This is a genomic window from Pedobacter boryungensis, from assembly GCF_013204825.1.
GTDB classification, from domain to species: domain Bacteria; phylum Bacteroidota; class Bacteroidia; order Sphingobacteriales; family Sphingobacteriaceae; genus Pedobacter; species Pedobacter boryungensis.
Genome location: NZ_JABMKV010000002.1, coordinates 1 through 230686 on the forward strand (window position 1 = coordinate 1; position 230686 = coordinate 230686).

The following is a 230686-nucleotide window of genomic DNA, read 5'->3' on the forward strand; positions in this document are numbered from 1 at the left end:
GTTCCTTAGCAAGGTAGGTTGGTGGTGGTACTTCCTTAGGATACGCTCAGGATGATGCCTCTCGTCATTGCGAGGTACGAAGCAATCTTAAAGCGATAGATTATATTTTCTCACGTTGTAGTATTGCTTCGTACCTCGCAATGACGTGTTTTAAGACTTTGCTATTTTACCTACCCATCATTCCCGCAAAGGCGGGAACCACGAAGGCGGGAACCGTAAAGCTTATTATATTATGCATTAAGATACCCAATCGAGTTGGGTATGACGCGATACGTTCCTTAGCAAGGTAGGTTGGTGGTGGTACTTCCTTAGGATACGCTCAGGATGATGCCTCTCGTCATTGCGAGGTACGAAGCAATCTTAAAGCGATAGATTATATTTTCTCACGTTGTAGGATTGCTTCGTACCTCGCAATGACGTGTTTTAAGATTTTACTATTTTACCTACCCATCATTCCCGCAAAGGCGGGAACCACGAAGGCGGGAACCGTAAAGCTTATTATATTATGCATTAAGATACCCAATCGAGTTGGGTGTGAAGCGGAATGTGTTAGTTCCCTTCGCAAAGCCGAGTAGGTGCGCTCTGAATACAAATCATAGTCAACAAAAAAATCCTCTAAGAAAACTTAGAGGATTTTAATTATGAATGAGATCCCTCGCTGCGCTCAGGATAACAAAATTATATTATTTATTAACGTACATTACTTCTTTAACTGCTTTCACTACTCTTTCTGCATTAGGTAAGCTAGCAGCAATAAGTGTTGGCGCATACGGAAGAGGCACATCGGCACAAGTAATACGTAAAATTGGCGCATCTAAATGATCGAATGCATTTTTTTGAACGTTAAATGTAATTTCAGAAGAAATTGAAGCTAATGGCCAAGCTTCTTCTACAATTACCAAACGATTAGTTTTCTTAACAGATTCGATAATAGTTGCATAATCAATAGGGCGAACGGTTAATAAATCAATCACTTCTACATTAATACCATCTTTAGCTAACTCTTCTACAGCAGGGTTTACTACACGAGTTAACATTTTACCAAAAGTTACGATAGTTACATCAGTACCTTCTTTAACAACTTGTGCTTTACCAATTTCTAAAGTGTATTCACCTTCTGGCACATCGCCTTTATCGCCATACATTACTTCAGATTCCATAAAAATAACTGGATCTGGATCGTTAATAGCTGCTTTTAATAATCCTTTAGCGTTATATGGAGTTGATGGAACTACTACTTTTAAGCCTGGGCAGTTTGCAAACCAATTCTCAAAATTTTGAGAGTGCTGTGCACCTAATTGACCAGCGTTACCTGTTGGACCACGAAATACGATTGGCACAGAAAACTGACCACCACTCATGGAAAGAATTTTTGCCGCAGCATTTATAATCTGATCTATTGCTACCAATGAGAAGTTAAAAGTCATGAACTCTACTACAGGAATTAAACCATTCATCGCTGCACCGATACCTATACCTGCAAAACCCAACTCTGCAATTGGAGTGTCGATAACACGTTTGTCGCCAAACTCATCTAACATTCCCTGGCTAACTTTATATGCACCGTTGTATTGCGCAACTTCTTCGCCCATTAAAAAAATGTTCTCGTTTTTACGCATTTCTTCGCTTAATGCTTCGCGTAGTGCTTCTCTAAATTGAATCTCTCTCATTGTTTATTCAAAAATTACCAAGCGCAAATATAACTATTGTATCGTAATTATAAAGTCTGTTTTAATTACGCTGGCTAATTATTTTGTGACACAAAATTATGTTCTCCGTTCATATGAATTCGTATTCTTTTATTCCTCATCTTTCGAAATATCCTCGCCAAAATGAATGATATTTCCGTTATTATCCAAAATAGAAAACTGACGCATTCCCCACGGCATATTTTTTAATTTCCCATTGGGATGAACAACGCCTTGCTTTTCGTATTCTGTATAGAGTTTATCTACTTCTGTTACGTAAATATAACAGCCTGTGTTTTTTGGAATACTTTCATCGCTTGTTGGCCATAAATGAATTGATATTTCATCTTTAGAAAAGATAACGTATCCATCCCAGTTGTTATGAAATGTGAAGCCAAGTTTTTCCGTATAGAATTTGATCGTTTCGTTGGCGTCTAACGAAGCTAGTATTGGTGTTGCAGTTTTTAACATAATAGTATTATTTGTTTAGTAACGAGTAAATCTCGCTGTCTAAAAATTCCCCATTAAAATAATGATCTTCTTTAAAGTAAGCTTCCTTTTTAAAACCATGTTTTAATAATATTTCTCTGGATGCTTGATTAGCTGGACTTATATTAGCTTGAATAGAGTGTAGTTTAATTTCATTAAAGCCAAAGGCTATAGTTTTAACTAGTGCTTCGGAAATAATACCTTTTCTCCAATAATCTGGTTGTAACATGTATCCAATTTCTGCTCTATAATTTGGCAAATCTGTTCTCCAATATCCTATTGAGCCGATCATTTGTGCTGGATTTTCTTTTAACGCTATTACCCATGCTAGGTGTTGTCCTTGTTTAAAACCATTGTTAAATGTTGTTATGAATGTTTCTATTTCTTGAACAGTTTTTTGTCTTTCTCTGTGTATATACCTCATCACATCATCATTGTTTCGCATTTCAAATAGCGTATTGGCATCGGTTAACGCGTGTTCTCTAAGAATTAATCTGTCGGTTTGTAACGTTGGGAACGAGGTGAAGTTTAAGGATAGCATTTTTGTATACGTTTATTATTTTCCGAACAAAGTCTTGTAAATTGAATATTTATAATTATCAGGAATGGCACTTGCTACAAAATAAGGCGCTTCAAAAAGTTCTGTTAGCTTTTTTCTGAGTTCGGCTAAAAACTCGGGCTTAATTTCTTCCAGATAATCTCCTGATAAATTTTGCCTCCCAGATTTAAACCAAATTCCATCCTTGTTCATTGTTTTAACGATATACAAATTTGGTTCTACACAAGTTTTACCTGCATATTGCTCATAAGCGTAGGTGTAAAGCAAAGTCTGAATTAAGGCTTTATTAATGTGCTTCCCATCAGTATTAAAAAGTTCGGGAATGTCCTTAAATGTTAATTTATCACTTCCAGTTTTGTAATCGATAATTTTTGTAACTCCATCTTTAACATCAACTCTATCTATGTAACCAAAAATCTTAATACTAGCTTCTTTACCGTTAAGTGGGAAAGCAATTTCAGCTTCTACTTTTTGCTCTAAACTTATAATATTAAAAGGTGTTTGCCTAACATCTTGATCTAAAATTATGGTAACATAAGCATCAACAATGGCTAAGACTACTTTTTGCATTCCCCTATACTCCATCACCTTATCAGGGTTTTTAAACATTACAAAGTTGAATGCTTTTTGGATGAATGATGGAACTAATTTTCTACGTTCATTTATCCGATCTGCTGTAATTTCTGCAACCCTTAAATCCTGATAAAAATATTCCATCACCTTGTGCAAAACAGATCCAATTTCATTCGCTTCTACCACCGCACTCACCTCTTTAGGTTCTTTAATGCCTGCAATGTAATTGAAGAAAAAATCTATTGGATTGGATATATATTGCGTTAAAGCGGATGGTGAAATTGCTTTCTTTTTATCTAGATAAAGTTGTAATGCTTTTTGAATAAATTCATTGCCAGTTTTTTCTATCCTAACTTCTTTAAACGGCTCTGTTTTTACATCGAGATTGAGCTCATTATATTTGAAATCAAATCCACTTTCAAACTCTAATTGTTTTAAAATTCTGCTGGCTTCTCCAGAGGTAGATTCATCTGTTAAACTGTTATAAACAAAGTTGATATTTTTTGCTCTCTGCAATAAACGATACACCATATATGATGAAATTGCATCTAAGTTTTCTAGCACCGGCAAGCCATAAACTCTACGGATACTATCTGGAATAAAGCTATTCCCTATGGATGATTTAGGAATAATTCCTTCATTAAATCCTAAAAAAACAACTTTATCAAAATTTAAGTTTCTAGTTTCTAACAAACCCATTACCTGAATACCATTTAACGGATCGCCAGCTAAAGGTACAGCGATTGCCTGCAACGATTTTTGAACCAAATAGATTACAAAAGAAATATCTTCATTATTGATATGTTTACCAAAAGTATCGTGTAACCTATTTAGTTCCTGGATCGTTTTAACAAATAATTCTGCGTCAATTTTCTTTAATGTTTTTGCATTTGATAGTCGGGTTAAAACATAATCTAAAACTGCTAATAAATACGTAACAACATTTTCTGGTTTATCGATCTTTTTATAGAAAACTTCAAACAAACCGCTTTGCTTTAACAAACGTGAATGGTCTATCTCTACAATATTTTCGTTCAGTAAAGCTGTCTGAATTTTATCTCGCATTTTTTGGCTTAAACCAGTTAATGGATGAGTAATAAATGCTTCTACGTTTTTATAAGAAACTTTATCGCCCTGTAAAATTTCTAGTTGACTTGTTAACCACAAATCTGCCAAACCAAATATACTCGATGTAGCTAGGGCAAAACCCATCGTTACGTTTAAATCAATGGAATTACCGTTATGAGTTGTTGGTATGGTTTGTAAGGTTGGAATGAGTAAACTTTCATCGGCCAAAACCACAACTGTAGAACCAACATCTTCATTTGGGATATAATCCTCACTTAAAATAATATTAAGAATTTTTGCCTGAGCAGATTGTCCTTGCACTTTAAAAACATTAACCGAGTGCTCAGCAGTTTTCATCAAACTAGCTTGATCTTCGAATACGTTTTTTAAGCCCAACTGATTAATATTTTTTCTCAAAAACAAACCAGCTTCTTGTAGTGGGTCATTCAGATAATACTCATCTGCATCAAAGTAAAACAATGCTTTTTCCGCTTCCTGTAATTTCGTAAATATTTTAGCTTCAGCACTACTTAATGCATTAAAACCAACGAAAACAATTTTGCCTTTTTCAAATGCTTTTAAAAATTCCAGTCCGTTAATATTTTCTTCTGCCAATTGGCGATATGCTTGTCCATTGGTGATATAATCCTGTGCTTTTAATGTTTCATGAAATTTGTGATAAAGTTTTGGCATTCTACGCCACATCTTTATAAATAGCTCTTGTTGTTTTTTATGTTTTCCTTCAGAATAAGAAGTCCAAAATTGAGCTAAAAACTCATATTGTTCCGGGCTTAAATAATCAAACTCTTTATTGATGATAGAAATATCTTCTAAATCTTGATATAACTTTTCCGCATCAACCAAATCACTATCTATCTGATTAAAATCACTCAGTATTATTTTAGCCAGTGGAAAAAATTTATGGCTAGAAATGGTTTCCAATTTTTCCTCTACCAATAACTGATTATAGATTTTATGTAAAGTGAAAAACTGCAGATAGAAATCGGCGATTTTGTATTTAGTTGCGTTTGCAAAAAACTCTTGTATAGTATAAAAGGAAGGACTAAAAAACGGTTTCTGAATAATATCCGCTAAGTGTTTTTGCAAATATGCAGATGGTCGTTTATTGTTAAAAATGATGGCACAATTTTGCAATTGAGAACCAAATTTTGTAATCAAATCTTCAGCAACTTCCTGTAAAAATGGTTTCATTCTATTTTCCATATTAAACCAATTTTAACTTTCCGCTAACTGCATAAAACAGATAGGTCTTCACGTTCTGATATCCCATCGCTACCAGTAAATTTTTATAATTATCTATTTGTTCAATATGTTTATCACTTTCTTCTAATGTAAATTTGTAATCCAAAATAATTACTTCATCATTTGTAATTAAAACCCGATCTGGCCGATGCAATTTTCCTTTAACATCGATAATATTTTTCTCGGTGATACTTTCTGTGGTCTTACTTAAAATTGCTTTTAAATCGGCATTATTTAAAACTTCTAGCACAGCCGACTTTAAATCTGATTGTTCTTCTGCTTGCACAATTCCTTGCAATACTAATCCAATAATATAATCTTCAACTTCTTTCTCGGTACTAGCATTTGCTAAAATATCATGAAGCAAAGAACCTTTTCGTCCTGATTTTTCGATGTTCACCAAATGTTTTAAGTGTTTTTCTTCTGATGGAACATACAATTCTGATAACCGGGTAGTTGTAGGATAAGTAGTTAACCTAATGAAATTAGAGTCTTCATTTTTGTTTTCTATTTTCACATAATCCTCAATGGCGTACAGATTATTTTCATCAAACTCTGTATCAAAGGTTAAATTAATTACATCACCCATGGTAGAAAGTTTGGGCTCCTTTTTAGCCATCGTGGCAATATATAAATAATCTTTCGACCTTGTGGTGGCTACATAAAGCATATTCAACGCATCCATAGTATTGTACAACAATTCTTCATAATACGCTTTAGAAATAGAGGAATTCGATAGGTCTTCAGTGTATTTTAATGGAATACCACGTAATTCTTTGTAAACTGTGTCTTCTGATGAAACCCAAAAGGTAGAGTTTGCTTTCCCTTTCATTTCCCAATTACAAAACGGTACAAAAACAGCTCTAAAAGCCAAACCTTTAGATTTATGGATAGTGATAATTTGTATTGCATCTACTCCTTCTGGTGAAGGCAAAGATTTCTTCACTCCGTCTTCATCCCACCAAGTTAAAAATGTTATAATTCCTTTTTCTCCCATTCGACTGGCATTAGCTGTTAAATCTCTAAATGCTAATAAATATGGAAGATGTTCTTGTCTATTTTTTAAACCATAACTTTCAATTAAAATCTCTACCAATTCTGGCAAGGGCAATTGCAACCAACTTTGCCAATTTTCGCACAATGTGGATGGAAGAACGGCAGACAAATTGCTTAACGAAATTCCGTTTAGGTTTAAATACTGATTTGCATCTGCCTCTTTTCCTTGTAGTGAGTGATATAGTGCAATACAATTTGCCTTGTACAATGCTGTTTGCGAATCAATGCCTATAAGTACTTTTAAGGTGTTAATAATTAATTGTATGGCAGAATTATTTGAGATTAATAAAGCATCTCCAGATAAGACCGGTAAATTTTGCTCCATTAAATGCTGAACAGTTAGCATGGCTTCGCTGTTAGAACGAACTAAAATAGCAATGTCCTTCAACGAATAATTCTGTTCATTTTTTAAATAATTGATTTCGTTAACTACATCCGCTAAGGCTAAATCTCTAAAAGTAGTTTCAGTAAATCTTGCTTCGTTTGGCGCATCATCTTTTCCAAACTTCTTAATTTTAATTGTGCCACCTTTTAAAGTGTTCGGTGCAAAATTCTGTGTGGAAGCACCATAAATATCGGTTATTATTTGTTGGTAATTTTCTGCTTGCCACCATGTAGAAATACTTTCTGGTTTAACTAAAATATTCTCATTTAATTCGTTTTGCAAAGTCAACGGAATTTGACGATAAAGAAAGTTATTAAACGTAATGATGTTCTCTGTACTTCTGTAATTTTCAGCTAAACTATCTTCTAAAACATTATGTTCGCCAACATCTAATTTTGCGTGTTTATGTAAGATATTCCAATCGCCATTGCGCCAACGATAGATAGATTGTTTAGTATCACCTACAATTAAATGGTCAATAACCTCTGGATTTGGTGTAGCAATTGCATTTGTTAAAAGCGATTTAAAGCTTCCCCACTGACTAGTTGAGGTGTCTTGAAATTCATCGAACAAAAAGTTGCGATATCGGTTACCTACTTTTTCCCAAATAAATGAAGGGTTATCTCCAGCGTCTTCCGTAATTCCAGAGATTAGTTTTTGCGCATCACTAATTAATAAATTATCATTTTCTGCTCTATATTGTTTTAGTAGTACCGCTATCTCTTGCATTAACCTTAAATAATATAGGTTTTTATTAAAAGCAATGGCTAAACTGTAATTTGGTAAATGTGCTAAGTAATGGTTTTTTAACTTAACTAAAATAGGATTAACAGTATCGTAAACTTCTGGTAAGTTTACATTTTTTTGAAACCATTCTTCGGGTTCATCGATATATTTAAATAAGGTTTCTAGATGAGAAAAATCTCCTCTAGCAACTAAGATAATTTTCTTTAATCCGTTTCTAGATTTTCCTTTTAGATGATCATTTTCAACGCCTAAAACATCCATTGCTGCATTAGCTTCTGTAGCAAGAGCAACTATTTCTTCTTCAAAATTTTTAATTTCCGACTTAGTAACGCTGATATATTTCTTGAAAAGTTCATCGATATTTTCTAGCCCAAGTTCTTCTACAGCAGTTTCGAAAATTTGGAAGCGTTCTGAGAAAATTTCACCGATTAAATTATACAGTTCGATCTTATAATTCCAGCTTTTATTGTCCCCGATTCGCTCAATGGCCAAATCGATAATCCATTGTAAAAGTTGTTTGTTATGATCTAACGCTTCATCTAACTTGTTTACCAAATCATCTTTTACTTTATCATAATTCATTTCTAAATTATAATCTGCATTTAGACCTAGTTCAAAGGCAAAACCACGAATTACTTTTTGAACAAAACCATCAATAGTGCTTACAGAAAAACGGCTGTAATCGTGCAAAATTTTACGATAAACTTTCTCAGCTTTAAACTGTAATTCTTGGGCATTAAAATTTGGATAGGCAGCAAGAATCAACTTCCTATAATCTTCAATCTTTTTATTAGGATCTCCTTTTGCCAAGCCGACTAAAACCTCTAAAATTCTGGTTTTCATTTCTTCAGTTGCCTTATTAGTGAAGGTTACCGCTAATATTTCGCGGTATTTGTTTTCTCCACTAAAGAGTAAAGTCAAGTAATGTGCTGTTAAACTGAATGTTTTACCAGAACCTGCAGAGGCTTGAAGAATTTTGAGTGGTTTGTTAGCCATATTAAATTACTTATTCCCAAAGTACGTTTAAATCTTTAGAGTTGAAAAGCAGATTTTCCACAATAATTTTACTCTACTAAAACACTAGTCTTTATTTTATTCTTTAATTTTGGGGCAAATATTTATACTTTTAATTATGAAAAGATTAATCCCAATATTATTCACTTTATTTGTTGCAAGTGCAGGTTTTGCACAAACTGCAACAAAAACAGCTGTTCATCTTTACAATCCACAAGCTAATGCCCAAGCAGATATTGACGCAGCGGTTGCAAAAGCTAAAGCTGCAAAAAAACATGTATTTGTTCAGGTTGGAGGGAACTGGTGCATTTGGTGTATTCGTTTTCACGATTTAGTTGATTCTACACCTGAATTAAAAGATCTTTTAAACAAAAATTACGAGACCGTATTATTAAACTGGAGCCCTGAGAATAAAAATGAAGCTATCCTTAAAAAATTCAATTATCCCGGTCGTTTTGGTTTCCCAGTATTTTTAATTTTAGATGGTGATGGAAAACTAATTCACACACAAAATTCTGCCTATTTAGAAGAAGGGAATGGTCACAGTGTTAAGAAAATTACTGAGTTTTTGAAAAACTGGAATTACGCTGCGCTACAACCCGAAAATAATAAATATTAATAAGTCGGAAAGTCAGAAGTCAGAAAGATAATACGTTATAACTTTCTGACTTCCGGACTATTTTAACTTCTGACTACTTATAATCCATCACCATATTTAAAGAAGCTGTTTACCGAAACTGGTAATTTACCAGTTGGCATTAATTCATTTTTAAATACAGATGCCGCAGCTTTTTGCATAAAATCTTCTTTTTGATATGCTACTAAAAGTGCCTTTGCATTTTCCAATCCTGGCATAGCAGCTAAATTATATGGATTAGCTAATATTACAAATGCCGCATCTTTCTTAGCCATATCTGCCATAAACATTTTTAAATCAGAACTTAAAACCATACCATTCCCTGGTCTTAAACGTGTATCTACAACATCTATAATTACTTGGTCATCTGGTTTAATTTCTGCTAATACTTTAGAAATCGCGTTAGCATTAGCAGTTTTCTCTAAACTAAAAGCAATTGAGTTTTTATACCTACTAGCCATTTCTTTTTGAAAAACCGTTGCATCTGGTGTTCCGACATTTATAATTACTGTTCTTTTATTTGGAGTTAATTGTTGTATAAAGTCTCTTCCTTTTAGCAAGGTCATACTCGCATCAGCTAATTGCTGTAATAGCGCTAAGCTTCCTGGGCGATTTACATCTTCAACTACATTTTCTTCATTAATGGTTTGTTTAACATTTAAACCCGCCCAATATTTTGCAGTAAGAATTTTCTTTACACTTTCATCAATGCGCTCCATGGTCAATCGCTGATCTTTTATTGCCTGACGAACCATTTTCACCGCTCTTTTACTGTTTTCAGATAACTCTAAAATATCGTTACCTGCAATTATACCCATCACATCCGCTTCGCCATCTTTAAAGTATTTAACTACTCCCTTCATTCCCATCGCATCAGAAATAATAATGCCTTTAAAGCCAATTTCTTCTTTTAAAATACCAGTAACTATTGGTTTAGATAAAGTTGAAGGCATATTAGGTGTTGCATCTAACGATGGAATATTCATGTGTGCAATCATTACTCCAGCTGCGCCTTGTTTCACCAATTCTTTAAATGGGTACATTTCTAATGTGTCTAATCGTTCTTTGGTAAATTTAAGTTGAGGTAAATCGAAATGCGAATCTACATCGGTATCACCATGTCCAGGAAAATGTTTAATACTTACTAAGAGACCTCCATCTTGCATTCCTTTCAGATAAGCGGCACCCTTTTCAGCTACATTATATTTATTTTCACCAAAGGAACGGTAATTAATCACTGGATTTTTTGCATTATTATTTACATCTACATCAGGAGCTAAATTCATGTGCATACCAACTCTTTTAAAGTCTTTGGCTACTTCTAAACCCATTTTATAGATCAATTCCTTATTTTGGATAGCGCCTAAAGCCATTTGATAAGGATATGCAATTGTACTATCTAAACGCATACCTAAACCCCATTCACCATCTGAAGCAATTAGTAAAGGTACACGGGCTAACTTTTGATATTTATTTGTTAAAGCTGCTTGTCTACCAGGACCTCCTTGAAAGAAAACTAATCCACCAACTCGTTCCCTTTTAATTACTTTACCTATTGAATCTGTAAATGCTTTACTTTTATTTGTATAGGCAGCAACAAAGAACATTTGTGCAATTTTTTGCTTTTTATTCAGCTTTTTAAATACAGAATCTACCCATTTTGGTTCCTGCTTTAATAATTCGATATAAGGTGTTTGTTGGGCTTTTGCTTGTGTAGTGGCAATGCCGATGGCAATACTTAATGTATAAAATAGTACTTTTCTCATTTCTTTCCGATTGTAGATTGGCTATAAAATTAGGTAAAATATTAAAGTTTTAGGCTGTAAATACGCAAACATCGTAATTGCCAATATTAAATATTTAATAGATAACTCAAGTTATAGAGTGGTTATTGTATTATATTTAATACACTTTAGTGGGTATTTTTAAAAGTTGTGCCTTCTTATTTTTAAATGTTTAAACACTGTTTAAATGGCTAATATTCAATCCGTATTACATTAATTATAGCGTTACAGAAAATAATTTAATCGTTTTGGCACATTTATTCCTTAGGGATAGGAAATTAAAATTGTAAAAAAATGAAAAAAATATTTATTCTAGCAATTGGCTTGTTTATAACGGGCGTTGCAAATGCACAATCAACTGATAAGGCTATTCGACTAGGTGTTAAAGCGGGTGCTAACTATTCTAATATTATTAAAGATGATGGAAACAATGATTTTAAAACTGATTATTTAGTGGGTTACCATGCAGGTATTACCTTAGATATTCCGTTGTTACCTAATTTAGCATTTACACCGGAGGCTTTGTACTCTACTAAAGGTTACAAATCGAGTTCTACTTTTGGCGATTTCACTCAAACCACTCATTTTATTGATATTCCTATTTTAGCTAGTATTAAATTAGCTGAAGGATTAAATGTTGTAGCTGGTCCACAAGTATCATTCTTATTGTCTACTACTAATAAATTTGAGAATGGTTTTGGTACAGCTGAGCAAAAAATTGTAGAAGATGATTCTGATCGTTTTAAAAAGAGCTTAGTAGGTGGTGTAATAGGATTTAGATATGACTTTAGCAATAAAGTTGGTATTAATGGTCGTTATGCCTTAGACTTCCAAAAAAATAATGAAAATGGAAGTACACAAACTCCAGAGTATAAAAACCAAGTATTCCAATTAGGTTTAGGTATTAAATTTTAAGTTAACAAAGCACAATTGCACAAGTTAATTAAGGGAGACCGCTTTATTAAAGGCGGTCTTTTTTGTTTCGACGATTATATTTCTTAAAACAATACGATAATTAAAAAGTTATATTAACAACGCTCTGCAATAGTATTAACCTAAAATTATATGTTATGAAAAATGTAAGCACACCAAAAAATAACCCAACTGTACAAGGTGGTTCAAAAGCAGATAGAGCAACTCACAACGTTAAATTGGATAAAAAAGAAAATGGTATCAGCAATGCTGGTGGACAACGATCAGATCAAACCTCAAATAAAGATAATCAAAGAAAAAGAGGAGAATAATTAGTAAAGCATCAGTTAACGCTGGTGCTTTTTATTGTTTTGCCAATTCTATAATATCTCTTACTTCTAAAATTCTTCTTTCTTTATCAGATTTTGTAGCATTTATCATTGCTAAACTTATCTCTTGTAGGCTTACAAAGCTATTTTGATTAATTGCTTTTAAAACAGGGAATAACCACATAAAAAACTTATAAAAGTTATGCGTGTTTTTTAACCCCTTAATGGGTTTTATTATTCCCGGCCGGAAATTGAATACTTGCTTAAATGGCAATTTCATTAAATCATTTTCCGTTTTACCTTTTACAATTGCCCAATTTATACTACCCTTTTCGCTGCTATTTGTACCAGCGCCAGAAACATAGCAGAAAGTCATATCAGGATTTAATTTACTTAAGGTTTGAGCTACATGTAAGGTAAGTGTGTGGGTAAGTTTGAAATACTGATCTTTATCCATTCCCACAGAGGAAACGCCTAAACAAAAAAAACAGGCATTATATCCTTTTAATTCATTTTCTATGGAAGAGAAATCGAAAAAATCTTGATGAATAATCTCTTTTAATTTAGGATGATGATATCCGCAGGATTTACGGTTAATTACCAAAATCGCTTCAACATTTGGATTTTGAAGACATTCGTATAACACGCCTTCGCCAACCATGCCAGTTGTACCCGTAATTATAGCTTTTACTTTTGCATCCATTTTATTTAAATATGAAACTAATTTAACTATTATTTAGATTTTTATATGATAAGCGAGTATTATATTTGTCATGTAAAATATGCATTTATGCCCGAATTACTTTTATTATGTGTAATGCTAATTCCGCAAATTGTTGCTGGCGTTTTTGCAAAAAGCATGGGCAGAAATTTTTGGTTCTGGTTTTTTATTTCTTTCCTTATTCCAATAATTTCCTTAGTTGTTTTACTCTTTTTGGATGATAAAACTGAAGGGGCAAAAGGATATGAATTAGCGGATCATGTTAATCCACGTGATAAAGAGGATAAAGTATAATAACTAAACAGCTATTACTTTATAAATTCTGAATAACTCTTTTTAATATAAAGGATCATTTCGTATTCATTTAAGCGCTTTGCCTCTTGAATTGTTGGTCGATATCGTTGCATAAAATTTTGTAGCGAATCTGCTTTTAGGTGTGTAATTAATTCGACTTTTCCTTTTGAAAATACATGATCAACGTAATTCATGTCTTCATCTTTTAACAAGGTTTGTTTCAGTTTAGAAACAGGAGTTTTATTTTTTCCTAATAAGTTAAAGACTTGTAAAACATTTAAACTGATAATCGATGCCGTAGAATTTGGATTCGTATTGGCAAATGGTGATTTATAGGATGGTGACTTTTGGATAAAAATATCGCTAATTCTCGGAGCTTTATAGTCAAAGACTTTTGCATATTCTTTTCTTAGGTTTAAAGAATCGAGTTTATAGTTTCTAGCACCTTTAATAATTACTGCATTTAAGTTGATTGGACTTGATTTAAGACTAATTCTGAGCGTATCTTTGAGCATTTCCTTAGTAATTGATACTTCATAAGTTTCATAGCCCACATTTCTAAAACTTATTTTTGCTCCATTTTTAAGTATACCAAGATTAAATTTCCCCGTTGCACTAGTAAATGTTGTTGAATTTTCAGTAATCACCTGCACATTTTCTATAGGTAATTTTGTGATATCATCTATCACATATCCATTTACATTTTGTGCAAAAACTTGATTTGAAAAAAGTAGTAATGTTAAAATAAAAAAGGATTTCATCGTTTTAATTCTTTAGCTAAATTAAAACTTAATGATTTGGCTGTTAAAACTTTAACAGACGTTAACATTTTAAGAATTGCATTAAACGACAAAGCACCACTTCTTTTTAGAAGTGGTGCTTTATTTTTATATACTGCTATATCTTGAGTTTATTAATTTCTAGGTCTTTGTGCTCCACCCATTAAATAATCTTTAGGTGGTTCCATACCTAATAGATTTTGCACAAAATAATCCCAACGTCTACGCATCATGTACGATGAGTACGGTCCATAACCATGTGCACTATTAGGGAATAATACCAAATCAAAGCTTTTATTCGCTTTTTCTAAAGCCTCAACTACTAACATTGTATTAGATGGTGGAACATTATTATCCATCATACCGTGAGCTAACATTAATTTTCCTTTTAGGTTTTTAGCATAGTTCTGGTTTGCTTGGGCTTCATAATTAGAATTTTCAACTAAGCCATTGTAGCGTTCGCCCCAATCATCCTCATAGTTACGGTTATCGTGGTTTCCTGATTCGGCTATACCTACTTTAAAGAAATCTGGATAACGGAACATCGCTGCAGCAGTTGCAAAACCACCACCTGAGTGACCCCAAATACCTACTTTATTGGTATCTATTGGATATGTTTTTGATAGTTGTCTAATTGCAGCAATCTGATCTGGCAAAGTATTTTCTGCCATATTTCCATAACTCATATCATGGAAGCTTTTTGAACGGAAAGGATTGCTTGTACCCTCTATAACAACAACAATAAAGCCTAATTCAGCTAATGCCTGATGATCACCTCTTGATGCTGAAAACGACCAGCTACCTACGCTTCCGCCTTGCGGACCCGGATAAATATAATCGATAACGGGATATTTTTTATTCACATCCATTTTAGTTGGCGTAAATACCAAGCCATAAATATCTGTTGTACCATCATTCGCTTTTACATTCACTGAAATTGGTGCTTTCCAACCTGTAGCGGCTAATCTCGAAACACTTGTTTTTTCTAAACTAGTAACCAATTTCCCTTTCAAATCCCTATAAGCCATTGTTGCAGGTATTTCTGGAGTAGAATAGGTATCTACAAAATAATTGTTTGATGGAGAGAAGGTGATCGTATGATTTCCTTGATCTGGAGTTAATAGAGTAAGATTTTTACCATCAAAGCCAATTTTATAGAAATAGCTAAAGTATGGATTTCCAGGTTCACGGCCGTTACCCATAAAATATAGCACCCTATTTTTCTCATCTACTCTAAGTAATTTCGAAACTAACCAATCGCCTTTTGTAATTTGATTTTTTAATTTTCCAGTAGTTGAATCATATAAATAAAGATGTCCCCAATTATCGCGTTCAGAATACCAGATAATTTCTTTAGAACCCGGTAAATAACGCCAGTTGATTGCTCCACGGCCCGATTCGAATTGTGTTTTTACTGTTTCTTCAAACACTTCCCTAACAGCTCCTGTATTCGCATCTGCAATGCGAAATTTCTCTTGTTTGTGATCTCTTGATGTAGATAAAAATGCCATTTCAGAGCCATCGGCTTTCCAATCAATATCATCAAAAGTGCCGCTACTTGCAATATCATCGCTCAATGTAGCTCTATGCGGATCTGCAGGAATATTTAAGCTAACTACTTTTGCATTTTCTACATCGATAATTACTCTTCTAATAGTAGCAATTACTTTATCCCCTGGTAAAGGATATTTCCAAGCTTTTAAAACTGGCGCACCAACATTAGTTGTTACCAAATACATATCGCTCACATTTCTTTGATCTTGCTGAAACGTAGCTACTTTTTTTGAATCCGGAGACCAACGTACAATTGGCCCATCACTCATTGTCCAACCAGCATTATCAGTTGCGTAACCGTAATTTTTAATGCCGTCTGTAGTTAGTTGCGTTTCTTTTTTGCTCTCAACATCTCTAACCCACAAATTCCAGTCTTTTATGAAAACAGTTTTTTTGCCATCAGGCGAAGTAACACCACTACCACCTCTTGCGCCACGGCCTCCAAAACCTTGACCAGCGTCAGCTGTGTATTCTGTAGTTAATGTTTTAGTTTTCTTAACTGGATCTACCACAAAAGTTTGATTTCCACCTTGATTCCTTACCGTATACCAAAATTTATCATTGTCTAACCAATTTAATCTTCCTGGCACTCCATCAATAAACTTCTCGGTATTGTAACTCATAAAGCTCTCGGCTCTTTCATAGTCTTTTGCGGTAAGACTACCTTGTTGGGCATTTGCAGCAAATGTTAATGCTATTGCTGATGCCGTAAGTAAATATTTTTTCATAATTTATTTTCTTATGGGATAAAAATAAGATGTTTTCTATCTATTGATTTCAACGTATTAGGAATAATACATTTAGTAGTTATATGGCTTTATGTATTAAACGCAATTTAACACATTAAGTATTTCCTCGGATTTACCTTGCACTTTATTCGGGGTTTAGTCGGATTCAATTGTCACAAGTCCGACCAAACCCCGACCGAACTCCGACCAAAGTCCGACTAAGGCCCGATCCAAGAATGTTTAAATTGTGGCAATTTACACTGTTTTCAGAGAGTCGCACAAGCCAAAGATGGATGCATTAACTTTTTATTTTGTAGTCTTTCGGGTCTTTTGAAAACAAAAAATGCCCAAGCTTTCGCAAGGGCATCTCCTTATTATATTTGATCAGATTTAGTCTATAACAGTAATTTTAAGCATGTTTGTTTTGCCTTTAACTTCCATTGGAATAGCAGCTGTATTGATAATTACATCACCTTTTTTAATTAATTTTTTCTTTTTCAAGAAATCGTTAACCTCGGTAATGGTATTATCGGTACTCTCAAATTTATCGTAATAAAACCCTCTTACACCCCACACTAAACTTAATGTATTTAACAAAGCCTCATTACTTGTAAAAATAAATATTGGAGATTCTGGGCGATGACTAGCAATTTCAAAAGCTGTATAACCACTTAATGTCATTGAAACGATACCGACAGCATTAGTCTGTTTAGAAAGAAAACAAGCAGAATCGCAAACTGCATCACTTAAGAAACTATCTGAATTTGGTATTAAAAATTTCTCTGGGTGGAAAGGATAATTGTTATCTTCAATATTAGAAATAATTTTCTGCATCGTTTCTATTACAATTAACGGAAACTCACCTACCGATGTCTCTCCGCTTAACATTACAGCATCTGCACCATCTAAAACTGAATTCGCTACATCATTTACTTCAGCACGTGTTGGACGAGGTGTAGTAATCATGCTTTCTAGCATTTGGGTAGCAATAATTACTGGTTTAGAAGCTGCTCTACACTTTCTTACAATCATTTTTTGCAATAATGGCACTTCTTCCATTGGCATTTCTACTCCCAAATCTCCACGGGCAACCATAATTGCATCAGAAACAGCAATAATTTCATCGATATTAGCAATTGCCTCTGGTTTTTCAATTTTAGCAACAACCCTAGCGGTTTTTCCTCTTGCTTTAATAATATCTTTTAGCTCGATAATATCCTCTGCATTACGCACAAAAGATAAACCGATCCATTCTACATCATTTTCTAAAACAAATTCTAAGTTTTTACGATCTTCTATAGTTAATGAAGGGATAGAAACTTTAGTATTTGGAAGATTTACACCTTTTCTAGAAGTTAAAATACCACCATGAACGATTTCGCAAACTACTTCATCCTTATAATTTGTTTCAATCACTCGCATCTGTAATTTCCCATCATCTAAAAGGATAATTTCACCTGCTTTTACATCTTGTGGGAAGTTTTCATAGGTGATATAAATCCGTTCTTCATTACCCACACATTCTTGAGTAGTAATAACTGTACGGTTACCATTAACTAAGTGAATACCACCATCTTTAACAGTTCCAATTCGGATTTTCGGTCCTTGCAAATCGGCTAAGATGCCAACATTATATTTATATTTTTTATTGATGCTACGTATGGTATCTAAAACTTCTTGATGATCAGCCTGAGAACCATGAGAAAAATTAAGACGGCAAACATCTAATCCTGCATTAAACATGCTATACAAAACATCTGGTTTGGCTGATGCCGGACCTAAAGTGGCCACTATTTTAGTTCTGGAATGAAATGGTTTCATTTATTATTATTTTATTGATGATAAAACAAAAAAGTAGAAATTATTAAAAATAACGTTGTTTTATCTAATTGTTTATGTTGCGTTTCAGTTTTATTAAGATTCAAATATAGTGTATTTAATACACGAACAATATAAAATTTACATTACTAAATTTTCTTTCGACTTTAATTTTAGCGGATCTATCTGCGCAGCTACCTGAATATCAGATAGTTTATTTAATCGCGTTAAAATAAAATTGAGGTCTTCTTTATCAATATATTGATGAATAATCATAAAAAAATCTACTTTATTCATTTCAGGAATTAAAAACCCTTCGCTATTTCGATTGTTAACTAAATAATACTCTATTTCGCCTTGTTCTACAAAATAATAAAACTTAGAAAATGAAAGTGGGGCTTCATCAATATTATAATAAACCTCATGATCATCAACCTTTTCGAAGTCAAATTCTAAGCTATTATTTATTTTGTGACATAGAATATAATCTTTTAAAGATGCCGTTATAGCGATTAAAACAAAATCAAGGTCTAAAGAGAGTTTTAAATAAGTTTTGTTCAAAACAGAATATTTTTTTTAGAATTACGAAATTATAAAACTAATTTTACATTAAGTTTGAAATAAAAACATTAAAATTGATTGAGAAATAAAAACATTTGAAAAGTGTTAGAATTTTATTTTTCTTTGCACAGAATTATTTAACCATTAAATTATAAAATTATGTCTGATATTGCTTCAAGAGTTAAGGCTATCATTGTAGAAAAACTAGGTGTTGATGAAAGCGAAGTTACGCCAGAAGCGTCTTTCACAAACGACTTAGGTGCGGATTCTTTAGATACCGTTGAGTTGATTATGGAATTTGAAAAAGAATTCAATGTTGCGATTCCTGATGATCAGGCTGAAACTATCGGTACTGTTGGTCAAGCAGTTGCTTATTTAGAAAAAAACGTTAAGTAATAAAATACGCTTTCCGTACAATACGTATAAATGGAATTAAAAAGAGTAGTAGTTACAGGTTTAGGTGCGCTCACTCCAATTGGTAACACCACCCAAGAATTTTGGGATGGACTAATCAATGGTGTGAGCGGCGCTGGGCCAATTACAGGTTTTGATACTGAAAAGTTCAAGACGAAATTTGCATGTGAGCTTAAAAACTTTAACCCAGAAGATCATTTGGATAAAAAAGAAGCTCGCAAATTAGACCCATTTGTGCAGTATGCTTTAGTAGCTACAGCAGAAGCCGTAAAAGATGGTGGTTATGATTGGGAAAAAATCGACACCAACCGTGTAGGCGTAATTTGGGGCTCAGGCATAGGTGGATTTAAAACGTTTCAAGAAGAAATGAAAACTTTCTTTTTGGGCGATGGAACTCCACGTATTAATCCTTTCTTTATTCCAAAAGTAATTATCGACATTGCTCCCGGCCACATTTCTATGAAATATGGTTTACGCGGACCAAATTTTTCTACTGTTTCGGCATGTGCCTCAGCTACCAATGCCATGATTGATGCATTCAATTATATCCGTTTGGATATTGCTGACATCATTATTTCTGGTGGTTCTGAAGCAATAATTAACGAGGCAGGTATTGGCGGTTTCAACGCCATGCATGCACTTTCTACTAGAAATGATGATCCAAAAACTGCATCAAGACCTTTTGATAAAGACCGTGAAGGCTTTGTAGCTGGCGAAGGTGCTGGAACCATCATTTTAGAAGAATTAGAACATGCTAAAGCTCGTGGCGCTAAAATCTACGCTGAAATTGTAGGTGGTGGTATGAGTGCCGACGCAAATCACATTACTGCACCACACCCACAAGGTTTAGGAGCAAAACTGGTAATGGCAAATGCGTTAAGAGATGCTAAATTAACAACTGCTGATATTGATTATATTAATGTTCATGGTACTTCTACTCCACTTGGAGATGTAAGTGAAAGCAGAGCGATTGTAGATTTATTTGGCGAAGACGCCTATAAATTGAACATCAGTTCTACTAAATCTATGACAGGACATTTATTAGGTGCGGCGGGTGCTATTGAGGCAATTGCAACTATTTTAGCTGTAAAAAATGATATTGTTCCTCCAACAATCAACCATTTTACAGATGACCCAGAGTTTGATCCGAAATTAAACTTTACGTTTAACAAGGCTCAAAAACGTACTATTCGTGCTGCGCAAAGTAATACGTTTGGTTTCGGCGGTCATAATGCATCTGTTATTTTCAAAAAATACGAAGGTTAACCTACTAAAATATCTTTGTTGATTATTTGTATTGTACATTTATACTTTACACAGCTAACTTTTAATTTTTTGTTATCAGATTAATGCCGTTTTTCAATTTATATAAACTTTATTTATCGCCAGACAAAGAGTTTGTAAAAAAACTTAAAAACATTTTAGGGTTTATCCCTGGAAATGTGACTTTGTATAAAATGGCTTTCAGACATCGTTCTGTTGCTAAAGTTTTAAAAAATGGAAGTAGAAGTAGTAATGAACGATTAGAGTTTTTGGGTGATGCTATTCTAGGTGCTGTTATTGCAGAATTGCTATTCAAAATTTATCCCTATAAAGAAGAAGGATTTTTAACTGAAATGCGCTCTAAAATTGTAAATAGAGCTAATTTAAATCAACTTGCTCGTAAAATGGGCTTTGATCAACTCATCGTTTTTGATCAGAAAACAGTAAATGTACAATCCAAACATCATTCTATGTTAGGCGATGCTTTCGAGGCATTAGTTGGTGCGGTATATTTAGATAAAGGTTACAATTTCACTAAAAATTTATTGCTTAAGCGTATTGTTAAGCCGTATATTGATGTGCATACTTTAGAAATGACTGAAACTAATTTCAAGAGTAAATTAATTGAATGGTGTCAGCGTCATGGAAAAGATATTTCATTTGATATGGTAGAAAATGGTGAAGGTGAAAGCGCTAAACTATTTACCATTCATGCCATTATCGACAGTGAAAATCATGGTATTGGAAGAGATTACAATAAGAAGAATGCAGAAAAATTGGCTGCAGAAAAAGCTTGTGAGTCACTGGCTATTTAGTTAGCAATTCCAATTCTCAGTTAACAGTTTTAGGTTCAGAACTGTAAATCGCCAACAGAGAACTGCTTACTTTTTCTTTAACGTATCTGTATAGTTCTTGTAAGAATCTTTAATCCACTTTGTTGCATCATACACTGTCCAGTTTTTTGCTTTTTCATAATCTGGACGATAATTAACCATGAAGTTTTCTAATTCTTTCCCTTCTAAACCTGTATTTTTATTAATTGTTGACTTATTAAAAAGTTGATCTACTTGATTATTTTGAAGTTCAGAGACATACATGTTGTTAAATCGGCGAGCATTCTTAGGTGTCCGGCCAAAAAGCTCATAAATTGCTGTTAATGGCGTAAATAAGTAGGAAAGAAACGGTGGCTTACCGCCATAAAAAGAACCCTTATTTTTAAAATCCCTTTTAATATCATCTAATATTTGTTTTTTACTTTGCCCATTAATTACTACTTCGTTTAACGTATTTCCTCTATTAAGTGTAATTACCAGATCTTTTGTAGAAGCAACTACAACCTGTACATCATTAAACCCTCTTTTAATAATTTCTAAAGTGTCCCCAACAACAGCTCTAATTTGAAATAGCCCCATGTCATTGCTGCCAACACTATAATGATTACGTTTATTGTTAATTTCTCCTAATGCAATCCTAATTTTTGTTCCGTTCTCAAGCAACACGCCGTTCAACATAAATTCTTGTTGCGCAAAAACGTGTACCGAAGAAAATAGAAATAGTATGCTAAAAAATGATAAACGAGCCAATCTCATTACAGAGTTAATTTTATTTTGTAAACTTAAGGGTTATTTGTTAATCCCTTAAGTTAAAAAACGTTAATAAATGGGTAAAGTTTTATCTGCTTTGTATTTGTGCTATGCTGGGTTAATATTTATTCTATTGATGTTCATCGCATTACCTTTTGTTTTATTAGCTACTACACTCATGGCTCCGCCAACTGGAAAAAGAGTCGGTATGTTTTTTTTACGCTGCTGGGCATGGGGATTTAGTTTAATTACTTTCTTTTGGGTAAAAACTATTAACAAACATTTAATTAATCGCAAAGTACCTCATATATATGTTGGCAACCATGGCTCATATTTAGATGCAATTGCGGTTTGTATAAGTATTCCTCAATATTTTAGTCCATTAGGGAAAATAGAAATGGCAAAAATTCCAATTTTTGGATGGATTTACAAGCGTATAGTCGTTATGATAGACCGAAGTAGTAAAGAAAGTAGGGAGCAATCTGTGGCGTCACTAAAGCGCGATATTGCAAACGGCCAATCTATCCTTATATTTCCAGAAGGGACAATGAATAAAAGCGAAGCTCCACTCAGTGAATTTTACGATGGCGCTTTTAAAATTGCGATCGAAACACAAACACCCTTGATGCCTTTTGTGATGATTAACAATAAAAAATTATTACCAAGAACTCATCCACTAAAAGCACATCCTGGTTTGCTTACAACTATTTTTATCACACCTGTGGATGTAAAAGGCTTAAAATTAGGAGATTTACCTCTATTAAAGCAAAAAGTTCACACCTTAATGCAAGAAACTATTTTAAAACATAGCTAACTATTTAGATTGTTCAATTACTATTGTTGAAAGTCAATAATTTATACTTTTTACTATCTTTGCACATGATAAAATCAATGACAGGCTTTGGCTTGGCCTCTACAGATCATGAAAACGTAAAGTTTGCAGTAGAGATAAAATCTTTAAACTCTAAGTTTTTAGAATTAAATTTAAAATTACCCAGAGCATATTCAGATAAAGAACTTTTGTTGCGTAATACTTGCAGCAAAGATATAGAACGTGGAAAAGTAAATGTTTCTATAAATATTGAACGTACTGATGATAATCAAAAGGGTGCTAGTATTAATACAGCTTTATTAACCAGATATTATAAACAATTAGAAGAGATTAATTCCTCTTTAGGTGCTAATTCGGCTAATCTTTTGCAAACAGCTTTAAATTTTCCAGAAGTAATAACTTATACTGAAGAAGAAGTAGGCGAAAACGATTGGGAAGTTTTACATCAAACTTTTTTAAAAGCTTTAGCAAACTTTAACCAGTTTAGAGAAGATGAAGGATCTGTTTTGAGAACTGATTTAGAACTTCGCATTCAAAATATATTAGATTTTTTTGCAGAAATAGATAAACTAGCGCCACTAAGAGTGCCTCAGGTTAAAGCTAGATTAACTCAATTTTTAGAAGAAACAGTTGGCAAGGTTAATTACGATCAGAACCGTTTAGAGCAAGAATTGATTTATTACATTGATAAATTAGATATTACCGAAGAAAAAACTCGTTTAAAAAGTCATTGCGATTATTTTATGGCGACTTTAAAAAGTAAAGATGCTAATGGTAAAAAGCTTGGGTTTATTTCTCAAGAAATAGGCAGAGAAATTAATACCATGGGAGCAAAAGCTAATGATGCACATATACAGCAGTTAGTAGTGGGCATGAAGGAAGAATTAGAAAAAATTAAAGAACAGTTATTAAACGTATTGTAAAGTTGTAAGGTTGAAATGTTTTAACGTTCCAACTTTTTAACTTTTCAACTTTCCAATTAAAATGAAACAAGGCAAACTCATTATATTTTCTGCACCATCTGGAGCTGGTAAAACCACCATTGTTAGACACTTACTAAAGAAATTCCCACAATTAAGTTTCTCTATCTCCGCTACTACACGTGATTCTAGAGGCAGTGAAAAGCACAAAGACGATTATTATTTCATTAGTAAAGAAGACTTTTTACATAAAGTTGCTCGTCAGGAATTTGTAGAATTTGAGGAAGTATATAATGGTACTTTTTATGGCACACTTCGTTCGGAAATTGAACGAATTTGGGATGAAGGTAAACATGTAATTTTTGATATTGATGTTGAAGGTGGTTTGCGTTTAAAAAGAAAATATGAAGAAGATGCTTTGGCAATTTTTGTTCAACCACCATCTTTAGAAGTGTTAAAAGAACGTTTAACTGGTCGCGGAACGGATAGTGAAGAAAAATTGCAAGAACGTTTTGTTAAAGCTGAAAAAGAATTATTGTATGCAGATAAATTTGATGTTATTCTTAAAAATCACAATCTAGAAGTTGCATGCAAAGAAGCCGAAAAATTAGTTGGTGATTTTTTGAAAATTAATAATTAAGCGTTTACTGTTAAATGAAAACCGGTCTATTCTTTGGCTCATTTAATCCAATTCATATTGGGCACTTAGTGATTGCTAATTATATGGCAACATTTAGTGGTTTAAAAGAGGTTTGGCTAGTCGTTTCTCCACACAATCCATTAAAACAAAAAAGCGGCTTAGCAAACATGTACGACCGTTTAGAGATGGCAAAGCTAGCCACAGAAAATGCTCCTCAAATTAAAGTAAGCGACATTGAATTCAAATTACCACAACCTTCTTACACTATAGATACACTTACACATTTGCATGAGCGTTATCCTGAAAAAGAGTTTGTGCTTATAATGGGTGCTGATAATCTAAGTTCTCTAAAAAAATGGAAAAATTTTGAAATTCTATTAAAAGACTATCATATTTATGTTTATCCTAGACCTGGAGTAGACGTAAGTGAGTGGGAAAATCATCCCGCTATCACCTTTACTGATACTCCAGAAATGGAAATCTCTTCTACTTTTATTCGTAAAGCATTAAAAGAAAATAAAAATGTTCAGTTTTTTGTTCCAGATAATGTGTTAGAATTTATTGAGCAGAAAAGTATGTATCGATAATTTATCCCTTGTAAATCAAAAATACAGTTGGTTTTTTATGTAAATCTATTTTCTCACCTCGCCAAGCGCCAACTGTCATCGTTTTAATAAATTCATTTTCTCCATTAATATTACAAGCAATACAAAGCTGAGTGCTTCCATGGCAATTTTTCAACACATCTTCAAGCAAGTGATTATTTCTAAAAGGTGTTTCCATGAACAATTGTGTTTGCTTATTTTTTTCTGAAAGGGTTTCCAATTCTTTTATACGCTTGGCTCTATCTACCTTATCAATTGGTAAATACCCATGAAATGTAAAGCTTTGTCCACTAAAGCCAGAAGCCATTAACGCTTGTAACATTGAATTTGGGCCTACTAATGGCACAACTTTTATCCCACGTTTGTGAGCTTCAGAAACAATTTCTGCACCTGGATCTGCTACACCTGGACATCCTGCTTCGCTCATTAAACCTACATCAATTCCAGACATTAATTGAGTAAAATAAGGCACTAAGGAATTTCCTCTTTTATGTTTTCCGAAATCGTGGATAAGTAATTCACTTTGTGGTGTTTTTATTCCTGCTTCTTTCAAAAATTTACGAGCTGTTTTCTCATTTTCTACAATGTAGGTTTTAATTGAATTTATGGTATCAATTAAATAGGGAGTGAAAGATTTTTGCGTTGCATTTTCTGCTAACGGAACTGGAACTAAAAATAAGATGCCTTTTTGCATAAAAATTAATATATCACAAAAGTACGGTTTTAAGACAATAACTATTTTGACTAAAATTCCGCAAAGGTTTGGCTAAACAATATATTCACCTAATTGTTTGACAGCAATTAACAAATTGTAGCAAATTTAGTTCTGCCCGCCTTATTTTTTACACATACTAGGAGTTGTTTTTGTCCTGCCTTGAAACACTTAATTGTAAAGAAAAGCGTTAAAATGAGATAATTGAGAAGATTGTTAACTTTCGATTAATCCTTTATTAAAAATGGTGTTCAAATTGATATACAATAAGAGTTAGGTTAATTATAAATTTTAAAACACACAAAAAATGAAAAACATGATCAAATTACCGGCAATTGTGCTGGGGCTCATGCTCCTACTTGCTGGAACCACACAAAAAGTCATGGCGCAACAAGAGGATGTTTCCTTGCAATCGTTTTACGATGAATTGTCGCCTTATGGCACCTGGATCCAAGATCCACAATACGGCTATGTATGGCGCCCTGATGTAGATCAGGAAGATTTTAGGCCTTACTATAGCAATGGTCGTTGGGCAATGACTGAGTATGGAAATACTTGGGTTTCTAATTACGATTGGGGCTGGGCTCCGTTTCACTATGGCCGTTGGATATATAACAGGTACAACCAATGGGTTTGGATACCAGATACCGTTTGGGGTCCGGCTTGGGTGAGTTGGAGAAGTGGTGGTGGTTATTATGGATGGGCTCCTTTAGGTCCAAGCATTAGTATAGGCATCAATATTGGCAGAGGTGGATATAGAATACCAGATATGTGCTGGAATTTTATCCCATACAGCAATATTTATTACAATAGCTATCCTCGTTATTATGGTGGTAGAAATAGAATTTATATTCAGAATACCGTGATTATTAATAACACTTATGTTCGTAATAACAGGACTTATTACACTGGCCCTAGAGCAGAAGAGGTTAGACGTGCTACAAATCAGAATGTAACTGTTTACAATGTAAATAGAAGCAGCAGGCCTGGAGCAAGCAGAATTGATAATAATACTGTTAATATCTATAATCCAAGACCTAGTAGAGGAAATTCGAACGTGAATGCTGCTCCAAGAAATGCTGTACAAGGTAGTATTAATCGTGGTCCTATTGGAAGAGATAATGCTACTGTAAGTACTCGCCCTGAAAGAGGAAATAGTAATGGTAGTTTTGGACAAGGTGATCGTAACGGAAATGAGAATAGAGGAAATGGTGGCATGTCTACTCGCCCTGGAAGAGGTGAAGTAAACGGTACACCAAGTAGAGGTAATGATAACCGTGTTAGTACACCAAGAAATGATGAAGGTATAAGTTCTAGACCAAGTGTATTCGGAAGAAATCGTGAAGGCGGTGATAACCAACCACAAAGAGTTGAACGTAGTAGAGAAATGCCTCAGCAACAAGCGCAACCTCAACGTGTAGAGCGTCAGGAAACAATGCAGCAAGCACCTCAACAAAGAGAAAGTAGACCTCAACCGCAACAAGCCCAACCACAAAGAGTTGAACGCCCACAACCGGTGCAACAAGCACCTCAACGAATGGAAAGGCCACAGCCACAACGTGTTGAACGTTCACAACCAGCACCTCAACAAAGAAGTTCTGGTGGTTCAGAAAGTCGTGGTGAAAGAGGTGGCGGTCGTCCAGGAAGAGGATAAAAAATAAGTATGAATAGTGAAAAAGTCGATTGAGAAATCGGCTTTTTTTGTACGTTATTATTTCGTTCCTATTGCTTAGCTAAGTTTTTTATACTAGAAAAAAAATATGCTTACCTTTGTAATGCAATGAAACAAGCTACAGCCATATTATTTCCACTTCGCTTTTTATAAAGCTTTGCTGTATTCGCTATTTTATTAAATTTTGCACTCATTCTCAATACAAATCCATGGTTAATCCTGAAATAGAAAAAAGAAAAACATTTGCCATTATTAGTCACCCCGATGCTGGAAAAACTACTTTAACTGAAAAGTTTTTGTTGTTTGGTGGCGCAATTAATACTGCTGGCGCCGTAAAACGGAATAAAGCAAACCAAAGCAATACATCGGATTTCATGGAAATTGAACGCCAGCGTGGTATTTCGGTTGCAACTTCAGTAATGGGTTTTGAATATAAAGGCAAACGAATTAATATTTTAGACACGCCGGGCCACAAGGATTTTGCCGAGGATACTTACAGAACCTTATCGGCAGTAGACAGTGTGATTTTGGTGGTAGATTGTGTGAAAGGTGTAGAAGAGCAGACTGAAAAATTAATGTCGGTTTGTAGAATGCGAAATACGCCTGTAATTATTTTTGTTAATAAAATGGATAGAGAGGGTAAAGAACCATTCGATCTATTAGATGAAATTGAAACTAAATTGAATATCAGCCTTTGCCCCCTTTCTTGGCCAATTGGACAAGGACATACTTTTAAAGGCGTTTATAGTATCTATAATAATCACTTAAATTTATTCAATTCAGATAAAACTAAAGTTACTGAATCGGTTGTTGCAGTTAACGACTTAAATGATGAGGCATTGCTTGATTATTTAAAAGAGACAGAGGTACAAGGCTTAAAAGATGATACGGAATTAGTTGATGGTGTTTATGGCAAGCTCGACAAAACCTTATATACTGATGGTTTATTAGCCCCTGTATTTTTTGGTTCGGCAATTAATAATTTCGGAATTAAAGAGATTTTGGACACTTTTATAGAGATTGCACCTAGTCCGAAACACCGCGAAGCAGAAGAAAGGGATGTGTTGGTTGAAGAGAAAAACTTTAGTGGTTTTGTATTTAAAATACACGCCAACTTAGATCCGAAACACCGCGATAGAATTGCGTTTTTAAGAATTTGCTCAGGTAAGTTTGAGCGTAATAAATTTTACTTCCATACTCGTCAAAACAAAAAGCTAAAATTTAGCAATCCGATGGATTTTATGGCTAACGAAAAAAGTATTGTTGAAGAGGCTTGGCCAGGCGATGTTGTTGGTTTATACGATAGTGGTAACTTTAAAATAGGCGATACACTAACCGAGGGTGAGAAATTACAATTTAAGGGCATTCCGAGCTTCTCTCCTGCAATTTTTAAGGAAGTGGAGAATATGGATCCAATGCGCACTAAACAATTGGAAAAAGGAATTGAGCAGTTAACTGATGAAGGAGTTGCACAACTTTTTGTAATGCAACCTGGAAATAGGAAAGTAATTGGTGCAGTTGGCGAATTACAGTTTGAGGTTATTAGCTTTAGATTAGAACATGAGTATGGCGCAAAATGTAGGTTCCGTACGTTAACTTATAGCAGATCGAGGTGGGTAACGTCTACAGATAATAAAAAACTAGAAGAGTTTGTAAAACGTAAACAGCAACATATTGGGGTTGACAAGGAAGATAATCCAGTTTATTTAGCAGACAACGATTTTATGATTGATATGACTAAAAGAGATTACCCAGATATCGAGTTCCATACAACTAGTGAGTTTAAATAGTCCAGTTGTTCATTAGTTCATTGGCCTAGCTCTAGTGTTAAGATAAAACCCCTCATCAAATTAATTTGATGAGGGGTTTACTACGACTTGTGTCTTGCAATGATGTATGTTTCTTACTTCAACTTGCTTAGCGCTTCTTTAATTCTAGGCATCATATCTTTTATATCCTGTAAAGAACAACCACCTATTGATGCTCTAAACCATGGCATATCTTCTTTATTTCCGAAGGCAGAAAATGGCACTAATGCCGTTTGTGCTTCTTTAATTAAATAGAAATTTACATCAGCACTGTTTTTTAATATTTCGCCAGTTGGTGTAGTTTTTCCAATATAGTCGATTTTTAAAGTCAAGTAAATTGCTCCCATCGGGATAACCGCATCAACCGCAAAACCTTCATTTTTTAATTCCTGAAAACCGTTGTATAGTTCATCTAAACTGGCTTGAACCTGCGCTTTAAAACTGGCTAAAAATTCATTAACCAAAGTTTTATTTTTGAAATAATCTGCTACAGCTACTTGTTCTGCTTTAGGTGCCCAAGCCCCAATGTGGCCTAATAAAGATTTCATTTTACTGATTACATTTTCTGGTCCGAAAGCCCAACCTACACGAACTCCCGTAGCAGCTAAACATTTAGAAATCCCATCGATATAAATTACATACTCTTTTAATTCGGGACGTAAACTAACTGGATTTACGTGTTCTTTATCAAACGTTAGCAATGAATAAATCTGATCGTACATAATGTACAAAGGCTTTTCATCCGCTTTGCGTGATTTATTTTCTTCGATTACGATATCGCAAATCTCTTCCAACTGTTGTTGTGTAAACATGGTACCAGTTGGGTTTAATGGAGAACATAAGGCCAATAAAGTTGCTCCTTTTAAATGTGGTTTTAGCTGTGAAGCTGTTGGCATAAAATTATTGTCTACAGTAGTTTCCACAGCTATACCATTGGCAGAAGAAAGATGGCAATAATGATTATTATTCCAAGATGGCGCTGGATAAATTACTGTATCTCCCGCATCAACTAAAGCTAAATATACTGCATAGATTAACGGGCGTGAACCACCAGCAATTAAAATTTCATTTAGTGCGTAATCCAACTCATAACGGTCCTTTAAAATTTCGACAACTGTTTCGCGTAATGGCAAAATGCCATCGGCTGGTGGATAATTGGTATGACCTTCACGATAGGCTGTTACAATTGCTTCTTCTAATGGCTTAGGTATAGGGAAAATGGATGAGTCAAAATCACCAATGGTTAGGTTTGCAATTTGCGCACCCTTACGCTTCATATCATTTACTTCGTTACCGATTTTAATGATTTCTGAGCCAATAAGTGTGTTTGCTAATACTGATACATTCATTTCTTTAGATTTAATTATACTAAGCTAATAAGTCGGCAATAGCCTGATTTGTTTTCTCAAACTTGAATTGATCCAGAACTTCATTCATCATTGCCCTAATTTCTGAATTACATAAATTTCCAATGCTTCCTTCATGAGTATGCTTAAGGGTTTTATTTGGTGCAAATGTTCCGTTATCAATAGTTTCACCTACAATTTTATAGGCTTCTCTAAATGGAGTTCCGTTTAACGCTAACTCATTTACTACATCCACACTAAACAAATAATCGTACTTTTTATCGTCTAGGATATTGTCTTTAACACTGATGTTTTGCAACATAAAAGTTGTCATCTCTAAGCACTCGTTTAATGAAGTAATTGCTGGGAAAAGATTTTCTTTTAATAACTGCAAATCTCTATGATAACCTGAAGGTAAGTTTGTAGTCATCATCGCAATTTCATTTGGTAAAGCCTGAATTTTATTGCAACGTGAACGAATTAACTCAAAAACATCTGGGTTTTTTTTATGTGGCATAATGCTCGAACCCGTTGTTAATTCGTCTGGGAAACTAATAAATCCAAAATTTTGGTTAATGAACAAACACACATCCATCGCCATTTTAGCTAAAGTTGCTGCTACAGATGACATTGCCTGACCCAAAATCCTTTCGGTTTTTCCTCTTCCCATTTGGGCATAAACTACATTGTAATTTAGTTTATCAAAACCTAATAATTTGGTTGTCATTGTTCTATTTAGAGGAAAAGAAGAGCCATAACCTGCAGCAGAACCTAATGGATTTTTATTACAAACTTTGTAAGCCGCCAACATTAATTCCATATCATCAGCTAAACTTTCTGCATACGCACCAAACCACAAACCAAAAGATGATGGCATTGCTATTTGTAAGTGTGTGTAACCTGGTAAAAGTTTGTCTTTATGAGTATTGCTAAGGGTAATTAATTGGTTAAACAGTGTTGAGGTATTTTCTACCATTTCTTGAATACAAGATCTGAAATACAGTTTTAAATCCACCAAAACTTGGTCGTTACGAGATCGGCCACTGTGAATTTTTTTTCCTGCTTCGCCAATGCGTTGCGTTAATAACCACTCTACTTGTGAATGTACATCTTCTACGCTATCCTCAATTGTAAATTTACCTTCAGCTATTTCTGCATAAATAACTTTTAATGCCGCTTGAATTTCGGCCAATTCGGTTGTTGTTAGCAAATTAATGCTTGCCAACATTTCTACATGTGCCAAAGAACCCAAAACATCAAAAGCTGCCATTTGTAAATCCAGTTCTCTGTCTTTACCAACTGTAAATGTTTCGATGCCTTTATTTACTTCAATATTTTTTTGCCAGATTTTCATCAGAATATCTAATTATTTTTATTTGTGATGAAGCTTGCTATGCAGGTTTCATTATTGGATTCGACTTATACTTTAAGTGCGTTACAAAAGTACTAAAATCGCTTCGTTTATTTATTTTCCGCCCACAACAGGTTTTAACATATTGATATATCCATTTATACCTTCGGCGATTTCATGAACATATAAAAATTCATCCGCCATATGCGAACGGCCAGAAAAACCTGGCCCACATTTTAAAGATGGAATATCTAATAATGCTTGATCTGATGTAGTTGGTGAGCCATATGTATTTTTGCCTAAGGCGATTCCTGATTGTACAATCGGATGATTTTTATCAATTTTTGATGGTTTTAACCGAACCGAACGTGGTTTAACTTCGCAGTTTACGTGTTGTTTAATAATTTCAACCACTTCTTCATTCGTATATGAATCGGTAACGCGGACGTCAACGGTAAATGTACAACTTGCAGGTACGACATTGTGTTGTGAACCTGAATTAATGATAGTAACCGTCATTTTTACAGGCCCAAAAACTTCTGATACTTTAGGAAATTCGTATGTTTTAAACCATTCTATATCTTGCAAAGCTTTATAAATTGCATTCTCTCCTTCGTCTCTTGCTGCATGACCAGCTTTTCCATGAGCGATACAATCTATCACCAGCAACCCTTTTTCGGCAATTGCTAAATGCATTTCTGTTGGTTCGCCAACTATTGCAAATTCTAATGGCCCAAGATCTGGAATAACTAATTCTAAGCCATCATTACCAGAAATTTCTTCTTCCGCAGTTGCGGCTAAACAGAAATTATAGGTTAGGTTTTCTTGGGGATAAAAATATAAGAAAGTAGCGATTAAGGATACTAAACAACCTCCAGCATCATTACTACCTAAACCATATAATTTATCGTCGACAATATCTGGAGAAAATGGATTACGTGTATAACCTGAATTTGGCTTTACGGTATCATGATGTGAATTTAATAAAACGGTAGGTTTTGATGGGTCAAAGTATTTATTGTAAGCCCAAACGTTGTTTAGTTTACGAATAGTTTTTACGCCGTGTTGCTGCAAAAAAAGTTCGATTTTATTGCCAGTTTGCTGTTCTTCTTTACTAAAAGATGGTGTTTTAATCAATTCACGCAGCAGTTCCGTACTTTCTTCTATGAGTTTGTTAATCATAATTTTGATTTAAGATTTCGAAATTCCTCATTTCAAATTAATCATTATATAGTCCAGCTGCTTTTTTAGCCGAGAGCTTAATTCCTTTAATAAATGCCGAGCTAAAACCGTTATGTTCCATCTCATTTAAACCTGCAATTGTACATCCTTTTGGTGAGGTTACTTTATCAATTTCTCCCTCTGGGTGACTTTGGGTTAATAGCAATAAATCAGCTGCTCCCTTTGCTGTTTGAACGGCCATCTTTAAAGCGTCATGTGCATGAAATCCAATCTCAACTCCACCTTGTGATGCAGCTCTGATGCTACGTAAAAAGAAAGCAATACCACATGCACAAAGTGCTGTTGCCGAAGTCATTAAATCTTCATTAATAGTAACTACCGAACCTACTGTTTCAAAAAGTGTGGTAACTTCATGCATATTTTTATCTATCGCATTATCGCTAGCAATACATGTCATACTTTGCCCAATGGCAATTGCGGTATTTGGCATTGCTCTAATTACCTGAACATTATTGCCTAATTCTTTACGCACATCCTCGCAAGTTACACCAGAAACCACCGAAATAACCAACTGTTTTTCTGGTTGTATTGACGACGCAATTTCTTCTAAAACTTTTTTAAGTTGTTGAGGCAATACTGCTAGAACAACAATATCTGCATTATAAATTGCGACAATATTATTGTCACTCACGTTAAAACCAGCAGCAACTTCATTGGTCATGAGCTTTAGATTGCGTCTGGTTAATGTAATGTCATCTGGTTTACAGTAGGCTTTATTTACAAGGCCTTTTGCAAGCGAGAGGCCAATGTTTCCACTACCGATAATGGTTATTTTTTTCATGATTCTAGTTTATGGTTGATTGCTGTATTTATGCTAACATCTTAGTCCCAAATAATCCATCACTTAACTCAGAAAGTTCATCTGCTTTGCCAATATAAACTGCCGAAACTCCTTTTTTTATCGCTTCAAAAGCATTATGTAATTTAGGAATCATTCCACCTTGAACTGTTCCATTTGCTTTTAATCCTTCAAATTCACCAGTTCTGATTTCTCTCACTACCGAATTATCATCATTTACATCTTTCAATACTCCTTTTTTCTCAAAACAATATATCAAACGGGTTTCATATAATGATGCCATAGCAATTGCCAGAGCTGAAGCAATTGTATCTGCATTGGTATTTAGTAATTGCGAATCTCCATCGTGTGTAATTGCACATAAAACAGGTGTTAGACCTGCTTTTAGTAAATTATCCAACATAGTTGATGATACAGAATTTTCATCCAAATCGCCGACATAACCATAATCTATTTCTTTTACAGGGCGTTTTTTGGCTTTGATAATATTTCCATCAGCTCCTGTTAAGCCTATCGAATTACAACCTTTTGCTTGCAATTGAGCAACCATATTTTTATTGATTAACCCAGCATAAACCATAGTTACAATGCGTAAAGTTTCAATATCAGTAATTCGCCTTCCATCAACCATTTTTGCTTCAATACCTAATGATTCACTAAGTTCAGTTGCAATTTTACCACCCCCATGAACCAAAATTTTATCTCCAGGCAGAGCTGTAAAATCTAACAAAAACTGATGTAGATTTTGAGAGTTATCAATTACATTTCCGCCTATTTTGATGATGGTGAGTTGTTTCATATTTATAGTTTTTCTAGCATTGTTTTTAAAACTGCTTGCGCTGCCCAAAGACGATTTCCTGCCTCGTGAATAACTAAAGAGTTCGGTCCGTCCAAAATTTCTGATGATAACTCTAAATCCCTACGAACAGGTAAACAATGCATTACTTTCGCATCGTTTGTTAGCCCTAGCTTTTCGTTGTTCATCATCCAACCATCTGGATACGTTAAAACCTTACCATACTCTTTATAGCTGCTCCAATTTTTTACATAGATGTAATCTGCTCCATTTAATGCAGATTCCAAATCGTACACTATTTTTGCACCTGTTGTAAAATCATCTGAAAGTTCATAACCCTCTGGTTGAGCAATCGTAAAATCTAACATATTTTCTTGCTGAGCTTTGCACATCCATTCGGCAAAAGAATTTGGAACAGCTTGCGGTAATGCTTTTACATGTGGAGCCCAAGCTAAAACAACTTTAGGTTTTGCATTAGCTCCAACTCTTAATGGATTCCAGGTTTCGTGAATGGTTATTAAATCTGCAAAGCTTTGCAAAGGATGACGAGTTGCGCTTTCCAAACTTACTACAGGAACGCCGCAATATTTTACAAATTTATTAAAGAAATCTTCGTTATAATCTTCATCGCGGTTGTTCAATTTAGGGAAAGAACGTAATCCTAAAATATCGCAATATTGACCCATAACTGCTGCTGCTTCGCGAATATGCTCAACTGTTGAACCATTCATCACCACTCCATCTTGCGTTTCTAAAGCCCAACCCTCTTTGTCCATGTTCATTACCATCACATTCATGCCTAAATTAAGCGCAGCTTTTTGTGTACTTAACCGTGTACGTAAACTCGGATTCATAAAAACTAACCCTAAGGTTTTGTTTTTGCCTAAATCTTGCTTCGCATAAGGATTTGCTTTCAATGTCAATGCATCGTTTACAAATTGTTTGATGTTTGGAACATCATGTACTGAAGTGAAAAGTTTCATGCTTTTGAGCTTATCTTATCGTCATTGAGAGATATGAAGCAATGACGCAATGTTTAATTATTTTACTAGTTTACCAAACGCAGTCAAAAATTCATCTGCATTTGCTTTTGTTAAGTTAAGTGCTGGCAATAAACGAATTACATTTGGTTTTGCTTCTCCTGTAAAAATGAAATGTTTAAATAACAATTCTTTTTTTACGTGTGCTAATTCTTCAGAAAGTTCAATACCAATCATTAAACCTCTCCCACGAACTTCGATTACTTGTTCAAATTTCTTTAATTCTGCGATGAGATAATTTCCAACCTCTTCAGCATTTTTCATCAAGCCATCTTGTTCCATCACTTCTAAAACAGCCAATGCCGCAGCACAAGCCAAGTGATTTCCGCCAAAGGTTGTTCCTAATTCACCATGCCAAGGTTTAAATTTTGGAGCGATAGAAATCCCTGCTACTGGAAATCCATTTCCCATTCCTTTCGCCATTGTATATACATCAGCTTCTACGCCTGCGCAATCGTGCGAGTAAAACAATCCTGTTCTACCATAACCGCATTGAACACTATCTGCAATGTAAACTGCATTATATTCATCACATAGTGAACGGATTTTTTGCAGAAAACTTTTTGAGGCTTCTTTAATTCCGCCAACACCTTGAATTCCTTCTATGATGACTGCGCAAATCTCATCGCCCTGCGCCTTAAATGTTTCTTCTAACGCTAATTCATTATTATGAGGTAAGAAAATTACATTTTCAGTCTGATTAACGGGCGCTACAATTTTAGGATTATCTGTAACCGCAACAGCTAAAGAAGTACGACCGTGAAATGCACCAGAAAAAGCAATTACCTTTTTCTTACCATTGTAAAACGATGCCAATTTTAATGCATTTTCATTGGCTTCAGCACCAGAATTGCATAAGAATAATTGAAAATCTTTCTTCCCAGAAACTTCACCTAATTTTTCTGCCAACTGAACTTGCAAAGGAATTTTAACAGAGTTAGAATAAAAGCCAACTTTGTTTAATTGATCAGTTAAGCGTTTAACATAATGAGGGTGGGTATGACCGATAGATATTACAGCATGACCACCGTATAAATCCAAATATTTTTGTTCATTAGCGTCCCAAACATTGCTGCCAGCTGCTTTAGTTATTTCTATATCGTTAAGAGGGTATACGTCGAATAATTGCATTGTTATTTAAGTTATAAGTTGAGATTACTTCTCAATTAAAAATTAGCCGCTTTTAAACGCAAACCAGCTGTTTCTTCCAAGCCAAACATTAAGTTCACATTTTGAACTGCTTGTCCACTTGCTCCTTTTAATAGGTTATCAATAATGCTGATAATAAACAATTTCTTTCCATGTTTTTCTACATGAACCAGCGCTTTATTTGTATTTACAACCTGCTTTAAATCGATGTTTTTCCGACTAACGTGAGTAAAAGGATGTGCATTATAGTAATCTTCATACAGCTTTTGCGCTTCTTCCAAAGTTAAATCACTTTCTACATACATTGACGCCAAAATGCCTCTTGTAAACGCACCCCGTTGTGGGATGAAATTTAAAGTTTCTGTTATAGATGGCTGAAGTTGTACTAAACTTTCTCCTATTTCATTTAAATGTTGATGTTCAAATGCCTTATAAATTGAAAGATTGTTATTTCTCCAGCTAAAATGTGAGGTTGTTGATAAGCTTTGTCCAGCGCCAGTAGAACCTGTTGTGGCGTTTATATGAACTTCACCTTTAAGCAGCTCTTTTGCTGCTAATGGTAATAGACCTAACTGTATACAAGTTGCGAAACATCCTGGATTTGCTACATTTTTAGCACTTTTTATCGCATCACGATTTAATTCTGGTAAGCCGTAAATAAAGTTACGATCTTCAAATTTAGCATTTGCAGCTAACCTAAAATCTTGCGATAAATCAATAATTTTGATGTTTTCCTTAATTGGATTTGCAGCTAAAAACTTTTTTGCATCTCCATGCCCCACACATAAAAATAGTACATCAATATCTTGTGGAATATTGCTTACAAAACGTAAATCAGTATCGCCAAATAAATCTGTGTGTACATCTGAAATTAAATTCCCTGCATTACTGCTGCTATTTACAAATGCAACTTTTACATTCGGGTGATTAATCAAAATGCGCAGCATTTCGCCACCAGTATATCCAGCACCGCCAATTATTCCTGCTTTAATTTTTTTATTATTCACAATCTGTTCTGTCATTTTGTGTAGATGGATAAGAAAAAAGTATAAATTCTAAATCATCAAACGTAGTGTTCATGATTTTATGTTTATTGCCTACTTTTATTTGTAAGCCATTATTGGCATTAACTAAAATGGTTTCTCCCTCAATTAAAAATGTCGCCTGTCCTTTCAATATGAAGAAAAACTGTTCTGCATATTGATGGAAATGTAATTTCTCAGCAGTCTGAGCAGGCATTAATTCTTGCTTAATAGCTACCTCTGGGTTGCTTATAAAATTCCAACCATCACAGTTTTCTCCCCATTTGTAATGGCTCAAACAATTATCTTTTGAAAGGATTTCTATCATTATTTTATCTATGTTCCTTCGACAAGCTCAGGATGACAACACTTTATGAATATATTTCTTTGGGACTTTCCGACTTTTCCGTCTTTCGGTCTCTCTTTATGCTTCTTCTTCGTTAACTTTATGCCAAATCATTACTTGGTTACCAAATATTTTAGAGAAACCTTTCACGTCATCTCCGCTCCAAGTGTTATTCATTTCTCCATAGCTACCAAATTTATTACTCATTAAATCGTACTTAGACTCAATCCCAATAATTTGGAAACGATAGGGTAATAACTCTACAAACACTTTTCCGCTTACTACTTTCTGCGTATCGGTTAAAAATGCTTCGATATTTCGCATAATTGGATCATGAAATTGACCTTCGTGTAACCAGTTTCCGTAAAACGATGACAATTGCTCTTTCCAGCTTAATTGCCATTTGGTTAAGGTATGTTTTTCTAAGGTATGGTGTGCTTTGATAATGATGATTGGTGCCGCAGCCTCAAAACCAACACGTCCTTTAATGCCTATAATGGTATCGCCAACATGGATATCTCTACCAATTCCAAAAGGTTGAGCAATTGCTTGTAGTTTTTGAATTGCTGCAACTGGATGTAATTTTTCTCCATCAATTGCAACCAATTCTCCTTTTTCAAAAGTTAACTCGATTTTTTTTGCTTCTGTCTCTGAAACTTGAGTTGGCCAAGCGCTTTCTGGTAACGTTTCATTAGAAGTTAATGTTTCTTTTCCTCCAACAGATGTTCCCCATAAACCTTTATTAATCGAATATCTTGCTTTTTCTGCACTATACTCAACACCATGCTTTGCCAAATATTCTATTTCCGCTTCGCGAGATAATTTTAAATCTCTTATCGGTGTAATGATTTCTACTTCTGGAATAAGGATATTGAAAATCATGTCAAAACGAACCTGATCATTACCAGCTCCAGTACTTCCGTGAGCAACATAATCTGCTCCAATTTTTTTAACGTAATTCGCAATTGCAGTAGCCTGACTTACACGCTCTGCACTTACAGAAAGTGGATATGTTGCATTTTTCAATACATTGCCAAACACTAAATATTTAATGCAACCATTGTAATAATTTTCAGTTTCATCTACTACTGCGTGAGATGCAACACCTAAAGCATAAGCACGTTTTTCAATTTCTTGCAATTCATCAGCTGAGAAACCACCTGTATTTACAATTACCGAGTGAACTTCTAAGTTACGATCTTCTGCTAAATGAATGCTGCAAAATGAGGTGTCTAATCCTCCGCTAAATGCTAAAACAACTTTCTTCTTCATCTATTTATTAAGTAAAAGGGTAAACAATATTAAAATGGATTTTAATCCTGATTTGGGCTTTACAACTAAACGCTGCTTAATGCGCATAAAACGTTCGTATAATGTTGGATTTTTTTGTAATTCTTCGGCAAAATTCTTTGCTGCTTCATGTTTCTTTTCTGCCGGATCATACAACATAGCTGTACACATGCAGATTTTACGATCTTTGCTTTTTAGAATTTCAAAGTTCACACAGCTTTGGCAACCTTTCCAAAAATCTTCATCTTGTGTTAATTCAGAATATGTAACAGGCTCATAGCCTAAATCAGAATTAATTTTCATTACCGCCAAACCAGTAGTTAATCCAAATATTTTTGCTTTTGGATATAATGTTCTTGATAGCCCGAAAATTTCCTTTTTAATCGCATTTGCTAATCCTGCTTTTCTAAATTGTGGACTAACAATTAAGCCAGAGTTCGCTACAAACTGTCCGTGGCTCCAAGTCTCGATATAACAAAAACCAGCCCAAGTGCCATCTTTGTGAAAAGCAATTACCGCTTTGCCTTCTGCCATTTTGCCCGAAACATATTCTGGCGAACGCTTAGCGATACCTGTACCACGTGCTTTAGCAGATTCTGCCATTTCATTACAGATTTCTTCTGCAAAGACACGATGTTCAGGAAGTGCAACTTGCACTATAAAATCGTTTATATTCATTAATTTATTTAACGAAAAATTAAGGTATTCTTGTTAATTGGGTTTTTAGAGAGGATCAATTCCTCATTGGTATTAGTAAGATGTACTAAATACGCGGCGTATAATTTTGCCGATTTGTGGTGATAAAAAATACGGGTCGTAAGCGCTCAATAAACAAGCTTTTAGATGCAATATTCTTTGCCTCTAAAATAGAAAGTTTATGGATGATATGTTTGCTCATTATTTCGTGTACTGACCTGTATTAAATTCCTTGAGCCGCAAAGGTTTAAATAAAATTTGAGTTGTGCAATAAGAATCTGATTTTTTTGCACTTTTCTCATGTTTTATTAAACTAACTTGACTAAAATAAATACTAGAGAAATTAAGTTTCAATAAACTTATCGATTGAACCTCCTTGCGCTCCTATTTTCTTATTAATTGATATAGAGGATATCAATTTCATATTGTAGCGTAGTAGTTGTTACTGAAGTACTTCCATTGGTTATTCCTCTTTTTCTGAAATTATGTTTGATAATAGTTTCTTATTTAGAATTGTTCAAAATAATTTGGATAACATTTTTTTTCATTGTTAATTTGCAGCTGTTTAGAATTAATCCAAATAAAAATAATCATGCGAATACAATTACGATTTACAATTATCTTGCTCTTAACTTTCTTTTCTTCATTTGCCTTTGCACAACAACATGGTAGTATTAAAGGTAAAATTACAAGTACCGATGGCAAACCTGCCGCTTATGTAAGCATTAGCTTGAAAAACAATTCGATAAATGCAGTTACTAATGATAACGGAGAATATACGCTTCCAAGAATTAAACCGGGTTCATATACTATAAAAGTTAGTGCCGTTGGTATTAATTCTCAAGAAAAAAATATAACGATTATAGCCCAAGAAACATTAACTGTTGATTTCATTTTAACAGAAAATAGTCAAGTTTTGGAAGCTGTTACCATTGCAGGCAAAAACAATCGGTATAAAGTTAGCTTACCATCAGCTTCGCTGAGATTAAATGAACCTCTTATAGAAGCTCCTCAAAATATACAAACTGTAAGTAATTCCACATTAAAAGATCAGCAGATTATTAGTATGAGCGATGGTTTAATTAAAAATGTAAGTGGCGCTACAAGATTAGAGCATTGGGGAGATTTATATACCAATATTACTATGCGTGGTTCTCAAATCCAAGCCATGCGCAATGGTTTCAATTTTGTTTCTTCGTACTGGGGGCCATTAACTGAGGATATGAGTATTGTTGAACATATCGAATTTGTAAAGGGGCCTGCTGGCTTTATGTTGGGCAATGGCGATCCGAGTGGAATGTATAATGTTGTAACTAAAAAACCTACTGGATTTAATAAGGGGGAAGTTTCTTTCACTGTTGGAAGTTTTGATCTATACCGAACAACTTTAGATTTTGACCATAAAATAACGAACGATGGTAAATTACTCTTTAGATTAAATGGGGCAGTTCAAACAAAAGGTTCTTTTAGACCTTTTGAAAAAAATGACAGATATACATTTGCTCCGTCCTTAAGTTACCAATTATCAAACAACACTAAAATTACTGCAGAATACACTTTACAAAATGCAAAAATGACGGAAGTCGGATCGTATTACATCTTTAAACCTGATGGAGGTTATGCTTCACTTCCAAGAAATTTTACCCTTACACAACCTGGCGTACAACCTACAAGAATTAATGATCATAGTGTTTTTTTAAACTTACAACATAAATTCAGTTCAGATTGGAAGTTGACAGCTCAAGTGGCTTACTCTAAATATCTACAAAATGGAACAAGTTCTTGGCCATCTGTAATCAACGCAAATAATACTGTAATTAGAAATGTTGCGATTTGGGATGCTGAAAGTACGATGAAATTAGCTCAATTATTTATCAATGGACAAGCGAAAACAGGTGGAATAAATCACAGAATTATTGCTGGTTTTGATGGTGGAAAGAAAAATTATTTAGCTGATTGGGGTCAATCACATGATTTGGATTTGCCATCTTCTCCATTTGACTTAAACAATCCTAACTATGGTTTCCCATCTAATGGTTACCCTAATTTTGATAGAGAAACTCCTTTATTACAAAGAGCAATTACTGCTGGTGGCTTAATGGATCAGAAATACCTTAGTGGTTACGTACAAGATGAACTTGGTTTCTTTAATAACAAAGCTCGTTTAACTTTAGCAGGAAGATATACATATGTAAGTCAATCTGCTTGGGGAGGTACTCCTGATAAAGCAAAACATTTTACACCAAGAGTTGGGTTAAGCGTATCTATTGATAAAAACACAGCCATTTATGCTGTTTATGATGAGGCTTTTACTCCACAAAGTGGATTATTACGCAGTGGAGAAACACCGGATCCAATTACTGGAACAAATCATGAAATTGGGTTGAAAAAAGATTGGTTTGATGGCAAATGGAATACAACTATTTCTGCGTACAGGATAATTAAACAGAATGAGCTCACAGGCGATCCAAAAAATAAAGCAGGTGAAACATTCAGTATTATAGTTGGAGAAAAAAGAGCACAAGGAATTGAATTTGATATAAGAGGTGAAATCACCGACGGATTAAGATTAATTGCCAACTATGCTTATACAGATGGCAAGGTTACAAAGGTTGCTGAAGGAGTTACCAGCATTGTAGTTGGAGAAATTGTTCCTGGATTCTCAAAACACACAACTAATGCTTGGTTAACTTACACTTTACAAAATGGAATACTTAAAGGAACTGGTATTTCGGGCGGTTTTACTTATTTGGCAGGCAGAGCAACTGGAACTTATGATGGTTCTAATGCGAACAAGAACTTACCTAATTATTTCAAATTAGATGGTGGCTTATTCTGGGAAAACAAAAAGGTAAAGATCACAGCTAATGCCTTTAACATTTTAGATAAATATTTATTTTCTGGCGCTTATTATACTGATTATTGGAATGCGCCAGATTACACACAGCCTGCTTATTCATGGCAAGCAGAGGCGCCAAGGAATTATCGTTTAAGTATTGCTTATAAATTTTAAATCATTTTATGTCCGAAAAGAAAAAAACTAAAAGTTTTAAATATTGGATAGGTAAAATGCACTTATGGCTTGGATTAATATCCGGGCTATTTGTGTTTTTCTTAGGTATAACTGGTTGCATTTTAGCATTTGAACGAGAAATAGAAGACGCAGTACAAACTTATCGTTTTACAGCAGTTCAAAATAAGTCCTTACTATCCCCTACAAAATTAAAACAAATTGCAGATAAAGCTCTGCCTAACAAAAAAGCGCATAGTATTACTTATCAGCTTGGAAGAACAACACAAGTAGTTTACTACAATGAAGAACCTACATATTATTATATCGTTTTTGTAGACCAATATACTGGGCAAGTCATAAAAGTTAAAGACATGAGCGAAGATTTCTTCAGGATTGTAATTAACGGACATTATTATTTATGGCTGCCTCCAGAAATAGGTCAACCGATATTAACAACAGCCACTATGATTTTTGTGCTATTATTAATATCAGGATTAGTTTTATGGTGGCCAAAAAGTAGAGCAGCAAGAAAACAACGCTTTAGTGTAAAGCTAAAATCAAAATGGCGTAGGCTAAACTATGATTTGCATAACGTTTTAGGCTTTTACATGACTTTCATCGTTATTTTTATTGCTTTATCTGGAATGGTAATTGGTTTTCAATGGTTTGCTAAATCTGTTTATTGGGTAAGTTCTGGTGGTGAAACTATGACTCTTTATGAAGAATCATTTTCTGATACCACTAGAACAGGTTCTTTAAATTTAAATGCGGCTGCAGCCGATCAACTTTGGGCTCGTTTTATAAATGAAGACCCATCATTTAAAGGGATTTTAGATGTTCATGTTCCAGAGAATGAAAAAGCTGCAATTGAGATTGCTAAAAACCCAGATCCAGAAACATATTGGAAAGCAGACTATCAATATTTTGATCAACATACATTAAAAGAAATTGATGTAAAACACATGTTTGGCAAATTTGCTAATGCTAGCACAGCTGATAAAATTTCCCGAATGAATTATGACATCCATGTAGGTGCGATTATGGGTTTGCCTGGAAAAATATTGGTTTTTTTTGCAAGTCTAATTGCAGCAAGTATGCCTGTTACGGGAATAATTATTTGGTTAGGCAGAAAAAAGAAGCTAAAAAAAATAAACTCGATATAACATTAAATCTAGGTCACAGATGTGCAGATTACTTGAAGTCAAGAAAATTTCAAGAAACAATCTGCACATCTGTGGCTTTTACTATATTGCTAACTAATTATTGCGATTATCATTTTATGAGAAAAACCATATTACTTTTAATCTTTTCTATTAGTTTAACTTGTTTTGCGCAGGATATAAATTATACTCGTAAAACTTTAAATACACTAACCTCTAAAGAGTTTTGGGGTAGAGGTTATACCAAAAATGGGATGAGTAAAGCGGCAGATTTTATAGAATCTCAGTTTAAAACTTTTGGATTACAGCCCATGAACGGAAAAGATTTTAAACAACCATTTTCATTTTCTGTAAATACATTTCCAGGAGGGATAGAGTTGAAAATTAATGGTAAAAAGCTAATTCCAGGTAAAGAATTTATAGTTGGACAAGCAAGTGCTGGTGTAAAAGCCAAAGCAGATTTAATAGAAAAAGATAGTTTGAACTTTATAGATGATGGCGATAGAATAGTGGTTAGTTTAAAAGATAAATTGACTTGGTCTGTTTCACAAAAAGTAAATGATTATACTGAAATTTCAGTCATAAAATCAGCTATCAATGAGAAGCCAAAAAACATAGAAACCACTATTGAGAATGTTTTTGTGCCAGAATTTAGAGCATCAAATATTTGCGCTGTTGTTAAAGGAACTCTAAAACCTGACTCAGTTATTTTAATTACCGGACATTATGACCATTTAGGTGGTATGGGAAAAGACACTTATTTTCCTGGGGCAAATGATAATGCAAGTGGGGTTTCATTTTTATTAAGTTTAGCAAAATATTATGCAGCAAATCCTCAAAAATATTCCATTGCATTTATTTGCTTTGCAGGAGAAGAAGCCGGAATTCTAGGTTCAAAATACTTCACAGAAAACCCATTAATTGATTTACAAAAAATTAGATTTTTAATTAATGTAGATATGGTTGGTACCGGAGAAACTGGTGCAACAGTAGTAAATGCAACACAATACCCTAAAGAATTTGCTCTTTTAAATCAGGTAAATGATGCGAGTAAACTATTAGTCAAAATTAATCCACGGGGAAAAGCTGCAAATAGCGATCATTATTTCTTTACAGAAAAAGGTGTTCCTGCTTTTTTTCTATATACTCAAGGTGGAATTTCTGCTTATCATGATGTTTTCGATAAACCTGAAACTCTACCTTTTACCATTTACGAAAACTTATTTAAATTATTTTTAGGTTTTAATAAAGGACTGATGAATTAAAATTCATTGCTTGTCATTAAATTGTTTGGATATGTAATCCTTATAAACAAATCCAATTTCATATTGTTAATTTGCCCAAAATTATAGAAGATGTCATTACTTTTCACACCTATTAACATAAAAAATATTACCCTAAAAAACAGAATTGTGGTTTCTCCAATGTGCGAGTATTCTGCAACAGAAGGTTTTCCAAATAATTGGCACTTAGTTCATTTAGGCAGTAGAGCAGTTGGAGGTGCAGCCTTAATTATAGCTGAAGCAACTGCAGTTTCTCCAGAAGGAAGAATTTCTATAGGCGATTTAGGAATTTGGAAAGATGAACACATCGAAAAATTCAAAGAAATTACTGATTTTATTCATGCTAACGGCTCTGTTGCTGGTATTCAATTAGCTCATGCTGGGAGAAAAGCTAGTTTTGATATCCCTTGGGAAAACCCATTACAATTAGATAAAGAAAACGGTGGTTGGGATACTGTTTCAGCTAGTGCTATTCCATTTAATCCGACAGATAAAACTCCAATTGCATTAACTATCGATGGAATCGAAAAGGTAAAATCAGATTTTAAAACCGCAACCCAAAGAGCTATAAAAGCAGGTTTTAAAGTAATTGAAATCCATGCTGCACATGGTTATTTGTTACATCAATTTTTATCGCCATTAAACAATCAAAGAGATGATAAATATGGTGGTAGTTTTGAAAACAGAATACGTTTATTGCTTGAAGTTATAGAAAGTGTTCAAGAAGTTTGGCCTACCGAAAATCCACTATTCGTTCGTATTTCGGCAACAGATTGGGCCGAAGGAGGATGGACCGCAAATGAATCGGTTCGTTTATCTGCTTTGCTAAAAACTAAAGGTATTGATTTGGTTGACACTTCTTCTGGAGGACTAACTTTAGCACAAGATATTCCATTATCTCCTGGATACCAAGTTCAGTTTGCTGAAGATATTAAAAAGCAAACTGGAATTTTAACTGGTGCTGTTGGTTTAATTACGGAAGCAAAACAAGCTGAAACAATCTTGCAAAACGGGCAAGCAGATTTAATTTTTATTGCGAGAGAGTTTTTAAGAAACCCATATTTCCCTTTACATGCTGCTTTCGAATTAGGGGACGATGTAAAATGGCCGTCGCAATATGAGCGTGCTAAGCCTAGAAAAAAACGCAGCTAATTTTAAAACAATTTCTCTTATTTTCCACTTATATTAAAAATTAAAATCATGTTTGATAAATTAATGGCTGCTCAGCAAAAAGCAGACGAAATTAAAAAAAGATTAGATACAATTTCTGTATTTGGCGAGGTTGAAGGTGGTGCAATTCGGGTAACAGCAACAGCAAATAAAGCCATCACTGCGATAGAAATTGATGAAGAATTTTACAAAGGTGCCGATAAAGAAGAGGTTGAAGAACTTTTATTAACGGCTGTTAACAAAGCATTATCTCAAGCAGATCAGGTTAGCGCAACTGAAATGCAAGCTGCCACAAAAGATATGTTAGGTGGACTAGGCGGTATGTTTGGCGGATAAAAAGCAATCGATATGAAATATACATACTACGGACAATCTTGTTTCTTGTTAGAAACAGATACCAAAAAACTCTTATTCGATCCTTTTATTAGCTCAAATCCTTTAGCTAGTAAAATTGATATTTCAAAAATTGAAGCCGATTACATTTTGGTCAGTCATGGGCATGGCGACCATGTAGGCGATTTGATCGAACTTGCAAAACAAACAAAAGCACAAGTTATTGCTATACCAGAAGTAATTGGATGGGTAATGAAACAAGGAATTGAAAATGTGCATCCAATGAATTTTGGCAAACATACTTTTGATTTTGGAATAGTACGCATGGTTTGGGCGACACATTCTGCTGGCTTACCAGATGGAAGTTATGGAGGAAATCCGGCTGGTTTTGTTCTAGAATTAGATCATAAACAAATTTATTTTGCTGGTGATACTGGCTTAACTATAGAAATGAAATTATTAGCTGATCTCTACAAATTAGATTATGCTATTTTACCTATTGGAGGTAATTACACAATGGATGTTGATGACGCTGTTATTGCCTCTAATTATATCAATTGTAATAAAATTATTGGAGTGCATTATGATACTTTTCCAGTAATAGAAATCGATTCTAAAGCTGCTGTTGAAAGTTTCAAACGAGCGCAAAAATTATTATTTCTTCCAGCTATTGGAGAAACAATAGATTTATAAAAAAAGCCTTCCAGAAACTGGAAGGCTTTTTACTTTACAACTAGTTATGACTTAGTTTTTCTTTGCTGCTTCTTTGTTTACTTTGTAACGCATATCAGCAGTGCCATCTTTTTTCTTAGGACCAGCAACTTTAGCTGCTTTATTAGCTTTCAAACGCATATCTGGCGTGCCATCTTTTTTAAGGCCTGCACTTGGAGCAACCGTTACTTTTTTAACTTCTTTTTTAACCGCCACAGGAGCAGTAGCTTTTACAACTGTTGTTTTTGTTTCAACTTTAGCTACAGGAGCTGCAACTTTAACTTGAGCTTTGGCTGTAGTTTTTTTAGTTGCTGCTTTTGCTGCTGGAGCAGCTGTTTGTGCAAAAGTAGTACTGATACCCAATACTGCAATCGCAATAAGACCTAATAATTTTTTCATGTTTTCTTTGTTTTTATTGATCTAAAGTCCTCATTATAAATGAAGATTAAATGAAGTTAATAACCTAATTTCCAAGTTGAAATGTAATCGGAACAGTATTGTGCATATTGATAGGCTCGCCTAACTCTTTAGCAGGAATCCAATTCATTGAAGCATTCAAAACTCTTATAGCTTCTCTGCTCAATTCTGGATCTGGGCTTTCCTTCACCTTAACATCCTCAATTTTTCCATCGTCCATTACCATAAACTCTAATATTACAGTACCCTGAGTTTTATTTTTTACAGCATTTGCTGGATATCTAATTGCCTTAACTAAAAAACGATTAAAGGCTTGCGCTCCACCAGGAAAACTTGGTGGCTGTATAATTAAAGTGCTAGCCACATTCTTTCCTTCTTGATCAAAATATACTCCATCTATAAACTCACCTTGTTCAGTATATCTTTCTTTAAAAGCTGGTTTTCCATCAGAATAAAATAACCTCCAAACACTAATCTTTTTACCACGAAAATATTTCCCTTCCTTTTTAAGTTGGTTATTATCCCAATAGGATTTAAAAACACTATGTAAATTACCCCAAGCATAATACGCGTTTTCTGCAAGTTGATGATTAGGATAATATTTTTTCCATACACCATTCTTGTAACCTTTTTCGTAATTACCTTCTTCTTTTAAATTATTATTGTCGTAAAAAGCATAAGGGCCTTTTCTAACTTCTAATTTTTTATCAGCAAAGCTGATTGTTTCTTGGAGAATATTCTTTTTATTATAAAAATACACCACCCATAAACTATCTTTTTGTTCAACAGTCTTAGTCCATTTAGAACGCAATGGATCTTTAGTATAACCCGGACTAGAGAAAACTGTGGTGGTATCTTGCTGCGCAAAAACCTGGTTACCAATTCCTAATATTGTAACAGTTAAAAAAATTATCCTTTTCATGCTGATGGATCCTAATGCGCTGCCAACCAATTATGACCTTGACCAATTTCAATTTCTATAGGTACTTGGGTTTTAATTGCTGTCTTCATTCGATGTGTAATGATGGCTTTCATTTCCTCGACTTCGGTTTTCAAAACATCAAAAACTAGCTCATCATGCACCTGCATTGTCATTTTAGAGCCTAATTTTTGGTCTTGCATATCTTTATGAATATTGATCATGGCAATCTTAATTAAATCTGCCGCAGAGCCTTGTATGGGCGCATTAATTGCATTTCGCTCTGCATAACCTCTAACGGTTTGATTTGCCGAATTAATATCCCTTAAATATCTTCTTCTGCCCATTATAGTTTCTACAAATCCGTTTTCACGAGCAAAATTCATAGTGTCGCTCATGTATCTTTTAATGCCTGGATATTGTATAAAATATTGTTCAATTATTTCTGCAGCTTCTTTACGTGGAATATTTAAATTTTGCGATAAACCAAATGCCGATTGACCATAAATAATTCCAAAATTTACCGCTTTTGCATTTCTACGTTGAGTAGAATCAACCTCTTCTATGGAAATTCCATAAACTTTAGCAGCCGTTGCAGTGTGAATATCTATGCCCTTACTAAATGCATCTAACATATTTTCTTCCTTACTTATTTCCGCAATAATGCGCAATTCGATTTGCGAATAATCGGCAGATAACAAAATATGATCTTCATCTCTGGCAATAAACGCTTTACGCACTTCTCGACCTCGCTCTGTACGAATAGGAATATTTTGCAAATTAGGATTATTAGAACTTAATCTTCCTGTTGCTGCAACTGCCTGATTATATGACGTATGAACTCGGCCAGTTTTAGGATTTACCATTAAAGGCAAAGCATCTACATAAGTTGATTTTAATTTTTGAAGCTGGCGGAAATCTAAAATATTTTGGACAATATCATTTTTACTCGCTAAATAAGTCAACACGTCTTCGCCAGTTTGATACTGGCCTGTTTTTGTCTTTTTAGCTTTCGGATCTAATTTTAAATGATCAAATAGTACTTCGCCCAATTGTTTTGGTGATGCTAGATTGAACTTCAATCCAGCTTTCTCATATACACTTTCCTCAGCTTTGGTAATCTCAGTTTGTAATTCAATTGAATATGCGTTTAAGGTTTCAATATCAATTTTAACACCTTCCTTCTCGATATCAGCCAATACATATACTAATGGATTTTCTATCTCTTCTGCCAATTTAATTGCATTTCTCTCCTTCAGCATCGGCTCGAAAATGTTTGCTAATTGTAAGGTCACGTCTGCATCTTCCGCGGCATAATCTACCACATTTTCTACAGGTACATCTCGCATATTTCCTTGCGATTTACCTTTTGCTCCAATCAAAGTAGTAATAGAAATAGGTGTATAACCTAAATAATTTTCAGCTAGAACATCCATATTATGACGCGTATCTGGATCAATTAAATAATGAGCCAACATGGTATCGAATAACTTCCCTTTCACTTGGACATCGTACCATTTTAGTACCAACATATCGTATTTGATATTCTGTCCTATCTTAACAATATTTTCATTTTCTAACACTATTCTAAACTCATCGAGGATACTTTGTGCAATTACTCTATCATCCGTCAATGGAATATAATAACCTTCTCCAGTTTTTATTGAAAATGATAAACCCACCAAATCTGCCAAATTTGCATCAGTTCCAGTCGTTTCTGTATCAAAAGAAATGCTGGGTTGCGCTAATAAAAGATCAATTAACTCTTTCCGTTGTGCGGGAGTATCAATTAAAAAATACTGATGTGGGGTATTAGCTATATTTTTTGCATCAATTGGCGTATCAAATAACGATGGCTGTTCGGTAAAATCTTTTCGTTTTGTTTCTACATCATTACCAAATAAATCTTTTTGCTGACTTGTATTTTTAGAATCGTTTATACTGAAATCTTCTCCAAAAACTCTTCTGCCTATTGTTCTAAACTCAAGTTCAGCAAATAAAGGTTCTAACAATTCCCTACTTGGTTCTTCAACAATTAATTTTTCTTCATTAAATTCTACTGGAACATTTAAAATGATAGTAGCTAATTTTTTAGAAACTAAACCTTGTTCTGCAAAATTTTCTACATTTTCTCTCTGTTTTCCTTTAAGTTCATGGCTATTGGCGATAATATTTTCCATGCTACCATATTGTTTAATCAACAATTTTGCGGTCTTTTCTCCAATACCTGGGATACCTGGAATATTATCAACTGCATCGCCCCAAAGACCTAAAATATCTATAACCTGAAGTACATTTTCAATTTCCCATTTGGCTAAAACTTCTTTTACTCCTAATATTTCCATTTCATTGCCCATGCGAGCAGGTTTGTAAATGAAAATGTTTTCTGAAACTAATTGTGCGAAATCCTTATCGGGTGTCATACAATATACCTGAAAACCTCTTTTTTCGGCTTCCTTTGCCATGGTTCCAATAATATCATCTGCCTCAAAACCATCTTTTGTAATTACAGGAATATTAAATCCTTCGATTAGTTTAAAGATGTAGGGTAATGCTTTCGCTAAATCCTCTGGCATTGCTTCTCGATGTGCTTTATACGCCACGAAATCTGTATGTCTTTCAGTTGGTGCTTCTGTATCAAAAACTACAGCAATATGAGAGGGCTTTTCCTTCTTCAATACCTCCATTAACGTGTTCGCGAAGCCCATAACAGCTGATGTATTTACACCACTTGACGTAAAACGAGGGTTTTTACTCAATGCAAAATGCGCTCTGTAAATTAGCGCCATCCCATCTAAAAGGAAAAGTTTTTTATTATCCATGATAAGTGTAAAGTTAATAATAGCCATCAAATTTGATAATGGTATTTAGATTTTATTTTTCTTTATTATCTTTATTCTTTGCTCCTTATCTTTATCTGTATGGCGCAACAAGACCCGAAAATTAACGTTATTTATGCGTATGAAAGCATTTAAATTTTTGTTCGTATTTCTCCTATATAGCGCTAAGTTATTTGCGCAAGATGCTGTTTTAATTAGCGAAGGGAATTTTGTTCGAGGCGTAATAAAAGGCACAAATTTTAGTTCGGTTGCCATAATGCAAGACGACCAAACCATTGTAGAATATCAAGCAAAGGATATCCAATCTTTTGTGTGGAATGGAGAAACTTATGTAAGTAAACCCATCGTTATAAAGAAAAAAATGGAATTTCGTTTTTTTAAAGTGCTTGAAACTGGTACTGTAAATTTATATTCATACGGCGATAAGGGAGTAATAGCACAAGCACCTCAGCCGAAAGTAAAAGTTAGGCCAACTTTTGGAGTTGGGATTGGTAGCGGCGGTTTTGGGGGTGGAATTGGTGGGGGTATAACTATTGGAGGCGGTAGCCGAAGAAATGACGATGAGGGAAGTGCAGGGCCTAAAGGCAAGATTAGTTATTTTTTAGAAAAACCAGGAACTGGACCAATGCAAGAAGTTAATTTGGACAACAGTAATGTTGTAAAAACAATATTATTACAAAAGCTAACTAATGATGATGATTTAGCCGAAAGTATAAAGGCTACCGAAAGTTTTGATGCAAAAAATTTGGTCGCCTACATCAAAGCTTATAATTCGTCTGGTAAAAAGTAATTTTAATCTTTTTGCTTGCTATTATCTAGCTATACAGCCAATTTCGTGATCGTTTACCATTCCGGTTGCTTGCATGAACGCATAACAAATTGTTGTTCCAAAAAACTTAAAGCCTCTTTTCTTCATATCTTTTGCTATAGCATCTGAAATTTCAGTACTTACTGGAATTCCACCATTTTTAAAGTCGTTAATAATGGGCTTTTTGTTAGGCATATACGCCCAAATATAATCGGCAAAAGAACCAAATTCTTCCTGGAGAGCAATAAACAACTTTGCATTTTTTATGGTCGAATTAATTTTCAATCGATTTCGAATAATTCCCTCGTCCTTCATTAATCTTTCTACATCAGCTTCTGTAAAAGCAGCAACTTTTTGTACATCAAAGTTGGCAAATGCTTTTTTATACCCTTCTCGACGTCGTAAAATGGTAATCCAACTCAAACCTGCTTGCGCTCCTTCTAAAATTAAAAATTCGAATAAAATTTTATCATCAAAAACAGGCTTTCCCCATTCATCATCATGATATTTAATGTAAAGCTCATCTGTGCCGCACCAATGACAGCGTTTAAGAGAATTCTGATCCATAATTTTTATTAAGAATTTGAATTTAGCTCATCCCAGTACTCAACTGCTCTTCTATAATGAGGGATAACGATTGAGCCGCCCACTAAATTTGCAATCATAAATACTTCGTTCATTTCCGCATGGCTAACGCCTTCGTTATAGCATTTTTCTAAATGATATTTAATGCAATCATCGCAACGAAGCACCATGGAAGCTACCAAACCAAGCATTTCTTTAGTTTTTACATTTAAAGCTCCATCTGCATAAGTTGTAGTATCTAAAGCAAAAAACCGCTTAATATTTGTATTGGATGATTCCATAATTCTATCGTTCATTTTTGTACGATAGCTGTTAAATTCTTCTACTAGTTTTCCCATATTGAATAATATTTTTTCTTAATTTCAAGAAATCAATCTAAACGACAATGAAAATTATTTCCCCTAAAATTCACGCTATTTTAGATTATGTATTTGTAATCTTTTTAATTGTAGCCCCAAATATAATTGGTTTATCAACTACTGCAGCAACCTTTTCAATGATCCTTGGCGGCATTCATCTTTTGCTCACATTAGTCACCATGTTTAAAGGTGGAGTAATAAGATTGATCCCATTCCCAGTTCATGGAATTATTGAACTTGTGGTGAGTTTCACTTTAGCTGTTCTCGCTCTTACTGTGTTTAGAAAAAATATGATAGATCATTTTTATTATGCCGCTTTGGCTATAACTATCTTTATCATATTTATTTTAACAAATTTTAAAGCAAAAACTAATTAAATTATCTCTTCTAAAGGATTCCAAAACACTTTCTTAAAATCTCTTATTTTATCATTTTCAACTTTTATACCTTCCTGTTCTAACAGTTGTTGCATTAATTCTGGCGGGGAAAAATGGAATTTCCCAGTTAATAATCCGCTGCTATTCACCACTCTATGTGCAGGAACTTTTGGTTGTGCAATTCCTGCATTACTCATTGCATAACCAACCATACGAGCAGAACCACCTGCACCTAAAGCTTTAGCAATTGCCCCATATGATGTCACTCTTCCTTTCGGTACTAACCTAGCAATTTCAAACACTTGTTCATAAAATGATGCTTCCATTAGCTAAATGAAAATTGAATATAATTGATGTTTTTATCGTGTTTTAAATATATTCTTTCGTAATGAGTTTTTATAGATAAAACCTCATCAGCAAATTCTGATTGATATAAATGATTAGTATTTTTATGAGTAATGAGATTTAATTCCGCTACTTTTTCGCAAGTATAAGCGTACAAACCATCGTTATCCGTTTTTAAATTTATTTTACCACCTGGTTTTAATAGAATTTTATACTTGTCCAAAAATCCTGGGTACGTTAGGCGTTTCTTCTCTCTACTTTCTTGTGGTTGTGGATCTGCAAATGTTATCCAGATTTCATCAACTTCTCCAGCCGCGAAGTATTCTAAAATATCTTCAATTTGAATACGCAAAAATGCCAAATTTTGGATGCCTTCATCTACACCAGTTCTAGCACCTCGCCAAATTCGATTTCCTTTTAAATCTATACCAATAAAATTCTTTTCTGGAAATAACCTTGCTAAGTTTACCGAATACTCACCCTTCCCACAAGCTAACTCCAATACAACAGGATTTTCATTCTTAAAATGATCTGAAGCCCATTTTCCCTTCATAACTTTGCCTAAATGCAATTGGTATACATTTGGAAAAGTATCTATCTCTGCAAATTTCCTTAATTTATCTTTACCCACGCTTAAATTTTTATAACACAAAAGTAAGATTTAATTAGCAATAGTAATTGGATCATTCTTTTGTTTTGTTTAATTGCTTACCGAACTAAATAGATAATCTAATTTTTATATTATCATCAAAATTTATATATTTAAATTTAATAATCAATTTTAACTATATGACCTTAATTCAACTCGAATATATTGTAGCTGTAGATACCTATCGAAGCTTTGTAAGCGCCGCTGATAAATGCTTCGTAACACAACCTACACTAAGTATGCAAGTACAAAAGTTGGAAGAATTTTTAAACGTTAAAATATTCGACAGAAGCAAACAACCTATTATCCCTACTGAAATTGGGGCACAAATTATTGCGCAAGCACGTATCGTTTTACAAGAGAACAAGAAAATAAAAGAAATTATAAGCAGTCAGCAACAAGATGTAATTGGCGAATTAAAAATTGGCATCATACCAACAATTGCACCTTATTTATTGCCTGAAGTAATTGCTTCAATGTTAGAGAAATACCCAGACTTGAAATTATTAATATGGGAATATACTACGGAAGATATCATTCATCATCTTAAAACTGGAGTAATTGATTGTGGCATTTTAGCTACTCCTTTAGTTGATGCTAATATTAGCGAAATGCCTTTATATTATGAGAATTTTGTAAGCTACATTAGTAAAAACAGTAAGCTTTATAAGAAGAGAACTATTGATGCTGATGATTTAGAAGACGAGAATATATGGCTTTTAAATGAAGGTCATTGTATGCGTTCACAGGTATTGAATATTTGCCGCTCGACAAAAAATAACCGTTTACAATCATTAACCTATAATACAGGGAGTGTAGAAACTTTAATTAGAATGGTAGATGTTAATGATGGAGCAACATTATTACCAGAGTTAGCTTTAGCTGATTTAAGCGCAAAACAACTTAATAAAGTACGCTATTTCAAATCGCCAGAACCTGTTCGGGAAATTAGCTTGGTGACACACAAAAACTTTATTAAAAAAAGAATGTTAAACGCTTTGCGTGAAGAAATATTAGCAGTTATTCCTAAAACTATGAAAAACCACAAAAAGAAAGATGTGATTGGAATTTAGTTATTCCCCTTTGTTTTTAATCCTTCAATACCCACAACCTTTTCCTCTTCTTCACCTTTTTTCTTTTTCTTTTTCTTCGTTGGGTCTACTCCACTTAAACGCTCCTCAATCAGTTTATTAAATTCGATGATTTGTTCGGGTTTTAAAACGGCTTTAATGTTAGCGTTGGTTTCGTTTTGTAGCCTGTAAATTTTGGTTTCATCTTCGTCTTTATATGTACCAGCTTGTTGCTTTTTAAAAAGCAATAATTGCTCTTTATACATGTTAAAAACGTAATTATATGCAATGCTTCTTTGAGTTGAACTTAATGTCAAACGCTTCTCTAATTCATCTACGTTTTTTTTTGCCAGTTCTTCTGCAGTTGGTGTTTTTTGTTGAGCAAAAGTTGGAAGTGCAAAACCTGCTATTAAAAGGAATAAAAAAATTAACTTCTTCATTGAAAACATTTTTGAACTCGCAATTTACGAAATTATTAAGAAATAATAACTTAAAACCTAAAAGGATGACTATTAGTTGTGGTTTCTTGCGATGTTTTGCCTTAATTCAACCCGATTGGAGTGGATACGATTTTTCATTGTATAAACGAAAAGTGGGGCTAACTTTAATAGTTGCCCCGCTTTTGCTTTTCTAAAAAAAGAAAATTATAGTGCTTTTTTGTAACGCTCTGCTACTGCATCCCAGTTTACAACATTCCAAATTGCAGCCAAATAAGATGGACGCATATTTTGATATTTTAGATAATAAGCATGCTCCCAAACATCAATACCAAAAATTGGTGTGCCTTTTACTTCTGCAATATCCATTAATGGATTATCTTGGTTGGGAGTTGAAGAAATAACTAGTTTTTTATCTGCCCCTACAGAAAGCCAAGCCCAACCAGAACCAAAACGAGTTGCTCCAGCATCTTGAATTTTAGTTTTAAAGTCTGCGAAAGAACCAAAAGCTTCGTTAATTGCTTTAGCTAAATCGCCAGTTGGTTCACCACCTTTATTTGGGCCAAGAACTGTCCAGAATAGAGAGTGATTATAGTGACCACCTCCGTTATTACGAACAGCTGCAGGGAATTTAGAAATATTTTTAATGATATCTTCAATGTTCGAATTAGCCTCAGGCTTACCTTCTAAAGCTTTATTTAAGTTTGTAACATAAGCTTGGTGATGTTTACCATGGTGAATTTCCATAGTTAATTTATCAATATGCGGTTCTAATGCGTCTGTTGCGTATGCTAACGCTGGTAATTCAAAAGCCATAATATTTATTATTTAAGTTTAAAATGTTAATGTACAAATATAACTCACAAAGGTTAAGTTTTATTCAATTGTTTGTCAACTTTCTTTACGTTTTTGTTGAAAAAATATGCTCATTAAAGCACCACAGTCCTGAGCCAAAACGCCACCTTTTAGAACAGTTTTTGGATGCAAAAGGTTTTGATTGATCTTGGTAAAACCTCGTTTATCTTCATGTGCACCGAAAACAACTCTGCTAATTTGGGTCCAATAACTAGCACCTGCGCACATTACGCAAGGTTCAATCGTTACATACAACGTGCAATCTTTTAAATACTTACCGCCTAATGTTTGGGCGGCGGCTGTAAAAGCCTGCATTTCTGCATGTGCTGTAACATCATTTAATTGTTCTGTTAAATTATGTCCTCGTCCAATAATTTTACCTTCACAAACTACAATTGCACCTATTGGGATTTCATCAGCGTCAAATGCTTTCTTTGCTTCATTTAAAGCTAAACGCATAAAGTGCTCGTCTGCTAAATCTGGATTTTGGTTTTCTTCGAAGTTATAAAAACTCATTTTATATTAATTTATTGCCATTTGGCACTTTTTTATCCAGTGAAGCTAATACAATGTCTCCATTTTCATCTGCAAATCCGGTAACTAAAAATTCGCTCATAAATTTACCAATCTGTTTTTTAGGGAAGTTGATTACACCTATAATTTGTTACCAACTAACTCTTCCTCTGTATAGTTCTTAGTAATTTGCGCACTACTCATTCTAATTCCAAATTCACCAAAATCTACCTTTAATTTGTAAGCTGGTTTTCTGGCTTCAGGAAAATTATAAACTTCAAGTACGGTTCCCATTCGTAATTCTACTTTTTCAAAATCGTTCCAGGTTATTTCTTCCATAGGGTAAAAATACAAAAGTATTGCGATATCAGATTTGATTCCAAAACCTTAGACCTTCCAACCTTCGACCTTATTTTATTACCTTTGTAAGATGGTAGAAATTAAGCTAAAAAAGGGGAAGGAAAAAGCAGTTTTGCAACGTCATCCATGGGTTTTTTCTGGAGCATTAGAAAAAATTATAGGAACTCCTGAAAATGGAGATGTTGTTAAAGTTTGCAGTGCGAATAACGAATTTTTAGCTTATGGCTATTATAACGATCAATCTCGTGTTGCTGTTCGTTTATTGGAATGGGATGAAAACCAACAAATTGACATGGCTTGGTACGAACAAAAAATTAACAAAGCGATAGAATCGAGAGCACATCTCTTAAATAACAAAGACACCAATGCTTATCGTTTAATTTTTAGCGAAGCTGATTTTTTACCTGGTTTAATTGTAGATAAATATGCCGATTTTCTTTCTGTTCAGATTTTAAGTACGGGTATAGAAAAAGCGAAATCTACTATTATTGATGTTTTAGTAAAAGCTTTACAACCCAAAGGGATTTTTGATCGTAGCGATGCAACTGCCCGTACACATGAAGGAATTACTGCCGAAAACGGATTACTTTGGGGGGAGGCACCCGCAGCGTTTATTGCAGTTAAGGAAAATGGGATTACCTATCACATTAATATTGCAGAAGGGCAGAAATCTGGGTTTTATTGTGACCAACGCGATAATCGTTTGTTATTGGCCGAGTATACTAATGGAAAAAATGTTTTAGATTGTTTTAGTTATAGCGGTGGTTTTAGTTTGAATGCTTTTAAAAAAGGTGCAAAGCAAGTTACTAGTGTAGATAGTTCTGCATTGGCCATTGAGACTTTAAAACAAAATATCGAACTCAATAAATTCGATGCGAAAAATCATATTGCAATACAAGCCGATGTAAATAAACAGCTAAGGACTTTTAATGAGGAAGGTAAAAAGTTTGATATTGTAGTTTTAGATCCGCCAAAGTATGCACCTTCTCGTTCTGCTTTGGATAGGGCTGCTCGTGCTTATAAAGATTTAAATCGTAGAGGATTAATGCTATTAGAAAGCGGTGGTTTGTTGGCTACTTTTTCGTGTTCGGGAGCTGTTGATATTGAAACCTTTAAGCAAATTATCGCTTGGGCTGCGCTAGATGCAGGAAAAGAAGTACAAGTAATTAAACAATTTTCACAACCAGAAGATCACCCTGTGCGATTATCCTTTCCAGAAGGAGAGTATTTAAAAGGTTTATTGGTTAGGGTTTTATAATAGCAGAACTATAATTCTTCTGAACTTTCTGGCAATTTATCGTACTCTCCTGCTAAGGCATATTTACCAAAAATAACTAAGCCAATTGCTATCGGGATAAATATTAATAAGATAATTCCCCATTGCAATGCGGTGTTAGTTTGCGCTATTCCTGCTTCTGCTTTACTTACTTTATCCCAAGCTTGGAAAGCCATAAAAATCATTGCTGCTGGACCTAGAATAATCCATACTAATCCTAATATTTTTTTAAATGCTTTCATAGGTTTAATCGTTAACGTTCTCGTCTGTTTTGTTTGATAAATAAACTGCTCCAATTATAAAGCTTAGTGTTGCAATCCCGATAGGATACCATAACCCAGATAGTGGTGTAGAGCCTGCGAAACTGGCAATTAATGTGGCTATAAATGGAACTAGACCACCAAACACTCCGTTACCAACGTGGTATGGTAAGGACATAGAAGTGTATCTAATTTTTGTTGGGAATAACTCAACCAAAAATGCAGCAATTGGTCCATAAACCATTGTAACTAATAAAATTTGGAAGAATACTAAGCCTACAAAAAGCCAAAAGGTTGCTGTTGGCAATACTTTGTCTTTAGCTATCTCTGTATGGCCTATCATTTTGTTTGAATCTGCATATACCGTATCGATGGAAACAGAATTAAATGATGCTCCATTGGCCAAACTTATTTTTGAACTTATTGTAATTAGACTATCTCCTTTATCATGCAACGCCATTCTTGTTATTATTGGCGCATCTTTTTTTACAAGTGGCGAAGTGCTCCATGTAGTTACATCGCTTTTATCTAAAAACAACTGATAAATTGGTCGATAAAAGATAATCCCTAATAACATCCCTGTCAACATAATCCACTTACGACCAACTCTATCGCTCCAAGCACCAAATACGACAAAAAATGGTGTGGCAAATGCAATTCCCCATAGTAAGATATATCGTGAATCGTTAAAGTCTATTTTACAAGTGTTTTCTATAAAGGATTGTGCGTAAAACTGACCTGTATACCAAATTACTCCTTGCCCCATCGTTGCGCCAAATAAAGCTAAAAGCACCATTTTAAAGTTTCCTTTTTTACTAAAACTTTCTTTCAATGGGTTTTTAGAGATATTGCCTTCTGTTTTAAGTTTGGTAAACATTGGTGATTCGTGCATCTTTAAGCGGATGTAAATAGAAACGCCAACTAATAAAATAGAAAGTAAAAAGGGAATTCTCCAGCCCCAATCTGCAAATGCAGCGGCGCCGATTAAGTTTTTAGAAAGCACTATAATTCCTAAAGAAAGGAATAAGCCTAAGGTTGCTGTTGTTTGGATCCAACTTGTAAAAAAGCCACGCTTACCTTTGGGTGCATGTTCTGCTACGTAAGTGGCTGCTCCTCCATATTCGCCTCCCAGAGCTAGGCCTTGCACTAAACGTAAAATTAAAACTAAAATAGGTGCAGCATAGCCGATGCTTGAGTATGAAGGGATAAGTCCGATTAAAAATGTGGAGCCACCCATTAACACTAAGGTTAATAGAAAAGTATATTTTCTGCCAATTAAATCGCCTAAACGACCAAAAACTAATGCTCCAAATGGGCGTACGATAAAGCCTGCTGCAAAGATGGCCAATGTATTAATTAAGGCCGAAGCACCTGCATCTGCTGGGAAAAGTTGTGCGCCAATGATGGTTGCTAAACTGCCGAAGATATAAAAATCATACCATTCGATTAGTGTTCCTAATGAGGATGCACCGATTACTTTAAAGATGCTATTTGGTTTAGTTGCTGAGCTCATACAACTTAAAACTAAGCCTTTAAAAATTAAATTACAACTACCAGATTAAAAAGATGCTTTGTGTTTTAAGAGTAGATTGTAGTTTAATCTCTTTTTTACATAGCTAGGTTTCTTTTTTACATTGACTGTTTCCTTTTTGACAATGGCTGTTTTCCTTTTGACATTAATAGTTTTCTTTTCGACTTAGTTTAGTTTCTTTTTTACATTGACTGTTTCCTTTTTGACAATGGCAGTTTTCCTTCTGACATTATTGGTTTTCTTTTTTACATAGTTAGGTTTCTTTTTTACAGTAACGGTTTTCTTTTTGACAATGACAGTTCTCCTTTTTACATTGTTAGTTTTCTTTTTGACATAGCTAGGTTTCCTTTTGACATTGACAGTTTTCTTTTTTTCATCGCTGGGTTTCTTTTCAACATAGGGAGATTTCTTTTTTACATAAATAGGTTTTGAGCAAAGATAGACGACCTCATAGTAAGGCATAATTGCCTAACCTTTGCGCTTTGATGTTTATATAAATTGTCCGCCGGATACCTCTAACCTTTGAGCGTTTACCCAACGCCCTTCTTCAGAACAAAGAAAAGCTACTACGCCACCGATATCATCGGGCAAACCCACTCTTCCAAGTGCGGTGTTTGAAGCAATTACAGCATTTAATTGTTCATTATCACGTACAACACCCCCGCCAAAATCTGTTTCTATTGCGCCTGGTGCTACAACGTTTGCGGCAATACCTCTTGGTCCTAATTCTTTTGCTAAATATTTTGTGAATACTTCAATAGCACCTTTCATGGCTGCATAGGCACTATATCCTGGCAGGGCAAAACGAGTTAAACCAGTAGCCAAATTTATAATTCTTCCACCATCAGCGATAATTGGTAAGGATTTTTGGGTTAAAAAGTAAACTCCTTTAAATTGAATGTTGCTCAACAAATCGAAGTCTTCTTCTGTTGTTTCTGCGAAGTTTTTGTGAATGCCTATTCCTGCATTGTTAATTAAGAAATCGAAGCTGTCTCTTCCCCATTTTTCAGTTAAAGCATTTTTTACTTGAGTGATAAAGCCATCGAATGATTTCACGTTTCCTGCATCGAATTGAAGCGAAACTGCTTTTTGGCCTAGAGCTGTTATCGAATTAACAACTTCATCAGCCTCTGCTTGTTTGCTATTATAGGTTAAGATAACATCGATTCCTTTTTTGGCAAGTGCTAAAGCCATGTTTTTTCCTAGTCCGCGGCTACCGCCAGTTACTAGTGCTATTTTTTGTGTTTGCATATATTTAATGTTTAAATTATATACAAATATCTAGGTAAATAGTGCTTAAAAAATGGTGCTAGTTTCCGAATTAATGGTGTTAGTTTCCGATTCTATAATTTGTTTTCGGTATTGTTTTGGTGTGATGCCTTCGAATGATTTAAAGAACTTAGTGAAGTTTGTGGGTTCATTGAATGTTAGCTTGTAACTAATTTCTGCTATCGACATTGGCGTTTCGCTTAGCATTTTACGTGCTTCGTCCATTGTTCTTTCTTCTGCAAAATGGCATGGAGAATGACCGGTAGTTAATTTAATGGTGTTGCTAAAATGTGTTGGATGGATAAATAATAAAGCGGCAAAATCTTTAATGTGAAACATTTTATCTACTCTGCCCGTCATAATATCTTGGATGTGTTTTTCTAACAGCTCGAAGAATTTTGCTGTGATTTCATCTTTTCGGGTGAGGATTTTATGGGGGATTGCCATTACTGTTCTTCTTTAAAATAGACTTTATAGTAATTCATGTATTTATCGTCATCAAATCCTTTTTCGATGAGTTCTTTATTTCCATGTATGTAAATGTGGAAGTTTTTATCGAGTTTTAAAATACTTTTAAAGGCTTTTGCTTGTTTTTTGACAGCGGCATCAGAAATATCGAAGTTATCTGCTATTGATGTATCGAACTCTTCTTCGTAACTTTTTTTGTAGTTTTTAAATGATTCTATTCCTTCTTTATTGGCAATAACTTCATTCGAAAACTCATCCATATCAAAGGTTTCTTTTTCCTTAAAATATTTCATAGAACGATTTAACAAATCGATTTTATCTGTTTTTGATATCTCAAAGTCATCGTCTAATTTTTGGGTGACAAAGTTTTTGTAAACGCCTAAAACGTTTTGCGTTTGGTTATAATTATCGTTCCTAACTTTAAGTTTTAAGAACTCATCTTTCCAATATACTGCTTCTGTGGAGCGATTTGTTTGGTCAATTACAGCTACTTTAAATCCTTCTTCTTTGTCGGTATTAAATATTAAACAGCCTTTATCTAGTTTATTAATGTTTATGCCTTCTTGCTCGTAACTTAAACCGAAGCCATTTTGCTCGGGATAAACTTTTAAATAGCTTTCTTTTGTTTCTGATTTAAAAATGCCAATTGTGTCGTGTAAATCGCCTTCTATTTGTACGTTTTCGAAGTAGGCTACATATAATTCTCCTGATTTGATTTTAGGGTGATTGGAGATTTCGAATAAATAGGTGGCCAATTTCTTTGTATTATCATGGAAGACTTCGCCATTTGCAAAAATTTCTTCTGCGAAATGATACACTTCGTTTAAGTTGAGATCATTATTTGGGTGTGTAAACCGATAAATCTCATTTGTTTTTTCATAAGGAGAAAGAAAATATTGCAACAAAAGCTGGTTCAGCATTTCATCTTGAATATGCATTGATTTTTCTGAGAGCACATAAAATTCATCTTGCAGTTTGTTGCCAATTCTATGGATAGAAAGTTCGGCCAAGGTGGCTTCGGAAAAAGTGATCATATTTTTAAATTGAGGCGTAAAGAAACGAAGATTTTATGAAATTGAATTAAGAATTACTGTCTTTGTGATATAAACCTTATTGGAGTGAACACGTAGCGAAGCGAAGTAAAACGAAAAGAAGGGATATCGTTACCGACGCCCTTCTTGCTTAGTTTTTCTAAAAATTCTTATTTTTCTTTATCGTCAATTCGTGGGTCATTTAACTCTACTAAATGTTGTTTTTGACGTTTTCTGAAAATCATATTTAAAACTTCTACGCCAACTGAGAATGCCATACCGAAATAGATGTAATTTTTAAGGTGCATTTCGTGTGCCGCAGCTGCATCCCAACCTTCGATGATTAGACTTAAACCTATCATTACTAAAAAAGATAAAGCCAACATTTTTAGTGTAGGATGTTTGTGTATAAAGCCAGCTATTTTTGGGCTAAATGTGAACATGATTATCATAGCGATTACTACTGCAATAATCATTACTTCTAAATGTTTTGCTGTTCCACCGGCGGTGATAATGCTATCGAATGAGAACACTGCATCTATGAGCATAATTTGAAAAATTGCTGCGCCAAATGCTAATGGTTTTTTATTTTTTTGGTCTAAACTTGGGTCTTCACCTTCTAATTTGTGGTGAATTTCCATAACAGATTTGTACAGTAAAAACAATCCGCCGAATAGCATTACTAAGCTTGCTAAGTCGAAGCCTTTTCCAAACCAACTTTCTGGAATGATGTAATTTCCTTTTTGTTGTAATAACCAACTTAAGCCAAATAGCATTAAACAACGAGAGGTGATTCCTGTAATCATCCAAATGATACGTGCTTTCTTTTGGGAAGCAACATTTACTCGGTTTAAAATAATGCTTACGAAGATTACATTATCGATGCCTAAAACAATTTCTAATAGCGTTAGGGTAAAAAGTGAAATCCACGCTTCTGGACTGGTTAGTAATTCCATAGTTAATTTATCTTGGCACGAATATAAAAAAAGCCTATTGATTTATATCAACAGGCTTTGGTATTATTTGTTTGGTTTGTTTATTTAAAAGTTACTGCACCGTATTCGGCATTTATTTTAACATCGGCAACGCCACCGTTACCAATTTTACCACTGTATTTTTTTGTTTCATCATCTGAAGAAACCATTTTAGAGGTTACATCAGCACCATATTTGAATGAGCCATATGTTTTGCTGACTTCGAAATTAGCATTGTATCCGTTTGCAAAGCCTAAGTTAACATCTGCATACTCGGATTTTATTGTTAAAATTTTGCATCCTGAGCTAATATTACCAATGTTTAAGTTGTTATACTCCATATCAAAATATCCATCTCCTTTTAAACTACCAATTGTTGCGCCTGTATATTGAGCATCTAGTTTTAATTTGCCTACACTACCGATAGCGAGTTTATTATATTGTTGTTTGATGGAAGCATTACCATTAATTGTTGTTACGTTCACGTTGGTATATTGTGCATCTAATTCTAAATTGTCTACTGCTCCGATAATCAAGCCGCTACCATATTGTTGTTTAACAACTGCATTGCCTTTTATATTAGTAATGTTCGCACCAGCGTATTGTACGTCTAGATCTAATGTTTCTACCGTGCCTATAGTTAAGCCTTTACCATACTGTTGCTTTACTACCGCCTTATTTAGTTCTTGTATATTCGCATTACCGTATTGTACAGAAATATAATTGTTATTGCTGCTTAAGTTGCCTGCTGTAAAGTTACCATATTGTACTTTAGCATATAATGCAGCAGACAGATTTCCCATGTTAACATTTCCATACATGTTTGAAAGTGTTAGTGCATTATTTGCAGGCATATATACTATATAATTTACTTTAACTTCTTTGCGCCAAAGCACTTTTCCGTTTCTAATACTCTTTCCCCAGTTGCCATTTTTCTCGCCCATGCTTGTTTTATAGGTAACTAAATCTCCGGTTTTAGTTGCAATAATTGAAACATCGTCTAACAATTTTTGTGCATCATTATCGCTTGTGCTATAGGCTTTAATATCAACATCTACTTTAATTTCATTTCTATCCCAAACTTTAATAACCATTTCTCCGTATCGGTTACTTAAATTTATTTTATCGCTTTTATCCACGCTGAATGTTTTTGAAAACGTTTTGGCTTTCATTGGTCCATCAGCTTGATCTTGAATATTTGTTGATGTTGTTACATTAACTTCAGGATGCACCTGAACATTTGTATTAACAGCATATGATCTATTTGATGAGGTACTAACAGAAACTGTTGGATTTGCATTAATATTAACTGTTACTTCTGGTTGCTGCTGTGCGTTTACTTGTATAGCGAGCAATAGCATACTCGAAATACTTAATAGTGGTTTCATATTGTATTCTCCTTTTTATATTGATTGACTTGGTTTATAATGGATAATTGTTGGCTTAACACACTTGCTTGTATTTCTAGATTTTTCATCATTGCTCTTACAATTATATCAGGATTTGGACTGGTTTGTAATTGCTTTTTAAGCTTCTGATAATCGTTGTCTAGCTTGTTCATGTCATCGAGAAATTTGCGATATAACTCGGGATTTTGTTTTGCATAAATTTGTAAGCTATCCTTTTTTTCCTCTATTAAACTCGCAAATCGCATTTCCTTTTTCCCAAATGCCGGATTTACATCTGCAACATCAATTGTGGTGTTTGCTTTGTTATAGTTATACGTAAAATAGATACCCAAACTAATGACCAACATAGCGGCAATACTGAGCCATTTATATAGTTCAATTTTTTTTTTCGGTTGTTGTTTTTTATCCAACTCTGCAGAAATTCGTTCCCATAATTGGTCTGATGGACCTTTTACTTCAAATGCTTTCTTGTTTTCTTTTACAAACTCTTCTAATTTATTGTTCATCTTGCTACTCCTTTCATTTCTAATAAACTATTCAACTTTCTTTTTGCTCGCATGTACTGGGAGCGTGATGTATTTTCTGTTATTTTTAATATGTGTGCTATTTCTTCGTGATCGTATCCTTCAAATAAATAAAGAGTAAGCACCACTCTATATCCATCTGGCAATTCGTTCATTGCGGCTTTTATAGCTTCCACTTTTAGCGTTGTTTCTTCGTAATCGAAACTTGGCTCATCGGCGATTTCTACTTCTTCAATAGATACAAATTCTGCTTTGCGTTTTCTTAAATAATTAATTGATCTATTAATTACAATCTGCTTTAGCCATAAACCAAAAGTTGTTTCTTGTCTAAAATCCGCAATGCGATTAAATGCATCTAAAAATGCTTCTTGTAGAACGTCTTCGGCTTCTGCATCATCATTCACAATTCTTAGCGCTACATTATACATCGCGTTAGCATACAATTTGTAAATTTCAAATTGTGCTTTGCGACTACCATGTCGGCAATCATTTACGAGCTCTACGTGCTTATCTATGTATACTGTTTCCAAGTTCTAAAGCGTTCTGATTAAAAGACATTGTATTTTTAAAAACGTTGCATCAAGGTAGAAAAAAAATTAGATGGTTAGTTAATTTGTTCTTTAGTTGGTTGGCACGAACAAACCAAACAACTACTTACTAATTAAAATAAAATCGGTATTTTTGCGGCTCAAAATTTAATTTAAAGATGTTAAGAACAACAACTTGCGGTGCGTTAACACTGCAAAATTTAGGCGAAAATGTAACACTCTGCGGTTGGATGCAGAATTCTAGAGATTTAGGCGGGATGACTTTTATAGATATCCGCGATCGTTACGGTATAACCCAATTGGTTTTTAACATGAATGATAATGCAGATTTATGTGCTGGCGCTCGTAGCCTTGGTCGTGAATTTGTAATTAAGGTTAGCGGAACCGTTGTAGAGCGTTCAAATAAAAATAAAGAAATTCCAACTGGAGAAATTGAAATTAAAGTAACCGAATTAGAGATTTTAAATGCAGCTAAATTACCTCCTTTCCTTATAGATGATAAAACTGATGGTGGTGACGATTTACGCATGAAATATCGTTACCTAGATTTACGCCGTAACCCGATTAGAAATAACATGATTTTGCGTCATAGAATGGCTCAATCGGTTCGTCGTTATTTAGATGCATTGGATTTTATAGAAGTAGAAACACCTGTTTTAATTAAATCTACACCAGAAGGCGCAAGAGATTTCGTGGTGCCAAGCCGCATGAACGCAGGCGAATTTTATGCTTTGCCACAATCGCCACAAACATTTAAACAGTTGTTAATGGTTTCTGGTTTCGACCGCTATTTTCAGATTGTAAAATGTTTTAGAGATGAAGATTTACGTGCAGATAGACAACCAGAATTTACACAGATTGACTGTGAAATGTCTTTCATAGAGCAAGAGGATATCTTAAATACTTTTGAAGGTTTAATTCGTACTTTGTTTAAGGAAGTCCGCAATTATGATTTACCAGAAGTACCTCGCATGCAATATGCGGATGCCATGAAATTTTATGGTTCTGACAAACCAGATACTCGTTTTGAGATGAAATTCGTTGAAATGAATGACATCGTTAAAGGCAAGGATTTCCCTGTATTTGATAATGCAGAATTAGTGATTGCTATTAATGCAAAAGGTTGTGCGCATTATACACGTAAACAATTAGACGAGTTAACTGACTTTATAAAACGTCCTCAAATTGGTGGAACTGGTTTAATTTATTTGCGCCACAATGAAGATGGTTCGCTAAAATCATCTGTAGATAAGTTTTATAACGAAGAAGAATTAGCAAAATGGTCGGCTGCATGCCAAACCGAGCCAGGCGATTTAGTTTTAGTAATGGCGGGTGGAACAGATAAAGTTCGTAAACAATTAAGTGAGCTACGTTTAGAAATGGGTTCACGTTTAGGTTTACGTGATAAAGATAAATTCTCTGCACTTTGGGTTTTAGACTTTCCATTGTTAGAATGGGACGAGGAAACTGAGCGTTACCACGCTATGCACCATCCATTTACTTCTCCAAAACCAGAAGATATTGCACTGTTAGATACAGACCCTAAAAACGTTCGTGCTAACGCTTACGATATGGTAGTAAATGGAACTGAAATTGGCGGTGGATCTATTCGTATTCACGATAGAGCGTTACAAGCTTTAATGTTTAAACATTTAGGTTTTAGCAATGAAGAGGCTCAAAAACAATTTGGCTTTTTAATGGATGCATTTGAATTTGGCGCTCCACCACATGGCGGTATTGCTTTCGGATTTGATAGATTATGTTCAATTTTTGCAGGTTTAGATTCAATTAGAGATGTAATTGCATTCCCTAAAAATAATTCGGGCAGAGATGTCATGATTGATAGTCCAAGTACAATTGATGACAAGCAATTAAAAGAGCTGAAAATAAAAACTGATTTATAAACAAATTTCGTCATTGCGAGGTACGAAGCAATCTCCTTTAGGTATTACGCTTTAAGGTTGCTTCGTGCCTCGCAATGACGAACAGCAACAAAAAAGGTCTTGCCAAATTGCCAAGACCTTTTTTGTTAGATTGAGTTCGCTGTTCTAACTAATAAACAAGTGAACTAATTAAGCCAATGAACTAATAAGTTTCGCTATCAGGCGGAATGCCATAATCTACAAAAGCAACATCTTTCTTTTTACCTTTCTTATTAAATAAAGATTTCACCATATTAAAAATTCCAGATAAATTTTCTGCATCTAAGGATTTACCGACTTTACCAGAAACTAATGCTCCAAGTGCTTTAGTAATTATTCCAGATCCTTTAAAAATAGTACTATTTAAAAGCATTGGCAATGCGATTGACATGATCTTGCTTATTATATGTGTATTCTCATCTAGTTTTAGAAGACCGTTGGGTGTAGCAAATTTTTTAATCATGTTGCCTAAAGAAAATTGCTTTATATAATTTTTAGAATCTTCTTTAAGCATTACCCCTCTATGCTTGTAATCAGCTTTTAACAACTGCACTTGAGCATGCAGATCGTCTAGAGTATTTATATTGTTATAATTTATCTTCATCGAATTCTTCTTTATCGGCCACTTTATCAAAATACTTTCTGATAAATAGATTTATCAAATGTTTTTCAATGTGTTTGTCCTTAGTTATATAAACAATAATAGATAACAATAGATAAATGCCAGCAACACAACCAAATCCTGCAGCGTAACTACCAAACACAGTAGATAAATAAAGTGCTAAGGTAAATGATGCAAATAAAAATGCTAATACAAAGCAAATGATTACAGCCGCATTAGTGATTAAATCTGCAAATATTTTAGAGCCCTTTTCAACTGCTGATAGTTTTGTATATTCAATTCTAGTATCGATATACGCTTTAGCATCTAAAAAAATCTCCTCAAGATCTTTTTCTTTTTTTTCTTCCATTATCTGTTAGTTTAAATAGCTCAAACGTTTTCTACTTCTGAAGAATATTCATCTTCTACATCACGAAGTTTACTTTTAATAGAATCTATAACTTTATCTTTTAAGCTAGTTAAATTATTAATTTCATCTGCTGCTTTATCTTTAATAGAATCGCCGAAGTCTTTCAATGATTGGCTTAACTTATCGCGAGTTTCGCTTCCTTTATCTGGAGCAAATAACAAACCTAATGCTACACCTGCAGCTAAACCTGCTAATAGTCCTACTACTACTTTTGAATTATCACTCATGATCTTTAATTTTTAAATGTTTAACAATTTGTATTTCAAATATAGCACTGCTGATGTTATGCTATTGTTATCTTATTTTATAACTCATCCTCACCATCAATTGTTTTAATTCTTTCTAATCTTTCTGATGCCATTGAACTGGTTTCATAAATTTTTATGAGCAAGAAAAAATACGATAATAACAATGGCCCGAATACCAGCCCTAATATACCAAATAAAGGAATACCAATAACTACGCCAATTACTGTGATTATTGGGTGAATATTTCCAACTTTTTTCGCAATCATAAATCTGAGTACATTATCTATATTGATAATCACAACAAACCCGAAAATTATCATTGCCCAACCGGCAAAGTTGTGTCCATCTGCCAACTGTAATAAAGCGGCAGGTACAAATATTACAGGAGGTCCCAATACTGGTACAAGAGAAATAAAAGAGGTTACCACCCCCCAAAAAAGTGGGTCTTTATAACCCAAAACATAAAATGACAAGCTAACCAATGACCCTTGAACAATTGCAATAAATCCTTGTCCTACAACATTTGCATAAGTAGTGTTTCGCATTTCTTCTGCAAAGCGATAGGCATTCTGTTCTCTAAAAGGCGCATATTTTACTAATGCATTTTCAAAAGCTTCTCGCTCTACCAACATAAAATAGAGCAAAAAATACATCAGTAATAATCCAAGTACTATATTAAATACTCCCGAAATTAACGATGGGAATAAACCTGTTGCCCAAGTTCCGATGTTTTTTAAACCGTCTTCTATAATTTTCTGTACATTACCACCAACCGGCAATAGGTGCTGTAACTTATAAAGGAGGTTTTTAAAATATATTTCATCATTTTTAAGTTCTGTAATTTTTTCAATTACCATACTACTTAGCCCATAAAATGGAAGAACTAATACAATAATTGAAATAAATAAAAGTAGTACTGCCGTAAACCTACGATTCCAGTTTTTTACCTCAGTTAAGTAAATATAACTTGGACGTAAAATAGTATATAAAACAAGTGTACTTAGTAAAGAGCCAAAAATTCCCGTTAAGGAATAGGCAATTAAACAACCTAATGCTATGATAATAACAAGATTGATGTAGTTGCGCTGTTTATAAGTAAATAGAGACATATAGAGCTTTAGATATATACTATATTACACAAAAGCTCTCAAATTGTTTTAGTCAGTACTATTTTTAATTACGAGTTTAAAAACTGATTATTCATTCTCTGCATCTATTGCCTTCATTTTATTATAGAGTGTTTTTCGATCTATATTTAAAATTTTAGCGGCTTTAGTTTTATTGAAGTTTACTTCTCTTAATACATTTAAAATTGCTTCATACTCGGCTTCAAGTGCAGCTTCTTTTAAGTTTTTTGGTTTATTTGAGGGAGTACTTCTTGTAATAGAATTACCAACTGCATTCTCTATCGCTGCTGCCTTTGCATAAGTAGAAATTTCTAATGGTAAAGCTTTTAGTTGAATTTCTTCCGTTTCGGTTGATAATGCTGCTCTTCTTACTACGTTTTTAAGTTCGCGAACATTTCCCGGCCAATTATAGGTTAAAAAACAGTCTTCTACTTCTGCGGAAAAACCTTTTACGTTTCTATTTAATTCTTGATTTGCCATCACTAAAAAAGTTGAAGCAAAAACCATAATATCTCTTCCTCTTTCACTAATTGGTGGTAAGTGAATAGAGAATTCATTAAATCTGTGGTATAAATCTTCTCTAAATCTACCCTTTTGAATAGATTCCCCTAAATTTTCATTGGTTGCAACAATAATCCTTACATCTAAATCAATTTCTTTAGTGCTACCTATACGTTTAATCTTTCTCTCTTGTACAGTTCTCAATAAAGCCGCTTGAATATCATATGATAAATTGCCTACTTCATCTAAAAATAGTGTACCTCCATTTGCCATTTCAAAATGACCAATTTTGGTGTACAGAGCTCCAGTGAATGATCCTTTTTCATGACCGAAAAATTCACTACCAGCAAGTTCTTTAGTTAAAGAACCGCAATCCATTGCAATAAAGGGTTTATCTTTTCTAGGGCTGTTTAAATGAATAGTTTTAGCTACTGATTCTTTTCCTGTACCACTTTCTCCTGTTAAAATTACACTATATGATGTTGGTGCAACAAGCATAATTTGCTTCATTAATTCTCTTGAGGCACTACTTTGTCCAACTACAAATTCACCAGTTTCCGCTTGTACCTGTTTTGCTGCCTTATCTTTTTTATTTTCTGAAGTTCCTGCTTCTGAATTGTATTGATTTAGCGCAATTTGAGTTTCAATTGCTTTATTAATTGTATTTAAAATCTCATCTGGGTAAAGTGGTTTTGTAATATAATCATATGCACCTAATTTAATTAGCTCTACTGCTAATTTAATATCAGAATACCCTGTAATTATAATTACACCAGTACTTGGATAACTCTCTTTAATTTTGATTAGCATTTCCTTTCCATCAGTATCCTCTAAACGGTAGTCACATAAAACTAAATCAAATTTTTGTTTAGAAAGATACTCCATTGCGGAACTTCCACTTGTAGTTGTTTCAACGATAAACGAGTTTCTAATTAGAAATTTTGACAACAATAATCCTATATTAACTTCATCGTCAACTATTAATATTTTCTTCATAAGCATATTATTTGGTTACAAATAATAGCTAAATATAAGAAATTTTTGATATGGGAAATATTTTCTACACTATTTTTTAATAAAATTCACCTAATTTTTGTTAAAATAAAAAAGCATCAAAATGTTTTGATGCTTTTAAAGAAATTATTTTCTTTTGAGTTAAAAATCGTAACCTAATCTTAAACCCATAAATCCACCGCCATCAAGACCTTCATATCTTACACCAATATCAAATCCACCAAAACGAGCACCAATAGATGGGGCATAGGTAAAGCTTGAGCTGCTTACAAAACCATAAGTTGGAGTGGTTCCATTAAAACTTTTAACAGTATATGTTTTAGCAATAGTCATCCCCGCTTCGGCCATTCCATAAAAATTTTCCGAGAACATGTAACGTCCACCTAATTTAATAGGAATAAAGATTGAGGCTTTAGTATTGGTATTTGCGCCGCTAAAACTTTTTGGGAAAAATGCCATTCCACCCGAGGTAAGTGTAGCATCAAAGTTTTCTGCAATTCCCTGGCTAAATCTTAAAGTTAACCCAGCTCCTGCATCATAAACTTTTAATCCACCTGATGGCAATGCGCCTTCTAAGCCAATACCAAATTTAAATCCATTTACACCTCCTTTAGAGTCTTGTGCTTTTAAATTTACACTAGCAAGCAACATAGCGCCAGCCAATAATGTGAGTACTAATTTTTTCATGTTTGTTGGTTTTTAGTTTATTATTTGTTTAAGCAAATATTGCAACAAACGCAACTTCATAAAATACCCTCACATTGGTATATTTACCTACCCAACAGTACTTACAAAACAAAACCCATTGATAATCAATATCAATGGGTTTAAAAACTTAAAATATCAAAACTTATTTCCCTTTAAAAATCGCTTTTCTTTTTTCTAAAAATGCGCCAACACCTTCTTTAAAATCTTCCGTTTGAAAACATTTTGCAAACTCTTCAATCTCTACATCAAATCCCTTTACATCATTTTTTAAAGATGAATTAACCGCTTTTATAGCACTTGCTATTGCTAGTGGCGCTCTAAGTTTAATTCTGTTTAAAATTTCTTCTGCCTTGTTTATCAGCTCTGCTTGTGGTACAACTTCATTTACCAAACCTATTTTGTAAGCTTTATCTGCGGTAATCATATCTGCAGTTGTAATCATTTCAATTGCTCGCCCTTTACCAACCAACTGTGTTAAGCGTTGAGTTCCGCCATAACCAGGTATTAAACCTAAAGTCACCTCTGGTAAACCTAATTTTGCATTTTCACTAGCAATGCGGATGTGACATGCCATCGCTAATTCTAATCCGCCACCAAGAGCAAAACCATTGATAGCTGCAACTACAGGTTTTGGACAATTTTCTATGGCATCAAAAACATTAGTTTGACCAACTTTTGCTAATTCTTTTCCTTCTTCTAAATTGTAATTTTGAAATTCAGAAATATCAGCGCCAGCTACAAAAGCTTTCTCGCCAGCGCCTGTCAACAACACGCCAAGAATTTCATCGTTTTGCGCAGCAAATTTAATTGCATCTGCTAATTCTGTTAAAACATCTTTGTTTAATGCGTTAAGTTTTTGTTCTCTATTTATAGTGATGTAAAAAATATTTTCTTTTACTTCGGTTAAAATTTGCTGATACATCATTTAAAAATTTCTATTTGTAATTACCCATTTCTCTATATACTCAACAATACTAGCCATTGGTGTCCCTGGCGGAAAAAGTTCTCCAACACCTATTTCTTGTAGCTTTTTCATATCTCCTTCTGGAATTATGCCTCCACCAGTTAACAAAACATCTGTGAGTTGTTTTTCTTTCATAATAGCCACAATTTTTGGGAAAACCGTCATGTGTGCGCCCGAAAGAATTGAAACCCCAATCGCATCTACATCTTCTTGTAGCGCAGTATTTACTACCATTTCTGGAGTTTGACGCAAACCTGTGTAAATTACTTCCATGCCGGCATCACGTAAAGAGGTTGCAATTACTTTTGCCCCACGATCATGCCCATCTAAACCCACTTTTGCCACCAAAACTCTAATTGGTCTATTTAATGTTTTGTTCATATTTTGATACTAAAATAGGATGTAAATGTAATTAAATTAGCTGTTTTATTAATCAACCCACTAAAAACAACCTTAAAATACCCTTAATCTTCTTAACTTTGGTGTCTATAATTTATAATTTTTATGAGTGAAGAAAAATCATTGAACTTTATTGAAGAGCTAATAGAGAATGATTTAAGTAGTGGAAAAACGAAAACTTTGGTTACGCGTTTTCCGCCAGAGCCTAACGGATACTTACATATTGGCCATGCAAAAGCAATATGCCTTAACTTTGGATTAACCCAAAAATATGGTGGTTATACCAATTTGCGTTTTGATGATACTAATCCGATTACGGAAAAAACTGAATATGTAAATAGCCAGCAAGAAGATATTCATTGGTTGGGTTTTGAGTGGAAAAACGAATTATATGCGTCAGATTATTTTGATCAATTACATGGTTTTGCCGTAAAACTGATTGAAAAGGGCTTGGCCTATGTAGATCATAGCACAGCCGAAGAAATTGCAGAACAAAAAGGAACACCAACAGAGCCCGGAAAAGAAAGCGCCTATAGAAGTCGTAGCATAGCTGAAAATTTAGCTTTATTTGCGAGCATGAAAAATGGTGAATTTGAGGACGGTGTTTGCACATTACGTGCTAAAATTGATTTATCAAGTTCTAATATGTTGATGCGTGATCCGATTATTTACAGAATTAAACACGCTCATCACCATAGAACTGGAAATGCTTGGTGTATTTACCCAATGTATGATTTTGCACATGGACAAAGTGATAGTATTGAAAATATCACACATTCCATTTGCACATTAGAATATGTTTCACACCGTGAATTGTACGATTGGTTTATCGAAAAGTTAGATATTTTCCCTTCAAAACAATATGAATTTGCCCGCTTAAACCTTACGTATACGGTAATGAGCAAACGCAAATTAATGCAGTTGGTGAACGAAAATTTAGTTAGCGGATGGGATGACCCGCGTATGCCTACAATTAGCGGGTTGCGCAGAAGAGGCTATACGCCAGAAAGTATTAAAGAATTTTGCGAACGTATCGGCATTGCCAAAAGAGAAAATCTAATTGAATTAAGTTTATTAGAATTTTGCATACGAGAAGATTTGAACAAAAGAGCTACTCGTGTAATGGCAGTTTTAGATCCAATTAAATTAGTAATTACCAATTATCCGGCAGGAAAAGAAGAAATCTTAATTGGAGAAAACAATCCAGAAGCTGAAGATAAAGGCGGAACACGTGAAATTCCTTTCAGTAATGAATTGTGGATAGAGCGTGAGGATTTTATGGAAGAACCTGCTAAAAAATGGTTCAGATTAGCACCTGGCGCAACTGTAAGATTAAAACATGCTTACATAGTAAAATGCGAAGACTTTAAGAAAGATGAAAACGGAAATGTAACCGAAATTCAGTGTACATATATTCCAGAATCAAAAAGTGGAGAAGATACAAGTGGTATAAATGTAAAAGGAACTATTCATTGGGTAAGTGCTAAACATGCACAAACAGCAGAAGTTCGTTTGTATGATCGCTTATTTACAGTAGAATCTCCAGATAGCGAAGAGGGTGATTTTAAAGATTATCTAAATTCAGAAAGCATGGAAGTAATTAAACAAGCATACATTGAACCGTATTTAATAAATGCAGAACAAGGTGTAGGTTATCAATTTATTCGTAAGGGTTATTTCTGTGTAGATAAAGATTCGAAACCTGGTCAATTAGTTTTTAATAGAACCGTTTCGTTGAAAGAAGCTTGGAAACCTAAAGCGTAATTTTCATTATATTATTAAGCCGCAGATGCGAAGGTTTTAAATCTACACATCTGCGGCTTTTTTGTTTCGTAAAACACGGGTATGTTTTTATTGGTTATTATTTACATATATTTCTTGTACAGATTGTATAAAATCAACTTATCTGGATCTGTCAATGTTGGTGTAATATCTGTTCCTACAAAGTGACGTTTAAATGCTGTAATCGCAGCAGGTAAATTACGCACATCATATCCAATAATTCTAAGCGCTATTGTAGTATCAAAATCTGCTGGGGGCATTTGCAAAACATCATCATACCACAATCCAAAACCTCTTTTGGCTAAAGTTTTCCAAGGGAAATTATTTGGATCTGGTTTACGTGTTGGGGCAATATCTGCATGTCCAATAAAATTAGCTGTTGGAATACTATACTTCTTTTTTAATGTAGCTAGTAATGAACAAAGGCTATTAATTTGGGCATCTGTCCAAGGATCTGTTGTACCATTATTATCTAATTCTATACCGATTGAAGAAGAGTTTAAATCTGTATCATTTCCCCAACGACCTACGCCAGCATGTTGAGCTCTTAAATAATCATTCACCATGTGATATACTTTCCCGTCTCTACCAACAACATAATGTGCACTAACAGCGGTTCTGGCAATAGTGAAGGTTTTTAGCGTTTGTGCAGTTGAATCTTGTGCCGTATGATGTATAATTACAAAATTAGGCTTACGGATTCCCATATTTACAGTTCCCACAAAGTATTGTTCATTATTTAACGAATCAATAGTTTGACCTTCAGGAGGAGTGGCTTTAATAATTTTAGAAAAGCCTTTTGCCATATTTTTATATACCTTATCTGTAGCGGCATATTTACTAGTGCTACAATTGGTTAACAAGAATACGCAAGAAAGTAAGAGAATGCTTTTTAATGTTATTTTGTTTACTAACATGATTTATATTTAGGAATAAGAGGTTGAGCATGCAATATATTAAATTATACATGCTTATATTTTTTGCTAATTTAGTGCATTGAAACAAAATGAAAAACAATTTCTTAACTAAATGAAAAACATTCAGAAAATAGCAACTTTATTTATAGGATTTTCAATTACAGCATGCCTATTTGCATGTAGTAATTCGGGGCAAACAACCGATAAGAAAGAGAAAATAACAAAAGATTCGCTACAAGATTATGTAGCTCAGCGCTTACCAATTTACGAGAAAGTAAGATTAAGTACCAATCTTAATCAGTTAACCGTAAGCGAACGAAAAGTTTTGCCGTTGCTGATAGAGGCAGCGAAAATAATGGATGATTTATTTTGGAAACAAGCATATCCACAACGTGATAGCCTGTTAAATACAATAAAAGATGAAAATACTAAAGAGTTTATTAAAATAAATTATGGTCCTTGGGATAGATTAAATGGAGATAAACCTTTTGTAACAGGTATAGGTCCAAAATCAGAAACTGGAACTTTTTATCCTGCCGGGATGACAAAAGAAGCTTTAGAAAAATCGGATGTAAAAGATAAATATGGCTTATACTCTGTCATTAGAACTGAAAAAGGCAAATTGATTTCTGTTCCATATCATGTGCTGTATGCTACAGAATTACAAAAAGCAAGTAGCTTACTTAAACAAGCAGCTTTATTAGCGGATGATGCAGGACTAAAAAAATACTTAAATCTTAGAGCCGATGCTTTAGTTACCGACGATTATTCTGCTAGTGATTATGCTTGGCTAGATATGAAAACTAACGGATTAGACATTATTATTGGCCCAATTGAAAACTATGAGGATAAGCTATTTAATGCTCGTGCTGCTTTCGAATCATATGTTTTAGTTAAAGATAAAGTGTGGAGTAAACGTTTGGCCAAATATGTAGCCATGTTACCCGAACTACAAAAAGGATTACCAGTTGCTGCTCAATATAAAAAAGAAGTGCCTGGAACAGATTCTGAATTAAATGCTTACGACGTAGTTTATTATGCTGGAGATTGTAATGCAGGATCGAAAACAATTGCGGTAAATTTACCAAATGACGAAGCTATTCAACAGAAAAAAGGAACACGCCGTTCCCAGTTAAAAAATGCGATGCAGGCTAAATTTGATAAAATCTTAGTTCCAATAGCAAAAGAATTGATTGATAAAGACCAACAGCAGTATATTAAATTTGATGCATTTTTTGCCAATGTAATGTTTCATGAAGTTGCCCATGGTTTAGGTATTAAAAATACCATTTCAGGCAAAGGAACAGTTCGCTCTGCATTAAAAGAGCAATATTCTTGGTTAGAAGAAGGTAAAGCCGATATTTTAGGATTGTACATGGTTACTGGCTTACTTAAAAAAGGCGAATTAACTGGCGATATTAAAGAGTACTACACCACTTTTATGGCAGGTTTATTGAGATCTGTGCGTTTTGGCGCATCAGAAGCACACGGAAAAGCAAACATGCAATGCTTTAACTTCTTTAAAGAAAAAGGGGCTTTCGAAAGAACTGCAAATGGAACTTATAAGGTTGACTTTGATAAATTTGCCGTAGCAATGAACGAGCTAAGCAGTTTCATTATTACGTTGCAAGGTAATGGTGATAAAGCTGCAGTAGAAAAAGCACAAAAAGAAAAAGGCATTATCCACCCAGAATTACAAACAGATTTAGATCGTTTAAGTAAAAAAGGTATTCCAGTTGATATTGTTTTTGAACAAGGCGTTGATGTTTTAGGAATGAAATAATCAATATCCATCTTTAGAAGAGCTCATTTAATTAGTTTAAATGGGCTCTTTTATTTTAAAAAACATCGGGCAAGAAAAAAAGAAAAAATTTTCTGTAACCTTTTTTAGGTTACGCTCGTCTATACAATACAAACTAATAAAAAGGCTTCCGGTCTTTTAACTAAACTTAAAATTTTTGGAAATGAAAAAAATTTGCGTGCGAACGCTATGAAATTTTTATGCCCTATTTTTTAAACCAAACAAACACACAATGAAAACTATTTACTTTTTACTATTTGTATTATTAACTGGAAACATCGCCCTTGCGAACACAAAGCAAGGAACCATAAGTGGCGTTGTAGTAGACGAGCAAAGCAAGCCAATTGATTTTGTAACGATTGGCCTTTTTAAATCATCCGATTCGTCCTTAGTTAAAACCGCCTTAACCACAGTTGATGGAAAATTTGAATTTGCAAACATCAATACTGGTTCTTACTTCGTGAAAGCAAATATGATGGGTTATGTAATATACAAAGGAAACCCATTTCAACTAACTGAAAATAATTTATCACTGAACTTAGAAGAAATCCGTCTAAAGCCTAATAGCAAAACGTTAAACACAGTGAGTATAACTGCTATTAAACCACTTATTGAACGTAAAACCGATAAGTTGGTAATGAATGTAGAAAATAGCAGTGTAGCTATTGGCTCATCTGCACTAGAGGTTTTGCAAAAAGCACCTGGTGTAACAGTAGATCAAAACGATAACATTTCTATGCAGGGCAAACAAGGTGTTTTGATAATGTTAGATGGAAAACAAACCTATATGAGTAATGCTGATGTTGCCAATTTATTGAGAAATATGCAGAGTTCAGAGCTTGAAACAATTGAATTAATTACTAATCCTTCTTCAAAATACCCTGCATCTGGTAATTCTGGAATTATCAATATTAAAACTAAAAAGAGCAAAAATGGAGGCACCAATGGAAGCGTTTCATTGACCGCAGCGCAAGGCAAAAATTTTAGAGGAAATGCAGGTCTAACGCTAAACCATCGTTCTAAAAAACTAAATGTATTTGGGAACTATAACTACGGCAATTTTAGAAATAATAACTTATTAGAAATTAACCGGATTTCCAATGGTAGTCCAAAAACCTATTTTATGCAAGTAGGTGAAAATTATAGAAAACGTGAGAACAATAACTTTAAAACGGGCTTAGACTATTTTATTGACAAGAAAAACACGATTGGGTTTTTAGTTAATGGCTACTTAAACACAGGTAAAGAAACAACTGATAATAAAACCCTGATCGGAAAATCTTATACAGAAACAGATTCTTTACTTAATACTAATTCGCAATCAATTGATAAGTATAATAACCTTGCGTACAATTTAAATTATAAATCAATTTTAGACACAGCTGGTTCCGAAATTTCTGCAGACTTAGACTATTCTTGTTATAATGGAAAGGATATTGCAGATTACTATAATGATTATCTCTTTGCCAATGGAAGTAAAATTAGACCATTGAGTGTAATCAGAAATACTACACCAACCCAAATCGATATTAAAGCATTTAAAGTAGATTATAACGTATCACTAAGCAAAACTATAAAATTAGAAGCTGGTGTAAAAAGTAGCTGGGTTAAAACAGATAATAATTTGAGAGCTGAAGAATTGATTAACTCTACTTGGCAAAATGATGTTAGAAGAAGTAACCAGTTTGTTTACGATGAAAATGTAAATGCTATTTATACAAACATTAATAAACAGTTTAAAAGTACTAGTATACAATTTGGATTAAGGGTAGAACAAACAAACTCTACAGGGAATCTAATCACAAACAACGAGGTGGTTAAAAGGAGTTACTGGGACTTTTTCCCAACTTTCTTTTTGCAACAAACTTTATCTAAGGATAATCAAATTGGATTTTCTTACAGCCGTAGAATTGATAGACCAAGTTATGATGCATTAAATCCTTTTGTTTATTATTTGGATGAATATACTTACAATAAAGGAAATCCTTTCTTAAATCCTCAATACACTAACAATTTTGAAGTTTCTTACACTTTTAAACAGAAATATTTATTATCAGTTAATTATAGCAGAGTAAATGATGTAATAACACAGGTTTTATTGCCTGATGAATCTAAAAAAGCGTTATATCAAACCAATGCCAACCTGACTAAAAATGTAAGTTATGGAGCCAATCTAAACGTACCAATTAAACCATTCAAATTGTGGGATATGAATAATAATTTTAATGTTTTTCACTTAAGTTTTGAAGCACCAAATTTAGCCGGTCAAAAATTAAAAACCGGTAAAACATCATTCCAATATAAAATGCAAAATACTTTTATAATCATCCCAGGATTAACTGCAGAATTAAGTGGAAATTACGAATCTCCAATAGATTATGGAACGCTTAGTATAGGGAATAGATACTATGTAGATATGGGGTTAAGTAAATCTTTATTGAACAAAAAAGCTAGTTTAAAACTTGCACTTAGTGATGTATTTAATACAAATGAGCAAAATATTACGAGTGCTTATCCGGGCTTAACATATGATCTATATCAAAAGAACGATACCCAAATTGGAAGAATCAGTTTCACTTATCGTTTTGGTAAAAATGAAATTAAACCTGCACGTCGTCGTGCAACGGGAACAGAAGATGAGCAAGGAAGAATGAAGAATTAATTAATACCTTTCATTCTCATTTTCAGTGGAATGACGATACTTTGTTAGAAGCCAAACAACATATTTATGCCTTATATAGTTTAAACTATGTAAGGCATTTTATTTTCCAATGTAAGTGTTTACAATTTCTTCAAGCTCCTGAATATCAAAAGGCTTAGGCAAAAAACTATCAGCACCTGCTTTTTGTGCTAACATACTTACATCATTATTTGCTGAAAAATATATTACCGGAATATGCTTCAACTCTTCGTGGCTTTTTAATTCTTGAGTTGCTTCGATTCCACCAACATCTGGCAACCAATTGTCCATAAAAATCAAATCGGGCATATACGCCGATACCTGATCTACAATGTGATTTGATGTTGCAGAAGTTTTAATTTCATAACCAGCATCTTCCAAAATTAAAGTGCACAATTCTAAAATATCTTCATTATCATCAAAAATAAACACCTTTTTATTCATACTTCTTTAGCTTAATGAATTTATATAGTCTGACATTTCATCTATTTTTAAAACCTTATCTATATTGGCCTTTAAAATTGCTTGTGCTGGCATGTAATTTACTTGCGCAGTAAGCGGATCTTGTACTGCTGTTTCTCCACCATAATTCTTAACTGTAATTAAACCATTTACACCATCAGAATTCGAGCCAGAAAGTAATAAACATACCAATTTATCTCCATATACTTCTGCAGCAGATTGAAAAGTTACATCAATTGATGGTCTTGAATAATTTACCTTCTCTGAGTAATCTAAAGAAAAAGTTAAATTCTTTTCTATCAATAAATGATAATCTGAAGGCACAATATAAATAGTTCCTGGTAAAACGCTTTCTTTTTCTTCTATTTCTTTAACTATTAATGCTGTTTTAGTAGATAAAAGCTCTGATAATAATGAATCTGTACCTTGTTTACGGTGCACTACAATAATAATTGGAAAAGGAATGTTAATATCGATTTTTGGTAATACCTTAATCAGTACCTCTAAACTTCCGGCAGAGCCGCCAATAACCAAAGCATTACAGTTTTTCATCGCTTAATTTCCTCCAAATTTTTTCAGTTTCTAACCTTTTATAGCGTTTACTAATTGGTGAAAAATCGGTTGTTTCTTTTGTTCCTAATGCTAAATAGCCTAACTTTTCTAAGCTATTATCAAAAAGTTGTAACACTTTAAACTGTAAATCTCTATCAAAATAAATTAGCACATTACGGCATAATATTAATTGGAACTCGTTAAAAGAATGATCTGAAACTAAATTATGTGTAGAGAAAATCATTTTAGCTTTAAGTTCATTATCAAATTTAGCTAAAGAATAATTTGCACTATAATATGACGAAAAATCTTTTGTTCCACCAGATCCAATATAATTTTCTGAATATTGCTTCATTTGACTAAGCGGGAACATGCCTTGTGCTGCTTTTTCTAATACAGTAGGATTTATATCTGTAGCATAAATAAGAGATTTATTCAGCAAGTTTAATTCTTTTAGCAATATGGCCATTGAGTACGCTTCTTCGCCAGTTGAGCATCCCGCCAGCCAAATTCTAATAAATGGATAAGTACCCAAATTTGGAAAGACCTTTTCTCTTAATGCTTTGTAAAATACAGGATCTCGAAACATCTCTGTAACATTCACTGTAATTTGTTCTACAAAGCGTTTAAAATAAGTACTATCGTTTGCTATTTTATAACGAAATTCTGCAAAACTAACCTGTTTATCTAAGCTAAATAATCGCAGTAGTCTTCGTTTAAAGGACGCTCTTGAATAACCAGTAAAATCATATCCATATTGCTCTAAAACATCTGTAATTAATGTTTCTACTTGTTCGTCATTTATAGAGGATGAGTTTGGCACTATATATAATTTTTTAGTTGAAGAACCAATTCGTCAACATTAACTGGTTTAGAGATATAACCTACTGCACCAGCATTTATGCAACGTTCTTTATCACCAACCATGGCTTGTGCGGTCACTGCAATTACAGGTACCGATTTCATTTCTGGGTGTTTTTTCATTTCAGACATAGCTTGATATCCATCCATATCTGGCATCATCATATCCATTAAAACAACTGCTATATCTTTGTCGCTTGCTAGGATATCAAAACCTTGTTGAGCACTACTTGCAGATAAACAAGTAAATTTTTTAGCTTTCAAAACTGCTTTTAGTGCAAATATATTCCTACTGTCGTCGTCTATTATTAATATTTTTTTTGTCTTAACTTCCATAAATTCTTAAAACAATCTTTAAACTTTATCATATAACCAAACCCTTAATAAAGAAACTAATTGATCAATATCAACAGGTTTAGAGATATAATCTGATGCTCCAGCAGCTATGCATTTTTCTCTATCTCCCATCATTGCCTTTGCAGTAACAGCTAAAATGGGTAATTGTTTGTAAGCAGGCATTGTCCTTATTTCTTTTGTAGTTTGATAGCCATCTAATTCAGGCATCATCATGTCCATTAAAACCACATCAACTTTAGGATTTTCATTTAACACTTTTAAGGCTTCTTTACCATCTACAGCAGCTAAAACCTTCATTTTATGCTGCTCTAAGGCTTTTGTTAAGGAGAAAATATTACGAACATCATCATCTGCAATTAATACTACTTTATCTTTTAATACTTCATTTAACCCACCTAAATTAGATCTCAAAGGAGTAGTCTGCTTACCTTTTTCCTCTACCAAATGCAAAAATAATCCTGCTTCATCTAAAATACGTTGATAGGAATGAGCAGTTTTTAAAACAATAGAATCTGCATATTGCTTAATACGACTTTCTTCTCCTTTTGATAAATTTTTGCCTGTAAAAATTATAATCGGGAGGTTTTCTAATCCTTCACTTTTCTTAATTGTTTCTAAAGTTTCATAAGCATTTTTATCAGGAACACCCATATCTAAAATGACACATTCTATTTCTTTTTTCCGAAGTGCTTCAATGCTTTCCTTCACATTCTTCGAAACAACATTTTGAATATTAGAAGTACCTAAAAAGTAACTTAATGCTTTGGCGTGTTGCTCATTTTCTTCAACAATTAATACTTTTTTAGGATATCTGCTTAAGGCATCTTCTAATTTTTCGAAAATCTGTTTCATTTGCTCTAAAGCCACAGGTTTATCGATAAAATCTACTGCTCCTTTTAGTAAGCTTTCTTTTTTTACAGAAAGCGATGACATAATATGAACTGGAATAGGTCGTGTATTAGGATTGGCCTTTAGTTCTTCCATTACTTGCCATCCATCTTTTACTGGTAGTTGAATATCCAGTAAAATAGCTAAAGGATTATATTCATTTGCCAATTCTAAGCCTACGTCTCCACGCACTGCAACTATACCTTTATAATTTCTTTTTCGCGTAAAATCAAGTAAGGTTTTAGCAAAAATTGTATCATCTTCAATAATCAAAATCACTTTGTCAGATGGTCCGATGCTAGCTCTATCATCTTCAACATCACCAGGAATATGCTCAACTGTAAATCTCTCTTCAGGAATTGGTTCCGTATAGGTAGATGAATATTGGGTTTCAAAATTAATTAATTGCTCTCCTAAAACGCCATTTTTATACTGCATTGGAACAATCAATGAAAACTCACTTCCAACATTTTCTTCACTTTCTAATTGAATATCTCCACCCAGTAGTTTGGCTAATTCCCTACTAATAGATAATCCTAAGCCTGTCCCTCCAAACTTACGTCTAGTAGATCCATCTGCTTGTTGGAAGGCTTCAAATACCATGTGTACTTTGTTTTGAGCAATTCCAATTCCCGAATCTTTAACTTTAAAAATTAGAGCTTTACGGCTAGGATCAGCTAATACTTGTAGGCTTACTTTCCCCTCTGAAGTGAATTTAAAAGCATTAGATAACAGATTTTTTAAGATTTGTTCTAATCTCATTTTATCTGTACTCATATGTGCGGGTACATCCTTATTTATTACAACTTCGAATTCTAATCGCCTTTCTTTAGCAATTGGATTAAATAAAGAATGCATATCTGTTGTTACTTCTTCTAATTTAATTTCTTCTATTTCCAAGCTCATTTTACCAGCTTCTATTTTGGAAAGATCTAAAATCTCATCAATTAGATTAAGCAAACCCTGACCAGAACTTTGAATTACAGAAGCATATTCTGTGTATTCTTTATCCAATTCTTCATTATCTGCCATTAATTTAGACAATAATAAAATTGAATTTAGCGGAGTTCTTAATTCATGCGACATATTTGCTAAAAACTCAGATTTGTAGCGAGTACTTTGCTCTAATTGTTCTGCCTTCTGCTGAATATCAATATTCCTTTCTTGAATAAGCTGATTTTTTTCTTCAAGCAAACTTGTTCTTTCTTCTAATTCCTGATTACTCTGTAAAAGTTCCTCTTGTTGTACGCGAAGTTCCTCCTCAGAAGCTTGAATTTTTTGTGTTTGAGCTTCAAGCTCAGCATTCAATCCTTCAAGTTCGCTATGTTGCGCCTGTAATTCTTCCGCTTGGGCTTGGGTTTCTTCCAAAAATTCTTGAAGTTTTTTTCTGTTCTGAGCTACGTGAATAGCGATACCTATATTTCCAGCAATAGCATTAAAGAAATCTATTTTTCTAGGAGTGTAATCGTTTAGTGTCGCCAATTCAATCACACCAATCATAACTCCATCTCTATGTACTGGAAATGCAACTATATTTTTTGGTTTTGTTTGCCCAGTCGCATAGCTTATTGTTATTTCTTCATCTGGAATTTTATCTAATAAAATAAGCTTCTCCGATTTTAAACATTGCCCAATTAGGCCTTCACCAATTGCTATTTTTCTGCTTTTGTCCTTTGCTGATAAAGCATATCCACCGGTTAAATATAAATTTTTATCTTCTTCTAAAATATAAAGGGCTGCAACATGACTTTTTGAATGTTCCACAATGTGGATTAACATATCATTTGCCAATGTATTCAGATCTTTTTCACCCACCATTTGATCGTTTAGCTTGGCTATCCCAGATTGTAACCATTCTTTATCTTCCAACAAGCCAAATGAATATTGCAATGATTCTGCCATTGCATTTAATGAACCAACCAAGCTACCTAATCCATCTTTTGCAACTTCATCTAATCTAATCTTATAATCTCCGTTTGAAATTTGCTTAGCAATATCTTGAATTACCTGTATTCTTTTCTCAGTTTCTTCATTTATCATTTGCAATTTTTGCTGCAATTTTATACGGTGGTCAAAATCAGAAGCAACTTTTCTATAAAAGAAAATAGTGATGAGTAGAGAAAGAACCGCCGCTAAGATAATTAGCAGGGGTGTGTAGCCAGACAAGGTATTCATTTCAGTTGTACGATTGGCTAACAACCTTCTCTCTTCATTTTGCATGTCTTTTATAATCAACCTCAACTTATCCATGTACACTTTCCCGTCAAATAAGTTAGATTCCGACACAGCTCCATTGTTTTCCTTTATCACAATGGTTTTTTCAATAATCCCTAACCTTTTATCTAATATTTCTTTTATTTCATCTAATTTTCGTTGCTGAAAAGGATTGTCTTGAGTTTCTGCATTTATCTTGTTATATAGCATGTTCACTTTCTCTTTAGCACCAACATACGGTTCTAAGAAAACTTTTTTGCCTGTTAACAAATATCCTCTCTGCCCAGTTTCTGCATCTTTTAAGGTAGAAATTACATTTTCTAAACCCTCCATTACTTGGTTACTATGACTAACCAAATCTGAAGTTTTAATTAAATTTCTAATACTTACATAAGATGCTAATGAGCTTATGATCAATATGATTAATGATAAACCAAGCCCTAAACGGAGGTTAGTTTTTAGAGATAATTTCATTTAGAAGTATTTTTTAAGCATTAAATTCCGTTTTTAAATTAATTGGCATAGTGAAGTAAAATTCCGAACCTTCACCATATATACTGTTTACACCAATTTGTCCACCATGTCTTTTAATAATTTCTGCAGAAATATATAAGCCAATTCCCAAGCCTTGAAAACGTTGAGAAGTTTCTTCTACACGATAAAATTTATCGAACACATGATCTAATTGTTCGGGCGACATACCAATTCCATAATCTTTTACAGCTACATAAAGTTCATCATTTGATACATTAATGGTAAGCAGGATTTCACTAGTTCCAGGTGAATATTTTATTGCATTTGTTAAAAAATTAACAATCACCTGTTCAATACGCATCTCATCACCATAGATTTCACAATTGGCCAATCCTTTTTTATGTATTTTAAATTCAGGATTAGACTGTGTCATCACTTCAATTACATTATCTAAAAGAATATCAATAGGAAAATTTTGTTTATTAAACTTAAGTTTTCCGCTTTCAATTTTAGAAATATCTAACAGATCAGCAATTAAACTATTGAGCTTCTCTAGCTGCGATTGCGCTTTATTTAAATGTTTTTTTACAGTTTCGCTATCTCCTTTGCTTACACTTCTTTCTAGCAATTGCACATATCCTTTAACGCTTGTTAGTGGCGTTTTCAATTCGTGGCTAGCAATGCTGATGAATTCATCTTTTTTCCGCTCGGCTTCTTTACGAAATTCAATTTCTTCAAGCAAAGATTTCTGCATTTCATTTAGCTTTCTGTTTTGTTCGTAAATGCGGTAAAATGTTTTTACTTTAAGGAGTAAGATATTCATATCAACAGGTTTAGTAATATAATCTAAACCTCCAGATGAATAACCTTTTGCTATGAATTTAAATTCAGTATTTGCTGCAGATAAAAATATGATGGCAGTTTCTTTTGCTTTACTATATCCAGAAATGGCTTCTGCTACTTCAAAGCCATCCATGCCAGGCATTTGAACATCAAGAATGATTAATACGTAAGAGTTTTTTAGAACTTTTTTTAAAGCCTCTTCTCCAGATGAGGCTGTATCTACTTCAAAATCATGTTTTTCGAAAACCTTTTTTAAAGAAATTAGATTTTCTGGTGTATCATCTACAATAAGAATCATTCAAAAAATATTAAAACTTGGCGTTAAATATAGATGATTTTTACGGGTTAAATCACTATAAAGAAATGAAACAAAAATTAAACTGAATTGTTTGAAAAATTTAAGATAATAAAGAGTTACAACTTTGTGGTATTAAACGTATCCCCTTGTCTTATATCTCCTGTTTCAAATCCTTTTTTAAACCAATACATTCTTTGAGCAGAAGTACCATGGGTAAAAGCGTCTGGAACTACTTCTCCTTGACTTTGCTGTTGGAGTTTATCATCACCTATAGCATTAGCAGCAGTTAAAGCCTCTTCTATATCCCCTGCATCTAGTTTAAAATCTTTAAGATTTTGTGCGTGGTTCGCCCATAAACCAGCATAAAAATCGGCTTGTAGTTCTAATTTTACTGATAATTTATTGTATTCAACCTCACTCAATCTTCCGCGGGCTTCTTCCATTTTAGCCGAAATTCCCAATAAGTTTTGCACATGGTGACCAACTTCATGGGCAATTACATAGGCTTGTGCAAAATCACCAGCAGCACCAAAACGGTTTTTTAATTCGTCGTAAAATGATAAATCGATATAAACTTTATGATCTCCTGGACAATAAAATGGGCCAACTGAAGAACTTGCATTACCACAAGCAGACTGTACGCCATCTCTAAATAACCTTAAAACTGGCTGCTCATATTGTTCGCCTAGAGCATTAAATTGCTCTTCCCAAACTTGTTCAGTAGATTGGAGAACGCCTGCTACAAATTTACCTTGGGCATCTGTTGGTGTGCCTTTCTTAACCTCTCCTTGTTCAACAGCTGGCATCTGACCAACTAAACCGGTTAAATCTTTGCCGAATAACAAACCAACAATAACCACAATTATCCCAACACCGCCACCTAAGGCAACACGACCGCCACCACCACTTCTTCCATCTTCAACATTTTGACTTCCTTTTCCGAACCACTGCATAGCTTTTTGATTTACATTTTTAAATTGGTCGACAATTCTTATACCAATTTAGAAAATGAGCTCTTAGTTAAAAGCTGCAATGCCTTTCTCTATTCTACTTTGTGTTTCAGCCTTACCTAATAAAGCAGCAATATCAAAAACGCCAGGGCCAAATTTACCGCCTACTAGCATAATTCGGAAAGGTAGCATCAACTCTCCCGGTTTAAATCCTTTTGTTTCTGCTAACGATTTAAATTTTTCTTCTTGTTGTAAAGCAGAAGCATCATCTGTTAAATTTTGACCAAACTCTTGAAAGAATGCAGCTTTTTCAGGACTCCATTTTGGTTTAACGGCAGCTAAATCATATTCGGCTGGTGAAGAGAAAAAGTAAATGCTTTGATCAACAAAATCACCCAATAAATTACAGCGATCTTTAACCAAGTCGATTACTTTTAACAATAAACTCTCGTCTTTAATATCAATATTTTTTTGAGTTAGTAAACTTTGAACTGATGGCTGCAAACTGCTCGCTGAAGATTTTTTTATCCATTCGTGATTGTACCATTTGGCTTTTTCAAAATCGAATTTTGCACCAGCTTTACTAATACGTTCTATCGAGAACAAATCTATCAGTTCTGCTAATGAGAAAATTTCCTTATCCGTTCCATCATTCCAACCTAACATTGCTAAAAGATTAACAAAAGCTTCGGGCATAAAACCCAATTCTTTAAATCCTTTAGTAATATCTCCAGTCTTTGGGTCTGTCCAATTCATAGCGTACACAGGAAAACCTAACCGATCTCCATCACGTTTACTTAGTTTTCCATTTCCATCTGGTTTTAAGATCAATGGTAAATGCGCCCATTGTGGCATTTCATCTTCCCATCCTAAATATTTCCATAGTAAAATATGAATTGGTGAAGATGGCAACCATTCTTCTCCTCTAAAAGCATGACTAATTTCCATTGCTTTATCATCTACAACTACTGCTAAATGATAAGTAGGCATACCATCAGCTTTTAGTAAAACCTTATCATCTACCAAATTGGTATCAAAACTTACCAGGCCTCTAATCATATCAGAAAAAGAAACATTTTCGTTTTCAGGAATTTTAATTCGCACTACGTAAGGTGTATTTTCTGACAATAATTTAGCAACTTCATCTTGTGGTAATGTTAAAGAATTGCGCATTTCCATACGGCTTTTCTGTCCGTACAAAAAGTTAGGCTGATCATTTCTCTTAGCCGTTAATTCTTCAGGTGTATCAAATGCATAATAGGCATAACCATCGGCAATTAACTGCTCTGCATATTGTTTATAACTAGCTTTACGTTCGCTTTGGCGATATGGCCCAAAAGCACCTGGTTTTTGTGGGCTCTCATCTGGTGTTAATCCACACCAATTTAAGCAATCAACAATGTATTCTTCTGCGCCAGCAACAAAACGGTTTTGATCTGTATCTTCTACACGTAAAACGAAAGTTCCGTTGTGTTTTTTAGCAAATAAATAATTAAATAATGCGGTACGAACGCCGCCTAAGTGTAAGCCCCCAGTTGGACTTGGAGCAAATCTTACTCTAATTTTCTTTTCCATTACGGCACAAAGATATGATTTCAATGCAAGATGTAAGGTGGAAAATGGAAAAGGTAACGTTAGGCAGACTAAGTTTGTCGGTTACATACATTTTCCATCTTACCTTTTACATTTTTTTGTAATTTGCCATCACCGTTATGAACCCATACCAAAAAAAGCGTCGCTGGAAGATATTTTTACTTGTTTTTGCTATCGTTATTGGTAGCGCTTCTGTTTTCTATTCTGGCTTCTTTGTAAAAAAAATGGAACGAGAAGAGGCAGCTCAGTTTCAACTTCGTGTTAAAGTTTTGGAAGCACAAATGAAAATGTATGATAATGAACAGTTAACTGGTGTTTTCGATTTGATTAAGAAAAACACCAAAATGGGTATTATCATTGTTAGACCCGATAGTTCAATTTTATGGGATGGATTAGATAGTACCAAAACTATGTATAAGGACGATGAGAAAAGAGTTTATGATTCTCTTTATTTTGTTCGCCAGCTTGCTAAAATGAAAGAACAGCATCCGCCCGCTAGGATGATTGGTAGTGAAGGAGAGCCTTTAATCGCATACTATAAAGACTCATTCATTTTAACTCAGTTACGATATTTCCCATATATACAACTTGGGGTAGTAGCTTTATTTGTTCTGGCCGCATATGTAGCTTTCAGTCAGGCTCGTAAAGCAGAACAAGATCAGGTTTGGGTAGGTATGGCAAAAGAAACTGCACACCAATTGGGCACACCCATTTCATCGCTTATGGCCTGGGTAGAACTCATAAAATCCAGATTCGATGCAGAAGATGATCCCTTAGTTGCAGAAATGGAAAATGATATTCATCGATTAGAAATTATTACAGATCGTTTTTCTAAAGTTGGCTCTAAGCCTATACTTGAGGATCATATTGTTTATGTAGTTATTCAAAATTTTGTTGATTATTTTAAAGTTAGAACCTCTGATAAAATCAACTTTAGCATAACAGGAGACAATCAGGTAAGAGCTTTATTAAGTGTTCCATTATTTGATTGGGTAATTGAAAATCTATTAAAAAATGCTGCAAACGCCATAGAAAATGAAGGAACTATTACCATTAACATTATAGAAAATTTAGCCAAAGAAGAAGTATTTATAGATGTAAGCGATACTGGAAAAGGTATTCCTCGCTCTAAATTCGATACCGTTTTTCAGCCTGGTTATACCACACGTAAACGAGGTTGGGGTTTAGGTTTATCCTTAACCAAGAGAATAGTAGAAAATTACCATAAAGGCCAAATATTTGTAAAAGACTCTGAATTAGGAAAAGGCACAACCTTTAGAATTATATTAAAAAGTAGTATTACATATGAACCGACCACAAACACAGGAGTACCCAGAATGGGGTAACACATACATTCGCCTTGTTGAAGGTGATGTGATTGAAATACTAACGAAACAAGCTACAGATTTTGCTGAGTTCATTAATAGTTTAGTCGAGAAGGCTGATTATGCTTATGCTCCAGGGAAATGGACGATTAAAGAATTGATTGGGCATATTGTTGATACTGAACGTATTTTAGTATTTAGATTATTATGTTTTGCTAGAGGCGAAAAAGCGCCATTGCCAGGCTTTGAGGAAGATGATTATGTAGCCGCTGCAAACTTTGCAGATCTCAGTTTATTCAGTTTTGCCGAAGAATTTATTTTGTTAAGAAAAGCTAATTTATACCTCATTAATTCTCTAAATGAGGATGAACTTAATCGTATAGGAAATGCAAACGGCAAACAAATGAGTGTACGATCTTTAGTTTATATACTTGCTGGCCATATCATTCATCATACAAATGTGATTAAAGAAAGATACTTATGATTTGGTTTAAGGAGTTTACTCCAGCAATGCTGAATGATAGACCAAAAAATCATATTGGCGCATTATTGGGAATTGAGTTTACAGAGGTGGGTGAAGATTATGTGTGTGCAACCATGCCTGTTGATGAAAGAACACATCAACCTGCAGGAATTTTACATGGCGGGGCATCTGTAGTTTTAGCCGAAACTTTAGGTAGCATTGCATCATATATGTGCATCAATCCAGAGAAACACATAGCAGTTGGTTTAGAAGTAAACGCTAATCACATTCGTCCTGTAAGTTCTGGCTTTGTAAAAGGCATTTGTAAACCATTACACATTGGTGGAAAAACTCAAGTTTGGGAGATTAAAATGTATAACGATAAAGGAAAAATGAATTGCGTGAGCAGATTAACAGTTGCTATTTTGCCGAAATCAATTTAAAGTCAGAAAGACCGGAAGTCCGGTAGACAATGATATGAACTAAAAGTTTGCCGTCATTGCAAGGCACGAAGCAATGACGATAGTGTAAAATAAAAAAGTCCAGAGCTGTTTCCAACTCCGGACTTTTTTATTTTCTGTCTTTAAATTCCGACTAACTATGTTTATCTAACCAGCTTTTCTCAATAATATAAGAAACGATTAAGCCAATTCCGCCAAATACACCAAGGCAACCGAAGTAAATCGCTACAGATTGTCCTTCTTCAGCGTCAGTCATGTTGCCACCAAATACACCTCTTACTGTAAACAAAGCAACTAAAAGACCAACACCTAGGCCAACTAATAATAAACCGAATTTTAAACTTAAAAATGGTTGCGGTGTAGATTTACGAACGCCAGGATCTATTCCGCGTTCAATCATTGCCATTTTTTCTTTGTTGTTAAAATATCTTATTCCGAATATCATTGCAAATGTGCAGATGAAAAATGTGATGGGTACTAATATTCCTTCCATGATCTTATTTTTTTAATGTTAAACTTTCTTTTTCGTTTATGAACCGTGTTCTGAAATCTATGACAACAAGAAAAAAAATTAGGTTACACCCCATTAAAGAAAAAAATAATTTTGTGGTTTTAACTTGTTGACCTGCTCGTCTTTCCCGTGAAACGGCAATCAACGCATAAAAGCTTTATTGTATTACGATTCCCAATCGAGTTGGGAATGAATAGCATAAAGAAATCCGTTGTGTTTAAATAATAGTATTAAGTATAATTACTTTTAAATTAGTGTAACCTGTTTTAAAACGTAGGCGTCTTAGTTCTATCTTATGCAGCTAAAAGAAACAGATTTAGATTTAATTACAGCAGTGCTAAATGGCAATACCGCAGACTATGCGGTGTTAGTTAAACGCCATCAGCGCTTTGTATTTACGCTAGCGCTACGTTTCGCTAAAAACAGAGAAGATGCTGAAGAAGTTGCACAAGATGTTTTTGTAAAAGCATATAGAGCGTTAGGAACGTTTAAACAAACTTCTAAATTTTCTACTTGGCTATATACAATAACGTATACTACTGCAATGACTTTTTTACGCAAAAAAAGGTTGGATACCCAATCTATTAATGATGATGAGAACGTTTTACAAATTGCAAATAGTGGTACTGATTTTGATGCCAACATAGTAGAAAAAAAATCGAACTATGCATATTTAAACCAGGCAATCGATTTGCTTTTGCCAGACGATGCCGCAATTATTACCTTATTTTATAAGGGTGAGCAAAGTTTAGAAGAAATTGGCGAAGCCTTAAGTATGGAGCCAAATACCGTGAAGGTAAAACTGCATAGAGCAAGGCAACGCCTAAAAGATAAATTACAGTATTTGTTAAAGGATGAAGTTAAGGAATTGATATGAACACGATAGAAGAACAACTTTGGAACTACATCGACGGTAATTGTACTGCCGAAGAAAAAATTGAAATTGAAACTAAAATAGCTGTCAATATTCAATATCATAGCATTTATAAAGAATTACTGGCTGTGCATAACGAGCTTAACACACTTGATTTTGAAGAACCATCTATGTCTTTTACACGTAATGTAATGGAAAAGGTAAATTTAGAATTAAAGCCTGTTGCCTTAAAAACGAAAATAGACAATCGAATTATTTATAGCATTGGCGCATTCTTTTTCCTGTCTATTTTAGGCTTATTTATATATGCAGTCGTTAAAAGTAATGTTACTTTCGATTTCAAAATGCCAGCTCTAAATTTCGACATCGCAAAACACATTAATGCAACAACCATTCAAATTTTCATATTTGTTGATGTAGCCTTGGGTTTACTTTACTTAGATAGTTTTTTAAGGAAAAGAAAAGGATTAAAGCAAAAAGAAAGTTAGTTATACATACAAAAGCCGCTGATTAACAGATTTAGTTCTGTACATCAGCGGCTTTATTATTTAAACAGATTACTATTTCTTAAAATGTATGGGTAAAGCTACCTGAGTAAAATCCCATGCGATAACCAAATTTGCACCATCAGCTAAATCTGTAAATGTCATAGAGAGTGCCTCAATAGGTTTTTCTAATTTAGTTACGGGAACCTCAACTCTTACCAAATCTTTGGCTTCATCGTAAGTAAGTCCCCATCTGCTAGTTTGCTTATTTACAATAATTGTCCATTTATCTTTACTCGGAATAGCAAATAAACTATAAGTACCAGCTTTAATTTTCTTATCGCCAATAGTTACTTTTCTATCGAAGTAAATCTCTGTGCTTTCATTTGCACCTAAACGCCACACTTTATCAAACTGCTCTAAAACACCAAAAATCTCTCTGCCTTTTCTTTGTGGGCGAGAATATAATACCTTGATGATAGGCAATGATGTATCTTCTTTTTTAACTTTTGTTGCATTAAGTGGATAATAAAGTGCATCTAGTGGACTAGCGTCCAAACCTGGAAACTTAATAACAGCGGGTGCATTTTGTGCAGTTGCTGCAAGACAAAATAATGCCAAAACAAGGCATATGCTTAATTTCTTCATATCAACAAAATTAAAAGGAACAGTTGAAGATCTAGTATTCGCGACCTTTTACAATTTTATTTAAAAATACTCCCGCGAAGATTAGGCCCAAGATACCACCTAAAACAACCCATCCAAAATTAGTTGTTACTGATAAAATTGATGCCATACCCGCTAAAAGGCCTATTACGTACCAAACCCACTCAAAGCTATTTTTATTTTCTGTACTCATTTTTGTATAATTTTGTGCCAAAGGTAAATATTTATTTTAAAAAAGTTTAGGCATTTAACCCTCCTCTTTCAATAAATTATTAATTGTGACTAACTCATAACCAGCATTTTTTAATTGTTTAATTAATTCTGGCAATCGATTATAAAATTTATCTGTTCGTCTTGGATCTGTTCCTATATGGAGCAAAAGTATAAAGCCATTTAATCCATTAGGATTACTTTTATCATAATCTAATATAGACTTGTAAATCTCATCACTACTACGATAGGCTTTGCCCATTTCTGGATAAGTATAATCTGCATTTGAACGGGTTCCTGAAGTGAAATTGACTAATTGCTTATCCATTTGACTAGTCCAATTTGCAATTTGTTGGTTGTACCATTCGTAAGGAGGTAAAAAATATTTTGCATCTCCCATTTTAATCCCAAACTTTTCCATTGCACTATAGTTCGCTATCAAATCCGATTTAAACTGCAATTCTGTTACAAGTAAACTATCCCTTTTAGTCCAATCATTATATAACAAATGACCATTAGAGTGTGGTCCTAAATAATTACCATTTGCCTTTAAAGTTTTAATTAGTGATGCAAACTTAGCCTTACTATAAAATCTTCCTGTTAAAAAAAAAGATGCCTTTACATTTTCATTCACCAATGTTTTGTTAATGCTTTCACCACCATCTGCAAATTCATCACCCGTAAAAACTAATGCGATTTTCTTTTCGGTGGTTTTACCTCTAATAATTGCGCCTTGCAAACTTTGAAACTCTTTCGGAATTGTTTTTACGCTGCTATCATACGCAGCTAATAAATAAATTAAAGATGCAGTTCCATCCATAGTCGGTTCGTTGGTGCTGTAATCTCCATAATCATCATGGTACACCGCCAAATCACTTTGAAATTCTGCATATTCATCAGGTTCACCTAATTGAATACCAATTAAGTTTTTATAAATATTAGTGTACACAGGTCCATCAACCAAACCACCATCTATTGGGTATTTTTTTAAATGGGTAAAAGCAGAGTGTGGATCAGTGGGCGTATCTGCACCATTTGGTAAACCATACACCATGCTCGTCCCCCATGGGTTGCAACCAAAAATCCAATCGAAGTTTGCTTGCTCTAGTTCTGTAAAACTTTTATCGCCGCTTAGGTTTTTATACCACATACATTGTTGTGTAAAAGCGACTGTTAAATTGTTACTGCACCATATAAAAGGAACTCCTCTGTAAAAGGCATTCTTTTTGGCTCTATCCCAAACCTGTTCAATACCTTGTTTATAATATTGAGTTAATTGTTGGCGCATTAGCGGATTTAGCTTCGACAATTCGTAATGTCCAATATTTACAAATGGATAATACTGATAATGGTTAGCTGTGTCCCTTGTTAACCAAGGTGTAATAGGCTCCATTTTCGCATAACTTAACGCTTCTTTCGCATTCTTTTTCCAAGATTTCGAATCAACTAAAGGAATAGAGGCATAAGCTAGTTCCATATCATCTACCCAATTATCTTCTGCATATATATAAGGAGATTTTACAGAAACGGTTTGGGTAACTCCCTTTTTAATGTTTGCGTAAGCCAAAGCGCTCATTGCCTTTTTAGCCAATGTTTGTGCATAGTTTTCATCCGCCGATGCGAAAATCTTAGACCCTAATGCAAAAGCACTTGTAAATTTAGCGGCAGTAGAACTTGTACCTTTGGTATTGTTCATAAACTTGCCACGTTGTTGTGGTTCGCCGTCTATATAATACAATGGGCGTTCAAAACCTTTACCATACTGACTATCTTCTTTAGGAATTCTCATTGAGAGATGATCACGATCATCTGCCAATTGGTTAAACATGATGTTCTCTTTTGGATGCATTTTTAACAGCCAATCTAAACCCCACTTTGCCTCATCTAAAACATCGGCTCTACCATTTTTACCTTCCAAACCGTTTGCTTGTTTTTCATCACCAAAAGCTTGTGGGAAATCACGGTAAGCCATTAATAAATGATAGGTTGCATTTGCAGAAGTGGTAGAATATTGCAAATAATCACTTGCATCATGCCATCCGCCAGAGGCATCCATATAGGTGCTGTCTTTAATACCAGCTTTTGCTCCATACAACACATAGCCATCATGTGTGTGGCAACTATCTCTTAAATAAGGATTAAATCCGCTGCGTTGTTGTCGCATGTAACGCAGTGCGAAATCTGCCGTGTGGCGATACACTTCATCATTAATATTAATTTCTGGAGATTTAATTTCCGCAATGCGAATGAAATATTTACCTGGTGTTTTAAAGTCTGAGAAATTTAATCGGGCCGTTGCGGTAAACGGGCCATAAGCACCAAAAGATTTAATATTGGTAGAAGTGTACACCACTTTTCCATTTTGATTAATAAGCTCGAACTTATCTGGAACCTGATTGGTTTTGCTTGCCCAAATGGCAACCTTGCTCGATGATGGTTGATAACCTAATAGGTTTATTCTTATCCAACTATTACTTGAATCTGTTGCGGGTTTTGGAATAAAAGAAGTTAAGGTAAGTACTAATAAAACGGCTTTGAATAAGGATAATTTTTTCATCTGCATATTTATATTTGGGTTGTCTTATACTTTGCTTAAAGCGCATCCTCATGCTCAGCTTGGTTAGGCATCTTAATGCCATAATCAGACTTTTCGCTTTACGGTTCCCGTTTTCACGGGAAAGACGAGGAAGCTAAACACAGTACCAAATTACAATTTATTATTTAAGCTATTAAAAGTTAGCGTACCTTTTAAAAAAGATATCGTAGGGAATATAGGTAACCCAGCTGTATGGAGCACCACTCATTTTTCCAAAACAAGTCGAAATTATAATTTAAAACTCTATTTTTTCATTTGGATTACCAATGTTGATAATTCAGATATAACAAAGACATTAGCTCTATATATATTTGTGACTGTAAATTAATGAGTTACATGAGAGGAGTAAGATATAATAGGACAGTTGTACGTATTACAGAGACTAAACATCTACCAACAAAACCAAATTGGTTTGAAAGAAACCAGGGTTTCATTCAGTTCTTAATGATGGTTTTAACGCTTGTTGCTTTGGGTGCTACAATATATTTTTCCCAACAATCTTTGAAGCAGAGTTCTGAGCAACTTAAACAAGGTAAGATACAGTTGAAGCAAGCTTCCGAACAATTAAATCTGGCTCAAAGCCAATTTAAAGAAAGTGTTAATCAAAGGAAAATCGATTCTGGAAAATCGGATGAAAACGAAAAAATTCAGAACAAGCGTTTTGATATACAAAACAATATTAATAAAAAGAATTTGAATGCGATTGAACTACAAGCTAAAATTGCTCAAAGCCAATTTGAAGCACAATCCAAGACAACTGCCGAATTACTTTACCAAAATCGTCCCATCTTCATGATAGGCGATGCCAATTTTGACACCTTAGAAAATAGGGGGCATTTAATGATACGTAATATTGGAAAGCGACCTGCTAAGATAATTAGAAGTAAACTATTTGCGTTTGATGCTAATACTTATAAAAGAGTTCGTGTAAGTTATACTCCATATGACAATCTTGAATTAAACGAAAACTCATTAGGCAAATTTAGCATAGAAATGTATAAAGGAGAGTTTGACGATAATCGTACTTTATATTATCTTCATTTTGTATATGAAGATGTGATTAACGGTGAAAATAAACATTTTCAAAAATTTTTCACTTTGAATAAAACTGATGGCAAAACAGAATGGGCAGAACTAAGTCCTGATGCTCAATCCTTTTTAACGAAGCAGATAATATATAGAAAATTCAATTTAGATTTAAAAACCAACTAGGAAGTTTAATGAAGTTGCAACATTGTTAAGAAGGTTGTTATTCTTTTTTAACGGACATTTCTCACCAATTGCTCGCTTCATCCACTGTCAGTTTAATTACAATTCTCGTCATTGCGAGGCCCAAAGCAATCTTACAACGTGAAAAAGTATATCCCTATATCTTTAAGATTGCTTCTTACCTCGCAATGACGATTTAGATGCTCAGCTTGACTGGGCGTCGTAATGGTATAATTAGTTTTCGCTTTACGATTTCTTCTCTTAGCCGTTGTCTCTCCGATCATTTAAATGTTATATACTAATATAGTTTCGGCAGGTGAGACATCAGCCAATAGGAGAATTCAAAATTATTGATTACTTTTAATAATCAAAGTGTAATCCATAGGCAATTAATTACAAAATCTTTAAAAAATCCATGAAGAAGTTCTCAAAATTAAATTTTTGCATAAGCTTGTTAAGTTTTGCGTTCACGGTGCTGGTTCTCCATTCTTGCAAAAAAGAAAACGTTGAATCTGGAAACGTTATTGCAGAGCAAAATCTTGGTACACATCTCCTACAAAAACTAGCGTTTCTGTTTTGAGGTCCAGCAAAGGGGAAACAATAAATCTCAAACAAGAACCCGTATGGAGCAGTGCACAAACGTATAAATTAGAAAATGGTACAGATATAGTATCTATGCCTCTGAAAATTAGCCTCACTTCCCAAACCCCACTAACTGGTAGTATGGCGCTTTTAATCTATAAAACCGATAAAGGCTTTAAATCCAAAATTGTATACAGCAAAGATTCGTCTTATAACACCATCCTTTCAAAATCAATTATTGAGAAGATGTATCAAAAAGCCCTCGAAAAAGAAAATTCGCTTGTACAAAACCTTTCCTCAAACGGGAGGGACAAAACTATGAGCGCCCCTATGGTGCGGGAAAAGGGAGAACATTGCGTTGAGTGGTATCTACTCACAACATATTATGATGAAGACGGCTATTTTATAAGTGATGATGTTGAATATTTGTATACGATTTGCACATTTGTTGGCGATGGTTCAGGAGGCAACGCCGCAAATCCCAACAATTGTTCCGATCTTGCGAGCGCATTGACATACGAAAGCATTTCAGAAAATGGCTCTAGAAGTGTTACCACCGAAGCCCCAGACCGTAAGAAAGCAATTTACCAGTGGAAATTCATACAAAACTCGCTTGGTCTGTGGAATTATGTTAGTACAGAAACTGGTTATTATAAAAAAGTCGGTTCTGATTGGCGCTGGGACACTCTAACGCACACTAAATATACAAAGAACGGGACTTATATTGGCGTAGCATTACGGGTAGATCATATTAGTGATGTTGCAACGATTGGACTTTATAACGCTTCAATAACCATTTATTGGGAGTTTACTGGTTCATTGGTTTGTAATGGTTCTCCGATCAACACACATACTACTTCCTCATCTGTTAGCCCTACATTTACTATAGTCCAAGACGTAGCAGAAGAATAATATGAAAAACAATATTTTTTTTTTATTTCTCTTGAGTATAATACTTGCGTGTGGTTCAACAAATAAATCTTCTACTCTCAATGCTGTTGCTATAAGATGGTCCATTCCTCTAGTTAACCCGGCAGATGGATCTCTTCAAAAAATGGCAGATAGTTGTTATCTATATTATTTGGATAGTTTAGTATTAATTCGCGTGCCATATGCACATACCGAATATAGCTATGGCAAAATTAATGACACTAAAACTAACCGAGATACTACTAGTGTTATAAAAAAGGAAACAAAGTTTAAAAACTACATTTTTAAAAAAGATAACCCTTTCGGACTTCAGTTCGAAACTATTACGAGCATCTCCTTCCAAAGATTTAACGTCGATTCATTATTAAAGGCAAAAACCTTCAAGGGGGTGCGCTTTTATAATGAGGTAAATGATACATTAGTCGAAAGCATCAAAATATCAGATGAAATTCTATTGGAAAAGTATATTCCAAAGACTAAAATTGATGAGAGTTATTCCGACTCGACCTATTTGTACTTAAACTCTGACCTTAACGGTATTAATTATACCTTATCCAAACAGATAGACAGTTTGAAAAAAAAGAAGCTTTATCAAGTAAAATATATTTACAATGAAATTCCCAACGGGATTAGTGGCCATGTCACTCTTCCAAAAAGGGAATTCATCTTTAGTTTTACTGAGATGAGAGTAGAGAACCAAATAGAGATTATCAATTTTTTTAACCGCTTTAAAAAGTACTCAAAATAATTTTTTAACTAAATGTTTAATAACATACAATTATAGGCAGTAGAATCTAAGATAAAAAAGCCATTCTAGTTGATTGGCTTTCACATTTAACAATTCTTTATGCTACAAAGCTTCTCACCAGTACCTTTTACAGAAATGCACACATAACAATTGTTGTCATTTCGAGTCACATAGCAAATCTACCTCGTGTAAAATATCACCTATTTCCTTAAGATTGCTTCGTACCTCGCAATGACGACTCAATAAAAAGCCATTAATATCATAAAGTTTTGATATAGTTCGCCAACCCTGCAATATTATTAGTGGTATGCTTATGTATTTGCATTACAACGTTTTACTTAAGTAGATTATTCTTATAATTAGTTTGATTTTAACTTTAAATATTTTGATATTTAATATAGATAAATAACCAAGTAAAACTAGCTATATGAAAAAAAATTACATTCTAGAAAAGCGGAACAGTTACGCTTTAATCTTATTCATTTTTATTGCCTTGTGTACTAATTCTTGTAAGAAGGAGATTTATGACGTTGAAAAATTAGACCCTGCAAGAAAAAAAGAAATGCTTGCCCATATGAATGGGCCTAAAGTAGAAACCATCAATTTTGCTCAATTTAAAAGTAAGGTCAATATCAACGCTTTAGGTACATTGAAAAGTTCCTTCATTACTGGTCCATCCTCAAAATCAAAGTTAATGGCAGTAAATACTGAAGAAACTTATAACGGCTTTGCGATAACAACAGATAGCATAAAAGTAATCAAAGCCAATGGGCATACCAGTTATGTATTTCCAGTAAAACTGTCGAGCAAAAGAGCAGTTTCATTTCAAAATTTAACAATTGAGGAAAGTCCAACGGGTACTATAGCGTTTGTAAATACCTATACTCCATCAAAAAAATGGATAGCAGATTGGAAAGCGGGCCATGCAGGCAAATTCGATGGAGATATTGGTGTTACCTATCTTAATCTAAACACTGGAAATCTACCTAGCACTCTTTCGAATAGTAAAACAAACACTCAAGGAAAAATAAGTTCCACTAAAGATCATAATGCCATTTCACTAGCGCAAGTGTGTAATACAACAACCTATTATTATGCTATCCCTTATAGTTGCGGTTCTGGCCAACATGGTCCTGGCGACAGCCGTTGTGCGCTAACTGGTTCTGATGCGGCCGGTTACGTGTATATAACAAGTGAAATTACAACTTGTTATGATATTCCTGATGGAGGTGGTGGTGGTGGCGGAGGAACTACGCCAACTCCACCGGGAGATTATGATCCTTGTAGTGGAAATCCACCTCCTCCAATAACTTATGACAATAATGCATTTAGAGGTGGAAAATTAGCTAAACTTCCAGTAAGTCCATGCGATGAAGAACCTTTGCCTCAAGATCCACCTGTTACAAAAGAAATAATCAATAATATTACAGACCCTTGCTTAAAGACTACAATTAGCGAAGCATTAGCAACAAACAAAGATGTTAAAGGATTTTTAAGTGACCTAATAAACAAATATGCTGGTTTAAATAATGGCATTAAAATTAATCTTTCTAATGGGAACATTAGTATGCCAGCACAGACAAATCCAAGTTTTGAATCAAATGGAACATTTAAAGCAGATATTACATTTCAAAATGGTTATTACAATGATGTTTCTAAAGAGGCGGTGATTGCTGCTTTAATCCATGAAGTTGTACATGCTTACCTTTACCAAACAAACAGTACATATAAAAATCAGACAAAAGCAGAGCAGCATAATTTTCTATTTACTAATTTTGTACAAGACATAGCGACATATTTAACGAATAAATACAATATGCCTGCTCAAGATGCTTATGGTTTGGCTTGGAGCGGAATGGGAGATATTTATAACAATGCAAGTGATAATGACACATTCGTCACAACTCCAGCAGTACCAGCTACGGCTACAACTCCAGCAATACCTGCAAAAACAATGACAAAAACAGAATTAGGTAGTGCTGTTGCCCCTTACAAGCATACTGATACAGGCTCAAAGGGGACACCAAATTGTCCTAAGTAATAATATCGTATGAAAAATAAATTATTGTTGAAAATTGTATTGGTCTCTTTGATCCTATTTCAGGGTGCTGTTTCTGCACAGGAAAATAAAAAAAATATTCCTCCATTGTATAATTATCTTCAAAATAATGCAGACAGCACTATAATTTTAACATATCAACAAGACTTCCTGTATCCAGCTGTACATTTTATTTTAAGTAAGCAGTCTGGTAATGTCGCATTGTATTTATACGGTTCTCCTTATGACAGACGAGGGCTAGATGCGATACCTAGAAACATTAGAGGTTTTTTTCAAAAAAGAGATATCGAAATTAGTCGGTTAAAGGTTGACACCAATTCTTATTTTAATCCAAAATATGTTAAACCCAAAAAAGCAGTAAAATTATGGAGGAAGACTATGTCTTATCAACCATGGCAAATAAGCGACGATGCTATTGATGGAGAGGGTTGTGCTAAAAGTGGGAATAATGATAACGACATTTATGATGGAGGAAGCATTAGTTTATTTTTAATAACAAAGGGCAATATAAAACGATTGTACTTCTATGCTCCAGCATTTTATGATAAAAAATGTCCTAAAAGAAATGGCAGAAGAAGTATTTTAGCAATTGAACGACTATTTAAAGCCTATTTTGGAAAGGTATAAAGCATTGCCATGTTGATATGACGGTTTAAGATCGGAAATGACGTTTTCGGCATATTTTAGAAAATAAGAAACATTTATTTTTCAGTACAACAAAAAAACTGGTCATGGAGAGGTTGCCGTCATTGCGAGGCACGAAGCAATCTTAAAGCGATAGGTGATATATTTTTTCACATTGTAAGATTGCTTCGTGCCTCGCAATGACGAATCTTCTCAACAAAAAAGCCACTCTGTGAGTGGCTTTTTTACATTTACAAATAACGTTCTTATAACACAAAGCTTTTCACTTCATCACTATAAATTCGATCTGTGACGCTCCCTATTGCAGTTACTCTAAACTCGTATTGAGCACCACTCTGTAAATTAGTTAAAGCCAAAGAACTTTTAGATTGCACATTAACAACCCAAGTTTCTTCGCCTAAAATGCGATACTCAAACTGATAACTGATAGCGCCACGAATGCTACTCAATTTTAAATTAACAGTACCTTTTTCTTTAGGCTGTACTGTAAAGTTTTCGGGTTTTGGTAAAATACCAACTGGAGTAGTTGTTTTTGCTAAGCTAAATCCCGAACTCAACAAAACAACTTCGTTGCTTTGTCCATAGGCTTCAACATAAAGTGCTAACTTTTCTAACAGTCCCTCTAACTGTAATCGAGTTTGGTTTTTGATGGCAATTTGAGATTTTCCCCCTGCTTCAGCATTACTTAATGCTTCGATGTAACTGTTAGTTGCTGCAGTAATCTCAGTCAACGCTGGAATAGGAGTTGAAAAATTTGCATTAGCTGTCATACTATCCACTATAAATTTTGCTTTAACATCTAGCTCTGTGTCGCGATAACGGCTAAAGCCTGTTATAATTCTTGGTCTTGTCATTGGTTTGTGTGTTTAACCCCACGTATTCTTATTCACATAAAAATGAACTATAAATAGGTGACTGGGTATGAAATTAATAGATAAATTGCTTTTTAATAAATGATTTGAATTGTTTTAGATTTTATAATCAGTTATAAACGAGTATCAGTAGTTCATCTTCATATGAAGATTGATTAAAAGCATATTACAATTATTCATCTTCATATGAAGATTGGTCAAAAGCATATTACAATTGTTCATCTTCACATGAAGATTGATTAAAAGCATATTACAATTGTTCATCTTCATATGAAGATTGGTCAAAAGCATATTACAATTGTCCATCTTCACATGAATATTCGTTAAAAGCATATTACAATTGTTCACCTTCATATGAAGATTGGTTAAAAGCATATGACAATTGTTCATCTTCACATGAAGATTGGCTAAAAGCATATGACAATTGCTCGTTTCAAATCTTCTACTCTTCTTTAGCTGTTGTTGCGCTTTGGCGGTAGTCGCCCTCTTCTTTCTGGTAAAGCACCAAACGAAGAGAACTGCATTGTTTTTAAAGAGAGTTTAATCATTATATCTGTTTTCAAGTTTACTGGTTATTCTTGTTGTTGAGTTTAGCGCATCAAGCGAACTTAGCTGTTGCTATTGAGACTGATTGTTTCCCAAAAATCATCCATTTCTGCTATTCCTAAACTAGTGATAAAGAAAATACTAGACAAGTAATTTATAAGTTAATTTGTTAATTATCAGTTAATTATATAAACAATTGCGATAATATTTTAAGAACAAATTAATTTTAATGCAAGAGAGGTCAAAACACATATTCTCTATGAACGAAAGTGTATAGGTTAGGGTTGACAAACTTTTATTTTGGTGTATGGGTGTGTTATAGATAAAGCATTTAAAATTAGCCGCAGATATGTAGATTTTAGACGAATTATCTATCTGCACATATGCGGCAAAAAAAAATTTCAGCAACTGAAAGGCGCTGTATCAGAATTAATTTTTAATTTTTTTAACAACATCATGTTTCGGAAAGTCGTCATTCCCGTTTTCACGGGAATCTTAATGCGGTAAAAAGGCTACGAAATTTTCCTTTAGTAGAGCATTACGATGCCCAGTCGAGCTGAGCATGACAATACCGCCAAATATAATTCATCTGCAATTTCTAAATTATAAATACTTTTCATTGCGAGGCACGAAGCAATTCTAAAGGGATAAATTATATCGCTTGCATCGTTGTAAGATTGCTTCGTGCCTCGCAATGACGAAAAAAAATTTGTAGAAAAGAAAGTCCTGTACTTTAAGTGCATAACTAACTAATAAATGAAATCATGATTTATCATCTAATTGTAAAACCACAACGAACAAATTTGGAAATTAATCAATCGATTGATTAACTTTGCCCTGTCAAAAAAGAAAATGGAAAAAACTGATAAGAAAACTGATATCCTAAGGGCAGCAGAAATGTTGTTTTCTGAATTTGGCTTCGAGGGCACTTCTACCCGTCAAATCGCAAAGGAATCGGGCGCCAACATGGCGATGATTAATTATTACTTCGGTAGTAAAGAAGGGGTTTTTTTAGAGATTATGGAAGGTAGAATTTCTGGACATAAAACAACTTTGAATGCTATAAGCGAACTTCAGGTATCACCCGTTGATAAGCTAATGCGGGTTATTGATCAATACACGCAAAAGATTTTCTCCAACGTTTGCTTTCACAGAATGATGCAAAGAGAACTTTCTTTAGGTCAGCGACCAGAAATATATGCTAAAATAAAAGATGCGATCAGAGAAAACCGCAAAGTAATAGAAAAGATATTTGAGGACGGCGTAAAAGAAGGATTTTTTAAAGAGGTAGATGGTAGAATGCTCGTTGCAACAATTTTTGGTGCAATTAGCTCTGTCTCTTCACAACCAGATAAAGTGATAGATGATCCAAATTTTGATATTGATAACGATGAACAACGCGAAGAACTTCGACAACGCTTATCTGCTTTCTTACAACACCTCGTACAATCCTATATAATAATTCCAAAAAATGATAACTAATAAACTCAAAACACTCTTCATCGCTTTACTGCTCCCTGTAGCTTTACAAGCGCAATCTGTTAAAAAATTAAGTTTACAGGAAGCTATAGATTTAGGTGTAGCCAATAGCAAAAACCTGAAGCTATCACAAAATAAAATTGATGAGGCAGTAGCAAGACTTGCCGTAGTAAAAGATAATGTTTTGCCAAGCGCTTCTGCCAGTTTTTTATACAACCATGCCGAAATTCCTACAAATACCTTAACAATTGGTGGTGGCAACCCAATACATTTACCTAACAGAGCCGATGCTTTTGTTGGCACCGCAGCTGTTCAAGAAGTAATTTATGGTGGCGGCAAATACAAATACGCACAAGAAAGTACCAAGCTATTAACAGATGTTGCTCGTTTAGATGCTGATAAAAACAAAGAAGAAATTAGCTATGCGATTATCAATACGTATTTCTCTCTATTTAAAGTGATGCAAAGCAAAAAAGTAGTGGCGCAAAATTTAGAAGCCATTGCAAGTCAGTTGAAACAAGCGCAACGCTTTTTTGATCAAGGCATTGTTACTAAAAATGATGTGTTGAGATTTCAACTACAACAAGCTAATGTTTCCTTAACGGATTTAGAGATTGAAAATAATCGCAAAATCATCAATTACAATTTAGATATCCTTTTAGGTCTACCTGAAGATACTGAAGTGGCTATTACTGAAAGCGATTTACCTTTAAAACCTGTTGAGCCTTTAAGTGCTTACATCAGCACTGCGTTTAGCAACAGACAAGAATTACAGCAATTAGACTTGCAAAATAAAGTGGCCGATTTTAATATCAAATCTATTAAAGCAAATACAAGACCTACGGTTGGTATTGGTGCTAATCTATATTACATCAATCCGAGTGGTAATTTTATTCCACCGTCAGAACAATATATTATGCCAATTACACTTGGCGCAACAGTTTCGTGGAACATCGCTTCTTTATGGAACAACAAAAATAAAGTTGCCGAAGCAAAAATTCAGCAAAAGGAAATTGTTTTGCAGAAAGATGTGGTAGCTGATAATGTAAAAACAGAGTTGAATAAAAACTATCAGAATTACAATCTGGCTGTACAAAGAATAAACATTTTAGAAACTTCAATTGCTCAAGCTACAGAGAACGATAGGTTATTGGAATCGAAATATAAAAACAACATTGCTTCTGCTACAGATAGAATTGATGCGGAAACTCTTTTATACCAAGCTAAAATTAATTTAGAATTGGCAAAGGCCGATGCAAAATTGGCGTACTATACTTTATTAAAATCAACAGGAAAAATTTCTCAATAATATAACCATAACAACATATTACAATGACAACAAAACCAGAAAAAAAGAAAAATAAAGTTTTACCTATTATCCTAGCGGTATTAATTATTGCTGGTGCAACATTCGGTATTAGCGAATACATATATTCTACAAAACATGTTGATACGGATGATGCGCAAATCGACGGAGATATTAGTCCGGTTGTAGCTCGCGTAGGTGGCTATGTAAAGGATATTAATTTCGAAGAGAACACAAGAGTAAATCAAGATCAGGTTTTAGTAACCCTAGATGATAGTGATTACAAAATTAAATTAGAGCAAGCCCAAGCTGGTCAAGTTGGTGCAAATGCAGGTGTTGGTGTTACACAAGCACAAATTGTGGCAACAACAGCAAATACAAGTACTGCAAAAGCAAATATTGCAGCTGCTCAATCTAATGTTCAAGCAGCAAATGTGAAATTAAGTTTAGCACAAAAAGATTTTAATCGCTATGCGAACTTAATTAAAGATGGTGCAATTACACAACAAGCGTTCGATCAAGCAAAGGCGAATAAAGAATCTGCAGAAGCAGCAAAAGCAGCAGCTCAGGCAGCTTATCAGGCAGCAGTTGATCAATATAATGCAGCTGTTAAACAAGTTGGAACAACTCAATCGCAACTCGGTGTGAGTAGTTCTGGTGTAAGTCAACGTCAATCTGATGTAGATTTCGCTAAACTTCAATTATCATACACTCAAATTAAAGCGCCTGCAACAGGTATTGTTTCTAAAAAGAATGTTCAAAAAGGTCAGTTGGTACAACCAGGCCAATCCCTGTTCGCTATTGTAAACGAAAACAGCTTGTTCGTAACGGCTAACTTTAAAGAAACACAGTTAGAGGAAATTAAACCAGGTTCAAAAGTTAAAATTACCGTAGATGCTTATCCAGATGAGCCAATTGAAGGAGAAGTTTATAATTTTTCTCCAATTACTGGCGCAAAAGGCTCTTTATTGCCTCCAGATAATGCAACAGGTAACTTTGTGAAAGTAGTACAACGTGTACCTGTAAAAATTAAATTTTCAGGTAAAGACAAAGAATTATTAGAAAGACTACGTCCAGGAATGAGCGTTAAAGTTTCTGTATCTATAAATAACTAACAATGGCCGAAGTAGGTTTTAAAAAATGGATTATTACGTTTACCGTAATCACTGCTTCATTATTGGAGCTGATTGATACAACGATTGTAAACGTAGCAATTCCTCAAATACAAGGTAACTTAGGCGCAACCCTCGAGGATATTGCTTGGTTATCTACAGGATATGCTGTTGCGAACGTAATCATCCTTCCTATGTCGGGTTGGTTGGGCAGTCGCTTTGGTCGTAAAAATTATTTCTTAACCTCCATCATCGTTTTTACAGTAGTTTCCTTTTTGTGTGGTAATGCAACATCCTTAAGTGAATTAATTTTGTTTAGGATTTTACAGGGATTAGCTGGCGGTGGATTAATTTCTACGGCGCAAGCCATTCTTATCGAGACTTGGCCACGGGAAGATGTTGGTATTGCAACTGCTCTATTTGGTTTAGGTGCGGTTGTTGGTCCAACAGTAGGGCCCACAATTGGTGGTTATATTTTAGAGATTGCAGATTGGCCTTGGATTTTTTATGTAAACATTCCCGTTGGTATACTCGCCGCCTATTGTACCATAACGTTTATTCGAGAGACGCCAAAAGACGGAAAGGGAAAACCAGTAGATTGGTATGGTATCGGGTTACTAGCAATTGCTGTTGGTAGTTTGCAAACGCTCTTAGAAAAAGGAGAGAGTGAAGATTGGTTCTCTACGCCTTATATTACTGCGTTGGCCATAGCATCTGTTTTTGGTTTGTTATTGTTCATTTGGCGAGAGCTAAGTACAGATCACCCTATTGTAAACCTCAAAATCATGAAGAAACGAAGTTTCTCTATCGGGATGTTTACTTCCTTCATTTTAGGGTTTGGTTTATATGGCTCTGTATTCGTATTCCCAGTTTTTGCACAAAACTTATTAGGTTTTACACCTTTACAAACCGGAAAGTTATTTATTGCCGGTGGTATTTGTACTATTTCTATGATGCCATTTATAGGTATCATGTTAAAGAAAGGTGTTCCTGCACAATTTATGGCTACAGGCGGAATGTTCTTGTTCTTTGTTTTCTGTTGGATGTTAAGTAAATCTACTTTAGCCTCAGGAACTGGCGATTTTTTCTGGCCACTAGTGATTAGAGGTTTTGGAATGGCCTTATTGTTTGTTCCATTAACTACATTGGCTATGCAAGATCTAACTGGTCCTGAAATTGGACAAGGATCTGGATTGAATAACATGAGTAGACAGTTAGGGGGCTCTTTCGGAATTGCAGCATTAACTACACTCATCCACGTTCGTATGGGTTTCCACAGAAGTAATTTATTAACGAATATTAACGACTATAATCCTTCATTTACTCAAAAGTTAAATGGCTTGATTAGTAATTTCATGGCAAAAGGCGCTTCTTATTTAGATGCGAAACTAATGACAATGAAAGCAATTGAAGGGTCTGTAATTAAGCAAACGATGCTGCTTACTTACAACGATGCGTATTGGGTAGCCGGACTGATTATGTTATGTTCTATTCCTTTGCTGTACCTGCAAAAGTTTAAAAAGAATACGAATATACCAGTAGACGCCCATTAAATAAAAAAGTCCCGACATAATGCCGGGACTTTTTTTTCCCAAAAAATTAACAATTGTTACAAGAATTCTCTTACAAAACCTTGCGGATACTTTTAAAAGATTTGTTTAACCTTTAATAAAATCCAAGATATGACTTATTTGCAAAAGTTCAAAATTTATATTCCTAATATTTACCTCTTTTTGGTGTAAGAAATATCAATTTCATAATGATTAGGTTCTAATTAAACCCTTAAAGCCTCAATCAGCTTGAGAATTTTCGAATATTACAATAATTACTCTTATTACTAATTGATTTTGTAATAATTTTGTGATCTAAATACAAATTCCTTATCTTTTCGCCATGCAAGCACATCAACCCACTAGTCAGCGAGAATCGATTTTTAATAACGAGGTCATCTCTCGTTTCGAGTTATACAATAGCCTTTTTTTAACCTTACCATTTTATAAGGTAAAAGACACTGGAACTTTGCTTCCTTTGTTTATTAAAAGTTGCGAAGAAGGAGTAAAGCAGCATGAAACTCCAGCAAAGTTGATTGAAGACTTTTTTGAGAAATATACTCCAAATACCGACCCAAAGGATATTATTGATTTACTTTTTAGGTTTATTCAATACATAGAAAGACAAGTGGTATTGTTTGATGCTGTTGAAGACGCTTCATTTAATAAGTTAAATATTACGGATGAACAGAGTTCATTAAGGGCATTGTTTTTAAAGGCTAACGACAATAAAAAACTACACCATAAGGTTGATCAACTTATAGAAGATTTTTCTTTACGCTTGGTTTTAACCGCTCACCCAACACAGTTTTATCCTGGTAGTGTATTGGCTATTATCAACGATTTAACATTAGCCATTAAGAAAAACGACATTACCACCATTAATCAGTTATTGCAACAACTGGGTAAAACACCTTTTTTCAATAAAAAATCTCCAACACCTGTTGATGAAGCATTAAGTTTAGCATGGTATTTAGAAAACGTGTTTTATTTCGCCGCAGCAAATATCCAATCAGGGTTAAATCAGCTTTTAAGCGAATACCATATCGATCCTAAAAAGATAATCGAACTAGGTTTTTGGCCAGGGGGCGATAGAGATGGAAATCCAAATGTACATCCGGAAACAACTTTGCAAGTTTCTAAAATGCTACGTCAAATTTTATTTAGATGTTACTACCGTGATTTTAGAAATATAAAACGACGTATTACATTTAGAGGGGTTGAAGGTGCTATTGCTGTTTTACAAGACGTACTGTATAAAAATGCATTCGATAGCAATCTCGAACCAACAGATATTTCGGACTTCTTGCTAGAAAACCTACAACAAATTAAAGATATTTTAACTAATGATCATGATGGGCTTTTTGCTGATTTAGTTGATGACTTGTTGCGTAAAGTTGAATTGTACAGAAGTTATTTTGCCACTTTAGATATTAGACAAGACAGTAGAATTTTAAGAGACGTGCATGCCTATTGCCGTCAACAAAAACCTATTAACGCTTTATTTAGTGAAGACTACGACAAATTAACTGAGTCAGAAAAACTAAAAGCACTTTCTTTTAAAAACGCCAAAATAATTTATACGGGTGAGCAGGACGGTTTGATTGAAGATACTTTACAGACTATTGCTCAAATTAAAGACATGCAGAAAAGCAATGGCGAATTGGCTTGTCACCGTTTTATAATTAGTAATTGTCAACAAGCGAGTGATATTTTACAGTTAATAGAATTGTTTTTATGGAACGGTTGGGAAGCAGATCAATTAACTATTGACTTTGTGCCTTTGTTTGAAACGGTAAATGATTTATCTGGCGCAGCCGAAATCATGAAAACTTTATATACTCATCCTTTTTATCAAAAACACTTGGCTAGCAGAGGCGGAAAACAAGATATTATGCTTGGTTTTTCTGATAGCACAAAAGATGGTGGTTATTTAATGGCCAACTGGTCTATTTTTAAAGCGAAAGTTGAGTTAACAGAAGTTGCCGAAAAGCACAACATCAAACTAGCTTTTTTTGATGGTCGTGGTGGTCCGCCCGCACGTGGAGGAGGTAAAACACATCGTTTTTATGCCTCAATGGGTAAAGAGATTGCGAACAAAAACATTCAATTAACTATACAGGGTCAAACCATTAGCTCACAATATGGATCTATTGAGAGTGCTGCTTTTAATATTGAACAGTTAATTAATGCGGGTATTTCTGCTGGAGTAAAGGAGAAACACAATGTGTTGTTAGATCCAGAAAACTATGACACATTAGAAGTAATGGCAAATGATAGCTATGAATCGTTTTTAGCTTTGCGCAAACATCCTTTGTTTTTACCTTACTTAGAAACCTTATCGCCCTTAACCTTACTTTCTAAAATTACAATTAGTAGTCGCCCGGTAAAAAGAAATTCTGGCGAAGCTTTAAAGTTAGAAGATTTAAGAGCCATTAGCTTTGTAACTTCTTGGAGTCAGTTGAAACAGAATATTCCAGGGTTCTATGGAATTGGAACAGCTTTAAAAAACCAAGAAAAGGCTGATAATTGGGAACAGGTAGTAAAGACTTATCAGGACTCTGGTTATTTCAAAACTATTATCGACAATTGTATGATGTCTATGAGTAAATCTGATTTTACTATTACAGCTTATTTAGCGCAAGATAAAACGTATGGTGAATTCTGGAAGACCTTATATGATGAATTCGAGCTTTCTAGGGCCATGTTATTAAAGTTGGCTGGTCATCAGAGTTTAATGGAAAATTATCCTGTAGAGAAGAGATCTATTGCTGTACGTGAGAAAATAATTTTACCTCTAGTTCTTATTCAGCATTATGCTTTAGAAAGATTACAGCACAAATTGAATGCTGAGCAACAGCAGGCTTATGAAAAATTAGCCATCAGAACAGTTTATGGTATTGTTAACGCTGGGCGAAATTTAGCTTAATCTCATTCTTGGAAGTTATATTATTCCCGAGCAGATAAATATCCTAATTCAATAGGAATGTATTTCGTAAGTGGAGGTTGTTTTGGAAAGACTTTATATACTTAAAGTCATTACGACGAAATGACCTAAAACAAAAGTGGCTCACAAATTTGTGAGCCACTTTTGTTTTAAATATAATCTAAGAATTTTAACGATCAATAGATCCCATTACTCTTTGTCCAAAAGCATTCAATGCATCTTTTTCAACTGCACCTTCTTTTACCATTTGGTGAACCTCTAGCGCTCCACAAATATTGGTAATCATTTCGCCTGCAACATCCACTTCAGTTTCACTTACGCCTCTAAACTCACAAAACGCTTCTAAAACTTCTAATGTTGCTTCCAATTTTTCTGGAGTGCTATTTTGAAATAACTGTCTTATAACTGGAATTTTCATTACTTTATTTTTGTAAATAATACTGCTAATCCTTCGGCTTTATTCGTTTGAACTTGATCAACCAATTGGCCGTTTTCAAAAGCTGCAAAAGTTGGTAAATTGTCAACGTTGGCAAACTTTCTTGAGTTAGGATATTTTTCTGCATCAACAATTAAGAAAGCTACTTCCTCATTTTCAGATGCCATTTTTTTAAACTTCGGCTTCATAATTCTACAATTGCCACACCAAGATGCTGCGTATTTCACCATTACCTTGCTGTTTTCGGTCAAATGTTGCTGAAGATTATCTTCTGTTAATTCTAAAAACATAGGATTTATTAATTAATTAGCACTTAGGTATTCTGCAACTCCAGTTCTGTTTGCATTCATTGCTTCTTTACCTTCTTCCCAGTTTGCTGGACAAACCTCACCATGTTTTTGTACGTGGCTGTAAGCATCAATTAAACGTAAATATTCTTTAACGTTTCTACCTAATGGCATATCATTTACACTTTCGTGGAAAACCTTACCAGTTTCGTCAATTAAATAAGTTGCTCTGTATGTTACATTAGATCCTGAGAATACTTCTTCTCCTGCTTCATTATATTCAACATCTTGATCTAAAATACCTAAGATATTAGCTAAATGTCTGTGTGTATCTGCTAATAAGGGGTAGGTTACACCTTCAATACCACCATTATCTTTTGCTGTATTTAACCATGCAAAATGAACTTCATTTGTATCACATGAGGCACCAATTACGATGGTATTTCTTTTTTCAAAATCAGGTAATGCTGCTTGGAATGCGTGTAATTCTGTTGGGCAAACAAAAGTAAAATCTTTTGGATACCAGAATAACAACACTTTAGAATTTTTACTTACTGCTTCTTCAAATATATTGATTTTCAAATCATCGCCCATTTCGGACATTGCATCAATACTAACACTCGGAAATTTTTTACCTACTATAGCCATATATAAATTAATTTTTTTTGCAAAGATACGGCAATATAAGGTCGAAAGCAATGCTTAAGAACTTATAGAAGATACTTAATCTTGATATAGTTATAGACAAAAACTATATATTGTTTTTATAAATTAGTTATTATCTATTTAGATTATTGGTCGGTATTTTGTTCATTGCGAGGCATGAGGTGATCTTATTGAAGAGCAAAATAGACTTTCGCCATAAGATTGCTTCATGGCTCGCAATGACGCATTGTTTAATTTGTTATTTAATAGAAAAACCGCTGATTTGCAGATTGTTAATTTACTCTGCAAATCAGCGGCTATAATTATTTATGTTTATCTATTTCTTAAGCGTTGTTTCAAACAATTTAAAAATACGTTTATACTCATCTGTCCAGCTGCTCGGCTCTACAAAACCGTGATCTTCCACTGGGTAAACAGCTAGTTCCCAATTATCTTTCCCTAACTCGATGAAACGCTGAGTCAATCTCACAATATCTTGGAAATGTACATTTTCATCTACCATACCATGCAACATTAATAAGTTTCCTTTTAGTTTATCGGCATAATAAATTGGAGAACTCCGTTTATAGGCAATTGGATCATTGAACGGCTCGTTTAAAATATTTGCTGTATAACCATGATTATAATGTGCCCAATCGGTAACAGAGCGTAAGGCCGCCCCTGCCGCAAAAACTTCTGGCTCCTTAAACATACCCATCAATGTGATAAACCCGCCGTAAGAGCCGCCATATAAGCCTACATGCTTAGGATTTACGCCATATTTCTCTACCAACATTTTAACACCATCTACTTGATCCGTTAAGTCTTTTCCACCCATGTCTCTATAAATTCCTGTGCGATGGTTTCTACCATAGCCAGAGCTTGCTGTGTAATCAATATCAATTACGGTATATCCATTATCCGCTAGTAGATTATTAAACATGTATTCTCTAAAATACTGACTCCACCAGTAATGAACGTTTTGCAAATAACCAGCACCATGTACAAACACTACCGCTGGCTTATTAGGGTGAGGATTTGATGTTGGATAAATTCTTGCATACACATCATCACCATAACGATTTTTAAATGACAATAGGTCTGGTTGACGCCATTTATAACTATCAAATTCTGCAGTAGTAGATTTTGTAATTTGCACCGCTTTTGCACCTGGTTTGTTTGCTTGGATATAGAGCTCCCAAGGTTTATCCATATATGAATAATTGATGGCTAACCATTTTTCGTCTGGGGATAATGTAATTTCATTTCCGCCTTTCATAGCAGTGATTTGAACTAATTCACCGCCGTTTACACCAACCTTATAAAAATGGGTAATGCCTGGGTGCTCCTTATTTGCAGAGATATAAAAAGTAGTTTTATCTTTTGATAATTGTACTCTTTGCACTTCCCATTTACCTGAGGTGATCTGTTTTTTATCGTTTGTTGCAACATTGAAAACATACAGATGGGAATAGCCTGTTGCTTCACTTTGGAAACAAAAACGATTATTATCAATCCATTCGATACCTCGGCCAACTCCTGGGCCACCTACCCATGCTTCATCACGCTGACGATCTAAGACAGATACATTACCTGTTGCAGCATCTAACTTTAAAATCCAAATGTCTTTATTGTCTTGCGCATCAGCAGTAATAATTGCAGTAGTTCCGTTTTCATTCCATTCTGGACTTCCCAAGTTTACTTTACGATCTTCGTTTTTCTTAGTCCGTTCTTCTAATTCTTTAGGATAGTCTTTTACATAATCTGGTAAGTCTTTTATGCCTGAAATTTGAGCAATTTTAATGGTGTAGACACTGTCCTTTTCCCCATCGTATAAAAAGCTTTCTGATATAGTCAGGTTTTCGCCAACTTTAGTTCTTCCAGTAATATCTTCTGTATACCCAGATGCTGTTACGTAATTAGGAACAATAGTATTGTGGTTAGTTGTTATTGGCGTTGTTAAACGATAACTCACAAATCTTCCATCTGGGCTTGTCACTAATCCTGATAAAAACTTGTCTTCAAGATATATAGGTTTTATTGTTTTTTGATTTGGATCAAAAGCAGCACCAAAACGTCCACGACCTGCAAAACCTTGAGCTCTTCCACCTGTTTTATTGCGTTTTTTAATAATATCGAAAAGTTCGGTTTGTTCTGTTTTTAACCAAGTATCTTGTAATGAAGGAAGAGGTCTTTCTGGAGCATTTGGTCTTTTACCTTTTACAAAATTGGTTAATTGTTTAAGTTCATTTGTGGTTAAATTTAGCTGGAATAAATTATCGCCACGTTGAAAAACAACATCGTTATTATATAAAAATCGAGCTCCATTTTCACGATCAACCGTATTTGTTAACCTAGATTCTTTTTTGCTTTTAACATTGTAAAAGTAAATATCGCCTCCTTTTTCATACAAGGCTAAAGATCTGTCTTTATTGTAGGTATAATTATTTCCAGCAGCCTTTGTTGCTTCATTTTCTGTTGCAACTTCTGGTTTGTTAGTTATAACACTCACTTTGTAAGGTTGGTCCTTTTCCTTGTTTTCAGGATTCCATGTAAAGAAAACAGTTTTACTATCCTCAGACCATCTGTAATTTGTTGGAGAAACACCCATCCATTTTGGGTCACGCATTATTTTTTGAACTGATAAAGGAGCAAGCTGTTGTGCTTGCGCATAAGCAGATATTAGTAAAAAGCCTAATAGATATTTTTTCATTTAATAATATTTTAAAGATCCTTCGACAGGCTCAGTATGACAAATTTGTTAATTAGTTTTGCTGGCAACACCACCCTTTTTGCTACTTACATTTACAGTAAATCTATTTCCTCCTTTTACTAACCAGCGAACAGTTACAAAAGAATTACCTGCAATATTATTTACTTTAATATTTGCTGGATCCATTTTTTGTTCAGTTGTAAAATTCATATCACGGTTATTTACAATCATCCCTGCAACCACATTTCCACCAGTTAAGGAGATAATATCTGGTGTTTCAATGTTATTTTTTACATCCTGACTTGAGTGTGTAGGAATCATTCTGTCGTTGGTTACTACCGCCGTTACTTGTGTTAATCCACCACCTATTTCTTTCACTTCAATTTCTCCTACGTTTAATTTTGGAGTGTTATACGCATGATAAATACTAAAGGCCATGTTTCTGTGAGCATCGCTTTCTAACAAAAATCCCGGATGTAAACGTGTATATGTTTTCTTAAATCCACCAATTTCGATATCGCCATAAGTTGGATGTTTATACGGATGCCAATCTACAAATGCATCTTTCATCAAGAGGTCCTTATCAAAAGTATATATCTGTGTTTGGCTATCTTCACCATCAGCTTTATTATACATCGAATAGCCAGTCCACAATTCGTTAGAGAATGTATAAATTCCTCTTCCACCATAAAACCAATCTAATTCTCCACCAAAAACAGAATACAAATCTTTATAAACCACTAAATATTTATATCCTGGAAGCATTTCTTCTCCTTTTTTACCTAGCGCATCGTACACTCTTACATCTTGTGCATTGTATGTGTCTAAATCTTCTAAAGCGCCGGGGCCTCTTAAAATCATCCCGCCATTGTTATGGTAAGATTGAGCTGCCGCGATGTTGGGATGTTTCATTACAAAATCTAAAATTGCTCTGTTTTCTGGGATGGAGAAAGGATATTTATAAGCACCTCCTTGAATATAATTTGGTTGCCAATTCCATCCCCAATCGCGGTTAGGATCATAAGCGCCTTCACCATCTTCATTTACGAAACCATCGCCATCATTATCAATTCCCTCTGATCCTAATAATTCATATTCTCCTTTTTCATCATTCCCTACCATAATCATTCTTCTAGAATCTGTTGGATCGACTTTGTAACGACCAGTTGCGCTTTTACGGCGCATCATTACGATGTTTCCATCTCCATCTAAATCATCAAAGCCGTCTTCGTTTGTTGCTCCATCTCTATCGTTATCAATGGGTATTAATCCTGTACGAGGAGAATGTGCTGTATTTGCTTGATGAATAAAACTATCTCTCGCATCTGGGTTAATGGTTGGAGCGATATAGAAAGTTTTTTCCGCTAGTAAAGATTGGATTGCTTTATTACCCGCATCGTACATTTCTGCTAAATACCATGCTGTATATAAGGCGAATTCGCTTCCTTGTATTTCGTTAGAGTGGATATTACCATCGATATACATGGCAGGTTTTTTATCGGCATTACCAACTTTTGTATCTGTAATGGTCATTACCCAGAGTTCTTTCCCCTGAAAAGATTTACCCATCGATTCAAGCTTTACCAAGTTTGGATGAGCTGCGGCCAATTTTTTACAGATTTCTGTAATTGCCGTATGATCGTTGTAACGGTTCCAACTAATTTGAACTTTAGGATTTGGTGGTGTACCAACTGCTGCTAATAGATTTTCGGGTTTTTGAGCTTTTAAATTTCCGGCACACAAAAATAGTACAGCCAGAAGAATAGTATGTTTGATTCTCATTGTCTTGTCTGATTTATAGTGATACCTCAATAGATTTACTTCCTGTGGTTGGGCTGCCAGCATCGATAGTTATTTTACCGGTACCTTTTATCAACCACGTTAATTCTTTATATTCTTTACCTTGAATACCCTCTAATGACTGGGTCTTCCTTCCGCTCACTACGATTTGGTTCGCATTAGTATTTACTTTTACTGTAATCTTTTTTAAGAAATAACTACGGTCTCCAATTTTTGTGTACGTTGGCAAATCACCACGATTTAAAACACTTAGCGTAACACGAGTTAATCCGTCAGCAACTTTTTCAGTTTTCACATTTACCATATCTATTTGAGGAGCCATCGCTGCTAATCCTACAATAAAATCTGTGTGTTTCGCTACAATTCCATCTACCATTTTATAAGGTGGATTGATTAACACAAAAGGATCAACACCGCCAACTTCCACAGTTTTTCCTGGAAAATCTGGATGAGAAACGGCTTTCCAAGGGGTGAAAGTGTCTGTAATTCCCTGACTTGCAGCCCAACGTAAATAAGAGGCTGTTTGATCTTCATTTGTAAATTTCTTTTCTTTTTTAGCCGAATCTGGTGCAGTTTTAGGTACCCACCAACCTGGTGTGCTAAAGCTTAATCTTCCGTAATGGAAATATGCCCATTGTGAAAAATCGCCACTTTCTGCTTGAGTTTTTGGTGCGTCTTTTGTTTTGGTGATTTTATTATATCGTTCAGAAACTAAAGCATTTGTTTTTGCATCCGTATCGAACCAACCCGTAATAACTCGCTTAGAAATTGCCGCGGGATTAAAAGTAACTGGTGTAGATAAGTTATTCGTAGGACCAAAAGTAACTACGGCATATACATTAAAGGCATCAAATAAGAAATCAAAAAGTGCTCTGTTTTCTTTTTCTGAAACTGCATAATCTCCAGTTCCGGGCATAAATCCTTTAAAATTATAACTTGAGTTTTTATTGAAATGAATTCCTCCATCACCGTCTTCATTGAAATCACCGTCTTTATCATCATCTATTCCCTCAGACAATAAAATATATTTTCCAGTTTCTCCTTTACTGGCATCGGCTAGTAATAAAGAGCGGGGATCATCGGTATTTAATTTATATTTTCCTGTTGGATCAAGAATGCGCATCCAAGTAATTTTTCCATTTCCATCCAAATCGTCTACATCATCTTCATTTACTTTGCCATCTCTATCGTCATCCGTTTTCATTGCATTTCCACTACGCTCAGATTTAACTTTAGCGAAATATTGTTCAGTAGCATCTGGGCTCATGTTCGGAAATACATAAAATGTTTGTTTGTTGAGGAGATTTTTAATGCTATCTACATTAGAGGAAGCCATTAATTTTTCCGCAAAGCCGATAGCCATTTCTACACCTAAAAGATGTTTTCCTTCTACACCACCAACAACTGCAATAGCTGGTTTTTGTTCCGTTTTACCAGAACCCATGGTCAGCATCCAAATGTCTTTTCCACCTACGGTTTGCGTTAAAGATTTAGTTTTTACCCATTGTGGGTATTTGTCTGAAAGCGCTTTAACTCGTTGAGCTAAGCGGATATTGTTACTATAATCTTGTTGATTTTGTGCGAAAGCATTACATAGCATTAGCAGAAAGAACAGATTAAAAAGGTAAAGTTTCTTCATGTTTGTTTAGGTTATGCATGCAATTTATATAAAAAAGCAGTTACATAATCTAAAGCAATACAAGATTTTATAAATGTTACACATCTTAAAACGATGTAAACAAACTTTATCTAACCACTTTACCGTTTTGGTCTATATTCACATTAAATGGCGGCATATAATCTTGTAATAAAACAGCAAACTCCCTACGCGTTATTTGTCTCTTTAAATCTAACTCCGTTTTAAATTGATATGTTGTTTTCCACTTTTTCTCTAATCCTTTTTTTGTATCGTCTAATGATTTATTACCTACGTAACACACTAAATCTATAGCAGATCCGATTGTTATTTGTGGCGCTTTATAGTCATCAAACCAAATTTGAGCTTTGTAATAGAAATCTTTTAAAGGTTGTTTAATTTCTTCGGTAGTTACCAGTTTATCTGGAGAAAAATTTGCAATCTTTTCTTTAATATCTGCTTTTAATAACCCTGTTATACCTACCATCTGAATTGCTTTCCAATTCGTATCTGCAGTTTTGATATCGGCAAAAGGCATTAAATTTAACCTATAGTTAATTAGTTCTCCTTGTATTTTTTTTAAATTAGAAAGTGAGGTTTTAGTATCATAAAAAGCTGAATAGGCTGCAGTAGCTCCTGCGGCTTGACCAAGCAACATACTATTTGGGTTCTCTATCCACACCAAATTCTCTTGTTCAGGAACAAAAAAACTATACAATGAAAAGAAGGTAGCGTTTGTTCCGTTAACTGATTTTCCAGATGAAACACTTGTTCTGTAAATCGTAGGTGTATAGTTCAATTCTGCCCAGTTTGCAATTGATTTTATAACTATTTTTAAAGTTTCATTCAATTTTGCATCACCTGGATTAATGAATACTTTTGGTTTTAGTGTACTTCCATCACTTAATTTAAAATTCCAATTATTTCCTGATCGCTCTGCTTTAACCCATAATATATTTCGAATAATGGTTAAATTTTTAATACTATCAGCCCAAATGGTTAATACATTGTTGGCTGCTTGTTTGTCGAGGCTGGATAACTTTTTATCACCGTTTTTACTAACAAACTCCTTGTATTTTTTTAAGAATGTTTCTTGTATTCCCGAATTTAAATCATTTTCAATTGGCGAAATATCGAAGCCTCCAGCTTGCAATAAAATTGTCGTCTTTACCCCAGAAATGGCCGACTGAAACCCTGCGGCAACTGCTGCATTTCCGTTTCCGATCACCAATACTCCTGGCTTCAATGTTTGTGCGTTTGCATAATCAAAGAAGATTATTAAGACCAAAGCAAAAAATAAATTTTTTCTCATTTTATACTGTTATCAAATAATATACGCAATATGCTTTAATTGAATGTGCTTTTGATGAATTTCATCGCCATTTAACTATATTTAACAATTCCCAAACACATTAGTTCTCAATAATATGGAACAAAAGATTGACGTTGTTTTTAAAACTCAACAAGCATACAAATATACGCTTAGAAAAAATAATGCGGCACAACGTATTGTTAAGTTAAAAACGCTAAAGGATACCATTAAAAAGTATGAGAGCGCCCTATATAAAGCCTTAAAAAGCGATTTACGCAAAAGTGTTTTTGAGACTTCCGTTACTGAGTTGTTTTTTATTTATGGAGAATTAGATTTTGCCATCAAGAATTTAAATGGGTGGATGTCTCCAAAACGTGTTGGTAAAACACTAACAACGCCTTTTGCAAAAAACAGATTGTATTATGAACCAAAAGGAGTTTGTTTAATTATTGCCCCTTGGAATTATCCTTTTCAGCTCATCATGAGTCCATTAATTTCTGCAATTGCTGCGGGAAATTGTGCTATAGTTAAACCATCAGAACTCAGTCCAGCTACCAGCAAAGTAATTAGTAAAATTATAGAAACTGCATTTGAGGCACAAGAAGTGGCTTGTTTTGAAGGAAATGCAAGTTTATCTACATCATTATTAAAATTGCCTTTTGATCATATCTTTTTTACTGGAAGTACGGCTGTAGGAAAAATAGTTATGGAAGCTGCTGCTAAAAATTTGACTTCTGTTACGCTAGAACTCGGCGGAAAATCTCCAACAATTGTTGATAAGGCCGCTGATTTGGCAAAAGCGGCAGAAAAAATTGCCTGGGGAAAATTAGTTAACGCTGGACAAACCTGTATTGCGCCAGATTATGTTTTTGTACATGAGCAACACCTGGATGAATTTATTGGACTTTACAAAGCTGCTGTAAACAAAATGTATTTTAAAACTGATAAGGTAGACTTGAAAGCTTATGGGAAAATTATTAGTCCTAAACATTACAAAAGATTAAAAAGCTTAGTAGATGAAGCTGTAGAAAAAGGCGCAAGGATAGATTTAGGTGGAACTTTTGATGAGCCTAATCAAACCATTTATCCAGTAGTATTGAGTAAAATACCAAAAGGCGCAAAAGTAATGGAAGAAGAGATTTTTGGTCCTGTCCTGCCTATCATTTCTTATCAAAACTTAGAAGAAGTGATTGATAAAGTCAACTCAAAAAGCAAAGCATTAGCGCTGTATATTTTTAGTAAAAACAGTAAAAACATTAAATACATTCTTAAAAATACGAGCGCAGGCGGCACTTGCGTGAACGATGTTTTAATTCATATTTCTAATCCTAAATTACCTTTTGGTGGTGTAAATGGAAGTGGAGTTGGTAGCTGTCATGGATTCTTTGGTTTCAAAAATTTCTCTCATGAAAGAGCTGTCGTGTTCCAATCGAGATTAGATTTTAGTAGTATGATTTATCCGCCATATGTTGGTAAAGAATGGGTTTTAAATATTCTAAAGCGAATTATGTAATTATGCAAGAATTAGAAAAACTAAAATATCCCATCGGGAAATACACTCCGCCAGCAACTATTAATGCTCAACACATTCAATTATGGATTGAAGATTTAGCTAATTTTCCCCAAGAAATCGCATCAATAACTTCATTATTAAGCGAAGCTGATTTGGAAGTTGCTTATCGTCCAGAAGGTTGGACAGTTAGGCAAGTCGTACATCATTTAGCTGACAGTCACATTAATGCGTATACTCGTGTGCACTTAACTTTAACGGAAGATAACCCAAGTATAAGACCTTATTTTGAAGATAAATGGGCAGAATTAACTGATGGAAAAACTAGTGATATTAACCTTTCAATATCCATTTTAAAAGCTGTTCACGAGCGATTAGTTTTTTTACTTCGAAAATTAAAAACCATTGATTTTGAAAGAACTTATTTTCATCCAGAAGCCAAAAAGGAATTTACTTTAGGGTATTTGGTTGGTAATTATGCTTGGCATGGAAAGCATCATTTAGCACACATTGGATCTACTTTGAAAGGATAATTACTTTTTAAGCTGTGTTTTCAACCAGGTGATCTCTTGTTCTTGAGCCTTAATAATATCTTCGGCCATTAACTGAATATATACATTATTTGAATACGGCAAGTAAGCTTTTGCCATATCTACTGCACTTTGGTGATGCGGAATCATCAGCGCCACAAAATCATTTTCTATGTTATTAGATAGCCTTACGTTATTCATTCCTTTCATCATTGGATTCATTGAATTTGCTAACGCTTTTTTAAATTCATTTGCATTAGCTGAAGGTTCTTGAGAAGCTGATTTTAGGAAATCTCGGAACATTTTGATTTCTTTTTTTTGTGCCTCAATTACTTTGTTTGCAAAATTTATTAATTCGGGTGATTGGCTATTTTTTATAATCGATTCTGCCATCACAACTGCGCCCTCATGATGAGGAATCATCATCGAAGCAAAATCATAATCTGGATTGCCGGTTTGCTTTGCATTATGCATTTTCATCATGCTCTCATCCATGGCTTGCATCATTACATTTTTCTCTTTTACTGGTTCATGATTCATCGCTGAATGTACTGCTAAACTCTTTTTTTCTTTCTGATTACACGCAGAAAAACCTACTGCCGCAGCCAATAACATTACAAATATCTTTTTCATTTTATAGTATAATTAACATGATTACACTCATTGCAATCATCAATAAATCTTCAATTATTGTTAGCGTACTCATTGGCAAATTAAAAACAGCGCCTAAACATGCACATTGTATTTTTCGTTTATTTAATACACTTTGTAATACGCCAATAATACTGATTGTCATTACAATTAACGTAAGCCAATTGGTTATCAAAGGATTAAAGTTAATAGCAAAAGCAATACCTAAACCCAATTCGATAAATGCATAGATATATCCCCATGGTGTAAAGTTTTTCGCTACGATATCATACATTGCATAACTTTCTGCAAATCCTTTTAGGTTAATTAGTTTAAAAAATGAAAACGAAAGGAAAAATCCAGCCATAAAAAACCGCATAAACAACATTCCGTTTATGGTTTCATTTTGCCAGCTAGCGAAGAGAGAAATTATGCCTACATAGCCAAAAAGTAAAAGAACAGGTTTATACGTTTCAAAAAATGATTTTGCTTCTTCTATCGCTTCACTGTGTGCTATTGCAGAAATTTGGTATTTTGATGCATTGCCGCCTAATGCCTCTTGCAATTCATTTATCCCAATATGTCTTTCCATAGTTATGGTAGCCGAACTCGTATCTTTCGAAACTTCAACTTGGGTAACATTAGGCACTAAAAGCAAGCTGCTTTTTACTTTATTTTCGCACCCAGAACAGGTCATCCCTATAACTTGATAAGTATGTATCATCTTATTATTTTTATAACACAAAATTACGGCAAGAGTTTGCGCAACTGTTATATCTTAACTAGAATGATTTATATAATTACCAGAAAAAGTTTGTTTTAGCCTATTTGAACAGATGTCATGGTTAATGAACCCCCAACGGCTTTGTCGTTAAATAAAATCGCTTCTTCGTTATCATTTTGTAGACCTAAAGTATACATAAGAGGCAAGTAATGCTCTGGCGTTGGAATGCCCAATACCACTTCGCTACCCATGATTTGGTAATTAATTAGGGGTTGATGATTTTTATTTAGGATTGCATTTTTGAACTTTTCGTTGGCTTCAATCGCCCAGTCATATCCGCCGCCATTTATCATTTCCCAACTCATCATTCTTAAATTATGCACCATGTTTCCACTTCCTAAAATTAAAACCCCTTTTTTACGCAAGGCGGATAATTCTTTAGCCAAATCATAATGATATTTCGCATCTTTTGTATAATCGATACTGAGTTGTAAAACCGGAATATTTGCGTTTGGATACATGTGTTTAATTACCGTCCAAGCGCCATGGTCTAAACCCCAATCGTGATCTAAAATTATCGATGTTGATTTTACTAAATCTGCCGTTTCTTGCGCCAATTTTGGATTTCCTGGTGCAGGATATTGTACATCAAAAAGTGCTTGAGGAAACCCACCAAAATCATGAATTGTTGGCGGGAAATCCATTGCTGTAATTCGAGTTCCATTGGTAAACCAATGCGCTGAAACCACTACTACCGCTTGTGGAATAGGAATATTTTTAGCAATTTCTATCCATTTTTCACTAAACTCATTTATTTCAATTCCATTCATTGGCGAACCATGACCCATAAAAAGCACGGGCATCAACTCTGTTTGACCTAAATTAGCAGTGAAATTTTTAAATTGATTTAGTGTTGTCATGATTAACTCCTTTTGATGATTACTTACAAAAGTATGCACTAAACCGTTTTTAAGTGTTGATGTAAGATAAGAAATGGATTTAATTAGATTTCGTCTAAAGTTTTACGACCTAAATCATGATTTTGTTTGTATTGAGAAGGTGTTTGTCCGCTTATTTTTTTAAACTGAGCAGATAAATGTGCTACACTACTATAATTTAACTGAAAAGCTATTTCGCTCAATGAATGTTCTCCATAAGTAAGCAATTCTTTTGCTTTTTCAATCTTCTGTTGGATAAAATATTTCTCAATTGTGTTCTGCTCCATTTCAGAAAAAATCGCACTTAGATAAGCATATTCTGCATTGAGTTTTTTGCTCAAATAATCTGAAAGATTACTTTTTAATGGTTCATTTTGATAATGAACTAACTCAATTATTGCAGTTTTAATTTGTTCTATTAATTGTTTCTTCTTATCCAATAAAAGTTCGAATCCAAATTTGCTTAGTGCTCCTTTAATTGTTTCATTTTGTGCGTTACTTAATTGATCTTGTACAAGTTCTACTTCGCCTAACTGCACAGAAATAGGGTTAAAACCAAGTTTTTCAAACTCAGTTTTAACCACCATTTTACAACGGTTGCACACCATATTTTTAATGTACAACTTCATTTATTTTTTAGCGATAGTTTCTGTGACTTCACCACAATCATACATCATACTACCATAAAATGGATTTTGAACATCTTCTACCTCATTTAACCAACTTTTTTTGGCCATTGGGCAATATTGAACATATACATCATAATTGTTTAATTTAATCTCTTTTGTTAACTTCAACATTGCTGATGAGAGTGCCCAAAAACTTTTACGTTGTTCTTTCAAATCTTTTTGTTGCACTATAGCATCCGCTGATTTTTTTATTACCTCTGCTTGAGTTTTCCAAAGTATTTGTTGCGTTGCAGATAAGGATTTAACTGGAAAAGTTGATATGGCTGCAACTAGCGATTTTGCGCTAACATTCGCTGAGGTGACATTGTCTTTTGCTAACGCGTTTTTTGTATCGAAGTACGCTTGTAAAGTTTTGTTAAACGCTGTTTTGCTAGGTGCATTTTGAGCTTTTACTACAGATAAAATAGTAGCACACATGATAGTGATGATTAAAAAGATCTTTTTCATTTTTTTTACTTTAATACGTTAAAAAAGTTAAATTCTACTTTGGCTAAATACATGTTTTTTAAGTATCGATTTTGTATATCTCCTGCTACTTGAAAACGATAACCTAAATCTATTCTTGTTCTGCTATTTAATATTAATTGAAGCGCTGGAGCTAAGTCTAAATAAGAATTCCCATTAGCCGGATTAGTTTTTCCTAATAATTCAAGATAAACATTAAAATTTGGTTGATTATAATTTTTATATACAAAAGGCAATACTAAATAGCCAGAAGATAAACTGTAATTCAGCATTTTATCTGGCTCAGGCATTCCTGCTAGTTGTTTGTTTTTACTTTCAAAAGCCTCACTATAACCAAACGTAGCAGATAAAGCAAGTTTGTGAATTAACTGGGTGAAAATTAGTCCTGCTTGCCAACCAGAATTATCGCCTTCCAAATTTATATCTTCGGTATAAGTTGGTCTTTTGCTAGTACTAATTCTTCCATAGGCGGCCCCTCTGAAATGACTTTGCGTTTCATCTATGGATAAAAATCTATATTTAGCATAAAAACTTCCTCCTTCTAATCGATATTTTCCATCCATATCAGAAACAAATCCTTGAGCATGAAACATTAGATTTTTATTCAATCCAATCATCATTTCACCAACAGACCTACTTCTAAAATCGGGGCTAAAAAATCCTTCATTTGCTAATCTAATCCCAATAGATTTGGAAGGCATATTGCTAGCAGGCTCAGTATACACGTACAATTCTTGTGCATTAACCATTTGGTTTGCACCAATAATAATCAGTGCAAATGCAATTATTTTCTTTATCATTTTTTAAATACTTAAATGATAAACTCTAGTTTTTTTGCCGTTTACTAAACCAGATCCACTTGCATAAGAATCAAGTTTTACAGTCGCCGATTTCTGTTTAAATGCAGTGTTTGAGATAAAACCTTTATCAATTACATTTACTTTAACTGGGCCATTTAAAACTTTGTCTTTTGCATTTGTAAAACGGTAAACATTACCATTTATAATAGTTTGTCCGTTTTCATCAATTTTTGTCTGATTAAAATTCATGGTAGCTTCTAATTTACCCACAGAAAAGCCAGCATCTTTCACTTTCTTATTCAATTGGTCAAAGTTTACCGCTTTATCCTTTTTAAATGTAATTACGAAAAGGTTTTTGTTTAAATCTGGGGTAACATTGCTCACGTAGTCTAATGTGCGCAAAGATTTTTCTGTAGCTTGAGAACACATAGAGCAAGTTAGCCCTGTTACTTGCATTTCTACGGTAGTTATTTGTTGAGCAGATACTTTTATAGCAAAAAATATCAAAAATAATATGATGATTTTAATCGTTTTCATTGTCGAAATTTTAAATAAATACTTTATTTATCTCCCATTCGGGAAATTAAGAATATCATAAAGCACAGCCAATTAAGCTATTACTTCATTATTTATTTAGCTAATTTCTAAAAACGCAATTGAAAATGTGTATAGCTACACTCGTGGATCTTGGTGGAGCTTTGTTTTCCATTTTGTTTAAAAACTCAGGAAAAAATGGTTTAAATAAGTCGCTAATTTTAGCAGGGATAAAGGTTTCTAAACTAAAAAGTTTAGGGAGCTTCAAAGAGCTTTCGGCTTGATGACTGTCTTTAACTTTCACATCAACTTTGGTATTTTTACAACAACCATCGTCTTTTTTGTCTTTAGCTTCTGTCATGCAATATTTACATGCAGCTCTATCGGTATACACAGAAACCGAAGCAAGTTTTCCTCCGCAAAAATGCATGCTCAATGCCACACCAATTACGCTTATTAGGTAAAAGGTGCAAAGACTAAGGGCAAGTTTCTGCTTTAACTTCATCAAAAGCAAAGCTATACATAAATTTTTGAAATCAGATTTTAAGGTTTGTTAAAAAATGGTAAATAAAATTAGAAGGGATATAAGGCTGTTGTACTTTTTTAAATAACTTAGCGTAAATTCACTTCCACTATGAAAAAAATATTCTTCCTTTTTTTAAGCCTCTGCTTCATACAAGCATTCGGGGCAAAACCTAAAAATCAATACGTTAAAATTAGCACTTCAAAAGGCGAAGTCATTATTAAATTGTATAACGAAACGCCTTTACATAGAGACAATTTCTTAAAATTAGCTAAAAACGGCACCTATAATGGCACATTATTTCACAGGGTGATAAAATCATTTATGATTCAAGGTGGTGATCCGGATTCTAAAAATGCAAAGCCAGATTCTTTATTAGGAAACGGTGATTTGGGTTATACCATTCCAGCAGAATTTAGGGATAGTTTATTCCACAAAAAAGGAGTTTTAGCTGCGGCTAGAGAAGGGGATGACGTTAATCCATTAAAAGCATCCAGTAGTTGTCAATTTTATATTGTGCAAGGAAAAGTTTGGACAGACTCTTTATTAAACCAAGTAGAAACCAGACGAATGAAATTTAAAATTCCTGATTGGCAACGTCAGATTTATAAAACCATTGGTGGCACACCACACTTAGATCGTAATTATACAGTTTATGGTGAAGTAGTAAAAGGATTAGAAATGGTGGATGCAATTGCAGAAGAAACCACAGATAAAAACAATCGACCTAAAAGCGATATCAAAATGACAGTTTCAGTTTTAACCAAACGTGAAGCTAAAAAACTAGAAAAAGAATTGGCTAAAAATGCGGTCAAACAAAACACATAATTGCAAATGAAAATTATTTCATATAACGTAAATGGCATTCGTGCCGCAGCTACAAAAGGGCTTTTTAATTGGCTACAAGCTACTGATGCAGACATGGTTTGCTTGCAAGAAGTAAAAGCACTAAAAGAACAAATTCCAGAAATTATTGCCTTAATTGAACAATTAGGCTATCATGATTATTGGTTTCCGGCAGAAAAAAAAGGATATAGTGGCGTAGCTATTTTAACAAAAGTTAAACCAAATAATGTTTCCTATGGCTGCGGAGAACCTTGGATTGATGCAGAAGGCAGAATTTTAAGAGCAGATTTTGATGATTTTTCTCTAATGAGTTTATACATGCCATCTGGTTCAAGTGGCGACGAAAGACAAATCAAAAAATATGAATTTATGCGCTTTTTTGATGTGTATATCGATGGAATACGTAAGCAATTTCCAAACTTAATTATTTCTGGCGATTACAACATTTGCCACAAGCCAATTGATATTCACAATCCAAAATCAAATGCAAATTCATCTGGTTTTTTACCTGAAGAACGTGAGTGGATGGATTTATTTATGAACAATGGTTTTATCGATGCTTTCCGCCATTTTAATAAAGATCCGCATCATTACACATGGTGGAGTTATAGAGCTGGGTCAAGGGGTAAAAATTTAGGTTGGCGTATCGATTATCATCTGGCTACGCAACAAATGGAAAACAGATTAAAGAATGTAAAAATATTGCCAGATGCCTTGCACTCAGATCATTGCCCTGTTTTATTAGAAATAGAATAGCTTTAATTTAAAATGTTAATTATCAATATCAAAGGTCTTGTAGGCATGCATCCAAAGGAAACTTTGGTGCTTCGCGGTAGTGAAATGGCTAATTTACCGATACTGGAAAATGCTTGGCTTTTGTTAGAAAATGGATTGATAAAAGATTTTGGGTTGATGGATAACTGTCCATCTGAGAAAGAAACCCTAAATGCCGAAGGCAAATTCGTTTTTCCAAGCTGGTGTGATAGTCATACACATATCGTTTTTGCCGCTTCGCGTGAAGAAGAATTTGTGATGAAAATTGCAGGCAAAACCTATGAAGATATTGCTACAGCTGGTGGAGGAATTTTAAATTCTGCACATAAATTGCAAAAAGCAACAGAGAATGAACTTTTTGAAAGCGCTAGTCTTCGGCTTAAAGATATGATTAGGCAAGGTACTGGCGCCGTAGAAATAAAAAGTGGCTATGGTTTGACCGTAGAGAGTGAATTAAAAATGTTGAGGGTTATTCAACGATTAAAATCAGCTTTTCCAATTCCAATAAAAGCCACTTTTCTAGCGGCGCATACTTATCCAGCCGAATACAAAAATAATCATCATGGGTATATCAATTTAATTATCAATGAAATGCTTCCTGCAGTTGCAGAAGAAAAACTGGCAGATTACATTGATGTTTTTTGCGAAAAAGGTTTTTTTTCTGTTGCAGAGACTGATGAAATTTTATCCGCAGCTGCGAAATATGGATTAAAACCAAAAATTCATGCCAACCAACTTTCTGTTTCTGGTGGAGCACAAATTGGTGTTAAAAACAATGCAATTTCGGTAGATCATTTAGAAGAAACAGATGCTGAAGTTTTAGCTATTTTAGCCAGTGGCAACACCATTGCAACACTTTTACCCTCGTGTTCTTTTTATTTAAATATTCCATTTGCAAATGCTCGTGGCTTATTAAATGCAAATGTAGCAGTTGCTTTAGCGACAGATTATAACCCAGGCTCTACTCCATCTGGAAACATGAATTTTGTGGTTTCCTTAGCCTGTATAAAGTTGAAAATGCTACCTGAAGAAGCCATTAATGCATCCACATTAAATGGGGCAGCAGCAATGGAGATGAGCCATGAAATGGGGAGTATCGCCATTGGCAAAAAAGCCAATTTATTTATGACTAAAGCTATGCCTTCTTTAGCATTTTTACCTTACAGTTTTGGCCAATCACAAATAGAAACGATCATTTTAAACGGAGAAATTTACAATGGATAGCTTTAAATTTTATTCGCAAAGCGATGTTTTAAGCTTAGTAAATCAAAGGATTGGTGAAATAAAACTAGGCGAAAGAGTTCAAACGGTTTCTTCATTAAACAAGTTAGAAAGTTCTTCATCAAAATTTGTCATTTTTGGCATTCCTGAAGATATTGGTGTAAGGGCAAATTATGGGATTGGTGGCGCAAAAACGGGTTGGACTTCTGCATTAAAGGCATTTCTAAATACTCAAAGTAATTCTTTTTTATCTGGTGAAGAAATATTAGTGTTAGGACATTTTGAAATTGATGAGCCTACAGATCAGACCATTGCTGGTTTAAGGAATAGGGTCAATGATATTGATGTTTTAGTTTGTCCAATTGTCGAAAAAGTTGTTGCTGCAGGGAAAATTCCTATCGTAATTGGCGGAGGACACAACAATGCTTTTCCAATAATTTGGGGTACATCTTTAGGATTAAAACAACCCATAGATGTGGTTAACATAGATGCTCATGCAGATTTACGAAATACCGCAGAAGGGAGACACAGCGGAAATGGATTTAGTTTCGCTTTGCAGAATGGATTTTTGAACCAATATAGGGTATTTGGATTGCATCAAAATTATGTAAATCACGCTTTGCCAAATTACATAAAGAATAATGTAGCGATAAAGATTGCTTATTTTGAAGACCTTTTACAAAACAACAAAACTATCCCTCAAAACTGGCAGGAATTTACCATAGATTTATCATCGCCTTGTGGACTTGAAATTGATTTAGATAGTATTGAGAACGTATTATCTAGCGCTATAAGTCCATCTGGTTTTGCCCTAAATGATATTCGAAAAATCCTTTTAGGCAATAGTAAAAAGTTTAGCTATTTACACATTTGTGAAGGAGCCACAACATTGGCAGACGGTAGAGAAGACCTTAAAATAGGCAAAACAATTGCTTATTTAATTACAGATTTTATTAAAGCTCTTCTGCCTCGTATTTATCCGCAGCTTTAATCATTAACTCTATTTCTGCTTGTTGGACCGCTGTTAAGGGCTCTTCTTGCTCTTGCAACTCGAAAATGGTAATCATAGTTTCTTCGTACTGTTTTGCTGAAGTTATTTTAAATTCCTTTTCCATTGCTTATAAATTAAACTCGATAATTCCTGTTGGTGTGATGCATTTGTCCAAACGGATATCATTCAAATGTACATCATTAATCTCTTCTACAGCATCAAAAAAAGATAAACCTACCTTTTGTGTAGAAATGTTTTGCAAAAAACGATCATAAAATCCCTTGCCATAACCCACTCGATAGCCTCGCTTATCAAAAGCTAACAATGGAATAATTACCATATCTGGTGTTCCAGTAAAGAGTTGTGCTGCAGATTGAGGTTCTGGTATTTGATAGTTATTGTTAACTAAATCGGATTTGTCTACATAAAAATGGTGGCTCATCAAATTAGAAGAAAAGTCTGCTTTTGGAACAACAATATCTATTTCGGGATGGTTTTTTTGTAACCATTCAATTAGTATAAATGTGTCTGGTTCCTTTTGATGAGCAATTGGTAGAAAAATGTGTAAGCTTTTAACCTTTGATAAATTGAGCTTTTTAAATTGCGTTAATAGCTTTTCATTTAGCAATGATAGTTCACTTTCAGTTAAAGCATTTCGCTGTGCAAGCGCCTGTTTTCTCAAAGCTGATTTAGTCATGATTGTATTGCAGTCTTAACAAACTTACAAAAGAAGCCGCAGATTTACCGATCAATTTAATCAGCGAATCTGCGGCTTACTTTATTTCAGAATCGAAAAGAGTTATTTTACCCTCTCTACGTATTCTCCTGTGCGTGTATCTATTTTAACTTTATCGCCTTGGTTTACAAACATAGGTACTTTAATTTCTACCTCATTTTCCACAGTCGCTGCTTTTAGTGCATTTGTAGAAGTATCACCTTTAACAGCTGGCTCAGAATAAACCACTTCCATTTCTACAAAGTTTGGCAAACTTGCCTGTATTGGCTCTTCGCTTTCTAATGCCACTAAAATGCTCATTCCTTCTTTCAAAAATTTAATTGAAGGGCCAAACAAACTTTTAGGGACATTGAATTGCTCATATGATGTGTTATCCATAACCACCAAAGAATCACCTTCTTCATATAAATATTGATAATCATTGGTTTCTACACGGCAAATTTCTACAACCTCGTCAGTATTCATGCGAGCTTCAATAAGTCTAGATGTTTTAATGTTACGAAATTTCCCTGTGTAAAATGCACCGCCTTTACCTGGTGTACGATGATTCCACTCTTCTACAGTAACCAGTTCTCCGTTTATACGTAAAATGTTACCTACTTTTATTTCTGATGCTTTTGCCATGATATTTTAAAAATCACTAATTATTTTTGGTCTTTTTTTGAAGCCGCAAGGTAAAAACTATTTTCCAAAAAGCTGTAAAAAAAGATAGCTTCGGGAACCACTCCGAAGCTACAATCAACCTAAACCTAAAACTAAACTATGAAAATTTATTTTATTCTTTTTATATTCTAATCGCTATATCCAACTCAACTTATCGTCTTGATTGACAAATACTAGCAATTGTTTTTTTAATTTTGTTTGAAATATAGCCATTAATTACGCCTTATTTCGTGGCGCAAAGGTATATACTATATTTCATTTCTGCAATAGCAAATTAAAAATAATTTTAAAGGATGGTTTTAGAAAGAAATAGAGTAGTTTTTAGTTAAAAAACATTTAAAAAGTTACCAATTTTACAAACCTATTTGTAATCAGTAATGCTTAACTGATGTTCGCAAAAATCATATTCATGCGCTTGATTAGAACCAACAATTACCATTTTATTGTTGGTAAATTTTTCTATCAATGCTAAATACCATTCTATTCCTTGAGAATCTAAATTTGATGTGGGTTCATCTAATATTAAAATTGGTGTATTAGCACAACAAGCCAAGACTAATTTGGTTCGCTGTTTCATTCCCGAAGAGAAGTGCTTTAAAGCTTTATCTTGAGATTTCTCTAGTCCCAATAAGCTAAGAACCAAAGAGACGTCTAAACCATCAGCATACGCTTTAAATTGAAAATGAAAATCAATTGTTTCTTGCAGCGTGAATTCTTCTACTAAATCTAAATAAGGTGCGGCAAAGCTGATGTATTGATAGATTTGTTCAACTTTAATTTCAGCTGGATTATGGTAGGTTATTTCCCCTTCGGACGGAGTTAAGCTTCCTAATAAAACACTTAACAAAGTTGATTTCCCTGAGCCATTTGGGCCAAGTATCGCATATTTTTCGCCTTGCTTAAAAGCGTAGTTAATATTTTTAAATATCCAATCTTTGTTAAATCTACGACCGAGATTATTTAGATTAATTTCCATCTTGAGGATGAATTAACTTCCTGTACCAAAGCCCCTCATTACGCCCCGGTTAGAATTACGAATAAAATCTACAATTTCATCTCTAATTTCTGTTGGCTGAAATTCTGCCTCTATAATATCTAGGGCCTTGGTAACATTGTTGTTTTTAACAAAAAGAACACGATAAATTTCTTGTATTTCGTTAATTTTTTCTGGAGAAAAACCTCTTCTGCGTAAACCAACAGAGTTAATGCCCACATAAGAAAGTGGTTCTCTAGCTGCTTTAACGTATGGAGGAACGTCTTTACGCACCAATGATCCGCCGGTTACAAAAGCATGTGAACCAACTTTAACAAATTGATGAATGGCTACCAAACCTGCCAAAACAACGTAATCGCCTATGGTGATGTGACCAGCTAATGTAGTACTATTCGAAAATATACAAAAATCGCCCACTTCACAATCGTGAGCTACGTGTGAGTATGCCTGAATTAAGCAATTTTTACCAATAACGGTTTTCCATTTATCTTTCGTGCCCCGATTAATGGTTACACATTCGCGAATGGTGGTATTGTCTCCAATTTCTGCAGTGGTTACTTCCCCAGCAAACTTTAAATCTTGTGGAATGCCAGAAATTACGGAGCCTGGAAAAATACGGCAATTCTTGCCAATTCTAGCCCCATCCATAATTACAACATTAGAGCCTATCCAAGTTCCTTCGCCAATTTCTACGTCTTTGTGGATTACAGCAAATGGCTCAACTACAACATTATCTGCAATTTTTGCTTGTGGGTGTATATATGCTAAAGGTTGTATCATTATGCTGTTTCGCTATCTTTTACTCTTGAAATTTGAGCCATCATTTCGGCTTCTACCACTACTTTTTCACCTACCATGCCAATGCCTTTCATTTGAGCAATTCCTCTACGAATTGGCTCCATTAAATCACATCTAAATACAATTGTATCACCAGGTAAAACTTGTGCTCTAAAACGTACATTATCTATTTTTAGAAAATAGGTTAGATAATTTCTAGGATCTGGAACAGTGCTTAGTACTAAAATACCGCCAACTTGCGCCATAGCCTCAATTTGGATAACGCCAGGCATAACTGGTGCACCAGGAAAATGACCTCTAAAGAAATCTTCGTTCATGGTTACATTTTTGACACCAACCACGTGTGTTTTGCTTAGTTCTAATACTTTATCCACAAACAAAAATGGTTGTCTGTGTGGTAAGATATCCATAATCTGCATTACATCATACAATGGTTTTGCATTGGCATCGTAAACTTTCTGTATTTTTTTTCCTTTTTCTTTTTTAATAGCTGCTTTAATTTTTTTAGCAAATGCAACATTAGCCGCATGCCCAGGTCTTGCTGCCATAATATGACCTTTTAAATGAACGCCAACCAATGCTAAATCGCCAATCATATCTAATAACTTATGACGAGCGGGTTCATTTTGGTAGCGCAATTCCATATTATTTAAAATCCCCTGTGGGGCAACCTCTATGGCGGATCTATTAAATATTTTAGCTAAATGCGCTAACTCAGGTTTTGTTACTTCCTTATCTACAATTACAATTGCATTATTTAGATCTCCACCTTTAATTAGGTTATTTTGCAATTGATATTCTAATTCATGTAAAAAGCAAAAAGTTCTGCATGAAGCAATTTCTTTTTTAAATTCAGCTATGCTAGAAATGCCTGCGTGTTGGCTTCCCAAAACAGGAGAATTATAATCTATCATGCATGTGAAGCGATAATCGTCTAATGGCATTGCCACAATTTCAACTTTTCTATCAGCTTCTGTGTATGTAATATTGTGAGGAATAGTGAAATATTCTCTGTCTGCGTCTTGAGAAACTACGCCAACTTCTTCAAGTGCTTCGATAAATAAAATCGAACTACCATCCATAATTGGGGTTTCAGGACCATCAAGCTTTAACAAAACATTGTCTAAATCCATGCCAACTAACGAAGCCATTACATGTTCTACTGTGCTAATGCTTGCTCCATTTTGCGAAATAGTTGTTCCTCTAGCGGTATCTGTTACATTATCGCAATCTGCATCAACGATTGGTTGTCCAGGCAGGTCAATTCTTTGAAATTTAAAACCATGGTTGTCAGGTGCTGGACAAAAAGTTAACGTGACATTTGCACCTGTGTGCAAACCTACACCTTTAACCGAAATTTCGCCTTTTATGGTCTTTTGCTTAACGTTCATTCTTACTTTTGTATTGTACTTATATTTTCTATAATAGCTGTTAATTCTGCTATTTTAGCTTCTAAATCTCTAATCCGTTTGTCAACTTCTGGAAGTTTTTTAAATATTACTGTAGAGCGCATCCATTCTTTTAGCGGCTGCGCCGGACTGCCATGCCATTGTTTGTTTTCTTCTGTATTAAAATTTATTCCAGCTTGAGCGCCAATTTGTGTTCCTTTACCTAAATTCAAATGTCCGGCAATCCCTACTTGTCCGCCAATTACAGAATTCTCACCTAATTTGGTGCTTCCAGAAATTCCGCTTTGAGCAGCAACTACAGCATGAGCACCAACATCTACATTGTGTGCAATTTGAATTAGGTTATCTAATTTTGCTCCTTTACGGATAAAAGTAGAACCCATTGTTGCCCTATCGATAGTTGTATTAGCGCCTATTTCTACATCATCCTCTATAATAACGTTGCCAATTTGTGCAATCTTATTATAGGTTCCATCTGCTTGTGGCGCAAAACCAAATCCGTCACTTCCAATTACAGCATTAGAGTGAATGGTTACTCTATTTCCTAATTTAGTGCGATTATATATTTTAACTCCTGGATAAATTGTACAATCACTGCCAATTTTAGAATCCGATCCGATATAGATTTGAGTATATATTCTGCAATTATCACCTATCTCTACATTCTCTTCAATGGAACAAAAGGCCCCAATAAAAACATTTTTACCAATTTTTGCTGTCGGATGAATAAAACATGGTTCCGTTATACCTGTTTGTGTTTTATCCTGATTAAGAGCTTCGTTATATTTTTCTAACAGCACAGAAAATGCGCTATATGGATCTTTTACCTTTATTAAGGTGCAATTTACAGGTTGCGATGGTACAAAGTCTGTTGATACAATAACCACAGAGGCTTTTGTTGTGTACAAATAGCTTTCGTACTTAGGGTTTGATAAAAAGCATAACGAACCAATACTGCCGTCTTCTATTTTAGAAAGCTCTCCAACTTTTACAGTTGCATCTCCCTCTATGGCGCCATCTAAAAATTCGCTTATCTGCTTGGCAGTAAATTGCATGTTACAAAGTTAAATGTTAAATTGATATGAACAAATAAACAACACTTGTTAATCTTACATTACAAGGATAAGACACGAAACGTTGCAAAAAGTAAAATATTTTGTTAAAAAATGCTAAATGTCTCTTGTATAACAAAGAATGTGTTTTTTCACCGTTTTGTCTAAAGATTCTAAGTTAGATAAATCTGATGCTTTTGCAATATCTACCAACTCATTATTCTTCATTAAAATATTAATATTACTATTCCCTGCATTATATGCTCTATTTCTAATGGTATCAGTAAAAACAAAATAAGCTACATCGTCTTCTTGTAAGTTTAGGGCAACAGCTGTCTGATTTGCTAATCGCTCTATTCTTTCTGCCGATGGAGGCACATTTGTGATTTCTACTTTGTATAATTTACGGGAGTTTAACATCTGACAAAGTTTTGCTAAAATAGGATCTTGATGGTTCTCCCAAACCTTAATTGCGGCGTAAATATCTTGATCATCCAATTTTGAAAATTGAAGCAAATGATTATCGTCTTCGAAAAAGTTATGCTCAGTAACATCATTTTGCAAGAAATGCTGCAATGCAGGCGTAGCAAATAATTTGGCTCCACCAGAAGCTAATTCTTTCGCCCTTTCTAAAATTTTAACGAGTAATTGTTCGGCCGCTATAACTGTTTTATGCAAATAAACCTGCCAATACATTAATCTGCGAGCAATTAAAAATTTCTCAATAGAATAAATGCCTTTTTCTTCTATCACTAATTGGTCATCAACAATATTGAACATTTTAATAATTCTATCAAAGCTAATTACCCCTTCGCTCACACCCGTAAAAAAGCTATCTCGATTTAGGTAATCCATTCTATCTAAATCAAGTTGGCCAGAAATTAACTGACAAAAGAAGTTGCGGTGGTAATGGCCTTTAAAAATAGTAATCGCAGGTGTTAATCTACCATCAAATTCATCATTTAGCTGATCCATCATGAGCATAGAAATGTCCTCATGCTTGATTCCGTTGACTAGCGTATGCTCCAATGCATGAGAAAAAGGTCCATGACCAATATCGTGTAGTAAAATTGCAATGGTTGCAGCTTCTTCTTCTTCCGCACTTATTTCATGTCCCTTGTTTCTTAACACCTCAAGCGCCAAACTCATTAAATGCATGGCACCAATAGCGTGATGAAAACGAGTATGTAATGCCCCAGGATATACCAAGTGCGTCATTCCTAATTGTTTGATATATCTTAAACGCTGAAAATATGGATGCGAAATTAGATCATAAACTAAGGCTGAAGGAATACTGATGAACCCATAAACCGGGTCATTTATTATTTTCTTTTTGTTCAACTCTCAAAAATAAATTATACGGTACAAAAATTGCTATTTTTATCGATAGTAAAAAAAGCATACGCTTTTAAAACCTTTAATTTACATAAAAAGTATATATAATGCAGGAAACCAAAATTTTGTGGGCTGATGATGAGATTAACTTACTAAAACCACATATTTTATTGTTAAACGAAAAAGGATATCATGTTACAACTTTTACTAATGGCAATGATGCTTTAGAAGCTTTTGGTAAAGAGCATTTTGATCTAGTTTTTTTAGATGAAAACATGCCTGGTTTAAGTGGACTGGAAACACTTTCTGCAATCAAAAATATTCGTTCTGATGTGCCTGTTGTGCTAATTACAAAAAGTGAAGAAGAAAATCTGATGGAAGACGCCATCGGTTCTAAAATAGATGATTATCTCATTAAACCTGTTAATCCTAAGCAAGTACTATTAACTATAAAGAAAATTATAGACAATAAGCGTTTGGTAAGCGAAAGAACTTCCTCTGCCTATCAACAAGATTTTAGGCGTTTAGGAATGACTTTAAACGACAAATTGAGTTATGAAGAATGGGTTGATGTTTATAAAAAACTTGTATTCTGGGAGCTAGAACTGGAAAAATTGGACGACCCTCAAATGCATGAAATTCTAACGATGCAAAAATCGGAAGCAAATACCCAGTTTTCGAGATTTATTGAAGATCATTATTTGAGTTGGGTAAATGGAAAAGGAGAGCCGCCATTATTATCAAACGAGCTGTTAAAGAAGAAAGCTTTTCCTTTAATTAATTCTAATACCCCAGTATTTTTTATTCTGATCGATAATTTACGTTACGATCAGTGGAAAATTATCAATCCTTTAATTACAGAATATTTCCGTTTAGATGAAGAAGATACCTATTCGAGTATCTTACCAACCGCAACTCAATATGCTCGTAATGCTATTTTTTCAGGCTTGATGCCTTTAGAAATGGAAAAACGTTTTCCTTCCTTATGGCAAAATGACGATGATGAGGGCGGAAAAAATCTACACGAAGAAACTTTTTTAGGCGAACAAATCAAACGTAGTTTGCGTAAAGATTGCAAATTCAGTTACCATAAAATTTTAACTTTTGATCAGGGTAAAGAGTTAACAGAAAAAGTAAATAATTTAATGGAAAACGAGTTTAATGCTATCGTATACAATTTTGTAGATATGCTTTCTCATGCTCGTACAGATATGCAAATGATTCGTGAGTTGGCAAATGACGATGCCGCTTATCGTTCGTTAACTTTATCGTGGTTTGAACACTCGCCTTTATTAGATTTGTTAAAGAAGATTTCACAAAAAAGAGTAAAACTCATTATTACAACAGACCATGGTACAATTAGAGTTAAACACCCTAGTAAGGTAATTGGTGATAGAAATACAAATACAAATTTGCGTTATAAACAAGGCCGTAATTTAAATTACAACCCAAAAGAGGTTTTTTTAATTAGAAATCCGCATGAAGCGCAATTACCTAAAATAAATATTAGTTCTAATTACATATTTGCAAAAGAAGATCAATATTTCGTTTACCAGAACAATTATAACCAGTTTGTGAATTATTATAATGAAACTTTTCAGCATGGCGGAATTTCGTTAGAAGAAATGATTATCCCAGTGGTTACTTATAGTTCTAAATAGAATAAACATACCACCATAGTTTTCACATAAAGTAAACCTTCTAAAAGTGATTTATGTTTCTATGTGGTTAGAATCTATCTTTGTAACATGAAATCCATTTCTATTAATAGTGTAGCTGAATTACCTACAGTAGCTGAACAACTTTTAACTTTTGCCAATGGAGATAAATTTTTTGTTTTCGAAGGGGAAATGGCCGCCGGAAAAACAACATTTATCAAATCATTTTGTGATGTTTTAGGAGTTGAAGACGTGGTAAGTAGCCCAACATTTTCAATTGTTAATGAATATGAAAGTGAAAAAGGCTTAGTTTATCATTTTGATTTTTATCGGATAAAAAACCTACAAGAGGCTTACGATATTGGCTATGAAGAATACTTTTATAGTGATAATTATTGTTTAGTTGAGTGGCCTCAAAAAATTGAAGAATTATTACCAGAGCTTTATATAAAAGTAGAAATCAAAATATCTGGAGAAACTCAACGTACTTTTAATTTTAGTAGGATTTCAAATTAAGATTTAATGTCGAGGTTTTCACAGATTTTCCGTATCTTCAAGCACCTAAAAACTACCACATTATAACATGGCTACAGGATTACGCGAAGGCATGGCCGCCATTGCTCAAAGAGGTTTAATGCAAACTCAAGAGTCGATGCTCGAAACCAATAAAAAGAGCAATAGTTTATATATCGGTATTCCAAAAGAGATTTCGTTTCAAGAATGTCGTATAGCACTTACACCATTATCCGTTGCCTTGTTAATTAACAATGGTCATCGAGTTGTTATAGAATCTGGAGCTGGAGTTGGCGCAAATTTTACCGATAAAGATTATAGTGAACAAGGCGCACAAATATCTTTCAGCAAAAAAGACGTGTACGCAGCAGATATCATTGTAAAAATTGCTCCGCCAACTTTAGAAGAAATTGGATTGATGCACAAAGGCCAAACGCTGATGTCTGCTTTGCAAATTGGCACGCTTAAAGAGGCAAATCTAAAAGCCATCCTTCATAAAAAAATTAATGCTTTATGCTTTGAGAACTTACGTGATGAAGGAAATGTATTAAGCGTAGTACGTGCAATGGGCGAAATTGTTGGTGCCACTTCTATTTTTATTGCGGCCGAGTATTTAAGCAGTGCATTTGGCGGCAAAGGATTAATGTTAGGAGGATTTACAGGCGTACCACCAACTGAAATTGTAATTTTGGGCGCTGGCACTGTTGGCGAGTACGCTGCTCGTACAGCACTTTCCTTGGGTGCAGAAGTAAAAGTTTTCGATAGTTCAATATTTAGATTACGACGTTTACAAAATAATTTAGGAAGCAGAGTTTTTACATCGGTAATGCAACCTATTGTGCTAGCAAAAGCCATTACAACTTGCGATGTGGTGATTGGCGCCATTCGTTCTGAACATGGCCGCAGCCCTTGTTTAGTAATGGAAGAAACTGTTGCTAAAATGAAACCGCATTCTGTTGTTGTAGATGTAAGTATAGATCAAGGTGGTTGTTTCGAAACATCCGAAGTAACTAATCACAAAGATCCTGTTTTCATTAAACATGATGTTATTCACTATTGTGTGCCAAATATCGCATCTAGAGTGCCGAGAACAGCTTCCTATGCTTTAACCAATATATTCGCCCCGATATTAGTTGATATTGGAGATATGGGTGGTTTAATGAATATGGTTTGGAATAGACCCGGCATCCGCGAAGCGCTATATTGCTACCAAGGCCATTTAACAAATAAAGATTTAGCGAACATGTATAATCTTCCTTTTAAGGATTTAGAATTACTTGTTGTTTCTAATCAATAATAGCCATGAAAAACTTTTTACTTCTTTTTTTATTAGGGATTTGCCTTAATTCTTGCGCACAAAAAAATGCGCAAAATCCCTATGGGTTAAAAATCATAGATGATTTGAAAACCTATGCAGCAAACAATAAAGTAAATCCAAATAATGAGCTGGTAGAAATTAAAAAGGCTATTCCATCAGTTGTTTTAGATATTCGTTATGCAACCAAAAACAATTTTATGCATCAAGTCATGTATAAACAAGCTCGTGCTTTCGCGAGAAAACCTGTTGTAGAACATTTAAAGAAAATTCAAGCTATCTTAAATAAAAAAGGATACGGATTAAAAATTTTTGATGCCTATCGTCCATACGCGATTACTGTTTCTTTTTACCAAAAAGCTAGTGATAAAAACTTTGTAGCGAACCCAGCAAAAGGCTCTAAACACAATCGTGGTTGTGCTGTAGATTTAACTATTATTGATCTTAAAACAGGTAAAGACGTACCTATGCCAACACCTTATGATAGTTTTGCTCCAGAAGCAGCACCACATTTTGTAAATCTCCCCTCAGAAATTATAAAAAACAGAGATTTCTTAATTAACACTATGCAAGCAAATGGGTTTAAAGTCATTTACAACGAATGGTGGCATTTTGATTTTAATGGCTGGCAGAATTACGACTTAATGGATATCCCATTTGAAAAACTGTAATAGCTATTCTTTTTCTTTACTATGATGTTCTTTCCCATAACGACTAACTTTAACATCAGCCTTGCCTCCTTTAACCGTTACTTCAAAAAGATAATCGTAATCCTCATCAGTTAATTCTTTTACTGGTTTTTTTGCGCCAAATGCTTCAACTATTTCTAGTACCGTGTTAGAATGACCAACAATTAAAATATTTTTCCCTTTAGCATTTACTATCAATTGTTTTGCTAATGCTTTTTGGTCTTCTGGATTATATGTTTTTACTGAGATCCCAATCTTATCTGCTAATGGAAATCCTGTTAGCTTAGTTCTTTTATAGTTTGTTGCAAAAACCGAATCGATTTTCTCTCCTTTAAGCTCTTTCATCAGTGCTTCTGCTCTTTCTTTGCCTTCGGGAGATAAATCTGGGTCTTTATCTTTTGGATCGTCCGTTAATTTTTCAGCATGTCTAACCACCCAAACTTTTACAGTTTTTTGTGCGTTTAAATTCTGCTGCCCTAGCAAAATCATTAAAAGGATAAGAATAAAATTTTTCATGGCATTGTTTATAAGGATGTTATTAATTCTTGGATATCAGCTTTGTTATGCCAACTGCTTAAAACTACTCTATTTACTATTGGCCCATTTTTATCTGGATAAGGGAATGATGAAACCAACACATTTCGTTTTATCAGCTTTTCGCTAAGGTCTGCATTTTTACAGAAAAAAACAGGAAAACCAGGGAAAAAATGCCAATCGGGGTTGACTGCTAAAGTATTATTTAACAGCTCCATGTTTTCTTGCAATTTTTTCAATTCATTTTTATAAATCTCTTCGCCATGCATAAAGGCATACAAACCCGCAGCAGATGGAGGTGAGGCGCCTAAAAACTCATTGCTCTGCTTTAATTGCGTGATAATTTTTTCTGGCCCTAAAACTAATCCTGCATCTACGCCGAGCGCTTTTGCCATAGAGGCGATTAGTAGAACATCTATATTATCACATTTTGGAATTGTCGATAAAGCGCTCAAGCCTTTATTATTTATGCCAATTCCATGCGAATCATCCACTACTAAAACAACCTGCTTTTCTTTATTTATATTCTTGATGAAAGAGAAATCATAAATTTCTGGGAAAAGATTATTCATTGAGTTACTAATTAATACCCAATTTTTCTTTTCGCTTAAATTAATTTCATCAATAATATTTTTAGTCCATCTGCTAAAAGAGCCTTCAATTTTAGGATCTTTCTTTAACCACAATGCTGGATGTGTCGCCGGCGCATATCTTACCTCTCCAAAGATTGATAATTGCTTTATGCTAAGCTGTGCGGCTAAATATCCGCTAGAAACTATTAACGCTGATTCTGATCCAAACCTATTTGCTGCTTCTTTTTCGGCATCATTATAAATACCTAATTGAATATTATTATTTCGGCTAGTACCGTTATTTAATCCAAAAAGTTCAATTCCTTTTAAATACAGTTTTATAAAATCTGCATGCTGCGGAATACCTAGATATGCTGTGCCACCAAAATAAAGATAGCTTTGTCCATTGATATTAATTTTTGATGATAATGGAACATTAAGATGATTAAAGCTATTTTCCTCTTGCATTAATAAGTTCTTCCAAGTTGATCGTTTGCGGCCTTTATTAATGATTTATCATTGTTCGAGTCGTGAGAAAACTCCCAAAACATAATTCCATTGGTTCTTTCTTTTGCTTTTTGAGTTTTTGCTTTAATTAACGTTATTCCATTGTAACCATAGGTTTTGCCGTTAACGGTGGCAACATTTAAAGTTACATCAGCTCCAGAAGACTCAATATCCCTATATCCAATAGAAGATCCAGAGGCATCTTTTCCATAAAGTGGCATTCCCAATATTGCTTTTTCTTTTGGCATTCCCTTGGTGGTTAGCCATATGTTTAAACTTGCATCAGTCATCTTCATAGAAGCATGATTTAAAGGCTCAGAACTATCATATCCCGCACCGTCATATTGCATGATGTTAAAAAAATCCACATAATTATATACTTCAGATTGTATAGCATCTTTATTAGTAGAGGTATAAACTGCTGGGGTAATTGCTGCACTCAAAAATTTATTAATTTTATGTAGTTCGTCAGACAATTCTTTCATTAATAAGGTATAATCTGTATTTGGATTACCATTTTCTGTCCGTGGATATTCCCAATCCATATCTACTCCATCTAAGTTGTTGTTTTTAGCAAATGTTACTATGTTTTTTACAAAATTGGCTCGAGCTGTTTGAGATTTAGCTATCGAAGCAAACGTTGCTTCTGTTACGCCGGTTGTTATGCCTATAGAGATTCCAAATTTTACATTATTAGCTTTAGCCTTTTGTTGCACAGTTAAAAATCTTGTTTGTTGAGGTAATGCCATTAAAGAGCCGTCTGCGGATGCATTTGGGCTTAAAAACGCATAAAATAAGTGCGTAATCATTTTGTACTTTACGTCGGTAACAACATTTGGGTCTCTGTAACTAGGCATATAAGCAACTATTTTAAAACTATTATCTGGTATATAAGGAGTCCCAGCAACCGGAGGAGTAACAGGAGTTGGTTCGCCTTGATCTGGTTTAACATCGCTTTTCTTACAGGCACTAATAGTTAAAATAAAAGATAAAGCAATTAGTAGATTTTTTAATTTCATAGCTCTATTTTAATTGGGATCTAAAGAATTCAAATTGTTGTTTTATTGATTTTGCCCAGTACATTTTATTATGAGCTCCAGGCTGAGAAATATAGGTTGCATTAAGCTTCAATTCATCGCATTTTTGTTTTAATTGATTGTTAGAAGCGTAGAAAAAATCGGAAGCGCCGCAATCAAAAATAATTGGTTTTGGATTTCCCTTTAATTGATCAATGTTGTCATAAACAGAAAACTTCTTCCATAATTCATTATCAGCTAGCGGATTTCCTAGTAGTTCTCCTAGTCCAAACTTACCAAATCCATCTGATAATTTCACCCCTCCGCTTGTGCTCCCTGCTCCGCTAAAAAGTTCAGGTCTTTTTATAAATAAATAAAGCGCTCCATGTCCACCCATGCTCAACCCACTAATAAAAATATTCTGATCGTCTACTTTGTATTTCTGCTTTATGTTGGGATAAAGTTCGTCAAAGAAAAAATTTTCATACTGCCAATCAGCTTTAGCTGGACTATTTAAATACCAACTACTAAATAAGCCATCTGGACAAACAATAATAAAACCGTATTCATCAGCATATTTTTGAGCATCCATAATTCCGTTCCATTGTTTATAATTTCCACTGTATCCATGCAGTAAAAACATAACAGGAAGCTTATCTAATTTTTTATACTGTTTTGGTTTAAAAACCCAAGTTGTATCAGCTTTTGGAAGGTTTTTGCTTTGATAAACAATTTGTTCTTGCGCAAATGCAGAACAATAAACAGTTAAAATAGCAAATACTATAATTAATCTCTTCATCATTAAAAATTTTCATGAATATAAGTCATCACTCTAACCATTTCCTTCCTCACATCTGACGTAGGCAAAACAAAATTATTATTCATGAAAGAGAAAATGAAAACTTTTCCTTTTTTCGTTACTACATAACCACTTTGATTATGATTGTTTGAAAGGCTTCCGGTTTTACCGAAAACAAAAGGATTATCTGTTTTTGGATACGCATTTTTTAACGTTCCTGTTTTTCCTCCGGCTGGCAACATATCAAATAGTTTTTCTTGATTATTTACCTCACTATAAATCAATTCTAATAGTTTTACCATATCTCGTGGAGTAAACAAATTTCCTCTAGATAATCCAGAACCATCAACCCATCTGGGTTTATCGGGCAAAGCTGATAAATATTGTTTTTCGACATAATTTATCACTTTAGCAGTGTTTAATTCTTCGCCCAACTTATTTGCATATACCAATAATAACTGCTCAGCAATAAAATTATCACTAGGTAAAAGCATTTCTTTAAAAACGGAATCGCTCTTCACATTATAAATAATTTTTGCATCAGCTGGCATTTTCATATTTATAATTCCAACATATTTATTTAGTGTATCACTCAAGAGATTTACTGTAGTTGATTGGCTAACTTTATATGGAATTTGCTGCGCATACTTCGCTGGAATAACTGTGCTAGAATAGTTGAAGCGATTCAAATTAAAATCTCTAATAACCCTAAATGGCTTATTGTCTAAACTATCTTTTATAAAGCAAGAAGCAAAAGTTTGTGGCGAAATTTGCATAGATCCTGCTTTAGAACTTACTAAAACCATATTATCCATTAAGGGTAATTCATTAATTTCTGCCTGATAATATTCATTATAATCATCCCATTGCCAGCCATTTCCATAGAAGTCTCCGGTATATCTGCCTGGAGCAAAGAATAGTTTTTTATTGGTAGATTTTAAAAGATTAAATGCTTTTGTTCCCTTTAATTGAGAGTGGAGAAATGACGGATCTCCGGTTCCCCAAAAAATAAGCGAATCTCCTTTTTCGATATATTTTAATGAGGGAATAGAATCGGGCATCATCTTTAATCCCGCATAAAATGTATATAATTTTGTATTTGAGGCTGGAGTATAATATTTATCAGCATCTTTCTGAAAAATCATTTCCTTTTTTGCTAAGTCAAAAAGCGCAAAACCAACTTGGTATTGTTTAATAATTGCGGAATTTTTAAACTCTCTCTTAACTTTATTAGTTATGATTTTATTGGGCGCACAAGCAGAAAAACAAGCTGTGAGAATTAAAATCAAATAAATAAGCTGTTTTTTATAGTGCAAATAGGGGTTTTCCATTTATAAATCCATTTATGATAAAAATGTGCGCCCTAATTTATTAATTTAGTTTCATGAAATATTGGCAAAAGGCAATAAAAGTCCAGTTATTATCTTTAATTATTGGATTAATGGTGTCACAATTGTTATTTGTGAACTATTGCCATGCACAAAATTTCGCTTTTGAGGGAAATATCAAAAGAAGTTCCCTAAACTTTGATTTTATTAAAAATCTAATAATCATTCCAATTTATATCAATGGTAAAGGCCCATTTAATTTTATTTTAGATACAGGAGTTGGTCCTCTTGTAATTACAGATCCTATATTAAAAGATAGTTTGGCTATAAAGGGAATAAGGTCTGTTAAAATTAACGGGTTTGGTGAGGGGGATGAGATTGATGCATTTTTAACAAATAATGTAAGTGTAAAAATTGGCTATGCAAGCATTGAAACAATACCGACCGTAATTTTTAAGCAAGACTTTTTTAATTTGTCTGGCTATGTAGGGGAAAAAATTTATGGTTTAATTGGTTATAATTTTTTTAATAGCTTTTTAGTAAAAATAAACTACGTACAGAAAAAACTTCAGTTTAGTGTTAATAATGGAAAAACCAAACTAAAAGGAGAAAAAATACCATTAGAATTTTTTGACAATAAACCCTACATTAATATAAAAGTAGAAACACCCCAAACAGGATTAATAAATGCCAAAGTTATTGTCGATTGCGGTGCTAGTCATGCTTTATCTCTAGAGGCTTATAACAACTCCAATTTCCCAATTCCTTCGCCAAACATTTATGGGAATTTAGGGGTAGGTTTAAGTGGAGAAATTAGCGGGCATATTGGGAGGGTTAAAACACTTCAAATTGGACGTTTCCAACTAAAAAATGTGTTAACTAATTTCCCAAAATATAGTGAGGTAGTAAATAAATTAAGGTTGAAAGAAAGAAATGGAAATCTTGGGTCTGACATTTTGAGCCGTTTTAATGTAATTTTTGATTATAAAAACAGCAATATGTATTTGGAAAAAAATAATCGTTATTATAATCCTATTGATCATGACATGTCTGGTATTGAAATTTACATGACAGACAAACCTTATACTCGTTATTTCATTAGCAGATTAGAAAAAGATTCTCCTGCAGAAAAGGGCGGCCTCTTAGTGGATGATGAAATAACTGGCATTAACTTTAAACCTATTGATAATTATAGTCTTGATGATATCAGTAATCTCCTCAAGTCAAATGATGGGCAAGCGGTTCTTTTAGAGATATGGAGAAAAGACAGAACCATTATCAAGTTAATTAGATTAAAACGTAGAATATAAGCTTATTTGTTAATTATGTTAAAAAGAACTTTATTTTTCCTATTTATTGCGTTGAGCAATTTCACATTTGCGCAAAATGTAGACTCGATAACGTTTGTTACTGCAAAATGGCAGAAGCAACGAATTGCACCAAAAACAAAACTAATTACCCACCACTTCGATCAGAAAAATCTTTTTCTAGCCAATCAAAATATTAGCTATATAGAAGTAAAGAACAAAGGTAATTCTCCATCCTTTGAAATTGGAGCCTCTCCTAAAGAACTGAAAACAACAGCTACATTTGGCATGGAAAATAATGCTATCGCTGCAATAAATGGGACTTTTTTTGATGTTAAAAACGGTGGTTCTGTCGACTTTGTTAAAGTAAATGACCAGGTAATTAATTCTACAAGATTGGAAAAAAACAACAGCAGAGCAAGACATCAAAAAGCGGCTATTGTTATTGAAAATGGAAAGCTCTCTTTAAAAAAGTGGGATAATACTGAGAATTGGGAAGAAAATTTGACTGAAAAAAACATAATGTTAAGTGGCCCATTATTAATATTTAATCATACAGAAGAAACTCTAGATACTTCTGCATTTAATAGATTAAGGCATCCAAGAACTGCAATTGGAATGAAGCCTAACGGGAAAATCATATTACTCACGGTAGATGGTAGACAAGAAAATTCTGCTGGAGTAAGTCTTTTTGAATTAACAAAAGTAATGCGGTGGTTGGGCTGTACAAGCGCTATTAATTTAGATGGTGGAGGTTCTACAACTTTATGGGTTTCAAATGCTCCAGAAAACGGAGTGATCAATTATCCATCCGATAATAAAAAATGGGATCATGAAGGTTCTAGAAAAGTTGCAAATGTTATTCTCCTAAAGAAGAAACAATAATATATTTGCCGCTGTTATTATTTGTTTCCGATTTAAGATGAAGTGTAAAACTATTGCCATTTCTTTCGTTGTTCTATGTGTTTTGTTTTTGTCGGCCTGTAACTCAGACTCAAACAAGGAGAAAAAAATTACCGATCCATCCGAAATGCCCGAGAACAACTTGAGCTTTAAAGATGTAAATGGCATCCGTTTTTATGAAGTGAAAAGACGATTTAAGAATGGATTATCTTTTAATGAGATCGGATTTCAACAAGAACCAACCTGGACTATAGAATTCAAAGCCCCAGATACAATGCTCGCTTATAGTCCAGAAATAGCACGGATGCAGGGTTTTTATCTTCAGCATGATCATGAAAAGGTTTACAACTTTGCAAGAGAATTTTTTAGGGCAAAAATAATTAGTAGAGATAGTTTGATTTTGCAGCGTCTACAAGTAAATGGAAAACAAATAATGGGCGATGATGATGAACGATCGGATGTATATTGTACCTATTATACTAAAGATTACATCGAAAATAAATTACACACTACCATTGAACAATTAAAAAGGCCATTAAGGGCGGATACCCTATTTATTAAGCGTATATCTGAGCGGACTTATCGGAATCCTAAAAATCCAGATACTGCGTTTGCAGCAAGACAACCTGTTGTTTTTGAGCCAAAAAGCAAATTTATAACTGCAAAAAAAATAAGTACGGTCGATGAACTCAACCATCGTCCAAAATCTTACGATTATTTATATCCAGAATACGAAATTGAGATCCTTAGATCTTATAAAGAGTTTGCCTACAATTTTACTGTTGTAGTTGACGCAACTGGAAAAATGCATCTAAATAGGTTAGGAAGTATTGTATTACCTGAATATCTTGAAGCTCGTAAAAAATTGATACAAGGAATTATTGATGTTTATTTACAGAACTTATTAAAAATTACTCCTGGTAAAACTTTAGGCATTCCACATTCTAGTGAAATTACATTAACTGTAACTGGAAAACGATCTAAGTAAACCCTCACTTTATAGTATATTTATCAAAAAATGAGGGATTTGCATTTATTAAAATTAAATTATGTACCTTGCGCACTTAATTATTAATATACAATACAATGCAAGAAGGAACAGTAAAATTTTTTAATGTAACAAAAGGTTTTGGATTTATTATCCCTGCAAACGGCGATAGCGAAATCTTTGTACACTCAACAGGTCTTATTGACGAAATTCGTGAAAACGATAAAGTTGAATATGATGTTGAAAGCGGTAAAAAAGGTTTAAACGCCGTTAATGTGAAAGTAATCTAATTATTATCATATTTTACCAAAGCCCCGATTTAACATCGGGGCTTTTTTGTTTTATGATTTTTTACTTTTGAAAGACCCTTACGTAATCTATTTTCATTGTAGCCGGAAAAATTGTCTCATCAATTCCTTTTGCGCCACCCCAGTTTCCACCAACAGCAACATTTAATAACAAGTGAAACGGTTGATCAAATGGCCATTCATCAATTCCTTTTTTGCTATTTTTAAAACTAAAATATTTATTGCCATCCATAAAAATGTCTATGTGATCTTCATACCACTCCATTGCATAAATATGGTATTCCGAATAGTGGGTATCAGATTTTATAGTTTTCCCAACTTGGGTATTAATGGTGTGGTTAAATGATTTTGTGTGTACTGTTCCATGAATTGTATCTGGATCATATCCTACATGTTCCATTACATCAATTTCTCCGCTTCTAGGCCAAGACCCGTATTTCCAATCTGTAGGTAACATCCAAATTGCCGGCCATAACCCTCTTCCTTTTGGTAGCATCGCCCTTACTTCTAGGCGTCCGTATTTCCAGTCAAATTTTTTCCTAGTAGCTAACCTTGCGGAGGTGTAATTCTTATTTTCTTTATCCGTTTTACGAACAATAATATTCAAACTTCCTTTGTCTACATTGGCATTTAATGTATCCGCATTTGTATAAAATTGTTTTTCATTGTTGCCCCAACCAGTACCACCAACATCATAAGTCCAATTAGTAGGGTTTGGTAAACCTTTGCCGTTAAATTCGTCCGACCATTTTAACTTCCATCCACTTGATATTGGAGACTTCTTAATGGTTTCAAATAGCAATTCGGGTTCATTTGTAGTGATAAATTCAACTTCATTTGCCAGCAACCATTGCATTTCTGGCTCAGTATTTACCGTCCAAGCATTAACGGTTAGTCCAAGTTTTTTAGATGGCGCAATCCAGTTGTTCTTCTGAAACACAGAATAGTGATAATCAGAACCAGCAAAACCATCTGCTTTTAACTTTTCTGGTGCAACATCTCCAGCAAGGTAAGCAACCTTTGCATTTGGCATATGTGAAATAATGTAAGTGCAAATATCATAACTAAAACTTATGTACTCTACCCATGCCTCAGCCTTTAAATTCCTAATCATTTGTAGCGCACTTTCAGCTAAGAACTCATCTCGCTCCTTGCCCATATTTTGAGGTTTTAACTCAAGAATTAGTTTGGTTTTTTTCTGTTTCATTCCCTCTTTTAAATAGCTCTTTAAAGTTGGAACCGATTCTCCATTGGAAAGTTTTTTGGTTAATAATTGCGTATAAGTAGACTTTGAAATTGGCATTCCTAAAAATGTGGGGTCGTGGTTTACAACTAATATGCTATCCAAAGTCATGTGCACATCAAACTCAGATCCGAAACAGTTTATCTTAAATGCTTGCCTTAACGAAGCTATTGAATTTTCAGGAAGATTATTTTTTTTCCATGCTCCACGATGAGCGATAACTTGATTTTTATTCCAAGAGGTGATCGTTTTTTGAGCCATTCCACTAGCAGAAATCATTAATACAAGTAAGCCAGCAATTGATAATTGTTTCATGTGTTTATTTTGATGTGCTAAAAGTAAGATTTTGAAACAAAATTTATATTGATTTTTTGTTAACTTATCCCTTATAACTTACAAAAATGAAATAGAATACTCATTCACAACTTACTTACATTATTTTTACGTTTAATTCCGTTAACAAACAAATGGCCAATAGCTACGATTCTTTATTAGCTAAGATTAATGAGTTTACTCGAAAGTTTTACTTAAATAAACTTTTACGTGGAAGCATTTATGCTGCAGCTAGCATTTTAGGGCTGTATCTTTGCCTTTTTGTGTTGGTTTATTACACTCATCCAGGAACCGCAGCTAAAACGACTTTGTTCTTTTCATTTTTATTTATTGCGTTAGTCGCCATCAGTTTTTGTATAATAAAACCCGCACTTTCTTATTTTAAACTGAATAAAACCATAAGTATAGAGCAAGCTGCTGGATTAATAGGAAATCATTTTTTTAATGTAAAAGACAGACTATTAAATACTTTACAATTGAAGGCTTTGGCCGATGAGTCTCCTCAAAACAGCCAATTGATTTTAGCAGAAATTGATCAAAAAATAAGTGATTTAAGGCCAATTCCATTTGCCAGCGCCATTAACCTTAACGATAACAGAAAGCATATTAAATATATTTTAATTCCATTAATCATTATTCTTTTTATTGGATTGATTGCTCCATCGATATTGAAAGAAGGGACAAATAGCTTTATTCGTTATAACGAAGAAATTTTACCCAAGGCTCCTTTCAACTTTGTGATATTAAATAAGAATTTAAGTGTAACGCAGGGCGATGATTTTACCGTTCAGTTGCAATTGAATGGTAATGAATTTCCACAAGATATTTATATAGAAGACGGAGCAAACACCTATAAATTAGCCAAAGAAAATATAGATCATTTCAATTATACCTTTAAAAACATTCAAAAAAATAAATCTCTTCGTTTTTTTGGCGGAGGTTTTAATTCTGCTACTTTCACTATCGATGTAAAGCCACGACCTTCGTTGTTAAATATGAGTGCAAAGCTGATTTATCCAGCTTATCTGCAAAGAAAAAATGAAGAATTAAACAATGTAGGCGATTTATTAATCCCGGAAGGCACAAGAATAATCTGGAATTTACACACAGAAAATAGCGACGAATTAGCTTTTATTCTTCAAAATCAATCCTACAACTTAAAGATCGATAACAACAATGCAACATTTAGCACAACTGTGCGAAAAAACAGTAATTATCAGATTATTCCTAAAAATACTTTCGTAAGCAGTTCGGATTCCTTAAGCCACCAGCTAACAGTTATTGCTGATCAATTTCCAAGTATTTCGGTTGCAGAAGCACCTGACTCTGTAAGTAGCAAAGCACTATATTTTTCCGGAAATATTGCAGATGACTATGGTTTTTCTTCCTTAAAATTCATCTACAAGATTATGCAAGATGGGAAAATTATCGGCGAGCAAAGTAAGCCTATTGCAATAAAGAATAATCAAGTAGAAAATGCTTTTTTCTACTTATGGAACTTGAATACAATCAGTATAAAACCAGGACAAGTTTTAACATATTATTTTGAAGTTGCCGATAATGATGGTATAAATGGAGCGAAAATTTCTAAATCCGAAATAAAAACTTATCAAGTTCCTACACAACAACAAGTAGCAGAGAAATTAGCTGCCGGAAGTGAATCGCTTAAACAGAAAATGGAATCGACTATTAAATTGGCGAATTCTATAGAAAAAGAAAGCAAGAAATTAAGTCAAAACTTATTAGATAAAAAACAACTCACTTTTGAAGATAAAAAGCAAATTGAGCAATTACTTGATAAGCAAAAACAGCTAGAAGAAGCTGTTAAGGATATTAAAAAACAAAATGAGAAAAACACATTTGAAAAGACAGAAAATAATGCAATAAATGATGAATTAAAAGAAAAGCAAAAACAAATTGATGAGCTTTTTAATAATGTACTCGATGAAAAAACCAAAGAATTATTGCAAAAGTTGCAGCAATTAATGGAAATGAATAATAAAGACTTAACTAGGGATCAGCTTTCTAAAATGCAACTCGATAATAAATCTTTGAAAAATGAATTAGATCGAATTTTAGAATTATACAAACAATTAGAGTTTGAGCAAAATCTACAAAATAAAATAGATCGTTTGGATGAGATGGCAAAACAGCAAAAGGAGTTGAGCCAACAAAGCAAGGATAAAAATTCATCGTTAAATGACATAAAAAACAAGCAGGATAAATTAGCTAAAGATTTTAAAGATTTACAGCAAGAATTATCAAAATTGGAAAATAAAAATGAAGAGTTAGATCGTCCAAATCCCTTTCAAAATCCTAAAAAAGAAACTTCTCAAATTGAAAAAAACCAACAAGAAAGCAAGGAGCAGTTAAACAAGAACGATAAACAGAAAGCGGCCGAAAAACAGCAACAAGCTGGCGAGCAAATGGAAGAGTTGGCTAAAAAAATGAAAGAAAGTCAGCAAGAAAGCGAAGAACAAGAAGCTAAAACCAATGCCGAAGAACTACGTCGCTTATTGGAGAACTTATTGAGCACTTCGTTTGCACAGGAAAAAGTAATGCTCGCTTTGAAAAGAATGAACAGTAATGATCCTTCTTACGTTGCCAATGTACAGCAACAAAATACCATTAAAGACAACATGAAAACTATTGCTGATAGTTTGTTTTCATTAAGCAAACGGGTTCCTCAAATTGAAAGTGTTGTGAATGCCGAAGTGGACAAAATCAATTTCAACATTGGAAAATCTATAGACTTTTTGGGCGATAGGCGAACTGCCGAAGCAAATCGTTCGCAGCAATTTACAATGACATCGCTTAATAATTTAGCGCTAATGCTAAACGAGGCATTAGACCAGTTGCAAAATGCGATGAAAAATGCAAAATCTGGCAAAGGTAAAGGCAAAAAAAGCATGCAGCAATTACAACAAATGCAAGATCAATTGAATAAAAACATGCAAAATGCCCGGGATAAAATGCAACGTGAAGGCAATACAGGAACAGTACCAAAAGGGCAAATGAGTGAAGAATTTGCGAAGATGGCCCAACAGCAGCAAATGATTAGAGAGGCGTTGCAAAAAATAAACAAAGAAGACAATAAAGATGGGAAGGGTTCTCTTGGTAATTTAAACCAAATGACCCAAGAAATGAAACAGACGGAATTGGATCTAGTGAACAAGAAAATTTCAGAAGAGACTATGAACCGCCAAAAGAATTTGATGATTAAATTATTAGATGCTGATAAAGCACAACGTGAACAAGACCAAGATTCTAAAAGAGAGAGTAACGCTGCAAAAGAATTTCCTCCTTCTTATCAGCAAATGCTAGATAAATTTAAGAAACAACAGCAAAGCGAAAGTGAAGTTATTCAAAAGCTGCCTCCAAACTTAAATTATTACTACAAAAATAAAATAGCTGAATATTTTAAATTGCTAAATTCGCCCAATAAATAATTTGTTATTGCGAGATACGAAGCAATCTTAAAAACGGAAACACCTTACCTAAAAATAGATTTTTCATTCTTCGTAATTAACGTTTTTTATACAAAAACCCTCATGGCAAAAATCACTTTTTTTACAGAAAATATTCAATATACGCTAAGGCATAAAACATTAATCAGAAATTGGATTGAAGCTACAATTATAACCGAAGGATATCAATTATCAGAATTGAACTTCATTTTATGTTCGGACGAGTATTTATTGCGTATAAACCAAGATTACCTTCAACATGACGATTATACGGATGTAATTACTTTTGATAACTCTGAGGAGCTTAAAACCATCGTAGGTGATATTTTTATCAGCCTTGATCGGATTAAAGAAAACGCAGTCAATTTTAAATCAACTACGTTGGATGAATTATGTCGCGTAATGATTCATGGAACATTGCATTTGTTGGGTTACAAAGACAAAACAAAAGCGGCAAAAACCTTAATGACGGCAAAAGAAGATTTCTATTTAGCGAAAAGAGATTTTTAAGGGACGAAAATCACGTAGATTAAATAACAGATGATTAGTCCAACAATTCCTGTAATAAATCCTGCAACACGTCTCTTTTTAATAAAACACAATAAAATTAATCCGCTTAGCGAAACCAGAATTAAAAATACAGCGGAAATATCTATAATCCATCCCCAGCCCGACCCAGAATCTCTTCCTTTGTGTAAATCGTTCATCACAGCTACAACGCCCATTTTAATTTCCGAAAGCTCATACTTCCCTGTCTCACGATCAATAAATGCATCCGCAGAATAAGCTGGCCCTTTTAGCGAAACGCTTACTTCAGAATCATCTATCCTAAACTCGCTTACATACCCTTTTACATTATAGGTTTTACGCAAAAATTCTACAATTTCTAGTTTAGCAATTTTATTGGTATCCGGATTGTTTACCCACTTTACATTTAAAACGCCTTTATTTTTTACGTTTACTTGTTTATCTCCGCCAAACCATGTTGGGTGATTTAATGTTAAACCTGTTGCCGAAAAGAAAAGTACAATGGCAAAACTTACCATTGAAAGATAGATGTGTAGCCAACGCGATAGCTTGGCTACTTCTTTTTTCGGATTACTTGCTTTCGTAGCTACTTTCTTCTTAGAAGTAAGCGGTGCTGGATTATTTTTTATAGAAGTCAAAAGTTACGTTTGAGATTTCAACATTGCCCGCTGAAGTTGCTTTTCTAGCAGATTTTTTTAATTCCATTGGTTGACGGATAATTTCATCTGTACCATGCTCTTTTGAAGTTTCGATCATGATGGTGTATTTTCCTTGGGCAACGTAATTTCCTTTATCGTCTTTTCCGTCCCACTTAATAGTATACTTTCCTGGTGAACGAGTTGCGCCTGTTACAGAAGCATAATTTGCTTTATCTGCTTTAAAACTATCGCCGTTAATACGATACCAATTTTTAAGATCAGGAACCCATTTGGTTTTGTTATACCATAAAGCCAAATTACGTACCGATTCTTTATTTTCGTTTTCTACCCAAATCGCAGCAAACGGACGGTGATTATTTCCTGGAATTACATTCATTTCAAAAGTTATTGCCAACTCAAATTTCGCATCCCATGGTTTTTGTGCGTTAGTTAAAACTGGTTTTACGATTTCCTCTTTAGCTTCTTTAACTTTCGGATCAACTAATGCATTCCAGCCTTTACTTTCTATTCTTTTTCCGTCTTTAGTAATGATTAAATATTCTGCATCTTTTACCGTAGCGGCTAATGCTTTACTTTCTTCTAACGATAATACATTAAATGCAGTAGCTAATGCGCCAGCATCGGTAGCATTTGGAGCTACGATAGTTGCACTAATTACACCATCAACAGGTTTCGCTGTGCGTGGGTCTACAATATGCGAATACCAATGTTTCCCAATTTGTTCTCCTCTGCGATAGTTTCCACTAGTTGCAACCGCTTTATTACTCACCAATAAATGAGCTAATGGTGCATCATTTTCGGCATTCGCTAAAGGATTAGTAACATTAACCGCATCGGCAACATCTCCTTTAATAACTAAATCTCCACCAATATTTACCACAACAGCATTTATTTTTGATGATTTTAGTGCAGCATCACAAGCTAAATTAATAATGTAGCTCTTTGCAAATGTATTCATCACCAATGGTGTATTATTCAAACGGGTAGCAGTTAAATTTGCTTCATCTAATTTGTAATGAGCCGATTTCATTGCTGCTACTGCTGCATTCATTTCTTCTTTGGATGGAATTACTTGCTTCTTCGCTGCATCCTTCCACAAACTTACAGCAACAGCAGATGAAGCATCAAGCGCTCCATTTGTGCGAGTTTTCCATTGCTCAAATAAATTCAGCATATCGAATAACTCTTTAGAAACTTTAACGGGCTTATTTAAATCCTGTTTCATCCATTGGCTAAACTCACTTTTTTCATCATAAGCACTAAATATTGAGGATAATCTGTTAATCTCAGCTAATGCCGCAACCTCCGCTTTCTCTGCCTCTGCTTCTGAAACGCTAGTAAATTTAAATTCTAATGATGTTCCTAGTACATTTTCATAATTTGAAACATATAATCGCTGATTATTTTTTTTAGGTGCTTCTGTGGTTGGTTGTGTACCAATTAGTACAAATGCCGTTAACAATGAGGCAAATAATTTCATATCGTTATTAAGTTTAATTCTAAATAGTGTGCAAATGTAAAGTTTGCAATTGAATTTATCCCATTTCTGACTGATTTTTTTACCGAAAGGTTTAAAAACATTTTCCTATTGCCGGTAGAAAGAATTTTAACCTTGCGCTTTTGAGCTATATCTAGATTATTAAACTTTCGCAAATGCGATTGCTTCTTTAAAAGAGTCTAAAATTAGTTTGTTGTCTCTTCTTAACAATGTTGCATTCACTTTAATTTTCACAAAACCATCTTTTTGTGGCAATCCGAAAACAATAGTATGTTCTCCTCTTAATCTTGAATTTAACTTAACTGGATCGATTCCTTTATCTAATAAAACATTAAATTGATTTGTTCCATTTTCTATTGAGCTAACTTTTATTCCTTTAAGCTGATTAAATTGATTAAAAAGATCTTTTGATTTTATTTTGACTTTTTCCATCGTTTCATCAATAACGTTTAAATGATGTAACGCAACTGCAGCACTAGGCCAATTACTAAATATTCCGCCACCGTGAATTTTAATGAGGTGATGCATTTGATTTATAACTTCTTTATCTCCACATAATACAGCCCCACCCGTTGCGCCTAAATATTTATACAAACACATATAAACCGTATCAAAATAAGATGCATATTCTTTAACAGTTGAATTTGTAAATGCAGTTGCCATGTGTAATCTTGCGCCATCAAGGTGCATTTTGTAACCATTTTCCTTGCAATAAGCTGAAATCTTTTTAATTTCATCTAACGGAAATGCTTGGTTATCACATCTTCTCACAGGTGTTTCAATAGAAATTGCGCCCACCCCAGCTACAAATACCTCTCCTTCTTTATGGTAGTTTACTGATTTTTTTAGTTCCTCTACTGTAAAATGCGCTTTCCCTTCGCCCAGCGGAATTAACCGTTTATTAAATAGTGTTTGAGACGCGTCAGCCTCATCTCGATATACGTGACTGGTTTCTTGAACAAAGGCTTTTGTATTGTCTCCACACAAAACACTAATTGCCAATTGGTTTGCTAAAGTTCCTGTTGGCATATAAACGGCAGCTTCTTTTCCTGTTATTTCTATAAATTTCTTTAATAGCTTTTCTATAGCACCGCCCTGGCCGTAACTATCTCTTTCTATCGGAGCAGCAGTATTAATTTCTTGTAACTTACTAATAAAGTCTTCTGGTCGATAAAAAATCCCATCGTTAATGAAATAAACTGCCTCACTATCCTTTGATAAGGATCGGTTATTTTCTATGGCAAATGCTTTAAATGGCACAGCAGATGCAATAAGTGGCAAAGCTGATAACGAAGAGAGCTTTAAGAAATCACGGCGTTTATAAGCTGACATGTCAAGTGTTTTAAGGTGTTCCTGCATTAATAAAATTGGCTTTTTCTTTTTTGAAATCAAAATGGGAAGTTTTTCCGCTATATAATACTGCTGTTTGTGCTTTAAATCCGATTGTAGCGAGCACGAAGTAAAGTGGAAAGCGGGGCTTGCTTGCTGTTTTCTGCTAAACTCGATTTTCAATCTATTTTATGGTGCCTGTTGGTCGAAATATTACAGGCGTTCGTCGAGAGTTACACGATGTAGGTATAATACAGTCATTTACGCTGCAACCTTTTGCCCTTAACGTCGTCTTATATACGAAACCAGCCTGAAAGAGGGCGGCGACAAAAAAGAAAACAATTTATAAAACAAAGATTTTAAAAAATAAAAATATGAAAACTTCTATCAAATCATTAATCGCTTTAGTAGCAACAGGATTAGTTTTAACAACAGCAACAATAAATGCAAAAGCAGAAGATAACACACAAATTACTGTATTATCTGAAGTTAAAAAAGTAAACAAAATCAATGTATCTGGAAACGTTGAATTGATTTTGGTTCAAAGCGCAGACGAGAGTGTTAAGGTTTATGATAACTATTTCTCTAAAAATGCATTGGTACAACAAAAAGATGGCGAATTACGCATTAGTTCTTTTAACAAAGAAACTTTAACCGTTGTAGTTTATTTAAATAGCTTAACTTCTATCTCTGCATCTAACAATGCTACTGTAAAAACTTTCGGAAAGTTTAGCACATTAAGTTTAGATGTAAACTTAAAAGATGAAGCAAAAGCGACTTTAAATACTAATACAGTGAGTTTATCAACAACAGTAACAGATCAGGCAAACTTAACTTTATCGGGATCTACTACAGATTACAATGCAGTTATGGGAAGTGTTGCAAAAGTAAACATGGGTCAATTTGTTGCAGAAACTACAAATATTCAATCTAAAAGTACTTCGATTGCTAAAATAGCGAAAGCGGAATTACCTACAGCAGACGATTTAGTTACCCTATAAAATTCATAATCCATCATAAATTTAGTTTAGTTTTTAGTTTAGTTAGAAAAATGCGGATGGATGTCCGCATTTTTTATGCGTCTTAGTTTGGCATAAATAAGTCACTTTATAGATTTGAATTGGCAAAATTTGTAGTGTTTGATTATTTTGCAATAAACGAACGCTAAGCTTATGAAAATTGCCTTCTCTTTACAACAAAAATCTAAAATTGCTTTATTACTTTTCTGCATTATGGCCTGTACTATTTTAATCAGGTTTTTAGAAGATAAAAGTATCAAAAGCATGAATAACGCTTTCGTTTCCATGTATAACGACAGATTGGTACCAGCTACAGATTTGTTCAATATTTCTGAGTTACTTTTCGAGAAGATGGATGCGATAGAAAAGCACAATCTTTCGGTCATTTCTGAAACTCACCAAACAACAAAATTACTTGTCGCTCAAGATTTTAAAATAGATTCTGTTTTAAAAAAATACGAACAAACATTTTTAGTGACTAATGAAAAAAATCATTTACAGCTCCTAAAAGAAAAATTAAAAACTCATCAGCAGCTAGAAAAACAATTAATTTCTACATCAAAAGGCAACAAAATTACCATTGAACAACTAAATAATTCCTACAAAGGAATTCTTAAAAACCTTTCTCTTTTAACCAAAACGCAAATATTTGTTGGTAAAGAATTAATTAAAGAATCTCAAAGCTTATTTGCTGGAAGCAAGATCTATTCGGCTATTCAATTTGCACTGGCTATTGTAATTGGTGTTTTGATTGTATCTATCATTTTTGCTTCGAACGTAATGAAGATAAAGCAGGAGAAATTCAATTTGAATTAGTTGAATTAAGCAATTTTTAAGTAAATCTTTCGGTTCTAATCTTTTCCTGAATCTCATACCAAAATTTTAATCCTTACTTTTGCGGTAATTTCTTATTAGATAAATCGTTAAAAAATACTTTGAGTACACTAATTGCAGCTGAAGGCTTAGGCCACGGATACCATGATGAATGGCTTTTCAAAAATTTAACCCTAGGTATAAATTCTGGTCAACGTGTAGCGTTGGTAGGAATAAATGGTGCCGGTAAAAGCACTCTTTTAAAATTATTAGCCGAACGCTTTTCTCCTTTAGAAGGAAAAATTGTAAAAAATAAAGCCGTTAAAATTGGTTTTTTAGATCAAGAACCTTCTTTTCCTGATGGATATTCTATTAGTGATTTTATTTTTTCATTAGAAAATAAACAACAGCAGTTGATTAAAGAATATGAAGAGTTGATCGAAGATCCTAATCCTGATGAGAAAACATTGAACCGCTTATACGAAGAATTAAGCGAGCACAATGCTTGGGAATACGAGCACGAAATCAAAACGATTTTGAGTAGAATGGGTATTAACCATTTACAACAAAAAATAGATACGCTTTCTGGTGGACAAAAAAAACGCTTGGCCTTGGCAAAGCTATTAATTGAAGACCCTGAAATTTATGTATTAGATGAGCCGACCAATCATTTAGATATCGATACGATTGAGTGGTTAGAAAAGCTATTAACTTCGGGTAATAAAACCATTCTTTTAGTAACTCATGACAGGTATTTTTTAGATAATGTTTGCAACACAATTGTAGAACTAGATAGAGGAAAAATTTATAATTATAATGGTAATTATGCTTATTTCTTAGAAAAGAAAGCTGAACGCGAAGCCGCTGATGAAAGTACTTTTCAGAAGAACAAGAACCTAGTGAAAAAAGAATTGGAGTGGATGAGACGTATGCCAGCGGCTCGTACAACGAAATCTCAAAGCAGAATAGATGCCTTTTACAACTTAGAAGAGAAAACAAAGCAACGTTCTGACAATCAACAGGTTACTTTAAATGTTAAGATGTCTCGTCAAGGAAATAAAATTCTAGAATTAGATCATATTGGACAAACATTTGATGATAAAAAGATTATTAATGATTTTTCATATACTTTTAAAAGAGGTGATAGAATTGGTTTAGCTGGAAAAAATGGAACCGGAAAGTCTACTTTACTAAATATTATTACCGGTTATCTTAATCCAGAAAAGGGTAAAGTTGATGTGGGTGATACTACAGTATATGGATATTACAAACAAGGAGGATTAGCATTTAACGAAAAAGAACGTGTAATTGATATCGTAAAATCTGATGCCGAATTTATTAAAATGGCAGATGGACAAACAATATCTGCATCTGCTTTATTGACTTTATTTCTTTTCCCTCCTAAAAAACAGCATGGCATGGTAGAGAAATTAAGTGGCGGTGAAAAGAAACGTTTACACTTAATGAAGGTACTAATGCAAAATCCAAATTTCTTAATTTTGGATGAGCCAACTAACGATTTAGATATTGACACATTAAATGTACTTGAAGAATTTTTAGAAAATTTCCCTGGTGTTTTAATGTTGGTTTCTCACGACAGATACTTATTAGATAAAATGAGTGAGCAACTATTTATTATGGAAGGTGATGGCAGAGTAAACATTTACAATGGGAATTATTCAGAATACCGCATTAGTTTGGATTCAACTAAAGATACATCTTTACAGAAAAAACCTAAAGTTGAAGAACCTACCATAAGTTCTCCCCTTAAAAAACTTAGCTTTAAAGAACAAAAAGAATTAGACGAAATTGAAGAAACGGTTGCTGAAAAAGAAAATGAAATTGAAGAATTAACTATGAAATTGAACGCTGTAGAATCTTCTGATTATTTAAAAATCCAAGAAATTTCTTTAGCAATAGATAATTTAAATAAACAATTAGAAAGTATAATGGAACGTTGGGTAGAGCTTTCTGAAAAAACTAGTTAGTATGGAAACATCAGACATGATAGCAACTTTTGGCGTTAGCCTATTACTAATTGCTTTCTTTTTACAAAGCTTAAAAGCAATAAAAGCAGAAAGTGCAGCATATGGTCTATTAAACTTTTTTGGAGCAGCCATAGCTGGTTATGCTTCCTGGTTGATTCCATTTATGCCCTTTGTCATTTTAGAAGCTGTATGGAGTATAGTTGCCCTTTATGGATTAATTAAATTATATAATAAAAGAAAAGTTCCACGTGAAACAGAGTTAAAAAATTAAGATTTTAATGCTTTTGTATTCGTTTCACGTGAAACAAAAATAGAATTCGATGTTTAAAGAGTATGATGTAATTGTTGTTGGCGCTGGACATGCGGGCTGTGAAGCTGCTGCAGCAGCAGCAAACTTAGGTTCTTCTGTGTTGTTGGTAACCATGAATATGGAAACTATTGCACAGATGAGTTGTAATCCAGCTATGGGTGGTGTTGCAAAAGGACAAATTGTGAGAGAGATTGATGCAATGGGAGGTTATTCAGGCATTATAGCAGATAAAACTACGTTGCAATTTAGAATGTTAAACAAATCTAAGGGCCCCGCGATGTGGAGTCCAAGGGCGCAAAACGACAGAAAACGCTTTGCTGAAGAATGGCGTTTAGCTTTAGAAAGAACACCAAATGTAGATTTCTGGCAAGAAATGGTGGGTAGTCTGCTCATTAAAAACAACACTGTTATTGGAGTCAAAACAGCCCTTGGTGTAGAAATTATGGCTAAGGCTGTCGTGTTAACGAACGGTACTTTTTTAAATGGACTGATACATATTGGAGAAAAGAAATTTGGTGGGGGTCGTACTGGAGAAAAAGCAGCAACAGGAATTACAGAACAATTAACTCAATTAGGATTTGAAGCTGGTCGCATGAAAACTGGAACTCCTCCCCGAGTTGATGGCCGTTCATTAAATTATAGTTTGATGGAAGAGCAATGGGGGGATGAAAATCCTGGGCGTTTCTCTTACACAAATGTAGAAAGATCAACTGATCAGCGCTGTTGTTGGATTACGTATACCAACGCCAACGTTCATGAAACGTTAAAAGAAGGTTTCGAAAAATCGCCGATGTTTACTGGAAGAATCAAAGGCTTAGGCCCTAGGTACTGCCCTTCTATTGAGGATAAAATTAATCGCTTTGCTGAAAGAGAAAGACACCAAATATTTGTAGAACCAGAAGGATGGAATACTTGTGAAATCTATGTAAATGGTTTTTCTACTTCCTTACCAGAAGAGGTACAATATAAAGCGCTCACACAAATTCCAGGTTTTGAAAATGCTAAAATGTTTCGCCCAGGCTATGCGATAGAGTACGATTATTTTCCACCTACTCAACTTTCTCTAACTTTAGAAACTAAAATAATTGATAATCTGTTCTTTGCGGGTCAGATAAATGGCACAACAGGTTACGAAGAGGCTGCTAGTCAGGGTTTTATAGCAGGAATTAATGCTCACCAAAAGGTTAAAGATCAACATGAGTTGATTATGAAACGTTCTGAATCATACATTGGAGTCTTAATTGATGATTTAGTGACTAAAGGAACCGAAGAGCCTTATCGCATGTTCACCTCTAGGGCAGAGCATCGCTTATTGTTAAGACAAGATAATGCTGATATTAGACTCTCTCCTATTGCACATAAACTTGGTTTGATTAGCGATGAACGTTTAGCTATTGTAAATCAAAAAGTAGAAAACTCTGATGCTATTGTAGGCTTTACTAAAAAACAAGGCATTGATATGAGCGAAGCAAATGAATTATTGGAAAGCTTAGGAACTTCTGCATTAAACCAAAATGTAAAATTAGTAAATTTATTAAGCAGACCTCAAGTTGGGATTAGTGATATCAGAAAAGTAAGCGCTGCGTTTGATTCATTTTTAAATACATTTGATCAAGAAACGGTAGAGCAAGCAGAGATAAAAATTAAGTACGAAAGTTACTTTGAAAAAGAAATTGAGATTGTAAACAAAATGCAAAAGATGGAGGATAAATCTATTAATCCAGAATTTGATTATAGCAAACTTCTTTCTTTATCAAAAGAGGCTCGTGAAAAATTATTAAAGATTAAACCAAGAACTTTGGGTCAGGCATCTAGGATTTCTGGTGTTTCACCTTCAGATATCTCAGTTTTAATGGTCCATATCACTAAATAATTATTAAATTATTGATTATCAAATAATTATAACGTCAAAAAAGACGGCTTGTTTTTAAGCGATTTAAGCCACTTTTTTGCATTTTTAATATTACCACTTAAAATTAATATTAAATTAAATATAGCGCATCTAAATGTCGAAAATCGAAAAACTAACAAATAGACCTTATTTACATTATTATCTGATTTTGATAATTGCATTAATTTATGGCTGTGCGAGTATTCGAACTCCAGAAGGTGGTCCAAAAGACACAAAACCTCCGAAGGTTTTAAAAATGGATCCAAAAAACATAACCACTAATTTTAAGTCAAAAAAAATAACTATAGAATTTGATGAATACATTAAACTTCAAAATGAATTTAAAGAGTTTTCGATTTCACCTGAACAAGAACGCCCTCCTATTTTAAAAGGCAGTAATACAAAAAAACTAGAAATCACACTTCAAGACTCTTTAGAAAAGAACACAACTTATACATTAAACTTTGGGAAATCCATTGCAGATATTACAGAAGGAAATGCATTAAAAAACTTTACCTATGTTTTTGCAACCGGACCAACACTTGATTCTTTAAGCATTAGTGGTAACGTCAAAAATGCATTAACTGGTCAACCGGAAATTGAAACCATTGTTTTCATACTTCCGCTTTCTCGTGACAGTCTTTTTGGGAAAAAGAAACCATCAATTTATACGACAACTGATAGCAGCGGAAATTATAAATTAAATAATCTCAAAAAAGACACCTATAAAATATATGCATTACATGAAAAGGGCGGTGATAAAATTTACCAGCAAAATTCAGATGAAGTTGGTTTTGTTAAAGCCCCTCTTGTTTTAGACAGGAATTTGGATAGCGTTAATTTAATGGTTTTTAAAGAATTGGCAAGCGAGTTTAGAATTCTTGATAGAAAACTAAATACTGACGGGAGCATTTCCATGAATTTTAATCAGCAACTTAGAAAGCCAGAAATAGCTGTAATAGAACCTATTGCTGTTGATGCGAATAAAAAAGTTCGATTTAATAAAACAAATGATTCTGTTAAGATCTGGTTAAATGATTTGAGTTTTGATTCTGTAAAGATAGCTATAAAGGATGAAGGAAAAAGTTTGGATACAGTTAAGTTCACCAGAGGCAAAAAAGATACTTACACAAGAAATATTCAGGCTGGAGATAATTTAGAAGGAAATCTTTTGAATCCGTATAAAGATTTAAAATTACATTTCAATTTTCCTATAGACAAAATCGATTTAACCAAAGTGACATTGTTGGAGGATTCTATTCTAAGAACTGGCCTTACTTTAATAAAAGACAGCTTAGATTTCTTAACCTACAATGTTAAATATACTTGGAAACCTAAAGAGGAATATATTTTAAAATTAGCAGATGGGGCTTTAACTGGCATTTTTAATTCGAAGAATAAAGACATCACCAAAACATTTAAATTAGGAAATGATGATGATTATGGCACATTAATTCTGAGTGTAGAAGTACCCGATACTTCAAAAAACTATATTTTACAAATTGTAAATGAAAAGAAAGAAGTTGTTATTTCTAGCGAACGAATTTATAAAAACACAACCGTAACCTTTAATAAGTACAGAGCGGGTATTTATTTTGCTCGAATTATATACGACGAAAATAAAAACGGTATTTGGGATACTGGAAATGTAAAACAAGGCTTCCAACCAGAAAAAATATGGTATGCACCTTTAGAACTGTCTATTAAAGCAAATTGGGATAGAAAAGAAAAACTAATTATTCCTTAAGTAATAGCTATCTAAACCAATCTGAATACATGATATAATTATCTGGTAACTTATTTAATAAGGCCCGTTGCTCATCAGTAATGGGCTTTATCTTTTTTGCAGGTGTTCCAGCATATAAATACCCGCTCTCGCAGATTGTATTTTCTAAAACCACTGCGCTTGCTGCTATAATACAATATTCTTCAACTACCGCATGGTCCATTAGAATTGCTCCCATGCCAATGAGAACATGATCTTTTACTTCACAACCATGTACAATAGCATTATGCCCAACAGAAACTCTATTTCCTATATGTGTTGATGCTTTTAAATAGGTAGCATGAATTACGGCACCATCCTGAATATTACTATCATTACCAATAGTGATACTGTTTACATCACCTCTAACAACTGCGTTAAACCAAATTGAACAATTGTTTCCCATAACAACGTCTCCAACTATTGTAGCATTTGGAGCTATAAAACAATTTTCTCCCCACTTAGGGTTTATTCCTTTTACTGGTAATATTACTGGCATTTTTTCTTTGATTTATCGTCATTTCGAACATAGAGAGAAATCCTCCTTCAAAATGACAGGTTAGATAATAGTATCAACCAATTCATTTGCATGTTCTGGATAATCAGTTGTATAGTGTAATCCTCTGCTTTCTTTTCTGGCAACTGCCGATTTTATAACCATGTATGCTACTTGAATTACATTTCTCAACTCACATAATTTAACCGATACCTTGTTCATCTTATAAAATTCTTCTGTTTCTTCATACAATAAAAATAAGCGTCGCATGGCTCTATCTAATCTAAAATCAGAACGAACGATACCCACATAATCGCTCATTATTTTTTGAGTTTCACGAAGGTTATGGGTAACCAAAATATCCTCATTAGATTGAGTTACACCTTGTTCATTCCATTCAGGAATATTATCGGGTATATTATTATTTTTATAATTTTCTAATGCGGACAAATAAATGCGGTGTGCAAAAACTGTTGCTTCCAATAAGGAATTAGATGCTAAACGATTTGCACCATGCAATCCTGTTGAAGAAACTTCACCACAAGCATATAAATTTTTAATAGATGATCTTCCATATTCATCGACCAAAATACCGCCACACATATAATGAGACGCTGGAGTAACTGGAATAAAGTCCTTTGTCATATCTATTCCAATAGATAAACATTTAGCATAAATATTTGGAAAATGAGTTAGAATATCATCTTTCTTTCTCATTGTAATATCTAAATACACAAAATCATCACCAGATTTTTTCATTTCATTATCAACAGCACGAGCTACAATATCACGAGGTGCTAAAGATCCTCTTTCATCGTATTCATACATAAACTCTACTCCATTCTTTCTTCTTAAAACTCCTCCAAACCCACGAACAGCTTCAGAAATTAAAAAGGAAGGATATTCACCTGGATTATATAATGCAGTTGGATGGAATTGGATGAATTCCATATTTCTAATTTTTCCTTTTGCTCTATACACCATCGCCATTCCATCTCCAGTGGCAATTACAGGATTTGTTGTATTAGAATAAACATGTCCGGCTCCACCACTTGCCATTACGGTTACGTTTGCCAAGATCTTTTCAACATCGTTAAGCTCTGTATTAAAGGCATATATACCATAACAGTTAATATCTTCACTACTCTTATCCACATGTTCACCAAGGTGATGTTGGGTAATTAACTCTAAGCAAAAGTAGTGTGTTAATATCTTTATTTTTTCGTTTTCATGAATTTGTTTTAGTAAAACGCTTTCAATTTCGTACCCAGTAACATCTTTATAATGTAAAACTCTGTGTTCTGAATGTCCCCCTTCTTTCGCTAAATCGAAAACTCCAGCTGTATTTTTATCGAAGTTAATCCCGTAATCTATAATCTCTTGTATCCGTTGAGGTCCTTCTTTTACCACAATTTCAACAATATTTTTATCACATAAACCGTCTCCAGCAATTAAAGTATCTTCAATATGTTTTTCAAAAGAATCAGATTTATCTACAACTACAGCTACCCCACCTTGAGCATATTTTGTATTAGATTCGTCTTCGTTTGATTTGGTAACTATTAATACTTTTCCATGTTGTGCAGCTTTTAGTGCAAAACTTAAACCTGCTATACCCGATCCTATAACTAAAAAATCAACTTTTCTCATTAAAACTAACGTAAATCAAACAATTGTTAAGAACATCATTAATAGTGTTAGCAGAATGTCTAAATAAAGCCAACAACTATTTTTGAAAGTTTAAAGCTAAGGTAAAAAGGTAATTTGACACAATCTTTTACATTATTTTTAAGCAACTTTGCATAGTTTATTAACTTTTTCTACCACTATTAACAATGCACATTTTGGTATTGATAAGTTTCTAAGCAAAATAGTATAACATTGTAAATCAGTATTAATTTAAAATAAAATTGAATACTAAATGTTGGTAAGTATGTGATAACTCATATTACAAAATTTAAAATGAGAACTTACTCACAGTACCAACACCTTAATAAGTAATAAGATTCTTCTTTATATAAAATAATTAGAATCTATTGTAGTGTTGAAACTAGGTATCTTTACAAAAGTTAGCTACCAATAAAAAAATATGATGATTGATATTTTAGAAGAATTAAATAAAAAAGGCTTTGTGGATGAAATAATTGATCCAACACTTGATTTATTTGATGAAATTGAAAAATTAAAGAAAGAGAAGAACGCAGTAATATTAGCTCACTATTATCAAGAACCTGATATACAGGATATTGCTGATTATATTGGAGATAGCTTAGGCTTATCTCAAGAAGCAGCTAAAACGGATGCGGATATTATAGTTTTTGCTGGAGTGCATTTTATGGCAGAAACAGCAAAGATTTTATCGCCAGAAAAAACAGTTTTATTACCTGATTTAAAAGCTGGATGTTCTTTGGCTGATAGTTGTCCGCCACACTTATTTAAAAAATTTAAAGAGAAATATCCAGATCATTTGGTGATCACTTATGTAAATTGTACTGCAGAATTAAAAGCATTGAGCGATATTGTTTGTACTTCAACAAATGCTGTTCAAATTGTAGAAAGTTTACCAAAAGATCAGAAGATAATTTTTGGTCCGGATAAAAATTTAGGAGCTTGGGTTGCAAAAAAAACAGGTAGAGATCTAGTGCTTTGGAATGGTGCTTGTATGGTACATGAAATTTTTTCAAGAGAGAAAATAACCAAACTAAAAGAACGTCATCCTAATGCGAAATTTATTGCACATCCAGAGTGTGAAGAAGCTGTTTTAACTATGGCAGATTATATTGGATCTACTACCGGATTGTTAAAATACTCGATAAATAGTGATGCACAGGAATTTATTGTGGCCACAGAAAGTGGAATTATCCATCAAATGGAAAAGGCAAATCCTACAAAAACCTTTATTCCAGCACCTCCAAATAATAGTTGTGCTTGTAATGATTGTCCATATATGAAAAGAAACACATTAGAGAAATTGTATTTGTGTTTAAAAAATGGTTTACCAGAGGTTACTGTACCAGCAGATATTATTGTTGAAGCTCGTAAACCAATAGAAAGAATGTTAGAAATATCTGCAAGTTTAGGTTTGTAGAAATTAATTAAAATTATGTTTGAAAATAAAGAACGCACAGCTATATCAGAATTAGGAGAATTTGGCTTAATTAAGCACTTAACAACTAATTTTAAAATACAACACGAAACTAGTATAAAAGGAGTTGGTGATGATGCAGCTGTATTAGATTTTAAAGATCAAGTATTAATTTCTACTGATTTATTATTGGAAGGAATTCATTTCGATTTAGCATATGTACCATTAATGCATTTGGGTTATAAAGCTGTTCAAGTTAACTTGAGTGATATTTATGCAATGAATGGAATTGCTACTCAAATTACAGTTTCCATTGGTTTATCTAGTAAATTTCCATTAGAAGCAGTTGAAGAAATATATAAGGGAGTTGAATTAGCCTGCAATAAATTTAATATAGATTTAATTGGTGGAGATACTTCTTCAAGCAAACAAGGATTAGTAATTTCTGTAACGAGCATTGGTCACGCAGCAGCTGAAGATGTGTGTTATAGAAATGGTGCTGAAGAAGGAGATTTACTATGTGTATCTGGAGATTTGGGTGGAGCTTATGTAGGTCTACAAATTTTAGAAAGAGAGAAGTTAATATTTTTAGAAAATCCACAATTGCAACCAGATTTGGAAGGTAAAGATTACATTATAGAGCGACAATTAAAACCAGAAGGAAGAAGAGATATTGTTGATTTATTAGCTCAAATGAAAATAAAACCTACTTCTATGATTGATGTTTCTGATGGTTTAGCATCTGAAATTTTGCATATCTGTACACAATCTGAAAAAGGCTGTACCCTGTACGAAGAAAAAATTCCTATTGATCCAATGACTTACGAAACTGCTCGAGAATTAGGTTTAGATCCAACAGTTTGTGCCTTAAATGGTGGTGAAGATTATGAACTGTTATTCACTATTAAACAAAGTGATTATGCTAAGCTGAAAAATGATGTTGATATCAGTATTATCGGTCATATTACTGATAAAAATTCAGGATGTAATATGATTTCAAAATCTAATGTTTCTCATGAAATAAAAGCGCAAGGTTGGAATGCTTTTAAAGGATAAAATGAAAGAAATAATAATGTGATGAAAAGAGCTTTTTTAATAATTTGGATGATTTTAGTAACGAGTTTTACTTTTGCACAAAAGCAATTTGTATTAGGGGATATTTATCAAATTCATTCTAAAATATTAAATGAAGATAGAACATTAAATATTTATACGCCAGAAGGTTATCATCCTGATTCAAGTAAAACCTATCCAGTAATTTATCTATTAGATGGTTCAGCAAATGAAGATTTTATTCACGTTGTTGGAGTTGTACAATTTTTAACGATGATAGAGGCTATGCCAAAATCTATTATTGTTGGGATAGCTAACATAGATAGAAGGAGAGATTTTACTTACCCAACAACGATTCAAAAAGATAAAAAGGATTATCCAACAACAGGAAGTTCAGCTCAATTCATCAAATTTTTAGGAGAAGAGTTACAACCATTTATAGCAAATAAATTTAAAATAAATAGTTCCAAAACAATTATTGGTCAATCTTTGGGTGGATTATTAGCCACAGAAATATTAATAAAAAATGGTAATCTTTTCAATAACTATATCATTGTTAGTCCAAGTTTATGGTGGGATAATGAATCGCTATTAAAAAATGCAGATACACTTATCAACAACCAAAAATTAAAACAGACAAATGTGTTTATTTTGACTGGTGAAGAAGGAGCAGTAATGAAAGGAGATGCTAAAAAATTAGCTGAACTTATTCCAAAAACGGAAGATTTAAAGGTTAGTTTAGAACTTTTTGAAAAAGAAAACCATTTAACAATACTGCATAATGGACTTTATCAAACCCTGATTAAAATGTATGCTAAGAAAAAATAAAACAATTTTATTCATGTTCCTCATCTTCCAAAAACTTACTATCAATCTGCTTATTAGATTTAGTCTTTGCCCCTAGTTTTTTAATCTTTTCTACTTTTCCAATTAGATTTCCATTGCCATATTGCAATTTTTTAAATGCGTCTTCATGTGCTTTTTGAGTAAGATTTATATTCTTTCCAATCTTATCCATATCTTCTAAAAAACCAACAAACTTATCGTATAAAGCACCAGCTTCTTCTGCAATTTCAAATACATTTTTATTTTGTCTATCAACTTTCCAAATGCTGGCAATAGTTCGTAAAGTTGCTAATAATGTTGTCGGACTTACAATCACCACTTTTCTATCCCAGGCATAATTAAATAATTCATTATCTGCTTGAACGGTTACACTAAAAGAAGATTCAATTGGCATAAAAAGCAACACAAAATCTGGCGAATTAATTTGATACAAATTTTGATAATTTTTACCCGCTAAACCATCAATATGAGATTTTACAGAAAGTAAATGTTGCTTTAAGTTTGCTAATTTTTCATCATCAGTTTCTGCACTTATCATTCTTTCGTAAGCAACTAAGCTAATTTTAGCGTCTACAATCAAATGTTTTTCATCTGGAAGGTCAATCACAACATCTGGTTGAAAACGGCTCCCCTCGCTATTATTTAAGCTTGTCTGAATACGATATTCTCTATCCTTGATTAAGCCAGAACGTTCTAATACTCTTTCTAAAATTACCTCGCCCCAATTACCCTGTTTTTTACTATCGCCTTTTAGTGCTTTTGTTAAATTATTAGCATCATTTTGTATCTGTTTGCTTTGATCCATTAATTGAAAAATTACCCCTTTTAATTGGCTTCTTTCTAGTGCTTCTTCTTTATAAGCTTTATCTACTTTTTCTTCAAAAGATTTTATGTTGGCCTTTAATGGATTTAATATAGAGTCTAAATTGGTTTGATTTTGTACAGTAAATTTTGCGGTCTTTTCATCTAATATTTTATTGGCAATAAGGGAAAATTCTAGAGTGAATTTTTGTTGTAAATCTTCTAAATTTTTCTGTTGTTCGGTTAATTTTTCACGATGTGAATTCACTAAAGCTTCGGCCTTAATTAGGTTGCTTCGCTCCTCATTAAAACGTTCACGCAAATCGTTTAATTCATCTTGTAGTTTGAGTTTTTCTTCTTTTAAATAATTGATTGTTTCATTATTGTTTTGAAGAGGAGCTTTGCGAAGCAACAAACAAAGAAGAACGAATAAAATGATAATTAATAGGGCTAAACCTGCTATTTCCATTTGCTAATATTTTTATCAAAAATAAACAATTGCTAACTATTTTTGTATCCATAAATGGAAAACAATAATTAGTAAATAGAAATTATAAACTTCTCATCACCATTTCCCCAGCTTCTTGACCAGTTTGACTGCCAATGGCGATGCCCATTCCATTGCAACGGACTGCACAAAAAATAGTAGGTTTTATTTCTTTAATAATTGGAGTTAAGGAAGAACCAAAAGCCATAATTCCACTCCATTTTTGCTCAATCTCGAAATGTGTTTCCGGCAAAATAACTTCTTCTAGTAAATTAATTAATGCTTTTTGAACCAATGGTGTCTCACCAAATACAGTTGTTTCTTCAGCCTTAAAATTTAAATTTCTACCCCCACCTAAAAGTATTCTGTCATCAACATTTCTAAAATAATAATACCCTTTATCGTAATGAAAAGTACCCTTTAATTTTAAGTTGGGAATAGGTTTAGTTATTATAACTTGTCCACGCCCAGGCGCAACAGCTAGATTTGGCAATAATTCATTTACAAATGCATTAGTAGCTAACAAAACTCTTTTGCAAGAGAAATCTCCCTGATTAGTTTTAATTAATGTACTATTATTTTCCTGTAATAGTTCTTCAACCTTACAGTTGGTATAAACTTGTACTCCAATAGCTAAGGCTTTAGCCAAAAGTGCTTTCATCATCATACCTGGATCAATTTGAGCTTCTAGATCATTTTCAATCAGAACATCAATACCTTTAAAACCAAATGAATCTATTTTTGAATTAGTTAAAGAATAGGTGTTTTTTTGAAGTACTATATCCTCAATTAGAGAATTGAAATGGCTCATTTTTGCTACACATTCATTAGCTAAATCACTTTCTTCTGGCTTAAATAGTTCGAAACCACCATTTTTTTGAAAGGAAATAGCATCATCACCTAACAGATTTCTTAGTTTTAAAAGGCCCCTCCATCTTTTTGAAATTAATTGATAAAGACCATCAGTTCCACTCAATTTTTCTTGTTCTATCAATTCCGAAATGCTACCAAAGCAAGCAAAGCCGGCATTTTTTGTACTTGCTCCAGATGGTAGAAACCCCCGTTCGAGCACCAAAACACTTATTTTTGGACTTTCTGATTTAATAGCGATTGCAGCATTTAAGCCCACAATTCCACTACCAATTATAATGACATCAGCATGAAAGAAATTCTTTTTTTCCCAATAGGATAGATTTTGAAGCATAGATGGATTGTAATTTTTTTATGTCTTTTAAATATGGGAACACTTTTTGAGTTAAAGATATTGAAAAACATACATCATCGAATATGGGAACTTATTTAATTTTAATCATCCCGATACTATTACTGAGCATGTTTGTGCAATGGCGATTTAGAAATAAATTTACAAAATATGCAGAAACTCAGCTTAGTTCTGGCCTATCTGGGAAAGAAGTAGCTGAGAAAATGCTACGTGATAATGGAATTTACAATGTAAATGTAATGAGTTTAGAAGGTCAACTTACTGATCATTATAATCCAGCCTCTTTAACCGTTAATTTAAGTACTGATGTCTATTATGGTAGAAGTGTTGCAGCAGCAGCAGTAGCAGCTCATGAATGTGGACATGCCGTACAGCATGCAAAATCATATCACTGGTTACAATTGCGCTCTAATATGGTGCCTGTTGTAAGTATTTCATCTAACCTTTTACAATGGGTGCTTATAATTGGTGTATTACTAATTGGTTTTACAGGCAATCCATTAGTATTGGGAATTGGTGTAGCGGGATTAGCTTTAGTAACAATATTCAGTATTGTAACCTTGCCAGTTGAGTTTGACGCAAGTAAAAGAGCGTTGCTTTGGTTAAGGAATAATCATAGTGTAATGCAAAGCGACGAAGAAAATGTGCAAGCAAAAGATGCGCTTTGGTGGGCGGCAATGACTTATGTTGTAGCGGCGTTGGGCGCATTAGCTAACTTATTATATTACGCATCAATGCTATTTGGTAGAAATAGAAATTAAAAAAAACCACTGAAAAATAAAAGGGATGGTAATTATTACCATCCCTTTTTTTATAAAAATTGAATTCTTAATTTAATTTATAGGGAACAATTAATTGAAACTCTGGAATATCTACTTCAAAACTTGTTTCATCAACAAGGCGGTTCATTGAATAATGACCACGCATACTGCCTATATCTGTTTTAAGATTACAGCCAGAAACGTAAGAATAGCTTTCACCTGGTTCTATTACAGGCTGAACACCAACCACACCTTCTCCTTCAACTTCTCTAATTGAGCCGTTCGAATCGAAGATAAACCATTGGCGACGCATTAATTGTATTGCATAATCAGATAAGTTTTCTATTTCAATGCGGTAAGCAAACATGTAATGTTCGTTTGCAGGATTAGAATGCTCGTCTTGGTAAATGGTTTCTACCGAAATTTTTACACCTTGTGTTATAGCTGTAACCATTTGTTAAATTTATAAAATGCTTTTCAATAATCAAGCCATTTCTGAAAAGGGCAAAACGTTCTCATATTTTTCTGCCACTTCGTCTAAAATTTGATGAATAACAGTAATATTTTCTTCTTTAACCAACATCATTCTATACGATTTAAAGTCGGGCAAACCCTTAAAATAATTGGCATAATGACGTCTCATTTCAAAAACCCCTAGTTTTGGCCCTTTCCACTCTATAGATTTATCTAAGTGAGTTCGGCAAGCAACAATTCTTTCATCTAATGTTGGCCCAGGCAAGTGTTCGCCTGTTTTAAAGAAATGTTTTACTTCACGGAAAATCCATGGGTATCCAATCGCAGCTCTTCCAATCATAATTCCATCCACTTCGTATTCCATTCTCCAAGCTGCCGCTTTTTCTACACTATCTACATCTCCATTACCAAAAACAGGAATTTTAATACGTGGATTGCGTTTAATTTCTCTAATTAAGGTCCAGTCGGCTTCTCCTTTATACAATTGAGCCCTTGTACGCCCATGAATTGTTAAAGCTTGTATACCAATATCTTGAAGTCTTTCAGCAACTTCTTCAACATTTTTAGTGTTATCGTCCCAGCCTAAACGTGTTTTAACAGTAACTGGTAAATGTGTTGCTTTTACAACAGCCTCTGTCATCTTTACCATTTTATCAATGTCTTGCAGCAAAGCAGAGCCAGCTCCACGACACGCTACATTTTTAACAGGACAACCGTAATTAATATCCATAATATCTGGACCAGCTAAAGTTGCAATTTCAGTTGCTTCACGCATACTTTCGATATCACTACCAAAAATCTGAATCCCAATAGGCCTTTCGTATTCAAAAATATCCAGCTTCTGACGGCTTTTTGCCGCATCGCGGATTAATCCTTCCGAAGAAATAAATTCTGTATACATCAAATCTGCCCCACCTTGTTTACACACATAACGGAAAGGCGGATCGCTCACATCTTCCATTGGCGCTAGTAACAAAGGGAATTCTCCCAAATCTATATTTCCTATCTTTACAGACATTTTTCTATCTTCAAACCAAAATTATTTACAAAGTTACGGATTTTACAAATAATGCAAGTTACACCATCACCAAAAGAAGAAATCAACCCATTTTTACAATTGCTACTACTAGGTGGTTACGCAGTGGTAGGGCTTGTAATTGCAATGATTATTGGATTTTTAATTTGCCTAGGGATTTATGGACTAGATTTGTTGCACAATACAGGGTGGATGACAGGAGATGATTTAAAGCATATTGGTGCTTTAAAAATATTATTAACTGCGCAACAGATTGGTCTTTTTTTAGCACCAGCAATATTTTTAAGTATTACAGAAGGCAAAAGACCACAACATTTTTATGGTATGAAAATGCCAAAAGCTAACCTTATGTTTTTGGTTTTTTTGTTAATGCTTTGTTCTACTCCATTTTTAGGATTAATAAATGAGTTAAACCAGAAAATGATCTTACCAGATTCTTTGAAATGGTTAATGGATTGGATGAGAAGAATGGAAGATGAGGGCGCTAAAACTACCGAAGCTATTTTAAAAATGAATTCTGTTGGGGGATTTTTAATTAATCTTTTAGTAATTGCCATTATACCAGCTGTTTGCGAAGAATTTATATTTAGAGGAGCATTACAACGCACTCTTTTACGATTAATCAAAAATCCACATGTTGCTATTTGGACATCTGCATTCATTTTTAGTACGATACATTTTCAATTTTTCGGATTTTTTCCAAGATTGTTTTTGGGGGCGGCATTTGGCTATATTTATTTTTGGACGGGTAGCATTTGGTATACCATTTTTGCGCACTTTTTAAATAATGGTTATGCTGTTGCGGTGGCTTGGTATTTACAAAAGCAAAATTTACCAATAACTAGCAATGATGGAACTTCAGTTGCATGGTACGGCTATTTAATTAGTGCAATATTAACCATAGCTTTGTTTTGGATTTTGAAAGAGAAATCGACAGAAAACAACAAACCACAACCTACAAATTTTTAAATGAAGACTAGAGCAATAACCGCTTTCTTTTTTACCCTAGTGATGCTTAGTTCACTCATTAATGGCTATGCTTTTACAGGGTTCTATTTAATTTTAAGCATTGTTGCGCTATTAGAATTTTATAAATTAGTAAAAACATCAGGCATTAGGCCTCATAGAAATATTGCGGTAATAGCTGCGGCAATTATCTTTTTACTAACGACAAGCTATCATTATTTTCAATTTGAGTTAAAATATTTATTACTCATTGTTCCGCTTATTTTTTCAGTATTTGTTTTCGAATTATATAAGAAAGAAAAAATCCCATTTGCAAATATTTCTTACACGTTTGTTGGGTTTATTTACGTCACAATTCCTTTTTGTTTCTTTTATTCTTTAGGCTTTTTGTCCAACTTTAACGAGTATAATTTTCATTTACCACTTGCATTTTTACTCTTGCTTTGGGCAAATGATACTGGAGCTTATTTATTTGGCGTAAAGTGGGGAAAACATCGATTATTTGAGCGCCATTCTCCAAAAAAATCATGGGAAGGGTTTTTTGGCGGAATGTTTACAAGTCTGGTTGTTTCTTATTTGATTTCCTTACAGTTTCCTGAAATGAAACCAATTATTTGGGGTGGAATGTCTATTTTAATTGTTTGCTTCGGTACACTTGGCGATTTAGTAGAATCAATGCTAAAAAGAAGCCTTGATGCAAAAGACTCGGGAAGTTTTTTACCTGGGCATGGAGGGTTTCTAGATCGTTTTGATGGGCTATTAATCGCAGCGCCAGTGGTTTACGTTTATTTGTATCTGATATTGCATTAGCGGTCTGTAACAAATCAATAACAGCCATGTAATACTTCGTTTTCTATTTTATATTTGAATATAAACTAAACTTATCCCTTATGGCAAAACTTTACCAACGTAGCGTATTGTTTTTTGCACTATTTTTTTGCTTTCAATTGGCAATAGCGCAAAACATCCCAACCCCCAAAGAACATTTCGGTTTTAACATTGGCGACGATTATCAGCTCGCTAATTACACTCAAACTGAAGCATATTTTAAAAAGCTTGCAGAAACCTCAAAACGAGTAAAACTGGTAGATATTGGTAAAACTGAAGAAGGAAGATCTCAATATATGTTGATCATTACATCGCCAGAAAACCAAAAAAACTTAGAAAAATATAAAGAGATTTCTCAAAAATTAGCACATGCCGAGGGTTTAACCCCAGAGCAGGCTAAAGCATTGGCAGCGGAAGGAAAAGCAGTAGTGTGGATTGATGGAGGATTACACGCAAATGAGGTTGTTGGCGCCCACCAATTAATACAAATGGCTTATAATCTTTCTAGCAAAACGGATGCAGAAACCAATAAAATATTAGATAATGTAATTGTGCTAATGACGCATGCTAATCCTGATGGACAGGAATTGGTGAGCAACTGGTACATGAGGGAAAAAGACCCAAAGAAAAGATCTATAAATGGACTTCCTCGGCTGTATGAGAAATATGCAGGACACGATAATAATAGAGATTTCTTCATGTTAAACCTGAAAGAAACCCAAAATATTGGACGTCAACTTTTTGTAGAATGGATCCCGCAAATTATGTACAACCATCATCAAGCTGGCCCAGCAGGAACAGTAGTAGCTGGACCACCTTATCGCGATCCATATAATTATGTTTTCGATCCAATCATATTAACAAGTATAGATGCCGTTGGCGCAGCAATGCACAACAGAATGAACGTTGAATCTAAGCCAGGTTATACACAACGCGGAGGCTCTGTATTTTCTACTTGGTATAATGGAGGTTTGCGCACTACAACTTATTTTCATAACATGATTGGATTATTAACAGAAATTGTGGGTAGTCCAACACCATCTGACATCCCTTTGGTACCAGCTCGTTTATTGCCAAATGGCGACTCTCCAAATCCTGTTTTACCTCAAAAATGGTATTTTAAAAACTCGATAGATTATTCGGTTTCGTTAAACTATGCGGTATTAAACTACGCACAACGTTACCACGATGAATTACTGTATAATATTTATCAGATGGGTAAGAACTCAATTGATAGAGGGAGTAAAGACACCTGGTCTTTCTCGCCTAAAAAGATTGACGCCATAAATGCTGCTGCACAAGCAGGAAAATCAACTAGTGCAGCGAATGGAGGTTTTGATGGAAGAGGAGCAATGTCTACAAAATATTTAGATACCGTAATGAAGAATCCAGCTAATCGCGATGCAAGAGGATATATTCTTTCTGCAGATCAGCCAGATTTTACAACTGCTATACGATTTTTAAATGCCTTGATTAGAACAGGGATTTCAGTTCAAAAAGCCAGCGCTCCATTTACAGTTGCAGGCAAAAACTATCCTGCCGGAAGCTATGTAGTTAAAACCGACCAAGCTTTTCGTCCGCATGTTTTAGATATGTTCGAACCACAAGATCACCCTAACGATTTTAAATATGAAGGTGGTCCTCCTATTGCCCCTTATGATGCAGCAGGTTGGACGTTGGCGTATTTAATGAATGTGAAATTCGATCGAATTCAAGATAAATTTGATGGCCCGTTTGAAAAATTACCTTACGGAGAATTAATAAAAGCAACATCAAAAGCATTACCTTCAGGTAGTGGCTACACGTTAAGTTCATTCGCAAATGAAAGTTATTTAGCAGTTAACGAGTTACTGAAAGGTGGAGCGGAAGTTTATCGTAATACAGCAGATGGATCATTTTATGTGCCAGCATCATCTAAAGCGAAAAGCATTTTAGATAAAGCGGAACATGGTTTTGGAATGAAAGTTACAGCAGCTCAAAAACCTGCTAAAGCAGTTAAAATAGCTCCTTCGCGTATCGCTTTATGGGATACTTATGGCGGTTCAATGGATTCTGGATGGATTCGTTTTATTATGGAACAATATCACTTTGATGCAACTGTGATTTATGCTTCAGATATTGATGCTGGAAACTTGAAAGACAAATATGATGTGATTATTTTTGTTGATGGGTCTATCCCGGCATATAATCCAAATGTGTCAATAGGCGCAGGAAGAGGTGGTTTTGGTATGCCAGCTCCCGAAAGTATTCCAGAAGAATATAGAGCTCGATTGGGAAGAATGAGCCAAGATAAATCTATTCCTCAGCTAAAGAAATTTTTAGAAGCAGGTGGAGAGGTTGTAGCTATTGGTACTGCGACAAATTTAGCGGCGCACCTAAACTTGCCAGTTCGTAATGCGATGGTAGAGCTTATTGGTGGTGTAGAAAAAAGATTGCCAGCAGAGAAATATTATGTGCCTGGTAGTGTTCTAAATGTTTCATTAGATAAAAATCAACCAGCAAATTGGGGTATGGATAGCACAGCGGATGTTTATTTTGATAATAGCCCTGTGTTTAAATTAAGCCCAGATGCCGTTTCTAGCAGTAAAATTAAACCTTTAGCTTGGTTTGCAAACGCAACACCATTACGTAGCGGTTGGGCATGGGGACAAAGTTATTTACAGGATGGCGTTGCTGCGTTTGAGGCAAATTATGGAAAAGGAAAATTATTCGCCTTTGGTCCAGAAATTACGTTTAGAGCTCAAACACATGGAACGTTTAAATGGATGTTTAACCAATTGTATAAGTAGATAAAACGCTACATTGCCCAATAAAGTAAAAACCCAGCTAACATTTTTGTTAGCTGGGTTTTTACTTTAAACTTACCATTCTACAAATCGTCAAGGCTATCTTTGTGTTATGAAAGTAGAAATTTGGTCGGACGTAATGTGTCCCTTTTGTTATATCGGTAAGAGACATTTTGAAAAGGCGATTGAAAAATTACCATTTAAAAATGAAGTAGAAGTAGAATGGAAAAGCTTTCAACTTAACCCAGAATACCATAATATAAATAACGAGGATTTATACACTTATCTAGCAAGAAGCAAAGGAATGTCTTTGGAGCAAGCTAAACAAATGACCGGACAAGTAGTCGAAATGGCTTCAAACGTTGGTTTAGATTTAAACTTTGCAACAAATATTCCTGCCAATTCTTTTGATGCACACAGATTTCTTCATTTTGCCGCAAGCAAAGGATTACAAGATCAAGCAGAAGAGGCCTTATTTAATGCACATTTCCTGGGCGCAAAAGACATTGCTAAACATGAAACATTAATTAGCATTGCTGAAGAATTAGGATTAGATAAAGAAGAAACTGCAAACATTTTACAAGGAGATGATTTCTCGGGAGCAGTACGTTATGATATTTATGAAAGTCAGCAATTAGGTGTTCGAGGAGTTCCTTATTTTGTGTTTGATAGGAAATACGCACTTTCTGGGGCACAACCAATTCCTACTTTTGAGCAAGCAATTACCCAAAGTTTTACAGAATGGAAGGCGGCTCAATCAACAACGAAACTTAAATCTTTGAATAAAAACAATGATGCAGTTTGTGATGAAAATGGTTGTGAGATTTAACCTCGAGTGTAAAGTCGGCTGAAAAGCTTCTTGCAAAGATGATAAAAGTATTAGAATTTCTTTAATCCTTGTAGCAAATATTCCAAGCCATTAAGCTTAATTTCATACATGGTGGCTAATAAATGCCCTAATCTCCCAGAAGGAAAACCTTTATTGTGAAGCCAAACTAAGTAAGGTTCTGGCAAACGAGAAAGTACCCAGCCTTTGTACTTACCAAAAGGCATTTTCATTGTGACAAGCTCGATTAGCATTTGTGGATCCATTTGGTTACAGGTTAGAGTTACAGGTTTTGCTGTTCAAAATAAGTTTGGATTGTATAAATCATAACACGTGACATTTAACAACTCGCAACATCTATATCAATTCCAACATTTCAATCGCTTCATCTATATTGGCAATGTTATCGAAAGAAATTCTTAAGCTATCCTTTACCTCTTTCAAATTACACAAACGTGGATGAACTTGTGCAAAAGCTAAAACCTTGTTAAACACTTCCGAATCGAAAAATTTAGATTGTTTATCACTCACAAAGTATCCGCGTAATATATTCTTCTTGAAACTCAATTTTTCAAAGCCTAAGCGTTTACCAGCCCATTGTAAACGCAAAACTTTTAGCATCACTTTTACAGGTTGCGGAACTGGACCAAAACGATCTTTCAATTCTTGCTCAAAAGCTACTAACTCAGTTTCATTTTCTAGTTTTGAAAGTTCAGTGTATAAATTATATCGCTCAGTAATGCTCGTTACATAATCATCAGGAATGTGTAATTCTAAATCTGTATCAACTTGCGTAAAATTCACAAAAGGTCGCTGTGGTTCGTCTTTAAATAAATCTTTAAACTCAGCATCCTTTAGCTCCTGAATGGCTTCATCTAATATTTTATTGTACATCTCGAAACCAATTTCAGCAATAAATCCACTTTGTTCGCCACCCAATAAATTACCACTTCCGCGGATATCTAAATCACGCATTGCGATGTTAAAACCACTTCCTAAATCAGAAAATTCTTCAATAGCACTTAACCTTTTTCTTGCTTCGTTAGTTAAGGTTGATAAAGGTAAACTCAATAAATAACAGAATGCCTTTTTATTAGAGCGACCAACACGACCACGCATTTGGTGTAAATCGCTCAAGCCAAACATGTGTGCGTGATTAATGATAATCGTGTTTGCATTCGGAATATCAAGTCCCGCTTCGATAATAGTTGTGGCTACCAAAACATCTTTTTCGCCATTGATAAAATCTAGCATCACATCTTCTAAAGCGTCGCCATCTAATTGCCCGTGTGCAATACCAATTCTCGCCTTTGGCACTAAAGTTTGAATTAATCCGCCCAGCTGTTTTAAATCATTTACACGGTTGTGGATAAAGAAAACTTGTCCTCCTCTATCCAATTCAAATTGCACCGCTTCTTGAATTAACTTATCGTTAAAAACATGTAATTCTGTATTAACTGCTTGTCTATTTGGCGGAGGAGTACTCATTATCGATAAATCTCGAGCACCCATTAAAGAAAAATGCAATGTTCTAGGAATTGGAGTTGCAGTTAAAGTGAGCGTATCTACATTTACACGCAAAGCTCGAAGTTTTTCTTTAGCCGCCACACCAAATTTTTGTTCCTCATCAATAATCATGATGCCCAAATCTTTAAACTTCACATCCTTACTCAATAATCGATGAGTACCAATAACAATATCAACCTTTCCCTGTGCTACACGCTCTAAAGTGTCTTTAATTTGCTTCGATGTTTTAAAACGATTGATATAGTCAACCGTACAAGGAAATTCTTTTAAACGCGACGAAAATGTCTTAAAGTGTTGAAGTGCAAGAATTGTTGTAGGAACTAAGACGGCTGCTTGTTTACCGTTTGCTACAGCCTTAAAAGCCGCACGAATAGCAATCTCCGTTTTCCCAAAACCAACATCCCCACAAACCAATCGATCCATTGGATGTGGCGCTTCCATATCTTTTTTTACATCTGCAGTTGCCTTAACTTGATCTGGAGTATCTTCGTAAATAAAAGACGCTTCTAGCTCTGTTTCTAAATATCCATCAGGAGCAAAAGCAGTACCCACTTGAGCTTTTCTCATCGCATAAAGCTTGATCAAATCTCGGGCAATGTCTTTAACTTTTTTTTTTGTGGTTTTTTTGAGTTTATCCCAAGCTTCTGTACCCAATTTGTTCATTTTGGGCTGTGTTCCATCTTTTCCGCTAAATTTCGCAATGCGATTTAGAGAGTTAATGTTCACATATAGTAAGTCGTTATCGGCATAAACCAAGCGAATCATTTCTTGGATTTTGCCATTCACTTCTACCTTTTCCAAACCAGCATATTTACCAATGCCATGATCAATGTGAGTCACAAAATCACCAGGTTTTAATTCTCGTAAATCTTTAAGTGTAATGGCTTGGCTTCGCTGATATCCTTTCTTTAATTGATATTTATAAAAGCGATCAAAAATTTGATGATCAGTATAAAAAGCGACTTTTTGTTGTGCATCTAAAAACCCTTCACGAAGTGGAATATTTACTGGAGTAAACTTTGCGGTTTTATCAATATCATCTAAAATCGCATACAAACGTTCGGTTTGTTTAGTCGAATTTGTAAAAATGAAATTATGAATATGCAGACTTTCATTTTCTTTTAGGTTCTTAATCAGTAAATCGAAATCTTTATTAAAAGAAGGTTGTGGTTTAGTTTCAAACTGAATTACATTATCTGTTTGATAAAAAAACTGTTTACCAAATTCTACCAACGAAAAATCTTGAAATAAATCGGATAGCATTTTTTCATCTGTAAATGAAAATTTTGGATCTAGCCAATTTGGATTTTGCTGTTTTTCGGCGATTCCTAATGCTTTCCAAAGCTCAACTGCTTTTTTATAACCACTTTTAACAATATCGATGGTATATTCTACATCTTTAAACCAAAGTTGTGTGTCTTTTTCAATGTAATCTAACAAGCTGATGTTATTTTCTGTTAAAAACTTAGCTTGTACATTAGGTACGATGGTTAAACTTTTAACATCATCCACAGAAAGTTGACTTTCGATTTCAAAAGTCCGAATGCTTTCTACAGTATCACCAAAAAACTCAATTCTATATGGCAATTCATGTGAAAAAGAGAAAATATCTACAATTCCACCTCTGATAGAAAATTGACCAGGTTCATAAACAAAATCAGATCTTTCAAAATCGTACTCGAATAAAAACTCATTGATAAAGTCAATTCCTAAAGTTGCACCAACACTAATTTCTAAAGTGTTTTTTTCTAAAACCGAACGATCGATAACTTTTTCGGCCAATGCCTCTGGATAAGTAACTACAATTTTTCCATATTCAGATTGGTGATTAAGTTCATTTAAAACTTCGGCCCTTGCTAAAACATTTGCAGTATCTATTTGGGTAAACTCAAAAGCTTTTCTAAACGACGAAGGGAAAAACAAAACTTCCTTATCTAAAATCCCTTCTAAATCCGAAAGAAAATAAGAAGCCTCTTCTCTATTTGGTAGAATAAAAAGCTGCGGTTTGTGTAGTAAAAAATAAGTTGAAACAGCAATTACAGCATCGGCAGAGCCCACTAATCCCTTTAATTGGGTTTTGCTGCCCTTTCCTTTATTTAATGAATGTGCTGTAGTAACGACACGCTCATCTGTTTTATATCTGTTAATCAGGTCGCGAATGTTCACTATACAAAGATAAAAAAGTATTCCTTACTTCGTGTTGAGAATTCACACTAACACAGGAATACTAATAATTACTTAACTTGTAAATCATGATTCGACGATATATGTTTTTTATATGTTTAATTTTCTCTTGCAATTCAAAGGAAGTTAACAAAGATCGAGCTAAGGTTATACTGGGCAAATGGGCATTAACTACAAATAAAAGCCATGGCTGGGAGGTAACAAAAGAAAGCATCAGCTATTTCAACCGTAAAGATCGTAGTTCATACCAATTATTTGGAGATAGTATTAGAACAATGAGTTCATATTTTAATAGGGTAGATGTTTTTGCATTAAAATTTACAGGCAATGATACACTAACTGTAAATGGTATAGACGGGGAACACATTTATGTACGCGTTAAATAAGTTTCATTGTTCTAGTGATACACCGAGTTTGTCGAGATTTTTTTTCAGTTCGTCGAGTACACTTTAGCGGAAGTAACAAAAAGCCTATCATTGTTTCTAAATAATATAAAACGAGAAACAATGAAGTACATTAAAAGCTTTCCACTAGAGTTATTTTTCTGGGTTTTAGCTTTAATATTGTTGGCAACAGCAAACCCTCATGAGCATCATTTCACATTTTGCCCTTTAGCAAATTTGGGAATAACCTGGTGCCCAGGATGTGGATTAGGAAGGTCAATTACCGCATTGTTTCATGGAGATGTAAGTGCAAGTTTTTCATATCATTGGTTCGGTATACCATCATTGATATTAATTAGCTATCGTATTTATCAGCTCACCAAACAATTATTTAATAAACAAAAAGGATTTAATTTAAAGTATAAGGAGGATTAACAATGTTTGACGCACAATTCATGGCATTACCGGGCATAACCCCACAAGAATATAGTTACTTACAAACAGCCACTAATGGCTTAAATGAACAACAGGTAAGAACTTTTTTAATGATTTATTCGGGCAAAAGAAAAAATCCAAGTGATATGCTTTTGTTCTGTGTAATTGGACTTTGTTTAGTTCCAGGATTACAAAGGTTCATCGTAGGGCAGATTGGAATGGGTATTTTATATTTATTCACTGGCGGATTATGTTTAATCGGATCAATCGTAGATATCATCAACCATAAAGAATTAGCTTTTGAGCATAATCAAAAAATGGTTTTCGATAGCTTACAAATGACAAGAATGAGTAATTTCCAATAACCACACACACAAATTTTATAAAAATCCTTATCTGTTTAAAAACGGGTAAGGATTTTGTTATTTTTATACCATGAAGTTATCCGAAATAACCAATTACCTTGAAAGCATTGCGCCACTGAACTATCAGGAAGATTATGATAATTCAGGATTAATTGTTGGTCATGCAAATGATGAAATTCATGCAGCTTTGGTTGCATTAGATTGTACAGAACAGATTATTGAAGAGGCGATTTCAAAAAACTGTAATTTAATCATCACTCATCATCCAATAGTTTTTAAAGGGCTAAAAAAATTTAATGGCAAAACCTATGTAGAACGAGTTGTACTAAAAGCGATAAAAAATAACATTGCACTTTACGCTATTCACACCAACTTAGATCATGTAGCACATGGTGTAAGTGGAGAAATTTGCAAAAGATTGGGCATACAAAACGCAAAAACACTATCACCCAAAACTAATTTATTAAAAAAACTGGTTACATTTTGCCCTACAGCACAAGCTGATCAAGTTAGAAATGCATTATTTGCCGCTGGCGCAGGAAATATAGGTAATTATGGCGAATGCAGTTTTAACACAGAAGGAACAGGAACTTTTAAAGGAAATCAAGAAACAAATCCTTTTGTAGGTGAAAGAGGTATGCAACACCAAGAAGCAGAAGTAAGAATTGAAACTATTTTTAAAACACAGGATGAACGCAAAATATTGCTTGCCTTATTGGAGAATCATCCTTATGAAGAAGTAGCATATGATATTTATACTTTGGCAAACAAATTAGAAAATGTTGGCGCAGGAATGGTAGGTTGGTTATCACAGGAAATGGATAGCATTGATTTCCTTAATCTTGTTAAAGAAAAGATGTACGCAAAAGTAATTAGGCACACGAATTTATTATCGAAAAAAATTAAGAAAGTGGCTGTTTGTGGTGGGTCAGGAAGCTTTTTGTTGAAAGACGCAATTGCTGCAGGTGCTGATGCTTTTATCACTGCCGACTTTAAATACCATGAATTTTTTGATGCAGAAGAAAAACTTATCATCTGCGATATTGGTCATTACGAAAGTGAACAATTTACATCTAATTTGTTGATAGATAATATTCAAGAAAAATTTCCTAACTTTGCAATCCGTTTAACGGAGCATAACACAAACCCCATAAATTATTTCATTTAATGGAACAAACAGTAGAGCAAAAGCTAAAAGCTTTATACGAATTACAAAACCTACATACAAAGATTGATAAAATACGTCAAATTCGTGGTGAATTGCCAATGGAAGTGGCTGATTTAGAGGATGAAGTAGCCGGATTAGAAACACGTATACAAAAAATCAAAGCTGAATTAGACGATACTGAAGATGCAATTGTAAATCGTAAAAACATGATTAAAGAAGCACAAGCTTTAATCAAAAAATACGAAAAACAATTAGAAGACGTAAAAAACAATCGTGAATACGATGCTTTAACTAAAGAAGTAGAAATCCAGAATTTAGAAATACAAGTTTGCGAGAAAAAAATCAAAGAATATGGTTTTGATATCGCTTCTAAAACAGAAATTTACGAACAAGCTTTAGCAAATATCGAATCGAGAAAGGGCGATTTAGAGATTAAAAAAGGCGAACTAGCTACAATCACTGCAGAAACTGAAAAAGAAGAGCAAGGTTTAGTTAAAAAAGCAGATAAAGCAGAAACTCAAATTGAAGAGCGTTTATTAACTGCTTATCATAGATTAAGAAGTAACGCTGTGAATGGATTAGCTGTTGTAACAATTGATAGAGATTCATGCTCAGGTTGTTTCAACCAAATTCCGCCTCAACGCCAATTAGATATCCGTCAACGTAAAAAAGTTATTGTTTGCGAGCATTGCGGTAGAATTTTAGTTGATGAGGCATTAACACATGAATTAGCAGAAGCTTAACAACCAAAAACCAAATATGAATTCCAAGCCAGATGAAAGTCTGGCTTTTTTTGTGGTTTAAATCCTATATTAATTATAAGGTTGAAAAATTTAATCAAAACATAGTAGTTTTTTTTACGTTATATAATTCGTTAACTTAAACTTTATAAAAGCGGTTCGCCTACATGCATCAAATCAAAATGCCCAAATTTTCTACTTTATTTTCCATCCTTTTCTTTTCGTGTTTTGTAGCCTCTGCTAATTTTGATTTTAATGCTAATTGTTTAAAAGCATATCAAAATGTTTTTGAGTTAAAGCTAGGTACGGCCAGACAATTAATTGCAGCTGAAAAGAAAATACACCCAAATAATTCAATAGTTCCGTTATTAGAAAATTATGTAGACTATTTCTATTTATTAACAACAGAAAACAAATCTGAATTTGAAAGGTTGGAAGCGAATAAAGAAGATCGCATAGATCAGATTAGCGACGACGATAAAAACTCTCCATATTATTTATATGCACAAGCACAAATTAATTTACAATGGGCATTAATTAGAGGAAGATATGGGGCTTATTTTACAGCCGCTAGAGAAATAAATAAAGCGAATAATCAATTACAGGAGAACGCTAAAAAGTTTCCAGGATTTCATTTAAATGGGATTGGATTGGGTATTATTAATGCCGTTATGGGCGCATTACCTGATGGTGTTTTAAAAACAACACTTTCAACTTTTGGACTAAAAGGTAATTTACAAGCTGGGGTAAATATGTTAGATAAATTAGCAGAAAACCTTCCTAAATCCTCTTACGAACCTTTTTATGAAGAAACGGTTTTTAATTATGCATATGTACTATCTGATGTTGCGCATAGTCCATTAGCCTATACAAAAACGATGAAATATACCGCGAGGATTGCCGATAGCAGTCTATTAAAAGCTTATTTACAAGCCTATGTTTGTGCAAGAAATGGACATAATGATGAAGCAATAAATATATTAGTAGATAAACCTACTGGAGCAGTATATCAATCATTCCCATACTTAGATTATTTAATGGGAATTGCTAAGTTGAACAAATTGGATTATTCTGCGGCAGCTTATTTTGAAAGATATTTACAAACAAACAAAGGAGTAAATTATATCAAAGATACTAATCTACACCTTGGCTGGATCAGTTTATTAAAAGGAGATTCAAGTGGGTTTTCGGCCTTGATGACTAGAATTAAAAATAGCGGATATACTTATCACGAAAGAGATAAACAAGCGCTTAATGAAGCAAACGGACCAATTCCAAATATTGATTTGCTTAAAGCAAGGTTATTATTTGATGGTGGCTATTTAACTAAAGCTTTAACAGCTTTGACAGATAACAAAGTTGAAGATTTTGCATCTGCAAAGGATAAAACAGAATATTATTATCGTTTAGGTAGAATTAATGATAGTTTAGAAAGAGATGATGCTGCATTATCAAATTACCAAAATGCCATCAATATAGGTAAAAGCCTAAAGTATTATTACGCCGCAAAAGCTGCGGTACAAATGGGTAAAATTTACGAAAAAAAGAAAAACTTGGCCAAAGCTAAATCTAGTTTTAATATAGCCATAAACATGAAGGGTCATGAAGATGAAAATAGTATTGAAACAGAAGCCAAACAAGGATTAAAAAGAATAGGCGGCTAAAATTTATAGACTACTGCATTAATGTGCATGCCAGCACCAACCGATGCAAAGATGGCATATTCTCCCTTTTCAATTTTATAGCCTTCAACTTTGTTATTCAAAACCAAATCAATTAGTGTAGGAATAGTGGCCACAGAACTATTACCTAGCCAGGAAATGGTCATAGGAACTAATTTTTCTGGAACAGAGTCTAAATCATACAGCTTAAATAATCGTTTCATTATAGCATTATCCATTTTTCCATTAGCTTGATGAATAAATACAGTTTTTATTTTTTCAAGTGGAACTCCAGATTTATCAATGGCCTTTTTTACAACTTGAGGGACATTGATAACTGCGAACTCGTATAGTTTACGGCCATTCATTTTCAAATAGGTATTCCCATTTATTTCATCAGGATTATTACTGCTGCCCATGGTTAAAAGAGAGGCATAACTTGAAAATGTTTGACTTTTGTGAGCGATTATACCAGTAGGTTCTTCAGATTCTTTTGCTTCAAATATGACAGCGCCAGCACCGTCAGAAAAAATCATGCTATCTCTATCGTGTGGATCAATAATCCTAGAGAGCGTTTCTGAGCCAATTACCATTACTTTTTTGGCATCGCCACTTCTAATTAAATAATCGGCCTGAATAACACCTTGAACCCAACCAGGACAACCAAAAATGATATCGTAAGCAACACAGTCGGGATTTTCTATCTCTAATTGCTGCTTTACTTTTGCTGCTAAGGCAGGCAATATATCCATGCGATTTGAACCCAATTTTACATCACCAAAGTTATGGCAAAAAATAATTTGATCTAAAGTTTCCTTATCAACCTGACTATCTTCAAGTGCTTTTTTTGCTGCCAAAGTAGCAATATCACTATTTAGCAAATCAGAGCAGACATAACGGCGCTCAACTATTTCGGTAATTTCACTAAACTTATTTATGATTTCGATATTTTCTTTGTCTAGCTTAACGCCGTTGTCAAAAAACGAAGAGTCAAGAAAATGATCTCCAGAGATGATGTTTTCGGGTATATAACTCCCAGTTCCAGTAATAACTGAATAAATTTTGTTTTCGTTGCCCATTCTGTACCGTATACTAATTTGGTATCTAGTATAAAAATATTATATTTTAATTGAAATTAAAAATTTTTAAGAAAAATCATCAATTAAAAATACAAATAATTCTTTTGGGCCATGAGCACCAAGTACTAAAGTCTTTTCAATATCTGCAGTTCTGCTTGGACCAGTAATATTACTTACCATTGAAGGAATTTGATTTCCGTATTTATTTTTTAGGAGTTGAAAAGCATCTTTCAGATCTAAAACCAACTGCCCGGTTCTGGCAATAACAATATGATGATGAGGAAATATACTTAATCTTCGTCCAGCAGCATTCTGATTGCTTACCATTACAGAACCATTACGAGCGATTAGTGCTTCGCAAAGAGTGATACCAACTTCAGCTTGTTCAAAATCTTTATCTGTTTGATAAAAGGGAAATTCATAACTTGCCAACAAGGCTTGCAGCTCTGGCTCCCAGCAATAAATTTTTCTCCAGTTAAATTTATCGGCCAATTCGAGAATATTCTCTATAAAATCCACACCATTTTCACAGAAAATAAAATTACCAGCAACAGCCGTTAATTGTTCTGCAAATAAAATTTCTAGCTCTTCAGTATTTGTTTTATAAAGTTGACTTTCTTCTAAATTAGGATAAGGATTATCTCGCTTTTCGAGCAAGGCCTTTCTAATTTTTTTAAGCATAAGTTCTTTAGAAGAAATGTTCTCTTTCATAGTTGATGATCAAAATTACTTATCCTAGCGCATATAAGCAAAGAAGCAACCTTAATTGTTAAGATTGCTTCTTTAAATTGTTTCTTATAAAGAAAATTATTTACTTTCTTCTTCTGCATGAGCAGATGGAGTAGTTGGATCAGTAGTTGATTCAACACCATCGTGAATTAAGCCCTGTGCAGCAGGTGTTTGATCGCCCGTACCGTTTACAAATTCATCGTAAGTAGTTCTGTTATCAAACGGACGTTTACCTAATATTTCTTCTAAATCGGCTTGGAATAAAATTTCCTTTTCAATCAGTTTCTGAGCTAATTTTTCTAAGCCTTCGCGTTTATCAGTTAGTAACTGTTTAGTTTTTACGTAAACATCAGCAATTAAAGCTCTAACTTCATTATCAATCATTTCTGACGTTTTCTCAGAATAAGGTTTGTTAAAATTATATTCATTTTGTGGGTCATGGAAAGACACGTTACCAATGGTACTGTTCATTCCATAGATAGTTACCATTGCATATGATAATTTAGTGATACGCTCTAAATCATTTTGTGCACCAGTGGAGATTTTTCCAAAAACGATATCCTCAGCCACTCTACCGCCCATTGTCATACACATACCATCAGTTAATTGTTCTGTAGTGTATAAAAATTGTTCTTTTGGTAAGTATTGTGCATAACCTAAAGCAGCAACGCCACGAGGAACAATAGAAACTTTAACCAATGGATCAGCATGTTCTAAAAACCATCCCGCAATTGCGTGACCAGCTTCGTGATAAGCAACAATTTTTTTCTCTTCTGGAGAAATGATCTTATTTTTCTTCTCCAATCCACCAATTACACGGTCAATTGCATCTTGGAAATCTTGCATATCGACAGTTTCTTTATTGCGACGAGCAGCGATTAATGCCGCTTCATTACATACGTTGGCAATTTCTGCACCTGCAAAACCTGGGGTTTGTGCAGATAATTTTTTAGCGTCAACTTCTTCGGCAGTTTTAATTGGTTTCAAGTGAACTTTAAAAATCTGCTCACGGCCAATTAAATCAGGTTTATCAATAGAAATTTGTCTGTCAAATCTTCCTGGACGCATCAAAGCTGAGTCTAAAACATCTGGTCTATTTGTTGCCGCTAAAATGATAATTCCAGAATCTGTTCCGAAACCATCCATTTCTACCAACAATTGATTTAAGGTATTTTCACGCTCGTCATTACCGCCCATCATGCTGTTTTTTCCGCGAGCACGTCCAATCGCATCAACCTCATCAATAAAAATGATACAAGGTGCTTTATCCTTTGCTTGTTTAAACAAATCACGTACACGAGAAGCACCCACACCCACAAACATTTCCACAAAATCGGATCCTGATAAAGAGAAAAATGGAACTTGAGCTTCACCAGCAACAGCTTTTGCTAATAATGTTTTACCAGTCCCTGGAGAACCAACTAATAGAGCGCCCTTTGGAATTTTACCCCCTAAATTTGTGTATTTTTTAGGGTTTTTAAGGAAATCTACAATTTCCATAACCTCTTGCTTCGCTTCTTCTAAGCCAGCAACATCATTAAATGTAATACTAACCTGGCTTTCTTTATCAAATAAAGTAGCTTTAGATTTCCCAATATTGAAGATCTGGCCACCGCCACCTCCTCCTCCGCCGCCCATACGACGCATCATGAAAATCCAAAGGCCAACGATAAGCAATAAAGGCAAAATGATGTTAATGAAAACACCCGACCAAGCATTTGATTTAGATACTACAGTAGGTGTAATAATAACACTTCCTGCTGGCAAATTGGCTTGCGATTTCTCCAATTGCTTAGCGATATCATCTAAGGTACTTGCATTAAAATATACCAATGGTCCATTTCCAGAAGTATTGAATGCGTTTTGGGAAATATACTTTTTATATTTTGGATCTGTTTTTCTGTCTGCTTTAATAAAAACTTCTGCCCTCGCGATATCATCCACTTTATAGGAAACTACTTTTTCTACGTCACCAGATAATAACATATCTTTCTCGAAAGTAGGATAATTTACCTCTTTAATTGTTTCGGAGTTAAACATAAAGTTTACTACTAACAGTCCGATGATTATTGCTGCATAAACCCAAAAAATATTAAATTTAGATCCTTTTTGAGGTTTCTTAGGGATATTTGGAAGGCGTTTAATTTGTTTCGGTTTGGTATCTTTATTTTGATTTTCTTTCATGTTAATTCAAATGTGTGTAAATAATTGCTTAAGCACTCTTGAAAGATGTACTTTCTGCATCGCCCCATAGATCTTCTATACCATAAAAATCGCGTTTCTCTGTTTTAAAAATGTGAACTACGATATCAAAGTAATCTAAAACAATCCATTCGGCATTTTCTAAACCCTCTTTATGCCAAGGGTTTGTTTTGGTTAATTTATAAATTTCATCTTCAACACTATCAGCAATAGCTTTTACTTGAGTTGAAGAATCTGCATTGCAAACAATAAAATAGTCAGAAACGGAACTGTTTAGTTCTCTCAAGTCTAAACGAACAATATCATTTCCCTTTTTTTCTTGAATGCCATGTACAGCTATTTCTGAGAGGTATGTAGAAAGGTTTGCGGTTTTCTTTTTTACCATTAAAAATTTTTAATTTTGATTATCAACAAATATAATCAACACTTGCAAAATAACACTTTTTCAACACTATTTGTTGGTCAAAATCGCATCAAATTATTGGCGGTCGATTCAACCAATAATTTTTTAAAGAACTTGGTGTCAAAATCCGAGCCATTACCAGAAGGTACTGTAATTATGGCAGATGATCAGTTTGCTGGACGAGGGCAACAAGAAAACACTTGGCATGCTGAACCAGGAAAAAATTTGACTATCAGTATTTTATTAAAACCAAAATTTTTGTCATTAGATAAACAGTTTTTGTTAAATATGGCTATTAGTATTGCTATTAATAAAGCTTTAACATTTTATGTAGCAAATGGAATTAGCATAAAATGGCCAAATGATATTTATTATTTTGATAAAAAACTTGGTGGTGTTTTAATAGAAAATTCCGTGACTGGCAACACGATTAAAACTGCTGTAATAGGTATAGGATTAAACATTAATCAGCAAGAATTTTCCGAAGAGTTAAAGAGTAAAGCAACATCGTTACATCAAATTTTACAACAAGATGTTAATTTAGATGAGCTATTAGTGGAGATTTGTAGTCAAATAGAGAGCTTATACTTATTATTAAAAGCAGGTAACTATACATTTTTAAGGAAAACCTACGTTGAGAAGCTATACAAGTTTGAGAAACCTTCCATATACAGACAAAATGGCGAGCTTTTTGAAGGGACAATTAAAGGAGTAACAGATTTAGGCTTATTAAATGTTGAGCAAAACGGAAAAATAAAAGAATATAATTTTAAAGAAATAGAATTTTTAAATCACACATAATGAAAAGAATAATTTTAATTTTAACACTAGTATTTTTTACAACTGTTGGTGCTTTTGCACAATTAGAAAACCCAGTGAGTTGGGCATATTACGGTAAAAAAATCAGCAGTACCGAAGCGGTTGTATACATAAAAGCTACAATTGAAGACGATTGGCATATTTATTCTCAGAATATAAAACCCGGCGGTCCAAACAAAACTATTTTTACTTTCACTCCATCAAAAGATTTTTCATTAAGTGGAAAAACAACAGAGCCAAAACCAATTAGCAAATATGAAAAAGTATTTAAAATGGATGTGTTATATTTTGAGAACGAAGTAGTTTTTCAACAAAAAATAAAATTAAAGAAGGGCGCTACAGTTGTAAAAGGAAAAGTAGAGTTTATGGTGTGTAACGATAAGCAATGTCTACCCCCTAACGAGGTTACGTTTAGTATTCCTGTTAAGTAATTTTATCATATCAAACAAGAAGCCTTTTGACGATGTTAAAGGGCTTTTTGTTTTTTACAAAACCTATAAGATGAAAAAAAATGTTTTTTTATTCGTTCTCATGATTTTGAATTTTACTGCATTTGCACAATTAGAAAAACCGATTAAATGGTCATATTTTGCAAAAAAAGTAAACAAAACAGAGGCAATCCTTTATATAAAAGCAAAACTAGATGGGAAATGGCATGTTTACTCCCAAAGCGTAAAATCGGATGCAATGAGGTTAAAATTAGCTATGTATCGTCAAAAGATTTTGAGCTGATAGGTAAAACGATTGAGCCGAAACCGATTAAGAAATATGATAAAACGGTAAAGATGGATTTAGCGTATTTTGAGAAAGAAGTTGTTTTTCAGCAGAAGATAAAGCTGAATAAAGCAACGGCTCTTATTAAAGTAAAAATAGAATTTATGGTTTGTAATGACATAAGTTGCTTACCAGCAGATGAAATAACACTTAGCATTCCTCTAAAATAAATTAATAGAGATATTGTAATTGTTCTGCAATGTAAATAGCGGTACGTCCATATTCTCCATCTTTAATGAAAAGATTTCTTAATTTCACGACTTTTAAATAATGATAATGAAAAAAATAAGCTTCCTTTTATTTTTTATCGGCATCTTTTTGCTGATAAATCCTAATCAAAGTGCTGCATTAAAACCTCAAACAGATACTACGGCAAATGCAGTTCCAGATGATAGTCAATTTACCACAATTGGATCTGCGGAAGATAGCATTGCAAACAGCAAAGTAAAACCAGTAGAAGCAGGAATCGATAGCGTAAAAACGAAAGCATCAGCCTCTACAAATACCGAAGCAAAACCCGTTTCATTATGGGTAACTTTTGGTTTAGGATTGTTGGCTGGACTGGCAGCATTCTTTTTGCCATGTATATTTCCAATGGTTCCGCTTACTGTTGGGTTTTTTACCAAAAGAGCAGAAAGTAAAGGAAAAGGAATTCGAAGTGCAATTATATATGGATTATCCATTATTGTAATTTACGTTGCATTGGGGGTTATTATTACTTTAATTTGGGGCGCAAGTGCATTAAATCAAATCTCAACAGATGGATTTTTCAACATCTTTATATTTTTAATCCTAGTTATTTTTGGAGTTTCGTTTTTAGGAGCCTTTGAAATAACCTTACCAAGTTCCTTTGTAAATAAGCTAGATGCGAAATCTGATTCTAAAGGTTTAAGTGGGATATTTTTTATGGCTGCCACACTTGCAGTAGTGTCGTTTTCATGTACTGGCCCATTAATTGGAACATCTTTAGTTGCAATTAATACCGATTTATGGACCCCTGTAGTAGTGATGTTTGGCTTCTCATTATCATTGGCATTAATATTCACACTATTCGCAATTTTTCCAAGTTTAATGACAGGTTTGCCAAAATCTGGAGGATGGTTGAATTCAGTTAAAGTTGTATTAGGATTTTTAGAACTAGGTTTAGCTTTAAAATTCTTATCTACAGCAGATTTATCTTACCATTGGGGAATATTAGATAGAGAAATTTTCTTAGCCATTTGGATTGTATTATCTATTCTTTTGGGGTTCTATTTATTAGGAAAAATCAAATTTTCACACGATAGTGATTTGCCTTATGTATCCATTCCTAGGCTTTTCCTTTCTATTGCCTGTTTTGTATTTGCTTTTTACTTAATACCGGGGTTGTGGGGAGCACCTTTAAAAGCAGTAAGCTCATTAGTTCCGCCAAGATCAACTCAAGATTTTGTTTTATCTGAGGGGGGAACGGTTGCTGTAAAAACGGAAGTGAATGGCAAGAAAAAATACAGCGATTTTTTGAGCTTCGAATATAAAATAACAGATGGATTTTTCGATTATCAAGAAGCGCTTGCTTATGCGAAAAGTGTAAACAAACCTTTGTTTTTAGATTTTACGGGACATGGTTGTGTAAACTGTAGGGAAATGGAAGCCAAAGTTTTATCAGATCCGAGAGTGCTTAAAATTATAAATGATAATTACGTTGCGGTCGCAATTTACACCGATGATAAAACTGAGCTTCCGGAAAACGAACAATTCGATTCTAAAGTATTGAAAAGGAAGGTCAACACAGTTGGATTAAAATTCCAACATTTGCAAGCCGATAAATTCAGCACCATTTCTCAACCATATTATGTGCTTTTAGGAAACGATGAAAAAGAATTAGTTTCTCCACCAATAGGAGTAGAATACGATATTGATAAATATATAGCTTATCTAAATAAAGGACTAGCTGAATTTGCAAACACAAAGAAGTAAATGAGTACAATAAAGAATATAGGAGTATTAACATCTGGCGGTGACTCGCCGGGAATGAATGCAGCAATTAGAGCTGTAGTAAGAGCAAGTTTATATCATAATTTAAAAGTTACAGGTATTTTAAGGGGTTATGAAGGAATAATTCATGCAGATTTTATTCCAATGGATGGGAAATCTGTAGCAAATATTATTCAAAGAGGTGGTACGATTTTAAAAACAGCGAGAAGTGATGCTTTTAGAACTAAGGAAGGAAGAGAGTTAGCACATAAAAATTTGGTAGAAAGCGATATTGATGCCCTTGTTGTAATTGGTGGAGATGGAACTTTTACAGGTGCAGATCTATTTTCAAGAGAATTTAATTTTCCTGTAATTGGTTTACCAGGTACTATTGATAACGATTTAGAAGGTACAGATTTTACTATCGGATACGATACAGCGATCAATACAGTTGTAAATGCGGTAGATAAAATTAGAGATACAGCCGAATCTCACGATAGGTTGTTTATTGTAGAAGTAATGGGCCGAGATTCTGGATTAATTGCGCTAAGAAGTGGAATTGGAGTAGGCGCAGAAGCAATTATGATTCCGGAAGCAAAAATTGGGATTGCAGATATAGTTTCAAGATTAGAAAACGGACGAAAAGATAAAGCTTCAAAAATTATCATCGTTGCAGAGGGAGATGAAGCAGGTGGCGCTTATAATGTTGGAGAAGCTCTAAAAGGAAAATTCCCTAATTATGATATTCGTATTTCTGTTTTAGGACACATTCAGCGTGGAGGAAAACCTAGTTGCATGGATAGAGTTTTGGCTAGTCGTTTGGGCGTGGCTGCAGTAGAAGGATTATTGGCTGGCAAAACAGATGTGATGGCAGGGCAAGTTAATCGCGAGATTGTATTTACCCCGTTTTCGCATGCCATCAAACATATTGATGCAGAAAAAATTACGCCAGCTTGGTTAAGATTGGTAGAAATTTTATCATTATAGCAGAATTAGATTCGTTAGCACTAGTTCATTTTTTGCAGAAAGCTCCTAATGAACTAGTGAACCGATCAATAACTAATCCTCTAAAATTACAGCAGTTCCGCTGGCAGTGACCATTAGCATACTGCCTCCGCTACCAACAGTTTCATAATCTAAATCCACTCCAATAATTGCATTAGCGCCCATTGCCGCAGCATATTGTTGCATTTCATTTACCGCAGTATTTTTACCCTCACGCAACACTTGCTCATATGAGCCAGAGCGTCCGCCTACAATATCACGGATACCCGCGAAAAGATCTTTAAAAATATTAGCGCCAATAATAGTTTCGCCAGTTACAAGACCAATGTATTTCACAATTTTCTTGCCTTCAATAGTATTTGTGGTTGTAATTAACATCTTATTTAGGTTTTTATAATTCGATGTTAAATTTGGAAAATTGTTACATCAATTTGTTTAATACTTGTTCCCAAGTATCAACGCGTTCGTAATCTGTTAGCAATAAATTATGAGGGGATGTAAAAAGTAAAGTTCGCCCTTTAAAATCAATGAAATTTTTGGCTCTATCATCGATCATTACATCGGTATTCACAATTTTTTCACCACAAAAAATGATGTTTTTCCAGCTAATAAATGGAAAATGCTCAGCCAACCAATGATATTTATCCTCTAATGAATTTGGAAATTCCATTGCTGCTGAAACAATGTAAATTTCATGCTTTTCTTGGAGTTTTTTAACAGCATCAACGCTGCCCTCAATTAGTTCTAAATCTCGAAAAAAACCTTTTTCATTTATATAATCGAACCATTTGTTGTTAATGTGTTCAGGAATATGATGATAAATTTCATTCCCAGCATCTATTTTTAAATCTAATGGAATGCCGTAATCACGATGATAAAGTTGAATAAATTTTTTAATTGGATCGGCTAGGACTTCGTCCATATCTATAGCTATCTTCATGGCGTAAATATCCAAATTTGCTTGTAAAATAGTGTTAACTGAATATAAAATTAATGCAGTTTGCTAGTTATTAGTATTTTACTTACTTTTGCATCCCCGCAAGCACGAAGCTCCGGGAACTATGTTGAATACATAAACTTAAAGAAAAATGGCAACTAAAATCAGATTGCAAAGATTCGGTAAAAAAGGAAAACCTTTTTTCCACGTGGTAGTAGCAGATTCTCGCTCTCCAAGAGATGGTAAATTTATTGAGCGTTTAGGTTCTTATAACCCTAACACCAATCCAGCAACCATCGAAATTAACTTCGAAAAAACTTTAGACTGGGTAAACAAAGGTGCGCAACCTACGGATACTGCTCGTGCTATCCTTTCTTACAAAGGTGTTTTATACAAAAAACACTTACAAGGTGGTGTTAAAAAAGGCGCTTTAACTACTGAACAGGCAGATGCAAAATTTGCAGCTTGGTTAGAAGCTAAAGGTGGTCAAATCGAAGGTAAAAAAGATAGTTTATCTGCAAGCAAAGGTGAAGCTAAAAAAGCTGCTTTAGCTGCTGAAGCTAAGAAAAATGCTGACCGTGCTGCTGCAATTGCATTGAAAAATGCTCCAGTAGAAGAAGTTGTTGAAGAAGAAGTAGTAGCTGATGAAGCTCCTGCTGCTGAAGTTGCAACTGAAGAAACGGTAGAAGAAACTCCAGCTGTTGAAGAAACTGCTGCTGTAGCTGAAGAAGCTCCAGTTGCTGAAGCTCCTGCTGCTGAGGAATCGACTGAAGAAACAAAAGAAGAAGCATAATCATAGATTTGTTTTAACTTATAATAGCGTTCCGACTTATCGGGGCGCTATTTTTATTTAACCCCTAAATTCCCCACGGGACTTTTAATATGACTAAGGAAGAAGCGTTTTACATTGGTTACGTTACTAAAACAAAAGGTTTAAAAGGAGAAGTTCAACTATATTTCGAATTTGATGCCTATGAAGATTTAGATTTGGATGTGCTTTTTGCTGATATGAATGGTAAAATGGTTCCTTTCTTTGTCGCGTCACATAAATTATATCCAAACCAAACAGGCCTTTTTTATTTTGATGATATAGATCATATCGATAAAGCCCAGGCTTTAGTGAAGAAAAAAATCTACTTGGCATTGAATAAAATGCCAGAACGAGACGAAGATGATTTTACATACGATGATCTTAAAGGGTTTATGGTAGCTGATGAAACACATGGCGAACTCGGGGAAATTATTGAGGTTAACGAATATCCACAACAATTTGTAGCTACCATACTTTATAAAGAAAAAGAGATTTTATTTCCTTTAAATGAAGATATGATTGTAGAAATTGATGAAGAAGAGAAAAAGTTATATGTCGATTTGCCAGAAGGATTGCTAGATATTTATCTTTCTAACTAATAAAGATTAAGTTTTCTAAGGATATTCTTAATGTTTGAAGCGTTCAATGTCAAACTCCAAACTATTCTTAACTTTGTACCATGCGTTTTGATATCATTTCCGTTTTGCCAGATTTATTAACAAGTCCATTTGCGCACTCTATTTTGCAGCGAGCTCAAAAAAAAGGTATTGCAGAAATTGTGGTGCATAATTTAAGAGATTATGCGACTAATAAACAGAAAAGTGTAGATGATTATCCTTACGGAGGAGGAAGCGGAATGATAATGTCCATTCCACCATTTGCCGCTTGCATAGAGCAATTAAAAAGTGAACGTGTATACGATGAAATCATTTTCATGAGTCCAGATGGAGAAACATTAAATCAAACCATAGCAAATCAACTTTCGACAAAGAAAAATATCATCATTTTATGTGGACATTACAAAGGAATAGATCAACGTATACGTGATATTTATGTAACAAGAGAAATTTCTATTGGAGATTATGTTTTATCTGGCGGAGAATTACCTGCTGCGGTTTTAGTTGACGCAGTGATTAGACTTATTCCAGGAGTTTTGAATGATGAAACTTCCGCTTTATCAGATAGTTTTCAAGGAGATTTGTTAGATGCCCCCTTGTATACTCGTCCTGCCGATTGGAAAGGCCATAAAGTTCCTGATGTGTTGTTGAGCGGCCATGAAGCAAAAATAAATGACTGGCGCCACGAGGAAGCTGTTAAGCGTACACAAGAGCGTAGGCCAGATCTTTTAAAATAGTTTTAAGGTTTGATATTCTTAGATCATAACTCATTGGGTCTAAATTTGTCTCCTATTGTATTGTGGAAAAACTGCAATTTGTTAGAAAATAAATAAATTTCGAACATCACTTTTATTTTTAAAATAAATTTCCTAATATTGCAGTCCGATTTTAAACAACAAAAAATCGGCTTAATAGCTTAAAATCATGGATTTAGTAAAATTTGTAGAAGAGCAAGTAATTGCAAAAAATGAGTTTCCTTCTTTCAAATCAGGAGATACAGTGAGTGTTCACTATAAAATTCGCGAAGGTAATAAAGAACGTATTCAAATTTATCAAGGTGTTGTTATTCAACGTAACAGTGCTGGCGCAAACGAAACGTTTACTGTTCGTAAAATGAGTAATGGTGTTGGTGTAGAGCGTATCTTCCCAATAAATTCTCCAAATATTGATAAAGTAGAAGTTAACAGTCACGGTAAAGTACGTAGAGCTAAATTGTTCTATTTACGTGAATTAACTGGTAAAGCTGCTCGTATCAAGTCTTTAAGAAAATAATATTCTTTAATAAGATATATAACCTTCACGATTAGTTTCGTGGAGGTTTTTTTGTTTATATCTTTGCCGCACCAAATAGAATTGAAATGAACGAAATGAAACAACTTTTAAAAAAGTACGAAGAGAAACAGCCAGAGATTGTTTTTGAATGGAAAGACAAGGAATCTGAAGCTGAAGGCTGGGTAGTAATCAATTCATTACGCGGAGGCGCTGCTGGCGGTGGTACTCGCATGCGCAAGGGTTTAGATAAACGTGAAGTAGAATCGTTAGCCAAAACAATGGAAGTTAAGTTTACTGTTTCTGGTCCTCCAATTGGGGGAGCAAAATCTGGTATTAATTTCGATCCGGCAGATCCACGTAAAAAAGAAGTTTTAGAACGCTGGTATAAGGCCGTTATGCCATTATTAAAAAGTTATTATGGTACTGGCGGAGATTTGAATATCGACGAAATACACGAAGTTATTCCAATTACCGAGAGTTATGGGTTGTGGCATCCACAAGAAGGCGTAATTAGCGGACACTACCAAGCTAGAGAGAACGAACGCATCCATCAAATTGGTCAGTTGCGTTATGGTGTTTCTAAAGTATTGGAAGATTTAGATTACACACCAGATATCAAAAGAAAATATAAAGTAGCAGACATGATTACTGGTTATGGTGTTTCTGAATCAATTAGACATTATTATAATATTTGGGGCGGAGAATTAGCAGGTAAAAAAGCAATTATACAAGGTTGGGGAAATGTTGCTGCTGCTGCAGGATATTATTTGGCGCAACATGGTGTAAAAATTGTTGGAATTATAGATCGTGTTGGTGGGTTAATTAAACCAGAGGGATTTACAGAAGAAGAAGTTAAGACGTTGTTTAATAATAGAGTAAATAATACGTTAGTAGCAGATAATTTAATTCCTTTTGCCGAGGCAAGTGAAAAGATCTGGAATGTAGGAGCTGAAATTTTTGTGCCTGCAGCTTCTTCGAGATTAGTGCAGCAAGAAGAAGTAGATAAAATGATTAAAAGTGGTTTGGAAGTAATTGCTTGTGGGGCGAATGTACCTTTTGCAGATAAAGAAATATTCTTTGGAAGCATTATGGAACATGCAGATAATCACGTTGCAGTAATACCAGATTTCATTGCGAACTGTGGGATGGCTAGAGTTTTTGCCTATTTAATGCAACGCAATGTAGAAATGAGCGATGATGCTATTTTTTCTGATGCATCTACCGTGATTGGAAATGCTTTACAAGCGGTTTACACGATGGCTAACAAAAGAACAAATTTATCGAGTACAGCGTTTGAAATTGCACTGAAACAATTGGTATAATGGATATTGAATTTTTTAAACAGGTATTTTGGGGCAACACCATACAAGCATATTGTATGTTTACGGGTATTATTTTGCTCGGGCTTTTATTTAAGAGAATTGTTTCTCGATTTTTAAGTCAGCTCCTATTTAAACTGTTTAAAAAATTTGCAGATGAAGTTAAAATAGATACATTTATCGCTCTGCTTTTAAAACCATTTGAGTTTTTCATTACGTTAAGTACGTTATATCTAGCAATAAATCAATTAAAGCACCCGCTTGAAGTGGAGGTTTTCCATTACCACAAATTGGTTGATAAGATAAAAGTACTTCAGGCTTTTACGCTTGGTGAACTTTTAGATAAAATATTTCTATTCCTAATTATACTTTCGTTCTTCTGGATTATTTTAAGAATTATTGATTTTGTGGCACATGTATTTATGTACAGAGCCATAAAATCTGATAATAAAGCTGATGACCAGTTGGTTCCATTTTTAAAAGAGCTTTTTAAATTTGTCATCTATTTCATTGGCTTTTTTGTGTTGTTGGGCTATGTATTTGAGGTAAATGCATTAAGCTTAATCACTGGATTAGGAATTGGAGGTATCGCGATCGCTTTGGCGGCAAAAGAGACTTTAGAAAACTTGATCGCTTCATTTACCATTTTTATTGATAAACCATTTACAGTTGGAGATTTGGTAAAAGTTGATGGAATTGAAGGAACGATTGAAAAGGTTGGATTTAGAAGTACTGTTTTACGTAGCACAGATAAAACAACGATTATTATCCCCAATAGGGCGATGATTGATGGAGTTTTAGAAAATATGACTCGAAGAAATTTCCGCAGAGTTAAGTTTAATATCGGGATCATTTATGAAACCGAGGCAGATATGATCAAAAATATTATTGCAGATCTCGAAGTATTTTTAAATGCAAATCCACATACCGCAGACAGCTCTGTTACTTTTGATAGTTTCGCAGATTCTTCTTTAAACATTCAAATTTTATATCTTGTGGAGAACATCGAGTTCAATAATTATTTAAAGGTTAAAGAAGAAGTTAACTTTAAAATTATTGAGATTGTTCACAAATACAATTCTGATTTCGCATACCCAACTCAACGCCAAGTAGCTGACAAACCTAAAGAGTAAAATAAATAGGGTGAAAGTATAGATGAAACTAACTCAATTCTGCTAAAACGGTTATTCCACCTTTAACAACTTCGTTTAATTGTAGGTTTACTTTTGTTCCGATAGGTAAAAAGATATCAACTCTTGAACCAAATTTAATAAAGCCAAATTGTTCAGTTTGTACAACTTGATCTCCTTCTTTAATATACCAAACAATTCTACGAGCTAAAGCTCCAGCAATTTGTCTAAATAATACTGGAGTGCCATTTTTATGTTCAACCACGGTTGTGGTGCGTTCATTTTCTGTACTAGATTTTGGATTCCAAGCAGCTAAATATTTACCAGGATGATATTTAAAAAATTTCACCACGCCAGAAATAGGATTTCTGTTAATATGCACATTAACTGGCGACATAAAAATAGAAACCTGTAAACGTTTATCTTTAAAATATTCACCTTCTTCGGTTTCTTCAATTACAACTACTTTTCCATCAGCAGGGCAGATAACTAAATTTTCTCCCGAGGTGAAAGTTCTTGTAGGATTTCTAAAAAACTGCAAAACGATAACAAAAAGAGCAAAAGATAAGATATAAGTTAACCAACGCAACCAAGCTAAATCTGCAAATTTATAGTCTACAAAGGCGTTAAGCACCATGATAAATAAAATGGTAAGTGCAATAGTGGTGTAACCTTCTTTATGTATAGTCATTGTTTTTGTTTTTAGTGAGGCAAAAATCGGAAAAAAAAATGATAGATTAACTAATTGCTAATGCATTTTGCAATTGCCACTTTAAAAGTTATACAGCTCTATATATATCTTTTAAGTTTCTGCCTAAACCATTATAATCTAAACCGTAACCAACAACAAATTCATTAGGGATTTCAAACCCAACATAATTTAACTCATCAATAGGTCCTTTTAACGCTTTTGGCTTAAATAATAAGCTGCATACTGTTACCGATGCTGGGTTTTGTTCGTATACTTTCTCTAATATATATTTTAGGGTTAAACCTGTATCGACAATATCTTCTACTAAAACCACATCCTTGTCGCGTAAATCAGTTGGCAAGCCGAAAGTCTCTTTTATTTTTCCTGTACTTTCCGTTCCTTTATAGGAAGTCACTTGAATAAAGCCTACCTCACAAGCAATCTCAACTTCTTTAAGTAAATCGGCCATAAATAAAAAGCTGCCATTTAAAACACCAATAAAAACAGGACATCTATTTTCATAATCAACATTAAGCTGAATACCAATTAAACGGATTCGCTTATTAATCGTCTCATTTTCTAACAAGATTTCAAAGTTTTTATCGTGTACCTGAATTTTATTCATTTTGAATTATTTAACCGCCTTCTTCATTTTCTTTTCTGCGCTGTTCTCTTCTTTCTTGACGTAATTGTTTTTTAGTTTTTACTGTATCTGTTTTTACCGGAGTTTTAATTACCGTATCTTTTTTTGGTGAACCAAATATACGATCAAAAAGGTTTTTAGATTTATCTTGCATTCCTCCCGGAGGCATCATGTCATCTTCCTCCCCCTCTATTTTATTGGTGTCAATTACTACAGAATCAGGCAATAAATATTGTCGTAAACCTTCACGTAAACGCACATTATAAAAGCCATAACCACTTGTGTCTGCAGCTGTTAATCCTCTTCGAGCCATGGTATTTCCTATAAAATTGAAATAAGGTAATAAATATCCTTTTAAGCTTCCATCGCTCATAAATTTATAAAGCGCAACCTTTGGTTTAGGAACAATATTAGCTAAGAAAATTCCTTCTCCAGTAGTTAGCTCAGCGGGTGTTTTGCCAAAATAATGACGAGCAGCTTCTCCAATTCCATACACGTTTTGTCCCATTTCTATAATATTGAAATAGACTTCTAGCATACGTTGTTTACTAATTAATTTATTGTTTTCAATTAACCATACAATTAATATTTCTTCAGCTTTGCGGGCCAAAGTTTTTTGTCTGCTTAGAAAAACATTTTTAACTAATTGCATAGAAATTGTACTTCCACCACGTTTAAAACGCTTTTCTTTAAAGTTTACCGCAATAGATTTCCGAATAGATTCTTCTACAAAACCTTTATGTCTGAAGAAAGACGGATCCTCTGAAGTTAACAATGCATTTTTAAAGTTCGATGAAATATCATCTAAACGCGTAAAATTAGGATTTGAAGGTCCAATGGTAATATTTCGCATTGGTTTGCCATACTCGTAGGGTGTGTAAACGAAAGTAGAATTGATTTTCTGCAAATCTGTTTTACCCCATTTTACAATTTTAAAATCAGTAGGAGTAAGCGTAGAATTAAATTTTACACTATCAGGAAGTGATGAATCTAAATAAAAATTTAGGTTATATTTCAATTTACCTTTCACCTGTATTCCTTCTAACGATTCGAATAATCCTAATGGGAAAGAATCGAAAATAGCTTGTGCATCTTGTTCTTCTGCATTTAGTTTTAGTTCATAAATTTTGTTGGGAGATAAAGTATATTTCAGGTAAGGATGAATGGAAGCTTTTTTTAGGAACACAGTCGAGGTACTATCCAAACAAATGTAATTTTCACCGATTAACATGTCTGCATCTACTTTTGCATCTGGCACAATAACATCTGCGGATGAAATCCTTTTCTGATTAATCAACAAATTTTTAACAGACCAAGAACCCGAAATTTTATAATCATCGCCGCTATAAGCCGCATCTTTCATTTCGGTTTTGACTGTGTCGAAGTTTACTTTTGTATGTAATTTTCGCTCCAAATATGGCAATTCTACTTTCTTCCCATCGGCAAAAAGCATTATGTTTAATCGCTTACTACTTGGGCGAAGTTTACCATTTACATGCCAGGTTGCCGCAGTGTCATTTACTAAAATATTAGATTTTAATTCCCCATTATCAATAGTTGCGCTTGTGGTTAAAAACTTAAGAGATGCCGTGTCGTTATCATTCAATTGCATTAAAAAGTTTTTAATTTCCATATCATCTGGAATTTTATAGAAAACCTCATTTAATAAATTGCTCGCCAAATCGCTCAGTGCAACTTTATTTGTTGAAGTTGTGCTATCTTTCTTTTTTCTCTTCAGGATAAAATCCAAATTTGTTAAGGAATCTTTTAAAACGATATTCAGTTTACCTTGGTTTAGGTTAATTTCAGATAACTTTACATTGCCGAATAACAATGGAAATATTTTCACTCCAATCGTAATATCATTAATTGTTGATAATGTGTCTCGATCTTTTGGCACCACCGAAATGTTTTTCATGTTTACAGAGCTTAATCCAGTAAAACCAGCAGAACCTATTTTAATTTCCAATCCGTAGTCTTTATCTGCTTTAGTGATAGCTTTTGCCATCATTTTTTTAAGCAAAGCCTCTCGTTTACTATAAGCGATTGCTCCAAGGGAAATAAAAACGAGTAAAAAAACGCCTAAAACCCAGGCACCAATCTTTACATATTTTTTAGGAATTTTAATTTTCGGTAGATGCATAAACTAAAGTAGAAATTATTGTTAAACAAACGTTTAGACCGAATGTTTATTTCGTGTGAATATATCAATTGTATTTCATTTGTCACACGGAGTTCAACAAACCAACGCTAATTGTCAGGCTTGTTTCAATTCGCGTTAAAATTACAACAAAAAGGGTGATAGAAAATTTTTTATGCCTATGTTTTGTTAATTTTGAGGAATGATAATTACCGAAGAACAGGTTTTAGCTGCTTTACGCAATGTAGAAGATCCAGATTTGAAGAAAGATTTGGTAACACTACACATGATAAAAGATGTTAAAATTGAAGATAAAACAATTGGATTTACGCTAGAGTTAACAACGCCAGCATGTCCAATGAAAGAGATGCTGAAAAACGCTTGTACAAATGCGATTAAACATTTTGTTGCAGCCGATGCGGTGATCAATATTAATATTACTTCAAAAGTTACTAAGCCACTAGATACTACACAACTAAAGGCAATTAAAAATATTATCTTAGTTTCATCTGGTAAGGGAGGAGTTGGAAAATCTACGGTTGCTAGTAATTTAGCGGTAACCTTAGCTGCCGATGGGGCTAAAGTTGGTTTAATAGATGCAGATATTTACGGTCCATCAGTACCAATTATGTTTGGTTTAGTTGGTGCAAAACCAAGTGCTAGAGAAACAGAAGATGGAAAAACTTTAATTTTACCGATTGAAAAATTTGGCATTAAATTACTTTCATTAGGGTTTTTTGCTGATCCAGATCAACCTGTGCCTTGGCGTGGGCCAATGGCTTCAAATGCAATTAAGCAATTATTTAACGACGCTGATTGGGGAGAATTAGACTATTTAATTGTAGATCTTCCGCCAGGAACAGGAGATATTCATATTACTATTTCTCAGAGTTTCCCAATTGCAGGGGCTGTAATCGTAACTACTCCGCAACAAGTAGCGTTAGCTGATACAAGAAAAGGATTAGCTATGTTTAAAATGCCTGGAATTAATATTCCTGTTTTGGGAGTGATAGAAAACATGTCGTATTTTACGCCAGCAGAATTGCCAGACAATAAGTATTACATTTTTGGTAAAGGCGGTGGAAAACAATTAGCAGAGCAGTATAAAACACCATTTTTGGGAGAAATTCCATTGGTTCAAAGTATTACTGCGGCTGGAGATAATGGTCAGCCTGTTTCAATGGACAAAGAAAGTCCGTTAGCCGCAGCATTTTCAGAAATCGCCGGTAAAATGGCACAACAGATTTCTATAAATAACATTCAGACAGCAAATTGCTAAAAATTTACTATTTTTATACTTTAAAAAATATAAGATGAATTTAACGGAACAAGTGGAGCAAGCATTAGAAACAATCAGACCTTATTTAATAGCTGATGGTGGAAATGTTGCCATAGAAGAGATAACGCCAGAGCATGTTGTTAAATTGAGATTATTGGGTAATTGCGGTTCTTGCAAAATGAGCTTCATGACTATGAAAGCAGGGATTGAACAAGCTATTATGAAAGCAGTCCCTGAAATTACCGGTGTTGTGGCGGTAGATTTAGCTGAGCAAGATTAGTTTTAACACAATTTAACTAGTCAGTTAAGCATTTACACTTATTTTTGAGAAATGAAATATAGCCTAACCATTATATTGCTATTGTTTGTTGCCACAGCATTTGCGCAAAGTGATGCCAAAAGCAACAAATTAGTTCAGTTTTCGGGAATTATTACCGATGCTGACAGCAATATAGTTGTGCCCTATGTAACGATAACTAATCTGTCGTTTAAAGAACAAAAATACGCTGCAAATTATCAAGGTTATTATTCGTTTATTGCCCATCCTGGCGATACCGTAGTGTTTTCTGCAGTTGGTTTTACGAGTAAAACATTTATACTGCCAAATGAAATAGCAGAGCACAAATATACCGCGATGGTTAAGTTGAAATCGGAAGTTGTATATTTGAAAGCAGTAAGAGTTAATCCTTGGGCAACGGTCGAAGAGTTTAACAAAGATTTTCTCTCCATGAAAGTAGCTGATGACGATATGGCTATTGCCAAAAGAAATGTGTCGCCTAAAGCATTGCGAGGGATGATCGCTACTTTGCCAAGAGATGGACAGGAAATTAGCAATGGGAATTATCGTTATAATTTCGACAGGATGATAAATACCAATATGCGCCAAACTAATCCGCTACTAAACCCTTTTGCTTGGGGCAGATTAATGCAAACCATCTTTAGTGGAGATAAATTGCGTAGCGAAGACCGATAAATCTATCTTTTTCTATTTTGCTTAGGGAAACGCATTTTGTAATCCGTTTGTACATTCCCTTTAGAGATATTATCAAGCTTGCTTCTTAACATTTGTTTGCGCAACAAACTCAATTTATCTGTAAATAATTTTCCTTCAATATGGTCGTATTCGTGTTGAATTACACGAGCAGGAAATCCCGTAACCTTTTCTTCGTGAAGTTTCCAATTCTCATCGTAATACCTAATTAAGATATTTGGTTTTCGCATCACATCTTCACGCACTTCTGGAATACTTAAACAGCCTTCATTAAAAGCCCAAGGTTCGCCAGTCTCTTCTAAAATTTGAGCATTGATAAACACTTTAACATACGCCTCTTCGTCTTCATCACCTTTGGTATCTACAATAAATAGACGAATAGGTAAGCCAACTTGAGGAGCCGCTAAACCAACGCCACTGGCATTATACATGGTTTCGAACATGTTTTTTATCAGTTGTTGTAAATCAGGATATGTCTCATCAATATCAACACAAACTTTCTTTAAAACAGGATCGCCGTAGGCTACAATTGGTAATTTCATGGTGCAAAAATACAAAAATACACCAATTGTTAGATTTCTTTATTGCTAAACTGTCGTTATGATGACAGCAATACCTTAAATGCACTTAACTTTCTGTTGGATAAAAAGTTAATGAACTTAATTTGCTTTCATCTAAAATCTCGTTAGAAATAGTCGCCATATCCGCTGTGCTAACGGCTCTTATTTTACTAAATACAGTTTCTAAATCATCAATTTTATTGTAATCAATTAGGCTTTTTGCCATTGAAATGATAAGACCAATTCGATTTTCTTCACCTAAAGCAATTTGCCCAATAAATTTATTTTTTGCTTTTTGTAATTGAATTTCAGTTAAGGGATTATCCTTGATCTTCTTAAATTCTTTTGCAATTAAGCTAAATGCTTTTGATAGTTTTTCTTTATCTGTACCGAAATATAATGCAAAAATTCCTGTATCGCTCAGCGGACTATAATTGGATTCGATAGTGTAAGCAATGCCATGTTTTTCTCTGAGTTGTAAATTTAAAATTGAACTCATTCCAGTCCCACCAAGCATATTATTGAGCAATAACAATCCTGCTTTGTAGGGGTGATGTAGCGAATAAGCTTGTGTACCCATCATTACATGCGCTTGTGAAATTTGTTTATTTACAACAATGTGTTGCACTTTAGTAGGAAGAGGTGCCGTTCTTTTTTTTACGGGTAAATTTGCGGAAACAGATTCAAAATGCGTAGAACCAATTTTTATGAACTTATTTAAAGAATAATTTCCAATTACCGCAACTACAATTTCATCCGTTCTGTAATTATCTTTGATAAACTTTAAAATATCTTTTTTTGTTAAGTCATTTACCGTTTTTGGTGTGCCTAAAATATTTCTCCCAAAGGGATGGCCGGCAAAAAGTTGATCTTCAAAATCATCATTTATCGCTTCTTCAGGTTGATCTAAATAAGAAGTAATTTCATCTAAAATAACTCCTTTTTCCTTCTCCATTTCATCTTCTGGAAAAACAGAATGAAAAACTATATCATTAAAAAGTTCTAATGTTCTATCTAAATAGGGATTTAAAAACGAAGCGTGAATACATGTATATTCTTTAGTGGTATATGCATTTAAATCTGCTCCGATGCTTTCTAATCGAGTTAAAATCTGATTGGTATTTCTTTTTTCGGTACGTTTAAAAATCAAGTGTTCTATAAAATGAGCCAAACCCATTTGTTTTTCGTTCTCATCTCTAGAACCACTGTTGATAATAATACAAGCATGAGAAATTGCAGATGCACATGGCACATGCAATAGTCGAATGCCATTGTGTAAAGTGTGAACGTTATACTCCATTAAAGGTCAAAGATACATAAGATTGCGATATTATTTTATTGATATCAAACCGCATAACTCTGTCATTTTGACCTATAAAGCATTTTGGAACAACCCTTGATAAGCCTAGGTATAATCAAAAAATTATAAAACAAATATGACAACAGAAAAAGGAAGTATTTCCATACACACAGAAAACATTTTTCCAATCATTAAGAAATTCCTGTATTCGGATAATGAAATCTTTTTAAGGGAATTAGTTTCTAACGCAGTTGATGCGGTTCAAAAAATAAAACGTTTAGCCGCACTTGGTCAGTATAATGGCGAAGTTGGAGAACCACTAGTAGAAGTTAGCCTAGATGCAGCGGCAAAAACCATTACCATTAGCGATAATGGATTGGGAATGACTGCAGAAGAAATTAAAAAATATATAAATCAAGTTGCTTTCTCTGGTGCAAGTGAATTTGTAGAAAAATTTAAAGACGCCAAAGATGCGAATGAAATCATCGGTAAATTCGGATTAGGTTTCTATTCTGCCTTTATGGTTTCAGATTTAGTTGAAATACAAACTTTATCTTATCAGGAAGGTGCTACACCAGCAAAATGGACTTGCGATGGTAGCACAGAGTTCGAAATTTCTGATGGCGATAGAACAACTCGTGGTACTAGCATTATTTTACACGTAAATTCAGAATCTGAAGAGTTTTTGAACGAAGGAAAATTGCAAGACATCTTAGATAAATATGCTAAATTTTTACCTGTGCCAATTAAGTTTGGTACTAAAACTGAGCAAGAAGAAGATGGTACAGACGAAGAAGGAAAAGCAAAATACAAATCGGTTGAAGTTGATAATATCATCAATACCACTAATCCAATTTGGACGAAAGCACCTGCAGATTTGTCAGATGCAGATTATTTAGATTTCTATAAACAATTATACCCATTTTCTGAAGATCCATTATTCTGGATCCACCTAAACGTAGATTATCCTTTCAACTTAACAGGAGTTTTATACTTCCCTAAAGTGAAAGATGATTTCGATATGCAACGCAACAAAATCAAGTTGTTTAGTCGTCAGGTATTTATTACAGATGAAGTTAAAGACATCGTTCCAGAATTTTTGATGTTATTACACGGAGTAATCGATTCGCCAGATATTCCTTTAAATGTGTCTAGAAGTTTCTTACAGGCCGATAGCAACGTAAAGAAAATCAATAGTTATATCACTAAAAAAGTAGCAGATAAATTAGCTGAATTATTTAACAAAGACCGTAAAGCATACGAAGAAAAATGGAGCAATATCGGTTTGTTTGTTAAATACGGAATGATAAGCGAAGAGAAATTTTACGATAAAGGAAAAGATTTCGCTTTACTAACCAACACCAAAGGAGAGAATTTTACTTTCGAAGAATACAAAGAAAAAGTAGCTCCAGTTCAAACTGATAAAAATGGAACAGTAATTTATTTATATACAACTGATCCAGAGAAACAAGATGGATTTATCCAATCGGCAGAGAAAAAAGGATATGATGTTTTGGTAATGAACTCTCCAATTGATAATCACTTTGTGAGTAGTTTAGAGCAAAAATTAGAGAAAACGCAGTTGAAACGTGTAGATGCTAGTGTTGCAAATCAATTAATCGAAAAAGACGAAGTTTTAGAATCGGTTTTAAGTGAAGAGCAGTCGACAAGTGTAAAAGCGATATTTGAAAAAGCCATTGCAAAACCTAATTTTAGCGTTGAAGTAGTTGGGTTAAACCCAGATGATTCGCCAGTAACTGTAACCATGGATGAATTTATGCGTCGCATGAAAGATATGGCTAAAATGGGCGGAGGAATGAGCTTTTACGGAAATATGCCAGATAGTTATAAAGTTGCTATCAATGGAAACCATAAGTTAGTGAGTAAAATTTTAGCTTCAACCAACGAAGAAGAACAAAGCAAATTTGCAAAACAAGCTGTTGATTTAGCTTTATTATCACAAGGAATGTTAACGGGGGCAGAATTAACAGCGTTTGTTAGTAGAAGTGTTGAATTAATATAGTTCCAAAGAGAATTAAACGGCGTCATTTCGACTGAAGCGTAGCGAAAATGGAGAAATCTTTAAAGATCTTTTTCACTACAGTCGAGGTGACGCCTAATTTATTATAAAATGAAGAGAAGACTTTCACTAGTACCAGTAGCCATTTTTACGATTTTCTTTCTGCTGTTAAATGCTTACGCATTAAGCGGATTACAGGTGCTAGCAACTCAAACATATGTTCAGCCAATTTTTTGGGTGGTTGTAGGAGTGATTGTAGTTTTAATGATTACAGCAGTAATTCGATTACAAAGTCGCGAACCGGATAAGTTTTTTATGCTTGCTGTACACGCTTTCATTATGTTTTTTGCTAGCGAATTGCTGTTTGTTGTAGTACTGTTGCTAAATGATGGCTATCGTTTAATCGCAGGAGTTTTTCATCATTTTACATTTCCCCAAAGGTCCATTATTGTCGTAGAGATTGGTTTAGCCTTATTTCTATTCTTATTTTTTGCTTTCTTGTATGGAATGCTTTGGGGTAAATATGCCTATCGTGTAATTAAGCATATGTTATATTTTGATGATCTGCCAAAATCATTTGATGGTTTTACTATTACACAAATATCCGATGTACATGCAGGTAGTTTTACAAATCCAACCGAAGTACAAAAAGGTATTGATTTAATCAAAAAGCAGCATAGTGATTTGTTTGTTTTTACAGGCGATTTAGTGAACAACAAAGCTGAAGAAATCAAGCCTTATATTGGTCATTTTTCTCAAATCAAAGCAAAATATGGTCAGTTTTCCATTTTAGGTAACCATGATTATGGCGATTATGTGAAATGGGAAAACGATTTAATTAAACGTGGAAATTTACAACAACTCAAAAAATACCATCAAGAATTAGGATTCCGTTTATTATTAGATGAACACGTAGTAATAGAAAAAGACGGGGAGAAAATTGTTTTAGCAGGTATAGAGAATTGGGGCTTAGGTTTTGGAGAACGCGGCGATTTACAAAAAGCTTTAAACAATACTACACCAGAAGAATTCAAAGTGTTACTCTCTCACGATCCATCACACTGGGAAGCGCAAGTAAAAAACAATCCCTCAAAAATACATTTAACTTTAGCTGGCCATACTCACGGAATGCAATTTGGCATTGAGTTATTTGGTATTAAATGGAGCCCTGTAAGTTTGCGATACAAGCACTGGGCGGGTATCAAAGAAGAAAATGGCAGAATTTTAAATGTGAATAGAGGTTTCGGCTTTATTGGTTTCTCTGGTAGAGTTGGCATTTGGCCAGAAATTACCGTTATCGAACTCAAAAGAAAATAATTCTTTGCCAATTCCTTATGGAAAAGCGCTTTGTTTCTAATCTAACTTAAAGATTTAGTTAAATTTTGTAAAATATACAATTTGTATAAAACTAAAAATTAAGTTTGTAGATAAACATCCCGATATCTTGAAAAAGCGCCATTCTCTTTTCTTGCTATATATTTTGACTTTGTGCGCATCAACTGTGTTTGCACAAACAAATAAGCGAGTAAATGGCTTGGTTACCGACACCAGTAAAACTGCAATAAGTAATGCCAATGTTTTACTAATTACCGATAAAGATACATTGCGTACCACTACAGATGCCGATGGATATTTCAACTTTTCTAGAGTTAAAGTAGAATCGTTTTCATTAACGGTTAAATCAATGGGTTATCAAGAGTTTAGTGGTAGTTATACTTTTGGTAAAGGAAAGGAATTAGAAATTAAAGGGATTGAGTTAAAGTTTGCTGGCAACATGCTCAAGGAGGTACTCATTAAAGGGAAACCCAATCCGATGAGAATAATGCAAGATACTGTGGAATACGATGCTGCATCATTTCAGGTTTTTGAGGGAGATAACGTTGCCGATTTACTAAAGCAATTTCCTGGATTAGAAATTGACGACGAATACAACACCAAAACAATGGGTAAAGAGATGGTTAAGCTCCGTGTAAACGGGAAAGATTTCTTCACCAACAATGTAAAAGATTTTATTGCTAAACTACCCGCGGCAATTGTCTCGAAAATTCAAATAATAGATGATTTTGGTGATGAGGCAAATTTCACAGGCATAAAGATTGGTGAACCCACTAAAATGCTAAATATTGTTACCAAACCCGGAATGAATAAAGGCCAATTTGGTAATGGAGGCATAACGGCCGGAACCAATGATCAACTCGGTGGAAATGGGAATATGAGTTTATGGCGAGACACAAAACAAAGTAGCGGAGGCTTAAACTATACCACTTCAAATAATGGCGCAGGAGAAAGTGAAAATATAAGATTATCGGCTAATCATCGCGATAAGTTAGGAAAATATGGAAACTTTGGTGTTGGTTATAATATCGGACGAAACACTTCGGCTTTCAACATAGAGCAGTCAATAGAAACGCTAAATCCATTAGGTACGTTTTATACAAACACAAAAAGTAATGGAGAAAATAGAAATAGTAATCAAAATTTAAACTCAGATTTTAGCTTTAATAATAAAAAAATCTTCTTAAACGGTTCTATTGGGGTATCATATAACCAGAGCAACAATCTAAGTGAATCACTTATCAACCAGCTAGGAATTATTAAACAAGACCGAAAAGATAATAGCCAATCCAGCAATAAATCACCAAGAGTAAATGCGAATGTAAGTTTCGCGAAAGTCTTAAAAAATAAACGCAATAGCCTGTCCGCAAACTTTATGGTTTCAACAGGCTCGACTAATTCAAATCAGAACATAAGTACAAATACACTTTACTACGATAAAAACACCCAGACTTTAGAAAAAGATTCGCTACTAAACAGAAACCTTATTACAGAAGGTAATAATCAAAATGTTAATGTTGGAATTAACTATAGCCTTGGATTAAAAAAATTAAAGGATAGTTTAGCCCGACAAGCTTTGAGTTTTAATTACACAGCGTCGGTAATGCGTAGTCGTAATGATGTAACCACACTAGTTTTTGATAATATAACCCAGCAACCAAGATATATCGACTCATTAAGTACGCAATATACTTCCATGGTTATTAGTCAATCCTTAGGCATAAACTATAATTACACCAATAAGAAAATGCGCTATAATTTTGGGATGAATGCAAGACCAACTCTAATGACCAGCAATTATCTAAATCTGAATCAGAAAATAAATAATAATGCGTTTAATTATTCTCCAAACCTAAATTTAAGTAGAACGATTACCAAAGGAAAAACAATTTCGGTTAGTTACACTGGAAGCAATAATGCACCATCGCTTTATCAATTGCAACCTGTAAAAAATGCCCAAAACCTGCAAAATGTTATTGTAGGAAATCCAAATCTAAAGCCGTCTTTTAATCACAACATCTCTTCAAATTTTAATTATGTGCATCTAAAATCCGGAGTATCAATACAAACCGGATTGAGCTTTTCTACTACCAGAAATGAAATTGTAAATAATGTTATCTTATTGCCTGATACCTTAAACAGCTTAAAACAAGAAACGCGATTTGAAAATACAAACGGCACCTATAATTTAGGAGATAACTATACTCTAAATATTCCACTCAAAAAGAATAAGTTTTCCGTTTCATATAGTGGAAACATTAACCTTTCAAACAGGGCAACATTTATTAATAGCATTAAAAGATTTAATAAAGGAGTAAATTTATCTCAAAGCCTACGAGGTTCAATTAATCTGAAACAAGCCAATATCACTGCAAGTACAAGTTATAGTTTTAACTCAAACAACAACATCAACTTAAATTCAATTAACGATATTGCTCTTTTTAACTTAGGTCAAATTAGTGGGGCAACATTCTTTAGAACCCATAATTTCAGAACAGACTTAAGCGGATCCTTACGCTTAAAAAAACTAAATGTAAATACAAACGTAAACTATAGCATTACCAACAGCAACGCAACCTTTAGCCAAAATAATAGAGATGTTAAAAACCTAAACTTGTCACTTTCGGCAAGAGCAACCTTAAAAAAATCATACTTTGTTGGCTTCAGTGCAACCAAGCAAATTAATTCTGGCTATTCTTTAGCTAACACAAATCCGTTTATATTAAATGCAAATTTGAGCAAAGCATTTTTTAAAGATCAATCATTAAGCATTAACATCAACGCCAACGATTTATTAAATCAAGGAAATAACCTAGCACGTTTTGTGTTAGGAAATTCGATAGTAGATAGACGCAGTAACCAAATTACCCGGGTTTTTACTTTCGGCCTAAATTATAATATCTCAAAATTCGGCGGAAAAGTTTTCCGTGTAGATGCCGATTAAAAACATAAACACTCTATAATTAATTCAGCGCTGCTGTAGCGTTTCCCAACGCTTCCTCGTATAGATTAAAGTTAATGGCCAATTAACCTAATTTATTTTTACACCTTAAAATTTTACAATGAAAATATCAACAACTTACAAAGCTATATTTGCTGCGGTCACACTATCTTTAGCGTTACTCTCTTGTTCTAAAAACTCAGATTACCAACCAATAGACATCTCGGGATTAAGCATTATCCACGCATCACCAACTACAGAAAAACTAAATGTATATGTAGATAATAATTTGGCAACCCTAAACGAATTCTCTTTTGGCAGTAAAGTAGATTATTTAAATGCGTATTCAGGTAGCAGAAAGTTTGATGTTACAAAATCAGGAAGCAACACCAGCTTAAAAACGCAACAACTAACGCTTGAACCGCAATTTGGGTATTCATTATTTGTGATTGATAAACTAGAAAATATTCAATTTCTATTAGTAAAAGATGATCTTACCAAACCAGCAGAAGGTAAAGCAAGAATTAGATTTGTAAACTTAAGTCCAGATGGCGGAACCTTTAACCTAGCCATCAATGGCCAGCCAACAGATCTTTTCACCAACAAAGCGTTTAAAGAATACTCAACTTTCGAAACCATCGACGCAGCCGATAAGGTAACCTTTAACATTAAAAACTCTACAACAAGCGCCATAGAAACAACACTTGCCGATATTAAAATAGAAAACGGAAAAATTTATACCATCTATGCAAAAGGCCTAAAATCAACTGCAGATCAAACCAAATTCGGAGTCGCTATTTTCACACACAAATAACATCCTCCGTAGAGCCATCTCATATCAGATGGCTCTTTTTTTTCTTAAAGCATAAAATCGTCAATTTTCTAAATTCAAAAACCATTTCTATAATAAAGCCTTAGCTTTGCAGTAAGTAACATAACAGCTTATTCAAAATATGGTAAATAATAAGAGGAGTTTTAAGCAAAAATTAACAAGAAAAAATATTTTCAACGGGCTATTTATCGCCCTAATTTTGCTTCTTTTATTTGTTCCCGCAGCCAAAGCCTTCATGCTACAAGGCTTAATGGAAATAGGCTTATTCAAACCAAATCTTACTGAAAAATCCTCAACATCTACTACCGATTTAGCCTCCATTAAATTTAAAAATGCCGACGGAAAAATTGTAAGCCTAGCAGATTTAAACGGAAAAATAATCTTTCTCAACTTTTGGGCAACCTGGTGCCCCCCATGTCTGGCCGAAATGCCTTCCGTAAATAAACTATACGAACAATATAAAAACGATCCAGAAGTTGTCTTCTTATTGGTAGATGCAGACAGCGATTTTGCTAAAGCCCAAGCCTACATGGACAGAAAAAAATATAAATTACCAGTGTATAATTTCGCAAGCAATTTACCAAAAAGTATATTTAAAGGGTCACTGCCAACCACTATTGTTTTCGATAAAAAAGGCAGAGTTTCCTTTAACGGAGAAGGAGCCGCAGACTACAATAGCCCAAAATTTATTACATTCATCAATCAGCTAAAAGCATTAAAAAATTAAGCAATGCAACAACCATTCGATTTAGAAGTAGCCAACATCAATTATGCTATTTTCCCAGAGGGAAACGATACCTATGTCGTATTTAAAGAAGGAAAAGAATATGCACAAATTCAAAAGGACGATGCCGAACAATGGATCAAATTCGATAAAGAAACCGCACTTCCTTTGTTCGAATACGATGAAGAAATCAATCAAATCGGTAAACTAATTTCTGCTTATTTGTTAAATCCAGAGCAAGAAGAAGAGGGCGAAGAGCTAGAAGATTCAGAATAATGGGCGCATCATTTTATGTTAAAGTAAATGGCATTATTTACGAAGTTATTCCCGAAGAAAACCATACCTACACCATTTTTAAATGGGGCGCAGAATACACCCAAATTATGCGCAACAAAAATTCGAAATGGATGCGAATAGATTACAAAACCGACATGCCAATTGTAGAAGTAAACGACGAGGTCGAAGACATTGGCAAAGCAATAGATCAGTATTTTACATAACAGAATTTAATGTTGTTATTACTATTACAATGAATTATCCTTACTAGAAAGATAATGATAATCCATTATTAATATTTCTGATGTAAAGTTGCTCACAAGCAATTTTCTTTGATATAGTGAAATTCATCTTGTCAAGCGACTCGATTTTGGTGAAATCTACTAGTGCAAAATTTACATTACTATATTTTACGACCATATTGTTTTCAATGAACAAGAGAACACACATCCAATCGGCTGATGTTAACGTTGGAAGCATGCTTTTTACCGAGTTCCCATTAATCAGGTTATATTTATCAATATCTCTGTCAGAACTGTATGGTTTTAATACAATAATTTTGTCCCATTTAAATATGGTTTGATTACAAAGTTCGAGCTTTACAGGCTCTGATGAATTTTTAGCTTGTTGAATTCTACCCTCTATAAAAGGACTTAAATCATATTTCTCAATGTGATTTGTACAGCCAAACTCAACAGCAAAACAGAATATTATAAAAAACTTCCAGTATTTTTTCATAGTTATTGATTTGTTGGTGTTAATTGTCCGTTTTTTATATAACGTAAGCTTCCGTCAGTAACTAAAGCATAAGCTAAATTATTATATCGCTCCCAATATGGAATCTCGGGAGCAGAATAAACATAAGCATTTTAAAGGGTTTATCCTCAGCTCATTGAGTTTTTCGGTTTGTCTGTAATACTTCGTTTTTGTTTGATCTTAAAGCAATCAGCTTAATTTAGTCTTTTTAAAAACCAATTTTGGCACTTCTTGAAAATTGTCTTGATATTGTTCTTTTTTACATGAACAAATGATTAATACTACCCATATTGGCAACATCAATTTTAAGAGATTATTTTTCATATAAATTGTTTAATTAACATAAAAATATGTATTATAAAAAATAGTTTTAATAGTCTTTTAGGGGAAAAAACCTTTCAAGGACTATTTTATTGAAGTTTAAATTGAAAGCAGTATATTCATTTTCTTGGTCCTGATTATCACCCCGCCTAATTTTCCCTATCCAGATTTCTTTAAAGAATAGCTTCTGCTAAATGTGCAGCCTCAATCGTTTCACTTCCAGTTAATCTGCAGTAGCTAGGAAACCGTTAAAAATACGGTTATAATAGGTGAAGACAATAGTCAATGCTAATCACTAATCGAAACAATTTGCGAACCCTTCAGTATCCATTTTTCTTTTTCTTTTTCATAATACCAGGCGGCAACTTGTCCGCTTCCACTTGAAACGGAGTGTAGTTCCCATATGCATAATGCCTTATCATTTTCTTTAGAAAAGATGATTGGAGCAAAAATTAATTCATTTTCTGCGTGTTTTTGAGAAGTCTTATGAATATTCAATGAATAGTTGGTTATTGCGGAAGTATCGATACTTTTTACAAAACCTATCCACTCTTTTTTGTTCCAAGGTCGGTTAGGCGAGGTATCCAAGCCACCCCCTCCTTCGCTAAAAGCAAAGTTGGAAAAAATGTTTTTTTTTGTGGTGCCAAGTACACTGAATTTTGTTCCCTCTTTACGAAGTATTTTGGCCACGCTTTTGTGTATTTCGGTTTTATCGTCGTAAGCTTTATTCTGGCAGTTGCCATTGTTGGCCGTCAGAATTATGAGTGCCACAAGTATTTTTATTTTTAACATCTTTTTTCTGGTTGAGTTCGGTAAGTGAATACCCGCCGAAAGTGCATAAGCTTCTTTTTGAAAAACCAATTTTTGGCACTTCTAGAAAATTGTCTTGATATTATTCTTTTTTACATGAACAAATGGTAATACTACGAATTGGCAGCATCAATTTTAAGAGATTATTTTTCATAATAGATTGTTTAATTAACATAAAAATATGTATTATAAAGAATAGTTTTAATAGTTTTTTAGGTAAAAGCCTTTTTATTCAAGGACTATTGTTAGTGAAATGTAAATTGACAGCGGTATATTCATTTTCTGGTCCTGATTATCACCCAGCCCAACTTTCCCTGTCTAAACTCCTATAATGAATAGCTTCTGCTAAATGTGCAGCTTCAATCGTTTCGCTTCCTGCTAAATCTGCAATAGTGCGGGAAACTTTCAAAATGCGATCGTAAGCCCGAGCAGATAAACCTAGTTTTTCCATTGCTTGCTTAATGAGTAATTGTCCAGTTTCATCAATCACACAAATTTGTCTAACCATGTTTGGACTCATTTGCGCATTAAAATGCAATATATTATTCTCCGCAAAACGTTTGTCTTGGATTTCCCTAGCTTTCATTACTCGCGTTCTAATTTCACTACTTTTTTCCGCATCGCGGGATGAAGACAATTCAGTAAAATTAACAGGCGTTACTTCTACATGTAAATCAATCCGATCTAATAATGGGCCAGAAATCTTACTCAAATATTTTTGTACAATGCCTGGTCCGCACAAACATTCTTTTTCTGGGTGATTAAAAAATCCACATGGGCAAGGGTTCATCGAAGCCACCAACATGAAACTAGATGGATATTCTACCGAGAATTTAGCCCTAGAAATACTCACCTTCCTATCTTCCAAAGGCTGTCGCATTACTTCGAGTACCGATCGCTTAAACTCTGGTAATTCATCTAGAAATAAAACACCATTATGCGCTAAAGAAATTTCACCAGGCTGCGGATTAATTCCACCACCAACCAATGCCACATCTGAAATAGTATGATGTGGAGAACGATAAGGTCTTTCGGTCATTAATGCATTGGCAACAGGCAGTTTTCCTGCTACAGAATAAATTTTCGTGCTCTCCAAGGCTTCTTGCAAATTAAGCGGAGGTAAAATAGTAGGCAGTCGTTTAGCCAGCATGGTTTTCCCTGCTCCAGGCGGACCAATTAAAATAACATTGTGACCACCAGCGGCTGCAATTTCCAAGGCTCTTTTAATATTCTCTTGCCCCTTAACATCAGAGAAATCCTGCTCATAACTATTTATTTGACGAAAAAACTCTTCTCGGGTATCAACCGAAATTGGTGCTGGCTTTTCTTTCCCATTAAAAAAATCAATTACCTCTGCTAAAGTTTCCATTCCATAAACTAGGACATCATTTACAATACCAGCTTCTCGGCAATTTACTTTGGGCAAAATAAAACCAGTGTAACCATCACTACGAGCCTGTATAGCAATTGGTAAA

General features: G+C 34.0%; 220 protein-coding genes (1 of these 220 cut by a window edge). 99 read left to right on the top strand and 121 right to left on the bottom strand.

Going from position 1 to position 230686, the window contains the following annotated elements; all coding sequences use genetic code 11:
• Positions 1 to 683: 683 nt before the first annotated feature.
• The 5 genes from HQN85_RS06355 to HQN85_RS06375 form a co-directional block, all read right to left on the bottom strand.
• Complete coding sequence (locus tag HQN85_RS06355) at positions 684 to 1670, bottom strand: pyruvate dehydrogenase complex E1 component subunit beta (RefSeq protein WP_173270270.1); 987 nt, start codon at positions 1668 to 1670, stop codon at positions 684 to 686.
• 129 nt (positions 1671 to 1799) lie between these two features.
• Positions 1800 to 2159, bottom strand: coding sequence for a bleomycin resistance protein (locus tag HQN85_RS06360; protein ID WP_173270273.1), 360 nt, complete (start codon positions 2157 to 2159; stop codon positions 1800 to 1802).
• 7 nt (positions 2160 to 2166) lie between these two features.
• Positions 2167 to 2718 (bottom strand): GNAT family N-acetyltransferase, encoded by a 552-nt coding sequence (locus tag HQN85_RS06365; RefSeq protein WP_173270275.1) that lies wholly within the window; start codon positions 2716 to 2718, stop codon positions 2167 to 2169.
• A gap of 15 nt (positions 2719 to 2733) precedes the next feature.
• A complete protein-coding gene (locus tag HQN85_RS06370; RefSeq protein ID WP_246249659.1) occupies positions 2734 to 5601 on the bottom strand; it encodes a PD-(D/E)XK nuclease family protein in 2868 nt (955 codons plus the stop codon).
• A gap of 1 nt (position 5602) precedes the next feature.
• Complete coding sequence (locus HQN85_RS06375) at positions 5603 to 8824, bottom strand: UvrD-helicase domain-containing protein (RefSeq protein ID WP_173270278.1); 3222 nt, start codon at positions 8822 to 8824, stop codon at positions 5603 to 5605.
• 136 nt (positions 8825 to 8960) lie between these two features.
• Between HQN85_RS06375 and HQN85_RS06380 the strand changes: the two genes are divergently transcribed.
• Complete coding sequence (locus HQN85_RS06380) at positions 8961 to 9461, top strand: thioredoxin family protein (protein WP_173270281.1); 501 nt, start codon at positions 8961 to 8963, stop codon at positions 9459 to 9461.
• A gap of 77 nt (positions 9462 to 9538) precedes the next feature.
• Here HQN85_RS06380 and HQN85_RS06385 read toward each other — a convergent pair whose 3' ends face one another.
• Complete coding sequence (locus tag HQN85_RS06385) at positions 9539 to 11245, bottom strand: glycoside hydrolase family 3 protein (protein WP_173270283.1); 1707 nt, start codon at positions 11243 to 11245, stop codon at positions 9539 to 9541.
• Between the two features lie 312 nt (positions 11246 to 11557).
• Here HQN85_RS06385 and HQN85_RS06390 point away from each other — a divergent pair, with 312 nt between their 5' ends.
• Both HQN85_RS06390 and HQN85_RS06395 read left to right on the top strand, forming a co-directional pair.
• Positions 11558 to 12178 carry a porin family protein gene (locus HQN85_RS06390; protein WP_173270286.1) on the top strand — a complete coding sequence of 207 codons (621 nt, stop codon included), beginning with the start codon at positions 11558 to 11560 and terminating at the stop codon, positions 12176 to 12178.
• A 155-nt stretch (positions 12179 to 12333) separates the two neighbouring features.
• A complete protein-coding gene (locus HQN85_RS06395) occupies positions 12334 to 12507 on the top strand; it encodes a hypothetical protein (protein ID WP_173270288.1) in 174 nt (57 codons plus the stop codon).
• Between the two features lie 31 nt (positions 12508 to 12538).
• Here the strand turns inward: HQN85_RS06395 and HQN85_RS06400 are convergent, their stop codons facing one another.
• Positions 12539 to 13207: an NAD-dependent epimerase/dehydratase family protein gene (locus HQN85_RS06400; protein ID WP_173270291.1), complete on the bottom strand. Its 669-nt coding sequence runs from the start codon at positions 13205 to 13207 to the stop codon at positions 12539 to 12541.
• Positions 13208 to 13294: 87 nt separating this feature from the next.
• Between HQN85_RS06400 and HQN85_RS06405 the strand changes: the two genes are divergently transcribed.
• Positions 13295 to 13519: a hypothetical protein gene (locus tag HQN85_RS06405; RefSeq protein ID WP_173270293.1), complete on the top strand. Its 225-nt coding sequence runs from the start codon at positions 13295 to 13297 to the stop codon at positions 13517 to 13519.
• Between the two features lie 14 nt (positions 13520 to 13533).
• Here HQN85_RS06405 and HQN85_RS06410 read toward each other — a convergent pair whose 3' ends face one another.
• The 4 genes from HQN85_RS06410 to HQN85_RS06425 form a co-directional block, all read right to left on the bottom strand.
• The gene (locus HQN85_RS06410) at positions 13534 to 14280 is read right to left on the bottom strand and encodes a carboxypeptidase-like regulatory domain-containing protein (RefSeq protein WP_173270296.1); all 747 of its coding nucleotides are present in this window, start codon (positions 14278 to 14280) and stop codon (positions 13534 to 13536) included.
• Between the two features lie 152 nt (positions 14281 to 14432).
• Entirely contained in the window at positions 14433 to 16580 is a 2148-nt protein-coding gene (locus tag HQN85_RS06415; protein ID WP_173270299.1) for a S9 family peptidase, read from the bottom strand.
• A gap of 390 nt (positions 16581 to 16970) precedes the next feature.
• Entirely contained in the window at positions 16971 to 18401 is a 1431-nt protein-coding gene (gene pyk / locus HQN85_RS06420) for a pyruvate kinase (protein WP_173270302.1), read from the bottom strand.
• 138 nt (positions 18402 to 18539) lie between these two features.
• A complete protein-coding gene (locus tag HQN85_RS06425; RefSeq protein WP_173270305.1) occupies positions 18540 to 18959 on the bottom strand; it encodes an IPExxxVDY family protein in 420 nt (139 codons plus the stop codon).
• 159 nt (positions 18960 to 19118) lie between these two features.
• Here HQN85_RS06425 and HQN85_RS06430 point away from each other — a divergent pair, with 159 nt between their 5' ends.
• From HQN85_RS06430 to rnc, 3 genes are all read left to right on the top strand, one after another.
• Complete coding sequence (locus tag HQN85_RS06430) at positions 19119 to 19355, top strand: acyl carrier protein (RefSeq protein WP_031266521.1); 237 nt, start codon at positions 19119 to 19121, stop codon at positions 19353 to 19355.
• Positions 19356 to 19385: 30 nt separating this feature from the next.
• On the top strand, positions 19386 to 20639 hold the full coding sequence (fabF, locus tag HQN85_RS06435; RefSeq protein ID WP_173270308.1) for a beta-ketoacyl-ACP synthase II: 1254 nt from the start codon (positions 19386 to 19388) through the stop codon (positions 20637 to 20639).
• 83 nt (positions 20640 to 20722) lie between these two features.
• Positions 20723 to 21451, top strand: coding sequence for a ribonuclease III (rnc, locus tag HQN85_RS06440; RefSeq protein WP_173270311.1), 729 nt, complete (start codon positions 20723 to 20725; stop codon positions 21449 to 21451).
• Between the two features lie 66 nt (positions 21452 to 21517).
• On the opposite strand, the gene HQN85_RS06445 is transcribed toward rnc, so the two are convergent.
• Entirely contained in the window at positions 21518 to 22225 is a 708-nt protein-coding gene (locus tag HQN85_RS06445) for a hypothetical protein (protein ID WP_173270313.1), read from the bottom strand.
• A gap of 70 nt (positions 22226 to 22295) precedes the next feature.
• Here HQN85_RS06445 and HQN85_RS06450 point away from each other — a divergent pair, with 70 nt between their 5' ends.
• The 4 genes from HQN85_RS06450 to nadD all read left to right on the top strand — a co-directional run bounded on the left by HQN85_RS06450 (position 22296) and on the right by nadD (position 25198).
• Complete coding sequence (locus HQN85_RS06450) at positions 22296 to 23033, top strand: lysophospholipid acyltransferase family protein (protein WP_173270316.1); 738 nt, start codon at positions 22296 to 22298, stop codon at positions 23031 to 23033.
• A 77-nt stretch (positions 23034 to 23110) separates the two neighbouring features.
• Complete coding sequence (locus HQN85_RS06455; protein WP_173272501.1) at positions 23111 to 23974, top strand: YicC/YloC family endoribonuclease; 864 nt, start codon at positions 23111 to 23113, stop codon at positions 23972 to 23974.
• 61 nt (positions 23975 to 24035) lie between these two features.
• A complete protein-coding gene (gmk, locus tag HQN85_RS06460) occupies positions 24036 to 24611 on the top strand; it encodes a guanylate kinase (protein ID WP_173270319.1) in 576 nt (191 codons plus the stop codon).
• A 14-nt stretch (positions 24612 to 24625) separates the two neighbouring features.
• The gene (nadD, locus tag HQN85_RS06465; protein ID WP_173270322.1) at positions 24626 to 25198 is read left to right on the top strand and encodes a nicotinate (nicotinamide) nucleotide adenylyltransferase; all 573 of its coding nucleotides are present in this window, start codon (positions 24626 to 24628) and stop codon (positions 25196 to 25198) included.
• Position 25199: 1 nt separating this feature from the next.
• On the opposite strand, the gene HQN85_RS06470 is transcribed toward nadD, so the two are convergent.
• A complete protein-coding gene (locus HQN85_RS06470; RefSeq protein ID WP_173270325.1) occupies positions 25200 to 25910 on the bottom strand; it encodes an SAM-dependent methyltransferase in 711 nt (236 codons plus the stop codon).
• Positions 25911 to 26235: 325 nt separating this feature from the next.
• Here HQN85_RS06470 and HQN85_RS06475 point away from each other — a divergent pair, with 325 nt between their 5' ends.
• On the top strand, positions 26236 to 27582 hold the full coding sequence (locus HQN85_RS06475; RefSeq protein WP_173270327.1) for a DUF6600 domain-containing protein: 1347 nt from the start codon (positions 26236 to 26238) through the stop codon (positions 27580 to 27582).
• Between the two features lie 227 nt (positions 27583 to 27809).
• Complete coding sequence (locus HQN85_RS06480; protein WP_173270331.1) at positions 27810 to 29390, top strand: peptide chain release factor 3; 1581 nt, start codon at positions 27810 to 27812, stop codon at positions 29388 to 29390.
• 113 nt (positions 29391 to 29503) lie between these two features.
• On the opposite strand, the gene HQN85_RS06485 is transcribed toward HQN85_RS06480, so the two are convergent.
• The 11 genes from HQN85_RS06485 to HQN85_RS06535 form a co-directional block, all read right to left on the bottom strand.
• A complete protein-coding gene (locus HQN85_RS06485) occupies positions 29504 to 30757 on the bottom strand; it encodes a pyridoxal phosphate-dependent aminotransferase (RefSeq protein WP_173270335.1) in 1254 nt (417 codons plus the stop codon).
• A gap of 19 nt (positions 30758 to 30776) precedes the next feature.
• Positions 30777 to 32108, bottom strand: coding sequence for an argininosuccinate lyase (gene argH / locus HQN85_RS06490; protein WP_173270337.1), 1332 nt, complete (start codon positions 32106 to 32108; stop codon positions 30777 to 30779).
• Between the two features lie 111 nt (positions 32109 to 32219).
• Positions 32220 to 33287, bottom strand: coding sequence for a M20 family metallo-hydrolase (locus HQN85_RS06495; RefSeq protein WP_173270340.1), 1068 nt, complete (start codon positions 33285 to 33287; stop codon positions 32220 to 32222).
• Positions 33288 to 33324: 37 nt separating this feature from the next.
• Positions 33325 to 34128, bottom strand: coding sequence for a pyrroline-5-carboxylate reductase (proC, locus tag HQN85_RS06500; RefSeq protein ID WP_173270343.1), 804 nt, complete (start codon positions 34126 to 34128; stop codon positions 33325 to 33327).
• A gap of 28 nt (positions 34129 to 34156) precedes the next feature.
• Entirely contained in the window at positions 34157 to 34945 is a 789-nt protein-coding gene (gene argB, locus HQN85_RS06505; protein ID WP_173270346.1) for an acetylglutamate kinase, read from the bottom strand.
• Positions 34946 to 34947: 2 nt separating this feature from the next.
• Positions 34948 to 35925: a Rossmann-fold NAD(P)-binding domain-containing protein gene (locus HQN85_RS06510; RefSeq protein WP_173270349.1), complete on the bottom strand. Its 978-nt coding sequence runs from the start codon at positions 35923 to 35925 to the stop codon at positions 34948 to 34950.
• Positions 35926 to 35982: 57 nt separating this feature from the next.
• Positions 35983 to 37113, bottom strand: a complete 1131-nt coding sequence (locus tag HQN85_RS06515) for an aspartate aminotransferase family protein (protein ID WP_173270352.1) — start codon at positions 37111 to 37113, stop codon at positions 35983 to 35985.
• 35 nt (positions 37114 to 37148) lie between these two features.
• Positions 37149 to 38153 (bottom strand): N-acetyl-gamma-glutamyl-phosphate reductase, encoded by a 1005-nt coding sequence (gene argC / locus HQN85_RS06520; RefSeq protein WP_173270355.1) that lies wholly within the window; start codon positions 38151 to 38153, stop codon positions 37149 to 37151.
• Complete coding sequence (locus HQN85_RS06525; RefSeq protein ID WP_173270357.1) at positions 38131 to 38481, bottom strand: cupin domain-containing protein; 351 nt, start codon at positions 38479 to 38481, stop codon at positions 38131 to 38133. Before HQN85_RS06525 ends, argC begins: the two co-directional genes overlap by 23 nt.
• A gap of 96 nt (positions 38482 to 38577) precedes the next feature.
• A complete protein-coding gene (gene argG, locus HQN85_RS06530; RefSeq protein ID WP_173270360.1) occupies positions 38578 to 39771 on the bottom strand; it encodes an argininosuccinate synthase in 1194 nt (397 codons plus the stop codon).
• Complete coding sequence (locus HQN85_RS06535) at positions 39772 to 40467, bottom strand: GNAT family N-acetyltransferase (protein WP_173270362.1); 696 nt, start codon at positions 40465 to 40467, stop codon at positions 39772 to 39774.
• A 610-nt stretch (positions 40468 to 41077) separates the two neighbouring features.
• Between HQN85_RS06535 and HQN85_RS06540 the strand changes: the two genes are divergently transcribed.
• From HQN85_RS06540 to HQN85_RS06565, 6 genes are all read left to right on the top strand, one after another.
• Entirely contained in the window at positions 41078 to 43498 is a 2421-nt protein-coding gene (locus HQN85_RS06540; protein ID WP_173270365.1) for a TonB-dependent receptor, read from the top strand.
• Positions 43499 to 43506: 8 nt separating this feature from the next.
• Positions 43507 to 44661 carry a PepSY-associated TM helix domain-containing protein gene (locus HQN85_RS06545; RefSeq protein WP_173270368.1) on the top strand — a complete coding sequence of 385 codons (1155 nt, stop codon included), beginning with the start codon at positions 43507 to 43509 and terminating at the stop codon, positions 44659 to 44661.
• A 116-nt stretch (positions 44662 to 44777) separates the two neighbouring features.
• Complete coding sequence (locus tag HQN85_RS06550; RefSeq protein ID WP_173270372.1) at positions 44778 to 45923, top strand: M28 family metallopeptidase; 1146 nt, start codon at positions 44778 to 44780, stop codon at positions 45921 to 45923.
• Positions 45924 to 46013: 90 nt separating this feature from the next.
• On the top strand, positions 46014 to 47093 hold the full coding sequence (namA, locus tag HQN85_RS06555; protein ID WP_173270375.1) for an NADPH dehydrogenase NamA: 1080 nt from the start codon (positions 46014 to 46016) through the stop codon (positions 47091 to 47093).
• A 48-nt stretch (positions 47094 to 47141) separates the two neighbouring features.
• On the top strand, positions 47142 to 47447 hold the full coding sequence (locus HQN85_RS06560; protein ID WP_173270378.1) for a YbaB/EbfC family nucleoid-associated protein: 306 nt from the start codon (positions 47142 to 47144) through the stop codon (positions 47445 to 47447).
• Positions 47448 to 47459: 12 nt separating this feature from the next.
• Complete coding sequence (locus tag HQN85_RS06565) at positions 47460 to 48137, top strand: metal-dependent hydrolase (RefSeq protein ID WP_173270381.1); 678 nt, start codon at positions 47460 to 47462, stop codon at positions 48135 to 48137.
• Between the two features lie 51 nt (positions 48138 to 48188).
• Here HQN85_RS06565 and HQN85_RS06570 read toward each other — a convergent pair whose 3' ends face one another.
• The 3 genes from HQN85_RS06570 to polA form a co-directional block, all read right to left on the bottom strand.
• Entirely contained in the window at positions 48189 to 48554 is a 366-nt protein-coding gene (locus HQN85_RS06570) for a hypothetical protein (protein WP_173270384.1), read from the bottom strand.
• A gap of 64 nt (positions 48555 to 48618) precedes the next feature.
• The gene (locus HQN85_RS06575) at positions 48619 to 49494 is read right to left on the bottom strand and encodes an energy transducer TonB (protein ID WP_173270387.1); all 876 of its coding nucleotides are present in this window, start codon (positions 49492 to 49494) and stop codon (positions 48619 to 48621) included.
• 11 nt (positions 49495 to 49505) lie between these two features.
• Positions 49506 to 52313: a DNA polymerase I gene (polA, locus tag HQN85_RS06580; protein WP_173270390.1), complete on the bottom strand. Its 2808-nt coding sequence runs from the start codon at positions 52311 to 52313 to the stop codon at positions 49506 to 49508.
• Between the two features lie 139 nt (positions 52314 to 52452).
• Here polA and HQN85_RS06585 point away from each other — a divergent pair, with 139 nt between their 5' ends.
• Positions 52453 to 53121: a hypothetical protein gene (locus tag HQN85_RS06585; protein WP_246249661.1), complete on the top strand. Its 669-nt coding sequence runs from the start codon at positions 52453 to 52455 to the stop codon at positions 53119 to 53121.
• Between the two features lie 21 nt (positions 53122 to 53142).
• Here HQN85_RS06585 and HQN85_RS06590 read toward each other — a convergent pair whose 3' ends face one another.
• Both HQN85_RS06590 and HQN85_RS06595 read right to left on the bottom strand, forming a co-directional pair.
• Positions 53143 to 53706, bottom strand: a complete 564-nt coding sequence (locus tag HQN85_RS06590; RefSeq protein WP_173270395.1) for a DNA-3-methyladenine glycosylase I — start codon at positions 53704 to 53706, stop codon at positions 53143 to 53145.
• Positions 53707 to 53714: 8 nt separating this feature from the next.
• On the bottom strand, positions 53715 to 54062 hold the full coding sequence (locus HQN85_RS06595) for a carboxymuconolactone decarboxylase family protein (protein WP_173270398.1): 348 nt from the start codon (positions 54060 to 54062) through the stop codon (positions 53715 to 53717).
• Positions 54063 to 54109: 47 nt separating this feature from the next.
• Between HQN85_RS06595 and HQN85_RS06600 the strand changes: the two genes are divergently transcribed.
• Positions 54110 to 54460: a hypothetical protein gene (locus tag HQN85_RS06600; RefSeq protein ID WP_173270401.1), complete on the top strand. Its 351-nt coding sequence runs from the start codon at positions 54110 to 54112 to the stop codon at positions 54458 to 54460.
• On the opposite strand, the gene HQN85_RS06605 is transcribed toward HQN85_RS06600, so the two are convergent.
• Both HQN85_RS06605 and trmB read right to left on the bottom strand, forming a co-directional pair.
• Complete coding sequence (locus HQN85_RS06605) at positions 54457 to 54786, bottom strand: MGMT family protein (RefSeq protein WP_173270404.1); 330 nt, start codon at positions 54784 to 54786, stop codon at positions 54457 to 54459. The genes HQN85_RS06600 and HQN85_RS06605 overlap by 4 nt on opposite strands.
• On the bottom strand, positions 54786 to 55436 hold the full coding sequence (gene trmB, locus HQN85_RS06610; protein WP_173270407.1) for a tRNA (guanosine(46)-N7)-methyltransferase TrmB: 651 nt from the start codon (positions 55434 to 55436) through the stop codon (positions 54786 to 54788). Before trmB ends, HQN85_RS06605 begins: the two co-directional genes overlap by 1 nt.
• A 158-nt stretch (positions 55437 to 55594) precedes the next feature.
• On the opposite strand from trmB, the gene HQN85_RS06615 reads away from it, so the two are divergent.
• Positions 55595 to 56527 carry a hydrogen peroxide-inducible genes activator gene (locus HQN85_RS06615; RefSeq protein WP_173270410.1) on the top strand — a complete coding sequence of 311 codons (933 nt, stop codon included), beginning with the start codon at positions 55595 to 55597 and terminating at the stop codon, positions 56525 to 56527.
• Here the strand turns inward: HQN85_RS06615 and HQN85_RS06620 are convergent.
• The 4 genes from HQN85_RS06620 to HQN85_RS15950 form a co-directional block, all read right to left on the bottom strand.
• On the bottom strand, positions 56524 to 56964 hold the full coding sequence (locus HQN85_RS06620; protein ID WP_173270412.1) for a hypothetical protein: 441 nt from the start codon (positions 56962 to 56964) through the stop codon (positions 56524 to 56526). The two genes, HQN85_RS06615 and HQN85_RS06620, sit on opposite strands and share 4 nt — an antisense overlap.
• 204 nt (positions 56965 to 57168) lie before the next feature.
• A complete protein-coding gene (locus tag HQN85_RS06625) occupies positions 57169 to 57777 on the bottom strand; it encodes a superoxide dismutase (RefSeq protein ID WP_216847239.1) in 609 nt (202 codons plus the stop codon).
• Between the two features lie 75 nt (positions 57778 to 57852).
• A complete protein-coding gene (locus tag HQN85_RS06630; RefSeq protein WP_173270414.1) occupies positions 57853 to 58332 on the bottom strand; it encodes a nucleoside deaminase in 480 nt (159 codons plus the stop codon).
• A 138-nt stretch (positions 58333 to 58470) separates the two neighbouring features.
• Complete coding sequence (locus tag HQN85_RS15950) at positions 58471 to 58668, bottom strand: hypothetical protein (protein ID WP_317170028.1); 198 nt, start codon at positions 58666 to 58668, stop codon at positions 58471 to 58473.
• Positions 58669 to 58759: 91 nt separating this feature from the next.
• On the opposite strand from HQN85_RS15950, the gene HQN85_RS06640 reads away from it, so the two are divergent.
• Positions 58760 to 59947 carry a class I SAM-dependent rRNA methyltransferase gene (locus tag HQN85_RS06640; RefSeq protein WP_173270416.1) on the top strand — a complete coding sequence of 396 codons (1188 nt, stop codon included), beginning with the start codon at positions 58760 to 58762 and terminating at the stop codon, positions 59945 to 59947.
• An 8-nt stretch (positions 59948 to 59955) separates the two neighbouring features.
• Here HQN85_RS06640 and HQN85_RS06645 read toward each other — a convergent pair whose 3' ends face one another.
• From HQN85_RS06645 to HQN85_RS06685, 10 genes are all read right to left on the bottom strand, one after another.
• Positions 59956 to 60207, bottom strand: a complete 252-nt coding sequence (locus tag HQN85_RS06645; RefSeq protein WP_173270418.1) for a DUF6814 family protein — start codon at positions 60205 to 60207, stop codon at positions 59956 to 59958.
• Positions 60208 to 60211: 4 nt separating this feature from the next.
• The gene (locus tag HQN85_RS06650) at positions 60212 to 61738 is read right to left on the bottom strand and encodes an MFS transporter (RefSeq protein WP_173270419.1); all 1527 of its coding nucleotides are present in this window, start codon (positions 61736 to 61738) and stop codon (positions 60212 to 60214) included.
• A gap of 183 nt (positions 61739 to 61921) precedes the next feature.
• Positions 61922 to 62218 carry a hypothetical protein gene (locus HQN85_RS15700; RefSeq protein ID WP_216847240.1) on the bottom strand — a complete coding sequence of 99 codons (297 nt, stop codon included), beginning with the start codon at positions 62216 to 62218 and terminating at the stop codon, positions 61922 to 61924.
• Positions 62219 to 62245: 27 nt separating this feature from the next.
• On the bottom strand, positions 62246 to 63007 hold the full coding sequence (locus HQN85_RS06655) for an SDR family NAD(P)-dependent oxidoreductase (protein ID WP_173270422.1): 762 nt from the start codon (positions 63005 to 63007) through the stop codon (positions 62246 to 62248).
• A gap of 45 nt (positions 63008 to 63052) precedes the next feature.
• On the bottom strand, positions 63053 to 63472 hold the full coding sequence (locus HQN85_RS06660) for a helix-turn-helix domain-containing protein (RefSeq protein ID WP_173270425.1): 420 nt from the start codon (positions 63470 to 63472) through the stop codon (positions 63053 to 63055).
• Positions 63472 to 64527 (bottom strand): nucleoid-associated protein, encoded by a 1056-nt coding sequence (locus HQN85_RS06665; protein WP_173270428.1) that lies wholly within the window; start codon positions 64525 to 64527, stop codon positions 63472 to 63474. Before HQN85_RS06665 ends, HQN85_RS06660 begins: the two co-directional genes overlap by 1 nt.
• A 167-nt stretch (positions 64528 to 64694) precedes the next feature.
• Positions 64695 to 65480, bottom strand: a complete 786-nt coding sequence (locus HQN85_RS06670) for a TerC family protein (protein WP_173270431.1) — start codon at positions 65478 to 65480, stop codon at positions 64695 to 64697.
• 80 nt (positions 65481 to 65560) lie between these two features.
• On the bottom strand, positions 65561 to 66886 hold the full coding sequence (locus tag HQN85_RS06675) for a hypothetical protein (RefSeq protein WP_246249663.1): 1326 nt from the start codon (positions 66884 to 66886) through the stop codon (positions 65561 to 65563).
• Positions 66883 to 67413: a hypothetical protein gene (locus HQN85_RS06680; protein ID WP_173270433.1), complete on the bottom strand. Its 531-nt coding sequence runs from the start codon at positions 67411 to 67413 to the stop codon at positions 66883 to 66885. The genes HQN85_RS06675 and HQN85_RS06680 overlap by 4 nt, the downstream gene beginning before the upstream one ends.
• On the bottom strand, positions 67410 to 67961 hold the full coding sequence (locus HQN85_RS06685; protein WP_173270436.1) for an RNA polymerase sigma factor: 552 nt from the start codon (positions 67959 to 67961) through the stop codon (positions 67410 to 67412). The genes HQN85_RS06680 and HQN85_RS06685 overlap by 4 nt, the downstream gene beginning before the upstream one ends.
• Before the next feature lie 176 nt (positions 67962 to 68137).
• Between HQN85_RS06685 and aspS the strand changes: the two genes are divergently transcribed.
• Complete coding sequence (gene aspS / locus HQN85_RS06690; protein WP_173270439.1) at positions 68138 to 69883, top strand: aspartate--tRNA ligase; 1746 nt, start codon at positions 68138 to 68140, stop codon at positions 69881 to 69883.
• A gap of 181 nt (positions 69884 to 70064) precedes the next feature.
• Here aspS and HQN85_RS06695 read toward each other — a convergent pair whose 3' ends face one another.
• From HQN85_RS06695 to HQN85_RS06730, 8 genes are all read right to left on the bottom strand, one after another.
• Positions 70065 to 70505, bottom strand: coding sequence for a hypothetical protein (locus HQN85_RS06695; RefSeq protein ID WP_173270442.1), 441 nt, complete (start codon positions 70503 to 70505; stop codon positions 70065 to 70067).
• Positions 70489 to 70872: a phage holin family protein gene (locus tag HQN85_RS06700; RefSeq protein ID WP_173270445.1), complete on the bottom strand. Its 384-nt coding sequence runs from the start codon at positions 70870 to 70872 to the stop codon at positions 70489 to 70491. The genes HQN85_RS06695 and HQN85_RS06700 overlap by 17 nt, the downstream gene beginning before the upstream one ends.
• Positions 70873 to 70892: 20 nt before the next feature.
• Entirely contained in the window at positions 70893 to 71159 is a 267-nt protein-coding gene (locus HQN85_RS06705; protein ID WP_173270448.1) for a YtxH domain-containing protein, read from the bottom strand.
• Between the two features lie 77 nt (positions 71160 to 71236).
• Positions 71237 to 72289, bottom strand: a complete 1053-nt coding sequence (locus tag HQN85_RS06710; RefSeq protein WP_173270450.1) for an AI-2E family transporter — start codon at positions 72287 to 72289, stop codon at positions 71237 to 71239.
• Positions 72290 to 72376: 87 nt separating this feature from the next.
• Positions 72377 to 73804: a sigma-54-dependent transcriptional regulator gene (locus HQN85_RS06715; protein ID WP_173270453.1), complete on the bottom strand. Its 1428-nt coding sequence runs from the start codon at positions 73802 to 73804 to the stop codon at positions 72377 to 72379.
• A gap of 159 nt (positions 73805 to 73963) precedes the next feature.
• On the bottom strand, positions 73964 to 74509 hold the full coding sequence (locus HQN85_RS06720) for a hypothetical protein (protein ID WP_173270456.1): 546 nt from the start codon (positions 74507 to 74509) through the stop codon (positions 73964 to 73966).
• 163 nt (positions 74510 to 74672) lie between these two features.
• On the bottom strand, positions 74673 to 75455 hold the full coding sequence (locus HQN85_RS06725; protein ID WP_173270459.1) for an enoyl-CoA hydratase/isomerase family protein: 783 nt from the start codon (positions 75453 to 75455) through the stop codon (positions 74673 to 74675).
• The gene (locus HQN85_RS06730; RefSeq protein ID WP_173270462.1) at positions 75456 to 75875 is read right to left on the bottom strand and encodes a cobalamin B12-binding domain-containing protein; all 420 of its coding nucleotides are present in this window, start codon (positions 75873 to 75875) and stop codon (positions 75456 to 75458) included.
• A gap of 123 nt (positions 75876 to 75998) precedes the next feature.
• Between HQN85_RS06730 and HQN85_RS06735 the strand changes: the two genes are divergently transcribed.
• On the top strand, positions 75999 to 77657 hold the full coding sequence (locus HQN85_RS06735; protein ID WP_173270465.1) for a glutamine--tRNA ligase/YqeY domain fusion protein: 1659 nt from the start codon (positions 75999 to 76001) through the stop codon (positions 77655 to 77657).
• A gap of 101 nt (positions 77658 to 77758) precedes the next feature.
• Here the strand turns inward: HQN85_RS06735 and HQN85_RS06740 are convergent, their stop codons facing one another.
• Positions 77759 to 78592, bottom strand: coding sequence for an N-acetylmuramoyl-L-alanine amidase (locus HQN85_RS06740; protein ID WP_173270468.1), 834 nt, complete (start codon positions 78590 to 78592; stop codon positions 77759 to 77761).
• 112 nt (positions 78593 to 78704) lie between these two features.
• Between HQN85_RS06740 and HQN85_RS06745 the strand changes: the two genes are divergently transcribed.
• Both HQN85_RS06745 and HQN85_RS06750 read left to right on the top strand, forming a co-directional pair.
• Positions 78705 to 80375: a dipeptidyl-peptidase 3 family protein gene (locus HQN85_RS06745; protein ID WP_173270471.1), complete on the top strand. Its 1671-nt coding sequence runs from the start codon at positions 78705 to 78707 to the stop codon at positions 80373 to 80375.
• Between the two features lie 250 nt (positions 80376 to 80625).
• Positions 80626 to 83055, top strand: a complete 2430-nt coding sequence (locus HQN85_RS06750; RefSeq protein WP_173270474.1) for a TonB-dependent receptor domain-containing protein — start codon at positions 80626 to 80628, stop codon at positions 83053 to 83055.
• Between the two features lie 99 nt (positions 83056 to 83154).
• On the opposite strand, the gene HQN85_RS06755 is transcribed toward HQN85_RS06750, so the two are convergent.
• The 8 genes from HQN85_RS06755 to gltX all read right to left on the bottom strand — a co-directional run bounded on the left by HQN85_RS06755 (position 83155) and on the right by gltX (position 92547).
• Entirely contained in the window at positions 83155 to 83517 is a 363-nt protein-coding gene (locus HQN85_RS06755; RefSeq protein ID WP_173270477.1) for a response regulator, read from the bottom strand.
• Positions 83518 to 83523: 6 nt separating this feature from the next.
• Positions 83524 to 84087: a chemotaxis protein CheB gene (locus HQN85_RS06760; protein WP_173270480.1), complete on the bottom strand. Its 564-nt coding sequence runs from the start codon at positions 84085 to 84087 to the stop codon at positions 83524 to 83526.
• Positions 84074 to 84910, bottom strand: a complete 837-nt coding sequence (locus tag HQN85_RS06765; protein WP_173270483.1) for a CheR family methyltransferase — start codon at positions 84908 to 84910, stop codon at positions 84074 to 84076. Before HQN85_RS06765 ends, HQN85_RS06760 begins: the two co-directional genes overlap by 14 nt.
• Positions 84910 to 85284: a response regulator gene (locus HQN85_RS06770; RefSeq protein ID WP_173270486.1), complete on the bottom strand. Its 375-nt coding sequence runs from the start codon at positions 85282 to 85284 to the stop codon at positions 84910 to 84912. The genes HQN85_RS06765 and HQN85_RS06770 overlap by 1 nt, the downstream gene beginning before the upstream one ends.
• A gap of 18 nt (positions 85285 to 85302) precedes the next feature.
• Positions 85303 to 88881 (bottom strand): response regulator, encoded by a 3579-nt coding sequence (locus HQN85_RS06775; RefSeq protein WP_173270488.1) that lies wholly within the window; start codon positions 88879 to 88881, stop codon positions 85303 to 85305.
• Between the two features lie 13 nt (positions 88882 to 88894).
• Entirely contained in the window at positions 88895 to 90022 is a 1128-nt protein-coding gene (locus HQN85_RS06780) for an ATP-binding response regulator (RefSeq protein ID WP_173270491.1), read from the bottom strand.
• Between the two features lie 116 nt (positions 90023 to 90138).
• On the bottom strand, positions 90139 to 90975 hold the full coding sequence (ypfJ, locus tag HQN85_RS06785) for a KPN_02809 family neutral zinc metallopeptidase (protein WP_173270494.1): 837 nt from the start codon (positions 90973 to 90975) through the stop codon (positions 90139 to 90141).
• Between the two features lie 63 nt (positions 90976 to 91038).
• Positions 91039 to 92547, bottom strand: a complete 1509-nt coding sequence (gene gltX / locus HQN85_RS06790) for a glutamate--tRNA ligase (RefSeq protein WP_173270497.1) — start codon at positions 92545 to 92547, stop codon at positions 91039 to 91041.
• Positions 92548 to 92684: 137 nt separating this feature from the next.
• Between gltX and HQN85_RS06795 the strand changes: the two genes are divergently transcribed.
• Genes HQN85_RS06795 through HQN85_RS06805 form a run of 3 tightly spaced genes read left to right on the top strand, consistent with a single transcriptional unit; the run spans position 92685 to position 94796 of the window.
• Positions 92685 to 93911 (top strand): sensor histidine kinase, encoded by a 1227-nt coding sequence (locus HQN85_RS06795; protein WP_173270500.1) that lies wholly within the window; start codon positions 92685 to 92687, stop codon positions 93909 to 93911.
• Positions 93871 to 94374, top strand: a complete 504-nt coding sequence (locus tag HQN85_RS06800; protein WP_173270503.1) for a DinB family protein — start codon at positions 93871 to 93873, stop codon at positions 94372 to 94374. The genes HQN85_RS06795 and HQN85_RS06800 overlap by 41 nt, the downstream gene beginning before the upstream one ends.
• Positions 94371 to 94796, top strand: coding sequence for a hotdog fold thioesterase (locus HQN85_RS06805; protein WP_173270506.1), 426 nt, complete (start codon positions 94371 to 94373; stop codon positions 94794 to 94796). Before HQN85_RS06800 ends, HQN85_RS06805 begins: the two co-directional genes overlap by 4 nt.
• Positions 94797 to 94947: 151 nt before the next feature.
• On the opposite strand, the gene HQN85_RS06810 is transcribed toward HQN85_RS06805, so the two are convergent.
• A complete protein-coding gene (locus HQN85_RS06810) occupies positions 94948 to 95307 on the bottom strand; it encodes a DUF6249 domain-containing protein (protein WP_173270509.1) in 360 nt (119 codons plus the stop codon).
• Between the two features lie 313 nt (positions 95308 to 95620).
• On the opposite strand from HQN85_RS06810, the gene HQN85_RS06815 reads away from it, so the two are divergent.
• Both HQN85_RS06815 and HQN85_RS06820 read left to right on the top strand, forming a co-directional pair.
• Positions 95621 to 96202 carry an RNA polymerase sigma factor gene (locus tag HQN85_RS06815; protein WP_173270512.1) on the top strand — a complete coding sequence of 194 codons (582 nt, stop codon included), beginning with the start codon at positions 95621 to 95623 and terminating at the stop codon, positions 96200 to 96202.
• Complete coding sequence (locus tag HQN85_RS06820) at positions 96199 to 96687, top strand: hypothetical protein (RefSeq protein ID WP_173270515.1); 489 nt, start codon at positions 96199 to 96201, stop codon at positions 96685 to 96687. Before HQN85_RS06815 ends, HQN85_RS06820 begins: the two co-directional genes overlap by 4 nt.
• Before the next feature lie 72 nt (positions 96688 to 96759).
• Here HQN85_RS06820 and HQN85_RS06825 read toward each other — a convergent pair whose 3' ends face one another.
• From HQN85_RS06825 to HQN85_RS06835, 3 genes are read right to left on the bottom strand one after another with little or no spacing between them, the layout of a single operon-like run.
• Positions 96760 to 97332 carry a DUF2911 domain-containing protein gene (locus HQN85_RS06825; protein ID WP_173270517.1) on the bottom strand — a complete coding sequence of 191 codons (573 nt, stop codon included), beginning with the start codon at positions 97330 to 97332 and terminating at the stop codon, positions 96760 to 96762.
• A 31-nt stretch (positions 97333 to 97363) separates the two neighbouring features.
• Positions 97364 to 97543, bottom strand: a complete 180-nt coding sequence (locus HQN85_RS06830; protein ID WP_173270520.1) for a hypothetical protein — start codon at positions 97541 to 97543, stop codon at positions 97364 to 97366.
• A gap of 54 nt (positions 97544 to 97597) precedes the next feature.
• On the bottom strand, positions 97598 to 100117 hold the full coding sequence (locus HQN85_RS06835) for a glycoside hydrolase family 9 protein (RefSeq protein ID WP_173270523.1): 2520 nt from the start codon (positions 100115 to 100117) through the stop codon (positions 97598 to 97600).
• A gap of 375 nt (positions 100118 to 100492) precedes the next feature.
• Here HQN85_RS06835 and HQN85_RS06840 point away from each other — a divergent pair, with 375 nt between their 5' ends.
• The 5 genes from HQN85_RS06840 to HQN85_RS06860 all read left to right on the top strand — a co-directional run bounded on the left by HQN85_RS06840 (position 100493) and on the right by HQN85_RS06860 (position 106311).
• Positions 100493 to 101368, top strand: a complete 876-nt coding sequence (locus HQN85_RS06840; RefSeq protein WP_173270525.1) for a hypothetical protein — start codon at positions 100493 to 100495, stop codon at positions 101366 to 101368.
• Between the two features lie 573 nt (positions 101369 to 101941).
• Positions 101942 to 102859: a hypothetical protein gene (locus HQN85_RS06845; RefSeq protein ID WP_173270529.1), complete on the top strand. Its 918-nt coding sequence runs from the start codon at positions 101942 to 101944 to the stop codon at positions 102857 to 102859.
• 1 nt (position 102860) lies between these two features.
• Positions 102861 to 103625 (top strand): hypothetical protein, encoded by a 765-nt coding sequence (locus HQN85_RS06850; RefSeq protein WP_173270532.1) that lies wholly within the window; start codon positions 102861 to 102863, stop codon positions 103623 to 103625.
• Positions 103626 to 104052: 427 nt separating this feature from the next.
• The gene (locus HQN85_RS06855) at positions 104053 to 105666 is read left to right on the top strand and encodes a hypothetical protein (RefSeq protein WP_173270535.1); all 1614 of its coding nucleotides are present in this window, start codon (positions 104053 to 104055) and stop codon (positions 105664 to 105666) included.
• A gap of 9 nt (positions 105667 to 105675) precedes the next feature.
• The gene (locus HQN85_RS06860; RefSeq protein WP_173270537.1) at positions 105676 to 106311 is read left to right on the top strand and encodes a hypothetical protein; all 636 of its coding nucleotides are present in this window, start codon (positions 105676 to 105678) and stop codon (positions 106309 to 106311) included.
• Between the two features lie 263 nt (positions 106312 to 106574).
• Here HQN85_RS06860 and HQN85_RS06865 read toward each other — a convergent pair whose 3' ends face one another.
• Positions 106575 to 107183: a fibronectin type III domain-containing protein gene (locus tag HQN85_RS06865; RefSeq protein WP_173270540.1), complete on the bottom strand. Its 609-nt coding sequence runs from the start codon at positions 107181 to 107183 to the stop codon at positions 106575 to 106577.
• Positions 107184 to 108599: 1416 nt separating this feature from the next.
• Here HQN85_RS06865 and HQN85_RS06870 point away from each other — a divergent pair.
• The 5 genes from HQN85_RS06870 (at position 108600) to HQN85_RS06890 (ending at position 116123) form a co-directional block, all read left to right on the top strand.
• Positions 108600 to 109229, top strand: coding sequence for a TetR/AcrR family transcriptional regulator (locus HQN85_RS06870; RefSeq protein WP_173270543.1), 630 nt, complete (start codon positions 108600 to 108602; stop codon positions 109227 to 109229).
• Entirely contained in the window at positions 109219 to 110535 is a 1317-nt protein-coding gene (locus tag HQN85_RS06875) for a TolC family protein (protein WP_173270546.1), read from the top strand. The genes HQN85_RS06870 and HQN85_RS06875 overlap by 11 nt, the downstream gene beginning before the upstream one ends.
• 23 nt (positions 110536 to 110558) lie before the next feature.
• Entirely contained in the window at positions 110559 to 111647 is a 1089-nt protein-coding gene (locus tag HQN85_RS06880; RefSeq protein WP_173270548.1) for an HlyD family secretion protein, read from the top strand.
• A gap of 2 nt (positions 111648 to 111649) precedes the next feature.
• Complete coding sequence (locus HQN85_RS06885; protein WP_173270550.1) at positions 111650 to 113197, top strand: DHA2 family efflux MFS transporter permease subunit; 1548 nt, start codon at positions 111650 to 111652, stop codon at positions 113195 to 113197.
• Positions 113198 to 113537: 340 nt separating this feature from the next.
• Positions 113538 to 116123 carry a phosphoenolpyruvate carboxylase gene (locus tag HQN85_RS06890; protein ID WP_173270553.1) on the top strand — a complete coding sequence of 862 codons (2586 nt, stop codon included), beginning with the start codon at positions 113538 to 113540 and terminating at the stop codon, positions 116121 to 116123.
• Positions 116124 to 116310: 187 nt separating this feature from the next.
• Here HQN85_RS06890 and HQN85_RS06895 read toward each other — a convergent pair whose 3' ends face one another.
• The 7 genes from HQN85_RS06895 to HQN85_RS06925 all read right to left on the bottom strand — a co-directional run bounded on the left by HQN85_RS06895 (position 116311) and on the right by HQN85_RS06925 (position 124970).
• Entirely contained in the window at positions 116311 to 116559 is a 249-nt protein-coding gene (locus HQN85_RS06895) for a DUF6952 family protein (RefSeq protein WP_173270555.1), read from the bottom strand.
• Positions 116559 to 116867 (bottom strand): thioredoxin family protein, encoded by a 309-nt coding sequence (locus tag HQN85_RS06900; RefSeq protein WP_173270558.1) that lies wholly within the window; start codon positions 116865 to 116867, stop codon positions 116559 to 116561. Before HQN85_RS06900 ends, HQN85_RS06895 begins: the two co-directional genes overlap by 1 nt.
• A 12-nt stretch (positions 116868 to 116879) precedes the next feature.
• Positions 116880 to 117512, bottom strand: a complete 633-nt coding sequence (locus tag HQN85_RS06905) for a peroxiredoxin (RefSeq protein ID WP_173270561.1) — start codon at positions 117510 to 117512, stop codon at positions 116880 to 116882.
• 334 nt (positions 117513 to 117846) lie between these two features.
• Positions 117847 to 120222, bottom strand: a complete 2376-nt coding sequence (locus HQN85_RS06910) for a S9 family peptidase (protein WP_173270564.1) — start codon at positions 120220 to 120222, stop codon at positions 117847 to 117849.
• A gap of 48 nt (positions 120223 to 120270) precedes the next feature.
• Complete coding sequence (locus tag HQN85_RS06915; protein ID WP_173270566.1) at positions 120271 to 122004, bottom strand: M14 family metallopeptidase; 1734 nt, start codon at positions 122002 to 122004, stop codon at positions 120271 to 120273.
• Between the two features lie 13 nt (positions 122005 to 122017).
• On the bottom strand, positions 122018 to 123661 hold the full coding sequence (locus HQN85_RS06920; RefSeq protein ID WP_173270569.1) for a M14 family metallopeptidase: 1644 nt from the start codon (positions 123659 to 123661) through the stop codon (positions 122018 to 122020).
• 106 nt (positions 123662 to 123767) lie between these two features.
• Positions 123768 to 124970 (bottom strand): hypothetical protein, encoded by a 1203-nt coding sequence (locus HQN85_RS06925; RefSeq protein ID WP_173270572.1) that lies wholly within the window; start codon positions 124968 to 124970, stop codon positions 123768 to 123770.
• A 115-nt stretch (positions 124971 to 125085) separates the two neighbouring features.
• On the opposite strand from HQN85_RS06925, the gene HQN85_RS06930 reads away from it, so the two are divergent.
• Both HQN85_RS06930 and HQN85_RS06935 read left to right on the top strand, forming a co-directional pair.
• Complete coding sequence (locus HQN85_RS06930) at positions 125086 to 126483, top strand: aldehyde dehydrogenase family protein (RefSeq protein ID WP_173270575.1); 1398 nt, start codon at positions 125086 to 125088, stop codon at positions 126481 to 126483.
• Positions 126450 to 127013: a YfiT family bacillithiol transferase gene (locus HQN85_RS06935; protein WP_216847241.1), complete on the top strand. Its 564-nt coding sequence runs from the start codon at positions 126450 to 126452 to the stop codon at positions 127011 to 127013. Before HQN85_RS06930 ends, HQN85_RS06935 begins: the two co-directional genes overlap by 34 nt.
• Here HQN85_RS06935 and HQN85_RS06940 read toward each other — a convergent pair whose 3' ends face one another.
• The 8 genes from HQN85_RS06940 to HQN85_RS06975 all read right to left on the bottom strand — a co-directional run bounded on the left by HQN85_RS06940 (position 127014) and on the right by HQN85_RS06975 (position 132295).
• A complete protein-coding gene (locus HQN85_RS06940; protein ID WP_173270578.1) occupies positions 127014 to 127643 on the bottom strand; it encodes a DUF305 domain-containing protein in 630 nt (209 codons plus the stop codon).
• Between the two features lies 1 nt (position 127644).
• Positions 127645 to 128364, bottom strand: a complete 720-nt coding sequence (locus HQN85_RS06945) for a heavy-metal-associated domain-containing protein (RefSeq protein ID WP_173270581.1) — start codon at positions 128362 to 128364, stop codon at positions 127645 to 127647.
• Between the two features lie 95 nt (positions 128365 to 128459).
• Entirely contained in the window at positions 128460 to 129284 is an 825-nt protein-coding gene (gene ygiD, locus HQN85_RS06950; RefSeq protein ID WP_173270584.1) for a 4,5-DOPA-extradiol-dioxygenase, read from the bottom strand.
• Positions 129285 to 129367: 83 nt separating this feature from the next.
• Positions 129368 to 129931, bottom strand: a complete 564-nt coding sequence (locus HQN85_RS06955) for a helix-turn-helix domain-containing protein (protein WP_173270587.1) — start codon at positions 129929 to 129931, stop codon at positions 129368 to 129370.
• Positions 129932 to 130438: a DUF3347 domain-containing protein gene (locus tag HQN85_RS06960; RefSeq protein WP_173270590.1), complete on the bottom strand. Its 507-nt coding sequence runs from the start codon at positions 130436 to 130438 to the stop codon at positions 129932 to 129934.
• Positions 130439 to 130443: 5 nt separating this feature from the next.
• A complete protein-coding gene (locus HQN85_RS06965; RefSeq protein WP_173270593.1) occupies positions 130444 to 131256 on the bottom strand; it encodes a hypothetical protein in 813 nt (270 codons plus the stop codon).
• A gap of 3 nt (positions 131257 to 131259) precedes the next feature.
• Positions 131260 to 131793 carry a heavy-metal-associated domain-containing protein gene (locus tag HQN85_RS06970; RefSeq protein ID WP_173270595.1) on the bottom strand — a complete coding sequence of 178 codons (534 nt, stop codon included), beginning with the start codon at positions 131791 to 131793 and terminating at the stop codon, positions 131260 to 131262.
• 100 nt (positions 131794 to 131893) lie between these two features.
• A complete protein-coding gene (locus HQN85_RS06975) occupies positions 131894 to 132295 on the bottom strand; it encodes an HYC_CC_PP family protein (protein ID WP_173270598.1) in 402 nt (133 codons plus the stop codon).
• A gap of 129 nt (positions 132296 to 132424) precedes the next feature.
• Between HQN85_RS06975 and HQN85_RS06980 the strand changes: the two genes are divergently transcribed.
• From HQN85_RS06980 to HQN85_RS06995, 4 genes are read left to right on the top strand one after another with little or no spacing between them, the layout of a single operon-like run.
• Entirely contained in the window at positions 132425 to 133141 is a 717-nt protein-coding gene (locus tag HQN85_RS06980; protein ID WP_173270601.1) for a peptidylprolyl isomerase, read from the top strand.
• 6 nt (positions 133142 to 133147) lie between these two features.
• Positions 133148 to 133915 (top strand): exodeoxyribonuclease III, encoded by a 768-nt coding sequence (locus tag HQN85_RS06985; RefSeq protein ID WP_173270603.1) that lies wholly within the window; start codon positions 133148 to 133150, stop codon positions 133913 to 133915.
• Positions 133916 to 133927: 12 nt separating this feature from the next.
• Entirely contained in the window at positions 133928 to 135157 is a 1230-nt protein-coding gene (gene hutI, locus HQN85_RS06990; RefSeq protein WP_173270606.1) for an imidazolonepropionase, read from the top strand.
• The gene (locus HQN85_RS06995) at positions 135150 to 136145 is read left to right on the top strand and encodes a formimidoylglutamase (RefSeq protein WP_173270609.1); all 996 of its coding nucleotides are present in this window, start codon (positions 135150 to 135152) and stop codon (positions 136143 to 136145) included. Before hutI ends, HQN85_RS06995 begins: the two co-directional genes overlap by 8 nt.
• On the opposite strand, the gene HQN85_RS07000 is transcribed toward HQN85_RS06995, so the two are convergent.
• The 8 genes from HQN85_RS07000 to HQN85_RS07035 all read right to left on the bottom strand — a co-directional run bounded on the left by HQN85_RS07000 (position 136108) and on the right by HQN85_RS07035 (position 143138).
• The gene (locus tag HQN85_RS07000) at positions 136108 to 136269 is read right to left on the bottom strand and encodes a hypothetical protein (protein WP_173270612.1); all 162 of its coding nucleotides are present in this window, start codon (positions 136267 to 136269) and stop codon (positions 136108 to 136110) included. The genes HQN85_RS06995 and HQN85_RS07000 overlap by 38 nt on opposite strands.
• A 3-nt stretch (positions 136270 to 136272) precedes the next feature.
• Positions 136273 to 136842 (bottom strand): 5-formyltetrahydrofolate cyclo-ligase, encoded by a 570-nt coding sequence (locus HQN85_RS07005; protein WP_173270615.1) that lies wholly within the window; start codon positions 136840 to 136842, stop codon positions 136273 to 136275.
• Positions 136843 to 136944: 102 nt separating this feature from the next.
• Positions 136945 to 137505 carry an elongation factor P gene (gene efp / locus HQN85_RS07010; protein ID WP_173270618.1) on the bottom strand — a complete coding sequence of 187 codons (561 nt, stop codon included), beginning with the start codon at positions 137503 to 137505 and terminating at the stop codon, positions 136945 to 136947.
• Between the two features lie 400 nt (positions 137506 to 137905).
• Positions 137906 to 138520, bottom strand: coding sequence for an ABC transporter ATP-binding protein (locus HQN85_RS07015; RefSeq protein WP_173270621.1), 615 nt, complete (start codon positions 138518 to 138520; stop codon positions 137906 to 137908).
• 12 nt (positions 138521 to 138532) lie between these two features.
• On the bottom strand, positions 138533 to 139318 hold the full coding sequence (lpxA, locus tag HQN85_RS07020; RefSeq protein ID WP_173270623.1) for an acyl-ACP--UDP-N-acetylglucosamine O-acyltransferase: 786 nt from the start codon (positions 139316 to 139318) through the stop codon (positions 138533 to 138535).
• The gene (locus tag HQN85_RS07025) at positions 139318 to 140727 is read right to left on the bottom strand and encodes a bifunctional UDP-3-O-[3-hydroxymyristoyl] N-acetylglucosamine deacetylase/3-hydroxyacyl-ACP dehydratase (protein WP_173270626.1); all 1410 of its coding nucleotides are present in this window, start codon (positions 140725 to 140727) and stop codon (positions 139318 to 139320) included. Before HQN85_RS07025 ends, lpxA begins: the two co-directional genes overlap by 1 nt.
• Before the next feature lie 2 nt (positions 140728 to 140729).
• Positions 140730 to 141800, bottom strand: a complete 1071-nt coding sequence (gene lpxD / locus HQN85_RS07030; RefSeq protein WP_173270629.1) for a UDP-3-O-(3-hydroxymyristoyl)glucosamine N-acyltransferase — start codon at positions 141798 to 141800, stop codon at positions 140730 to 140732.
• Between the two features lie 114 nt (positions 141801 to 141914).
• Positions 141915 to 143138, bottom strand: coding sequence for an HD domain-containing protein (locus HQN85_RS07035; RefSeq protein WP_173270632.1), 1224 nt, complete (start codon positions 143136 to 143138; stop codon positions 141915 to 141917).
• A gap of 101 nt (positions 143139 to 143239) precedes the next feature.
• Here HQN85_RS07035 and porX point away from each other — a divergent pair, with 101 nt between their 5' ends.
• The 4 genes from porX to HQN85_RS07055 all read left to right on the top strand — a co-directional run bounded on the left by porX (position 143240) and on the right by HQN85_RS07055 (position 147289).
• Positions 143240 to 144793 carry a T9SS response regulator signal transducer PorX gene (porX, locus tag HQN85_RS07040; protein ID WP_173270634.1) on the top strand — a complete coding sequence of 518 codons (1554 nt, stop codon included), beginning with the start codon at positions 143240 to 143242 and terminating at the stop codon, positions 144791 to 144793.
• Between the two features lie 87 nt (positions 144794 to 144880).
• The gene (gene tsaE / locus HQN85_RS07045; protein WP_173270637.1) at positions 144881 to 145306 is read left to right on the top strand and encodes a tRNA (adenosine(37)-N6)-threonylcarbamoyltransferase complex ATPase subunit type 1 TsaE; all 426 of its coding nucleotides are present in this window, start codon (positions 144881 to 144883) and stop codon (positions 145304 to 145306) included.
• A gap of 67 nt (positions 145307 to 145373) precedes the next feature.
• Positions 145374 to 146600, top strand: a complete 1227-nt coding sequence (locus HQN85_RS07050; RefSeq protein WP_173270639.1) for an alanine dehydrogenase — start codon at positions 145374 to 145376, stop codon at positions 146598 to 146600.
• A 5-nt stretch (positions 146601 to 146605) separates the two neighbouring features.
• Positions 146606 to 147289, top strand: coding sequence for a M15 family metallopeptidase (locus tag HQN85_RS07055; RefSeq protein WP_173270642.1), 684 nt, complete (start codon positions 146606 to 146608; stop codon positions 147287 to 147289).
• Positions 147290 to 147292: 3 nt separating this feature from the next.
• Here HQN85_RS07055 and HQN85_RS07060 read toward each other — a convergent pair whose 3' ends face one another.
• The 5 genes from HQN85_RS07060 to HQN85_RS07080 are packed head-to-tail and all read right to left on the bottom strand — an operon-like array spanning position 147293 to position 152066.
• Positions 147293 to 147823 carry a phosphoglycerate mutase family protein gene (locus tag HQN85_RS07060; RefSeq protein WP_173270644.1) on the bottom strand — a complete coding sequence of 177 codons (531 nt, stop codon included), beginning with the start codon at positions 147821 to 147823 and terminating at the stop codon, positions 147293 to 147295.
• 8 nt (positions 147824 to 147831) lie between these two features.
• Positions 147832 to 148881, bottom strand: a complete 1050-nt coding sequence (locus HQN85_RS07065) for an aminotransferase class I/II-fold pyridoxal phosphate-dependent enzyme (protein WP_173270647.1) — start codon at positions 148879 to 148881, stop codon at positions 147832 to 147834.
• Positions 148881 to 149939, bottom strand: a complete 1059-nt coding sequence (locus HQN85_RS07070; protein ID WP_173270650.1) for a glycosyl hydrolase family 18 protein — start codon at positions 149937 to 149939, stop codon at positions 148881 to 148883. The genes HQN85_RS07065 and HQN85_RS07070 overlap by 1 nt, the downstream gene beginning before the upstream one ends.
• Positions 149940 to 149943: 4 nt before the next feature.
• Positions 149944 to 150738 carry an alpha/beta hydrolase gene (locus HQN85_RS07075; protein ID WP_173270652.1) on the bottom strand — a complete coding sequence of 265 codons (795 nt, stop codon included), beginning with the start codon at positions 150736 to 150738 and terminating at the stop codon, positions 149944 to 149946.
• The gene (locus HQN85_RS07080; protein ID WP_173270654.1) at positions 150738 to 152066 is read right to left on the bottom strand and encodes a D-alanyl-D-alanine carboxypeptidase/D-alanyl-D-alanine-endopeptidase; all 1329 of its coding nucleotides are present in this window, start codon (positions 152064 to 152066) and stop codon (positions 150738 to 150740) included. The genes HQN85_RS07075 and HQN85_RS07080 overlap by 1 nt, the downstream gene beginning before the upstream one ends.
• A 53-nt stretch (positions 152067 to 152119) precedes the next feature.
• Between HQN85_RS07080 and HQN85_RS07085 the strand changes: the two genes are divergently transcribed.
• From HQN85_RS07085 to HQN85_RS07100, 4 genes are all read left to right on the top strand, one after another.
• Positions 152120 to 153373: a pepsin/retropepsin-like aspartic protease family protein gene (locus tag HQN85_RS07085; RefSeq protein WP_173270657.1), complete on the top strand. Its 1254-nt coding sequence runs from the start codon at positions 152120 to 152122 to the stop codon at positions 153371 to 153373.
• A gap of 15 nt (positions 153374 to 153388) precedes the next feature.
• Positions 153389 to 154255: a phosphodiester glycosidase family protein gene (locus tag HQN85_RS07090; protein WP_173270660.1), complete on the top strand. Its 867-nt coding sequence runs from the start codon at positions 153389 to 153391 to the stop codon at positions 154253 to 154255.
• Between the two features lie 37 nt (positions 154256 to 154292).
• Positions 154293 to 155261, top strand: coding sequence for a hypothetical protein (locus tag HQN85_RS07095; protein WP_173270663.1), 969 nt, complete (start codon positions 154293 to 154295; stop codon positions 155259 to 155261).
• Between the two features lie 98 nt (positions 155262 to 155359).
• Positions 155360 to 155551 carry a cold-shock protein gene (locus tag HQN85_RS07100; protein ID WP_090993574.1) on the top strand — a complete coding sequence of 64 codons (192 nt, stop codon included), beginning with the start codon at positions 155360 to 155362 and terminating at the stop codon, positions 155549 to 155551.
• 61 nt (positions 155552 to 155612) lie between these two features.
• Here the strand turns inward: HQN85_RS07100 and HQN85_RS07105 are convergent, their stop codons facing one another.
• The gene (locus HQN85_RS07105) at positions 155613 to 157127 is read right to left on the bottom strand and encodes a family 16 glycosylhydrolase (RefSeq protein WP_173270667.1); all 1515 of its coding nucleotides are present in this window, start codon (positions 157125 to 157127) and stop codon (positions 155613 to 155615) included.
• A 152-nt stretch (positions 157128 to 157279) separates the two neighbouring features.
• Here HQN85_RS07105 and HQN85_RS07110 point away from each other — a divergent pair, with 152 nt between their 5' ends.
• Together HQN85_RS07110 and ybeY are read left to right on the top strand one after the other, a co-directional pair.
• Positions 157280 to 160594 (top strand): DUF4175 family protein, encoded by a 3315-nt coding sequence (locus HQN85_RS07110; protein WP_173270670.1) that lies wholly within the window; start codon positions 157280 to 157282, stop codon positions 160592 to 160594.
• A 102-nt stretch (positions 160595 to 160696) separates the two neighbouring features.
• Entirely contained in the window at positions 160697 to 161122 is a 426-nt protein-coding gene (gene ybeY, locus HQN85_RS07115; RefSeq protein WP_173270673.1) for an rRNA maturation RNase YbeY, read from the top strand.
• On the opposite strand, the gene HQN85_RS07120 is transcribed toward ybeY, so the two are convergent.
• The 3 genes from HQN85_RS07120 to HQN85_RS07130 all read right to left on the bottom strand — a co-directional run bounded on the left by HQN85_RS07120 (position 161119) and on the right by HQN85_RS07130 (position 164656).
• Positions 161119 to 161778, bottom strand: coding sequence for a PepSY-associated TM helix domain-containing protein (locus HQN85_RS07120; RefSeq protein ID WP_216847242.1), 660 nt, complete (start codon positions 161776 to 161778; stop codon positions 161119 to 161121). The two genes, ybeY and HQN85_RS07120, sit on opposite strands and share 4 nt — an antisense overlap.
• Positions 161759 to 163279, bottom strand: coding sequence for a DUF2271 domain-containing protein (locus HQN85_RS07125; protein WP_173270676.1), 1521 nt, complete (start codon positions 163277 to 163279; stop codon positions 161759 to 161761). The genes HQN85_RS07120 and HQN85_RS07125 overlap by 20 nt, the downstream gene beginning before the upstream one ends.
• A 159-nt stretch (positions 163280 to 163438) precedes the next feature.
• Entirely contained in the window at positions 163439 to 164656 is a 1218-nt protein-coding gene (locus HQN85_RS07130) for a threonine aldolase family protein (RefSeq protein ID WP_246249668.1), read from the bottom strand.
• A 344-nt stretch (positions 164657 to 165000) separates the two neighbouring features.
• Between HQN85_RS07130 and HQN85_RS07135 the strand changes: the two genes are divergently transcribed.
• From HQN85_RS07135 to HQN85_RS07160, 6 genes are all read left to right on the top strand, one after another.
• Positions 165001 to 165627, top strand: a complete 627-nt coding sequence (locus HQN85_RS07135; protein WP_173270681.1) for a GIN domain-containing protein — start codon at positions 165001 to 165003, stop codon at positions 165625 to 165627.
• Between the two features lie 171 nt (positions 165628 to 165798).
• Positions 165799 to 166461 (top strand): MCP four helix bundle domain-containing protein, encoded by a 663-nt coding sequence (locus HQN85_RS07140; RefSeq protein WP_173270684.1) that lies wholly within the window; start codon positions 165799 to 165801, stop codon positions 166459 to 166461.
• A 119-nt stretch (positions 166462 to 166580) separates the two neighbouring features.
• The gene (locus HQN85_RS07145) at positions 166581 to 168446 is read left to right on the top strand and encodes an ABC-F family ATP-binding cassette domain-containing protein (protein WP_173270687.1); all 1866 of its coding nucleotides are present in this window, start codon (positions 166581 to 166583) and stop codon (positions 168444 to 168446) included.
• Position 168447: 1 nt separating this feature from the next.
• Positions 168448 to 168717 (top strand): CBU_0592 family membrane protein, encoded by a 270-nt coding sequence (locus tag HQN85_RS07150; protein WP_216847243.1) that lies wholly within the window; start codon positions 168448 to 168450, stop codon positions 168715 to 168717.
• A gap of 49 nt (positions 168718 to 168766) precedes the next feature.
• Positions 168767 to 170629 carry a tRNA uridine-5-carboxymethylaminomethyl(34) synthesis enzyme MnmG gene (gene mnmG / locus HQN85_RS07155; RefSeq protein ID WP_173270689.1) on the top strand — a complete coding sequence of 621 codons (1863 nt, stop codon included), beginning with the start codon at positions 168767 to 168769 and terminating at the stop codon, positions 170627 to 170629.
• 133 nt (positions 170630 to 170762) lie between these two features.
• Complete coding sequence (locus tag HQN85_RS07160) at positions 170763 to 172394, top strand: Ig-like domain-containing domain (protein WP_173270692.1); 1632 nt, start codon at positions 170763 to 170765, stop codon at positions 172392 to 172394.
• 7 nt (positions 172395 to 172401) lie between these two features.
• Here HQN85_RS07160 and HQN85_RS07165 read toward each other — a convergent pair whose 3' ends face one another.
• Together HQN85_RS07165 and nadB are read right to left on the bottom strand one after the other, a co-directional pair.
• On the bottom strand, positions 172402 to 172911 hold the full coding sequence (locus tag HQN85_RS07165; protein ID WP_173270695.1) for a gamma carbonic anhydrase family protein: 510 nt from the start codon (positions 172909 to 172911) through the stop codon (positions 172402 to 172404).
• A 60-nt stretch (positions 172912 to 172971) separates the two neighbouring features.
• Entirely contained in the window at positions 172972 to 174558 is a 1587-nt protein-coding gene (gene nadB, locus HQN85_RS07170; RefSeq protein WP_173270697.1) for an L-aspartate oxidase, read from the bottom strand.
• Positions 174559 to 174997: 439 nt separating this feature from the next.
• Here nadB and nadA point away from each other — a divergent pair, with 439 nt between their 5' ends.
• The 3 genes from nadA to HQN85_RS07185 are packed head-to-tail and all read left to right on the top strand — an operon-like array spanning position 174998 to position 177874.
• On the top strand, positions 174998 to 175996 hold the full coding sequence (gene nadA, locus HQN85_RS07175) for a quinolinate synthase NadA (RefSeq protein ID WP_173270700.1): 999 nt from the start codon (positions 174998 to 175000) through the stop codon (positions 175994 to 175996).
• A 15-nt stretch (positions 175997 to 176011) separates the two neighbouring features.
• Positions 176012 to 177049: a thiamine-phosphate kinase gene (thiL, locus tag HQN85_RS07180; protein ID WP_173270703.1), complete on the top strand. Its 1038-nt coding sequence runs from the start codon at positions 176012 to 176014 to the stop codon at positions 177047 to 177049.
• A 21-nt stretch (positions 177050 to 177070) separates the two neighbouring features.
• Positions 177071 to 177874: an alpha/beta hydrolase gene (locus tag HQN85_RS07185; protein ID WP_173270706.1), complete on the top strand. Its 804-nt coding sequence runs from the start codon at positions 177071 to 177073 to the stop codon at positions 177872 to 177874.
• 7 nt (positions 177875 to 177881) lie between these two features.
• Here HQN85_RS07185 and HQN85_RS07190 read toward each other — a convergent pair whose 3' ends face one another.
• Both HQN85_RS07190 and HQN85_RS07195 read right to left on the bottom strand, forming a co-directional pair.
• Positions 177882 to 179162: a DNA recombination protein RmuC gene (locus HQN85_RS07190; protein WP_173270709.1), complete on the bottom strand. Its 1281-nt coding sequence runs from the start codon at positions 179160 to 179162 to the stop codon at positions 177882 to 177884.
• A gap of 82 nt (positions 179163 to 179244) precedes the next feature.
• Positions 179245 to 180384 carry an NAD(P)/FAD-dependent oxidoreductase gene (locus HQN85_RS07195; RefSeq protein ID WP_173270711.1) on the bottom strand — a complete coding sequence of 380 codons (1140 nt, stop codon included), beginning with the start codon at positions 180382 to 180384 and terminating at the stop codon, positions 179245 to 179247.
• Between the two features lie 83 nt (positions 180385 to 180467).
• Here HQN85_RS07195 and HQN85_RS07200 point away from each other — a divergent pair, with 83 nt between their 5' ends.
• Positions 180468 to 181163, top strand: a complete 696-nt coding sequence (locus tag HQN85_RS07200; protein WP_173270715.1) for a zinc metallopeptidase — start codon at positions 180468 to 180470, stop codon at positions 181161 to 181163.
• A gap of 67 nt (positions 181164 to 181230) precedes the next feature.
• Here HQN85_RS07200 and apaG read toward each other — a convergent pair whose 3' ends face one another.
• Both apaG and dusB read right to left on the bottom strand, forming a co-directional pair.
• Positions 181231 to 181617, bottom strand: a complete 387-nt coding sequence (gene apaG, locus HQN85_RS07205; protein WP_173270717.1) for a Co2+/Mg2+ efflux protein ApaG — start codon at positions 181615 to 181617, stop codon at positions 181231 to 181233.
• 30 nt (positions 181618 to 181647) lie between these two features.
• Positions 181648 to 182655 (bottom strand): tRNA dihydrouridine synthase DusB, encoded by a 1008-nt coding sequence (gene dusB / locus HQN85_RS07210; protein ID WP_173270720.1) that lies wholly within the window; start codon positions 182653 to 182655, stop codon positions 181648 to 181650.
• Positions 182656 to 182706: 51 nt separating this feature from the next.
• Between dusB and HQN85_RS07215 the strand changes: the two genes are divergently transcribed.
• The 4 genes from HQN85_RS07215 (at position 182707) to HQN85_RS07230 (ending at position 188082) form a co-directional block, all read left to right on the top strand.
• Positions 182707 to 183642 carry a CPBP family intramembrane glutamic endopeptidase gene (locus HQN85_RS07215; RefSeq protein ID WP_173270723.1) on the top strand — a complete coding sequence of 312 codons (936 nt, stop codon included), beginning with the start codon at positions 182707 to 182709 and terminating at the stop codon, positions 183640 to 183642.
• Positions 183643 to 184449, top strand: a complete 807-nt coding sequence (locus tag HQN85_RS07220) for a phosphatidate cytidylyltransferase (RefSeq protein WP_173270726.1) — start codon at positions 183643 to 183645, stop codon at positions 184447 to 184449.
• A gap of 80 nt (positions 184450 to 184529) precedes the next feature.
• The gene (locus tag HQN85_RS07225; protein ID WP_173270728.1) at positions 184530 to 187256 is read left to right on the top strand and encodes a M14 family metallopeptidase; all 2727 of its coding nucleotides are present in this window, start codon (positions 184530 to 184532) and stop codon (positions 187254 to 187256) included.
• Between the two features lie 109 nt (positions 187257 to 187365).
• Complete coding sequence (locus HQN85_RS07230; RefSeq protein ID WP_173270731.1) at positions 187366 to 188082, top strand: DsbA family oxidoreductase; 717 nt, start codon at positions 187366 to 187368, stop codon at positions 188080 to 188082.
• A 50-nt stretch (positions 188083 to 188132) separates the two neighbouring features.
• On the opposite strand, the gene HQN85_RS07235 is transcribed toward HQN85_RS07230, so the two are convergent.
• Positions 188133 to 188345, bottom strand: coding sequence for a DUF3820 family protein (locus HQN85_RS07235; protein ID WP_173270734.1), 213 nt, complete (start codon positions 188343 to 188345; stop codon positions 188133 to 188135).
• Between the two features lie 91 nt (positions 188346 to 188436).
• A complete protein-coding gene (gene mfd, locus HQN85_RS07240; RefSeq protein ID WP_173270737.1) occupies positions 188437 to 191772 on the bottom strand; it encodes a transcription-repair coupling factor in 3336 nt (1111 codons plus the stop codon).
• Between the two features lie 86 nt (positions 191773 to 191858).
• Between mfd and HQN85_RS07245 the strand changes: the two genes are divergently transcribed.
• The 6 genes from HQN85_RS07245 to HQN85_RS07270 all read left to right on the top strand — a co-directional run bounded on the left by HQN85_RS07245 (position 191859) and on the right by HQN85_RS07270 (position 196545).
• Positions 191859 to 192176, top strand: a complete 318-nt coding sequence (locus HQN85_RS07245; protein ID WP_173270739.1) for a hypothetical protein — start codon at positions 191859 to 191861, stop codon at positions 192174 to 192176.
• Between the two features lie 120 nt (positions 192177 to 192296).
• Positions 192297 to 192608, top strand: a complete 312-nt coding sequence (locus HQN85_RS07250; protein WP_173270742.1) for a DUF2752 domain-containing protein — start codon at positions 192297 to 192299, stop codon at positions 192606 to 192608.
• Positions 192609 to 192610: 2 nt separating this feature from the next.
• A complete protein-coding gene (locus tag HQN85_RS07255) occupies positions 192611 to 192973 on the top strand; it encodes a TM2 domain-containing protein (protein ID WP_173270745.1) in 363 nt (120 codons plus the stop codon).
• Between the two features lie 70 nt (positions 192974 to 193043).
• Entirely contained in the window at positions 193044 to 194141 is a 1098-nt protein-coding gene (locus tag HQN85_RS07260; protein ID WP_173270747.1) for a Nif3-like dinuclear metal center hexameric protein, read from the top strand.
• Positions 194141 to 194884, top strand: a complete 744-nt coding sequence (locus HQN85_RS07265) for a zinc ribbon domain-containing protein (RefSeq protein WP_173270750.1) — start codon at positions 194141 to 194143, stop codon at positions 194882 to 194884. Before HQN85_RS07260 ends, HQN85_RS07265 begins: the two co-directional genes overlap by 1 nt.
• Positions 194885 to 195063: 179 nt before the next feature.
• Complete coding sequence (locus tag HQN85_RS07270; protein ID WP_173270753.1) at positions 195064 to 196545, top strand: tetratricopeptide repeat protein; 1482 nt, start codon at positions 195064 to 195066, stop codon at positions 196543 to 196545.
• Here the strand turns inward: HQN85_RS07270 and HQN85_RS07275 are convergent.
• From HQN85_RS07275 to rsfS, 4 genes are all read right to left on the bottom strand, one after another.
• Positions 196542 to 197621, bottom strand: coding sequence for a 3-oxoacyl-ACP synthase III family protein (locus tag HQN85_RS07275; protein ID WP_173270756.1), 1080 nt, complete (start codon positions 197619 to 197621; stop codon positions 196542 to 196544). The genes HQN85_RS07270 and HQN85_RS07275 overlap by 4 nt on opposite strands.
• 66 nt (positions 197622 to 197687) lie before the next feature.
• On the bottom strand, positions 197688 to 198332 hold the full coding sequence (locus HQN85_RS07280) for a LutC/YkgG family protein (RefSeq protein WP_173270759.1): 645 nt from the start codon (positions 198330 to 198332) through the stop codon (positions 197688 to 197690).
• Positions 198333 to 198428: 96 nt separating this feature from the next.
• Positions 198429 to 200534 carry an ATP-dependent zinc metalloprotease FtsH gene (gene ftsH, locus HQN85_RS07285; RefSeq protein ID WP_173270761.1) on the bottom strand — a complete coding sequence of 702 codons (2106 nt, stop codon included), beginning with the start codon at positions 200532 to 200534 and terminating at the stop codon, positions 198429 to 198431.
• A gap of 28 nt (positions 200535 to 200562) precedes the next feature.
• Positions 200563 to 200937, bottom strand: coding sequence for a ribosome silencing factor (gene rsfS / locus HQN85_RS07290; RefSeq protein WP_173270764.1), 375 nt, complete (start codon positions 200935 to 200937; stop codon positions 200563 to 200565).
• Positions 200938 to 200952: 15 nt separating this feature from the next.
• Here rsfS and HQN85_RS07295 point away from each other — a divergent pair, with 15 nt between their 5' ends.
• The 5 genes from HQN85_RS07295 to pfkA all read left to right on the top strand — a co-directional run bounded on the left by HQN85_RS07295 (position 200953) and on the right by pfkA (position 205488).
• Positions 200953 to 201756 (top strand): biotin--[acetyl-CoA-carboxylase] ligase, encoded by an 804-nt coding sequence (locus HQN85_RS07295; RefSeq protein ID WP_246249672.1) that lies wholly within the window; start codon positions 200953 to 200955, stop codon positions 201754 to 201756.
• Positions 201756 to 202205, top strand: a complete 450-nt coding sequence (locus tag HQN85_RS07300) for a protein-disulfide reductase DsbD N-terminal domain-containing protein (protein ID WP_173270767.1) — start codon at positions 201756 to 201758, stop codon at positions 202203 to 202205. The genes HQN85_RS07295 and HQN85_RS07300 overlap by 1 nt, the downstream gene beginning before the upstream one ends.
• A 219-nt stretch (positions 202206 to 202424) precedes the next feature.
• A complete protein-coding gene (locus HQN85_RS07305; RefSeq protein ID WP_246249674.1) occupies positions 202425 to 202718 on the top strand; it encodes a protein-disulfide reductase DsbD domain-containing protein in 294 nt (97 codons plus the stop codon).
• Positions 202719 to 202824: 106 nt separating this feature from the next.
• Positions 202825 to 204504, top strand: coding sequence for a protein-disulfide reductase DsbD family protein (locus HQN85_RS07310; protein ID WP_173270770.1), 1680 nt, complete (start codon positions 202825 to 202827; stop codon positions 204502 to 204504).
• Positions 204505 to 205488, top strand: a complete 984-nt coding sequence (pfkA, locus tag HQN85_RS07315; protein WP_173270773.1) for a 6-phosphofructokinase — start codon at positions 204505 to 204507, stop codon at positions 205486 to 205488.
• A 72-nt stretch (positions 205489 to 205560) separates the two neighbouring features.
• On the opposite strand, the gene HQN85_RS07320 is transcribed toward pfkA, so the two are convergent.
• Together HQN85_RS07320 and HQN85_RS07325 are read right to left on the bottom strand one after the other, a co-directional pair.
• Positions 205561 to 205884, bottom strand: coding sequence for a heavy metal-binding domain-containing protein (locus HQN85_RS07320; protein WP_173270776.1), 324 nt, complete (start codon positions 205882 to 205884; stop codon positions 205561 to 205563).
• A 43-nt stretch (positions 205885 to 205927) separates the two neighbouring features.
• On the bottom strand, positions 205928 to 206446 hold the full coding sequence (locus HQN85_RS07325; protein ID WP_246249676.1) for a 5' nucleotidase, NT5C type: 519 nt from the start codon (positions 206444 to 206446) through the stop codon (positions 205928 to 205930).
• Between the two features lie 148 nt (positions 206447 to 206594).
• On the opposite strand from HQN85_RS07325, the gene HQN85_RS07330 reads away from it, so the two are divergent.
• The 6 genes from HQN85_RS07330 (at position 206595) to HQN85_RS07355 (ending at position 211595) form a co-directional block, all read left to right on the top strand.
• The gene (locus tag HQN85_RS07330) at positions 206595 to 207236 is read left to right on the top strand and encodes a 30S ribosomal protein S16 (protein WP_173270779.1); all 642 of its coding nucleotides are present in this window, start codon (positions 206595 to 206597) and stop codon (positions 207234 to 207236) included.
• A gap of 89 nt (positions 207237 to 207325) precedes the next feature.
• Positions 207326 to 207853, top strand: coding sequence for a ribosome maturation factor RimM (gene rimM / locus HQN85_RS07335; RefSeq protein ID WP_173270782.1), 528 nt, complete (start codon positions 207326 to 207328; stop codon positions 207851 to 207853).
• Positions 207854 to 207933: 80 nt separating this feature from the next.
• A complete protein-coding gene (gene trmD / locus HQN85_RS07340) occupies positions 207934 to 208608 on the top strand; it encodes a tRNA (guanosine(37)-N1)-methyltransferase TrmD (protein ID WP_173270785.1) in 675 nt (224 codons plus the stop codon).
• Positions 208609 to 208795: 187 nt separating this feature from the next.
• Positions 208796 to 209143 carry a 50S ribosomal protein L19 gene (gene rplS, locus HQN85_RS07345; protein WP_055133060.1) on the top strand — a complete coding sequence of 116 codons (348 nt, stop codon included), beginning with the start codon at positions 208796 to 208798 and terminating at the stop codon, positions 209141 to 209143.
• A gap of 86 nt (positions 209144 to 209229) precedes the next feature.
• Positions 209230 to 210465 (top strand): Glu/Leu/Phe/Val dehydrogenase dimerization domain-containing protein, encoded by a 1236-nt coding sequence (locus HQN85_RS07350; protein ID WP_246249678.1) that lies wholly within the window; start codon positions 209230 to 209232, stop codon positions 210463 to 210465.
• On the top strand, positions 210465 to 211595 hold the full coding sequence (locus HQN85_RS07355; RefSeq protein ID WP_173270791.1) for a mechanosensitive ion channel family protein: 1131 nt from the start codon (positions 210465 to 210467) through the stop codon (positions 211593 to 211595). Before HQN85_RS07350 ends, HQN85_RS07355 begins: the two co-directional genes overlap by 1 nt.
• 28 nt (positions 211596 to 211623) lie before the next feature.
• On the opposite strand, the gene HQN85_RS07360 is transcribed toward HQN85_RS07355, so the two are convergent.
• The 3 genes from HQN85_RS07360 to HQN85_RS07370 all read right to left on the bottom strand — a co-directional run bounded on the left by HQN85_RS07360 (position 211624) and on the right by HQN85_RS07370 (position 215069).
• A complete protein-coding gene (locus HQN85_RS07360) occupies positions 211624 to 212283 on the bottom strand; it encodes a phosphatidylserine decarboxylase family protein (RefSeq protein WP_173270794.1) in 660 nt (219 codons plus the stop codon).
• An 88-nt stretch (positions 212284 to 212371) separates the two neighbouring features.
• Complete coding sequence (gene hpt, locus HQN85_RS07365) at positions 212372 to 212908, bottom strand: hypoxanthine phosphoribosyltransferase (RefSeq protein WP_173270797.1); 537 nt, start codon at positions 212906 to 212908, stop codon at positions 212372 to 212374.
• Positions 212909 to 212918: 10 nt separating this feature from the next.
• Entirely contained in the window at positions 212919 to 215069 is a 2151-nt protein-coding gene (locus HQN85_RS07370) for a transglycosylase domain-containing protein (RefSeq protein ID WP_173270799.1), read from the bottom strand.
• A 199-nt stretch (positions 215070 to 215268) separates the two neighbouring features.
• Here HQN85_RS07370 and HQN85_RS07375 point away from each other — a divergent pair, with 199 nt between their 5' ends.
• Genes HQN85_RS07375 through HQN85_RS07385 form a run of 3 tightly spaced genes read left to right on the top strand, consistent with a single transcriptional unit; the run spans position 215269 to position 217318 of the window.
• On the top strand, positions 215269 to 216345 hold the full coding sequence (locus tag HQN85_RS07375) for an Mrp/NBP35 family ATP-binding protein (protein WP_173270802.1): 1077 nt from the start codon (positions 215269 to 215271) through the stop codon (positions 216343 to 216345).
• A gap of 34 nt (positions 216346 to 216379) precedes the next feature.
• Positions 216380 to 216625, top strand: coding sequence for a NifU family protein (locus HQN85_RS07380; protein ID WP_173270804.1), 246 nt, complete (start codon positions 216380 to 216382; stop codon positions 216623 to 216625).
• A gap of 51 nt (positions 216626 to 216676) precedes the next feature.
• Positions 216677 to 217318, top strand: coding sequence for a peptidase associated/transthyretin-like domain-containing protein (locus HQN85_RS07385; protein ID WP_173270807.1), 642 nt, complete (start codon positions 216677 to 216679; stop codon positions 217316 to 217318).
• Between the two features lie 2 nt (positions 217319 to 217320).
• On the opposite strand, the gene def is transcribed toward HQN85_RS07385, so the two are convergent.
• Both def and HQN85_RS07395 read right to left on the bottom strand, forming a co-directional pair.
• Positions 217321 to 217878 (bottom strand): peptide deformylase, encoded by a 558-nt coding sequence (gene def, locus HQN85_RS07390; protein ID WP_173270810.1) that lies wholly within the window; start codon positions 217876 to 217878, stop codon positions 217321 to 217323.
• 85 nt (positions 217879 to 217963) lie between these two features.
• Positions 217964 to 219196 (bottom strand): M16 family metallopeptidase, encoded by a 1233-nt coding sequence (locus HQN85_RS07395; protein WP_173270813.1) that lies wholly within the window; start codon positions 219194 to 219196, stop codon positions 217964 to 217966.
• 136 nt (positions 219197 to 219332) lie between these two features.
• Here HQN85_RS07395 and htpG point away from each other — a divergent pair, with 136 nt between their 5' ends.
• The 7 genes from htpG (at position 219333) to HQN85_RS07430 (ending at position 227548) form a co-directional block, all read left to right on the top strand.
• Entirely contained in the window at positions 219333 to 221219 is a 1887-nt protein-coding gene (htpG, locus tag HQN85_RS07400) for a molecular chaperone HtpG (RefSeq protein WP_173270816.1), read from the top strand.
• 108 nt (positions 221220 to 221327) lie between these two features.
• Positions 221328 to 222533 carry a metallophosphoesterase gene (locus HQN85_RS07405; RefSeq protein ID WP_173270818.1) on the top strand — a complete coding sequence of 402 codons (1206 nt, stop codon included), beginning with the start codon at positions 221328 to 221330 and terminating at the stop codon, positions 222531 to 222533.
• A 184-nt stretch (positions 222534 to 222717) separates the two neighbouring features.
• Positions 222718 to 225495 (top strand): TonB-dependent receptor, encoded by a 2778-nt coding sequence (locus tag HQN85_RS07410; RefSeq protein WP_173270820.1) that lies wholly within the window; start codon positions 222718 to 222720, stop codon positions 225493 to 225495.
• A 118-nt stretch (positions 225496 to 225613) separates the two neighbouring features.
• Positions 225614 to 226306: a DUF4397 domain-containing protein gene (locus tag HQN85_RS07415; RefSeq protein WP_173270822.1), complete on the top strand. Its 693-nt coding sequence runs from the start codon at positions 225614 to 225616 to the stop codon at positions 226304 to 226306.
• A gap of 253 nt (positions 226307 to 226559) precedes the next feature.
• Complete coding sequence (locus HQN85_RS07420; RefSeq protein WP_246249680.1) at positions 226560 to 227051, top strand: TlpA family protein disulfide reductase; 492 nt, start codon at positions 226560 to 226562, stop codon at positions 227049 to 227051.
• 3 nt (positions 227052 to 227054) lie between these two features.
• Positions 227055 to 227324 (top strand): hypothetical protein, encoded by a 270-nt coding sequence (locus HQN85_RS07425; RefSeq protein WP_173270826.1) that lies wholly within the window; start codon positions 227055 to 227057, stop codon positions 227322 to 227324.
• Positions 227324 to 227548: a hypothetical protein gene (locus tag HQN85_RS07430; protein ID WP_173270828.1), complete on the top strand. Its 225-nt coding sequence runs from the start codon at positions 227324 to 227326 to the stop codon at positions 227546 to 227548. Before HQN85_RS07425 ends, HQN85_RS07430 begins: the two co-directional genes overlap by 1 nt.
• Before the next feature lie 43 nt (positions 227549 to 227591).
• Here the strand turns inward: HQN85_RS07430 and HQN85_RS07435 are convergent, their stop codons facing one another.
• The 3 genes from HQN85_RS07435 to HQN85_RS07445 all read right to left on the bottom strand — a co-directional run.
• The gene (locus HQN85_RS07435; RefSeq protein WP_173270830.1) at positions 227592 to 228062 is read right to left on the bottom strand and encodes a hypothetical protein; all 471 of its coding nucleotides are present in this window, start codon (positions 228060 to 228062) and stop codon (positions 227592 to 227594) included.
• A gap of 627 nt (positions 228063 to 228689) precedes the next feature.
• Positions 228690 to 229193 carry a hypothetical protein gene (locus HQN85_RS07440; RefSeq protein ID WP_216847244.1) on the bottom strand — a complete coding sequence of 168 codons (504 nt, stop codon included), beginning with the start codon at positions 229191 to 229193 and terminating at the stop codon, positions 228690 to 228692.
• 313 nt (positions 229194 to 229506) lie between these two features.
• Positions 229507 to 230686, bottom strand: partial view of a YifB family Mg chelatase-like AAA ATPase gene (locus HQN85_RS07445; protein ID WP_173270834.1) — the 3' portion only. It continues 359 nt past the right edge of the window; the window shows 1180 of its 1539 coding nt (coding positions 360-1539); the start codon falls outside the window, past its right edge; the stop codon is at positions 229507 to 229509.

What these genes read in the sequence shown, in the direction of transcription:
- HQN85_RS06355 (WP_173270270.1), bottom strand. Translation starts at nt 1,670, where the DNA reads ATGAGAGAGATTCAATTTAGAGAAGCACTACGCGAAGCATTAAGCGAA.
- HQN85_RS06360 (WP_173270273.1), bottom strand. Translation starts at nt 2,159, where the DNA reads ATGTTAAAAACTGCAACACCAATACTAGCTTCGTTAGACGCCAACGAA.
- HQN85_RS06365 (WP_173270275.1), bottom strand. Translation starts at nt 2,718, where the DNA reads ATGCTATCCTTAAACTTCACCTCGTTCCCAACGTTACAAACCGACAGA.
- HQN85_RS06370 (WP_246249659.1), bottom strand. Translation starts at nt 5,601, where the DNA reads ATGGAAAATAGAATGAAACCATTTTTACAGGAAGTTGCTGAAGATTTG.
- HQN85_RS06375 (WP_173270278.1), bottom strand. Translation starts at nt 8,824, where the DNA reads ATGGCTAACAAACCACTCAAAATTCTTCAAGCCTCTGCAGGTTCTGGT.
- HQN85_RS06380 (WP_173270281.1), top strand. Translation starts at nt 8,961, where the DNA reads ATGAAAAGATTAATCCCAATATTATTCACTTTATTTGTTGCAAGTGCA.
- HQN85_RS06385 (WP_173270283.1), bottom strand. Translation starts at nt 11,245, where the DNA reads ATGAGAAAAGTACTATTTTATACATTAAGTATTGCCATCGGCATTGCC.
- HQN85_RS06390 (WP_173270286.1), top strand. Translation starts at nt 11,558, where the DNA reads ATGAAAAAAATATTTATTCTAGCAATTGGCTTGTTTATAACGGGCGTT.
- HQN85_RS06395 (WP_173270288.1), top strand. Translation starts at nt 12,334, where the DNA reads ATGAAAAATGTAAGCACACCAAAAAATAACCCAACTGTACAAGGTGGT.
- HQN85_RS06400 (WP_173270291.1), bottom strand. Translation starts at nt 13,207, where the DNA reads ATGGATGCAAAAGTAAAAGCTATAATTACGGGTACAACTGGCATGGTT.
- HQN85_RS06405 (WP_173270293.1), top strand. Translation starts at nt 13,295, where the DNA reads ATGCCCGAATTACTTTTATTATGTGTAATGCTAATTCCGCAAATTGTT.
- HQN85_RS06410 (WP_173270296.1), bottom strand. Translation starts at nt 14,280, where the DNA reads ATGAAATCCTTTTTTATTTTAACATTACTACTTTTTTCAAATCAAGTT.
- HQN85_RS06415 (WP_173270299.1), bottom strand. Translation starts at nt 16,580, where the DNA reads ATGAAAAAATATTTACTTACGGCATCAGCAATAGCATTAACATTTGCT.
- pyk (WP_173270302.1), bottom strand. Translation starts at nt 18,401, where the DNA reads ATGAAACCATTTCATTCCAGAACTAAAATAGTGGCCACTTTAGGTCCG.
- HQN85_RS06430 (WP_031266521.1), top strand. Translation starts at nt 19,119, where the DNA reads ATGTCTGATATTGCTTCAAGAGTTAAGGCTATCATTGTAGAAAAACTA.
- fabF (WP_173270308.1), top strand. Translation starts at nt 19,386, where the DNA reads ATGGAATTAAAAAGAGTAGTAGTTACAGGTTTAGGTGCGCTCACTCCA.
- rnc (WP_173270311.1), top strand. Translation starts at nt 20,723, where the DNA reads ATGCCGTTTTTCAATTTATATAAACTTTATTTATCGCCAGACAAAGAG.
- HQN85_RS06445 (WP_173270313.1), bottom strand. Translation starts at nt 22,225, where the DNA reads ATGAGATTGGCTCGTTTATCATTTTTTAGCATACTATTTCTATTTTCT.
- HQN85_RS06450 (WP_173270316.1), top strand. Translation starts at nt 22,296, where the DNA reads ATGGGTAAAGTTTTATCTGCTTTGTATTTGTGCTATGCTGGGTTAATA.
- HQN85_RS06455 (WP_173272501.1), top strand. Translation starts at nt 23,111, where the DNA reads ATGACAGGCTTTGGCTTGGCCTCTACAGATCATGAAAACGTAAAGTTT.
- gmk (WP_173270319.1), top strand. Translation starts at nt 24,036, where the DNA reads ATGAAACAAGGCAAACTCATTATATTTTCTGCACCATCTGGAGCTGGT.
- nadD (WP_173270322.1), top strand. Translation starts at nt 24,626, where the DNA reads ATGAAAACCGGTCTATTCTTTGGCTCATTTAATCCAATTCATATTGGG.
- HQN85_RS06470 (WP_173270325.1), bottom strand. Translation starts at nt 25,910, where the DNA reads ATGCAAAAAGGCATCTTATTTTTAGTTCCAGTTCCGTTAGCAGAAAAT.
- HQN85_RS06475 (WP_173270327.1), top strand. Translation starts at nt 26,236, where the DNA reads ATGAAAAACATGATCAAATTACCGGCAATTGTGCTGGGGCTCATGCTC.
- HQN85_RS06480 (WP_173270331.1), top strand. Translation starts at nt 27,810, where the DNA reads ATGGTTAATCCTGAAATAGAAAAAAGAAAAACATTTGCCATTATTAGT.
- HQN85_RS06485 (WP_173270335.1), bottom strand. Translation starts at nt 30,757, where the DNA reads ATGAATGTATCAGTATTAGCAAACACACTTATTGGCTCAGAAATCATT.
- argH (WP_173270337.1), bottom strand. Translation starts at nt 32,108, where the DNA reads ATGAAAATCTGGCAAAAAAATATTGAAGTAAATAAAGGCATCGAAACA.
- HQN85_RS06495 (WP_173270340.1), bottom strand. Translation starts at nt 33,287, where the DNA reads ATGATTAACAAACTCATAGAAGAAAGTACGGAACTGCTGCGTGAATTG.
- proC (WP_173270343.1), bottom strand. Translation starts at nt 34,128, where the DNA reads ATGAAAAAAATAACCATTATCGGTAGTGGAAACATTGGCCTCTCGCTT.
- argB (WP_173270346.1), bottom strand. Translation starts at nt 34,945, where the DNA reads ATGAAACAACTCACCATCATCAAAATAGGCGGAAATGTAATTGATAAC.
- HQN85_RS06510 (WP_173270349.1), bottom strand. Translation starts at nt 35,925, where the DNA reads ATGAAACTTTTCACTTCAGTACATGATGTTCCAAACATCAAACAATTT.
- HQN85_RS06515 (WP_173270352.1), bottom strand. Translation starts at nt 37,113, where the DNA reads ATGCAATTATTCGACGTATACCCTCTTAACGATATAGAAATAACTAAA.
- argC (WP_173270355.1), bottom strand. Translation starts at nt 38,153, where the DNA reads ATGACAGAACAGATTGTGAATAATAAAAAAATTAAAGCAGGAATAATT.
- HQN85_RS06525 (WP_173270357.1), bottom strand. Translation starts at nt 38,481, where the DNA reads ATGATAGAAATCCTTTCAAAAGATAATTGTTTGAGCCATTACAAATGG.
- argG (WP_173270360.1), bottom strand. Translation starts at nt 39,771, where the DNA reads ATGAAGAAGAAAGTTGTTTTAGCATTTAGCGGAGGATTAGACACCTCA.
- HQN85_RS06535 (WP_173270362.1), bottom strand. Translation starts at nt 40,467, where the DNA reads ATGAATATAAACGATTTTATAGTGCAAGTTGCACTTCCTGAACATCGT.
- HQN85_RS06540 (WP_173270365.1), top strand. Translation starts at nt 41,078, where the DNA reads ATGCGAATACAATTACGATTTACAATTATCTTGCTCTTAACTTTCTTT.
- HQN85_RS06545 (WP_173270368.1), top strand. Translation starts at nt 43,507, where the DNA reads ATGTCCGAAAAGAAAAAAACTAAAAGTTTTAAATATTGGATAGGTAAA.
- HQN85_RS06550 (WP_173270372.1), top strand. Translation starts at nt 44,778, where the DNA reads ATGAGAAAAACCATATTACTTTTAATCTTTTCTATTAGTTTAACTTGT.
- namA (WP_173270375.1), top strand. Translation starts at nt 46,014, where the DNA reads ATGTCATTACTTTTCACACCTATTAACATAAAAAATATTACCCTAAAA.
- HQN85_RS06560 (WP_173270378.1), top strand. Translation starts at nt 47,142, where the DNA reads ATGTTTGATAAATTAATGGCTGCTCAGCAAAAAGCAGACGAAATTAAA.
- HQN85_RS06565 (WP_173270381.1), top strand. Translation starts at nt 47,460, where the DNA reads ATGAAATATACATACTACGGACAATCTTGTTTCTTGTTAGAAACAGAT.
- HQN85_RS06570 (WP_173270384.1), bottom strand. Translation starts at nt 48,554, where the DNA reads ATGAAAAAATTATTAGGTCTTATTGCGATTGCAGTATTGGGTATCAGT.
- HQN85_RS06575 (WP_173270387.1), bottom strand. Translation starts at nt 49,494, where the DNA reads ATGAAAAGGATAATTTTTTTAACTGTTACAATATTAGGAATTGGTAAC.
- polA (WP_173270390.1), bottom strand. Translation starts at nt 52,313, where the DNA reads ATGGATAATAAAAAACTTTTCCTTTTAGATGGGATGGCGCTAATTTAC.
- HQN85_RS06585 (WP_246249661.1), top strand. Translation starts at nt 52,453, where the DNA reads ATGAAAGCATTTAAATTTTTGTTCGTATTTCTCCTATATAGCGCTAAG.
- HQN85_RS06590 (WP_173270395.1), bottom strand. Translation starts at nt 53,706, where the DNA reads ATGGATCAGAATTCTCTTAAACGCTGTCATTGGTGCGGCACAGATGAG.
- HQN85_RS06595 (WP_173270398.1), bottom strand. Translation starts at nt 54,062, where the DNA reads ATGGGAAAACTAGTAGAAGAATTTAACAGCTATCGTACAAAAATGAAC.
- HQN85_RS06600 (WP_173270401.1), top strand. Translation starts at nt 54,110, where the DNA reads ATGAAAATTATTTCCCCTAAAATTCACGCTATTTTAGATTATGTATTT.
- HQN85_RS06605 (WP_173270404.1), bottom strand. Translation starts at nt 54,786, where the DNA reads ATGGAAGCATCATTTTATGAACAAGTGTTTGAAATTGCTAGGTTAGTA.
- HQN85_RS06615 (WP_173270410.1), top strand. Translation starts at nt 55,595, where the DNA reads ATGACCTTAATTCAACTCGAATATATTGTAGCTGTAGATACCTATCGA.
- HQN85_RS06620 (WP_173270412.1), bottom strand. Translation starts at nt 56,964, where the DNA reads ATGAAGAAGTTAATTTTTTTATTCCTTTTAATAGCAGGTTTTGCACTT.
- HQN85_RS06625 (WP_216847239.1), bottom strand. Translation starts at nt 57,777, where the DNA reads ATGGCTTTTGAATTACCAGCGTTAGCATACGCAACAGACGCATTAGAA.
- HQN85_RS06630 (WP_173270414.1), bottom strand. Translation starts at nt 58,332, where the DNA reads ATGAGTTTTTATAACTTCGAAGAAAACCAAAATCCAGATTTAGCAGAC.
- HQN85_RS15950 (WP_317170028.1), bottom strand. Translation starts at nt 58,668, where the DNA reads ATGGAAGAAATAACCTGGAACGATTTTGAAAAAGTAGAATTACGAATG.
- HQN85_RS06640 (WP_173270416.1), top strand. Translation starts at nt 58,760, where the DNA reads ATGGTAGAAATTAAGCTAAAAAAGGGGAAGGAAAAAGCAGTTTTGCAA.
- HQN85_RS06645 (WP_173270418.1), bottom strand. Translation starts at nt 60,207, where the DNA reads ATGAAAGCATTTAAAAAAATATTAGGATTAGTATGGATTATTCTAGGT.
- HQN85_RS06650 (WP_173270419.1), bottom strand. Translation starts at nt 61,738, where the DNA reads ATGAGCTCAGCAACTAAACCAAATAGCATCTTTAAAGTAATCGGTGCA.
- HQN85_RS15700 (WP_216847240.1), bottom strand. Translation starts at nt 62,218, where the DNA reads ATGCCTTACTATGAGGTCGTCTATCTTTGCTCAAAACCTATTTATGTA.
- HQN85_RS06655 (WP_173270422.1), bottom strand. Translation starts at nt 63,007, where the DNA reads ATGCAAACACAAAAAATAGCACTAGTAACTGGCGGTAGCCGCGGACTA.
- HQN85_RS06660 (WP_173270425.1), bottom strand. Translation starts at nt 63,472, where the DNA reads ATGGCAATCCCCCATAAAATCCTCACCCGAAAAGATGAAATCACAGCA.
- HQN85_RS06665 (WP_173270428.1), bottom strand. Translation starts at nt 64,527, where the DNA reads ATGATCACTTTTTCCGAAGCCACCTTGGCCGAACTTTCTATCCATAGA.
- HQN85_RS06670 (WP_173270431.1), bottom strand. Translation starts at nt 65,480, where the DNA reads ATGGAATTACTAACCAGTCCAGAAGCGTGGATTTCACTTTTTACCCTA.
- HQN85_RS06675 (WP_246249663.1), bottom strand. Translation starts at nt 66,886, where the DNA reads ATGAAACCACTATTAAGTATTTCGAGTATGCTATTGCTCGCTATACAA.
- HQN85_RS06680 (WP_173270433.1), bottom strand. Translation starts at nt 67,413, where the DNA reads ATGAACAATAAATTAGAAGAGTTTGTAAAAGAAAACAAGAAAGCATTT.
- aspS (WP_173270439.1), top strand. Translation starts at nt 68,138, where the DNA reads ATGTTAAGAACAACAACTTGCGGTGCGTTAACACTGCAAAATTTAGGC.
- HQN85_RS06695 (WP_173270442.1), bottom strand. Translation starts at nt 70,505, where the DNA reads ATGAAGATAAATTATAACAATATAAATACTCTAGACGATCTGCATGCT.
- HQN85_RS06700 (WP_173270445.1), bottom strand. Translation starts at nt 70,872, where the DNA reads ATGGAAGAAAAAAAAGAAAAAGATCTTGAGGAGATTTTTTTAGATGCT.
- HQN85_RS06705 (WP_173270448.1), bottom strand. Translation starts at nt 71,159, where the DNA reads ATGAGTGATAATTCAAAAGTAGTAGTAGGACTATTAGCAGGTTTAGCT.
- HQN85_RS06710 (WP_173270450.1), bottom strand. Translation starts at nt 72,289, where the DNA reads ATGTCTCTATTTACTTATAAACAGCGCAACTACATCAATCTTGTTATT.
- HQN85_RS06715 (WP_173270453.1), bottom strand. Translation starts at nt 73,804, where the DNA reads ATGAAGAAAATATTAATAGTTGACGATGAAGTTAATATAGGATTATTG.
- HQN85_RS06720 (WP_173270456.1), bottom strand. Translation starts at nt 74,509, where the DNA reads ATGAAAAAATTAGTACTCACATTATTGGCTGGCGCTATGTTGCTTGCT.
- HQN85_RS06725 (WP_173270459.1), bottom strand. Translation starts at nt 75,455, where the DNA reads ATGATGTATCAGCAAATTTTAACCGAAGTAAAAGAAAATATTTTTTAC.
- HQN85_RS06730 (WP_173270462.1), bottom strand. Translation starts at nt 75,875, where the DNA reads ATGAACAAAACATTAAATAGACCAATTAGAGTTTTGGTGGCAAAAGTG.
- HQN85_RS06735 (WP_173270465.1), top strand. Translation starts at nt 75,999, where the DNA reads ATGAGTGAAGAAAAATCATTGAACTTTATTGAAGAGCTAATAGAGAAT.
- HQN85_RS06740 (WP_173270468.1), bottom strand. Translation starts at nt 78,592, where the DNA reads ATGTTAGTAAACAAAATAACATTAAAAAGCATTCTCTTACTTTCTTGC.
- HQN85_RS06745 (WP_173270471.1), top strand. Translation starts at nt 78,705, where the DNA reads ATGAAAAACATTCAGAAAATAGCAACTTTATTTATAGGATTTTCAATT.
- HQN85_RS06750 (WP_173270474.1), top strand. Translation starts at nt 80,626, where the DNA reads ATGAAAACTATTTACTTTTTACTATTTGTATTATTAACTGGAAACATC.
- HQN85_RS06755 (WP_173270477.1), bottom strand. Translation starts at nt 83,517, where the DNA reads ATGAATAAAAAGGTGTTTATTTTTGATGATAATGAAGATATTTTAGAA.
- HQN85_RS06760 (WP_173270480.1), bottom strand. Translation starts at nt 84,087, where the DNA reads ATGAAAAACTGTAATGCTTTGGTTATTGGCGGCTCTGCCGGAAGTTTA.
- HQN85_RS06770 (WP_173270486.1), bottom strand. Translation starts at nt 85,284, where the DNA reads ATGGAAGTTAAGACAAAAAAAATATTAATAATAGACGACGACAGTAGG.
- HQN85_RS06775 (WP_173270488.1), bottom strand. Translation starts at nt 88,881, where the DNA reads ATGAAATTATCTCTAAAAACTAACCTCCGTTTAGGGCTTGGTTTATCA.
- HQN85_RS06780 (WP_173270491.1), bottom strand. Translation starts at nt 90,022, where the DNA reads ATGATTCTTATTGTAGATGATACACCAGAAAATCTAATTTCTTTAAAA.
- ypfJ (WP_173270494.1), bottom strand. Translation starts at nt 90,975, where the DNA reads ATGCAGTGGTTCGGAAAAGGAAGTCAAAATGTTGAAGATGGAAGAAGT.
- gltX (WP_173270497.1), bottom strand. Translation starts at nt 92,547, where the DNA reads ATGGAAAAGAAAATTAGAGTAAGATTTGCTCCAAGTCCAACTGGGGGC.
- HQN85_RS06795 (WP_173270500.1), top strand. Translation starts at nt 92,685, where the DNA reads ATGAACCCATACCAAAAAAAGCGTCGCTGGAAGATATTTTTACTTGTT.
- HQN85_RS06800 (WP_173270503.1), top strand. Translation starts at nt 93,871, where the DNA reads ATGAACCGACCACAAACACAGGAGTACCCAGAATGGGGTAACACATAC.
- HQN85_RS06805 (WP_173270506.1), top strand. Translation starts at nt 94,371, where the DNA reads ATGATTTGGTTTAAGGAGTTTACTCCAGCAATGCTGAATGATAGACCA.
- HQN85_RS06810 (WP_173270509.1), bottom strand. Translation starts at nt 95,307, where the DNA reads ATGGAAGGAATATTAGTACCCATCACATTTTTCATCTGCACATTTGCA.
- HQN85_RS06815 (WP_173270512.1), top strand. Translation starts at nt 95,621, where the DNA reads ATGCAGCTAAAAGAAACAGATTTAGATTTAATTACAGCAGTGCTAAAT.
- HQN85_RS06820 (WP_173270515.1), top strand. Translation starts at nt 96,199, where the DNA reads ATGAACACGATAGAAGAACAACTTTGGAACTACATCGACGGTAATTGT.
- HQN85_RS06825 (WP_173270517.1), bottom strand. Translation starts at nt 97,332, where the DNA reads ATGAAGAAATTAAGCATATGCCTTGTTTTGGCATTATTTTGTCTTGCA.
- HQN85_RS06830 (WP_173270520.1), bottom strand. Translation starts at nt 97,543, where the DNA reads ATGAGTACAGAAAATAAAAATAGCTTTGAGTGGGTTTGGTACGTAATA.
- HQN85_RS06835 (WP_173270523.1), bottom strand. Translation starts at nt 100,117, where the DNA reads ATGAAAAAATTATCCTTATTCAAAGCCGTTTTATTAGTACTTACCTTA.
- HQN85_RS06840 (WP_173270525.1), top strand. Translation starts at nt 100,493, where the DNA reads ATGAGAGGAGTAAGATATAATAGGACAGTTGTACGTATTACAGAGACT.
- HQN85_RS06850 (WP_173270532.1), top strand. Translation starts at nt 102,861, where the DNA reads ATGAAAAACAATATTTTTTTTTTATTTCTCTTGAGTATAATACTTGCG.
- HQN85_RS06855 (WP_173270535.1), top strand. Translation starts at nt 104,053, where the DNA reads ATGAAAAAAAATTACATTCTAGAAAAGCGGAACAGTTACGCTTTAATC.
- HQN85_RS06860 (WP_173270537.1), top strand. Translation starts at nt 105,676, where the DNA reads ATGAAAAATAAATTATTGTTGAAAATTGTATTGGTCTCTTTGATCCTA.
- HQN85_RS06865 (WP_173270540.1), bottom strand. Translation starts at nt 107,183, where the DNA reads ATGACAAGACCAAGAATTATAACAGGCTTTAGCCGTTATCGCGACACA.
- HQN85_RS06870 (WP_173270543.1), top strand. Translation starts at nt 108,600, where the DNA reads ATGGAAAAAACTGATAAGAAAACTGATATCCTAAGGGCAGCAGAAATG.
- HQN85_RS06875 (WP_173270546.1), top strand. Translation starts at nt 109,219, where the DNA reads ATGATAACTAATAAACTCAAAACACTCTTCATCGCTTTACTGCTCCCT.
- HQN85_RS06880 (WP_173270548.1), top strand. Translation starts at nt 110,559, where the DNA reads ATGACAACAAAACCAGAAAAAAAGAAAAATAAAGTTTTACCTATTATC.
- HQN85_RS06885 (WP_173270550.1), top strand. Translation starts at nt 111,650, where the DNA reads ATGGCCGAAGTAGGTTTTAAAAAATGGATTATTACGTTTACCGTAATC.
- HQN85_RS06890 (WP_173270553.1), top strand. Translation starts at nt 113,538, where the DNA reads ATGCAAGCACATCAACCCACTAGTCAGCGAGAATCGATTTTTAATAAC.
- HQN85_RS06895 (WP_173270555.1), bottom strand. Translation starts at nt 116,559, where the DNA reads ATGAAAATTCCAGTTATAAGACAGTTATTTCAAAATAGCACTCCAGAA.
- HQN85_RS06900 (WP_173270558.1), bottom strand. Translation starts at nt 116,867, where the DNA reads ATGTTTTTAGAATTAACAGAAGATAATCTTCAGCAACATTTGACCGAA.
- HQN85_RS06905 (WP_173270561.1), bottom strand. Translation starts at nt 117,512, where the DNA reads ATGGCTATAGTAGGTAAAAAATTTCCGAGTGTTAGTATTGATGCAATG.
- HQN85_RS06910 (WP_173270564.1), bottom strand. Translation starts at nt 120,222, where the DNA reads ATGAAAAAATATCTATTAGGCTTTTTACTAATATCTGCTTATGCGCAA.
- HQN85_RS06915 (WP_173270566.1), bottom strand. Translation starts at nt 122,004, where the DNA reads ATGAGAATCAAACATACTATTCTTCTGGCTGTACTATTTTTGTGTGCC.
- HQN85_RS06920 (WP_173270569.1), bottom strand. Translation starts at nt 123,661, where the DNA reads ATGAAGAAACTTTACCTTTTTAATCTGTTCTTTCTGCTAATGCTATGT.
- HQN85_RS06925 (WP_173270572.1), bottom strand. Translation starts at nt 124,970, where the DNA reads ATGAGAAAAAATTTATTTTTTGCTTTGGTCTTAATAATCTTCTTTGAT.
- HQN85_RS06930 (WP_173270575.1), top strand. Translation starts at nt 125,086, where the DNA reads ATGGAACAAAAGATTGACGTTGTTTTTAAAACTCAACAAGCATACAAA.
- HQN85_RS06935 (WP_216847241.1), top strand. Translation starts at nt 126,450, where the DNA reads ATGGGTTTTAAATATTCTAAAGCGAATTATGTAATTATGCAAGAATTA.
- HQN85_RS06940 (WP_173270578.1), bottom strand. Translation starts at nt 127,643, where the DNA reads ATGAAAAAGATATTTGTAATGTTATTGGCTGCGGCAGTAGGTTTTTCT.
- HQN85_RS06945 (WP_173270581.1), bottom strand. Translation starts at nt 128,364, where the DNA reads ATGATACATACTTATCAAGTTATAGGGATGACCTGTTCTGGGTGCGAA.
- ygiD (WP_173270584.1), bottom strand. Translation starts at nt 129,284, where the DNA reads ATGACAACACTAAATCAATTTAAAAATTTCACTGCTAATTTAGGTCAA.
- HQN85_RS06955 (WP_173270587.1), bottom strand. Translation starts at nt 129,931, where the DNA reads ATGAAGTTGTACATTAAAAATATGGTGTGCAACCGTTGTAAAATGGTG.
- HQN85_RS06960 (WP_173270590.1), bottom strand. Translation starts at nt 130,438, where the DNA reads ATGAAAAAGATCTTTTTAATCATCACTATCATGTGTGCTACTATTTTA.
- HQN85_RS06965 (WP_173270593.1), bottom strand. Translation starts at nt 131,256, where the DNA reads ATGATAAAGAAAATAATTGCATTTGCACTGATTATTATTGGTGCAAAC.
- HQN85_RS06970 (WP_173270595.1), bottom strand. Translation starts at nt 131,793, where the DNA reads ATGAAAACGATTAAAATCATCATATTATTTTTGATATTTTTTGCTATA.
- HQN85_RS06975 (WP_173270598.1), bottom strand. Translation starts at nt 132,295, where the DNA reads ATGAAGTTAAAGCAGAAACTTGCCCTTAGTCTTTGCACCTTTTACCTA.
- HQN85_RS06980 (WP_173270601.1), top strand. Translation starts at nt 132,425, where the DNA reads ATGAAAAAAATATTCTTCCTTTTTTTAAGCCTCTGCTTCATACAAGCA.
- HQN85_RS06985 (WP_173270603.1), top strand. Translation starts at nt 133,148, where the DNA reads ATGAAAATTATTTCATATAACGTAAATGGCATTCGTGCCGCAGCTACA.
- hutI (WP_173270606.1), top strand. Translation starts at nt 133,928, where the DNA reads ATGTTAATTATCAATATCAAAGGTCTTGTAGGCATGCATCCAAAGGAA.
- HQN85_RS06995 (WP_173270609.1), top strand. Translation starts at nt 135,150, where the DNA reads ATGGATAGCTTTAAATTTTATTCGCAAAGCGATGTTTTAAGCTTAGTA.
- HQN85_RS07000 (WP_173270612.1), bottom strand. Translation starts at nt 136,269, where the DNA reads ATGGAAAAGGAATTTAAAATAACTTCAGCAAAACAGTACGAAGAAACT.
- HQN85_RS07005 (WP_173270615.1), bottom strand. Translation starts at nt 136,842, where the DNA reads ATGACTAAATCAGCTTTGAGAAAACAGGCGCTTGCACAGCGAAATGCT.
- efp (WP_173270618.1), bottom strand. Translation starts at nt 137,505, where the DNA reads ATGGCAAAAGCATCAGAAATAAAAGTAGGTAACATTTTACGTATAAAC.
- HQN85_RS07015 (WP_173270621.1), bottom strand. Translation starts at nt 138,520, where the DNA reads ATGGAAATTAATCTAAATAATCTCGGTCGTAGATTTAACAAAGATTGG.
- lpxA (WP_173270623.1), bottom strand. Translation starts at nt 139,318, where the DNA reads ATGATACAACCTTTAGCATATATACACCCACAAGCAAAAATTGCAGAT.
- HQN85_RS07025 (WP_173270626.1), bottom strand. Translation starts at nt 140,727, where the DNA reads ATGAACGTTAAGCAAAAGACCATAAAAGGCGAAATTTCGGTTAAAGGT.
- lpxD (WP_173270629.1), bottom strand. Translation starts at nt 141,800, where the DNA reads ATGCAATTTACTGCCAAGCAGATAAGCGAATTTTTAGATGGCGCCATA.
- porX (WP_173270634.1), top strand. Translation starts at nt 143,240, where the DNA reads ATGCAGGAAACCAAAATTTTGTGGGCTGATGATGAGATTAACTTACTA.
- tsaE (WP_173270637.1), top strand. Translation starts at nt 144,881, where the DNA reads ATGAAATCCATTTCTATTAATAGTGTAGCTGAATTACCTACAGTAGCT.
- HQN85_RS07050 (WP_173270639.1), top strand. Translation starts at nt 145,374, where the DNA reads ATGGCTACAGGATTACGCGAAGGCATGGCCGCCATTGCTCAAAGAGGT.
- HQN85_RS07055 (WP_173270642.1), top strand. Translation starts at nt 146,606, where the DNA reads ATGAAAAACTTTTTACTTCTTTTTTTATTAGGGATTTGCCTTAATTCT.
- HQN85_RS07060 (WP_173270644.1), bottom strand. Translation starts at nt 147,823, where the DNA reads ATGAAAAATTTTATTCTTATCCTTTTAATGATTTTGCTAGGGCAGCAG.
- HQN85_RS07065 (WP_173270647.1), bottom strand. Translation starts at nt 148,881, where the DNA reads ATGCAAGAGGAAAATAGCTTTAATCATCTTAATGTTCCATTATCATCA.
- HQN85_RS07070 (WP_173270650.1), bottom strand. Translation starts at nt 149,939, where the DNA reads ATGAAATTAAAAAATCTACTAATTGCTTTATCTTTTATTTTAACTATT.
- HQN85_RS07075 (WP_173270652.1), bottom strand. Translation starts at nt 150,738, where the DNA reads ATGATGAAGAGATTAATTATAGTATTTGCTATTTTAACTGTTTATTGT.
- HQN85_RS07080 (WP_173270654.1), bottom strand. Translation starts at nt 152,066, where the DNA reads ATGGAAAACCCCTATTTGCACTATAAAAAACAGCTTATTTATTTGATT.
- HQN85_RS07085 (WP_173270657.1), top strand. Translation starts at nt 152,120, where the DNA reads ATGAAATATTGGCAAAAGGCAATAAAAGTCCAGTTATTATCTTTAATT.
- HQN85_RS07090 (WP_173270660.1), top strand. Translation starts at nt 153,389, where the DNA reads ATGTTAAAAAGAACTTTATTTTTCCTATTTATTGCGTTGAGCAATTTC.
- HQN85_RS07095 (WP_173270663.1), top strand. Translation starts at nt 154,293, where the DNA reads ATGAAGTGTAAAACTATTGCCATTTCTTTCGTTGTTCTATGTGTTTTG.
- HQN85_RS07100 (WP_090993574.1), top strand. Translation starts at nt 155,360, where the DNA reads ATGCAAGAAGGAACAGTAAAATTTTTTAATGTAACAAAAGGTTTTGGA.
- HQN85_RS07105 (WP_173270667.1), bottom strand. Translation starts at nt 157,127, where the DNA reads ATGAAACAATTATCAATTGCTGGCTTACTTGTATTAATGATTTCTGCT.
- HQN85_RS07110 (WP_173270670.1), top strand. Translation starts at nt 157,280, where the DNA reads ATGGCCAATAGCTACGATTCTTTATTAGCTAAGATTAATGAGTTTACT.
- ybeY (WP_173270673.1), top strand. Translation starts at nt 160,697, where the DNA reads ATGGCAAAAATCACTTTTTTTACAGAAAATATTCAATATACGCTAAGG.
- HQN85_RS07125 (WP_173270676.1), bottom strand. Translation starts at nt 163,279, where the DNA reads ATGAAATTATTTGCCTCATTGTTAACGGCATTTGTACTAATTGGTACA.
- HQN85_RS07130 (WP_246249668.1), bottom strand. Translation starts at nt 164,656, where the DNA reads ATGCAGGAACACCTTAAAACACTTGACATGTCAGCTTATAAACGCCGT.
- HQN85_RS07135 (WP_173270681.1), top strand. Translation starts at nt 165,001, where the DNA reads ATGAAAACTTCTATCAAATCATTAATCGCTTTAGTAGCAACAGGATTA.
- HQN85_RS07140 (WP_173270684.1), top strand. Translation starts at nt 165,799, where the DNA reads ATGAAAATTGCCTTCTCTTTACAACAAAAATCTAAAATTGCTTTATTA.
- HQN85_RS07150 (WP_216847243.1), top strand. Translation starts at nt 168,448, where the DNA reads ATGGAAACATCAGACATGATAGCAACTTTTGGCGTTAGCCTATTACTA.
- mnmG (WP_173270689.1), top strand. Translation starts at nt 168,767, where the DNA reads ATGTTTAAAGAGTATGATGTAATTGTTGTTGGCGCTGGACATGCGGGC.
- HQN85_RS07160 (WP_173270692.1), top strand. Translation starts at nt 170,763, where the DNA reads ATGTCGAAAATCGAAAAACTAACAAATAGACCTTATTTACATTATTAT.
- HQN85_RS07165 (WP_173270695.1), bottom strand. Translation starts at nt 172,911, where the DNA reads ATGCCAGTAATATTACCAGTAAAAGGAATAAACCCTAAGTGGGGAGAA.
- nadB (WP_173270697.1), bottom strand. Translation starts at nt 174,558, where the DNA reads ATGAGAAAAGTTGATTTTTTAGTTATAGGATCGGGTATAGCAGGTTTA.
- nadA (WP_173270700.1), top strand. Translation starts at nt 174,998, where the DNA reads ATGATGATTGATATTTTAGAAGAATTAAATAAAAAAGGCTTTGTGGAT.
- thiL (WP_173270703.1), top strand. Translation starts at nt 176,012, where the DNA reads ATGTTTGAAAATAAAGAACGCACAGCTATATCAGAATTAGGAGAATTT.
- HQN85_RS07185 (WP_173270706.1), top strand. Translation starts at nt 177,071, where the DNA reads ATGAAAAGAGCTTTTTTAATAATTTGGATGATTTTAGTAACGAGTTTT.
- HQN85_RS07190 (WP_173270709.1), bottom strand. Translation starts at nt 179,162, where the DNA reads ATGGAAATAGCAGGTTTAGCCCTATTAATTATCATTTTATTCGTTCTT.
- HQN85_RS07195 (WP_173270711.1), bottom strand. Translation starts at nt 180,384, where the DNA reads ATGCTTCAAAATCTATCCTATTGGGAAAAAAAGAATTTCTTTCATGCT.
- HQN85_RS07200 (WP_173270715.1), top strand. Translation starts at nt 180,468, where the DNA reads ATGGGAACTTATTTAATTTTAATCATCCCGATACTATTACTGAGCATG.
- apaG (WP_173270717.1), bottom strand. Translation starts at nt 181,617, where the DNA reads ATGGTTACAGCTATAACACAAGGTGTAAAAATTTCGGTAGAAACCATT.
- dusB (WP_173270720.1), bottom strand. Translation starts at nt 182,655, where the DNA reads ATGTCTGTAAAGATAGGAAATATAGATTTGGGAGAATTCCCTTTGTTA.
- HQN85_RS07215 (WP_173270723.1), top strand. Translation starts at nt 182,707, where the DNA reads ATGCAAGTTACACCATCACCAAAAGAAGAAATCAACCCATTTTTACAA.
- HQN85_RS07220 (WP_173270726.1), top strand. Translation starts at nt 183,643, where the DNA reads ATGAAGACTAGAGCAATAACCGCTTTCTTTTTTACCCTAGTGATGCTT.
- HQN85_RS07225 (WP_173270728.1), top strand. Translation starts at nt 184,530, where the DNA reads ATGGCAAAACTTTACCAACGTAGCGTATTGTTTTTTGCACTATTTTTT.
- HQN85_RS07230 (WP_173270731.1), top strand. Translation starts at nt 187,366, where the DNA reads ATGAAAGTAGAAATTTGGTCGGACGTAATGTGTCCCTTTTGTTATATC.
- HQN85_RS07235 (WP_173270734.1), bottom strand. Translation starts at nt 188,345, where the DNA reads ATGGATCCACAAATGCTAATCGAGCTTGTCACAATGAAAATGCCTTTT.
- HQN85_RS07245 (WP_173270739.1), top strand. Translation starts at nt 191,859, where the DNA reads ATGATTCGACGATATATGTTTTTTATATGTTTAATTTTCTCTTGCAAT.
- HQN85_RS07250 (WP_173270742.1), top strand. Translation starts at nt 192,297, where the DNA reads ATGAAGTACATTAAAAGCTTTCCACTAGAGTTATTTTTCTGGGTTTTA.
- HQN85_RS07255 (WP_173270745.1), top strand. Translation starts at nt 192,611, where the DNA reads ATGTTTGACGCACAATTCATGGCATTACCGGGCATAACCCCACAAGAA.
- HQN85_RS07260 (WP_173270747.1), top strand. Translation starts at nt 193,044, where the DNA reads ATGAAGTTATCCGAAATAACCAATTACCTTGAAAGCATTGCGCCACTG.
- HQN85_RS07265 (WP_173270750.1), top strand. Translation starts at nt 194,141, where the DNA reads ATGGAACAAACAGTAGAGCAAAAGCTAAAAGCTTTATACGAATTACAA.
- HQN85_RS07270 (WP_173270753.1), top strand. Translation starts at nt 195,064, where the DNA reads ATGCCCAAATTTTCTACTTTATTTTCCATCCTTTTCTTTTCGTGTTTT.
- HQN85_RS07275 (WP_173270756.1), bottom strand. Translation starts at nt 197,621, where the DNA reads ATGGGCAACGAAAACAAAATTTATTCAGTTATTACTGGAACTGGGAGT.
- HQN85_RS07280 (WP_173270759.1), bottom strand. Translation starts at nt 198,332, where the DNA reads ATGAAAGAGAACATTTCTTCTAAAGAACTTATGCTTAAAAAAATTAGA.
- ftsH (WP_173270761.1), bottom strand. Translation starts at nt 200,534, where the DNA reads ATGAAAGAAAATCAAAATAAAGATACCAAACCGAAACAAATTAAACGC.
- rsfS (WP_173270764.1), bottom strand. Translation starts at nt 200,937, where the DNA reads ATGGTAAAAAAGAAAACCGCAAACCTTTCTACATACCTCTCAGAAATA.
- HQN85_RS07300 (WP_173270767.1), top strand. Translation starts at nt 201,756, where the DNA reads ATGAAAAGAATAATTTTAATTTTAACACTAGTATTTTTTACAACTGTT.
- HQN85_RS07305 (WP_246249674.1), top strand. Translation starts at nt 202,425, where the DNA reads ATGGCATGTTTACTCCCAAAGCGTAAAATCGGATGCAATGAGGTTAAA.
- HQN85_RS07310 (WP_173270770.1), top strand. Translation starts at nt 202,825, where the DNA reads ATGAAAAAAATAAGCTTCCTTTTATTTTTTATCGGCATCTTTTTGCTG.
- pfkA (WP_173270773.1), top strand. Translation starts at nt 204,505, where the DNA reads ATGAGTACAATAAAGAATATAGGAGTATTAACATCTGGCGGTGACTCG.
- HQN85_RS07320 (WP_173270776.1), bottom strand. Translation starts at nt 205,884, where the DNA reads ATGTTAATTACAACCACAAATACTATTGAAGGCAAGAAAATTGTGAAA.
- HQN85_RS07325 (WP_246249676.1), bottom strand. Translation starts at nt 206,446, where the DNA reads ATGAAGATAGCTATAGATATGGACGAAGTCCTAGCCGATCCAATTAAA.
- HQN85_RS07330 (WP_173270779.1), top strand. Translation starts at nt 206,595, where the DNA reads ATGGCAACTAAAATCAGATTGCAAAGATTCGGTAAAAAAGGAAAACCT.
- rimM (WP_173270782.1), top strand. Translation starts at nt 207,326, where the DNA reads ATGACTAAGGAAGAAGCGTTTTACATTGGTTACGTTACTAAAACAAAA.
- trmD (WP_173270785.1), top strand. Translation starts at nt 207,934, where the DNA reads ATGCGTTTTGATATCATTTCCGTTTTGCCAGATTTATTAACAAGTCCA.
- rplS (WP_055133060.1), top strand. Translation starts at nt 208,796, where the DNA reads ATGGATTTAGTAAAATTTGTAGAAGAGCAAGTAATTGCAAAAAATGAG.
- HQN85_RS07350 (WP_246249678.1), top strand. Translation starts at nt 209,230, where the DNA reads ATGAACGAAATGAAACAACTTTTAAAAAAGTACGAAGAGAAACAGCCA.
- HQN85_RS07355 (WP_173270791.1), top strand. Translation starts at nt 210,465, where the DNA reads ATGGATATTGAATTTTTTAAACAGGTATTTTGGGGCAACACCATACAA.
- HQN85_RS07360 (WP_173270794.1), bottom strand. Translation starts at nt 212,283, where the DNA reads ATGACTATACATAAAGAAGGTTACACCACTATTGCACTTACCATTTTA.
- hpt (WP_173270797.1), bottom strand. Translation starts at nt 212,908, where the DNA reads ATGAATAAAATTCAGGTACACGATAAAAACTTTGAAATCTTGTTAGAA.
- HQN85_RS07370 (WP_173270799.1), bottom strand. Translation starts at nt 215,069, where the DNA reads ATGCATCTACCGAAAATTAAAATTCCTAAAAAATATGTAAAGATTGGT.
- HQN85_RS07375 (WP_173270802.1), top strand. Translation starts at nt 215,269, where the DNA reads ATGATAATTACCGAAGAACAGGTTTTAGCTGCTTTACGCAATGTAGAA.
- HQN85_RS07380 (WP_173270804.1), top strand. Translation starts at nt 216,380, where the DNA reads ATGAATTTAACGGAACAAGTGGAGCAAGCATTAGAAACAATCAGACCT.
- HQN85_RS07385 (WP_173270807.1), top strand. Translation starts at nt 216,677, where the DNA reads ATGAAATATAGCCTAACCATTATATTGCTATTGTTTGTTGCCACAGCA.
- def (WP_173270810.1), bottom strand. Translation starts at nt 217,878, where the DNA reads ATGAAATTACCAATTGTAGCCTACGGCGATCCTGTTTTAAAGAAAGTT.
- HQN85_RS07395 (WP_173270813.1), bottom strand. Translation starts at nt 219,196, where the DNA reads ATGGAGTATAACGTTCACACTTTACACAATGGCATTCGACTATTGCAT.
- htpG (WP_173270816.1), top strand. Translation starts at nt 219,333, where the DNA reads ATGACAACAGAAAAAGGAAGTATTTCCATACACACAGAAAACATTTTT.
- HQN85_RS07405 (WP_173270818.1), top strand. Translation starts at nt 221,328, where the DNA reads ATGAAGAGAAGACTTTCACTAGTACCAGTAGCCATTTTTACGATTTTC.
- HQN85_RS07415 (WP_173270822.1), top strand. Translation starts at nt 225,614, where the DNA reads ATGAAAATATCAACAACTTACAAAGCTATATTTGCTGCGGTCACACTA.
- HQN85_RS07420 (WP_246249680.1), top strand. Translation starts at nt 226,560, where the DNA reads ATGCTACAAGGCTTAATGGAAATAGGCTTATTCAAACCAAATCTTACT.
- HQN85_RS07425 (WP_173270826.1), top strand. Translation starts at nt 227,055, where the DNA reads ATGCAACAACCATTCGATTTAGAAGTAGCCAACATCAATTATGCTATT.
- HQN85_RS07430 (WP_173270828.1), top strand. Translation starts at nt 227,324, where the DNA reads ATGGGCGCATCATTTTATGTTAAAGTAAATGGCATTATTTACGAAGTT.
- HQN85_RS07435 (WP_173270830.1), bottom strand. Translation starts at nt 228,062, where the DNA reads ATGAAAAAATACTGGAAGTTTTTTATAATATTCTGTTTTGCTGTTGAG.
- HQN85_RS07440 (WP_216847244.1), bottom strand. Translation starts at nt 229,193, where the DNA reads ATGTTAAAAATAAAAATACTTGTGGCACTCATAATTCTGACGGCCAAC.